Raw genomic sequence first — 228,090 nt, 5'->3', positions numbered from 1 at the left:
GAATGCCGCGAGGTGCAAGGCGCCGGCGACATCCCCATCAAGAAGGTGCCGTGCCGCGTCGCCACGCTGGAGCGCGTGGCCGACGACGTCATCGTGACCCGCCTGCAACTGCCCGCCACCGAGCGCATGCAGTTCCTGGCCGGCCAGTATGTCGAGTTCCTGCTGCGCGACGGCAAGCGCCGCAGCTACTCCATCGCCACGCCGCCGCACCAGGAAGGCCCGATCGAGCTGCACATCCGCCATATGCCCGGCGGCACCTTCACCGACTACGTGTTCGGCGCCAGGGAAGGCCAGCCGGCCATGAAGGAGCGCGACATCCTGCGCTTCGAAGGCCCGCTCGGCAGCTTCTTCCTGCGTGAAGACTCCGACAAGCCCATCATCCTGCTGGCCTCGGGCACCGGCTTTGCGCCGATCAAGGCCATCGTCGAGCACGCGGTCTACACCGGCATCACCCGCCCGATGACGCTGTACTGGGGCGGCCGCCGCCCGCGCGATCTCTATATGCACGCGCTGTGCGAGCAATGGGCGCGCGAGCTGCCCAACTTCCGCTACGTGCCGGTGATCTCCAACGCCCAGGACAGCGACGACTGGGACGGCCGCACCGGCTTTGTCCACGAGGCCGTGATGGAAGACCATCCCGACCTGTCCGGCTTCGAGGTCTACGCCTGCGGCGCGCCGGTGATGATCAATGCGGCGCGCAAGGACTTTTCCCTGCGCTGCGACCTGCACGAGGATGCCTTCTTCGCCGACTCGTTCACGTCGGAAGCGGACATGCATCCGGCAGGTTCGGTACCGCCGGCACCGGCGGCCTGAGCGCCCCGCTGCCCGTTTCCAAGCGACAACAATGCCCGGCTCCGCCAAAATTCGTTTTGACAGCCGGGCGCATGGGCCTTATATTGGCCGCCATGAACTACGCTATCAACAACCGACGCAGCTACCGTACGTCGCTCCCTACCGGGGTGCCTCGCGGCTGACCGTCCATAGCTTCTGTTCAGGTCAACAAGCCACGGGCAATCCCCGTGGCTTTTTGTTTTTCTGCTCTCCTCTCCCCTGTTTCACGCCGACCCCTGGAGTCCGCCATGGCATTTGCTGAGTACCCCGTCCAATCCCTGATGTACATCACCAACCGGCCCGAGCTCGTCTTTACCGAAGGCAAGGGCTCGTGGCTCACGGACCATAACGGCAAGCGATACCTGGACTTCGTGCAGGGCTGGGCGGTCAACTGCCTGGGACACTCCAACCAGGCCATGATCGACGCGCTGGTCGACCAGTCGAAGAAGCTGTTCAACCCCAGCCCGGCGTTCTACAACGAACCCATGCTCAAGCTGGCCAAGCAGCTCACCGATGCCAGCTGCTTCGACAAGGTGTTCTTCGCCAACAGCGGCGCGGAAGCCAACGAAGGCGCGATCAAGCTGGCGCGCAAATGGGGCCGCAAGCACAAGAACGGCGCGTTCGAGATCATCACCATGGACCACAGCTTCCACGGCCGCACGCTCGCCACCATGAGCGCGTCGGGCAAGGCCGGCTGGGACACCATCTTCGCGCCGCAGGTGCCGGGCTTCCCCAAGGCCGACCTGAACGACCTGGCCTCGGTCGAAAAGCTGATCAACGACAAGACCGTGGCCATCATGCTGGAGCCGGTGCAGGGCGAAGGCGGCGTGATCCCCGCCTCGCGCGAATTCATGCAAGGCCTGCGCAAGCTGGCCGACCAGCACAAGCTGCTGTTCATCGTCGACGAAGTGCAGACCGGCTGCGGCCGTTGCGGCACCATGTTCGCCTATGAACTGTCGGGCGTGGAGCCGGACATCATGACGCTGGGCAAGGGCATTGGCGGCGGCGTGCCGCTGGCAGCCCTGCTGTGCAAGGCCGAAGTCGCCAGCTTCGAAGCCGGCGACCAGGGTGGCACCTACAACGGCAACCCGGTGATGACGGCCGTTGGCAGCGCCGTGATCTCGCAGCTGACCGCGCCCGGCTTCCTGCAAAGCGTGCAAGAAAAAGGCGCCTACCTGCGCGAGCAGCTGCTGGCGCTGACATCCGAGTTCGGCCTGGGCGGCGAACGCGGCGAAGGCCTGCTGCGCGCACTGGTGCTGAACAAGGACATCGGCCCGCAACTGGTGGAAGAAGCGCGCGACATGCAGCCGCAAGGCCTGCTGCTGAATTCGCCGCGCCCCAACCTGCTGCGCTTCATGCCCGCGCTGAACGTGACCATCGAGGAAATCGACCAGATGATCGGCATGCTGCGCACACTGCTGAAAAAGCTGGCCTGAGCCTCGTCTTGAAGCCGGCGTGCCGCCGGCCAGGCACAAAGAAAAAGCCCCGCAAATCACTTGCGGGGCTGTTTCTTTGCAGCAAACTACAGCGTCACACAGGCAACATCACTCGCCCAGATACGCCGCACGGACCTTCGGATCGTCCAGCATCTGCTTGGCGTCGCCGCTCATGGTGACCAGGCCCGACTCCATCACATAGCCGCGGTGGGCGGCCTGCAGCGCCAGCCGCGCGTTCTGCTCCACCAGCAGCACGGTCACGCCCAGCGCGGAAACGTCGCGCACCACCTCGAAGATCTTCGCGACCATGATCGGCGACAGGCCCATCGAGGGCTCGTCCAGCAGCAGCAGCTTGGGCTGGCTCATCAGCGCGCGCGCCATGGCCAGCATCTGCTGTTCGCCGCCGGACATGGTGCCGGCCAGCTGGTTGGCGCGCTCCTTCAGGCGCGGGAAGATGCCGAACATGCGGTCGATGTCGGCCTTGATGCCGGCCTCGTCGGTGCGCGTGTAGGCGCCCATCTGCAGGTTCTCGGTAATGGTCATGCGCGCAAACACCCCGCGCCCTTCCGGCACCATCGCCAGCCCTTGCTTGAGCAGCGTGTAGCTTGGCACCCCCTTGATGGACTTGCCCATGTACTCCACATCGCCGCCGGCCCATCCCTGCAGGCCGGTGATGGCCTTCATGGTGGTGGTCTTGCCGGCGCCGTTGGCGCCGATCAGCGTGACCAGTTCGCCTTCTTTGATCTCGAGGTCGATGCCCTTGACCGCCTGGATGCCGCCGTACGCGACCTTCAGGCCGGATATCTTCAGTAGTGTTTCTTTCATTGTGTCTTTCCCCCGTCAGTGCGCCGGGGTACCGAGGTAAGCCTCGATCACCGCTGGATTGCTCTGGACCTCGTGCGGCAGGCCCTGCGCGATGACCTTGCCGTAGTCGAGCACGGTCAGGCGATTGCACAGGCCCATCACCAGCTTCACGTCGTGCTCGATCAGCAGGATGGTCTTGCCATCGCTGCGGATCTTGTCGAGCAGGCCGCGCAGTTCCACCTTCTCGGTGGCGTTCATGCCAGCGGCGGGCTCATCGAGCGCCAGCAGCTTGGGCTCGGTGGCCAGCGCCCGCGCGATCTCCAGGCGGCGCTGGTGGCCGTAGGACAGGTTGCGCGAGGTGAAGTGCGCGTACTTGCCGATGCCGACGTACTCCAGCAGGTCATGCGCCCAGTCTTCCACCGAGTGCTCCTCGCGCCGGACAGAAGGCGGGCGGAACACCGCGCCAAAGAGGCCAGCCTTGGTACGCACATGGCGGCCCACCATCACGTTTTCCAGCGCGGTCATCTCGCCGAACAGGCGGATATTCTGGAAGGTGCGGGCAATCCCGGCCTTGGCGACTTCGTGCACGGCGGTCGGCTGGTAGGCCTTGCCGCCCAGCACGAACTCGCCGGAGTCCGGTGTGTACAGGCCGGTAATCACGTTGAAGAAGGTGGTCTTGCCGGCCCCGTTGGGACCGATCAGGCCGTAGATTTCGCCCGGCTTGATCTGCAGGCCCACATCGGACAATGCCTGCAGGCCGCCGAATCGCTTGTTGACCCCCTGTACAGACAGGAGGAGATTCTCGTTGCTCATGATGTCCTCCTGGTCAGAAACGGCCAACGCTGCCGGGGCGGCGGATCACCGGCCGGTCTTCCTTGCGCGGCGACGGCCACAGGCCCGCCGGGCGATACAGCATCACACCAACCAGGGCCAGCCCGAACAACAGCTGGCGCAGCACTTCGGCGTCGACGATGGTATGGCCGAAGAGCATGTTCTGCGCCGGCTCCGCCACGGCGCGCAGCAGTTCCTGGAAGCCCACCAGCAAGATACCGCCCAGGATCACGCCAGGAATGTGACCCATGCCGCCCAGCACCACGATGGCCAGGATGTAGATGGACTCCCACAGCACAAACGACTCGGGCGACACGAAGCCCTGGAAGGCGCCGAACACCGCGCCCGACGCGCCGCCGAACGACGCGCCCATGGCAAAGGCCAGCAGCTTGATGTTGCGGGTGTTGATGCCCATTGCCTTGGCGGCGATCTCGTCTTCGCGGATGGCCACGAAGGCGCGGCCGATACGCGAGTTCTGCAAGCGCAGGCAGATGAACACGATGGCGATCACCAGCACGACCAGCAGGTAGTAGTACATGAACACCGGCGTGAACTTCAGCCCGAAGATCTCGTGCGACTTGGAGAAATCGAAGCCGAAGATGTGGACCGGGTCCACCGCGGTGATCCCCTTCGGGCCATTGGTGATGTTGAGCGGCCGGTCGAGGTTGTTGAGGAAAATGCGGATGATCTCACCGAAGCCCAGGGTCACGATGGCCAGGTAGTCGCCGCGCAGCTTGAGCGTTGGTGCACCGAGCAGCACACCGAACGTTGCCGCCACCAGCACCGCCAGCGGCAGCACGAACCACATGGAGAGGTGCAGGCCATTGGGGAAAAGCTGGTGGATCCACTCGAACTGGTTGGCCAGATGGGGCGAGCCCAGCAAGGCCATCATGTAGGCGCCGACGGCATAGAAGGCGATGTAGCCAAGGTCGAGCAGGCCGGCAAAGCCCACCACGATGTTCAGGCCAAGCGCCAGCATGATGTAGATCAGCGCGAAGTCGAGCACGCGCACCCAGTAGTTGCCGCCCAGCGTCTGCACCAGGAACGGGGCGCACAGGGCGATGACCAGGAAGCCAAGCAACGCGGCCATGGTCTTGGTCGGCGTCTTGGTCAGCGGCGCAGCCTGCGCCGCCGGGGATGGAATCGGGGTATTCATGGATTCTCTCTCCTTAGGCGCGTTCGGAAACCCGCTCGCCCATGATGCCGGACGGACGGAATACAAGGACGATGATCAGCACGATGAAGGCGAACACATCCTGGTAGTTGGAGCCAAACACCCCGTTGGTGAGATCGCCGATATAGCCGGCGCCGAGCGCTTCGATCAGGCCCAGCAGCATGCCGCCGACCATGGCGCCAGCAAGGTTGCCGATGCCGCCCAGCACCGCGGCGGTGAACGCCTTCAGGCCCGGGATGAAGCCCATGTAGAAGTGCGCATTGCCGTAGTTGGTGGCCATCATCACGCCGGCCAGCGCGGCCAGCGCCGCACCGATCATGAAGGTGGCCGAGATGACGAAGTTCGGGTTCACGCCCATCAAGCCTGCCACCTTCTGGTTCTCGGCGGTGGCGCGCATCGCGCGGCCCAGCTTGGTGCGGTTGACGAGGGTCAGCAGGCCTGCCATGACCATCAGCGCCATGCCGATGATGACGATTTCCTTGCCCGTGATGGTGGCGCCGGTCGAACCGATATCGATCGGCGACGAGGGCAGCAGCTGCGGGAAGGTCAGCGGGTTACGCGACCAGATCATCATCGCCAGGGTCTGCAGGATGATGGACACGCCGATGGCGGTAATCAGCGGAGCTAGCCGGGGCGCGTTGCGCAACGGCCGGTAGGCGACCCGCTCGATGGTGTAGGCCAGCACGGCGCAGACCGGCATGGCGATCAGCGTGGCAATCACCAGCGTGAGCCACTCCGGCAAGCCGGGGAAGAACTTCTGCAAGCCAAGTATGGCTGACAGGGCGGTCAGCGCGCCGATCATCAGCACATCGCCGTGGGCGAAGTTGATGATCCCGAGAATGCCGTAGACCATGGTGTAGCCGAGTGCGATCAGCGCATAGATGCTGCCGAGCACCAGACCGTTCACGATCTGCTGGATAAAGATATCCATGAAAACTCCTTGCTTCCGTCCAAATTCCCTCGGCATGGTGTGGATGTCGGGGGGACGTTGATATGTGGGTGGTTTGGTAGTGTCGATATTTGCTGGTAAGCGGCCTGCCTACTCCACCCATGGTAAGGATGCTGCACGTATGGCAAGGCTAAAAAAACGGCACCGCAACATACTCGCGGTGCCGTTCGGATGGGCCGGTAAGCCCGGTTTACATCTTCACGACATCAAGGACGGTCTTCTTCTTGTCCTTGTACTCATACAACGTGATGGTGCCTTCCTTCATATCGCCCTTTTCATCAAAGGCGATGTTGCCGATCAGGCCCTTGTAGTTGGTCTTGGGCATCTCGGCCAGGATGGCCGCCGGCTCAGTCGAGTTGGCGCGCTTCATGGCGTCAACGATGACCATGACGGCGTCATAGGTGAACGGTGCATAGATCTGCACCGGCGCATTGAAGCGAGCCTGGTAGCGCTTGTCGAAATCCGCGCCCTGTTCCATCTTGGACAGCGCCAGACCGGCTTCCGAGCAGATGATGTTGGACACGGCATCGCCGGCCAGCTCAGCCACCTTGTCGGTACAGACGCCATCGCCGCCAACGATCTTGGAGCTGATGCCGAGTTCCTTGGCCTGCTTGGCGAACGGGCCGCCGGTGGCATCCATGCCGCCGTACATGATCACGTCGGGCTTCTTGCCCTTGATCTTGGTCAGAATGGCCTTGAAGTCAGTAGCCTTGTCGTTGGTGGCTTCACGTGCCACCACGTTCACGCCAGAAGCCTTGGCGGTCTTCTCGAACTCGTCGGCCAGGCCCTTGCCGTAGGCAGTGGCATCGTCGACGATGGCCACGCTCTTGGCGTGCAGGCTCTTGGTGGCGTAGTTAGCCAGTGCCGGGCCTTGCTGGGCGTCGGTGGCCACCACGCGGAACGTGGTCTTGAAGCCTTGCTTGGTGTAGTCGGGGTTGGTCGACGACGGCGAGATCTGCACGATGCCGGCATCGCTATAGATCTTGGAGGCCGGAATCGATACACCCGAGTTCAGGTGGCCAACCACGGCCACGACCTTGGCATCCACCAGCTTCTGCGCCACGGCGGTGCCCGTCTTCGGGTCGCCTGCGTCATCTTCGCCGACCAGCTCGAGCTTGATCTTCTTGCCGTTGATCTCCAGGCCGGTCTTGTTGACTTCTTCCACGGCCAGGCGGGCGCCGTTCTCGTTGTCCTTGCCAAGGTGAGCGATGCCGCCGGTGAGCGGTGCCGCATGGCCGATCTTTACTACGACATCGCCGCTGCCCGCTGCCGGCGCGGTGGCCGCGGCAGGAGCCGATGCTGCCGCATCAGCGGGCTTTTCTTCTTTCTTGCCACAAGCAGTAACCAGCGCCACTGCGGCTGCGATCGGCAGAATCTTGGCAAACGTGATTTGCATGAGTGATCTCCTAGGATTCACATGATCAGGGTAAACCAACGCCCCCCGGACGTTTCCCTGAACCGCCTTAGTTTAGTTTCAATTTGAAACGCGCGAATTGTATTCCCTTTTTATACGGATGCAATATGCGACGCAACAACCTGAAGGATTAACCCACCAAATGAGCTAGGGAATTTCCCCAATGCACACATTGGGGCAATTCCCTCCCACATGGAGGCTAGCCGTTGATACTAACAAGATTCGTGCCTACCGCTTGCCACAGGTTGGTTTTGCAGCCCTTAAGTCACTTGCAAGGTCGTGTATTAAATAGGTGTTTCATTTAATATCGACAGTCTCATTCAAATACAACGCGCGAGTGCACCGGCACCATAATAGGGAAATCCCCAATTACAGGGATTTCCCTTATTTGTCCTTTTAAGCAGACAAGCATAAGACCGTTCGCGCCTGACTTGTGCATTATCCAAGGGATAGCAGGCAATATAGAGTGCTATATATTGGTGCAACTCTGGAGAGAGAATGGTGCGCAAAGGCGTGCAACTGCCGTGCAACTGGCGCGCGAGGGGTGCGCCTGCCGGGCAGAAGCGGCCGCGCAAAAAGCAACGGCCCGCTAGAGCGGGCCGTTTTGCCAGACAGTCAGGTGAAGCAGGCTGATCAGGCGGACGTGACCTGTTGCAGGCCGCGCGGCAAGGGGAACGACATCTTCTCCTCGATCCCGTCCAGCGCGCGCACGTTGCGCGCACCCAGAAGGTGCAGGCGCGCGACAATGGCCTGTGCCAGTGCCTCAGGGGCTGAGGCGCCGGCGGTCAGGCCGATGCGGCGCTTGCCCGCGATCCATTCCGGCTGGAGCTGATCGGGTGAATCGATCATGTAGGCCGGCACGCCCAGGCGCTCCGCGAGCTCGCGCAAGCGGTTGGAGTTGGAGCTGTTGGGGCTGCCCACCACGATCACCACCTCCACCTGGGGCGCCATGAACTTCACGGCATCCTGGCGGTTCTGGGTGGCGTAGCAGATGTCCTGCTTCTTGGGCTCGCGGATCAGCGGAAAGCGCGCCTTGAGCGCGGCGACGATCTCCAGCGTTTCGTCCACCGACAACGTGGTCTGGGTCACGAATGCCAGGCGCTCGGGATCCGCTACGCGCAGCTTGGCGACATCCTCGGAAGACTCGACCAGCAGCATGCCGCCTTCGGCCTGCCCCATGGTGCCCTCGACTTCAGGATGGCCTTTGTGGCCGATCATGATGATCTCGCAGCCCTCGGTGCGCATCTTGCCGACTTCCACGTGCACCTTGGTCACCAGCGGGCAGGTCGCATCGAAAACGTTCAGGCCGCGCACGGTGGCATCGGCGCGCACTTCCTTGGATACGCCGTGGGCGCTGAAGATCACGGTCGAGCCGGGCGGCACTTCCTCGAGCTCCTGCACGAAGACCGCGCCCTTGCGGCGCAGGTCTTCCACCACATAGGCGTTGTGGACGATTTCGTGGCGCACGTAAATCGGCGCGCCGTAGCGTGCAAGGGCGCGCTCGACGATCTCGATGGCGCGATCCACGCCAGCGCAAAAGCCGCGCGGCTGCGCCATCAGGATCTCGGCATCGGGGGCTGTGGTGGGTTCAGACATGCAAGGATTCGACTCAAGGGTGCCGGCACGAGGCCCGGCCGGTGGTCTGCTTAGAGAATGCCGATCAGCTGGACATCGAACAGAATGGTCTGTCCGGCCAGCGGGTGGTTGAAATCGAACAGCGCCGACGTCGTGCCGATCTCCTTGAGCACACCGGCGTACTTACCGCCGCCGGGCGCATTGAACTCAACCAGGTCACCCGGCGCGTAGTCCTCTTCAAATGAAGAGTTCTCGCGCAGCGTCGCCAGCGAAACCCGTTGCAGCAGATCGGGGTTGCGCGGGCCAAAAGCGTGCTCCGGCGCCAGCCGGTAAGTCATGCGCTCACCCTCCGGCATGCCCAGCAGCGCCTGCTCCAGTGTAGGCGCGAACTGGCCTTGCCCCAGCAGCAGCGTGGCGGGCTTCTCCGCGAAGGTACTGACGATCTCAGTGCCGTTCTCCATGGAGATGCTGTAGTGAAGGGTCAGGAAGGAGTCCGCCTGCACGGTCTTGCGGAGATCCGCGGCGCCGTCCCCATCCTTCGGGCCGGAAGCAAAAGTTTGCAAAGTCATAGGTGCTCAACCAGTGTTGGGTAGGGACAGGTCCTTCCGGACCCATCCCCCCCCTCAGAACCGTACGTGCGAGTTTCCTCGCATACGGCTCAAGCCTACACAAAACACCTTCAGATCGAAGGTACCGGCTTCACAACAGAGAGGCCGTGGTTATGTACTTGAACATGACAGTTCGGATGCAGCAGCACGCGATTTCCTAGAGCATCTGATCCCCCGCTAACGCGGTAGACGATGTGGTGATCATGCCACCCAGTCTCTTTGGTCATCTTGCACTGACAGAGCGCACACAATCCTCGCTGGGACATGTAGAGCTTAACCCATCGCTTCCGGTGCGCCATGCTGTTGAGCATGCGTTCCTGCCGCAAGGCTTCGCCGTACATCTCCTGCGCCGGGTCAAAGGGGTTAAATTCGCCTTTGACTTTCTTGTGACGCTTGATGGCTGTTCCCGCAAGCGAGTACAACGTCATCAGCACCTCACTATCGTCGCTTTTCGTGACAGTGGTTCCAAACACCCAGTTCCGCTGCCCCTCAGATACGAAATACTTAGCTCGTACCCAGTCGGCCCTCTTCCCAGGATGTCTCCGCTTTGCCCATCGCCAGATAGCACGAAATATGTCGTGCCCCAGACGATTGAACGCCGCCTTCGCAACAACGGGGCTGTGATACTGCGCCCAGCCCCTCAGCATCGGGTTCAACAGCCGAATTAGCTCCGACTGCTTCACCGTCTTGTGGCTACTTATGACCTCCTTCACCTTGCGATAGAACGCTTGCACGTTCTTCTTGCTCGGCTTGATGAGCAGCGTTCCCGAGTACTTCCGGAAATTCCACCCTAAGAAGTCAAAACCTTCCGCAATGTTGACGATACGCGTTTTCTCCGTCGATAGCGTCAGTCCCCTTACCGCCAAGAACTGCTCCACCCATGGCTTCACTTCGCGTTCTAGTACTTCCGGCGTACTGCCGGTGATCACGAAGTCGTCCGCATACCGCACTACATTCACTTTCAGCTTCTTCGTGTTGGCGACCCCCAGCTTTGTCCCTAAGAACTTCACTAGTTGCTCTTCCAACCCGTTCAGCGCCACGTTTGCCAGCGTTGGGGAGATGATGCCTCCCTGCGGCGTTCCAGCATCGGTTGCCTGAAACTGGCCCTGAAATACCACGCCAGCCTTCAACCACTTCCGGAGGATCACTCGGTCCGTCAGGACATTGCTTTCCAACCAGTCATGGCTGATATGGTCGAAGCAGCCTTTGATATCCCCTTCCAGAATCCATTGGGCCGAGGCCTTTTTGGACAGGTTCAGGAACAGCTGGGACATGGCATCCGCCGTTGAACGATTGATTCGAAACCCATACGAGTTCGGATCGCTCGTCCCTTCGGACACCGGCTCCAGCGCCAGCAGGTATAGCGCCTGCATGGCTCGATCCAACATGGTCGGAATACCTAGTGGGCGTTCCTTCCCATTGGCCTTAGGGATGTAGACCCGCCGCAATGGCATGGGCCGATACCCTCGGCGCTTCAACTTCCCGATGGCTTCCCATCGGGTTTCAGGCGAATCCCACAGCACACGATCAACGCCTGCCGTTTTCTTCCCACGATTTTCTGTCACTCGCCGGACCGCCGATGCCTTGGCGGACCACGAGCGGGTCAGCGATCGTTGCAGAGCTTTCACCCTGCGCCAATCCCTGTCCTGCGTTGCCTTCGCAATTCGTATCTGCATCTCCCGAACGTTCCGTTCCACTCGGCGCCAATTGATGGCATCCCAGCATTGCGGTGCGCCGGAGAGCGCAGATTCATCCTCTCGGATCAACTCTTCCATGCTGCTCTCCTGTCTTGAGAATTCTTCCCAAAATCCAGAGACAACATGCCCCTGAGGGATTGTTGTCCCTCAGGGAAAAAACTTCGGTTTCAAGCGAGATCTGTCAGTCGTCCTGCGACGATAGACCCGTTGGAAGTCTGCCCGCTTTCGCGTGGGATGATGTCTCAACCCCTATCCGGACCATTACAGCCCGGCGTTCGCTTTTTCCAACCTCCCATACCCGCACAGTCAACAGCGTTCCTTGCGGTTCGCCTGCCTTAGCCCTACTGCACTTTGGCAACCCTACGGGCTTACCACGTTCCCTGCACGCTACAAGACCGGGTTAGGGCCTGCCTATTCGCCGATGGTCGTTTTGACGACGTGCCCCGAATGTTGAGCGGGACAACCGACCAAACACCTTTTGGTTAGTGCCTATCAGCAGCTTTGGCACTGCAATACTCACGACGTTTATCAGCAGTTCACTTACGTTACCCATACCAGCCAGCCTAGCTCCTCAACCCCGTTCTGCTCGGAGTATCTGCTGCCCTACCTCGCGGCAGGACAGCACCCTTGCGGGGGCTACATTGCCAGGAAAGCTTCACACCCCACCGTTACCAGTGACGCATGTCTCCCTAGGCTACTGCTAGTCGCATAGCAGGTTCTCTATCTGGACGTCCTCACGGAAGTATCAGATCGAACCATAGCGTGCAGAGCTTTCGCTCCGCTCGATTCCTACCTGCCAGTCCAACAATGGACCGGACCTACAAATGCTATCGCCTTGTGGGCGAATGGCATCCGCCCACTGGCGCTTCGACGACCCATCCGGGTCGTTTTCACGAAACAATGTGTCGGCAACCGACACGTATTCAACGCCAAACAAACCCCATACTGCGGGTTGGATGGAGCTTCCCGCCGATGGCAGGAAACAACCATCGGGGGGTGCTGACCGGTAAGCCAGCCTTGCAGAACAACGCCCAAGGGACGAACCCATGGGTATCAGCAGGTGCTAGCGGCGTCAGCTATGGTGGGCTGCGTTTCGCTAACTATTGAAGGACATCGTGGGCCGGAAAACCGCCTGCCCACTGCCTTCTAGGGTCGATGCGTCTAACGCGACGCTTACGGACACGAGTGTGCGTGTCGCACCAACAACCCGTATTGTAAGCGACTCGACCGAGCGCCGCCTTGTCCGCGGTGCCATTGTTCCGAGGGGATCGTGCCATGCGCATTACCGATTGGCCCAGCAGCGAGCGGCCACGCGAAAAACTGCTGAGCAGCGGGGCCGCTACGCTCTCAGATGCCGAACTGCTCGCCGTGTTCCTGCGCGTGGGTGTGGTGGGAAAAAGTGCCGTCGACATCGCCCGGGAGCTGCTAAACGATTTCGGCACGCTCAGCAGCCTGTTTGCGGCGGACGCCGGGCAACTGGCACGCATCAAGGGCGTTGGCAGCGCCAAGTACGCGCAATTGCAGGCGGCCCGCGAGCTGACCCGGCGCGCGCTGGGCGAGCAGCTGCAGCTGCCCGGGGCACTGGATTCCCCCACGGCGGTGCGCGACTACCTGCGCCTGTCACTGGCGGGACTGGCCTACGAGGCGTTCCTGTGCCTGTTCCTGGACGCGCGCAACCGCCTGCTTGCCAGCGAGGAGCTGTTTCGCGGCACGCTGACCCAAACCAGCGTCTACCCGCGCGAAGTTGCCCGCAAGGCACTTTCATATAACGCCGCGGCGATCATCGTGGCGCACAACCATCCGTCGGGGACCACCACGCCCAGCGCTGCCGACCTCACCATGACCCGCGCGCTGTCCCGCTCCCTGGCCCTGATCGACGTGCAAGTTCTTGACCATTTCATCGTCGCAGGTAGTAACATCCACTCCTTCGCCGAACACGGCCAGCTGTGATGCAAGATGCGATGCGTGTTGTGATGCGCACCGCACGGATGCACACCCCTGAACGGTAAACGAGAGAAGGCATTGATTCACCAGTGCTTTCCGGTCTATAATGCTCGTTTGCTGAAGTCTCAACCGCTGCAGTCCGGGCCAGCGCGCCTTTTGTTGATCTGTTGCGAACATTGTCCACGTAGAAGAGTTAGGAGTGCTTCATGGCACGCGTCTGTCAAGTGACCGGGAAAGCGCCGATGGTCGGCAACAACGTTTCCCACGCAAACAACAAGACCAAGCGTCGTTTTCTGCCCAATCTGCAGAATCGTCGTTTCTTTGTTGAATCGGAAAACCGCTGGGTGAGCCTGCGCGTCTCGAACGCCGGCCTGCGCCTGATCGACAAGAAAGGCATCGACACCGTGCTCGTGGATCTGCGCGCACGTGGCGAAGTCTAATTAGGAGCACATCATGGCCAGCAAGGGCGGACGCGATAAAATCAAGTTGGAGTCGACTGCAGGTACGGGTCACTTCTACACGACCACCAAGAACAAGCGCACGATGCCGGAAAAGATGGAGATCATGAAGTTCGATCCCGTCGCCCGCAAGCACGTGTCGTACAAGGAAACCAAGATCAAGTAATTGATCCTGTCTTCCGCATGCCGATCGCGCGGCATGTCTGTAGAAACCCCGCTCACGCGGGGTTTTTGCTTTTTCGGGCAGCATGCGCCGCATTGCGTAGCCAACGCCTCCCAACCCCCTGCCTCACGCGTGGCTTGCCTGCCCACGCAAGCCCGCCGGCGGTGTACACTTTCCAGCTTTCCTGCCTCCCGACCGCGCGTCGCGCGCGTCTCTCGCACCATGAACTTCGATGTCGCCATTGTCGGCAGCGGACTGGCCGGTCTGACGGTCGCGCTGCAACTGGCCGACACCCATCGGGTTGTCATCATTTGCAAACGTGCCATGACGCAAGGCGCCAGCGACTGGGCCCAGGGCGGCATTGCCGCGGTCCTGGACTCAGGCGACAGCCACGATGAGCACACGCAGGACACCCTGGTGGCAGGCGCCGGCCTTTGCGATGACAGCGCCACGCGCTATATCGTCGAGCACGGGCGCGAAGCAATCCAGTGGCTGATCGACCGCGGCGTGCCGTTCACCCGCGATGACCAGGCAGAACTCGGCTACCACCTCACGCGGGAAGGCGGCCATAGCCGTCGGCGCATCATCCACGCGGCGGACGCTACCGGCCATGCCGTCGTGTCCACGTTGAGCGAGCAGGCGCGCCAGCATCCCAATATCACGATCATCGAGGACCACTTCGCAGTGGACCTGATCACTTCGCGCAAGCTTGGCCTGCCGGGCAACCGCTGTTACGGCCTCTACGTGCTGGACGACGCCAGTGGCGAAGTGCAGACCATTACCGCCACCCACACCGTGCTGGCGACAGGCGGCGCTGGCAAGGTCTATCTCTACACCACCAACCCCGACACCGCCACCGGCGACGGCATCGCCATGGCCTGGCGCGCGGGCTGCCGGGTGTCGAACATGGAGTTCATCCAGTTCCACCCGACCTGCCTGTATCACCCCTACGCCAAGTCTTTCCTGATTTCGGAAGCGGTACGCGGCGAAGGCGGCCTGCTGAAGCTGCCCGACGGCACCCGCTTCATGCCGGAGCACGACGAGCGCGCCGAACTGGCGCCGCGCGACGTGGTGGCGCGCGCGATCGATTTCGAGATGAAGAAGCGCGGCCTGGACTACGTGCATCTGGACATCAGCCACCAGCCCGAATCCTTCCTGCGCGAGCACTTCCCGACCATTCACGCACGGTGCCTGGAACTTGGTATCGACATCGCCCGCGAGCCCATCCCGGTGGTACCGGCGGCGCACTATACCTGCGGCGGCGTGGTCACCGACACCGCGGGCCGCACCGATCTGGCCAATCTCTACGCCGTGGGCGAGACCGGCTGCACGGGCCTGCACGGCGCCAACCGCCTGGCCTCCAATTCGCTGCTCGAATGCATGGTGATCGGGCGTGCGGCAGCCCTCGACATCGCCGGACAGGACAAGGCCGGCCAGCCCGACATCGCCCTGCCCCAGTGGGATGAAAGCCGGGTTGCGGATGCCGACGAGGAAGTCGTGGTCTCGCACAACTGGGACGAACTGCGCCGCATGATGTGGAATTACGTGGGCATCGTACGCACCAGCAAGCGGCTCGAGCGCGCCCAGCACCGCATCACCCTGTTGCGCGAGGAGATCGCGGAGTACTACGCCAACTTCCGCGTCACGCGCGACCTGCTGGAGCTGCGCAACCTGGTGGAAGTCGCCTCGTTGATCGTGGATAGCGCATATTCGCGCCATGAAAGCCGTGGCTTGCACTTCAGCCGCGACTATCCCGAGACGTTGCCGAAGGCGCTGCCCACGGTGATGCAGCCGGTGTTCAAGCGGGAACGGGCGAAGTAAGCCCGCGCCTGGGTCTCGCCATGAAAAAAGCGCGCCTTGGCGCGCTTTTTTCATGCTCTGACCAATCCCGCTTATTCGATGATCCGCAACGAATAATCCGTCGCGCGCACATCCTTGGTCAACGCCCCCACTGAGATCCGGTCCACGCCGGTTTCTGCAAAAGCGCGGATCGTGTCTGCACTGACCCCGCCCGAGACCTCCAGCAAGGCCCGCCCGGCATTGATACGCACGGCATCGCGCATCATCGCCTCGGTAAAATTATCGATCAGGATCGATTTCGCGCCAGCCGCCAATGCCTCTTCCAGCTCGGCCAGGTTTTCCACCTCGACCTGGACCGACACACCAGCATCCAGCGCGGCCGCTGCCCGCATGGCGGCGGTGATGCTGCCGGCCGCGGCAATGTGGTTTTCCTTGATCAGGATGCCGTCGTATAGCGCCAAGCGTTGGTTGTCGCCGCCACCGACCCTGACCGCGTACTTCTGCGCCAGGCGCAGGCCCGGCAACGTCTTGCGGGTATCAAGCACGCGCGCCCGGGTACCTTCGACCAGGTCGGCATAGCGGCGCGTAGCGGTCGCCACGCCGGACAGCAACTGCAGGAAATTCAGCGACGGCCGCTCTGCGGTCAGCAGCGAACGGGCCGGGCCGGTGATCTCGCAGACCACCGAGTCCGGCACCATGCGAGCACCCTCGGCCTGTTGCCAGACGACCTGCAACGCGGGATCGACCGCGCGCATGCACGCCTCGAACCACGGCTGGCCGCACAGCACGGCTTGCTCGCGCACGATTACGCGTGCCCGCGCCGGCTTGCCAGCGGGCACCAGCATGCCGGTCAGGTCGCCGCTGCCGACATCTTCGGCAATCGCTGCGCTGACATTGGCCTGGAGCGCCCCGGCGAGCGCCGGGCCGTAGCTGTCGAAGATAGCGTTGCGGCTCGAATTCACGGTATTCACGTTTGAATTGCTGCTCATGCCGGGCCGATTCCCTTGAACAAGGCCTGCTCGCTCGCCAGGTCGGCCTTGGGCCGCACATTGGCCTTCTGCTGCGCGGCGAAGTCGAGCATGCGGTCGATGCAGGTCACGGCCTGGCGGCCGATGTCCGCGTCGACATGGATTTCGTTATGACCGTTCTCCAGCACTTCGGCCAGATTGGTCAGTGCGTTCATCGCCATCCAGGGGCAGTGCGCACAACTTTTGCAGGTCGCGCTGTTGCCGGCAGTGGGGGCTTCGATGAAATGCTTGTCGGGCGCGGCCAGGCGCATCTTGTGCAGGATGCCGTTGTCGGTCGCGACGATGAACTCGCGCGCGTCCAGCTCCTTTACCGCCGCGATCAGCTGCGAAGTCGAGCCCACCACATCGGCCTGCTCGACCACATTGGCCGGCGACTCCGGATGCACCAGGATCTTGGCATTCGGAAACTCCCGGCGCAGCAGGTCAAGCTCGATGCCCTTGAACTCGTCATGCACCAGGCAGGAACCCTGCCACAAGAGCATGTCCGCACCGGTCTGCTTCTGGATATAGCCGCCCAGGTGCTTGTCCGGGGCCCACAGGATCTTCTCGCCGCGCGCGTGCAGGTGCTCGACAATCTTCAGGCCAATGCTGGAAGTCACCATCCAGTCGGCGCGCGCCTTCACGGCAGCGCTGGTGTTGGCATAGACCACCACCGTGCGATCGGGATGCGCGTCGCAGAACGCGGCGAATTCGTCGGACGGGCAGCCCAGGTCAAGCGAGCAGGTCGCGTCCAGATCGGGCATCAGCACGGTCTTTTCCGGGCTGAGGATCTTTGCGGTCTCGCCCATGAAGCGGACCCCCGCCACCACCAGCGTCTTGGCCGGATGATCGCGGCCAAAGCGCGCCATCTCCAGCGAGTCCGACACGCAGCCGCCGGTTTCCTCGGCCAGGTCCTGCAGGTCGGAATCAACGTAATAGTGCGCGACAAGCACCGCATTGCGTTGTTTCAGCAGGGTCTTGATGCGCGCTTTGAGCGCCGTGCGATCCTGTGCCGACAGCACAGGAGGCACTTTGGCCCAGGCGTGGGCGACACAGCTGCCGCCCTCGGGGGACTCCGTCGAGAGGTTCGGCTTTTCGAACTCGACGGCTTTGATCGTTTGGGGGGTCATCTCCGATACTCCTCTTGGACAGCGTGCCTCGGAATTCCGCTTGGTATCCGCTTGTCGCTGCTGGCCCTGATATTGGGGGAGTTTAGCGAAAACAAAAGCCCCGCCAGAGGCGGGGCTTTTGGGCGAGCTAAATTGTATCAGGCCACGCCAGCTCGGGCATCAGCCCGCATCAGGCATAACGGCGCAGGCGCAGCGAGAAATCGTGCAGTGCCTGGATGCCGCTGGCCTCGGCGCGGTGGCACCAGGCCTGCAGCTGCGCCAGCAGCTGTTCGCGCGTCAGGTTGGAGCGGCCCCAGATCGCGGCCAGCTCGCGGCGCATTTCCACGAAGGTATGCAGCGACTTGTTCTGCTCCACGATGCTGGCCAGTTGCTGGCGCTGCGGATCGGCCAGCTTGGCTTCTTCGCGGTGGAACCACTTGCGAGCCGGCTTGAAGCTGCTGTACTCGGCCACGCGGGCTTCCTTCAGCTTTTCCAGTTCCTGCTTGTAGGCGCTCTTGACCGCCTTGGCATAGCGCGCCATCACGTCATAGCGATTGGCAATGATGGCTTCCAGCGTGTTGTGGTCAACCGGGCGGGCATCCACCAGGCGCGCCTTCGGCGGGGTCTTCTTGACCTTGGCCAGGCCAACAGCCTGCATGGCGCGGATGTAGCCCCAGCCGATATCGAACTCGTACCACTTGATCGAGAACTTGGCCGACGTCGGGTAGGTGTGGTGGTTGTTGTGCAGTTCTTCGCCGCCGATGATGATGCCCCACGGCGAGACATTGGTCGAAGCGTCCTCGCAATCGTAATTGCGATAGCCCCACCAGTGGCCCAGGCCATTGATGATGCCGGCGGCGTGGATCGGGATCCACAGCATCTGCACGGCCCACACGCTCAGGCCGATCACGCCGAACAGGGCGACGTCGATGATCAGCATCAGGCCAACGCCTTGCCAGCCAAAGCGCGAGTAGACATTGCGCTCGACCCAGTCGTCAGGCGTGCCATGACCGAACTTGGTGATGGTTTCCTTGTTCTTGGACTCGGCACGATACAGCTCCGCGCCTTCCAGCAGCACCTTGCGGATGCCGCGGGTCTGCGGGCTGTGGGGATCGTCTTCGGTCTCGCACTTGGCGTGGTGCTTGCGGTGAATGGCGGTCCACTCTTTGGTGACCATGCCAGTGGTCAGCCACAGCCAGCCACGGAAAAAATGCGAAACGATAGGGTGCAGGTCCAGCGACCGGTGCGCCATGCAGCGGTGCAGGTAGATGGTTACGCCCGCGATGGTGATGTGCGTCACCACGAGGGTGTAGATCACAATCTCCCACCAGGACCAGTTGGCGAGGCCATTAGCGGCCCAGTCAAGAATAGTGTCGAACAAACTGTTCTCCGTCGATTAAACAGGGGCATTCAGTGCGGCACGACAGGGCGAGCCGCAAACAAGGTGCAGAAAAAGGACTGCAAATTCAATGATTGCGTCATACGGCGCCTGCCTGAAACCCCGGCATTCGCCGGAGCCCCCAAGGCACGCGCGCCTGGCGCCATGGGCAAAACTGCTGCCTGCCGGCGGACTGGACACGAGCCGCTGCAATCTGGCGGCTGTCTGGTGTGGGGCGGGAGGTCGAACAAACTCACCCGAACGAAACGTGCTTTTCGAATGAACCCGCAACTACCCTGGATTCTACCGGAACCGCATCGCACGGACATCCGCTTTTTCCCTCAGTTTGACGCTAAGCAACACGGATTGTTCCATAAGGTGGCCTAAACGCCCCGTGAACGCTCAGGATGCCGAACCACTGGGGACGCCCGGCAAATCGGTACGCGCCTCTTGCACCTCTTTTACGGGGCCACCATGGCCGTCGAATTCCACTTTCCCCAGCACCCGTACCTCTCGCTGCGGATACGGGATCGAGATGCCATGCTCCCTGAACTTCCGCCATATCGCCCGGTTCATCGCCGATTGCACGCCCAGCTTACCATTCTGAGGATCGGCGATATAGCCCGCAAGCTCGTATTCGATGCCATTGTCGCCGAACAACACCAGAAATGCCGACGGACCCGGCTGCGCCATCAGGCGCGGGATATCTTGGGCGGCCTCTACGAGCAAGGCGAGCACCATTTCGGGGTCTGCTGCGTAATCGGCCTGTACACGTGTCGCCACGCGCACATGGGTATTGGAGAACGAATGGTTCTGCACCGCCTGCGCCACCAGTTGCTCGTTCGGCACCAGGGTTTCGCCATCGCCGTTGCGCACCACGGTGTACCGCGTCCGGATCTGCGAAACGATCCCCGTGTACTTGTCGACGGTGATCTGGTCGCCCAGCTTGACCGAGCGGTCCAGCAGGATGATGAATCCGGAGATGTAGTTGCTGGCGATCTTTTGCAAGCCCAGCCCCAGGCCAACGCCCAGCGCGCCACCGAACACAGACAGCACGGTGAGGTCGATGCCGACCAGCGACAGGCTCAGCAACAGGGACACGAGCAGCAGCAGCGCCTTTGAAATCCGGCTCAGAACCACCTTCAGGTTGCTGTCCAGCCCGGTCGACCGCATCAGGCGCTCTTCCAGCCATGAGCCGAACCACATCGCCACCAGCACGGTGACCAGGATCCAGACGATGGCCACCAGCGTATCCGCCAGGCTGATCTTCTGCTTGCCGCCCAGCGAAAAGCGAATGTCGTCCATCCATTGCACCACATCCCACAGCAAACCCAGCACATAAAGCGCCATCGCCACCCAAACCAGGGTCGTCAGCACTTTTTCGACCAGTAGCAGCATGCCCTGCAACTGGCCATTGCCCGACATTACCCGACGCAGGATGTAGAAGGCGAAATACAGGAAGGTAATGCCGGAAAGAGGTACCAATGCAAGCCGTAGTACGCTGATGGACATCATCGGCTCCAGCCCGAAGCGCGCACCCATCACCAGCAGCCAGCCGAACAGCGGGAACATGGCGCGTTCCAGGCTGGCGGCGGCGAAACGCAGGGAGAAGCTGGATCCGGCGTAGCGGGCTTTGAGGCGCTTGACGATCAACCTCGCCAATGGCCAGGCCACCGCCAGGCAAGCGGCAAGCACCGCCAACTGCCAGATGAAGCCAGGGCCACCCGCGTCGCGGATCAGATCATCGAGCATCTTGCCAAAGGCCGGATGCGCAACATGGAGTTCGTTCAGGGAAATGGGGTTCATGCTCTGCCGTGGCTGGCAGGGTCCATCCGGTCAGGATCGGCGGTCCCTGGCAAGGTAAGCGGGACCCTGCATGACGTGACTGCATGCCCCGCGGCCAAAAAGTCAGCCATTCTAGCCGCCCTGCTCCGCGCGGCGCTACGCCGAGGCCGAGCACGGTCAGCCGCACCTTCGCCGGCAATCCGGCGGGCGATGCCACGGCTCGGCAATGCGTTGCAGCCGATCCCGCAGGTCCGCCCCGGGATGCAAGGGGCCACATAGCAGGTCGACGCAATAGTCGATCACCCGCGCCCGCCCGGGCGGGTTCAGCATGCCGTGGTCCAGGCCTTCGACGGTCTCGATCTGCAACTGCGAGAAGCCGGCGAGGCCGGCCAGCGTCGGCCCGAAGAACCGCGCCAGCTCGAAAGGCCCGGGATCGTCCGGGCCGAACAGCAGGCGCAGGGCCGTGCCGCGTGCGTCGAGCGACTGGAGCAAATCCTCGATCTCCCGCTGCTCGTGCGCGGCAGGCTCGGGCAGGACCGATGCCGCATTGATGCCGGGCGCCCCCTCTTCTGCCGTAGGTGCGCTGCGGCCATGGATCAGCCACCGGGGCCGGGTGAAGGTCTCCCGGCGCAACAAGCGCTGCAGGTTGACCAGCACGGCGCCCACCAGGCCCGGGTGCGCGCCCGCGGCGTGCAGGCTGACATTGGCGCCATAGCTCACGCCGAAGGCCACCACCTCGCGATGGCCGTGGGCAAGCAGCCAGTCGCAGGCGGCGACGGCATCGCGGTACCCCTCCGGATCGGCCGGCACCCCGGCGATGGCCTGCGCGCCAACGGAAGCATCCCCGATGCCCCGCACATCGATGCGAAACGAGGCAACACCGCGTGCCGCCAGCCGGCGCGCCAGCATGACCCCGCAACGGCCAGCACCGACGTGATGCGTGCCGCCGGAATTGTTGATCAGCACAGCCGGCCGCTCGATGCGCGGCCCGAGCGGCTCGCACAGCATGCCGAACAGGCCCTGGCCAAAGCGCACCGGCGTTTCCACGCACTCGCCGACGCGCAGGCACGAAGCCGTCCCTGCCGTCATCGCGCGGCCACCCGGGGCTGGCTCGCCAACTGGTGCCGCTGGCCCCAGCTCGGCAATCCAGCCGGCCACCTCCGCGAAGGTCGCATCCGGTGGCGTGCCATGCAACGGGTCCTGCAACCAGTCGATCAGGCCAGGGAAAGGCACCATCCGCACCTGCGCGCCCAGCGTGCCGTAGTGGCACGCCAGCGGGGCCATCTGAGGCTCACCGCCCGCGATCAGGATTTGCGGGGCGGGGGCGCAAGGCGCATTGAGCAGGTCGATGCCACCAAGACCATGGATCGCGGCATCGGTGAAATGGATGCCCAGGATGTCCATGCCCGATTGCCGGCCAGCGCCAGGCGCCGGCCCCGCCTCCACAGCGCGGCAAGCAAGCGAGCGCCAGGTCTGCGCGATCATCTTCATCTCCCGCACCAGCATCCTGCCGCTCGCCACGGGCGCAAGCAGCGCCAGCGCGTCGACGCGCCGCCAGGCCACGCTGCGCCCGGCGGCCAGTGCCGCCAGCGAGGCGCCCCCGCGCACGCCCAACAGAACGAGTTCCTGAGCACCGGACAAGCGCCTGAGCAACTCGCCGGCGGCATCGATCCCGGCAAGCCAGGCGTCGACACAGGACGCGCCCGGCGCGCCGGCATGTTCGAGGTCGGCAGAGTCACCGGTGCCGGGATAGTCGAACCTGAGCACGGGCACGCCCTGGGCCGCGAGCCGCTCCGCCAGCCGCGCCAGGCCGGCATGCGTCCACAAGGCTTCATGCCCGATCGCATTGCACAGCAGCACCGCGCGCTGACCCTGGGCCGGGTGGTACCAGCCAAAACATCCGTCGAAATGCAGCGGCGTCATGGCGCAAACGCCTTGCGGCTCGCCTGCCGTGCGCCCCCCGCACCAATGGCCAGGCGCTCGCAGCGCGCCAGCAACTGGCCGCGATCGATCTTGCCGTTCACGTTCATGGGAAGGCCGTCGAGGCAGACGATGCGATCCGGCTGCGCGTAGACCGGCAGGCTCTGCCTGCACGCCTGCTGGATCCGCGCCATGCGCGCACCGAGTTCGCCCGACGAGGCTTCGCCCGATGCCTGCACAAAGGCGACCAGCCCCATCGGCTTGCCGGCGTTATCCAGTGGCCACGCCAGCACGGCGCACTGCGCGCTGCCGCTGGCAGCCTGCACCACCTGCTCGATCTCCTGCAGTTCCACGCGGTTGCCGCGAATCTTCACCTGCATGTCGATGCGCCCGTGATAAAGCAAGCCGTCGAGGGATTCGGCCACGGCATCGCCGGTGCGGTACCAACGGCTGCACGCCCGTTCGGGATAGGCGCGAGTAAAGAAGCGCTGCGCGTCGAGTGGGTTGGCACCGAGATAGCCCTTGGCAAGCTGCGCGCCGCCGATCAGCAGTTCACCCTGCGCGCCGGGCGACACCGGTGCAAGCGCATCGTCAACGACCATCAGCTCGACGCCGGGATATGGCTGGCCGAGCGGCACCGCAGGGCGCGACGCATCGGCAAGAAACGCCTCGGTCAGCTCGAAGGTGAGCATGATCACCGTCGCTTCGGTGGGTCCGTAGCCATTGACGATGCGCGTGTTCGGCGCCGCCCGCGACCACGCCCGCGCCAGCGTCTTGGGCAAGGCCTCCCCCCCCATCAAGGTCATCCGCACGCTGGGAAACGCGCAGGGCGTGAGCTTGCGAAACTGCTGCATCAGCGCCAGCACGGAGGGCACGCTGGCCCAATGGGTAATCCTGTGCTCCTGGATAAATCCGGACAGGTAAAGCGGATCTTGGAGCGCGGGCACATAAAGGCAGCCCCCGTTCGCCCAGCAGATGTGCATGTCATGCACCGAGAAATCGAAGGTGAGATCGGCGAACTGGCTGAAGCGGGCGCCGGGCTCGCTTGGAAAGCGCTGCATCTGCGCGCTGACATAAGCCACGGCACTGGCATGCGGGATCATCACACCCTTGGGCGGCCCGCTGGTGCCGGAGGTGAAGATCAGGTAGGCAAGATCGTCTCCCGAGACGACGGCAAGCTGGCCAGGCGGGTCATGCACGAAAGGCGCGGGCGGCAGCGGGGCGAAGCGCGCGCTGCCGCCCGGACATCCGGTTGACGGCAGCGACTCCGGATCCAGCATGACGATGTGCAAATCCGGGGGCAACAACGGCATCAACGCCTCAAGCTGCGGTGCGCATGCACGATCGACCAGCATCACCCGCGCGCCCGAGCGCTCGACGATGGCGGCGTTGCGTGCCGACGGGAATCTGGGGTGCAACGGCACATAGGCCATGCCCGCCGCAAGCACGCCGAGCAGGCCGGCGTACGCTGAGACGCTGCGGTGCGCGAACAGGACGCAGTTGCGGCTCCCGCCCCCTGCATACGCCGCCAGCGCGGCACTCACGCGGCCCGCGCGTGCGCGCAGTTCCTCGTAAGTGTAAAAGCGTCCGTCGACCCACAAGGCGTGGTCGCCGGGCTGCCGCGCAGCCATATCGAAGAAGAATGAATGCAACATCCCGCCTCCCAACCGAGCGCGCCGCCCCCATTGCGGGACCGGCGCGTTCTGAAACCCCGTCCGAAAGTTGTGCCGGCGCCGATCCACCCGGCACGGTCGCGCGCCGTTGTACTTGCCTGGCGCGCGTTGTCTTGCCAACTTAGGCTGCATTGCCCAACAAGACAAGTTGCACCGCCTTAAATGTATTGAACTTAAGATCTTTTTCCATTCGTGCGAATGGGGGGTGCGAATGGAGGCGGACTGCGCTCTATGATGGGCGCCTTCGCGTAGCCGGGAGCGGGTATGCGCCGGCCAGCCTCGCGCTGGCAGCATGCATGGCCGGGTTCCCCGCGCCGACGCGCGCCACAAAGGATGAGGAGCCGCCCAGAAGGCTTAGTCCATCAAGACTTGCGTATCGACACACACCGGACACACTGGCGGCGTGCGTGCAGGCAGAGCGGCGCAGGCGCATTGCGTGACGGCAGGGGATCGTGGATGGAAAAAGAAAGAGAGAACGGGAGAGGCAGCTGGGGCCGAACGGCCCCGGCGCGAAAAAGCCGCCAGTCGGCCGGCACCACGGGGATGCTTCCCCTGCACGGCGGCCTGGCGGATCCGGCTTTAGCTGACACGCTCCAGCACGGCGGCGAAGAAGCCGTCGGTCTGGTGCAGGTGCGGGTAAAGCGCCAGCATCTCGGCATCTTCCGGCAAGCCGGGCACCGTGATCTTCTGCTCGGCCAGCACCTGTGCGGCGGGCACCAGGCGGAAGGTCGGGTGCGAGGCCAGGAAACCGCGCACGATGCCTTCGTTCTCGGCCTCCAGCACGCTGCAGGTCGCGTAGACCACGCGCCCGCCCACCTTCACCAGGCGCGCGGCGGATTCGAGAATGGCCGCCTGCTTGACGGTCAGCTCCAGCACCGATTGCGGCGACTGGCGCCACTTCAGATCCGGATTGCGCCGCAGCGTGCCCAGGCCGCTGCAAGGCGCATCCACCAGCACGCGGTCGATCTTGCCGGCCAGGCGCTTGATCTTGGCGTCGTGCTCGGAGTCGATCAGCACAGGGTGCACGTTGGACAACCCGCTGCGCGCCAGGCGCGGCTTGAGGTTGGACAGGCGCTTCTCGGACACGTCGAATGCATAGAGGCGGCCGGTGGAGCGCATCAGCGCGCCCAGGGCGAGCGTCTTGCCGCCCGCGCCCGCGCAGAAATCGACCACCATCTCGCCGCGCTTGGGCGCGACCAGGTTGCACAGCAGCTGGCTGCCTTCATCCTGCACTTCGACCAGGCCGTTGACGAACAGCGGCAGCTGGTTGAGCGCCGGCTTGCCGGCCAGGCGGATGCCGGACGGCGCCATCGGCGTCAACTCGGCCTTCAGCCCCGCAGCGGTCAGTTCGGCCAGCGCGGCCTCCTGCGTGGTCTTGATCAGGTTGGCGCGCAGGTCCAGCGGCGCCGGGCGCAGCCAGGCATCGCCCAGCGCTTCGACAAAGGCTTCGTCGTGGCGCGCGGCCAGCTGGTCGAACAGCCATTCGGGCAGGTTGGCGCGCACGCGCGGCGCCAGGCTGGAACGCTCGATCGTGGTCAGGCGATCGAGCCATTCGCCCTCTTCCGGCAGCAAGAACGGCGTCAGTACGTCGCGGCCCAGCGTGGCGGCCAGGCCCAGCAGGGCCAGGCGGCGCTGCGAAGCACCCGTGCCGCTGGCGGCGAACTGCGCAAACTCCACGCGCCGGCGCAGCACGGCAAACACGGCTTCAGCGATGATGCCGCGTTCGCGATGGCCCAGCTTGGGGTTTTCGCGGAAGTAGTAGCTCACCACCACGTCGGACGGGCGCGTGAACATCAGCACCTTGCCCAGCAGGCGGTCGATATGCTGGATATGGACGGCATGCAGCCCGCCATGCGGCCCGCGGCCTTGCTGCGGGGCCTGGCCGTCGTTCGCATCGCGCGAGCGCGACAGGCGGATGGGCGTGCCCTTGTGGTCTTTGTTCTTGTTGCGGACGGGCTGGCGGGCCCCTGCGGTATTGCGGCTCATGACTGCACCTCCGTAGCGGCAGCAAAGGCCGTAAACAGCTGGGATTCGGGTGGTTCGACCCGGACTACGCCGGCATGCACTTGCAGCCGGCCTTCGACAAACCAGCGCACAGCGCGCGGGTAGATAACGTGTTCGCACGGCAACAGGCGCGTGGCCAGGCTCTCGGGCGTGTCGTCCGGCAGCACGTCAAGCGCGGCCTGGACGATAACCGGGCCGTGATCGAGCTCGGGCGTGACGAAATGCACGCTGGCGCCGTGGACCTTGACGCCGGCCTCAATGGCTTGCCGGTGCGTATGCAGCCCCGGAAAGCACGGCAGCAGCGACGGATGGATATTCAGCATGCGCCCGGCGTACTTGTCGACGAAGCCCGGCGTCAGGATGCGCATGAAACCGGCCAGGACCACCAGGTCCGGCGCGAAAGCGTCGATGGCAGCGGCGAGCGCGGCGTCAAAAGTGGCGCGATCATCATATAACGTGTGGTCCACCACGCCGGTAGCCACGCCGTGGTCGGCGGCAAATTTCAGACCTTCGGCGTCTGGCCGGTTGGACAAGACCGCCGCTACGCGCGCCGGCCAGCCTTCGGCGGCGCAGGCGCTGACGATGGCTTCCATGTTGGAGCCTCGCCCGGAAATCAGGATAACGATATTTTTCATCGCGCAATTCTACCAAGCCGGGGCCAGTACACGACCAAAGCGAGCGCATTAGGCACTTAAAACACGCGAAACCCTCGCCGCAGCGCCATTTCGCATGGCCTATACGCAACGTGAACCCGCGTCCGGTGGATTGTGACGCCTCGCCCGCTCTGCTAGAGTGGCTGCTATCGTCCACGCGCAGTCCGTTAACACGGCTTCAAGTGACAACAAGGACGAACTGGGAAATTAGACGGGAAATCGCATGTCGAACGCTGCACCGACCTTGTTGGTGGTCGATGATCATCCTATGGCCTTGTCTGGCACTACCGCGTTTTTGGCGGAAGTGATGCCCGACGTTGCCGTCCATGCTGCCGGAAGCGCCAAAGAAGCGTTGAATACCTTGCAGCAAGGACTCAGGCCTGACATCGTGCTGCTGGATATCTGGCTAACCGATGGTACCGGCTTCGACGCCATGCAGGCGCTCAAGACACTGGTACCTTCCGCTCGCTTTATTTTTATGTCGGCCGAGGCCACGCCTGAAATCGTGGGCCGCGCGCGCGCGCTCGCCGCCTGCGGCTTCGTCGGCAAGCACCTGGACGCCAACGCATTCACCGCCGCCGTGCGCAAGGTGCTGGCAGGCGACACCTCCTTCCCATCGGACGAAGCGCTAAGTGGCCGTGCTCAATCCTTCGGGCCGGCGCACGGCATTCCGGTCACGCCGGCGGAACTGGGCCTGACCCCGCGCCAGGGCTCGGTCCTGGCGCTGGTGCTGGAGGGGCTGCCCAACAAGGTTATCGCGCGGCGGCTCGGCCTGACGGAAAACACCGTCAAGGAACACGTCTCGGCCATCCTGCAGCGGCTCGGCGTGCGCACCCGCATGCAGGTCATGTCGCGCATGGAGCGATTCCGCCTGCGCCAGTAAAGCGCACTGGCGACGCCAGCTGCTCACTGGGCAGGCGGCAAATAAAAAATGGGCCAGCGCGTCATGCGCCGGCCCATTTTTTATGCCTTCGCCGCTCAGGCTGGCCGCAGCCAGCGCCGCAGCAACAGTCTCAGTGCGGCCGGGTCGACCGGCTTGGGCAGCACGAAGTAGCCTGCCTCCTCGGCAGCTGCCAGCGCGGCGGATTTCAGGTCGCCCGACAAGAGCGCACTGCGCGCCTGCGGCTGCGTGTTCTGCCAGCGCTCCAGCAGGTCCAGTCCGTTTTCGCTGCCAGGCAGGCGCAGGTCGCAGAAGATGATGTCCGGCTTGAGTCCCTGGAGGAACAGGCGGTCGGCATCCGCACCGTGCGCGGCGCAGGCAACCTGGATGCCCCACGCCTCCATTAGCGCAATCCATGCCTTGCGGATCTGGGTGTCGTCGTCGACCACCAGCACGGTGCCGCGCAGGTGGTCGGGCTTGGCATCCTCGGCCTGCGCGTTGGCCCGCACGGTACGGATGGTTGCCACGGTCTCGGCCGCCACCGGCGCCAGCGAGAACCAGAACACCGATCCCCGGCCGGGCACGGAGCGCACGCCGTAGGTGCCGCGCATCAGCCGCACGCATTCCTTGAAGATCGCCAGCCCGAGCCCCAGTCCCTGGGACGGGTCGCGCTGCGGGTTGTGCACCTGGTAATACGGCGAGAAGATGTCCGGCAGATGCTCGGGCGTAATCCCGGCTCCGGTGTCCCACACCTCCACGCGGATATGCTTGCGGCGCTCGCGCGCGGTCACCAGCACGCCGCCGCGCCGGGTATAGCGCAGGGCGTTCTGCACAAGGTTGAACAGCGCGCGGCGCAGCAGCACCGGCTCAGCCATGGCGTACAGCTCTTCGGGCACGCGCGGGGTCAGGGTCAGGCCGCTTTCCCGCGCGTCGGCGGCGAACTGGCTCATGACCTCGCTGATCAGGTGGCTGAGCTCGCACGGCTCCAGCGTGGGCAGCACCTTGCGGCCCTCGAGCTTGGACAGGTCCAGCAGCGAGCGGAACAGCAGGTCGATGGTCTGGGTGCCGGCGGCTACCTGCTCCACCAGCGGATGGAGCGAGGATGATTTGTTGCGGGCGCGCAGCGCCTCCACCAGCATCACCAGCGCGTGCACCGGCTGGCGCAGGTCATGGCTCGCGGCGGCCAGGAAGCGCGACTTTTCCTCGCTGGCATGCAGCGCCCTCTCCTTCTCCTCCTGGAATTGCTTGGCCAGCCTGCGGCTGTCGCTTTCCAGCTGAATGGCCCGCACCAGCGTGCGCTGCAGGTTCAGCGCATGGCGCGTGAGCATGATGGCGTAGACCACCAGCAGCAATTGCACATACGTGCCATGGCCAGGGAAGGCGTACTCGGCCAGCAGGATATTGGGTACCAGGATCGGGATACCGGCGTAGACCAGATTGGAGGGTACCGGCGACTGCGCGGTAACGCCGCCCGCCAGCACGCCAAGCGCCAGCAGGTACAGCACGCTGGAAAAGACGGTGGAGCCGGTATAGAGATGCAGCAGCGCGGAGCTGCCCCAGGTCAGGCCGGTCAGGAAGGCCATTGCGCGCATATTGGCCCACCATTTGCGCGTGTGCGCCGAGCGGCTCATGGTGGCGCAATCGCGCAGGTAGCCGAAGTAGAACCAGCTGGTGGCCGCGGTCAGCACCAGCATGACGCCGCACCAGCCCACCAGGGCACTATGGTCGGCGGCCGACCAGAAGGCGATCGCGGTCAAAGCCGGAAGCACCACCGAGGCGACGATGGCGGTGGGGGAGACGCGATGGATGGTCGCCAGCAGCTTGGCCCGCGTTTCGGTATCGAGCGGAGGCCCTGGCGGCGGCAGGATTCGGTTTAGCAGCGCGTTCAAAGGAGGGCTGGGGGGCAGCGAGTGCGATCCGCCGTATCATGCCGCCTTTTGGGGCGCAACGCCACGGCGATGGGTCGATCCGTGCACAAAAACGCCAGTCCGGGCATGCCGGCCACCGCCGCCAGGCCAAACTTGTCCACCATTCGCCTTATAATGCTCGCTTTACCCAAACGCTTGTTGCCGTCCTCGTGAAAGTCTTCCGTGGCCTGCCCAACGCCGAAAGCCGGGCGCCTTGCGCCCTCACCATCGGCAATTTTGACGGTGTGCACCGCGGCCACCAGTCGCTGCTCGCCCGCGCGCGCGCTGCGGCGGATGCACGCGGGCTACCGCTATGCGTGATGACATTCGAGCCGCATCCGCGCGAATTCTTCACGCCGGAAAAGGCGCCAACGCGCATTGCGCTGCTGCGCGACAAGCTGGAAAGCCTGCGCCGCAACGGTGTCGACCGTGTCGTCGTTGAGCACTTCAACGCACACTTCGCCGCGCAGTCCCCGCAAGCATTCGTCGAGAACGTACTCTGGCACGGCCTGCACACGCGCTGGCTGCTGGTCGGCGACGACTTCCGCTTCGGTGCCAGGCGCGCCGGCGATTTTGCCTATCTGCAACAGGCCGGCGCACAGTTCGGCTTCGACGTGGAGCAGATGGGCTCGGTCTCCGAAGGCGGCGTACGCATCTCCAGTTCCGCCGTGCGGCAGGCGCTGGGCGATGGTGATCTCGAACACGCGCGCCGCCTGCTTGGCCATGGCTATGCCATCAGCGGGCACGTGGTCCACGGCCGCAAGCTTGGTCGCGACCTGGGCTTTCCCACCATCAACCTGCGTATTTCCCACAAGCGGCCGGCAGTCAGCGGCATCTTCGTCGTACAGGTGCATGGACTGGCAGAGAACGCCATACCGGGCGTGGCCAGCATCGGCGTGCGCCCGACCATCGAAGATGCCGGCCGGGTGCTGCTGGAAGTGCACCTGTTCGACTTCAGGCAGAACGTCTACGGCAAGCTGGTGCGGGTCGAGTTCATGAAAAAGCTGCGCGATGAAGCCCGTTTCGATGGCCTGGAGGCGCTGACCGCCGCCATTGCCAAGGACAGCGCAGACGCGCGTGCCTTCTTCGGCCTGACCGTGCCTGGCTCGCCCGAGGGCACGCCCCCGGCCGCGGGCAGCCGCGACTTCGCCACCTCCGCCACCGACCGAATTAGCTAGCGCCCCGTTCCCGCGCGGCGGGACCCGGGTCGCTACCCCAACCCGAAGCCAGCCCGCGGTACCCTCCGCAGCCGGTCCACGCCGTACCGCGCGCCCGCACCCAGCCGAGCTAGTGCCGCGCGCCAACCGAATTGCCCCGAGAATCGACATGTCCAACGACAAACGCGCCAAGCCCGAAAAAAGCAAGTACCCGGTCAACCTGCTCGAGACCCCCTTCCCGATGCGCGGCGACCTGCCCAAGCGCGAGCCGCTGTGGGTCAAGCAATGGCAGGACAAGCAGCTCTACAAGAAGATCCGGGCCGCTCGCAAGGGCGCCAAGAAGTTCATCCTGCACGACGGCCCCCCGTACGCCAACGGTGACATCCACATCGGCCATGCGGTCAACAAGGTCCTCAAGGACATGATCGTCAAGGCGCGCGGCCTGACCGGGCTGGACGCCGTCTATGTGCCGGGCTGGGACTGCCACGGCATGCCGATCGAGATCCAGATCGAAAAGCAGTTCGGCAAGGGCCTGCCGGTGCAGGAAGTGCAATCGCGCGCCCGTACCTACGCCACCGAGCAGATCGCCCGCCAGAAGCTGGACTTCGAGCGCCTGGGCGTGCTGGGTGACTGGGAACATCCCTACCTGACCATGAACTACAGCAACGAAGCCGACGAGCTGCGCGCGCTGAGCAAAATCATGGAAAAGGGCTACGTGTTCCGCGGCCTGAAGCCAGTGAACTGGTGCTTCGACTGCGGCTCGGCGCTGGCCGAGGCCGAGGTCGAGTACAAGGACAAGACCGATCTGTCCATCGACGTGGGCTTCCCCTTCGCCGAAACCGACAAACTGGCCCATGCCTTCAAGCTGCCGGCCGAGCAGCTCGCCGCCAAGCCGGGCTGGGTCGTGATCTGGACCACCACGCCCTGGACCATCCCGTCCAACCAGGCGCTGAACATGCACCCGGAAGTCGAATACGCGCTGGTCGATACCACGCGCGGCTTCCTGATCCTGGCCACCGAGCGCGTCGAAGAGCAGCTCAAGGTCTACGAACTGGAAGGCAAGGTGCTGGCCACCACCACCGGCGCAGCGCTGTCGGAGATCCGCTTCCACCACCCGCTGTCCAAGATGGACGCGGGCTACGACCGCCTGTCGCCGATCTACCTGGGCGACTACGTCACCACCGATACCGGCACTGGCATCGTGCACTCGGCGCCGGCCTACGGCGTGGAGGATTTCCAGTCGTGCAAGGCGCACGGCATGAACGACAAGGACATCATCAGCCCGGTCATGGGCGACGGCGTCTATGCCAGCACGCTGCCGCTGTTCGGCGGCCAGAAAATCTGGGACGCCAACCCCAAGATCGTCGAAGTGCTGAAGGCCTCGGGCAACCTGTTCAATTCGCACAAGTACACCCACAGCTACATGCACTGCTGGCGCCACAAGACGCCGATCATCTACCGCGCCACCTCGCAGTGGTTCGCGGGCATGGACGTGGATCCGGTCAATGAAGACGGCACCAACGGCCCGACCCTGCGCGAAACCGCGCTCGCCGGCATCGAGGCAACCGAGTTCTACCCGGCGTGGGGCAAGCAGCGCCTGCACAACATGATCGCCAACCGGCCCGACTGGACCCTGTCGCGCCAGCGCCAGTGGGGCGTGCCGATGGCCTTCTTCCTGCACAAGGAAACCGGCGCACTGCACCCGCGCACGCCCGAACTGCTGGAGGCAATCGCCAAGCGTGTGGAAGTGCACGGCATCGAAGCCTGGCAGACGCTCGACCCCAAGGAACTGCTGGGAGAAGAAGCCGCCATGTACGAGAAGAACCGCGACACGCTCGACGTGTGGTTCGACTCAGGCACCACGCACTGGACCGTGATCCGCGGTTCCCACCGCGAAGACCTGTACGACGCATCGGCCGACCTGCCCGACGGTCGTCTGGCTGACCTGTACCTGGAAGGCTCGGACCAGCATCGCGGCTGGTTCCATTCGTCGCTGCTGACCGCCTCGATGCTGTACGGCAAGCCGCCCTACAAGGCACTGCTGACCCACGGCTTCACGGTGGACGGCGAAGGCCGCAAGATGTCGAAGTCGATCGGCAACACGGTGTCGCCGCAGGACGTGTCGAACAAGATGGGCGCCGAGATCATCCGCCTGTGGGTGGCCTCGACCGATTACTCCGGCGAACTGTCGATCTCCGACGAAATCCTGAAGCGCGTGGTGGAAGGCTATCGCCGCATCCGCAACACACTGCGCTTCCTGCTGGCCAACCTGGCCGACTACGACCACGCGCAGCACGCGCTGCCGGCGTCGGAATGGCTGGAAATCGACCGCTACGCGGTGGCTCTGACCGGGCGCCTGCAACAGGAAATCCTGTCGCACTACGACGGCTACGAGTTCCACCCGGTGGTCGCCAAGCTGCAGACCTTCTGCTCGGAAGACCTGGGCGGCTTCTACCTGGACGTGCTGAAGGACCGCCTCTACACCACCGCGGCCAACTCGAAGGAACGCCGCGCCGCGCAGAACGCCGTGTACCACATCACCCAGGCGATGCTGCACTGGATGGCACCGTTCCTGTCGTTCACGGCGGAGGAGGCCTGGCAGATCTTCGGCCATGGCACCGAGCACACCGACACCATCTTCACCAGCACCTACTACGACGTGCCGGCGATCGACCAGGCCGACGACCTGCTGCAGAAGTGGCATGTGATCCGCGAAGCCCGCGCCGAAGTCACCAAGCAACTCGAAGCGGTGCGCGTGGACGGCGAGATCGGTTCCTCGCTGCAAGCCGAAGTCGCCATCCAGGCCGGTGGCCCGGTGCTGGCCGCGCTGCAGAGCCTGTCCGACGACCTGCGCTTCGTGCTGCTGACGTCCGCCGCCAAGGTAGCCCCGGCGCCGGAAGGCGGCGACCTGCTGGTCACCGTGACGCCGTCGGTGCACGCCAAGTGCGAGCGCTGCTGGCACTACCGTGCCGACGTTGGCCGCGACCCGGCCCACCCCACCCTTTGCGGCCGCTGCGACAGCAACCTGTTCGGCGCCGGTGAACACAGGAGCCACGCCTGATGGCCGCCACCACCACGCGCACCGCGCGCGGCACCAAACGCGCCAGCAGCAAGGGCACCAAAGGCAGCAACACCACCCCGCTACTGTGGATGGCGTTCGCCCTGCTGGTGATCGTGCTGGACCAGTTCTTCAAGATCGTCATCGTGCGGACCTTCGCCTATGGCGAATCCCGTCCGGTAACGCGCTTCTTCAACCTGGTGCTGGTCTATAACAAGGGCGCCGCCTTCAGCTTCCTGGCGGATGCCGGCGGCTGGCAGCGCTGGTTCTTCACCGGCCTTGGCGTGGTGGTGGGGCTGTTCATCATCTGGATGCTGTACCGCCATACCGGGCAGCGCCTGTTCTGCTTTGCGATCTCGCTGATCCTTGGCGGCGCCATCGGCAATGTGGTGGACCGCGTGGTGTACGGCCACGTGGTCGACTTCCTCGACTTCTATGTGCGCAACTACCACTGGCCGGCCTTCAACGTGGCGGACTGCGCCATCACGGTGGGCGCTGTGCTGCTGATCGTGGACGAACTGCGCCGCGTTCGCCGGCACTGAGGCCACAACGGCACGCCAATCGCGCCCGCATCATGCGGGCGTTTTTCATGGTGCTGCCTGACTGGCAGGATGGCGGCGCGCAAGGCGCGTTGGCAGCGCCGCCAACGCGCGCGCGGGCAAGCCGGTATTATTGACATTTCTCCGGCGCGGGGGCGGCAAGCGCTGCCGCCTGCCGCGACAACTGGACAACCGGACAACCGGACAACCGGACAACCGGACAACCGGACAACCGGACAACCACTTCAAGCGAAGAGCATATCCATGGATCTGCGAGGCAAGCATCTCGTCCTTGGCCTGACCGGCGGCATCGCCTGCTATAAATCGGCCGAACTGGTCCGCCTGCTGACCAAGGCCGGCGCCACCGTGCAGGTGGTCATGACCGAAGGCGCGACCCAATTCATCACGCCGGTGACCATGCAGGCACTCTCCGGGCGCACGGTCTTCACCTCCCAATGGGACGCACGCGTGGGCAACAACATGGCCCATATCGATCTCTCGCGCGAAGCCGACGCCATCTTGGTCGCGCCCGCCTCCACCGACTTCCTCGCCAAGCTGACGCACGGCCTGTGCGACGACCTGCTGACCACCCTGTGCATCGCCCGCAACTGTCCGTTGCTGGTGGCACCGGCCATGAACCTGCAGATGTGGCAGGCGCCCGCCACCCAGCGCAACGCCGCGCAGTTGCGCAAGGACGGCGTAACCCTGCTGGGCCCCGGCAGCGGCGACCAGGCGTGCGGCGAAGTCGGTGACGGCCGCATGCTGGAACCATCGGAATTGCTTGCCGACATCATCGCGTTCTTCCAGCCCAAGCCGCTGGCCGGGCGGCGCGTGGTCATCACGGCCGGGCCTACCTTTGAAGCCATCGACCCGGTGCGCGGCATTACCAACCGTTCCTCTGGCAAGATGGGCTTTGCCATCGCGCGCGCGGCCCGCGAGGCCGGCGCCGACGTAGTGCTGGTGGCCGGCCCGACGGGCCAGCCCACGCCGCGCGGCGTGGCCCGCACCGACGTGGAAAGCGCGCAGCAGATGCACGATGCGGTAATGGCGGGCTTGCCAGGCGCCGATGTGTTTATTGCGGTCGCGGCGGTGGCCGACTGGCGTCCCGCCGAAGTCGCCAGCCAGAAGCTGAAGAAGGCCAACGATAGCGACACGCCGACGCTGCACTTCGTGCAGAACCCCGACATCCTCGCCGCCGTGGCCGCAAAGCCGAACGCGCCCTATTGCGTGGGCTTTGCCGCCGAAAGCGAAAAGCTCGAGCAATATGGCGAGCAAAAGCGCCAGCGCAAGAACGTGCCGCTGCTGGTGGGCAATATCGGCCACCACACTTTCGGCATGGACGACAACGAGATCGTGCTTTTCGATGCCCAAGGCATGACCCGCCTGCCGCGCGCCGACAAGCTGACGCTGGCGCGCGACCTGGTCGCGGCCATCGCCCAGCGCCTGCCCACGCGCCGTTGAATCCGCGCGCCCAGCCCCCCGAACATCACCCGGCCCCGACCCTCGACATGTCCGCAAGCAAACCCAAACTGCGCCTCTCGGTGCTCGACCAGAGCCCGGTCATCGCCGGCCATCATGCGCGCGACGCGCTGGCCGCCACCGTGGAGCTGGCGCAGGCCGCCGAAGCACTGGGCTACACCCGCTACTGGTGCGCCGAGCACCACGGGCTGCGCGGCGTGTGCAATCCGGCGCCGGAAGTCATGCTGGCGCGCCTGGGCAGCGTAACCAAGCGCATCCGGCTGGGCTCGGGTGGCGTCATGCTGCCTTACTACAGCCCCTTCAAGGTGGCGGAGCAGTTCCGCATGCTGGAGGCCCTGTTCCCGGGCCGCATCGATCTTGGCGTGGGGCGCGCGCCGGGCGGCGACATGCGGACCGCGCAGGCGGTGGCCATGGGCCAGTACAACCGGGGCGACCAGTTCGAGGAGCAGGTGCGGGACCTGTCCTGGCTGTTCCGTGGCGAGATGCCGCCCGGCCATATCGCCGAGGGCGTGGTGCTGCAGCCCGAGATCGATACGCGGCCGCAGCTGTGGGTGCTGGGATCCAGCGACTTCGGCGGCGCCCTGGCGGCGCGCCTGGGGCTGCGCTTTGCCTTTGCCCACTTTATCAATCCGCATGTGGGACACGCCGTCGCACAGCAGTACCGCCGCGATTTCGAAGCGGGCTATGACGAGCAGCCTTATAGCGCGGCGGCGATCTTCGTGATCTGTGCCGACACCGAGGCCGAGGCGGCAGAGCTGGAGCGCGCCGTGGACCTGCGCCGGCTGCAGATGGCCTATGGCGTCAACGCGCCGATCCCCTCGCTCGCGCAAGCCTCGCAGCACGAGCTCAGCGAGCGCGACCGGCTGATCGTCGAGCGCGAGCGCCCGCGCACCATCTGCGGCACGCCCGAACAGGTGGCGCAGCGCATGCTGGCCCTGCGCGAGCGCTTCCTTGCCGACGAACTGGTGGTACTGAGCGTGGCCGCCAGCTACGCGGCGCGGCTGCGCACCTACGAACTGCTGGCGCAGGCGTTCGACCTGTCGGGCGACTAAGAGCCACTAAGGGCGGCTAGGGGGCGAGCAAGCTCGGCTATCATCTCGGGTTGCCAACGTTTTGTTTTTTGTTTTCCCGAGACCGACCAGCCATGACATTCGAAGCCAACCCCACCGTCGAAATCAAGGTGCTTGACGCACGCCTGCATGAATGGGGCCTGCCGGCTTACCAGAGCGATATGGCGGCGGCGATCGACCTGCACGCCTGCCTGGATGCCGCGCTCACCATCGAGCCGGGCACACCGGCGCAGCTGGTGCCTGCCGGCATCTCCGTGCACATGGGCAACCCCTACATGGCAGCCACCATCGCGCCGCGCTCTGGCCTGGGCCACAAGAAAGGGCTGGTGCTGGGAAACTCGATCGGCGTGATCGACGCCGACTACCAGGGCCCGATCATGGTGAGCGTGTGGAACCGCAATGCGCCCGGCACCGAGCCGATCGTGATCCAGCCGGGCGAGCGCATCGCGCAGATGATGTTCGTGCCGGTGCTGCGGCCCGTGTTCAAGACCGTGGAAGTGTTCTCCGAAGACACCGTGCGGGGCGCGGGCGGCTTCGGCTCAACCGGCGTGCATCACGCCAAGAGCGGCAGCTAAGCGGGAAAGACGGCGCGCTCGACGCTACTACATTAGCGCGCCTGCTCGAACAGCAGCGCCACGCCGCCAGCCAGAGAAGCAGGAATCAGGCTCTCATCGGGCCCCAGGTCGAGCGCCCCGACGCGCGCCTCACGCCACCCGCGGCGGGCCGCGGCCAGGTCGCTGGTGCGCAGCCGGATGGCGGCGTACCCCGGCACGGCGCGGCGCACATGCTCGGTGCCGGTCGCGGCGGCAAGTGCCTGCGGCGTGGTCACCACCAGCGTGGCGCCATCCAGCGCCAGGCTACAGATGTGATCGCTCAGTTGCGTCATCTCGCCGCCGGTCAGTTCGGCGTAGGCACGCCCGGCAGCCTCCACCAGGGACGGCGCCACCACCAGGAACATCGTGGCGATGCCCACGGCACCGTTGGCATGCGTGGTCCATTCGGGACGCCACAGCAACTCCGGCGTGCGGTGTTCGCAGATGAAAAAGCGCGCGCCCGGTGCATCGTCGATCGCGGCGACGCGGAAGGTCGCTGGATGCTCCGTGCCATCGTCCAGCCGCACCGGCCGCGAGAACTCGATCGGGTCCGAAGTGTGCCAGCCGCCACCGCGCAGCTGTGCCGCGGCGGTGAACGTATCGCTGCTCTTGCAGGATAGCCCTGCGCAGCCGCCCCCGGCCTCCTGCGCATCCCAGTAATACTGCCGCGTCGGGCTTGGCGCGGTGACATGCAGCAGCTCAAGATAGTCGCGCGTCAGCATGACGCAATGGTTCTGCGAGCCGAGCGTGTGGTAACCGCGCGGCGTCAGCGTGAAGCCAAACCCGCGCCAGGCTTGCGCCGCAGCGTCAAGGTCGGGACACACCATCACGGCGTGGTCTAGCGGTTCCATCGTCATCGCACCCTCTCGCTTCAATCGAACTGGATATTGGCCTTGCGCGCCACTGCCTGCCATTTGTCGTGCTCGTGGCGCACCAGGCTGGCCAGCTCAGCGGGGCTGCCGCCCACGATCTCGAAGCCCTGCATGGCCAGCGCATCCACCACGCGCTGCTGCCGCAACGACTGAACCAAGGCATCGTGCAGGCGCGCCACCGTCGGCTCCGGCAACCCGGCCGGGCCAAACACGCCGATCCATGAATAGGCTTCGAAACCGCGATAGCCTTGCTCGGCCACGGTTGGCAACTGCGGGAACTGGCGCAGGCGGGTGGTGCCGGTCACGCCAAGCAGCTTGATCGTCTTGGCAGCCACATGCGCCTGCACGGCAGCATAACTGGAAAAAAATATGTCGACTTCATTGGACAGAACAGCCTGCACCGCCGGGCCGCCACCTTTGTACGGCACGTGGAGAAAGCGCACCCCGGCCTCGGTCGCCAGCGCCTCGGCGGCGAGCTGGTTAAGGCTACCGATGCCGGAAGACGCGTAGTGGATGCTCTCCGGCTTCTGCCGCGCCATGGCGACCAACTCCTTCACGTTGGACGCGGGCAACGACGGGTTGGCCGCGATCACCAGTGGAAAACGCACCAGTTGCGAGATCGGCGTGAAGTCGCGGAAGGTATCGTAGGGCAGGTTCTTGTACGCAATCGGGTTGATGGCATGGGTGTCGAACGCCATCAACAGCGTGCTGCCGTCAGGCTTGGCCCGGGCCACGGTGCTCGAAGCAATCAGGCCACCGGCGCCTGGCTTGTTGTCGATCACCACCGTCTGGCCGAGCCCGCTCTTCAGGCCGGGCTGCAGCTGGCGTGCGACGATATCGACGCTGCCCCCCGGAGGGAATGGCAACACCATGGCGATCGGTCGGCCGGACGCGCCCGTCGTGGCATCGCCACCCAGGGCAGCCAGGCCAGGCACGGGAATCAGGGGCATCGCGCCAAAGGGCAACGATTTGAGCAGCAGGCGGCGCAGCCGCGAGCGTTGGGATTGAGACATCGGGTACTCAGACGGATGGCGGGCGCACAGCTGCGGTGCGCAGCCGCACCCGGCCAAAACAAAAAGGGCGGCATCGCTGCCGCCCTGTATTTTGCCCGAGGATAGCACGAATTGCAGGCAAGGTCCGCTCTGCCTGCCCCTCGCGCTTTGCCCTAGACTTCCGCTTTCTCGTTTTCCGGCGCTTCCGGCGGTTCCGCGGCAGCCTCGGCAAAGTCCAGCTTGATCTGGTCCTGCTCGTCGAGATCCACCACCACCCGGCCACCGGACACCAGCTTGCCGAACAGGAGTTCGTCAGCCAGCGCCTTGCGGATCAGGTCCTGGATCAGGCGCTGCATCGGCCGCGCGCCCATCAGCGGGTCGAAACCCTTCTTGGCAAGGAACTTGCGCAGGTGGTCGCTGAAGCTGGCTTCCACCTTCTTCTCGTGAAGCTGCTCCTCAAGCTGCATCAGGAACTTGTCGACCACGCGGAGGATGATTTCCTCGTCGAGCGAGCGGAAGCTGATGATGGCATCCAGCCGGTTACGGAACTCCGGCGTGAACATGCGCTTGATGTCGACCATCTCGTCGCCCTGCTCGCGCGAGGACGTGAAGCCGATGGTGGCGCGGTTCATGGTTTCCGCTCCCGCGTTGGTGGTCATGATGATGATCACGTTGCGGAAGTCGGCGCGGCGGCCATTGTTATCGGTCAGCGCGCCATGATCCATTACCTGCAGCAGGATATTGAAGATATCCGGATGCGCCTTCTCGATTTCGTCCAGCAGCAGCACGCAGTGCGGCTTCTTGGTGACGGCCTCGGTCAGCAGGCCGCCCTGGTCAAAGCCCACATATCCCGGCGGCGCGCCGATCAGCCGGCTCACCGCATGGCGTTCCATGTATTCGGACATGTCGAAGCGCAGCAGCTCGATGCCCATGATGAAGGCAAGCTGCTTGGCCACTTCGGTCTTGCCCACCCCGGTTGGGCCGGAGAACAGGAAGGAGCCGATCGGCTTGTCCGTCTTGCCAAGGCCTGCGCGCGACATCTTGATGGCCGAAGCCAGCGCCTCGATGGCCGGCTCCTGACCGAACACCACCGATTTCAGGTCGCGATCCAGGGTCTGCAGCTTGCTGCGGTCATCCTGGTTGACGCTCTGCGGCGGGATGCGCGCGATGCGCGAAACGATGTCCTCGATCTCGCCCTTGCCGATGGTCTTCTTCTGCTTGGACTTGGGCAGGATGCGCTGGGCCGCACCGGCCTCATCGATCACATCGATGGCCTTGTCCGGCAAGTGGCGGTCGGTGATGAAGCGCGCCGACAACTCAGCCGCCGCAGTCAGCGCCGCTGCCGCGTACTTGACGCCATGGTGCTCTTCGAAGCGCGACTTCAGGCCGCGCAGTATCTGCACGGTCTGGTCGACCGACGGCTCGACCACGTCGATCTTCTGGAAACGGCGCGACAGGGCCGCGTCCTTCTCGAAGATGCCTCGGTATTCGGTGAAGGTGGTCGCGCCGATGCACTTGAGCTGGCCCGACGACAGTGCCGGCTTGAGCAGGTTGCTGGCGTCCAGCGTTCCGCCCGAAGCGGCGCCCGCGCCGATCAGCGTGTGGATCTCGTCGATGAACAGGATCGCGTTCGGGTTGTCCTTGAGCGACTTCAGCACGCCCTTGAGGCGCTGCTCGAAGTCGCCGCGGTACTTGGTGCCGGCCAGCAGGGCGCCCATGTCGAGCGAGTACACGACCGCCTTCTCGAGGATGTCGGGCACTTCGTTCTTGGTGATGCGCCAAGCCAGGCCTTCGGCGATCGCGGTCTTGCCGACGCCCGCCTCGCCCACCAGCAGCGGGTTGTTCTTGCGCCGGCGGCACAGCACCTGGACCACCCGCTCGACCTCGCTCTCGCGGCCGATCAGCGGATCGATCTTGCCAGCCTTGGCCAGCGTGTTCAGGTTCTGGGTGAACTGCTCGAGCGGGCTCTCCTTGCCATCACCGCCTTCGCCCTCGGCCGTGCCGTCGCCATGCTTGGCGGGCTCGGCCTGGTCCTTGCGGATGCCATGGCTGATGAAATTGACCACATCCAGCCGGGTCACGCCCTGCTGCTGGAGGTAGTACACCGCGTGCGAGTCCTTCTCGCCAAAGATCGCCACCAGGACATTGGCCCCGGTCACTTCCTTCTTGCCGTTGGAAGTGGACTGGACATGCATGATGGCGCGCTGGATAACGCGCTGGAAGCCCAGCGTGGGCTGGGTATCCACCTCGTCGGTACCAGGCACCACGGGCGTGTTGTCCGCGATGAAGTTCTTCAAACTGGTGCGCAAATCCTCAATATTGGCTGCGCAGGCGCGCAAGACTTCCGCTGCCGTGGGGTTGTCAAGCAACGCCAGTAGCAGGTGCTCCACGGTTATAAACTCGTGGCGTGCCTGCCTGGCTTCAACAAACGCCATGTGCAGGCTGACTTCCAATTCTTGCGCAATCATGCTTCCTCCATCACGCACTGCAACGGATGACCCGCCTGCCGTGCGTGGGTTGACACCAGCTCGACCTTCGTTGCCGCGATATCCCTGGTATAGATGCCGCAGACCCCCTTACCCTCCCGGTGGACGGTCAACATGATCTGCGTTGCCGTCTCCCGGTCCCTGCTGAAATACTGCTGCAGGATCATCACGACGAACTCCATCGGGGTGAAGTCGTCATTCAGCAGCAACACCTTGTACATGGCGGGCGGTTTGAGCGCCTGCTCTTTCCGCTCCAGTACGGTGCCTGCTTCGCGTTGTGGGACATTTGCCAGCCGTGTAGCCATGGCTTTATTCTAACCCTTACGCACAACTCTGCAATTTGGGGAAAAGACACCGGATTCAAGAGGCCGATGCAGCGGCCATCCAGATTCCGTGGACGCCGAAGGCATCCGGGTTCACTCGTGGGTCACTTGGACGGGAGTGCGCACGCCTTCGCGGTGCGCCCTTTCCCTCCAAAATACCATCTACAGCCGTTCCTTTCCCGCCACACCCTACCGGGAGTGGGGAATCTGCCAACTTGACAGTGCGCAGGTTTGACAGAAGAATCGTTCGCACATTCACGTCTGGTTACGCGAGCCAAGCAATCATCCGGACTGAGTGATCCGTGAGCAGGGAGGCCCACGAATCCAGCGGCGGCGAGTCAGCACATCAAACTGGCCGCCACGCGGTGCCCGCACAGTCGTGCCTTTGCGCCCGACCCGGTTCCATCCGGGCAGCGCGCAAGAACACTAGCCGGGCGCCCACTGGCCGCGGCGCTTTCCCCCGCTCGTATCCTGCTTTTTTTGTTGGGGGAGTTTATGGCAAGCGGTATCGTCAAATGGTTCAATGACGCCAAGGGCTTTGGGTTCATCAAGCCGGACGACGGCGAAGAAGAACTGTTTGCGCACTTTTCGGCCATCCAGATGAATGGCTTCAAGACCCTGAAAGAGGGTCAGCGCGTATCCTTCGAAATCATCCAGGGCCCCAAGGGCAAACAAGCCACCAATATCCAGGATCACGCCTGAAGATTCGGTGCGCGGCCGCACCAGCCGGTAGAGCTTGAGGTGGCCACGACAGGATGCGGGGGATCATCCCCGGAACGGGATCGGCCTGCCCCGCCCCAAAGCACGCAGGTTGAACAGCAGCGCGTAACGCATCCGACAAAAAGCCCGGCCAGGTCAATGCCGGGCTTTTTGTTTGCTCACTGATCGCGCCTTTTAGCCTGCCACTTCGATTCCTCATCGATTTCCGGTTGTTTTTGTAGCTCTTTGGTGGTTTTTTGCACAATTTTGTGCCATTTCCGTACATTAAGATGGCTAAGCACTTACATCGAGATTGCCGACTATGGCGGCAGCGCTAGTCTGCCGTGGGGGTAGGTGACGGGCCGCCCAGGAATCCGCGAGTAGGAAGGTGCCGACGAAGAACACCACCCCTGCGCAATAAGAGGCAATGATGCGCCACCGCCCAGGAGCACGTAGAACAAGCGCTAGCAACACAAGCACCAGGCCAATCAGAGCCAGGAGACAAGCCAGAGCAAGTGCAGCGCCGGCAACCGCCACCAGAGGGCCGGTCGTCACCTGGTCGATGGTTGTTATCGGCGTAGCTACTGTGTAGGCGCCAAAGGCCACGCCCAGGAGCGCTAGGCCGATACTGATGCAGTCCACGGCGCGTGCAAGCCTGCCACTGGCCCGTTTCATCGGAGCCCCTCGTCAGCGACTCGCTGCGCTAGGGCGGTCCAACGCCGCGGGCTGTCTGGCATCACATGCGCATAGTAGAAATGCCCTTCCCCTTTGTCTGCAATCATTTGTTTGCCGAGCAGCGGTGCCGCCACAGCAAGCTCTGCCCATGGCATCCCGGCGTAAATCGGATCTCCATGTTCAGTCAGATTGATTACAGTGGTCTTGCGAATACCCTTGTGGCTACGCAGATCGGCGAGAAACCCTGCCTCGATAGGTGACCCCACCAATACGAGATAATCAATCACGTGCCCGGCACGAGCATATGACCATGCCGTCTGAGCCGCTAGCAGTGACCCATAGCTGTAACCTATCAGATTGAATTGGGGAGCCTCTGCCGCCATGCCGCTTGTGATTGTCCATTCCCCGTCATCGCGTGAGCGGATGGCCAGACCGGACCGAATGGCATCGAGCAACGTGCCCGCAAATGCATAGGCCGTGCCCTTGGGAAGATCGGCAGTCGCCGAGTTTGTAAAGCCTGCAAAACAGTGGGTAACCCCGGCCTTCCTGAATGCATCGAGTTGCGGCCGCACGTAGCCTCCATCAAGTCCGGCCCCACCCCAATACAGAGTCCCGCGAGGCCGCAGCAGATAGACCTTCACGGGCGCGCGCTTCTCAATCGGAGTCAATGGAATTTGTATCGTCTTGATTGGTTGCATCAGGCGTCCTCCCCAAAAATCTCCAGCGTCATGGTCGCTGCGGTATCGCTCGAAATGCGCTCGGTCATACCGCTGTCGTCCGTTCGCGCCTCAATCGATCCGCCATCGCCTGTGAGGCGGTAGCGCCGACGTGCCAGGGGCTGGCCGGATTCTTCGTCCAGGAGTTGCACCTGTTGGTCGTAACGGGGATTAGAGGCGAAGAAGGGTGCCGCCGTGAAATCCGATGTGCCTGCGATAGCTTCCTGCACGCTCGCCATTCCAGCACTCTCGGCTTCGTCGTCGCACCAAGTCTCGCCGGCGAGAGTGGCGATAATGCTCGGATGTGTCGGGCACTTGCAGAGCACGATATCGCCATCGGCCGCTGTCTCGCCCATGAAGCTAATACGGCTCGGTCCGCCGGCCTTTGCAATGATGCCGGTGCTCTTGCAGGCTTCGCAGTAGGCTTGCCCACCGATAAGCGCTACCTGGTGGCCGGCACCGTCACCAATAGTGAAAACTGGCCCGTCATACGGGAGGATGACGCCATCTGGTGAAAGCCTGTCGCCCACACACGCAACTCTGCGCATCATGGTTTGGCCTCCCAAGTTGCGGTCAACTGCTTCCCGTTGTGCATACGTTCTCCTATGGACTGATTGATAGGCGTTTGGCGCCCCTATTTATGCGCGATACAGCACTAAAATCAATCGGACATTTCTGCAAGTGCGGAGAGCATCTTCCTTATGTGTCCTATTCGGTCTTTTCTATGTCGACCTGGCAGCACCCTTGCCGGGTAGTACCTCCTGGTACGACGGGATGAAAAAAACCCCGGCGACCGTTGAGTCGCCGGGGTTTCGGTTCAGGCTGAGACGGCCCGAACTACGATTACATGTTGTCGATCATCACCTGCCCAAAGCCCGAGCACGACACCTGTGTCGCGCCTTCGAGCAAGCGGGCGAAGTCATAGGTGACCTTCTTCGACAGGATGGACTTCTCCATCGAGGAGATGATCAGGTCGGCGGCTTCGGTCCAGCCCATGTGGCGCAGCATCATTTCCGCGGAGAGGATTTCGGAACCCGGGTTCACATAGTCCTTGCCGGCGTACTTTGGTGCGGTGCCGTGGGTGGCTTCGAACATGGCCACGGAATCCGACAGGTTGGCGCCCGGGGCAATGCCGATGCCGCCAACCTGGGCAGCCAGCGCGTCGGAAATGTAGTCGCCGTTCAGGTTCAGCGTGGCGATCACCGAATATTCGGCCGGGCGCAGCAGGATCTGCTGCAGGAAGGCGTCGGCGATGGCGTCCTTGATGACGATTTCGCGGCCGGTCTTCGGGTTCTTGAACTTGCACCACGGGCCGCCGTCGATCAGCTCGGCGCCGAATTCCTGCTGTGCCAGCTCGTAGGCCCAGTCACGGAAGCCACCTTCGGTGAACTTCATGATGTTGCCCTTGTGCACGATGGTCACCGACGGCTTGTCATTGTCGATCGCGTACTGGATGGCCTTGCGCACCAGGCGCTTGGTGCCTTGCTTGGAGACCGGCTTGACGCCAATGCCCGAGGTATCCGGGAAACGGATCTTCTTCACGCCCATTTCGTTCTGCAGGAAGGCGATCAGTTTCTTGGCCTGGTCGCTTTCCGCTTCCCATTCGATCCCGGCGTAGATGTCTTCCGAGTTCTCGCGGAAGATCACCATGTCGATCTTTTGCGGCTCGCGCACCGGCGAGGGCACGCCCTTGAAGTACGCCACCGGGCGCAGGCAGACGTACAGGTCCAGCTGCTGGCGCAGCGCCACGTTGAGCGAGCGGATGCCGCCGCCAACCGGCGTGGTCAGCGGGCCCTTGATGGACACCACGTAGTCTTTGAGGACTTCCAGGGTTTCTTCAGGCAGCCACACGTCAGGGCCATACACCTTGGTCGACTTCTCGCCGGCGTAGATCTCCATCCAGGAGATCTTGCGCTTGCCACCGTAGGCCTTGGCCACGGCTGCATCGACCACCTTGATCATCACCGGGGTGATATCCAGGCCCGTACCGTCGCCTTCGATGAATGGAATGATCGGATTGTCCGGAACATTCAGCGAAAAATCCTGGTTGACCGTGATCTTTTCGCCGGCCGGAACCTTGATGTGTTGATACATGACGTCTCCAGTACGGAACGGGGGGTTGCAACGAGCCGCCGGATTCGTGACCAGACGGCGAGATTTGGGTGGCGCGCGGGCATTTTAACGGCGTTTGGCACGCAGGCGATGCCGCTGCGCACCACACGCGGACTGCCCGGCTATGCGTCACACGCATACAAGTCTTATATAAGACATAAGACCGTTTCGTATTATGCAGCAAAATTTCATGATCCGCCATCCTGGCCGGCCCCGCGCCGCCCGGCAAGGGCTACGGCATACTGACGCCATTCATGCGCCCACCCGCGCGCCAGACTCCAATACTCTCGATGACGCTGATCGCACTGAACAAACCCTTCGGCACCATGAGCCAGTTCTCCGCGCACCCGTCGCGCCCGACTCTCGCCGACTGCGTGCAGCGGCCCGGCGTGTATCCGGCGGGAAGGCTCGATGCCGACAGCGAAGGCCTGCTGCTGCTGACCGATGATGGCATCCTGCAGGCGCGCATCGCCGATCCGCACCACAAACTGCCCAAGACGTATCTGGCCCAGGTCGAAAACGTGCCCGGCGAAGCTGCCCTGGCGCACCTGCGCAATGGCGTCGACCTCGGAGACTTCCGCACGCTGCCGGCGCGAGCGCGCTGCATCGACGAGCCAGACTTTCTGTGGCCACGCCATCCGCCGGTGCGATTTCGCGCCGCCATCCCGACCCAATGGCTGGAACTTGAGATCCGCGAGGGCAAGAACCGCCAGGTGCGCCGCATGACCGCGGCAGTAGGATTTCCGACCTTGCGCCTGGTGCGCGTGCAAATTGGCATGCTCGACCTGCGTACGCTCGGACTCGCGCCAGGGCAATGGTGCGAGATCGACCCGAGCGCGCTCGGCCTGGAAGCCGTAGCCGTAACCGCGCCACGTCCCCGCGCGATCGTGCGCGGGGGCGGATCGGGGGCGGCAACCAGCCCGGCGGAGTGGCGCCACGCACGCCCTCGCGCAAAAAGTTACAAATATTAACAAGTCGCGGGTCAACGGCTCACTGCCTCGTTTCGTTTTTGACACTGACACGTCGCATACGAGTCAACTCTTCCGAATCGATTTACCTTCGAGGTAGTTAAGCATGAACAAACTGATCGCTGCTCTGGTTGCCGGCCTGTTCGCCACCGGCGTTTTCGCCCAAGCCGCCGCACCCGCACCGGCAGCCCCGGCTGCTGCAGCGCCTGCCGCCGAAGCACCGGCTGCAAAGCCCGCGACGAAGAGCACCAAGAAGTCCAAGAAGCACGCTCACAGCAAGACCAAGGCTGCTCCGGTTGCCAAGGCTGACGCTGCTGCAACGAAGTAAGAGTTTGCAGGCAGGCCGGGCTTTGCGCCCGGCAAGCAAGGCAGGTTGCCCGCAAGGCGCCTGCCTTTTTTCTTGCCCGCGACAGTCGGGCCCGCTGCAACGGCGCGGAATATTTGTCCGTGCCGCTCGCGCGGTAGCTGCGCTATGCTGGCGGCTGTCCCGAACCCGTCATTCGCCGCTCCAACTCATGCGCCCTTTGCTCAAGAATCTGCTCGTCAGTGGCTGCGCCCTCGCCGCCGTGGCCGCCGCCTGTGCCCAGTCCCCGGCCAGCCTGCCGGTCAGGCAACTCACCGCTGGCATGTACGCGATCAAGGCGGAAATCGCCGCCACGCCGGAAGCCCGCGAGCTCGGCCTGATGTACCGCAAGACCATGCCCGCCAACGAGGGCATGCTGTTCGTGTTCGAAGAGAAAGCCGGACACTGCTTCTGGATGAAGAATACCGACCTGCCCCTGTCGATTGCCTTCCTGGCCGATGACGGGTCCATCGTCAATATCGAAGACATGGCACCCCAGACCGAGGACAACCATTGCCCGCGCGCGGCCGTGCGCTACGCGCTGGAGATGAACAAGGGCTGGTTTGCGCAGAAGGGCCTGAAGGCCGGCGCGAAGATCGGCGGCCTGCCGCAGGCGCGCTAAAGAAAAAGCAGGCGCGTGGCAGCATGGCTGCCACGCCTGCCGGCGACAGGATCAGTCGCGGAAGTTGTTGAAGTCCAGCGGCGCTTCGGGGACGTCCTTGCGCAGCAGCGCGATCACGCTCTGGAGATCGTCGCGCTTGGTCCCCGTGACACGCACCGCGTCACCCTGGATGCTGGCCTGCACCTTGATCTTGCTGTCCTTGATCATCTTGACGATCTTCTTCGACAGGTCGCCGGTGACGCCCTTCTTGATGGTGATGACCTGCTTGACCTTGTCGCCGCCGATGCGCTCGGTCTTGCCGTAGTCGAGGAAGCGCACGTCGACATTGCGCTTGGCCATCTTGCTGATCAGCACGTCCTTGACCTGGCCGAGCTTGAAATCGTCATCGGCGAACGCGGTGAGCTCGTTCTCCTTGTGCTCGACCCGCGAATCCGAACCCTTGAAGTCAAAGCGGTTCGTGATTTCCTTGTTGGCCTGCTCGACCGAGTTCTTCACCTCGATCATGTTCGCTTCGCACACTACGTCAAACGACGGCATTGCATTCTCCTTGTCTTGCTGCGTGTTGCTTATTGCCTGTACCGGGCGCGCGCCGGCTGGCGGCGGCGCTTACGTATAATCCAGCCTACCCTGCAGTCCGGTGCCGTCGACCCCGGCGGGCCGCTTCACCTTTCCCTTGCATGGCAGATTTCCTCGAATTTTATCCCCTGCGCCGCCACAATACATTCGGATTCGACGTGCGCGCGCGCTTTGCTGCGCACGTGCGCAGCGAAGCCGACCTGCTGGCCGCACTGGCCGATCCCCGCGCGCACGGCCTGCCCCTGGTGGTGCTCGGCGGCGGCAGCAATGTGGTCCTTACGCAGGACCTTGACGCGCTGGTGCTGCTGATGGAGATTCCCGGCTACGCGGTGGCCTCCGCGGTTGCCGCCCACCTGGTGACGGCAGGTGCCGGCGAGAACTGGCATGCGCTGGTCTGCCGCACGATCGCCGACGGCCTTCCGGGCCTGGAAAACCTGGCCCTGATCCCCGGCACTGCAGGCGCGGCGCCGATCCAGAACATCGGCGCCTACGGCGTGGAGCTGCGCGAGCGCTTCGATAGCCTGCGCGCGTTCGACCGCCATAGCGGCGAATTCGTCCACCTGACGCTGGAGCAGTGCCAGTTCGCTTACCGGGACAGCCTGTTCAAGCGTGAGGGGCGGGACCGCTACATCATCACTGCCGTCACCCTGCGCCTGCCGCTGCCGTGGCAGCCAGTGCTGGGCTATGCGGAACTGGCGCGCGAGCTGGCGCAAGATCCTGCGGCGCAGCCCGCTGCAGACCGCATCCGCGATGCGGTGATCGCGATCCGCTCGCGCAAGCTACCCGATCCGGCCCAGGTCGGCAATGCCGGCAGCTTCTTCAAGAACCCGGTGGTGGGCGCCGAACAGCGCGACGCGCTGCTGGTCCGGTATCCCAACCTGGTCAGCCATGCGCAGCCTGACGGCAGCTACAAGCTGGCAGCCGGCTGGCTGATCGACCAGTGTGGATTCAAGGGGGTCAGCGACGGCCCGGTGGGCGTCTATGACAAGCAGGCGCTGGTGCTGGTGCACCACGGCGGCGGCACCGGGCAGGCGCTGCTGGCGCTGGCGCACCGCATCGCCGATGCGGTACAAGCCCGCTTCGGCGTGCGAATCGAACCCGAGCCGGTGGTGCTTTAAACCGTCCGGGCTGCCGTGCTCAACCGAAGTGGCAGACGTAGTCCAGCGTTTCGGTCACTTCGATATCAAAGCTGCTATCGCCGGGCACATTGAACTGCTGGCCAGCGCCATAGGTTTGCCACTGGTCTTCGCCAGCCAGCTTGACGCGGCACACGCCGCCATTGATTTCCATGATCTCCGGGGCGCCGGTGTTGAAGGTCAGCGCGGCGGGGAAGATCACGCCCAGCGTCTTGCGGGTGCCGTCCGGGAACAGCACGGTGTGGCTCACGCACTTGCCGTCGAAGTACAGGTTGGCTTTCTTGACGACGGATACGTTGTCGAACTGGCTCACGCTATTTCTCCTTGATGCTCTTGGTTCTGGATGACTGAATCGGGAATACCGGAGGGCAAGGCGGCGCAAAAAAGGGGCCATGACGGCCCCTCTTCTGTTGCATGCCTGCGGTCTGGCTTACTCGCCGCGCTGGCGGCGAGCGTTTTCGGCGATGCGCATGCGCAGCGCGTTCAGCTTGATGAAGCCGCCGGCATCGGCCTGGTTGTAGGCGCCGCCGTCATCGTCGAAGGTCGCGATGGTCTTGTCGAACAGCGTGTCCTTGGAGTCGCGGGCGACCACGATCACATTGCCCTTGTATAGCTTGACGCGGACCCAGCCATTGACCTTGGCCTGGGTGTGGTCGATCAGCACTTGCAGCGCGCGGCGCTCCGGGCTCCACCAGTAGCCGTTGTAGATCAGGCTGGCGTAGCGCGGCATCAGGTCGTCCTTCAGGTGAGCCACTTCGCGGTCGAGCGTGATCGACTCGATAGCGCGGTGGGCCTTCAGGATAATGGTGCCGCCGGGGGTTTCGTAGCAGCCACGGCTCTTCATGCCGACGTAGCGGTTTTCCACCAGGTCAAGGCGGCCGATGCCGTGCTTGCCGCCCAGGCGGTTCAGCTCGGTCAGCACTTCAGCCGGGGTCATGCGCTTGCCGTTCAGGCCAACGATGTCGCCGCCCTCGAACTCGACATCCAGGTACTCGGCCGCGTCCGGTGCGTTCTCCGGCGACACGGTCCAGCGCCACATGTCTTCCTCAGCCTCGGCCTTGGGGTCTTCCAGGTGGCGGCCTTCGAAGGAGATATGCAGCAGGTTGGCGTCCATCGAGTACGGGGCGCCGCCCTTCTTGTGCTTCATGTCGATTTCGATGCCGGCCTTTTCAGCGTAGGCCAGCAGCTTCTCGCGCGACAACAGGTCCCACTCGCGCCACGGGGCAATGACCTTCACGCCCGGCTCGAGGCCGTAGTAGCCCAGCTCGAAGCGAACCTGGTCGTTGCCCTTGCCGGTAGCGCCGTGCGACACGGCGTCGGCGCCAGTGCTGCGCAGGATCTCGATCTGGCGCTTGGCGATCAGCGGACGCGCGATCGAGGTGCCGAGCAGGTACTCGCCTTCATAGACGGCGTTGGCGCGGAACATCGGGAAGACGAAATCGCGCACGAACTCTTCGCGCAGGTCGTCGATGAAGATGTTTTCCGGCTTGATGCCGAACTTGAGCGCCTTCTGGCGTGCAGGTTCGAGTTCCTCGCCCTGGCCGATGTCGGCGGTAAAGGTGACCACCTCGCACTGATAGGTGTCTTGCAGCCACTTCAGGATCACCGAAGTGTCCAGCCCGCCGGAGTAGGCGAGCACGACTTTCTTGATATCGCTCATGTTCGACTCGATGCGAAAAGTAAGCGCGGCCGGCCACAAAGCCAGTCACGCGAGAAAAAGGGATGCGGAAAAACCGCTATTTTGACACGTCCGCCCCGGCTTGGGCGGCACTTGGCGAGCCGGGCGAGCATGCGGGCACCGGATTGGCGCACCACATGTGCGCCAATCGTGGCGCAGCCCCGCCAGCAGTCAGTAACGCCCGCAGAGCAGGTATTCCATCAGCGCCTTCTGCACATGCAGGCGATTCTCTGCCTCTTCCCAGACCACGCTCTTGGGACCGTCGATCACGGCGGCCTCGACTTCCTCGCCGCGGTGGGCAGGCAGGCAGTGCATGAACAGGGCATCGTCGCCAGCGCGATCCATCATGGCGGTAGTCACCATCCAGTTCTGGAAGGCGCGCTTGCGGGCGTCGTTCTCGGCCTCGTAGCCCATGCTGGTCCACACGTCTGTGGTGACCAGGTCGGCACCCTGGCAGGCGGTCAGCGGATCGTCGAACACCTTGACCAGATGAGCAGCCGTTGCCGGCACCATGGCCGGATCGAGCTGATAGCCGGGGGGCGCGGAGAAATGGAACGTGAAGCCAAGGCGCTCTGCCGCCTGGATCCAGGTGTAGGCCATATTGTTGGCGTCACCGATCCATGCGACGGTCTTGCCTCGGATGCTGCCACGCTGCTCGATGTACGTGAAGACATCGGCCAGCACCTGGCAGGGATGGTATTCGTTGGTCAGCCCGTTGATCACCGGCACGCGCGAATGCGCGGCGAAACGCTCGATGATTTCCTGGCCGAAGGTGCGGATCATGATGATGTCGACCATGCGCGAGATCACCTGCGCCGCATCCTCGATCGGCTCGCCGCGCCCCAGCTGGGAGTCGCGGGTGTTGAGGAAGACGGCATGGCCACCGAGCTGGTGGATGCCGGCCTCGAACGACAAGCGCGTACGAGTCGAGTTTTTCTCGAAGATCATGGACAGCGTGCGGTCGTGCAGCGGATGCCATGTCTCGTAGTTCTTGAACTTGGTCTTCAGAATCCGTGCGCGGTCCAGCAGGTACTCGTACTCGTCGGGAGTCAGGTCGCTGAACTGGAGGTAATGCTTGATCGAAGTTGGGCTCATAAAACAAAGAAGGCGGCTCGGTGGCGGCATGCCGCCATGAAGGGTTCATGACCTGGCCATGCCGCGGAGCCGCCTTTCGCGTCGCTTACGCAATTTAACTGTAAGAATCATAAGGGATTATTGTGGCTTTGGCGAGCATGCACGGCACCTCGCCCGGCACAGAGGCTTATGCGCGAGTCTTATATAAGATATAATACCGGCTGATTCACGCGGGGCCCGGCATACCCATGCCACCGCCCGCTGCCGGCATCAAAAGTGCCCCCGCCGACACCGGCGCCCCCGCCGCCACGGCCGGAATGAAACGAACTAATTGTTTCCTGGCCGCGTCAAACGGGCTTCCGTTTGGTCAGTCTGGCGGGTTTACCGTCGAGTCACCCGTCTTATCCCCGCAGTCCCATGAATCCCACAGTTCGCGAATACTTCATCCAAGGCATCACCAAGGAAGGCAAGACCTTCCGCCCAAGCGACTGGGCTGAACGACTGTGCGGCGTGATGGCGCAATTCCGCCCCGAAGGCGACACCGGCGACCCCCGCATTACTTACTCACCGTACGTGCGGCCAGTGATAGCCGGCGGATTGAAGAGCGTGGTGGTCGATGCGCGGCTGCGCGACATCGAGCCCAAAGCGCTCGACTTCGTGCTCAACTTCGCCCGCGACAACAACCTGCAACTGGTCGAAGCCTGCTCGCTGGAGTGAGCTCGCACTGAAGAAGCTGCGGCATGGCCGCAGCTAGCCGCACGCACCATCGGGACCAGCGCCAGCCCAAAGTACAAAGCAAAAAAAGCTCGTCAAATGACGAGCTTTTTTATCGGCTGGATACCCCGCAAGGAGAACCACCCTGCCGACTGACAACCTGACCGGAACCGTGACACGCCGCCGAAGCGGCGCGGCCAACGCAATGGCCGGCGAACAGCCGGAAGGCGCCTGGCTTGCGCCCGGCACCATTGCCTATATCAGGCAGCCATCGACTTGATAGCCGACGACAGGCGCGACTTGTGGCGTGCGGCCTTGTTCTTGTGCACGATCTTCTTGTCGGCGATAGCGTCGATGATCGATTGCGAGTTCTTGAAGATCTCGGCAGCAGCAGCCTTGTCGCCGGCTTCGATCGCTTTGCGAACAGCCTTCACTGCGGTACGCAGACGCGAACGCAGGCTGGAGTTGTGGGCGTTCTGGGCGACGGCCTGGCGCGCGCGCTTGCGAGCTTGTGCGGAATTTGCCATTTAAGTAGATTTCCTGAATTCAGATGCGTGCCCGACGGGAGGACGGAGCAAACCGCGGACACAATTAAGTGCACATCAAGCGACCCGGGATGCACTGGCACACGAATCCGGAACGCAACTAGCCTTGTGAATCGGCAATTATACACACAAGAAAAAGCGGCTGGCAAGCCGAGCCACACCTCATATCGAGCAGGGCGAAGCAAAGGCCGATATACGTGCATATCCGGGCGCCTGCGGGGCCAAACCGTATAATACGCGCCACACCGGCTTCGCCCTCGCGTGGCCTCGATGCAACTTTGGCGCGCGCCCGGCGTCTGAACCCGGTTCGCACCGGCGGTCCGACCCACGCTGCCGCCGCCACCCCTTGCCGCCGAACCATCTTGAACCTGCTCAAAGCGCTCGCCACCATCAGCAGCCTGACGATGCTGTCGCGCATCACAGGCCTCATCCGCGAGATCCTGATCGCGCGTGCCTTTGGCGCCTCGGACATGACCGACGCCTTCAACGTGGCGTTCCGCATCCCCAATCTGCTGCGCCGGATCTTCGGCGAGGGCGCGTTCTCGCAAGCCTTCGTGCCAATCCTGGGGGAATACCACAGCAAGCGTGGCGAAACCGATACCCGCGCGCTGATCGATGCCGTTGCCACGGTCATGACCTGGGTCCTGATGGGCGTCTCGCTGCTTGGCGTGATCGGCGCGCCGGTGGTCATGATGGTGGTCGCCACGGGCTTTCGCCAGCATGGTGGTGAAACCTATGACGCCGCGGTCTTCATGACACGCGTGATGTTTCCCTACATTGGGTTGATCTCACTGGTGGCGCTGGCCTCCGGCATCCTGAACACCTGGCGCCGCTTTGCCATGCCGGCCTTCACCCCAGTGCTGCTCAATATCTGCCTGATCATTGCCGCGCTATTTGTCGGCCCCCATATGGCGCAGCCGATCTACGCGCAGGCCTGGGGCGTGCTGGTGGGCGGCATCCTGCAACTGGCGGTACAGATTCCGGCGCTCCGGCGCCTGGGCGTGATGCCGCGACTGCGCTTCAACCTGCGCGCGGCCTGGGCGGAGCCCGGCGTACGCCGCGTCATGCGGCAGATGGCGCCGGCGCTGCTGGCGGTCTCGGTGGCCCAGATCAGCCTGATCATCAATACCAATATCGCCTCGCGCCTGGCCGCCGGCAGCGTGTCTTACCTGACCTATGCCGACCGCCTGATGGAATTCCCGACCGCACTGCTGGGCGTGGCGCTGGGCACCATCTTGCTGCCGAGCCTGTCGAAAGCCAGTGCCGAGGAAAACCGGGCCGAATACTCCGGCCTGCTGGATTGGGGCCTGCGCCTGACCTTCCTGCTGGCCGTGCCGTGCGCGGTGGGGCTGTTCGTGTTCGGCGCGCCGCTCACGGCGGTACTGTTCAACTATGGCAAGTTCGACGCCCATGCGGTGGAAATGACCCGCCAGGCGCTGGTCTCCTACGGCATCGGCCTGCTGGGACTGATCCTGATCAAGATCCTGGCGCCGGGCTTCTATGCCCGCCAGGACATCCGCACGCCGGTCAAGATCGCCCTGCTGGTGCTGGTGATCACGCAGTTGTCCAACTACGTCTTCGTGCCGCGCTTTGGCCATGCGGGCCTGGCGCTGTCGATCAGCTTCGGCGCCACCGTCAACGCGCTGCTGCTGTTCCTTGGCCTGCGCAAGCGCGGCTTTTACTCGCCGGCCAAGGGCTGGTGGTTGTTCCTGGCCCAGTTGCTGACCGCCGTAACGCTGCTGGCGGGCATGCTGTTGTGGTTCGCCCGCAACTTCGACTGGGTCGCCCTGGGTGCCACGCCATTGTTGCGTATCGCCCTGCTGGCCTCGTGCCTGGTACTTGCGGCAGTCGTCTACTTCGGTACACTGTGGCTCATGGGGCTGAGATACTCCGCTTTCAAGCGGAGAGCCGGCTAACAAGCCCCCGCCTGCCAGACCTGCCCTTTTCGCCAGTGCCAGACGGCACCGGCCAGGGGTCGCGGCAGCGCGCGGTGCAGGGTCAAGGCTACTGAGGTTGTGTCAGAATGAAACGAAGCGGTTCTGCCCAGGCGCGCGACCGCGGACGGTACCAACACCCTACCGTTCGGGAACGCATGCCACGCCGCCAGCATTCATCTGGAACAGCCGCCAGGCCGCATTCAGGAACGCCGCAATGACAACCACGAAAGTCCTGGAATACTTTGCCAGTCTCGTGGCAGACGAGAACGGTATCCCGCTGACAGAGACCGTGCTCTCGATCGCCCAGGATGCCTATCCGGACCTGGACCTGCAGGCCGAGCTCGCAGCGCTCGACATGCTCGCGGTACGCCTGAAACGCCGCGTCGCCGAAGGTACGCCGGCCATCCAGCGCATGCGTCTGCTCAATCATTTCTTCTACCGCGACCTGGGCTTCGGCGCCAACGCGAACGATTACTACGACCCCGACAACTCGTACCTGAACGTCGTGCTCAAGCAGCGGCGCGGCATCCCGATTTCGCTGGCGGTACTCTATATGGAACTGGGCCAGCACATCGGGCTGCCGCTCAAGGGCGTGTCCTTCCCTAACCACTTCCTGGTGCGGATGTCGATTCCGGCCGGCGAGGTGGTGGTGGACCCGCTCACCGGCGAGACCCTGTCAAAGGAACAGTTGCAGGAAATGCTCGATCCGCACCTGGAGCGCGAGGGCATCGCGGATCCCAACGAGGTGCCGCTGGGGCTGTTCCTGCAGGTGGCCAGCCACCGCGAGATCGTGGCGCGCATGCTGCGCAATCTCAAGTCGATTTATCTGCAGGAGTCGCGCTGGCAGCGCTTGCTGGCGGTGCAGAACCGCCTGGTGATCCTGCTGCCCGGCTCGATCGAGGAGGTCCGCGACCGCGGGCTGGCGTATGCCAACCTGGAGTGCTTCCGCCCGGCTCTGGCCGACCTGGAAGCCTATGTGATGGCGCGCCCGGATGCGGCCGACACCACGCAGATCCGCGACCGCATGCCGGCGCTGCGCATGATGAGCCGCAGCGTAAGCTGAAAGTAACCTGAAACTCAGGCGGGGGGCAGGCCGGGGCCTGCCCCCCGCTGGCTCAGGAAGGACGGCGCTTGCCGCCCCGCACGAGCTTCCACAGGCCACCCAGCACCAGCGGCACCACAGCCGCGCCGATGCCCGCCAGCACAATCAGGTTCAGGTATTGCTTGATGAACGGCAGGTTGCCGAAGAAGTAGCCGGCAAACACCAGGCCCAGCACCCAGGCCGCCGCGCCGATCACGTTGAACAGCTGGAACTTGGCGAAAGTCATCTGCGACACGCCGGCCACGAACGGCGCGAAGGTACGCACGATCGGCAGGAAACGGGCCATCACCAGCATCTTGCCGCCGTGGCGCTCGTAGAAATTGTGCGTCTTGCGCAGCGCCTGCTGGTCCAGGAAGCGCCAATGGCCGTCGAACACTTTCGGCCCGACCCAGCTGCCGACAAAGTAGTTGACCGTATTGCCGCCGATCGCCGCCACCAGCAGCAGGCCGACCAGCGCCCATTCATTCATGGCGTGCGTGGCGCAGAAGGCGCCGGCGATAAACAACAGGGAATCGCCCGGGAGAAAAGGCAGCACCACAAGCCCAGTCTCCGCGAACACGATGGCGAAGAGGATGGCGTAGACCCACGCACCGTAGTTCTGGATGACGGTGCCTAGGTATTTGTCGACGTGCAGCAGCATGTCGATGAACTGCAATGCGATATCCAATTCGATCCCCGTTCGATAATTTGCCGACATCATACAAGACCGGACGGGCGCCAAAGTCACCTTGCCCAGCCACTTTTCATCCATCGCGCGCCCATGGGCCAGGCGGCGCACCCACGTATAATTCCGCCCATGCCTGCCCAAGCCCCGCACCCCGCCCAGCCGCTCCGTCCCATCCGCCCCCTGCCCGACCAGCTGATCAGCCAGATCGCTGCCGGCGAGGTGGTGGAGCGCCCCGCCTCCGTGGTCAAGGAACTGCTGGAGAACGCGCTGGACGCCGGCGCCACCCAGCTCAACCTCCGCCTGGAGGAAGGTGGCGTGCGCCGCATCGTGATTGCCGACAACGGCTGCGGCATTCCCGCCGATGAGCTGCCGGTCGCGCTCAAGCGCCACGCCACCAGCAAGATCGCCTCGCTGGACGAGCTTGAAGCGGTGCTGACGCTTGGCTTTCGCGGCGAAGCACTGGCCTCGATCGCCTCGGTGTCCGAGCTGACCCTGACCAGCCGCACCGCCAGCGATACCCACGCGATGCAGGTGATCGCCGACACCGGCGTGGTACAGCCCGCATCCGGCGGCGTGGGCACCACCGTCGACGTGCAGCACCTTTACTTCAACACGCCAGCGCGCCGAAAGTTCCTGAAATCCGAACAAACCGAGTTTGGCCACTGCCTGGAGATGGTGCGGCGCGCGGCGCTGGCGCGCCCGGACGTGGCCATCTCGGTCCATCACAATGGCAAGCCGATGGAGCACTGGAACGCCGGCGATGTCGCCACGCGCACCGCCCAGGTGCTGGGCGCCGACTTCGCCAACGCCCGGCTGCCGCTGGATGAAGAGGCCGGCAGCTTGCACCTGTATGGCTTTGCCGGGCTGCCCACCGCCTCGCGCGGGCGCCCGGACCAGCAGTTCTTCTTCGTCAACGGCCGCTATGTGCGTGACAAGCTGCTGACCCATGCCGTGCGCAGTGCTTACCAGGACGTGCTGCACGGCGACCGCTTCCCCTCCTACGTGCTGTGCATGGACCTGCCGCCCGAGATGGTGGACGTGAACGTGCACCCGTCCAAGATCGAAGTGCGTTTCCGCGAATCGCGCTCGGTGCACCAGTTTGTCTACCACGCCGTGCAGCGTTGCCTGGCGCGGCAGGCCGGCGAGCAGGGCGACAGCCTGCATACGTCGGTCGACGCGGCCGATCCGGCGGCGGCCGAGCCAATTGGCGGCGCCGGCGGATTCCCGGGCGCGCGGAGCTTTGGCGGTGGCTCCAGTGGCTCCGGTGGCTTCGCCGGATCGGGCAGAAGCGGCGGCATGGGCGGCGGCGCCAGCCCGCGGCCATGGGTCGACTACACTGCCGCCGCACGGCAGACCGAGCTCGGCGTGGCCCAGCCCCGGCAGGCCTATCTCGGCATGGTGCGCGACGCGATCCAGCCGGGCGGCGGGTTTTCACGCGGCCCCGCCGCCTATGTCCCGCCGGCCGGCCCGGGCGCCACGCCCCCGGCCTGGCTGGCCGATGCGCAAGCCGCGCGCGAGAACGACCCGCCCGGCCTGCTGGACCAGCTGGCCCGCCAGGAACTTCCCGAAGACGAGGCCAGCCCGCTGGGCTATGCCATCGCGCAGTTGCACGGCATCTATGTGCTGGCGCAGAACGCGCGCGGCCTGGTGCTGGTGGATATGCACGCCGCCCACGAGCGCATCCTCTACGAGCAGATCAAGACCGCGCTCGAAGCGCGCGAGCTCGCGGTGCAGTCGCTGCTGATCCCGGTCACGCTCACAGCCAGCCCGGTGGAAATCGGCACGGCCGAGGAGCACCAGGAAACCCTCACCCTGCTCGGCTTCGACATCGCGCAGGTCTCGCCCACCACGCTGGCAATCCGCGCGATTCCCGCTCTGCTCAAGCAGGCCGACACCGAAGCCCTGGCGCGCGACGTGCTGCGCGACCTGCAAGCCTTCGGCGGCTCGCGCGTGCTGGTCGAGCGCCAGAACGAACTGCTGGCCACGCTGGCTTGCCACAGCGCGGTGCGCGCCAACCGCAAACTCACGCTGGAAGAAATGAACGCGCTGCTGCGCCAGATGGAGCAGACCGAGCGCGCCGACCAGTGCAACCACGGCCGGCCCACTTGGGTGCAGCTGACCGTGGCGGAACTCGATCGCCTGTTCCTTCGAGGGCAGTAAGCCGCGTGCCCCACGACTTGATGACAACCGCCTCACCCAGCGGCACCGCCGCACCCGCATCAGGCCACGCGCCGGTGGTCAGCCTGCTCGGCCCCACCGCCTCCGGCAAGACCGCCGCGGCACTGGCGCTGGCCGCGCAGACGCCGATCGAGATCATCAGCCTGGACTCGGCCCTGGTCTACCGCGAGATGGACATCGGCACCGCCAAGCCCTCGCCCGCCGAACTGGCCGCGGTGCCGCATCACCTGATCGACATCATCGATCCTGCCGATAGCTACTCGGCCGCCCAGTTCGTCACCGACGCCGAGCGGCTGATCGTGGAGATCCGCGCGCGCGGCCGCGAACCGCTGATCGTCGGCGGCACCATGCTGTACTACAAGGCGCTGACGCAGGGCCTGAACGACCTCCCGCAAGCCGATCCGGCCCTGCGTGCCGAGCTGGACGCGCTGGCCGCCGAGCGCGGCTGGCCGGCGCTGCACGCCATGCTGGGCGAGGTCGATCCGGTCACCGCGGCGCGCCTCGCGCCCAACGATGCCCAGCGCATCCAGCGCGCACTGGAGATCCACCGCCTGTCCGGCCAGCCCATGTCGGCGCTGCTGGCGCGGCAGGCCGACGAGCGCACTTTTGCCGGCGCAGCCGACCGACGCTACCGCGTAATCGCGCTGGAGCCGTCGGAGCGCGCCGTGCTGCACGCGCGCATCGCCACCCGCTACGACGCCATGCTGGCTGACGGCTTTATCGAGGAAGTGCAGCGGCTGCGCGCGCGCGGCGACCTGCAGCCTACGCTGCCCGCGATCCGCTGCGTCGGCTACCGGCAGGTGTGGGAATACCTCGACGGCGAGACCGATTTCGACACCATGCGCGAGCGCGGCCTGGCCGCCACCCGCCAGCTCTGCAAGCGCCAGCTGACCTGGCTGCGCAGCACGCCCGAGCGGGAGGTTGTGGACTGCCTGGCGCCGGACTACGTCGCGCAGGTGGCGCGGCTGGCGCGGATCGGGCAAGCGTAGCGTCAATGGGAAATGGAGAATGGGGGACCGGTGTGACGGATAAGCGATAATCGTCGTTTATATCTTGCCGATGACGTCAAATCCCGCTATGCCTGCCACCGATTTCGTACTGCGCCCCGCCACTTCCGACGATTGCGAAACCTTGCTCGCGCTGATCACGGGACTGGCCGAATACGAGAAACTCACCCACCTGGTCGAAGCCACACCGGAAAAACTGCGCGAGGCACTGTTTGGCCCGCGCCCGCATGCCGAGGCTGTGCTGGTGGAGGTCCCCGGCGCTCAGGGCCCGCAGGCCGTCGGGTTCGCCTTGTTCTTCCACAATTTCTCGACCTTCCTGGCCAAGCCCGGGCTGTATCTGGAAGATCTCTATGTCGACCCCGCCTGGCGCGGCCATGGGCTGGGCAAGGTCCTGCTCAAGCATCTTGCGGCGCTGGCGGTGGAGCGCGGCTGCGGCCGCTTCGAATGGAGCGTGCTGGACTGGAACACGCCTTCCATTGATTTCTACCGGGCAATGGGTGCGGACGTGATGCCGGACTGGCGAATTTGCCGGGTGACCGGGGACGCGCTGGCGAAGCTGGGCGCGACGGAGTAACTCGGCAGACCGTCGATCGACGGCCTGCGCCCGACGGGCAAAAAAAAAGCGGCGCATGCCTGAGCATGCGCCGCTTTTTTATTGGAGCGGGACCGCTCAGACCACGATGGTCTGCGCCTGGCCTTCTTCACGCTCGCGGATCTCGCCGATCTGCCACACGGCTTCGCCAGCGGCTTGCAGATGACGAATGGCGCGGTCGGCGTCTTCCTTGGCGACGATCACCACCATGCCGATGCCGCAGTTGAACACGCGGTGCATTTCGTCGTCGGCAACGTTGCCCTGGGCTTGCAGCCACTGGAACAGCGGCGGCAGGGTCCAGGCGTCGCGCTGCAGCACGGCGGTCACGTTCAGCGCCAGTACGCGCGGCACGTTCTCGGTCAGGCCGCCGCCGGTGATGTGGGCCATGCCCTTGACCGGCAGGGTCTCGATCAGCGACAGCAGCGGCTTCACGTAGATGCGGGTGGGCGCCATGATGGCGTCCTGCAGGCGCTGGCCGTAGAAGTCTGCGTTCAGGTCCGGCTTGGCCACTTCGATGATCTTGCGCACCAGCGAGTAGCCGTTGGAGTGCGCGCCCGACGAAGCCAGGCCCAGTACCACGTCGCCCGGCACGATGGTGGTACCGTCGATGATGCGGCTCTTCTCCACGGCGCCAACTGCGAAGCCGGCCAGGTCATACTCGCCATCGGGGTACATGCTGGGCATTTCGGCGGTTTCGCCACCGATCAGCGCGCAGCCGGACAGCTCGCAGCCATGGGCGATGCCCTTGATCACGGTCGCCGCGGTTTCCACGTCGAGCTTGCCGCAGGCGAAGTAGTCGAGGAAGAACAGTGGCTCAGCACCCTGCACCAGGATGTCGTTGACGCTCATGGCGACCAGGTCCTGGCCCACGGTGTCGTGGCGGTTCAGCTGGAAGGCCAGCTTGAGCTTGGTGCCCACGCCGTCGGTGCCGGAGACCAGCACCGGTTCCTTGTATTTCTTGGACAGCTCGAACAGTGCGCCGAAGCCCCCGATGCCGGCCATCACGCCTTCGCGCATGGTGCGCTTGGCGAACGGCTTGATGCGGTCGACGAGCGCGTCGCCCGCGTCGATATCGACGCCGGCATCGCGGTAGGAGAGGCCTGCCTGGCCGGAAGTGGGGGATGCGCTCATGGGAACCTGCTTTTCCTGGAGTATGAAGTGAGGAATGCGGCGCTCACGACGGCGATTTGCGGCCGCGAGTCCAGTAGAATTGCAATTTTAACGGATACGGGCTTCCGGCTTCCAGTTTCCGGTGTTCCGTGTCATGAAGTATTGTCCGCAGCCATTCCCGATGAAGATGATTCCGGCAGCCACCGGCGGTTCTGCCCGCGCCCTACAGGCGGTCAGCGCATGCCAGCCGCGACGCGTTTACCTGACAGATGATCCGTACCAAAAGTAACCGATAAGTCATGTTTCAGCGTCCCAAGCAGCTATCGCTTGAACTTGGCAGTCCGCCGCCCTCGACCTTCGAGAATTTTTTCGTTGCGGTCAACCGCGAGCCGGTGCAGCGCCTGCGCGACCTGGCCACGGCAGTGGCGCAGGAGCGGGCCGCCGACCGCCTGATCTACCTGTGGGGCGAAGTGGGCTCGGGCCGCACCCACCTGCTGCATGCGGTCTGCGACAGCGGCTACCAGGCCGGCATCCGTTGCCGCTACCTGAGCCCGCATCACGCCTTGTCGGACTTCATCTTCGACCCGAGCTGCCAGCTCTACACCGTGGACGATGTGGAACTGCTCGACGAAGCGCGCCAGATCGCCGTGTTCTCGCTGTACAACGAGGTCCGGGCTCACGTGCGCACCGCCATCGTGGTGGCCGGCAGCCAGGCGCCGCTGGCCATGCCGGTGCGCGAGGACTTGCGCACGCGGCTGGGCTGGGGCCTGGTCTATCAGTTGGCACCGCTGTCGGACGAGGACAAGATGGCGGCGCTGGTGCAGGCCGCGCGCGAGCGCGGGCTGCAGCTTTCGCCGGAAATCCCGCACTGGCTGGTCACCCGCAAATACCGCGACATGCCCAGCCTGATGGCGCTGCTGGACGCGTTGGACACCTATTCGCTGGAGCGCAAGCGCGCCGTCACGCTGCCCCTGCTGCGGGAAATGTTCGCCGAGTTGCGCGAGTGAGCCAGGGCCTGCGCGCCAGCGCGCGTGACCCATGGCATGCGCCGTGCTTGCCTTTGTTGGCATCCAGAGACGTTAAGAAAGCTCTCACAGTCACGTTAATGTAAAATCGCCGCCCATGAATCTGGCATTGTTCGACCTCGACCACACCTTGCTCCCGACCGACAGCGACCACGAATGGGGCCGCTTCCTGGTACGCCTGGGCGTTGTCGACGAGGAATTCTACCGCCGCAGGAACGACGAGTTCTTCGGCCATTACAAGGCTGGCACCCTGGATATCCAGGCTTTCCTGCGTTTCGCGCTGGCGCCGCTGGCGGCCAATCCGCGCGACCGCCTGGAAGCGTTGCGCAGCCAGTTCATGCGTGAAGTGATCGATCCGGTCATCACGCCGCAGGCGCGCGCACTGGTCTACAAGCACCTCGACGCCGGCGACCTGTGCGCCGTGGTCACCGCTACCAATAGTTTCGTCACCGCCCCGATCACGGCGGCTTTCGGCATCAAGCACCTGATCGCCACCGAGCCGGCCACCGCCAACGGCAAGCCCGACGGCGCCTTCACCGGCGAAGTGGCTGGCATTCCCAGCTTCCGCGAGGGCAAGATAACCCGGGTGGAAGCCTGGCTTAAGAGCATGGGCACCCAATGGGATGCCTTCGAAAACACCACCTTCTACAGCGATTCGGCCAACGACCTGCCGCTGCTGGAGAAGGTCAGCGAGCCGATCGCCGCCAACCCGGACGATCGCCTGCGTCACCACGCCGCCGCGTCAGGCTGGCGCATCATGGACCTGTTCTGACGTGATCAAAAAGCTAATCAACCGGCTGCTAGGCAAGCCGGGCACCCAGCAGCGCCCCGTCAAACGCCGCGGCCAGCGCGCCCATACGCCGAATATCGTTGCGCATGCCGAGCACCAGATCGACCAGTCGCTGATCTCGCGCAATGCCATCAAGGTCACCTCCACGCTGCAGCAGGCAGGCTACGACGCGTTTATCGTCGGCGGCGCGGTGCGCGACCTGTTGCTAGGCATCAAGCCCAAGGACTTCGACGTCGCCACCAACGCCACGCCTGACCAGGTGCAGGCGCTGTTCCGCCGCTCTCGCATCATCGGCCGGCGCTTCCAGATCGTGCACGTGACGTTCTATGGCGGGCGCGAGCAGGAGATCATTGAAGTCTCCACCTTCCGCGCGCTGGTCGACGCGGTCGCCAGCGAGACCTTGCCCGAAGGGCGCCGCCTCAAGCGCTCCGAGCTCGACAGCAAGACCCACGCGATCGATGCCTCTGGCCGCGTGCTGCGCGACAACGTGTGGGGCTCGCAGGCCGAAGACGCGGAACGCCGCGACTTCACCATCAACGCGATGTACTACGACCCCGCCCAGCAACTGGTGTACGACTACCACCAGGGCATGGAGGACATCCGCGCGCGCACGCTGCGCATGATCGGCGATCCGGTCACACGCTACCGCGAAGACCCCATCCGCATGCTGCGCGTGGTGCGCTTCGCCGCCAAGACCGGGTTCACGATCGACGAGGACACCCGCCAGCCGATCGCCGACCTGGCCTCGCTGATCCACAATGTGCCCAGCGCGCGCCTGTTCGACGAGATGCTCAAGCTGCTGATGTCAGGCCATGCCTGGGCGTCGCTGCAGGAGCTGCGCAAGGCCGGCCTGCACCGCGGCCTGCTGCCGCTGCTGGATGTCGCGCTGGAGCAGCCGATGGGCCAGCGCTTCGTGCAACTGGCGCTGGACAACACGGACCAGCGTGTGCAGGTTGGCAAGCCGGTCTCGCCGGGCTTCCTGTTTGCCGCGCTGCTTTGGCACCACGTGCTGCAGCGTTGGACCACGCTGCGCGAGGAAGGCGAACACGCCATCGCCGCGCTGAATATCGCCATGGACGACGTGCTGGAACGCCAGACCGGCCAGCTCGCCATCCAGCGCCGCTTTGTCACCGACATGCGGGACATCTGGGGCATGCAGCCGCGCTTCGAGAAGCGCGTGGGCCGCATGCCGTTCCGCCTGATCGAATCGCCGCGCTTCCGTGCCGGCTTCGATTTCCTCTACCTGCGCTGCGAATCCGGCGAGCAGCCGGCCGAGCTGGCGAAATGGTGGCAAGACTTCCAGGATGCCGATAGCCACGGCCGCGAGGACCTGATCGAGGCAGTGCGCCCGGTGCGCGGCGCCGGCAAGCAAGGCGGCGGCGGCAGCGGCGGCGCGGGCGATGCCGAAGGCTTTGAGCCCGCCGGAGATGGCGATAGCAGCGACAGCGGCGGCCCGGCACGCAAGAAGCGCCGCCGGCGCAGTCCGCGGAAATCGGATAAAGTTTCTCCGCGGAGTGATATGGACGCGAGCCAGGAATCCGGCTCCACTGCAGACCGGAAAACCGGCAAGGTACGCGTCCAGCCGGAGGAATCGTAATGACACTTGCCTTTATCGGCATCGGAGCCAACCTGGGGGACGCCCGGCAGGCTCTGAAAGATGCCATCGTGTGCCTGGCCCAGCAGGTCGGCATCACGGTGCTGGCGAGATCGTCGCTCTATCGCACGGCCCCGGTCGATGCGACGGGCAACGACTATTACAACGCGGTGGTCAAGGTAGAGACCTCGTTCACCGCCGCCCAGCTATTGCGCATCTGTCACCACATCGAGGATCAGTTCGGCCGCGAGCGGCCTTTTCGCAACGCACCACGCACCCTCGACCTGGACCTGCTGGTCTTTGGCGACGAAATCCACCAGGACGAAAAGCTGGTGGTGCCGCATCCACGCCTGGCCGAACGCGCCTTCACGCTGGTGCCGCTGCTTGAGCTGGATGCCGAACTGGTTATCCCTGGCCTTGGCCCTGCGGCGGATTACCTGGCCGCGGTCAGCGCGCAGCGCGTCGAGAAGGTCTCCTTTTGCAAGTGCACTCGGCAACTGGACGCGCGCAGCGATTCCTGAAGCCATGGCCGGCAGCGGCAAGCCGGCCCCGCTTTATCCGCCCTGTACTGTGTAGTTCCCCCTAGCCGACCGGACCCGCCCATGCTCGAACACCTGCGCCGCATTGTGGTGGAAGGCCCCATCGGAGCCGGCAAGACCGCGCTCGCGCAACGCCTGGCGCAAACCCTGCGCACCGGCGAATTGCTCGATGCGGCGCGTGAAAACCCCTTCCTGGAACGCTACTACCGCGAGCCCGCGCGATACGCGCTGCCGCTGCAGCTATCACTGATGAACCAGCGCGCGCAGCAGCTCAAGGCCTGGCAGGCGGCACTGCTGGCGGGCCAGCGCATGGTGGGCGATTTCCTGCACACCAGGGACCGCCTCTATGCCGGGCTGACACTGCCCGAGGACGAACTGGCGCTGTACGACGCCCTCGCCGCGCGCCTGCCGGCCCAAGGCCAGCGCGTAGACCTCGTCATCGTGCTGCAGGCCTCACCCGCCCTGCTGCGCGAGCGCATCGCCCGGCGCAACGCGCCTGGCGAGTCCAGCATCGACGATGCCTATCTGGAGCGGTTGTCGGATGCCTACGGCGAGCTGTTCCATCGCTACGACGAGGCACCGGTCATGATCGTCGACACCGCCCACTTCAGCCCGGTAGACAACGACGCCGATTTCCGTACACTACTGTCGCGCATCGAAAACATGCGTGGCCGCAAGGCCTTTCTCAATCTCGCTGCGCCCTGACAGGCTCTCCCGCCTGCCAGCCTTCACCATAACGACAGCAGTCGCTGCCGCGAATCCCGTGGCCCCATCCTGGGGCCGAGCGCCTCGCGCAGTACGAACTGAAAGGGGCAAAGGCCTTGCCGCACGGATGCAGATGCGTTGATGCACCGATCATGAATGCACTGCCGCATTGCGGCCGGCCCGGCTCCCGTCTCTCTACCGGCCCAACGTCATGAGTTACCTCCTCGACCCCTCCCGCAAGACCGTCACCATCCCCAAGCTGCAAGCGATGCGCGCCGCCGGCGAAAAAATCGCCATGCTGACCGCCTACGACTCCAGCTTCGCCGCGCTGCTCGACTACTGCGGGGTCGAGGTGCTGCTGGTCGGCGACTCCCTTGGCAATGTCATGCAAGGCCAGCAGACCACGCTGCCCGTGACGCTCGAACAGGTTGTCTATCACACCGAATGCGTGGCGCGCGGCAACCAGAGCGCGCTGCTGGTGGCGGACCTGCCATTCGGCACCTATCCCACCCCGGAAGCCACCTTCACCAGCGCCGTGGCGCTGATGCGGGCCGGCGCGCAAATGGTCAAGCTGGAGGGCGGCGACTGGCTCGCGCCCACCGTCAAGTTCCTGGTCGAGCGCAGCATTCCGGTGTGCGGCCACATTGGCCTGACGCCGCAGTCGGTGCACGCGCTGGGCGGCTTCAAGGTGCAGGGCAAGACCGACGAAAGCGCGGCGCAGCTCAAGCGCGACGCGCTCGCGCTGCAAGCCGCGGGCGCCCAGCTGATCGTGATGGAAGCCGTGCCGGCGGCTGTGGCCGGCGTGGTCACCGGCCTGCTGACGATCCCGACCATCGGCATCGGCGCCGGCGCGGATTGCTCCGGCCAGGTACTGGTGCTGCAGGACATGATCAACGTCTACCCGGGCCGCAAGGCCAAGTTCGTGCGCAACTTCATGGAGGGCGCCAGCTCGATCGAGGCCGCCGTGCGCGCCTACGTGGCGGCCGTGAAGGACGGCAGCTTCCCGGCCGTCGAGCACACCTTCTCGGCCTGAGCGCGCGCCGGCAATGGAGATCGGTGCCGCCACCGCTGCGGCCTTTGCGCTTCTGGCCAGCGGTGACGGCGCCATCTGGTTCATCGTCTGGACCTCGCTGGTAGTGGCCGTGCTCGGGCTGGCGATGGCCGCCGTGCCGGCCATCGGCGCAGCCTACCTGATCGCCACCCACGATTTTCCCGGGCGGCGTGTGGTGGTGGTGATGGCGCAGGCCTTCCTCTCCTTCCCGACCGTGCTGGTCGGACTGATCCTCTACCTGCTGTTCACCCGCCACGGGCCGCTGGGCAATTTTTCCTTGCTGTTTACCCGCAGCGGCATGGTGCTCGGGCAGGCGGTGATCGGCTTCCCGGTGGTGCTGGCGTTTGCCCTGTCCACCTTGCAGGGGGCGGATGCGCGGCTGCGTGAAACCGCCTGGGTACTGGGTGCCGGGCGCTGGCGGACCTTTTTCACCGTCCTGCGCGAGATGCGCTTCGGCCTGATGGCCGCACTGGTGGCGGGCTTTGGGCGGGTCATCGCCGAAGTCGGCTCGGCGCTGATGATCGGCGGCAATATCGAAGGCGCCACCCGGACCATCACCACCGCCATCGCGCTGGAAACCAGCAAGGGAGAATTCGCCCAGGGTATCGCGCTGGGCGTTGTGCTGATCGCACTGGCAGTGCTCGTCAATGTGATGCTGGCGTGGCTGCAAGGCGCGGGAGGATTTCGCCGATGAGCACCCTGCCCGCGCGCCGCACGCCTGACGGGCAGGCGTTGCCGCCTTCCCAGCTGCCGCCGCTGCTGAGGGTGCGCGGCTTGCAGCGCCAGGTAGGCGCGCGGCGGCTGTTCGATATTGCCGAGCTGGCCTTCCCGCGTGCCGCTGTGGTGGTGCTGACCGGTGTCAATGGCGCGGGCAAGAGCACGCTGCTGCGCATGGTGGCGGGGCTGGAGCGCGCACCCGGCGCGACCGTGGCCTGGACCAGCGCGGACGGCACGCCGCGCAACGCCGCACTCGATCCGCTGCCCGCCGCGCTACGCCAGCGCATTGCCTACCTGCACCAGCATCCCTACCTGTTTCGCACCTCGGTGCGCGAGAACATCGCCTATGGCCTGAAAGCGCGTGGCATGCCCGACGACGAAGTCAGGCGGCGCGTGGGAGCCGCGCTGGGCTGGGCCGGCATCACGCACGTGCAGGACACCGCCCCCGAATGCCTGTCCGGCGGCGAGGTGCAGCGCGTGGCACTGGCCCGCGCCAAGGTGCTGGAGCCAGATTTGCTGCTGCTGGACGAGCCCACCTCCAGCCTGGACGGCCACGCTCGCGAACAGGTGATCGGCCTGGTGCAGGACCTGGCCGCCGAAGGCCGCAGCGTGGTGATGGTCTGCCACGATCGCGAGCTGATCAACCTGCCGGGCGTGGTGCGCTGGAAGCTTGGCGACGGGCGGCTGGATACGCGCCACCCCTGAACGCCTGGATCAGGCTGTTGCCGGCAACTCCGCCGACAGTACACCCCGCAGCGAATTCGCCAGCGCTAGTGCCTCCGCACTCAGCAGCATGGCCCGTGTGACAACCGCCTCGCGCACCGTCGCGCCGAGGTAGCGTGCACCATCGCCCAGCACCGCAGCGCGCATCACGCCGGGCAGGATATCGGCGGCCAGCGGCGGCGTCAGCCACTCGCCTTCCACCTTGACGAACACGGAGCTGCGGCCGCCTTCGAGCAGCTCGCCGCGGGCGTTGAAGAACAGGCTGTCGAAGGCGCCGGCGCGCTCGGCCGCTTGCCAACCGGCGTCATAGACGGCGCGCGCGCTGGTCTTGTGGCGGCGCAACGCGTCCGCGACCGGCAGCGCCTGCGCGGCCAGCACTACGCGCGCCGGGACCGCGGCGAGCGGCGCCATCGGTCCGTGGGCAATGGTGAAGCTGCCTGCCTTGTCCAGCGCCAGCCGCAGGCGCCAGGTGCCGGCCCCGAGATCCGCCACAGCCGCCTGTACCAACGCCAACGCACGAGCGCGCTCAAACCCGAAGCCGAAGCACGCAGCGGAAGCCGCCAGCCGCGCCAGATGCTGATCCAGGCGCTGGCACGCCCCGTCTTCCGCCCGCATGGTTTCGAACAAGGTAAAGCCCGGATCGTGCGCGGTCAGGAAGCGCGCCTTCCAGCCGCACTCGGCAAATTCACCCGCGGCGTCGCTGTCATGCACGATGCCACCGCCCACGCCCATCTCGCCCGCGCGCAGTCCGTCGGCACCCTGCGCGCCCAATACCAGCGTGCGGATGGCGACCGACAGCGCAAAGGTACCCGGCCACGCCTGCGCTTGCCCTTCGCCGGGCGCATCGATCCAGCCGAGCGAGCCGGTGTAAAGGCCGCGCGGCGCACTCTCCAGCTCGCCGATGATCTCCATGGTGCGCCGCTTGGGCGCGCCGGTGATGGAGCCGCAGGGAAACAGCGCGCGCATCAGATCCGCCAGGCGGGTGCCGGCGCGCGCCCTGGCAGTCACGGTGGAGGTCATCTGCAGCACTTGGCCGAAGGGCTGCACCACGAAGCGATCGGGCACGGCCACCGTACCCGGCACCGCGACGCGGCCCAGGTCGTTGCGCAGCAGGTCGACGATCATCACGTTCTCGGCGCGGTTCTTGGCGTCGGCCGCCAGCGCCAGCGCGGCCTCGGCATCGCGCGCGTCGTCGCCCGTGCGCGGCGCCGTGCCCTTCATCGGGCGGGTGAGCAACTGGCCCTGGCCGTCATGCCGGACGAACAATTCCGGCGACAGCGACAGCACCCAGCCATCGCCCGGCAGCCGCGCCAGCGCGCCGTAGGGCACCGGCTGGGCGGCACGCAAGGCGGCATAGAGCGCCAGCGGATCGCCAAACTCGGCAAAGCGCAGGCGCTGCGTGAAATTGACCTGGTAGGTGTCGCCGGCTTCGATCCATTGGTGAATGCGAGCAATGGCAGCATGGAAAGCCGGCTCCGGCGTGTCGGCCAGGACATCCATCAAGCCGGCCGGCTGATCCGGGGACCGCGCCAGCCATTGCGCGACCAGCGCCTTGTCCAGCCGATGCATCTCCCTGAACCACAGCAGGCGCAGCGCGCCATCGTGGAAGGGCAATGCGCAATCGACATGGACCGGCACGCCAACCAGCGGACCGCCGAATTCGTAAGGCGCGAACAAGGTGGCGTGCCAGCCCTGGCCCCAGCCATCGGCCAGCAAGGCATCGAGCGTGCCGAGCGCGGAGGCATCCGGCAGCACGTCTTCACGGGCAAAGCCGGTGTACAGGCGCGATGCCGCCTCGCCCGGCGCGGCGGTGGCATTGTCGAGCAGGACGAAAGGCTCGGCGTTGGCCGGGAAGGGGAACGTGCGGATCGGGGAAACTGCCACGGGAAATCACCAGCGTAAATTGAGGTCGCCGGGAGGCGGGCGACATCGCATTATCGCGCGCCCGCTCTGTGCCCGGCCCTATCCCCTCTGGAGCAGAGGGCCGAGGACAGGGGTGGCTTGAAGCGAAGCCAACGATTTGATCGGCGCCCAAAAAACAAAAAAGCCGGCCACGCATCAAAGCGTGGCCGGCCGCATGTCCCAAGCCGGATCAGCTGAAGAAGCTCTTCACCTTGTCCAACCAGGATTGCTCCTGCGGGCTGTGGCGCGAGCCACCTTCATGCACCGAGCGGTCGAACTGGCGCAGGATGTCCTTCTGCGCCTCGGTCAGCTTGACCGGCGTTTCCACGTTCACGTGCACGTAGAGGTCGCCGGGGTAGCCCGAGCGCACACCCTTGATGCCCTTGCCACGCAGACGGAAGGTCTTGCCGGGCTGGGTGCCTTCCGGCACCGGGAAGCTGGCCTTGCCGCCCAGCGTGGGCACTTCCAGGTCGCCGCCCAGCGCCGCGGTGGCGAAGGAAATCGGCATCTGGCAGTGCAGGTCGTCGCCGTCGCGCTCGAACACCGCGTGCTGCTTGATGTGGACTTCCACATACAGGTCCCCCGGGGGGCCGCCGTTGATGCCCGGCTCACCATTGCCCGAGGAGCGGATGCGCATGCCCTCGTCGATGCCGGCGGGAATCTTCACTTCCAGCGTCTTCTGCGACTTCAGCTTGCCCTGACCGTGGCACTTGGTGCACGGCTTGGGGATGTGCTTGCCGGTGCCGTGGCACTTGGGGCAAGTCTGCTGCATCGAGAAGAAACCTTGCGACACGCGCACCTGGCCCGCGCCATGGCAGGTCGGGCAGGTTTCGACGTTGGTGCCGGGCTCGGCGCCATTGCCGTGGCAATGCTCGCACTCGTCCCAGTGGGGCACCCGGATCTGCGCGTCGTGGCCGTGGGCGGCCTGCTCCAGCGTGATTTCCATGCTGTAGCGCAGGTCGGCGCCGCGGTACACCTGCGGGCCGCCGCCACGGCGTCCGCCGCCAGCCTGGCCGCCTTGCTGGCCGAAAATATCGCCGAAGATGTCGCCGAAGGCTTCGGCGAAACCGCCGTAGGCCTGGCCGCCGCCACCGAAGCCGCCCGCCATGTTGGGGTCAACGCCGGCGTGGCCGTACTGGTCGTAGGCTGCCTTCTTCTCAGGATCCGAAAGCATCTCGTAGGCCTCTTTGACCTCCTTGAACTTCTCTTCGGAATCCTTGCTGTCCGGATTGCGGTCCGGGTGGTGCTTCATCGCCAGCTTGCGATAGGCCTTCTTGATCTCGTCGTCGCCGGCGTTCTTGCCCACCCCGAGCACTTCGTAAAAGTCACGTTTTGCCATGGTGGCTGCTTACCTGATGGGCCCGGAAGCGTCCAAAGCCCGCCCGGGCGAAATAGCAAAAAAGCCGAGCGAGGCATTCGACGGCGGTAACCCGCTTGGTCCAATGTCCGTCGCCCGGCGTCGGGATGGGGGCTGGCGCTGGTGTTGCGCACCGCGCCCCCGCCCCGCTCTTCCATTACTTCTTGTCGTTGACTTCCTTGAACTCGGCGTCCACGACGTTATCGTCCTGCGGATGGGCTTGCTGATGGCCCGCGCCGGCAGCACCGGCACCGGCTGCGCCCGCGGCGCCCGCCGCACCCGCTTCGCCGGCCTGGGCCTGCATGTCCGCATAGACACGCTCGCCCAGCTTCTGGCTGGCTTCGGACAGCGCGCTGACCTTGGCATCGATCTCGGCCTTGTCGCCGCCGCGTGCGGCGTCTTCCAGTTCCTTGATCGCGGCTTCGATCTTTTCCTTCTCGCCCGCTTCCAGCTTGTCGCCGTATTCGGTGACAGCCTTCTTGGTCGAGTGGATCAGCGCGTCGGCCTGGTTGCGGGCGTCCGCCAGCTCACGGGCCTTCTTGTCTTCCTCGGCGTTGGCCTCGGCGTCCTTCACCATGCGCTGGATCTCGTCTTCCGACAGGCCCGAGTTCGCCTTGATGGTGATGCGGTTTTCCTTGCCGGTCGCCTTGTCCTTGGCGCCCACGTGCAGGATGCCATTGGCGTCGATGTCGAACGAGACTTCGATCTGCGGCGTGCCGCGTGCGGCCGGCGCGATGCCTTCGAGGTTGAACTCACCCAGCAGCTTGTTGCCGGTGGCCATTTCACGCTCGCCCTGGAACACCTTGATGGTCACGGCCGGCTGGTTGTCGTCAGCGGTCGAGAACACCTGCGCATGCTTGGTCGGGATGGTGGTGTTCTTGGTGATCATCTTGGTCATCACGCCACCCAGCGTTTCGATGCCAAGCGACAGCGGCGTCACGTCCAGCAGCAGCAGGTCCTTGCGGTCGCCCGACAGCACGGAGCCCTGGATCGCGGCGCCAACGGCGACGGCTTCGTCCGGGTTCACGTCCTTGCGCGCTTCCTTGCCGAAGAACTCCTTGACCTGTTCCTGCACCTTGGGCATGCGGGTCATGCCGCCGACCAGGATCACGTCGTCGATTTCGCTGACCTTGACGCCGGCGTCCTTGATGGCGATGCGGCACGGCTCGATGGTGCGCAGGATCAGTTCCTCGACCAGCGATTCCAGCTTGGCGCGGGTCATCTTCAGGTTCAAGTGCTTCGGACCGGAGGCATCCGCCGTGATGTACGGCAGGTTGATTTCGGTCTGCTGCGAGCTCGACAGTTCGATCTTGGCCTTTTCAGCGGCTTCTTTCAGGCGTTGCAGCGCGAGTACGTCCTTGGACAGGTCGACGCCCTGGTCCTTCTTGAACTCACCGATGATGTAGTCGATGATGCGCTGGTCGAAGTCTTCGCCGCCCAGGAAGGTGTCGCCATTGGTCGACAGCACTTCGAACTGCTTCTCGCCGTCAACGTCGGCGATCTCGATGATCGAGATGTCGAACGTGCCGCCACCCAGGTCATACACGGCGATCTTGCGGTCGCCCTTTTCGTTCTTGTCCAGGCCAAAGGCCAGCGCGGCCGCGGTCGGCTCGTTGATGATGCGCTTGACGTCCAGGCCTGCGATGCGGCCAGCGTCCTTGGTGGCCTGGCGCTGCGAGTCGTTGAAGTAAGCCGGCACCGTGATCACGGCTTCGGTCACCGGCTCGCCGAGGTAATCTTCGGCGGTCTTCTTCATCTTGCGCAGCACTTCGGCGGACACCTGCGGCGGTGCCAGCTTCTGGTCGCGCACGGACACCCATGCGTCGCCGTTGTCGGCCTTGACGATGGTGTACGGCATCAGGCCGATGTCCTTCTGCACTTCCTTTTCTTCGAACTTGCGGCCGATCAGGCGCTTCACCGCATACAGGGTGTTGCGCGGATTGGTCACCGCCTGGCGCTTGGCAGGCGCGCCCACCAGGATCTCGCCGTCTTCCATGTAGGCGATGATCGAAGGGGTGGTACGCGTGCCTTCGGCATTTTCGATCACCTTGGGCGTATTGCCTTCCATGATCGCGACGCAGCTATTGGTGGTACCGAGGTCGATACCGATGATCTTACCCATTATTCTCTCCTCTTGAGCCCCGCTATCCGCGGGGACTGCAATTCATCCTGAGGCCGAAATGTGGCCGTCCGGGGCCATTTCAAGGGCCGGAAGTGCAATTCCGACTAAATTTCTCGGCTTCTCCTTCTGATCAACGGCAGGCTGGCTGGCCAAGTTGCAGGGTGTTAGGAGACGTTGCGCGCCAAGCGTGGTTTTTGTGCTTCTTGCATCATTTAAAACAGAGGCGGCTAACGGCCTCGCTGCCACAGGACATCGCTGCCCCCGCCGGCCCGGTTGAGCACGCGCGACAGTACGAACAGCAGGTCGGACAAGCGGTTCAGGTACTGGCGGGGCGCCTCGTTCAGGGCTTCCTGCGCGCCCAGCGCCACCAGCGCGCGCTCGGCGCGCCGGCACACCGTGCGGCACACATGCGCCGCCGCCGCGGCCCGGCTGCCGCCCGGCAGGATGAACTCGGCCAGGCGCGGCAGGTTGGCATTGTAGTGATCCAGCCATGCGTCCAGCTGCAGCACCTGCTCGGGCTTGACCAGCACGTAGCCGGGGATGGAGAGCTCGCCGCCAAGGTCGAACAGATCGTGCTGGATATGCAGCAAGGCCGAGCGGACGTCGTCGGGCAGCGTCTCGGTGAGCAGCACGCCAAGGTTCGAGTTGAGTTCGTCCACATCGCCGATGGCGGCAATGCGCAGGCTGTCCTTGCTGGTGCGGCTGCCATCGCCAAGCCCGGTGGTGCCGGCATCTCCGGTGCGGGTGGCGATCTTGGAGAGGCGATGGCCCATGCGGGTCTCCTGCGTTGGCGAATCCAGCATTATGGCGTGCATCCGGCCCTTAGCGTTAGCGCGTGGCCCGGCGCCGGGTGGCGGTTGCGGCGCCCGCCCAACGAGCCGCCCCGGGCGCGGCGTAGAATAAAGGGATTCGCTTGATACGCTACCGGGTGCGATTGCCGGCGCCGTTCAGCGCGGCCTTGCCATGGCATGGCCGGCGCTGCGCGTCCCCGGCCCCCACAGACCCGCCGGAGACGCCATGAACCAACCCCTTGCCCACGCCGCGCTGGTGCGCCAACCCCTGCCCGCCGCCGTGCGCGACGCCCTGCAGGCCCGCTTCGGCGAACGCTTCTCCACCTCCCCCGGTGTCTGCGACCACCACGGCCGCGACGAGTCCCCCTTCCCGCCGGCAGCGCCGGACGGCGTGGTCTTCGCCCACACCACCGAGGAAGTAGCCGAAGTGGCCCGCCTGTGCAACGAGCACCGTGTGCCGCTGATCGCCTACGGCGCCGGCTCCTCGCTCGAAGGCCACCTGCTGGCGGTGGCTGGCGGCATCAGCCTGGACCTGTCGCAGATGAACAGGGTGCTGTCGGTGCAACCCGAAGACCTGAACGTAACGGTGCAACCGGGCGTGACCCGCAAGCAGCTGAACCAGGAAATCAAGGACTCCGGCCTGTTCTTCCCGATCGACCCGGGCGCCGATGCCTCGCTGGGCGGCATGTGCGCCACGCGCGCCTCCGGGACCAACGCGGTGCGCTACGGCACCATGCGCGAGAACGTGCTGGCGCTGACGGTGGTCACCGCCGACGGCCGCATCATCAAGACCGGCACCCACGCCCGCAAGTCCTCCGCCGGCTACGACCTGACCCGCCTGATGATCGGCAGCGAAGGCACGCTGGGCATCATCACCGAGGTGACGGTGCGGCTGTACCCGCAGCCCGAGGCCATCTCGGCGGCCATCTGCAGCTTCCCCAGCATGGGCAGCGCGGTGCGGGCAACCATCGAGACCATCCAGTTGGGCGTGCCCGTCGCGCGCGTGGAGTTCGTCGACGCGCTGGCCATCCGCGCCATCAACCGGCACGACAACCTGTCCATGCCGGAGGCACCGCACCTGTTCTTCGAATTCCATGGCACCGAGGCCGGCGTCAAGGAGCAGGCCGAGACCGTGCAGCAGATCGCCGCCGACAATGGCGGCCAGGGCTTCGAATGGGCCACGCGCCCGGAAGACCGCAGCCGCCTGTGGAACGCGCGCCATACCGCCTACTTCGCCATGCTGCAGCTCAAGCCGGGCTGCAAGGCGGTCACCACCGACGTGTGCGTGCCGATCTCCCGCCTGGCCGATTGCGTGACCGGGACCGAGCGCGACCTCAACGCGTCCAGCCTGCCCTGCCCCATCGTGGGCCATGTGGGCGACGGCAATTTCCACGTCGCGATCCTCACCGACCCTGAGAAGCCCGAGGAGCTCGCCGAGGCCGAGACCATCAACCGGCGCATCGTGGAGCGCGCGCTGGCCATGGGTGGCACCTGCACCGGCGAGCACGGCGTGGGGCTGCACAAGATGGATTTCCTGGTCAGCGAGCACGGCGAAGACGCGCTCGACCTGATGCGCGCCATCAAGAACGCGCTCGATCCCAACCACATCCTCAACCCGGGCAAGATCTTCCGCCCGGTACGCTAAGGGCTCGCGCGGCATGGCATCCGTGTTCAACCGCGTCCCGCCGCTGCACCTGCTGATCGCGTTCGAAGCCGCCGCCCGGCTGGGCAGCTTCGCACGCGCGGCCGAGGAGCTGTCGGTCACGCCCAGCGCGGTGTCGCACCGCATCAAAAACCTGGAGGAGCTGTGGGGCGAGGACCTGTTCGTGCGCGCCAACGCCGCGCTGCGGCTGACGGCCGCTGGCACGCGCTACCTGCGCAATGTGCAGGATGCCCTCAAAGCGCTCAACGAACTGGCCCGGCCCGAGTACAACAAGCTGCGCACCCGCCTGCGCGTGGCGATCCCGCCCACCTTCGGCCGCCAGCACCTGGTGCCGCGCCTGCCCGAGTTCACGGCACTGTACCCGCACATCGACACCGAGTTGCACCTGGCCATCCCCTTCCTGGACGTGAAGGCGGAAGACACCGATGTGGAGATCCGCTACGGCACGGGGCGCTACCCCGACCTGAAAACCACCAAGCTGCTGGTCGAGCCCGTGTTCCCAGCCTGCGGGCGCGAGTACTACGAGCGCATCGACGGCCGCGCCATCACCAAACCCGAGCACCTGCACAACCTGGTGCTGCTGCGCAGCCCGCTGGAACCCTGGAAGCCCTGGTTCGAGACAGCCGGCCTGGACTGGCCCGAGCCCCAGACCGGCCCGCAGTTCAACGACATCGGCCTGATGCTTGAAGCCATCGCATCCAACCAGGGCGTGGCGCTGGTGCGCCAGCGCATGGCCCGGCACTGGCTGTCGCTGGGCCAGATGGTGCGGCTGCTGGACATCGAATCGGTGTCGCCGCACGGCTACTACATCGTCGAGCGCGAACAGGCGCCGCTCAAGCCGGAGGCACGGTATTTCGTCGACTGGCTGCTCAGCCTGGACTGGTAGCACCTCAAAACCCAAACCTGAACATCAACGAAGAGGAATCCCGCCAATGCTCGCCCTGAAGCTGTTACTGGTACCCGGCTTCATCGCATGCATCTCCATGGCGGGCAAACGCTGGGGCCCCAGCGTGGCCGGCCTGCTGGCCGGCATGCCCGTGGTGGTTGGTCCGATCCTGTTCTTGATTGCACTGGAGCGTGGCGCGCCGTTTGCCGCCGCGGCGGCTACCAGCGCCCTCTGCGCCGTGTTCGCGTCGGTAGAGTTCAGCTTGGCCTATGCCTGGAGTTGCCGCCGGCACAGTTGGCCGCTGGCGCTGACGGCTGCCTTGGGTGCCTGGCTGGCCGCGGCGGCGTTGCTTGGCAGGCTGCCCTTCTCGCCCTTCACCGCTCTGGCCTTGGCGCTGCTCACGCTAGGCATCTGTCCGTCGCTCTTTCCGCTGCCCGGTCCCGCCGGGCGGGCGGCTCCCGTGTCTCGCGCGGGGCTGCTGATGCGCATGCTGGCCGGTGCGGCCCTGACGGTCGCGGTAACGACCCTGTCGGCATCGATCGGCTCCACCTGGAGCGGGCTGCTGGCCGTATTCCCAGTGCTTGGCATTGTGCTGTCGGTGTTCTCGCACCGGGCAGCCGGCCCGGACTTTGTCGTCGCCTTGCTGGCTTCGATGGCGGCAGGCTTGTTTTCCTTTGTCGCGTTCTGCTTCACCTTGGCCGTACTCTTGCCGCAAAGCACCATCGCGATCGCCTTTCCCATGGCAATCCTTGCTACCGCTGTTACACAATGGGCAGTCAAGGCATATCGGAAAGGACGCGCCAGACAGCAGCCCGTGATTGCCGATCAGGAGCGCACATAATGCCCATGCAGATCCGCCTGCTCACCCCCACCGATGCTAGCGCCTTCCAGGCGCTGCGCCTCGAAGGCCTGCTGGAGGCGCCCGCTGCCTTCGGTTCCAGCTTCGAGGAGGAGCGTGACCTGCCGCTGGCCACCATCGCCGGCCGCCTTGAGGCAACGCCCGAAAAGGCCGTGATCGGCGCCTTTGAAGCCACCGAGGGCGGCACCGCGCTGGCCGGCGTGGTCGGGCTGATGCGCGAGGACAAGGCCAAGCAGCGGCATAAGGCGTTTATCTGGGGCATGTATGTGGCGCCGGGCTATCGCGACCGGCGCCTCGGGCGACAGCTGATGGAACAGGCGTTGGCGGTGGCCACCGCCATGCCCGGGCTGCGCCAGGTCACGCTCTGCGTCAGCCTCATCAATGCGCCAGCGATTGCACTCTATGAGGCCATGGGCTTCGTGCGCTACGGCGTGGAGCCGCAGGCGCTCTATGTGGCACCGGACTACCACGACACGCTGGAAATGGTGCACATGCTGACGCCGCGCTGACCAAAAAACGCCCTATTGCCGCCTTGCGCCACGCCGGTGCTAAGCTGGATTGGTACCGGCCAGCCCGCGAGGATCCCCCCCGCCACCACCCGCACGGCACGTTCCGGGCCAATGCCATCATGAGCGATTTTGATCGGCCCGCCATGCGGAATTCACGTCGCCACGGGGCTGCGCCGCCACCTGGCTGCGCTATAGTCCTTGCTCCCCACCCGCTCCCGCCCTGCTTTCGGCAGGGAGCCGGCGGCCATAACAGGAGTTGCCATGAACGCCCCGCACGAAGTCTCACTGGTCGCCGACGACGCACGCCGCAGCGCGTTGCTCACCGGCCTGGCGAAAATCCTGCCCGATGCGGCGTTGTTGTGGAAACCCGAAGACACCGTGCCCTACGAGTGCGACGGCCTGGCAGCCTATCGCCAGGTGCCGATGGCCGTGGCGCTGCCCGACAACGAGGACCAGGTCTGCGCCATCCTGCGCCTGTGCCACTCGCTGCAGGTGCCCGTGGTGCCGCGCGGCGCCGGCACCAGCCTGTCCGGCGGGGCCATGCCGATCGCCACTGGCCTGGTACTGTCGCTGGCCAAGTTCAAGCGCATTGTCAGCGTGGACGTGCGCTCGCGCACTGCGGTGGTCCAGCCCGGCGTGCGCAATCTCGCCATCTCAGAGGCCGCCGCGCAGTACAACCTCTATTACGCCCCCGATCCTTCCTCGCAGATCGCCTGCACCATCGGCGGCAACGTCAGCGAGAACTCAGGCGGCGTGCATTGCCTGAAGTACGGCCTGACGGTGCACAACGTGCTGCGCGTGCGCGCCGTCACCATGGAGGGCGAAGTGGTGGAGTTCGGCTCGGAAGCGCCCGACGCGCCGGGGCTGGACCTGCTGGCCGCCGTGATCGGCTCCGAAGGCATGCTGGCGGTGGTCACCGAGGTGACCGTCAAGCTGATCCCCAAGCCGCAGCTGGCGCAGGTGATCATGGCCAGCTTCGATGACGTAGCCAAGGGCGGCAACGCGGTGGCCGATGTGATCGGCGCCGGCATCATCCCGGCCGGGCTGGAGATGATGGACAAGCCCGCCACCGCCGCGGTCGAGGAATTCGTGCGCGCCGGCTACGACCTGGACGCCGCCGCCATCCTGCTGTGCGAGTCCGACGGCACGCCGGAAGAAGTGGCCGAGGAAGTGGAGCGCATGAGCGAGGTGCTGCGCGCTTCCGGCGCCAGCCGCATCCAGGTGTCGCAAAGCGAGCCCGAACGGCTGCGCTTCTGGAGCGGGCGCAAGAACGCCTTCCCCGCCGCCGGGCGCATCTCGCCAGACTACTACTGCATGGACGGCACCATTCCGCGCAAGCATATCGGCACGCTGCTCAAGCGCATCGAGGAAATGGAGCGCAAGTACGGCCTGCGCTGCATGAACGTGTTCCATGCGGGCGACGGCAATATGCACCCGCTGATCCTGTTCGATGGTGCGGACCAGGACGAATGGCACCGCGCCGAGCTGTTCGGATCCGACATTCTGGAGAGCTGCGTGGAGCTGGGCGGCACGGTGACCGGCGAGCACGGCGTGGGCGTGGAGAAGCTCAACTCCATGTGCGTGCAGTTCTCCGCGGAAGAGCGCGAGCTGTTTTTTGGCGTCAAGGCGGCCTTCGACCCGGCGCGCCTGCTCAACCCCGACAAGGCCATCCCCACGCTGGCGCGCTGCGCCGAGTACGGCCGCATGCATGTGAAGCGCGGCCTGCTGCCGCACCCTGACCTGCCGCGATTCTGAACATGGCCGCTCCAAACGCCACGCAACGCAACCGCAGTAGCGCGCAAACCCGCCAGCGCCTGGGCAAGCCCGAATCCGGCTGGCGCGAGCGCTGGTACACCATCATCTTCGAGGCCGACACGCGCAACGGGCGGCTGTTCGACGTCACCCTGCTGCTGGCCATCGTGGCCAGCGTGCTGATTGTGGTGTTCGACAGCCTGCCGGCGGTCAGCCTGCGGCTTGGCCACGTGTTCACGGTGCTGGAATGGCTGTTCACGCTGCTGTTCACCGGCGAGTACGTGATGCGCATCCTGGTGGTGCGGCGCCCCTTGCGCTATGTGTTCAGCTTCTTCGGCGTGGTCGATTTCCTGTCGATCATCCCCACGTGGCTGGCCTTCTTCGTGCCCGAACTGGCGTTCCTGATCGACGTGCGCCTGCTGCGGCTGCTGCGCGTGTTCCGGATCCTCAAGCTGACGGTGTATTTCGAAGAAGCGCAGATCCTGTACCGCGCGCTGGCCAACAGCCGGCGCAAGATCTTCGTCTTCCTTGGCACGGTGTTCATTATCACCGTGATCCTCGGCACCGTGATGTATGTGGTGGAAGGCCCGCAGCACGGCTTCACCAGCATCCCCGTGAGCATGTACTGGGCGGTGGTGACGCTGACCACCACCGGCTTCGGCGATATGGTGCCCAAGACGCCGCTGGGCCAGTTCATCACCTCGCTGACCATCCTGCTGGGCTACGGCATCATCGCTTTCCCCACCGGCATCGTGGGCGCGGAGCTGGCCGCCAGCATCATGAAGCGGCCGCTGACCACGCGCACCTGCAACCATTGCCTGACGGAAGGCCACGATCCCGATGCCGGCTACTGCAAGCACTGCGGCAGCGAGCTGCCGCCTTACCACGACGAGAGCGAACGCGAGCCGGCAGGCTCCCGCGCAAGCGCCGAGACGCCACCGCACCGTCCCACTTCTTCCGCCTGACTTAGTTCACGCCGACACCCGCCCGCCACCATGCCAGCCATGCCAGCAGATCCTCAAGCCACCCTCACCGCCTTTCGCGATGCCATCCGGCATGCCACCGACACGCGTGCGCCGCTGCGCCTGCGCGGCGGCGGCAGCAAGGATTTCTACGGCCAGCATGCGCAAGGGGCGCTGCTCGACACGCGCGCCTACAGCGGCATCGTCGACTACGACCCGCCCGAGCTGGTGATCACCGCGCGCTGCGGCACGCCGCTGGCGGAGATCGAGGCGGCGCTGGCCGAGCGGCGCCAGATGCTGGCGTTCGAGCCGCCGCACTTCAGCACCGGCGCCAATGCCAGCGACGTGGCCACGATCGGCGGCGCCGTTGCCGCTGGCCTGTCCGGCCCGCGCCGGCAGGCGGTGGGCGCGTTGCGTGACTTTGTGCTGGGCACACGCGTGATGGATGGCCGTGGCGACGTCCTGAGCTTTGGCGGCCAGGTCATGAAGAACGTAGCCGGCTATGACGTCTCGCGGCTGATGTCCGGGTCGCTCGGCACGCTGGGGCTGATCCTGGAAGTCTCGCTCAAGGTGCTGCCGGTGCCCTTCGACGACGCCACGCTGCGTTTTGCGCTGGACGAGGCCGCGGCGCTCGATCGCCTCAACGACTGGGGCGGCCAGCCCCTGCCGATTGCCGCTTCGGCCTGGCACGACGGCGTGCTGCACCTGCGCCTGTCGGGCGCGGCGGCCGCGCTGCGCGCCGCGCGCGAGCGGCTTGGCGGCGAAGCCGTGGATGCCGCGCAAGCCGATGCATTGTGGCGCGCGCTGCGCGAGCAGAGCCACGCCTTCTTTGCCCCGGTGCAAGCGGGCCGGGCACTGTGGCGCATTGCCGTGCCAACCACCGCCGCGCCGCTGGCGCTGCCCGGCGGGCAGCTGATCGAATGGGGCGGCGGCCAGCGCTGGTGGCTGGGCGGCAGCGACAGCGCGGCCGACGGCGCCATCGTGCGCGCCGCGGCCAAGGCGGCCGGCGGCCACGCCACGCTGTTCCGCAACGGCGACAAGGCCGTGGGCGTGTTCACGCCGCTGTCCGCGCCGGTGGCGGCCATCCATCAGCGGCTCAAGGCGACGTTCGACCCCGCCGGCATCTTCAACCCGCAGCGCATGTACGCCGGCCTCTGAGCCACGGGCCGCACCACACCGCATCGATCCCCAGCCAAGGCACCGGAGAGTCCCCGAACCATGCAAACCACACTGGCCGAATTCCTGCGCGACACGCCCGACGGCGAAGAAGCCAAGTCCATCGTCGGCAAATGCGTGCATTGCGGCTTCTGTACCGCGACCTGCCCCACCTACCAGTTGCTCGGCGACGAGCTGGACGGCCCGCGTGGCCGCATCTACCTGATGAAGCAGGTGCTGGAGGGCCAGCCCGTCACGGAAAGCACACGCCTGCACCTGGACCGCTGCCTGACCTGCCGCAACTGCGAATCCACCTGCCCCTCGGGCGTGAAGTACGGCCGTCTGGTCGACATCGGCCGCAAGGTGGTAGATGACCGCCTGGAGGCCCAAGGCATCCAGCGCCCGGCGCGCGAGCGTTTCGCGCGCTGGGCGCTGCGCGAGAGCATGACGCGCCCGGCGCTGTTCGGCACGGCCATGCGCATGGGGCAGCGCGTGCGAGCGCTGTTGCCGCAGGCGCTGCGCAACAAGGTGCCGCAGGCGGTCAACGCCGGCGCATGGCCGCGCACCACGCATGCGCGCAAGATGTTGTTGCTCGACGGCTGCGTGCAGCCCTCGATGTCGCCCAACATCAATGCCGCCACGGCACGCGTGTTCGACCGCCTTGGCGTGCAGCTGGTGGTGGCGCGCGAGGCCGGTTGTTGCGGCGCCGTGCGCTATCACACCGGCGACCACGACGGCGGCCTCGACAATATGCGGCGCAATATCGACGCCTGGTGGCCGGCGGTGCAAGCCGGCGCGGAGGCCATCGTGATGACGGCGTCGGGCTGCGGCGTGATGGTCAAGGAATACGGCCACCTGCTGCGCAACGATGCCCGCTATGCGGATCGCGCGCGCCAGATCTCGGCGCTGACCAAGGATCTGTCGGAGCTGCTGCCGAACTTCGCCGACGCCCTGCAAGACGCGGCCGCCGAGGCAAGAAGCGACAAAGGCACCAACGGCACCGATGGCCAGCGCGTGGCCTACCATCCGCCCTGCACGCTGCAGCACGGCAAGCAGATCCGCGGCAAGGTGGAAGCCCTGCTGACAGGCCTGGGCGTGGACGTCAAGCTCTGTGCCGACAGCCACCTGTGCTGTGGCTCCGCAGGCACGTACTCGGTGCTGCAGCCCGCTTTGTCCTATCGGCTGCGCGACGAGAAGCTCGCCAATCTGCAGGCATCGAAGCCCGAGGCCATCGTCTCGGCGAATATCGGCTGCATCACGCACCTGCAAAGCGGCACCGGCACGCCGGTGATGCACTGGATCGAGCTGGTGGACCGCATGCTGGGGTAGGCTGGACGCGTGGTGCCGGGTTACCATGCGATGGCATTCACCCTTGCTGCCTTTCGCTCCTTTCGCCCCGCACCCGCATGCTCCAGACCTTCGCCATCCTGCTGGTTTTCCAATCCGTCGGGGAGACGCTCAGTTATTCCCTTAGCCTGCCCGTGCCCGGGCCGGTGATCGGCATGATCCTGCTGTTCGGCTGGCTCACGTTCGACGACCGGCTACTGCCGGTGATCCAGGGGACCACTTCCGATCTGCTCAAGCACTTGTCGCTGCTGTTCGTGCCGGCGGGTGTCGGCATCATGGTGCACGCGCACCGCATCGGCGGGGAGTGGCTGCCGATCGTGGTGGCGCTGGTGGTGTCCACCTGGCTGGCGATCGCCACCACCGCGCTGGTGGCGCGCGCGCTGATGGGCAAGCCCCGGCCGCCTGAGGATGCCGGGGCGCAAGCCGGTTCGGGAGAACAAGCATGACGCCGCGCCTGAACGAGATCTGGGTCTATCTGGCGGCCAGCCCGCTGCTCGGCCTGACCGCTACCTTGCTGGCCTATGTCTTCGCGTTCCGCGTCTATGAGCGCGCGCGCTTCTCGCCGCTAGCCAATCCCGTGATGATCGCGGTCGCCATCCTGGTCACGCTGCTGACGGTGACCGGCACGCCGTACAAGACCTATTTCGATGGCGCGCAGTTCGTCCACTTCCTGCTCGGGCCCGCTACCGTCGCGCTGGCGGTGCCGCTTTACATGCAGCTGCGCAAGCATGTTTTCCCGCTGCTGGGCGGGCTGCTGGCGGGATCGCTGGTGGCGGTGGTATCGGCCGTGGGCATCGCCTGGCTGCTGGGCGCTTCGCCCGAGACCATGCGCTCGCTCGCGCCCAAGTCGGTCACCATCCCGATCGCCATGGGCGTGGCCGAGAAGATCGGTGGCCTGCCTTCGCTGACCGCCGTGCTGGTGATGGCCACCGGCATCATCGGCGCGGTGAGCGCCACCAAGCTGCTGAACCTGCTGCGCATTTCCGACTACACCGTGCGCGGTTTCGCCACCGGCGTGGCAGCGCACGGCATCGGCACCGCGCGCGCCTTCCAGGTCAACCAGGAGGCCGGCGCCTTCGCCGCGCTCGGCATGGGCCTGAACGGCGTGCTGACCGCCGTGATGGTGCCGATGCTGGCGGCATGGATGCCACGCTGATCCCTGATCCCTGCTGACAGGACGTTGTCAGGAGCCCTCGCGCATGATCCGTCTCTCCATCACCCCTGAGAGAGACCATCATGAGCGGACTGATCAACTGGCTTGAAATTCCTGTCGCGGACATGACCCGTGCCATCCGGTTCTACGAGCAGGCCTTCGAGACCACCCTCAAGCGCGAAACCATGGCGCAGATCGACATGGCTGTCTTTGCCAACCATGAGCCTGGCGGCGCACTGGTAGCCGGCGAGGGCTTCCGCCCCTCGGCCGACGGCTGCCTGCCTTACCTGCACACGCCGCAGCTCACGGCGCTGCTGGCGCGTGTCACCGCGGCCGGCGGCAAGACCGTGTTCGGCCCGCTGCAGTTGCCTGGCGATATCGGCCATATCGCGCATATCATCGACAGCGAAGGCAATCGCGTCGGCCTGCACCAGCCGCTGGTAGGATAGTCGGCCACCGCGACCGTGTTACCAATACCCGCATAGCACCAAGATGAAGCCTCGATGAGCCGCCGCGCCGACCGCCTTTTCCAGATCGTCCAGGTACTGCGCGGGCGCCGCCTCACCACGGCGGCGCTGCTGGCGCAGCGGCTCGGGGTGTCCGAGCGCACGGTGTACCGGGATATCCAGGCGCTGTCGCTGTCGGGCGTGCCGGTCGAGGGCGAAGCGGGCATCGGCTACCGGTTGCGGGCCGACTATGACGTCCCTCCGCTGATGTTCACCGCGATCGAAGTCGAGGCGCTGGTGGCCGGGCTGCGGCTGCTCAAGGCCTGGGGCGGCGGGGCGCTGGCCGCCGCGGCCGATCCCGCGCTGGAGAAGCTGGTGGCGGCGCTACCGCCCGCGCGGCGTCATGCGGCGCAGCAAAGCCGCGTGTTCGCCCCCGAATTCGTCAACCTGCCGCAGGTGCGCGACGCCTTTGACGTGGTGCATGGCGCCATGAACGCGCAACGCCTGCTGCGCCTGGACTACACCGACGCGCAGCAGCGCGCCTCCGACCGCATCGTGCAGCCGCTGGGCCTGTTCTTCTGGGGCAATAGCTGGCTGCTGGCCGCCTGGTGCACCACGCGCACCGACTATCGCAGCTTCCGCCTGGACCGCTGCCGCGGCATCGTCATGTTGGAAGACCGCTTCCACGAAACCCCCGACCGCTCGCTCAATGGCTTCCTGCGTGCGGTGCAGCACAGCAGCGGCTAGCCGGCCTATCGGCTGACCGGCTGATTCGGGACATGTCCTACGCCGGCTCGGCCAGCAGCGTCTCGATGTCGCGCTTGATATCCTCGGGCTTGGTGGTGGGCGCGTAGCGCTTGAACACCGTCCCGTTGCGGCGCAGCAGGAACTTGGTGAAGTTCCACTTGATCGCTTCCAGGCCAAGCACGCCCGGCTTCTCCGAGGTCAGCCAGCGATACAGCGGATGCGCGTTATCGCCCTTGACGTCGATCTTGCCGAACATCGGGAAGGTGACGTGGAAGCGCGACTCGCAAAACTGGCCGATCTGCGCGGCATCGCCCGGCTCCTGCTTGCCGAACTGGTTACAGGGAAAACCCAGCACTTCAAGGCCGCTTGCCGCGTACTGGTCCTGCAGCGCCTGCAGGCCGGCATATTGCGGCGTAAAGCCGCACTCGCTGGCCGTGTTCACGATCAGCAGCACCTTGCCGCTGAATTGCGACAGCGGCACAGGCAGGCCGGCCAGGGAGCTGGCTTCGAACTGGTAGACATTGCTCATGACGGAATCCTCGGGTGACACGGCGGTGGACGGCGATGTGCGCCCACCGCCAGACAGTGTACTTGGCGACGCTGCCGTGAGTGCTCAGATCACATTCAGGTGTTCGGTGCCGGCGCCCAGGTCGGTCTCGCGGTCCATGGTGCCGTGCAGCTTGATCATCAAGCGCAGGTCGTTGAGCGAGTCGGCATTGCGCAGCGCGTCTTCGTAGGTGATCTTGCCGGCCTCGTAGAGATCGAACAGCGCCTGGTCGAACGACACCATGCCCTGCTCGCGCGACTTCTTGATGACTTCCTTGAGCGCATGGATCTCGCCCTTGAAGATCAGGTCGGCCACCAGCGGCGTGCCGAGCATGATCTCCACTGCCGGCACCCGGCCCTTCTGCCCCTTGCGCGGCAACAGGCGCTGCGACACCATCGCCTTCAGGTTGAGCGACAGGTCGATCAGCAACTGCTGGCGCTTTTCCTCGGGGAAGAAGTTGACCACGCGGTCGATGGCCTGGTTGGCATTGTTGGCGTGCAGCGTAGCCAGGCACAGGTGGCCCGTTTCCGCGTACTGCATCGCGTACTCCATGGTTTCCCGATCGCGGATTTCGCCGATCAGGATCACGTCGGGCGCCTGGCGCAGCGTGTTCTTCAACGCCACGTGCCAGGAGTCGGTATCGATGCCGACCTCGCGCTGCGTGACGATGCAGTTCTGGTGCGCGTGCACGTATTCGATCGGGTCCTCGATGGTGATGATATGCCCGTACGAATGCGCGTTGCGGTGATCGAGCATGGCCGCGAGCGAGGTCGACTTGCCCGAGCCGGTGGCGCCGGTGACGATCACCAGCCCGCGCTTTGACATCACGATGTCATGCAGCGCGGGGGGCAGGTCGAGGTCTTCCACCGAAGGAATGCGCGTATTGATGGTACGCACCACCATGCCCGCCTTGCCCTGCTGGATGAACGCGGAGACGCGAAAGCGCCCGGCGTTGGGCACGGAGATGGCGAAGTTGCACTCGCGGCTACCGTCGAACTCGCCCGCCTGCCGCTCGTTCATGATGGAACGCACCAGGCCAAGCGCCTGGGTGGGGTTGAGCGGCTGCTGCGAGACTGGCGTGATCTTGCCATCGACCTTGATGGCCGGCGGAAAATCCGCGGTGATGAACAGGTCCGAGCCGCGGTTGCCCACCATCAGCTCGAGCAGGTCGTTGATGTACTTGGCGGCGGATTCGCGATCGAGCATGGCGGTGTCCTGGTTCGGATGCGGCGGACTCGCCTCAGCCCGTGAATGAGTCGGGGTTCTTGGCAATGGCGCGCGCATCGTTGTAGTTGATGATGCCGCGCTTGATCAGGTCCGACAGGCACTGGTCCAGCGTCTGCATGCCAAGGCCGCTGCTGGTCTGCATCATCGAGTACATCTGCGCGATCTTGTTCTCGCGGATCAGGTGGCGGATCGCAGGCGTGGCGATCATGATCTCGTGCGCCGCGGTACGGCCGTTGCCATCGCGCGTCTTGAGCAGCGTTTGCGAAATCACCGCTTCCAGCGATTCCGACAACATGGTGCGCACCATGTCTTTTTCTTCGGGCGGGAACACGTCGACAACCCGGTCGATGGTCTTGGCCGCCGAGCTCGTGTGCAGTGTGGCGAACACCAGGTGGCCGGTTTCGGCCGCAGTCAGCGCCAGGCGGATGGTTTCCAGGTCGCGCAGCTCACCCACCAGCACCACATCGGGATCCTCACGCAGCGCGGAGCGCAGCGCGTTGGCAAAGGAATGCGTGTGCGGCCCCAGCTCGCGCTGGTTGATCAGGCTCTTCTTGGACGTGTGCACGAACTCGATCGGGTCCTCCACCGTGAGGATGTGGCCCATGTCGTTATCATTGCGGTGGTCCACCATCGCCGCCAGCGTGGTGGACTTGCCCGAGCCGGTCGGGCCGGTCACCAGCACCAGGCCGCGCGGCTTCATGCACAGGTCAGCGAATACCGCCGGCGCGCGCAGGTCTTCCAGCGTCAGTACCTTGGAAGGAATGGTCCGGAACACGGCGGCGGCGCCGCGCTGCGTATTGTAGGCATTGACCCGGAATCGCGAGAGGCTGGCGATCTCGAAAGAAAAGTCGATTTCCAGCCGTTCCTCATATTGCTTGCGCTGGGTGTCGCTCATGATGTCGTACACCATGGCGTGGACATCTTTGTGGCCCATCGCGGCCACATTGATGCGGCGCATATCGCCGTGGATACGCACCATCGGCGGCATGTCTGCCGAGAGATGGAGATCGGACGCCTTGTTCTTGACGGCGAAAGCTAATAGCTGCGCGATGTCCATCTATAATGACCCCACCCTTTTTGTCGTACTTATTGTTGTACTTCTTGATATGTTCGCCGGATTATGTCTGTAATCGCCGCCAACTTGCAAGCCGTCAACCGGCGCGTCGCGGCAGCCGCACAACAGGCCGGGCGACCGGCCGGTAAAGTCACGCTTCTGGCGGTTTCGAAGACCTTCCCCGCCGCCGCGGTGCAGGCTGCGTTCGACGCCGGCCAGCGCGCCTTTGGCGAGAACTACGTGCAGGAAGGCGTGGACAAGATTGCACAGCTTGGCGATTTGCGCGACCAGATAAGCTGGCACTTTATCGGCCCCCTGCAAAGCAACAAGACGCGTGCCGTGGCCGAGCAGTTCGACTGGGTCCATGCCATCGACCGCCTGCGCATCGCCGAGCGGCTGTCGGCGCAGCGGCCCGCCGGCATGGCGCCGTTGCAGGTCTGCCTGCAGGTCAATATCAGCGGCGAAGCCAGCAAGAGCGGTGTCGCGCCAGACGAAGTGCCCGCGCTGGCACGCGCCATGGCGACGCTGCCCGGGCTGCGGCTGCGCGGCCTGATGGCCATTCCTGAGCCGCAGAGCGATATGGAGGCCCAGCGCCGGCCGTTTGCCGCGCTGCGCACCCTGCTCGACACCTTGCGCGCCGCCGGGCTGGATGTGGACACGCTCTCGATGGGCATGTCCGCCGACATGGAGGCCGCCATTGCCGAGGGCGCTACCGTGGTGCGCATCGGCACCGCCATTTTCGGCGCGCGCGACCATGCCACGGCACCCGAGGCGACACAGGCCAGGCTGGCCTGAACGCCGGCCCCCTTCTTCCCAGACGATTCCCAGCAAGAGATCGATATGCTCAAGACTCTCACCTTTGGTTTCCTCGGCGGCGGCAATATGGCCACCGCCCTGATCGGCGGCCTGATCGCCCGGGGCGTGCCAGCCACTTCGATCCGCGTGGTCGATCCGTTCGATGAAGCGCAGGCGCGCCTGCGGCGCGACCTTGGGGTGCATGCGGCAGGCGCGCCCGACGCCGCCTTTGGCAAGAGCGATGTGCTTGTGCTGGCGGTCAAGCCGCAGCAGTTCCGCGAAGCGGCGGCAGCGCTGCTGCCGCACCTGGGCGACAGCCTGATCGTGAGCGTGGCCGCCGGCATCCGCCTGGCCGACATGCAGCGCTGGTTCGGCGGGCGCACCCGCCTGGTGCGCGCCATGCCCAACACCCCGGCGCTGGCCGGCATGGGCATGACCGGCCTGGCAGCGGTAGCCGGGCTGGCGCAGCAGGACCGCGACATCGCCAGCGCGCTGGCCGAAGCCGTGGGCAAGTGCGAGTGGGTGGAAGGCGACGCGCAGATCGACGCAGTCACGGCCATCTCCGGCAGCGGCCCGGCCTACGTCTTCTACTTCATCGAAGCCATGGAGAAAGCGGCCGTGGAACTCGGTCTGAACGCCCAGCAAGGGCGCGCGCTGGCAGTGGAAACCTTCCGCGGCGCCGCGGCCCTGGCTGCCCAGTCGGAAGAGCCGGTCAGCCTGCTGCGCGAGCGCGTGACCTCAAAGGGCGGCACCACCTACGCCGCACTCACCGCCATGCAAGCCGCCGGTATCGGCGAAGGCTTCGCCAAGGCCATGCACGCCGCCGCTGAACGCGCGACGGAAATGGGCGCGGAGTTTGGCAAGGACTGAGTTGGGTACGTCCTTTCCCGCGCGGCGGGAGAGGACGCAAACCGTCAGGACACTTGAGCGCAGCCTCAGCGCAACGCGTAGGCCGCAGCCACCCCGGCAAACACACAAGCGCCCAGCCAGTTGTTGTGCCGGAACGCGGCAAAGCACTTCATGCGATCCCGCTCGCGGATCAACGTGTAGTGATACACCGCGCATCCCGCCGCCGCCGCCAGCCCGATCCAGTACGGCCAGCCCAGCCCGAACTGCGTACCGGCCCAGGCCATCAGCCCCAGGAACACCGCATAGCAGATCATGATGGCGGCGACATCGAACCGCCCGAACGTGATGGCCGACGTCTTCATGCCGAGCAGCAAGTCATCGTCGCGGTCCACCATGGCGTAGGCGGTATCGTAGGCCACCGCCCAGAACACATTGGCCAGCAGCATCACCCACGCCACCACCGGCACATGGTCCTGCACCGCGGCGAACGTCATCGGGATGCCAAAGCCGAAAGCAATGCCAAGGTAGGCCTGCGGGATGGCAAAGAACCGCTTGAAGAATGGATAGGTGGCGGCAAGCACGGCGCCGACCACCGCCAGCCACTTGGTAAACCCATTGAGCGGCGTGATCAGCGCGAAGGCCGCCAGCGACAGCACCACCGCCACCGCCACCGCCTCCCAAGCGGCAATCTTGCCCGCGGTCAGTGGCCGCTCCTTGGTGCGCTTGACGTGTTTGTCGAAGTCGCGGTCGGCCCAGTCGTTCATGGCGCAGCCGGCAGAGCGCATCAGGAAGGTGCCGATGACGAAGATCCAGAACAGGCTCCACACCGGCTGGCCGCCCGAGGCCATCCACAGTGCCCACAGCGTGGGCCACAGCAGCAGCAGCGTGCCGATGGGCTTGTCGATGCGCACCAGGCGCGCGTACAGGGCTAAGCGTTCAAACATGGCGAGGGGCCGCGGCACGGGGTCGGGCAAGGCAATGGCATTCAACGAAAAACGCGCCGCGACCCGGTCAGGGCGCGGCGCGTATGGCCGGCAGCACACCACGGCCGCCGGTGGTGTCGACTCAGGGCATCAGGCCAGCATCGAGCGCAGCATCCACGCGGTTTTTTCGTGCGTCTGCATGCGCTGGGTCAGCAGGTCGGCGGAGGGTTCATCGCCCGCGGCGTCGATGGCCGGGAACAGCGAGCGCGCGGTGCGCACCACGGCTTCCTGGCCTTCGACCAGCTTGCGGATCATCTCGGTGGCTTCGGGCACGCCCTCTTCCTCCGGGATCGACGACAAGCGGGCGTATTCCTTGTAGGTGCCCGGCGCCGGGTAGCCCAGCGCGCGGATGCGCTCGGCGATCGAGTCCACGGCGAGCGCCAGCTCGGTGTATTGCGTCTCGAACATCAGGTGCAAGGTGTTGAACATCGGACCCGTGACGTTCCAGTGGAAGTTATGGGTCTTGAGATAGAGCGTGTAGGTATCCGCCAGCAACTTGGACAGGCCTTCCGCGATCTTCTTGCGTTCTTTGTCGGAAATGCCGATGTTCACGCTCATCTCATTCTTCTTTGCCATGATAGGTACGCTCCAGTCTGGGGTGGCTCTGACAACTGCCGCGCCACGGGACGCGGCACAACCCGCACATTATGGCATCACCCGGTAAAGGCAGACAAACCCTTGACCGCGTCCAGGAACATCGCGACCGCGCCCAGCGCGACCGCCGCCAGCCCGATCTCCGTGCGCCACAGCTTGCGTTGCAGGCGCGCCGCGTCGGCGCGGCGGGGGCGGTCGTGGGCAGCTTGCTGCAACTGCTGAAATTCGCTGGCGAACAGTCTGAACATGGCCATGATGGTTCTCCGTGCCGGGCTTTCAAGGTGGCCCCGGCTCAGGGCCACCCGCACTGCCCTGCTTCATTGCTTGCGCATTACTTCAGGTTGAGTGCGCGCTTGACGCCCTCGCCATAAGCCGGATCGGCCTTGGTGAAGTGCTCCAGCTGCACCCGCACGATATTTTCCGGCACGCCCTGCATGGCCGCCGCAATGTTCGCGTAAAGACGCTGGCGCTGGGCCTCGTCGAACAGGCGGAACAGCGCGCCGGGCTGGCTGTAGTAATCGCTGTCGACACGGTGGTCGAAGCGGTCGGCCGCGCCATCCAGGGCCAGGGGCGGCTCGATGGCGCGCTCGCTGGCGGCGTAGGCGCCCTCGCGGTTCGGCTCGTAGTTGAGCTTGCCGCCCTGGTTGCCGTCCACGCGCATCGCGCCATCGCGGTGGAAGGTATTGTGGAACGGGCACTTGGGCGCGTTCACCGGGATCTGGTTGTGGTTCACGCCCAGGCGGTAGCGCTGCGTGTCGCCGTACGAGAACAGCCGGCCCTGCAGCATCTTGTCGGGCGAGAAGCCGATGCCCGGCACGATGTTGGAGGGGTTCATCGCCACCTGCTCCACCTCGGCGAAGTAGTTGTCCGGGTTGCGGTTGAGCTCCATCACGCCGACGTCGATCAACGGATAGTCCTTGTGCGGCCACACCTTGGTGAGGTCGAACGGGTTGATGTGGTACTTGGCCGCATCGGCTTCGGGCATGACCTGCACGCGCACGTTCCAGCGCGGGAAGTTGCCGCGCTCGATGTTCTCGAACAAGTCGCGCTGCGCGCTCTCGCGGTCGCCCGCCACCACCTTGGCCGCTTCCTCGTTGGTCCAGTTGGCGATGCCCTGCTGCGACTTGAAGTGGAACTTCACCCAGAAACGCTCGTTGGCCGCATTGATGAACGAGAAGGTATGCGAGCCGAAACCATGGATCTGGCGATAGTTCTGCGGCAGGCCGCGGTCGCTCATCAGGATGGTGACCTGGTGCAGCGATTCCGGATGGCGCGACCAGAAATCCCAGACGGCAATCGGGTCGCGCAGGTTGGTGCGCGGATTGCGTTTTTGCGTGTGGATGAAATCCGGGAATTTCAGCGGGTCGCGCACGAAGAACACCGGCGTGTTGTTGCCCACCACGTCCCAGTTGCCTTCATCGGTATAGAACTTGACCGAGAACCCGCGCACATCGCGCTCGGCATCCGCCGCGCCACGCTCGCCCGCCACCGTGGAGAAGCGGATGAACATCGGCGTCTCCTTGCCGACGCTGGCAAAGATCGAGGCCTTGGAAAAGCGCGTGATGTCGTGGGTCACCGTGAACGTGCCGTGCGCGCCCGAGCCCTTGGCGTGCACGCGCCGCTCGGGAATGACTTCACGGTCGAAGTGAGCGAGCTTCTCCAGGAACCACACGTCTTGCAGCAGCATCGGGCCGCGCGGGCCGGCGGTCTGCGAATTCTGGTTGTCGGCTACCGGCGCGCCAGCGGCGGTGGTGAGAGTGTCCTTGTTCTTGCTCATCTTGGCCTCATTTTTCGTGGGAGTGGAACGGGGAGTCTGGCGAGGGCGGGCTGGGTTTTTCGCCTTTCATGTGCGACTCCTTGTGGATGACAGCGCGCAATGCGTCGATGCAGGGAGTCTACGGAAAGGCTATTAAATTTCAAATTCAATTATTTCTAACTATGAAATAGGGCATGCCTATTCCTGCCTGCGCGCCAGCATGGCATAGGGCAAAGACACAGAGAAGTTAGAAAAATCGAGGGGGGAGAAAAAACAAGGCAGGGGCAAAGCGTGCCGCCGGCGCAGAGCGCCGGCAGGCCGGGCGCGCTCAGGCGGCTTCAGCCAGTTCCTTGGCTGCCAGCATGCTGACGCCGGGCAAGTCGCAGGCAGCCACCGCGCGGCGCAGCGCCTCCATGGCCGGCAGGCGGGTAAAGCTCTTGCGCCAGGCCAGCACCACGCGCCGGTCGGGCACGGGATCGGTAAAGGGCACGTAGGCCAGCAGGTCGTTCTTGTTGGGCTTCAGGTCCGGCACCGAAGTCCGCGGCAGCACCGTGATGCCAACGCCACTTGCCACCATATGGCGGATGGTTTCCAGCGAGGAGCCTTCGAAGGTCTTCTGGATGCCGTCGGCCGCCTGCGAGAAGCGCGACAGCTCCGGGCATACGCCCAGCACCTGGTCGCGGAAGCAATGCCCGCTGCCCAGCAGCAGCATGGTTTGCTGCTTGAGTTCGTCGGGATCCACCTTCCCGGCATGCTCCAGATGGTGGCCACGCGGCACCGCCACGACGAAGGGCTCGTCATACAGCGGCTGCACGGTCAGCCCGGAATCGGCAAAGGGCTCGGCCATGATGGCGCAATCGATCTCGCCCTGCTTGAGCAGCTCGATCAGCTTGACCGTGTAGTTCTCCTGCAGCATCAGCGGCATCTGCGGCACGGTCTGGATCATTTCCTTGACCAGCGTGGGCAGCAGGTAGGGCCCGATGGTGTAGATCACGCCAAGCCGCAACGGCCCGGCCAGCGGGTCCTTGCCCTGCTTGGCGATCTCGCGGATGGCCATGGTCTGCTCCAGCACGCGCTGGGCCTGCGCCACGATCTGCTCGCCGATCGGCGTCACCGAGACTTCGGACGTGCCGCGCTCGAAGATCTGCACATTGAGTTCGTCTTCCAGCTTCTTGATCGCCACCGACAGCGTTGGCTGCGACACGAAGCAAGCTTCGGCCGCCCGGCCGAAATGGCGCTCGCGCGCTACGGCGACGATGTACTTGAGTTCGGTGAGCGTCATGACTTATCAATTTCCGTTAAGCGATAGATTTTACCTTCGATTCGACGTTCTGTCAGAGATGACAGGCAAAGCGACGCAGGCGATACCTGACCGCCCCCACCGGGTGGGTCCCCACCGTCACATCAGGCCTTCAGGTAGTGCTCCCTGCCACCCAGCCAGCGCAGCAGGTGCGCCTCAACCGCCTCCGGAAAGCGCGCCAGCATCAGTTCGGCGGCCTCCTGGGCATAATCGACCAGCCAGGCGTCGGTGTTGAGATCGGCGAAACGCAGCATCGCCTCGCCGGACTGACGCGCGCCGAGGAACTCGCCGGGACCGCGTATCTGCAGGTCGCGCCGGGCGATCTCAAAGCCGTCGGTGGTCTCGCGCATGGTGGCCAGGCGCTCGCGCCCGGTGGGCGACAGCGGTGCCTGGTACATCAGCAGGCAGACCGATTCCGCGCTGCCTCGCCCTACCCGGCCGCGCAACTGGTGCAGCTGCGCCAGGCCGAAGCGCTCGGCATGCTCGATCACCATCAACGAGGCGTTGGGCACGTCCACCCCCACTTCGATCACAGTGGTGGCTACCAACACCTGCAACCGGTTGGCGGTAAAGTCTTCCATCACCGCGGCTTTCTCTGCCGGTGGCAGGCGCCCGTGCACCAATCCCACCTTGAGCTCGGGCAAGGCGGCGACCAGCGTTTCATAGGTTTCCACCGCGGTCTGCAATTGCAGCGCCTCGCTCTCTTCGATCAACGGGCAGACCCAGTAGACCTGGCGCCCATCGGCGGCGGCGTGGTGCACGCGCTCGATCACCTCGTCGCGGCGCGCGTCGTTGACCAGCCGGGTCACCACCGGAGTGCGCCCGGGCGGCAATTCGTCGATCACCGAGACGTCGAGGTCGGCGTAGTAGGTCATGGCCAGCGTGCGCGGGATCGGCGTGGCCGACATCATCAGCTGGTGCGGCACGGTTTCCGCGGCCTTGCCAGCCTTGCCCTGCGCGGCGGCATCGGGGTCCGCCTTGCCGCGCAGCGCCAGCCGCTGGGCCACGCCGAAGCGATGCTGCTCATCGACCACGGACAAGCCCAGGCGGGCAAACTTGACGCTGTCCTGGATCAGCGCGTGGGTGCCGATGGCCAGCTTGGCCTCGCCGGACTCGACCTTGGCCGCGGCCTCGCGCTTGGCGCGTGTCTTCAGGCTGCCGGCCAGCCACACCACCGGCACGCCCAGCGGCTCCAGCCAGGCAGAGAGCTTGCGGTAGTGCTGTTCGGCCAGGATTTCGGTGGGTGCCATCAGCGCGGCCTGGTAACCGGCATCGATGGCCTGGCACGCGGCCAGCGCCGCCACGATGGTCTTGCCGCTGCCGACGTCGCCCTGCAGCAGGCGGTGCATCGGGTGGGGCGCACCCATGTCCTTGGCAATCTCTTCCACCACGCGCTGCTGCGCGCCGGTCAGCTTGAACGGCAGCGCAGCCAGGAAGGCGGTCAGCAGGCCGCCCGCGCGGCGCGGCATGGGCGGCGCGCTCTTGTCGCGCCGCGCCGCCTGGGAGCGCTTGAGGGAGAGCTGCTGCGCCAGCAGCTCGTCGAGCTTGATGCGTTGCCAGGCCGGGTGCGAGCGCTCGACCAGCGCGTGCTCGTCCACATCCTGCGGCGGTGTGTGCAGCAGGCGCAGGCACTCGGGCAAGGCTTGCAGCTTGAGCTGGGCTAGCGGGCCTTGCAGCACGGGCGCTGGCAGGGTCTCGGGCAGCGGCGTGCGTGACAGCGCGCCGCCGATGGCCTTGCGCAGGTAGCTCTGCGGGATGCCGGCGGTGCTCGGGTAGACCGGGGTCAGCCGCTCGGGCAGCGCCTCGCCGGGCGTCACCGCGCGCACCGTGGGATGGACCATCTCCGCGCCGAAGAAGCCGCCGCGCAGTTCGCCGCGCACCCGCAGGCAGGCGCCTTCGGCCATCAACTGGGTCTGGCTGCCGTAGAAATTAATGAACCGCAGCGTCAGCTCGCCGGTATCGTCGGCAATCTTGACCACCATCTGGCGGCGCGGGCGCAGGCTGACCTCGTTGGAGGTGACCACGCCCTCGACCTGCACCGTCAGCCCCATGCCCGCGCGCCCGATGGCATCGGCGATCGGCAGCAGCGTGGTCTCGTCCTCGTAGCGCATCGGCAAGTGCAGCACCAGATCGACGTCGCGCTTGAGCCCGAGCTTATGCAGCCGGGCCATGGCCGAGGACGGCTTGCCGGCGGCAGCGCCCTTGGCCACCGCCTTGCCCGCACGGCCCGGCTTGTCCCCGGCGCGCGCCGCGGGCGGGCTGTCGTTGGTTTCCGGGGTTCGGTCGGGAGCAGTTCCTGGCATCTGGGGCGTGGCTGGCGATTCGGGTCGGGGCGCGCGCCAGGTGGCACGCGCTGGTTGGCGCAAATAGGCGATATCACGCGCGCCCGGGCGGCGCAGCCGCCCCAAGCCTTACAATATCGGATTCGCCGATTGTACCTATGCCGGCCGCGCCACCGCGCGGTCTGCGGCCGTTTTTACCCCCATGATGCTGACGCTGTCCGATTTTGACTTTGCCCTCCCGCCTGAACTGATCGCCCAAACCGCCTTGCCGGAGCGCGGCGCGAGCCGGCTGCTGGTGGTGGATACGGACGCCCGGGAAGGCACCACCCGCCTTACAGACCGCGCGTTTACCGACCTCGTCGACTACCTGCGCCCCAACGATTTGCTGGTGTTCAATGACACCCGCGTCATCAAGGCGCGCTTCTTCGGGCAAAAGGGCAGCGGCGGCAAGGTCGAGGTGCTGGTCGAGCGGGTACTGGACAGCCATACCGTGCTGGCCCAGGTGCGCGCCTCCAAGACGCCGCCTGTGGGCAGCCTGCTGCGCCTGGCGGATGCCTTCGACGTCACTGTGGGCCCGCGCGTGGACCAGTTCTTCACGCTCACCTTCCCAGAGCCGGCGCTGGACCTGATCGAGCGCCACGGCCGCCTGCCGCTGCCGCCATACATCACCCACGATCCCGACGCCTTCGACGAAACCCGGTACCAGACGGTCTACGCCCGCGCCCCCGGCGCGGTGGCAGCGCCGACTGCCGGCCTGCATTTCGACGAGGCCCTGTTCGCCCGGCTCGATGCGCTGGGCGTGCGCCGCGGCTTCCTGACCCTGCACGTGGGCGCCGGCACCTTCCAGCCGGTGCGCACCGAGAACCTGGCCGAGCACAAAATGCACGCCGAGTGGTACGAGGTGTCGGATGCGCTGGCCCAGGCCGTGCGCGACACGCGCGCCGCCGGAGGCCGCGTGATCGCGGTCGGCACCACGTCCCTGCGCGCGCTGGAGTCCGCCGGCGCCACCGACGGCACGCTGGCCGCCGGCCGTGGCGACACCGAGATCTTCATCACCCCCGGCTACCGTTTCCGCGTGGTCGATGCGCTGATCACCAATTTCCACCTGCCCAAGTCGACCTTGCTGATGCTGGTGTCAGCGCTGGCCGGGGTGGAGCCCATCCGCGCCGCCTACCGCCATGCGGTGGCCGAGCGCTACCGCTTCTTCAGCTACGGCGACGCCATGCTGCTGACGCGCCAGCCCCAGCCCTGAGCGCGCCGCGCCAGCCCGACCCTGAATCCCGAATCCAGCCATGCTCAACTTCGAACTACTCACCACCGACGGCAACGCCCGCCGCGGCCGCGTCACCCTCAACCACGGCGTGGTCGAGACCCCGATCTTCATGCCGGTCGGCACCTATGGCTCGGTCAAGGCGATGTCGCCACTCGAGCTCGGTGAGATCAACGCCCAGATCATCCTGGGCAATACCTTCCACCTGTGGCTGCGCCCCGGGCTGGAAGTGGTGGAAAAGCACGGCGGCCTGCACCGCTTCATGGGCTGGGACAAGCCGATCCTGACCGATTCAGGCGGTTTCCAGGTGTTTTCGCTGGGCGCGCTGCGCAAGATCACCGAGGATGGCGTGACCTTTGCCTCGCCGGTCAACGGCGACAAGCTGTTCCTGTCGCCCGAGATCTCGATGCAGATCCAGCGCACCCTGAACTCCGACATCGTGATGCAGTTCGACGAATGCACGCCGTACGAAATCGACGGCCGCCCCGCCACCCACGCGGAAGCGGCCGCCTCCATGCGCATGAGCCTGCGCTGGGCCAAGCGCTCGATCGACGAGTTCAACAGCCTGGGCAACCCCAACGCGCTGTTCGGCATTGTCCAGGGCGGCATGTTCGAGGACCTGCGCGATGAGTCGCTGGCCGGCCTGTCGGAGCTGGACTTCCACGGCTACGCCATCGGCGGCCTGTCGGTCGGCGAGCCCAAGGAAGACATGATGCGCGTGCTGGAGCACGTGGGCCCGCGCCTGCCCGCGCACAAGCCGCACTACCTGATGGGCGTGGGCACGCCCGAAGACCTGGTGGCCGGCGTGGCGTCGGGGGTGGACATGTTCGACTGCGTGATGCCGACCCGCAATGCCCGCAACGGCTGGCTGTTCACGCGCTTTGGCGACGTCAAGATCAAGAATGCCGTCCACCGCAACGACACCCGCCCGCTGGACGAGTCCTGCGGCTGCTATACCTGCCGCAACTTCTCGCGCTCCTACCTGCACCACCTGCACCGGGTCGGCGAAATTCTGGGCGCGCGCCTGAACACCATCCATAACCTGCACTACTACCTGGAGCTGATGAGCGAGATGCGCGAAGCCATCGAGGAACACCGCTTCGAAGCCTTCCGCCTTCAGTTCGCCGCCGATCGCGCGCGCGGGGCGCAGTCGGCCACGCCCGCCCCGGCGTGAACTTTCCGCACGGCTCCGGTCGAATAGCGGTGCCTGCAACTGCCAAGCGGCTCGCAAGGAGCCCCGAACAAACCCGTACTACACCGTAAATGCCCGGATCGGGCATGGAATGCGGCCGCAAGCGGGTGGTAGAATAACCGACTAACTGATTGATTTTGTGACGGAGAAGCAACGTGCTGATTTCTAACGCATTTGCCCAGACTGCCGGCGTGACCGGCGGCGCGGCGGGTGGCCTGATGAGTTTCCTGCCTATCATCCTGATGTTCGCTGTGCTGTGGTTCATCATGATCCGCCCGCAGATGAAGCGCCAGAAAGAATCGAAGGCGATGCTGGAAGCGCTGGCCAAGAACGACGAAGTCGTGACTGCCGGTGGCATCCTGGGCCGTGTCACCAAGGTCAACGAACAATACGTGACCATCGAAATCGCCACGGGCACCGAAATCACGGTGCAAAAGAGCGCGGTTACCACGGTGCTGCCCAAGGGCTCGCTGAAGTCGCTCTGAGCACCGCGGCCGCGGGCGTGGCGTCGCCTTTTACCGGCGCCGCCCAGCTTCTCCCGCACCGCCTGCCTGCTTTTTCGCCCTTCCCGGCACGCCATTAGCGCGCGTGCCCCTGCAGCCGCCTGATCCAGCCCCGGGTTATCCGTGGATGCCAGGCGGCTGTTTGCCAACCGGTGCGGTGGTGCCAACTGCCCGCTGACGGTCTCGTCGGCGCCGCCAACCGAAGAACGACTGGCCAAAGATGAATCGTTATCCGCTTTGGAAATACCTCGTGATCCTGGTGGCTCTGGCCATCGGCATCACCTATACGCTGCCGAACTTCTTCGGCGAGGCACCTGCCGTGCAGGTCTCCTCCGCCAAGGCCACGGTCAAGGTCGACCTGGCCATGCAAAAGCAGATCGAGCAGGTGCTGGCGCAGAACAACCTGCAGCCCGACGGCATGTTCTTCGACCTGAACGGCCAGTCCGGCTCGGTCAAGGCGCGCTTCAAGACGCCCGACGAGCAGCTCAAGGCCAAGGACGTGCTGACCCGCGCGCTCAACCCCGACCCCAATGACGCCACCTACGTGGTCGCGCTGAACCTGCTGTCGGGCTCGCCGCGCTGGCTCACCGCCATGCACGCGCTGCCGATGTACCTGGGGCTGGACTTGCGCGGTGGCGTGCACTTCCTGCTGCAAGTGGACATGAAGGGCGCGGTCGACAAGAAGCTCGACAGCCTGGCCGGCGACGCCCGCACCCTGCTGCGCGACAAGGGCATCCGCCATGGCGGCATCGACCGCGATGGCGACCGTCTGACGGTGCGCTTCAACAATGCCGACGACGCCACCAAGGCGCGCGGCATCCTGGCCGACAACCTGCGCGAGCTGGCGTTCACCCCGGATGGCAACAACATCTCCGGCGTGTTCACCGATGCGGCCCGCAAGGCGGTGCAGGATGCGGCGGTCAAGCAGAACATCACCACCCTGCACAACCGGGTCAACGAGCTCGGCGTAGCCGAGCCGGTGATCCAGCAGCAAGGCGCCGACCGCATCGTGGTGCAGTTGCCTGGCGTGCAGGACACCGCAAAGGCCAAGGACATCATCGGCCGCACCGCCACGCTGGAAGCCCGCCTGGCCGACCCCGACGCGCCGCGCAACCCGCGCCCGGGCGACCCGATCCCCTTCGGCAGCGAGCTGTTCACGCAAGGCAACGGCGCCCCGGTGGTGCTCAAGAAGCAGGTGATCTTCACCGGTGACCGCATTGAAAGCGCTTCGGCCGGCTTCGACCAGAACCAGCGCGCCTCGGTCAACATCAAGCTCGACGCCCAGGGCGGCCGCGTGCTGCGCGACGTCTCGCGCGAGAACATCGGCAAGCCGATGGGCATCGTGCTGTTCGAGAAGGGCAAGGGCGAAGTGCTGACGGTGGCAACGATCCAGTCCGAACTGGGCTCCAGCTTCCAGATCACCGGCTCGTACTCCACCGAAGCCGCCAACGACCTGGCCCTGCTGCTGCGCGCCGGCTCGCTGGCCGCACCGATGGAAATCATCGAAGAACGCACCATCGGCCCGTCGCTGGGCGCAGACAACATCAAGAAGGGCTTTGACTCGGTGGCCTACGGCTTTGGCGCCATCGCCGTCTTCATGATGCTGTACTACATGCTGTTCGGCGTGTTCTCGGTGGCCGCGCTGGCCATCAACCTGCTGCTGCTGGTTGCGGTGCTGTCGATGCTGCAGGCTACGCTGACGCTGCCCGGCATCGCCGCTATCGCGCTGGTGCTCGGCATGGCCATTGACGCCAACGTGCTGATCAACGAGCGGATCCGCGAGGAACTGCGCGCCGGCGCATCGCCGCAGATGGCGATCGCCGTCGGCTTCGACCGCGCCTGGGCCACCATCCTGGACTCCAACGTGACCACCCTGATCGCGGGCCTGGCGCTGCTGGCCTTCGGCTCCGGCCCGGTGCGCGGCTTTGCCGTGGTGCACTGCCTGGGCATCATGACCTCGATGTTCTCGGCGGTGTTTTTCAACCGTGGCCTGGTGAACCTCTGGTACGGCCGCAAGAAGAAGCTGCAAAGCGTGGCGATCGGCCAGATCTGGAAGCCCGGCTCGGACAGCCAGGGCACCGTCGCCAAGTAAGCATCATGGATGTCCGCGCGCACAGAACGCGCACGGACATCCAACCAGCATAGAACGGCAGCAGGCGCTGCCGTACAAAACAGGATTCAACATGGAATTCTTCCGCATCCGGCGCGATATTCCGTTCATGAAGCACGCGTTGATCTTCAACGTGATTTCCTTCCTGACGTTTGCCGCCGCCGTATTCTTCCTGGCACACAAGGGCCTGCACCTGTCGATCGAGTTCACCGGCGGTACGGTGATGGAGGTCAACTACCAGCAGACGGCTGATCTGGAGCGCATCCGCGGCCAGGTCAGCAAGCTTGGCTACACCGACGTGCAGGTGCAGAACTTCGGCACCTCGCGCGATGTGATGATCCGCCTGCCGCTGCAAAAGGGCCCGGACGGCAAGCCTGTCACCTCGGCCCAGCAGAGCGAGCAGGTCATGACCGCCCTGCAGACGGCCGCACCTGACGTCAAGCTCCAGCGTGTCGAGTTCGTCGGCCCGCAGGTGGGCAAGGAACTGGCCACCGACGGGCTGCTGGCGCTGCTGTGCGTGGTGGCCGGCATCGTGATTTACCTGTCGTTCCGCTTCGAGTGGAAGTTCGCAGTGGCCGGCATCATCGCCAACCTGCACGACGTGGTGATCATCCTGGGCTTCTTCGCCTTCTTCCAGTGGGAATTCTCGCTGTCGGTGCTGGCGGCAATCCTGGCGGTGCTGGGTTACTCGGTGAACGAATCGGTGGTGATTTTCGACCGGATTCGCGAGAATTTCCGCAAGTACCGCAAGATGACCACGCACGAGATCATCGATAACGCGATCACCAGCACCATCTCGCGGACCATCATCACCCACGGCTCGACCGAAATGATGGTGCTGTCGATGTTCTTCTTCGGCGGCCCCACCCTGCACTACTTCGCGCTGGCGCTGACCGTCGGCATCTTGTTCGGCATCTACTCCTCGGTGTTCGTCGCCGCGGCGCTGGCCATGTGGCTGGGCGTCAAGCGCGAGGACCTGGTCAAGGGCGAGAAGAAGCCGGGTGACGTCGACCGCGAAGACCCGAACTTCGGCGCGCAAGCCTGACGGGCCTGCCGCGGATAGTTTCAAAGGCAACAAAAAAGGGCACCTTCGGGTGCCCTTTCTTGTTATGCCGTTGCTACTCGGAACGCGCTCGGAACACGCTCAGAACTGCTCGATCCACACGGCCAGGCGATCCGCGGCGAACTCCGCGGTGCGATCCGTGGGGCGGTAGACGATGGAGTCGCCCTCCCGCACGGCCTTGAGCGCGCCGCCGGTTTCATCCAGCCACAGCAGCCCGGCCAGCCAGGTGGCGTGCTGTGCGGACACTTCCTTATCCACCGGCTCGCCCAGGTACTCGGCAAGCGCGGCGCCCTGGATCCACACCAGGGCATCGCCATCGCGGCGCACGTTGGCTGCGCCTTGCGTCGCGGCCAGCGTCTCGGCCAATGCGGCCACCGCATCGCCCGCTCCACGGCCGGCGAGCTGCGTGCGCAGCGCGGCGAGCTTGGCCGCCACCGCGTGGCCGAAGGTGCCGCTGCGGCGGCTTTCCGCCGCCACCAGGTCGGCGTAGTCCATCAACAGCCAGTCCGGCTCGGGATTCTGCACGCCGACCAGCGCGGCCGAGGCCAGGTAGGTGTCCACCGGCTGGAAGCGCTCCGGGCCGATCAGGCTGGCCGACAGCGTGCGGATCAGGCCGATGCGCGCGGCAATGGTCTGCCGCTGCAGCACGCTCAGCTTCTCGCGCAGCAACTGGTCGCGCTCCTTGCGCAAGCCGGCCATCTCAAGCGCCTGCTTGAGCTCCATGCGCAGCGAGGTGATGTCCCACGGCTTCTTGATATAGCGATGGATCTGCCCCTCGTTGACGGCCGCGACCGTATGCTCGATCTCCGAGTAAGCGGTGGTCAGGATCCGCACGATGTGCGGATAGCGCTCGCGCGCGTAGCGCAGCAGCTCGTTGCCGTACTCGCCCGGCATGCGCTGGTCGGAGACCAGGACCGCAAGGCTGTCCGCGTGCGCATCCAGCAGCGCCTTGCCCTCTTCGACCGAGCCACCGGTCACGACCGGCGCCAGGGCTCCGATGGCACGCTGGAAATACTTGACGGCCGTCGCCTCGTCATCGACGAACAGAATCGCCGGTGATGGTGCCTGCGTGGCATTCGGTTCGTTCATCGATCACTCCTATGCATTCGACTCTTGGTATTGGGGAAATCCAGCGTCACTGTGGTACCCGCACCGGACGTAGACTCGATCCGGATGCCGCCACCGAAAGACTGCATGACACGGTTGCAAAAAATCATGCCCAGTCCGTTGCCGCCGGTACTCGCATGGGTGGTGACCGGATCCACCAGAAGGCGCCCCATCACCTCAGGTGGTATGCCCGGACCGTTGTCGCAGATGCGGATCGCGGCATCGGGCTCGGCCGCCACCACGAAGCGCAGCGAAGGCGAGTCGACGCCGTCGAGCGCCCGCAGCGCATTGGACAACAGCGACGACAGCACCAGCGCCACGCAATTGGGCAGCGTGCGCACGGCAAAGTCGTCATGCATTTCGATCTTTACCCACTCGCGCTGCGGCCCGGCAAAGGGGTAGGTGTCGAGCAGCGCGGCGATCAGGCCGCCGGCGGTCACTTCCCGGCTGGCGCCTGCTTGCGTGCTCGGCCGGCTGCCGCTGCTGCGCACCGACTGCAGGAACGACGAAATCACGGCCAGGCAATACTGCGCGTTGTCGTGCATCGACGTGGCCGCCTGGCCAATCTCGCTCTGGCGCAGCGGATTGTATTCCGCCGCGATACGGCTTTCGATACCCCGCGCAAAATTTGCAATCGCCGCCAGCGGCGTGTTCAGTTCATGCGCCAGGAAGGCCAGCGTCTCGTCGATCGCCATCAGGCGCTGATGGCGGATCGAGCGTTCGCGATAGCGCTCGGCGGCGAGCCGCAGCGCTTCGCGCACCTGGCCCAGCTCGATGGGCTTTTCCAGGATGCGGAACACTTCGCCAGTGTTGACCGTCTGCAACAGCATGTCCTTGTCCGCGTAGGCGGTCACCAGGATGCGCACGATCTGCGGGTACTCGAGCGCAACCTGGCGCAGCAGGTCGCCGCCATCGCGCCCCGGCATGCGGAAATCCGTCACCAGCACGGCGATGCGCGCACTCTCCCGGCGCAGGATGCGTACCGCTTCGTCGGCGCCGCTGGCGACCAGCACCTCGTACTCCGTGCCGACCGCACGGGCGAAGTACTTGCATGCCATTTCCTCGTCATCGACGTAGAGCACGGTAAGCCGTGGTTGACGGGCGTCGCTCATGGCATTCTCAGTCGGCTCGGGGCAGGTCGAAGCTGAACGAGGCCCACTTGCCCAGTTCGCTCTCGGCAAACAGCACGCCACCGTGACGCTCGATCACCGCGTAGCTGATCGACAGGCCAAGGCCCAGGCCCTGGCCGACTTCGCGCGTGGTGAAGAACGGCTCGAACACGCGCGCCAGGTGTTCTTGCGCAATGCCCGGCCCGTTGTCCTTCACGGTCACATGCAGCCGGCGCTCCACCCACTTCACGGTGGTATGGATGGCCGGGCCCTGCGTGCCGGCCTTGCGCATGGCCAGCGCGGCGTTGGAGAACAGGTTGATCAGCACGCCGATCACCGCGGCTTCGTCGCCCAGCACCAGCGTGTCGGTCGGCAGCTCACGCGTGACGGCCACCCCGCGCAGCTCATGGGCGGTCAGCCGGATCGAGGAATCGAGCGCCTTCTCGAACAGGAACGGCGTGCCCTCCGCTTCGGCACCGGGCTTGCGATAGGCGAAGGTCTTCAGGTCCGACACGATATGCTGGATGCGTTGCATTCCCTGCTTGGCGTCGACTAGGCATTCCTGCAGCATCGGTTCGTTCTTGGCCACCGGCTCTTCCAGCGCGACTTCGATCGCCATCAGGCAGAAGTTGACCGGGTTGTTGACCTCGTGCAGCAGGCCCGCGGCCAGCGTACCGATGGCGGCCATCTTTTCCTGCTGCAGCATCTGGCCCTTGATGTCGACCAGCTTGCGGTTGATCACTTCGAGCTCGCCGTTCTTCTCCGCCACTTCGGCCTTCAGGCGGAACAGCATGAAGCGCGCCCGCTCATTGAAGAAGGTATAGACCGCGCTGGCCGCCGCGGCAAACAGCAGGAACAGCGAATTGACGATAAAGGTGCCGGCCGGCTCGATGCCGCCGGGATGCAGCACGCAGGCAAGCAGGTAGAAGAGGTAGGACAGGATCCCGAAGACCAGGTTCTGCCACAAGCCGAACGGCAGCGCGATGCCTGACGCGAAGATGGCGAGATTCAGCCCGACGTAATACGGCGACTCCACGCCATCGGTATGCCAGATCATCCACGAGATCATGATCTGCGGCAGCAGCAGCCACGACAACGTCAGCCACGGCGCAAAACGGCGCCCTGCCGTGCTGTACAACAGCATCACGATGCCGGCGATCAGCAGCGACACCAGCACGCGCGCCACGGCGAAGGGCGCCTGCAACTGCGGATACTGGCCGTAGTCCAGCCCCACGCCGAGCAGCACCAGCACGATGGCGGTATAGGCGCCGCCTCGGCTGAAGGCCAGGCGGAAATCCGCCAGCTCGGTCTGGTAACCCGCGTAAAGTTGATTGGTGCTCATGGCTGGGCCGGCTACTGGCGTTTCAGAGGATGATCGCTTCCGCGAACACATTCACCCCAGTCTGGTCGACATAGAGCTTGTGATCGCGGGATTGTTCGGGCAGCAGCATACTCATCCTGGCCTCGTCGCGATAGATCAGGTACCACTCCAGCAGGTGTTCCATTCCGAATTTCTCCGGATTGTCCGAATGGACGTTGGTTACCAGCAACTGGCCGCCCGGCCGCGTACGCGCGGCAAAATAGCTCAGCAGGCGGGAACACACCTTATCGGACAGGTAGTCGAACAACCCGGCGCAGTACACCGCATCGAACTCGCGCAGCCCGGCGTCGTCCGGCGCGATCTTGCGCTTGAGCAGTTCATGTACCGATTGATGCACCATCTCCACCGACACCTTGTGCCCCGCTGAGGCGGCCGAGCCCTCGATGGAGGACTTGGTGTAAGCCAGGGTCTCCTCGCTGAAGTCGACCAGCTGGAACGACAGTAACTCGGGCTGCGGATACTCGCGCACGAAGCGCTGGATCTCGAAGGCCGGCCCGCAGCCGACATTCAGGATGCGAAACGGCCTGCCGGCCGCGCGGGCGGCATCGGCCTGGCGCGACAGGAAATCGACCAGCAGGTCGATCCGGTTGCGGTGGGCGGTCGCCACCGCCGCCTTGAGGAAAGCCGTGTTGACGATCTGGAAGTAGGTGGTCGGGCCCTGCTGCGGATCGTTCAGGATCTGGTTGACCATCTCATAGTCGCCCGCATAGCCCAGCGGCTTGGTGAAGGTGCGGTAGACAAAGGGGGCGCGCAGCAGCAGCGGATGCAGGGCCGATTGCGCGTATGTGCGGTGCACCGGCGCGATCTCCGCGTCCACCTGCTCGGCCTCGCCTTCGAGCCGGTCGAGGTAGGTCTTGACCTTGAGCATGATTGGCGTGGCGAGCTCGTAGAACACATCCTCGCGCAGCCGTCCGTCGGTCTTGGGCAGGTTCTCGGTCAGGTCGACCTGCTCGACCCAGCGCGAGACTTCCGAGAGAAACGCGCGCATTTCGTTGACCACGATCTGGTAATCGCGCCGGATATTGAAGCGCGCATCCCAGTCGTTGATGAACAGTTCGGCCTCGCGCCCAACCGATTTGGGCTCATTGGGCAGCTCGCTCAGTTCGCGCCATTCATCGATCAGCGTCAGCGATACCACCGCGGTGAGGCCGGTGTTCACCAGGCTCATCACCACCGCCTTACCCAGGTAGGCGTTCTTGCTGCCCATGCGCACACTCAGCTCGCTCAGCACCTCGCTGACCTGGACGATCGAGTATGGATTGTAGATTTCCATCACCAGAGCTTTTCTCTGGAGATTGATAATTGTGCCCCGCACCTGCTCGCCCTGCGAGTTGCGGAAACTAACCACCGGATCGATTTGCGTTTGGGAGTACACGGTATTGCGCCAGAGAAATCCGAAAAACGCTGCCGGCCGCCCAGTTCAACAATGCATCATTGACTGGCCGGGTACAGCTCGTAGGGCGATGGATCGCTACGCTAGGCCAGTATCAGGGGGTACTGCTGGGATACATGTCGGTAATCGGTTGCGGGCATGGGCGTCCTGATGATGGCACGCGCGCGACTACACCCTGGTAACTGTGACTGAGACTGAAACTGAGTGAGACTGTACTGAGTAGGACTGTAACTGAATCTTAGCGGATCATTGTACTGTGGGCGTCAAGTGCAGACAACACAACCTGCGCAAGCCCACCCGCCGAGCCGGAAACGACTGGAAACCGCCGGAAATAAAGCAAAAGGCCGGGAGTGCTCCCGGCCTTTTGCCTTGCTGCTTGCATGCGCGGCGCCGCGGGATAAACCCAGGGCATCGCGAAGCCTGTGCCGTCCGTCTTGGCCGGCCTCTAGTCGACGATTAGTCGGCCTTTAGTCCGCCTTTACGCCTTCGACCTGGATCGCCAGCTTGACCTCGGGCTTGAAGCCCATCTTCACGCCGTAGTCGATACCGAAATCGGCACGATTGAAGGTGCCCACCGCGTCAGCACCACAGGCTTCGCGCTTGAGCATCGGATGCTGGATGCACTTGAACTCGCGGATCTCCAGCTTGACCGGCTTGGACACGCCGTGCAGGGTCAGCACGCCATCGACTTCGGTCGGCACATCGCCGTTGAACTTGGAGAACTTGCCCTTGTACGTGGCTTCGGGGAAGGCTTCGACGTTGAACATGTCGGGGCCCTTCACGTGCTGGTTCAGCTTGCTGTTGCCGAAGTCGACCGAGGCGGGATCGATCTTGATATCCACCGAGCCGGTCTTCGCGGCACGGTCCAGCGTCACCACGCCGCTCGACTTTTCGAACTTGCCGCGCCAGGTCGACAGGCCACCCAGGTGGTCGGTTTCGAAGCTCGGGTACGTGTGGGTGGGATCGAGGTTGTAGGTCACCGTGTTGGCGGATGCGACGCCGACGGCGGACAGGGCCGCGACAGCGGCGAGGATGGTGCGCAATTTCATGAGAGCTCCCGGCAAAAAGTTGGGGATGAACAGCAAAGGAATGGCAGGGAAGATGGGCGCCGCGCGCTTACTTCTTAGCCAAGGTCACGATACGGAATTTGATCTGGACATCGTCGGCCACGACGGAAGTGTCCTTCCATTCGCCGTCGCCGATGTTGTACACGGTGCGCTTGATCGGCAGCACGCCTTCAAACACCTGGCCACCGGCATCCTGGCGATAGCTTGCCGGAATCACGACGTCCTGGGTCTTGCCCTTGATGGTGAGCTTGCCCGCCACCTCATACTTGCCGGCGGCGCCGGCCTTGATGCTGGTCGACTGGAACACCGCCTTGGGGTACTTGGCCGCGTCGAACCAGTCGCGTCCCTTGACCTCCTTGGTGGTCTCGGCGTCGCCGATCTCGAAGCTGGACACGTCGATCTCGACCTTGGCCGAGGATGTTGCCAGCTTGGCGGGATCGAACGCGACCGTGGCGTCGAACTTCTTGAACTTGCCCTCCATCGGCACGCCGATCTGGCGGGCCGTCGCGGTGACCGAGCTCTTGGCTGCGTCGACCTGGGCCCAGGCGTAGTTGGCTGCGATGCCGGCAGTGGCCAGCGTGGCTGCCATCAGGAGCGCGCTCGGGCGGGGAATGCGTTTCATTAAAAACTCCTGTCGCTAAGAGGGCCTTGCGGCCCTCGGTCATTTGTCGGTTTGCCGATATGTCGGCTTACTTGAGGAACGGCAGCATGCGCGCCAGCGTGCCATCGCGCTCGATGAACTGATGCTTGATGGCAGCGGCCGCATGCACTACGACGATCACGGCCATCAGGTAGTTCAGCCAGATGTGGACCAGCTTGAGGATTTCCTTGAGCGCATCGTTCTTCTCGATCAGCGCGGGCAGCTGCCAGATGCCGAGGTAGACCACGGGAACCCCTGAGGCCGAGCTGTACAGGTAGCCCGTGATGGGCACCACCACGATCAGCGCGTAGAGCAGCAGGTGCGCCGCGTGCGCAGCCTTGGCCTGCCAGGCCGGAGTGCCCGCGGCCGGTGTCGGCGCGCGGTGGGTGGCGCGCCACAGCACGCGCAGCACGGCGATGGCAAAGACGGTCACGCCGATCCACTTGTGCCAGGAAAACAGCTTGAGCTTGAGCATCGACAAGCCCGGGATGCTGGTCATGTACAGGCCCAGCCCGAAGGCGGCGAAGATCAGCAGCGCGATGATCCAGTGCAGGCCGATCGCCGTGGCCCCATAGGCGGACGTCGGCTGCGGCGCTGCGGCAGCGCCGGCGTGGGCGCCGGCTTTGGCTTGGGAATGCATGGATAAGGACCCCTGCCCTTGCGGGCGTTTCACAATCTTTTACTGAACGGCAATTACTGCTGCTCTTTGAATTCTCGCATTATTGTGCGGCAGGCAGGTTGCGGAACGGTCTGAAATTCATGGAATCATTCAAACCATTTGAAGTGACATTTCGCCGCAGCCGGCAAGCCGTGCCCGCGCTGGCCGCCCATCAACAAAAAAAGCCACCCCCGGGGATGGCTTTTTTGCAACGCGCCGGCCCGCAGGCCGGAAGAATCACACGCGTTCGGCGAGGCTGACGGCACGGCCGATGTAGGTGGCCGGGGTCATTTCCAGCAGCAGCGTCTTGGCATCGTCGGGGATCGCCAGGCCGCTGATGAAGGTCTGCAGCGCCTCGCGCGAGATGCCCTTGCCGCGCGTCAGTTCCTTGAGCTGCTCGTAGGGATTGGGCACGCCAAAACGGCGCATGACGGTCTGCACCGGCTCGGCCAGCACTTCCCAGCAGTTGTCGAGGTCTTCGTCCAGGCGCTCGGGGTTGGTTTCCAGCTTGCCCAGGCCGCGCAGGCAGGCCTCATAGGCCAGCAGGCTGTAGCCGAAGGCCACGCCCATGTTGCGCAGCACGGTGGAATCGGTCAGGTCGCGCTGCCAGCGCGACAGCGGCAGCTTTTCCGACAGGTGGCGCAGCACCGCATTGGCCAGGCCCAGGTTGCCTTCCGAGTTCTCGAAGTCGATCGGGTTGACCTTGTGCGGCATGGTCGACGAGCCGATTTCGCCGGCCTTGGTGCGCTGCTTGAAGTAGCCCAGCGAGATATAGCCCCAGATGTCGCGGTTCAGGTCAAGCAGGATGGTGTTGGCGCGGGCGATGGCGTCGAACAGCTCGGCCATGTAATCGTGCGGCTCGATCTGGATGGTGTAGGGATTGAAGGTCAGGCCCAGGCGCGTTTCGATCACCTGCTTGGAGAAGGCTTCCCAGTCGAAGCTGGGGTACGCAGACAGATGGGCGTTGTAGTTGCCGACCGCGCCGTTCATCTTGCCCAGCAGCTCCACGCGCTGGATGCGCTCGATGGCACGCGCCAGGCGTGCCGCCACGTTGGCCATTTCCTTGCCCAGCGTGGTCGGGCTGGCCGGCTGGCCGTGGGTGCGCGACAGCATCGGCTGGCGGGCATTGGCATGCGCCAGCTCCACCAGGCGCGCGTGCACGCGTTGCAGCGTGGGCAGGATCACGCCTTCGCGGGCGCCCTTGAGCATCATGCCGTGCGAGGTGTTGTTGATGTCTTCCGAGGTGCAGGCGAAATGGATGAACTCGCTGGCGGCTTCCAGTTCGGCGTTGCCCTTGACCTGCTCCTTGAGCCAGTACTCCACGGCCTTCACGTCATGGTTGGTGACCGCCTCGATCTCCTTGATGCGCGATGCGTGGGCTTCGGTGAAGTTGTCCACCAGCGCCAGTAGGGCCGCTTCCGAGGCCGGCGAGAACTTCGGCATGTCGGGCAGGCCGGCTTGCGACAGCGCGATCAGCCAGTGCACTTCCACCTTGACGCGGTTGCGCATGAAGGCCGCTTCCGAGAGCCACTCGCGCAGCGCATCGGCCTTGGAGGCGTAGCGGCCATCGATGGGAGACAGGGCGGTGAGCGGGGAGAGCGAGGAAGAAGACATGCTGGGAGACCGGAGGGATAGAGGGAAGTGGTTACGCAAGCGTGGCCGGGCGGGCAGATTGCGCAGGCAAAATGGCCGGGCAAGGCCCTCGCGGGCCGAAGTGGCCGGTGACAAGGCCGAACCGGTCTAAAGAGGGGAAAAGACACAAAAACAGGTCCAATTCGCCTCAAAAAGAGAACAATTCGGCGCAAAAACCGACTGACGGCACGACGGAAAGCGGGCATTTTACCATCGCGGCCCGCCTTCTGTGGACGCGTTCGCGGGGCCGGGCAGCTCGCGCGTCTCGGCATGACGACACGGCAGGCAGGCGCCGCGCGCGCCCGGCACATCCCGGACGGGGCACGGGTATACTCGCGCTCGCCGATCCGCTAGCCTGTTATGAAGTGCATCGGGCATGCCGGGCGCGCGAGGCGCGGCCGATGCACTTCATAACAAGCTCGAGGGGAGTCCATGAAGCTGTATGCATCGCAAACCAGCCCTTACGCGCGCAAAGTGCGCGTCGTGATGGCGGAAAAGAAGATCGATTACCAGATGGTCGAGGTTGACGTGTGGTCGCCGGACACCACCATCTCCCAGTTCAACCCGCTGGGCAAGGTACCGTGCCTGGTCATGGAAGACGGCGGCGCGATTTTCGACTCGCGCGTGATCGTCGAATACGTCGACACCCTGACGCCCGTCAGCCGCATGATCCCGCAAGGCGCCCGCGAACGCGTCGAGGTACGTTGCTGGGAAGCGCTGGCCGACGGCCTGCTCGATGCCGCCCTGCTGGCGCGCCTGGAACACACGCAGCGCGAGCCCGAGCAGCGCAGCGAGCGCTGGGTCCAGCGCCAGCTCGGCAAGATCGACGCGGCGGTGGCCGCCATCGCCGACGGCCTGGCCGACCGGCCCTGGTGCTCGGGCAACCATTACTCGCTGGCCGACGTGGCCGTGGGCTGCGCGTTGTCGTACCTCGACTTCCGCTTCCCGGACATCGCCTGGCGTGAGCGCCACCCACGCCTCGCCGTGTACCAGGACAAGCTTGCCAAGCGCCAGTCGTTCATCGACACGGAACCGCCGCGCGCCTGAGCCTTGCCTGCGCCTCCTGCCGCGCAACGATGAAAAAACCGGCCATCGAGCCGGTTTTTTCATGTCATCGCACTCTGCACGCCTCACCGGATGATGCCGCCGCCCAGGCAGACATCGCCGTCGTACAGCACCGCGGACTGGCCAGGCGTGACCGCCCACTGCGCCTGCGCGAACGTCAGTTGCAGGGCATCGTCGTCCGTCCCCGTCACCGTGCAGGGCGCATCGCTCTGCCGATACCGCGTCTTGGCCGACAGCGTGGTGCCCACCGCCGGGCCTGTGCCCGCCACCCACGACAGGTCGGCAGCGTCGAGCGTGGGCGTCAGCAGCCACGGATGCTCATGGCCCTGCACCACATACAGCGTGTTGCTGGCCATGTCCTTGCGCGCCACGTACCAGGCGTCGCCGTTGCCCGCGCGGCTGCCGCCCAGGCCGATGCCCTTGCGTTGCCCCAGCGTGTAGAACGCCAGACCGATATGCTGGCCGACTTCCTTGCCGTCCGGCGTCTTCATCGGTCCCGGCTTGGTCGGCAGGTAGCGGTTGAGAAAATCGCGGAACGGCCGCTCGCCGATAAAGCAGATGCCGGTGGAATCCTTTTTCTTGGCATTGGGCAGGCCGATCTCGGCAGCGATCTCGCGCACGCGCGTCTTGGGCATCTCGCCCAGCGGAAACAGCGTGCGCGACAGCTGCGCCTGGTTCAGCCGGTGCAGAAAGTAGCTCTGGTCCTTGGTGTGGTCAAAGGCCTTGAGCAGTTCGAAGCGGCCCGTGCCGGCACCCACATCCGCCCCCGCTTCGCGCACGCGCGCGTAGTGGCCGGTGGCGATGGTGTCCGCGCCCAGCGACATGGCGTGATCCAGGAAGGCCTTGAACTTGATCTCGGCATTGCACAGCACGTCGGGGTTGGGCGTGCGGCCGGCCGAGTATTCGCGCAGGAAGTCCGCAAAGACGCGGTCCTTGTACTCGGCGGCGAAATTGACCGCTTCCACGTCGACGCCGATGAGGTCGGCCACCGAGACCACGTCCAGCCAGTCCTGCCGGGTCGAGCAGTACTCGCTGTCGTCGTCGTCTTCCCAGTTCTTCATGAACAGGCCGATCACCTCGTAGCCTTGCTGCTTGAGCAGCCAGGCTGTCACCGACGAATCCACGCCACCCGACATGCCCACCACCACGCGCTTGCCCTGGCTCATGACAGCACTCCGCCGCCCACCACGGAAGGATGGGTGTAGAGCGCGTCGAGCGCAAAGCGCTTGCCCGCCAGGTAGTCCTCGATGCAAGCCAGCAGCAGCGGCGTGCGATGGCGCTCGGGGCAGGCGCGGATTTCGTCAGCGCTCATCCACACGGTGCGCACGATGCCCACATCGAGCTGGCGCCCGGCATCGAGCGCGCCCAGCTCGCCGGTAAAGGCGAAGCGCACATAGGTGATGTCGCCGCCCGGCCGCGCCGCCGTGCCGGCCGCGTGCGGGCGGGCCATATAGCAGCCCAGCAGCGCGCGCGGCTCGAACGTGTGTGCGGTTTCTTCCAGCGTCTCGCGGATGACGGCGTGAATCAGGCTCTCGCCCGGGTCGAGATGGCCGGCAGGCTGGTTCAGCCGCAGGCCGTCGGGGGTTTCTTCTTCCACCAGCAGGAAGCGGCCGCCGCGCTCAATTACCGCGGCAACCGTGACGCTGGCCTTCCAGTCGTGTGACATGATGCACAAATTTTAGGCAATCCGGCATTCTACCGGTTGCCGCCCTTTCACGCATCCTGCGCATCCGACGCATCCGGCGCATCCGGCGCCGCGCCCGCGCCCGCGCCCGCGCCAACGCTAGGCTGGCAGCAAAGTGCGCTCCACGTCCTCCACCGCCGGCAGCGAAGCGATCACCTGGTCCAGCCGTTCGCGCAGCGCGCGGCTGGCCGGCGCCAGTGGCCGCCTGACCTCGGAACCTGCCAGCCCGCACAATGCCAGCGCGGTCTTGACCGGGGCCGGATTGGGCTCGGAGAACAGCAGCGAGATCAACGGCGCCAGGCTCGCGAACAGCGCACGCGCTTCGGCAACACGGCCCTGCGCCACCAGTTGCAACAACCGCACGAACAGATCCGGGCGGATGTGCGCGCAAGCCGGAACCACGCCGTCGCCACCCGCTAGCAGGTGGTCCAGCATGGACGCGTCCTCGCCGCAGAAGACCGCGAGCCGGTCGTTGCCGGCCAGGGCGCGAAGCCCGGCCGCGTCACACTCTTTGACCGCGACGACGCGCGGATGCGCGGCCAGCCGCTGCACCAATGCCGGTGACATGTTGCAGCCGGTGCGCTTGGGCACGTTGTAGAGCATCAGCGGGCGCCAGGTGGCATCCGCCACGCGCTCGACATGCCAGGCAATGCCCTCATCGCCGGGCCGCAGGTAGTACGGCGGCGGCACCAGGTAGCCCGCCAGGTCGAAGCGGTCGAGCTGGCGCACCTGCTCGCACACCACGCGGGTATCCACGCCGCCAACGCCAGCCAGCACCGGCAGCGCACCGTCCACCGCCTCCAGCACCGCGGCGGTAAACATCAGCCGCTCATCCCGCGTGAGCAAGCCGCCCTCCCCGGTCGTGCCCAGGATGACCAGCCCATCCACGCCGCTGGCCACATAGTGCGCGGCCAGCCGCTGCGCGCAGGCCAGGTCCAGCTCGCCGCCCTGCATCGGTGTCACCAGCGGCAGCCACAACGCCGCGCGGCTGTCTTCGCGCAAGCCCGCCATCATCTCAGTGCGCGGCATGGTCTTGTCCTAGCATCGTGGTGACGCCGAACTCGGCGGCCGGCAGGGCCATCATGATGGCGTGCATGGCAGCGTCGCGGCCGCCGCGCTCGACTTCCACATGCAGCGTGGTCTCGCCATGGCGGTGGTCCACCTCGACCACGTAGATGCGCGCCAGTTGCCCGATCGCGCGGTGCAGCGACTGGCGCAGCGCGAAGACCTGGCTCGACGCCACCGCCAGGCGCAGGCGGATCCAGCTGTGCGCGGTGTCCACGCCAAGCGCGGGCGCGGCGGCCTTCGCGGCTTCGATGCCAGATGCGTCAAGGCGCGCGGTGCGGGATTCGGTGCGGGTAAGACGGCGGCGTGGCACGCAAGCAAAGGCCACGGCAAGGCTCGACTGTCGCATTTGAGCGGGACCCGCGCTGGGCGGGTCGTCTGTTGGAGATGCAACCATGCTATGCATGGCCGCCTCAAGTTGATGCAGTAATCGCCGCCGCCGCCATCAAAATGTCATCAAGATGGCGCGGCATGCTCAGAACGTCTTGGTGAGCGAAGCGAAGGCAGCTGCCTTGCCGATATAACGGCCAGGCACATTGGTGTAGACCGACTTGTTGGCGTTGGTGTCGATATAAGCGATCGCCAGCGCAAAGCCCTTGCCCAGGTCCTTGGTCAACCCCAGCTTCCAGTCCGTGTACGAGGCGTCCGTGACATTCCTCACCTTCTGGTAGCCGACGTGCGCATTGAGCGTCAGGTCCCAGACGTTTAGCGGCACATTGGCCGACAGGTCTACGTAGTAGCTGTTCTTGCTGTCGTTGAAGCCGAACAGGTTGGTCACTGCGTGCGAGTATTTCAGGAACACCGGGCCGTAGCCGATGCCGCCGTACAGCTCCGTCGTGTACGGGCGTGTGTAGCCGGCCGGATAGTCGCCGGGATAGTAGTACTCCAGCACGCCCACGTCGTAGTTCCATTCGAGCCCGCCCAGCATGATGGTGTTCTTGAAGCCACCGTAGAAATCCATCTCGATCGGCGCCGACACCTTGGCGTTGCTGTCGCCGAGCCAGCTGATGCTGGAGTTCCAGTTGCCCACGTAGAGGCCGCTCGAATGCGTGTAGTCGAACCCGCCCTGGATCGCCGGGCGACGGTTGGACTGCATCAGGCCCCGGTAGCGATATTCGCTGGCCAGCGTGACGTTGGCCGTGAAGGTGTGCGGCGACGCGTCGGCTGCTGCGGCTGCATCGGGTGCGCCCTGCGCGAAGGCGGCCGGCGCGGCGAGAAGCGTGGCGCAAGACAGGGTAGCGAGACAGGCGTGCGAAACGTTGAAGCGAAGAGCAGTCATGGATAACTTGGCAATTGGAAGAACTTCGATCGGTGGACAGCCACGCATGAGGCGATGGCTGAAGCCACGACGAGCGTCAGGATGACAGTGGCCGCGGCGCGACCGGAACAGTACGGGCACGCGCCTAAAATCGGTGTCAAGAAAATACCGGCCCGCCAAGGGATGGCGTAAAAATCGTAAAGGGAACGTCCCGGCATGCCGTGGGATGAACCGGCAGGTCCCGCGAGGGGGTGATGCGGTTGCGCAAAAGCCGACCAGCCAGTCACCACATATCGTCAGATTCCTGTAAGCTGCGAAAAAATTGTGCGCTGCGTTCGGCCTGGCCGGGCGCATGGCAGACACAAAGGGCAGACACATAAGGGCCAAAGACGTCCGCCCGCCTAGCAGATCAGCGGCATTGTCAGAATGAGCCGAAGCGGTTCTGGTCAGGCGCGTTGCCATGTCGTAGCGGTCGTACGACAAGCTCGCGCGCCAACGCCAGAATCATTTTGACAGCGCCTCAAAGACGCCAGCAAAAGGAGAAATTGACGATGCACATCGGCATCCCGCAGGAGACGCGGGCAGGTGAGACTCGTGTCGCCGCCACCCCGGAGACGGTCAAGAAGTACGTGACCCAGGGCCATCAGGTCATCGTCCAGTCGGGAGCCGGCGTACGCGCCAGCGTGCCGGACTCGGCGTATGAGGCCGTCGGTGCCACCATCGGCACCGCGGTGCAAGCCTTCGGCGCGCAGTTGGTGCTCAAGGTCCGCGCCCCCGTCGATGCCGAGCTCGCGCTGATGAAGCCGGGCACCGTGCTGGTCGGCATGCTCAATCCCTTCGACGCAGAGAACAACGCGCGCATGGCGAGCGCCACGCTGACCGCCTTCGCGCTGGAAGCCGCGCCGCGCACCACGCGCGCGCAGAGCATGGACGTGCTCTCTTCCCAGGCCAATATCGCCGGCTACAAGGCCGTGCTGGTCGCCGCGCATCATTACCAGCGTTTCATGCCCATGCTGATGACCGCCGCCGGCACCGTCAAGGCGGCCCGTGTGCTGATTCTCGGCGCCGGCGTGGCGGGCCTGCAGGCCATCGCCACCGCCAAGCGGCTGGGCGCGGTCATCGAAGCCTCCGACGTGCGTCCCGCCGTCAAGGAACAGATCGAATCGCTGGGCGCCAAATTCCTCGATGTGCCCTTCGTCACCGACGAGGAGCGCGAGATCGCGCAGGGCGTGGGCGGCTATGCCCGCCCCATGCCACCCGACTGGATGCGGCGCCAGGCCGAACTGGTGCACGAGCGCGCCAAGGCCGCCGACATCGTCATCACTACCGCGCTGATCCCGGGCCGCCAGGCGCCGGTGCTGCTCAAGGAAGAAACGGTACAGGCGATGAAGCCGGGCTCGGTGGTGGTCGACCTCGCCGCGGCGCAGGGCGGCAACTGCCCGCTGACGGTAGCTGACGAAGTGGTGGAACGCCACGGCGTCACGCTGATCGGGCACACGAACCTGGCCAGCATGGTGGCGGCCGACGCGTCGGCGCTATATGCGCGCAACGTGCTCGACTTCCTCAAGCTCGTCATCGACAAGGAAGGCCAGTTCACGCTGAACCTGGAGGACGATATCGTCGCCGCCTGCCTGATGTGCAAGGACGGCCAGGTGGTCCGCGGCGCGTCCTGAAGCGGCAGCGGGCCCGCCGCGGCCCGGTCGCTTTAGAATGGGGCCAGGCGGTTCCGGCCAGGTGCACGGTAGCGCGCCTGCCGCTATCGGGCTGTACTGCCGGTGCGGCTGGCGGATACCCAGGCCCCGGAACCATTCCAAGTGGCCCGTCAGGACTCAACCCCAGGGGCTACCCTACAAGCTCATCCAGCATCAACCAAGGACGTATCACCCATGCAACGCATCATGCTCCGCGCCAAGCTCCATCGTGTCACCGTGACACAGGCGGACCTCAACTATGAGGGATCATGCGGCATCGACGAGAATCTGCTCGAAGCGGCCGACATGAAGGAGTTCGAGAAAATCGAGCTATACAACGTCAACAATGGCGAGCGCTTCTCCACCTACATCATCAAGGGCGTGCGCGGCAGCGGCGAGATCTCGCTTAACGGCGCGGCCGCACGGCGCGCGCACCTGGGCGACCATCTCATCATCTGCACCTACGCGCCGATGAGCGATGAAGAGATCGCCACCTACAAGCCGAAGATCATCCTGGTGGACGACAACAACGCCATCAAGGAAATCAAGAAGGTGTAAGCGAATGAGGACATCGCGCCGGGAGCCAATGCCGGTGCGATGCCCGCATCCGGCATGCGATTTTCGGATTCAGCCGTACCGTCACCCCTGGGGTGACGGTACCTACGCGACAGACGACAACGCGGCACCAGGCGGGGCATCGATGCAGTAGGCGCTCACAGGCGCCTGGCCAGGCAAAAGAACACGGGACAACCGCGCAGCAAGGCATTCAAGCAACGGAGGAGAAGTCGATGGAAATGGTGAACCACACGGTGATCAACCTGATCATCTTCGTGCTGGCGATCTACGTGGGCTACCACGTGGTCTGGACGGTGACGCCCGCCCTGCACACCCCGCTGATGGCCGTGACCAATGCGATCTCGGCCATCATCATCGTCGGCGCCATGCTGGCTGCCGGCCTGACCGAGGGTCCCGTGGGCCGTACCATGGGCACGCTGGCGGTCGCGCTCGCCGCGGTCAACGTGTTCGGTGGCTTCCTGGTGACGCAGCGCATGCTGGAGATGTTCAAGAAGAAGGAACCCAAGGCCAAGGCTGGCAAGGGTCATGAGGAGGGCGCCAAGTGAGCATGAACCTCGTCACTCTGCTCTACCTGCTCGCCTCGGTGTGCTTCATCCAGGCGCTCAAGGGCCTCTCGCATCCCAGCTCGGCGCGGCGCGGCAATGCCTTCGGCATGATCGGCATGGCCATCGCCGCGGTGACCACGCTGGTGCTGATCGCCAAGCTCAAGAGCGAGTTCCTGGCCATCGGCGCGGGCCAGTCGTCGGTCGCCGAAGGCATGGCGCTGATCTTCGGTGCGCTGGTGGTTGGCGGCGGCATCGGCGCCTACGTGGCAAGAAAGGTCGAGATGACCAAGATGCCCGAGCTGGTGGCCGCCATGCACTCGCTGATCGGTATGGCCGCGGTCTGCATCGCGGTGGCCGTGGTGGCCGAGCCGTCGGCGTTCAGCATCACGCCACCGGGCTCGCACGATATCCCGTTTGGCAACCGCATCGAGCTGTTCATCGGCTGCTTCGTCGGTGCCATCACCTTCTCAGGTTCGGTGATCGCCTTCGGCAAGCTGTCGGGCAAGTACAAGTTCCGCCTGTTCCAGGGCGCGCCGGTGTCCTTTGCCGGGCAGCATCTGCTGAACCTGCTGCTGGCGGTGGCCATGATCGGCTTCGGCATCATCTTCTGCCTGTCGCAGGACTGGCTGCCCTTCCTGCTGATGCTGGCGATCGCCTTCGTGCTGGGCGTGCTGATCATCATCCCGATCGGCGGCGCCGACATGCCGGTGGTGGTGTCAATGCTGAACTCGTACTCGGGCTGGGCCGCGGCGGGCATCGGCTTCTCGCTGAACAACCCGATGCTGATCATCGCCGGCTCGCTGGTGGGGTCCTCCGGCGCCATCCTCTCGTACATCATGTGCCGCGCGATGAACCGTTCGTTCTTCAACGTGCTGCTCGGCGGCTTTGGCGGCGCGCCCGCGGCGGCCGCTGCCGGCGGCCAGGCGCAGCGCAACGTGAAGTCCGGCTCGGCCGACGACGCGGCCTTCCTGATGGGCAATGCCGAGACCGTGATCATCGTCCCGGGCTACGGCCTGGCGGTGGCGCGCGCGCAGCATGCGCTCAAGGAGCTGACCGAGAAGCTGGTCGAGAAAGGCGTGACGGTGAAGTACGCCATCCACCCGGTGGCGGGCCGCATGCCGGGCCACATGAACGTGCTGCTGGCCGAGGCCGAGGTGCCTTACGACCAGGTCTTCGAAATGGAGGACATCAACAGCGAGTTCGGCCAGGCGGATGTGGTGCTGGTGCTGGGCGCCAACGACGTGGTCAACCCGGCCGCCAAGACCGATCCCAACTCGCCGATTGCCGGCATGCCGATCCTGGAAGCCTACAAGGCCAAGACCATCATCGTGAACAAGCGCTCGATGGCCGCTGGCTACGCGGGCCTGGACAACGAGCTGTTCTACATGGACAAGACCATGATGGTGTTCGGCGACGCCAAGAAGGTGGTGGAAGACATGGGCAAGGCGGTGGAGTAAGCACGCCGGAAGCACCAGATACGGGCATCCGCCCGTATCCGCCGCCACGAAGAGCGCGACACTGTCGCGCTTTTTTCCATCTCGCCGAGGTCCGGTTGCGCGCGAGCGCGAGCGCGCTATACTGGTTTCCGGTCACCGGCCATGGCACGCGCCGGTCACCCAAAAAGGGCCAGGTGTAGTCCAGCGCGGTGGGCCGCTCCGAACCGATCCGTCCGTTGGCCTTGCCGCGCCGGATCTCCAGCCGCGCCAAACCACCCGCCCGAAGTGTCTGCCGACACCGGAGCCGAACGCAACATGACATTCAACCCCCAGGACAGGAATCTGTCGGTCTTCCATCACCCGATCCTCACGGTGCTCGTCGACGACAGTAAATCGTTCATCGACAGCCTGGCGTTCCAGATGGATCCGTCGCGCCCGGTGGTAACCTTCACCGACCCCCGCGAAGCCCTGCAATGGATCCGCGAGACCTACACCACACGCTCGACCGGCTTCCTGCCCGTGCGGGTCACGCACGACGACCTGACCTTCCTGACCGAGCGGCGCACCGTGCAGCTCGATATCGACCGCATCTACCGGCAAATCCACGACTACAACCGCTTTGTGCAGCCGGGCGTGATCGTGGTCGATTATTCGATGCCGCAGATGAACGGGCTGGAGTTCTGCCAGGCCCTGCAGGACCTGCCGTGCAAGACCATCCTGCTGACCGGCACCGCCGACGAAGGCATTGCCGTGCAGGGCTTCAACCACGGGCTGATCGACCGCTACGTGAAGAAGCACGACAGCAACATGGTCGAGCGGCTGGACCAGGAGATCGACGCACTCCAGCAGCAGTATTTCGCCACACTGTCGCGCACGCTGCGCGATCTGCTGACGCGCCACTCGTTTTCCTTCCTGTCGGATCCGGCGATCTGCGAGCGGGTGCGCCAGGTCACCGCGCGTTACGGCTTTGTCGAGTACTACCTCTACCCCAACCCAGCCGGCATCCTGATGCTGACGGCGCAGGGCCAGGCCACGCTGATGGTGATCGAGACACGCGCCGGCCTGATCAACCAGGTGGAATCCGCGGAAGCTTACGATGCGCCGGCGGCCCTGATCGAGGGACTGCGCGAGGGCCGCATCGTGCCTTTCTTCTGGCCAGGCAACGGCATGTACACGCCGGCCTGCATCGACTGGGAGCAATATTGCCTGCCGGCCGAGCGCTGCGAAGGGCGTGAGGATTATTTCTACGCGCTGTTCGACCTGCCGCGCCATTTGCTGCAGGAGCCGGTGGTCAGCTTCCAGGGCTTCCTGGACGATTTTGCCCGTCACCCCGAGCGGGTCACCGGGCGCGCAGCGCGCTAAGCCACACCGCGCAGGAGAGCGAGCCTCTCCTGCGCGCGCCGCATCAGGCCGAAGGCTGCACGGGGGCGTTGCGGTTGCCGCCTCGCACCATGTCGAAACGGAACAGCCGGCACTCGATATTGCCGTTGTACAGCGGCGTGCGGCGCGACTCCTTGAGCCGCAAGCGGCGCGGCAGCGTCAGATCGCCAGTGAACACCCATGCCTGCCAGCCCGCGAAATGCTGCTTGAGCGTGGTGGCGAAGGCGCTGGCGAACTGATTGGCGGCCTCGTCATCGATCTCGTCGACCGGTGCTTCATCCATCGGCCGCCGGCGTTCTCCCCGCACGGCAATCCGCTCGCCATACGGCGGGTTCATCAGCATCAGGCCGGGTGCTGCGAACGGCGGCTGCGCAAAGCGTGCATCCACTTGCTTCAACCGCACTTCGCCGGGCAAGCCGGCGCGTTCCCAGTTGGCTTGCGACATCGACAGCAGGTCGGTGGAAATATCGCTGCCGGCGAGTTCCAGGGGCTCGGACGCGACGCGCTTGCGCGCGGCCTCCTCGTCATCCCGCGCAGCCGCCTTCAGCGCATTCCACGTCTTGTTGTCGGCGCCCTTCAGGCGCTCGAAGCCAAAGCTGCGGTTCGCGCCAGGAGCCAGGCCAAGGGCCACCTGGGCCGCTTCCACCAGGAAGGTGCCGCTGCCGCACATCGGATCGTAGAACGGGCGTTCGGTCTGGCCTGGCACCCATCCGGCCAGGCGCAGGATGCCAGCGGCCAGGTTTTCCTTCAGCGGCGCCTCGCCCTTCTCCAGGCGCCAGCCCCGCTTGAACAGCGGATCGCCCGAGGTGTCGAGGTAGAGCGTGCAATCGTGCTCGGTCAGGTGGGCATAAATCCGCACATCCGGATTCACGGTGTCGACGCTGGGCCGCTCGCCCGAGCGCTCGCGCATGGCGTCGCAAACGCCGTCCTTGATACGCAGGGCAATGAAGTTCAGGCTCTGCAGCGGCGAGCGATGCGACGTGACGTCCACCCGGAGCGTCTCGTCCGGCGTGAACCAGTGATCCCAGCGCTGGGCGCGCACCAGGTCATAGATATCGTCTTCGCGCCGGTAGCCGCGGTTGGCGACCCGCATCAGCACCCGGCTGGCAATGCGCGAATGCAGGTTGACTGCGTAGGCCGCGGCCATCTCGCCCGAGAAAGTGACACCACCGGGCATTTCGCGATGGACCTGGATGGGGGCGAGCCTGGCCAGGCCGGGCCGGGCTGCGATCTCGTGCAACTCTTCGGCAAGTGCGCTCTCGAGGCCGCGCGGGCAGGAGGCAAAAAAGGCTTGGGACATGGCTTGGGAATTCCTGCAAACAAAAACGTCCGCCGTAGCGGACGGGGTCGGATAGCGCGCAGTGTACCGCGCTCCGGGGCTTCAGCCCGCCGCGAGGGCGCGATCGAGGAAGTCCAGGCGGTCCTGGCCCCAGAAAGGCTGGCCGTCATAGACGTACCACGGCGCGCCGAACGCGCCGACGGAAACCGCGTCCTGGGTGTGCTGCGTATAGGCGGCCTGGACAGCCTGCGCGTCGCTCGCCTTGAGCAGCGCCGCGCCTTCCAGGCCGATGCTGTCGGCCAGTTGCGCCAGCGTGGCGGCGTCAGCGATATTGCGTTGCTCGGCCCACAGGGCGCGGCCAATGGCGCCGATCAGCTCCATCGCGCGGGCGGTGCCATGGGCCAACTGCACGGCGATGACCAGCTTGCTGGCGGCGTCGCCGGAGACCGGGAAAAAGGTCGGCTGCGGGTTCAGCGGCAGGCCAAGAAACTCGCTCCAGCGGGCCAGCTCGACCAGGCGGTAAGCCTGGCGCTGCGGCGGACGCTGCGCCAGCGGCAAGCCCCCCGAAACAGAGAACACGCGGCCCAGGTCGCAGGGCTTGAGATTGACTTGCACGCCATGCTTGGCCGCAATCGCGGTGAAGCGTTCGTGGCCAAGGTAGACGAAAGGCGATTGCGGGGTGAGGTAGTAGTCGACCTGCTTGCTCATCATGTCCTCTGGACGGAGTGGGGCGAGACAACCGCGCGGTGAATGCGGCGATGCTGCGTGAAACGAATGAAATACGATACGAGAAAAAACCCAGACCCGGCGGCCCGCGCAGGCGATGCGCGCGGACGCCGGCCAACGCGCGTCAGAACGGCTTGACCACCACCAGGATCACCACCGCCAGCAGCACCAGCACCGGCAACTCGTTGAACCAGCGATAGAAGGTGTGCGACCGCGTATTGCGCCCGCCCTCGAACTTCTTGAGCAGCACGCCGCAGCCATGGTGATAGCCGATCAGCACCAGCACCAGCGCCAGCTTGGCATGCATCCAGCCCTGCCCCGGACCGCGCCCGATCCCGTAGCCGATATACAGCCACAGCCCGAACACCAGCGCCGGCACCGCCAGCATGGTCATGAAGCGGTAGAGCTTGCGCGCCATCAGCAGCAGGCGCTGCTCGCTGGCCGGCTCGCGCTCCATGGCGAGGTTGACGAAGATGCGAGGCAGGTAGAACAGGCCAGCGAACCAGGAGACAACGAAAACGATGTGCAGCGCTTTAACCCAGAGCATCTGGCCTTCTTTCTGGTTGGGTTCCCATGGGAATGCATGGGAACGGTGGAACGGTGGGGATGCGCAATGGGAGGCGGCACGGGAGGCGGCACGGGAGGCGGCACGGGACGCGTGCCGCCAGCCCGCTCAGGTACGGATCTCGCCGTGGCCGAACACCACGTACTTCAGCGAGGTCAGGCCTTCCAGGCCGACCGGGCCGCGCGCGTGCAGCTTGTCGTTGGAGATGCCGATCTCGGCGCCCAGGCCGTACTCGAAGCCATCGGCAAAGCGCGTCGACGCATTGATCATCACGCTGGCCGAGTCCACCTCACGCAGGAAGCGCATGCCAGTGGTGTAGTTCTCGGTGATGATGGAATCGGTATGCGCCGAGCCGTAGGTATTGATGTGCTCGATGGCCTCGTCCAGCCCGGCCACGGTGCGGATCGCCAGCACCGGCGCCAGGTACTCAAGCCGCCAGTCTTCTTCGGTGGCGTCGACCAGGCCGGTGAAACCGGCGGCTTCCAGCGTGGCGCGGGTGGCGGCGCACACGCGCAGCTCCACGCCCTTTTCCTGGTAGATGCGGCACAGCGGCGGCAGCGCCGCGGCGGCGACATCGCGCGCGACCAGCAGCGTTTCCATGGTGTTGCAGGGCGCGTAGCGCTGGGTCTTGGCGTTGTCGGCAACGCGCACCGCCTTGTCCAGGTCCGCGTCGACATCGATATAGACGTGGCAGATGCCATCCAGGTGCTTGATCATGGGCACCCGCGCTTCTGCCATCAGGCGCGCGATCAGGCTCTTGCCGCCGCGCGGCACGATCACGTCGACATATTCGGTCATGGTGACGAGGCGGCCAACCGCGGCGCGGTCGGTGGTCGAGATCACCTGCACCGCTTCGGGCGGCAGGCCCGCAGCGGCCAGGCCCTCGGCCACCAGGGCGGCCAGCGCGGTATTGGAATCGATCGCCTCGGAGCCGCCGCGCAGGATGGTGGCGTTGCCCGACTTCAGGCACAGCGCGGCCGCGTCGATGGTCACGTTGGGACGCGACTCGTAAATGATGCCGATGACGCCCAGCGGCACCCGCATCTGGCCCACCTGGATGCCGGTGGGGCGGAATTTCATGTTGCTGATCTCGCCGATCGGGTCCGCCAGCGCGGCGATCTGCTCCAGGCCGGCGGCCATGGTGTCGATCGCCTTGTCCGAGAGCGTCAGGCGGTCGATGAAAGCGGCGTCCTGGCCGTTGGCGCGGGCACGCTCCACGTCGCCGGCGTTCACGGCTTTGAGGTGCGCGGCGTCGCGGCGGATGGCGGCGGCGATGGTCAACAGCGCGCGGTTCTTGTCCGCGGTGGAGGCGCGCGCCATGGCGCGGGAGGCGGCGCGGGCCTGCTGGCCGACGCGGTCCATGTACTGCTTGAGATCGAGCTCGTTCATATTCCTGGCCAGGGGACCCGGCCCTCAATGCTTGGTTTAGCTTTTTTTGTCGGCTACGGCTGGCTATGCGGGTCGCTGGCAGTGATCTCCAATGACCGCGCTACCGGCTACCGGCTACCGGCCTGCGGGCTTACCGGGCGATGGTCAGCGCCAGCTGCAGCAGGCCATCCCAGGGCTCGGCCGGCATGCCTTCGGCGCGCAGGCCCTTGACCTGCCGGTCCAGCTTGGCGGCCATGCCCAGCGCCGCTTCCAGCTGCGCCAGCGAGAGGCGCTGCGCGGCCTGCGGCACCAGCTTTTCGCGCGGGCCCCAGATGCGCAGTTCACGCGTCAGGACACCAATCTGCTTGCCTGCCGCCAGCCCTTGCCGGACCTTGGATAATACGCGAATTTCCTCGGTCAGCGCCCACAGCACCAGCACCGTGGCCTCGCCCTCCCCGCGCAACCCTTCGAGCATGCGCACCAGGCGCGGCACGTCGCCGCTGAGCATGGCTTCGGAGAGCTTGAAGACGTCGTAGCGGGCCACGTTGAGCACCGCATCGTGCACCTGCTCGAAGGTCAGCGGACCAGCCGGATACAGCAGCCCGAGCTTCTGGATTTCCTGGTGAGCGGCCAGCAGGTTGCCTTCGACCTTGTCGGCGATGAACTGCAGCGCGCGCCGCCCCGGTTCGCCGGGCTCGACCCGTTGCTGCTGCAGCGCCAGCCGCTCGCCGACCCAGGCCGGCAGCCGGGTGCGGTCGACGGAATCAACCTTGATCGACACGCCGGCGGCGTCCAGCGCCTGGAACCAGGCCGACTTGGCCGTGGCGAAGTCCAGCCGTGGCAGCGTGATGAACATGACCACGTCCGGCGAAGGCTGGGCAGCCACCGCGCGCAGCGCCTCGCCGCCGTCCTTGCCGGGCTTGCCGGAGGGAATCCGCAGCTCGACGATCTTGCGGTCGCCGAACAGCGACATCGATTGCTGCGCCTGGACCACGTGGCCCCAGTTGAAGCCGCGCTCGGAGGACAGTACCTCGCGCTCCGTGAAGCCGGCCTCGCGTGCAGCCTGTCGCAGGCGGTCGACCGCCTCGAGCACCAGCAGGTGCTCATCGCCATGCACCACGTAGAGCGAAGCCAGGCCGCGTCCCTTGGCCTGGCGCAGGTGCGCTTCGAGTCCATCGAGCTTGAGCTGCATGCCGTGCGCTTCTTTCCTCTGTCCTTGCCGTATTGGGCGTATCTGGCCGGCGCTTCTCGCGCCGCTCAGATGGCCTTGACCGCGCTCAGCCGGCGAATCAGCTGCTGCACGATGTCGCGCTGCATGTCGCGATAGAGCTGCTGCTCTTCGTAATCCTTGGCTAGCGTGTTGGCTTCGTTGTAGGTCAGGTCACGCGTGAGCACCAGTTGCGACGGCGCGATCAGCTCCTGGCCGCCGGCATCACGCAGGCGGAAGGTGAAGCGCTGCGTCAGGCGGTACTCACGCACCACGCCGGTGGTGGTGATCGACAGCACTGTCTTGGTACGCGTGTCCTGCAGCACATCGAGCAGGGCATCCGCCTCTTTCGGGTCGGTCACGATCTGCGTGTCCGATCCGTTGCGGATGGCGCGGCGCAAATCGGAGCCCATCAGCGTATTGGGCGGAATGCTCACATACAGCCGCTTGAATGCGAAGTCCGCATTGCCGCGCATGTGAAACCCGCAGCCGCCCAGCAGGCCGGCCAGCAGCAGCGTGGCCAGGACCTTGCGGCGGCCCTGCAGCGGTCGATCCAGCTTCTGTCCATCCATGTGGGCAGCTCCCTTGTTGGCTTCTCTGACGCTAGTTACAGCGTCACGTTAAAGAACCACATTAACGAGGCGGCCCGGGACCACCACGATCTTCTTCGGCGCGGCGCCGTCAGCGAACTTGGCAACGATCTCGCTGGCGGCAGCCATGACCTCGATGGCAGCGCGGTCGGCAGCGGCCGGCACCTTCAGGCTGCCGCGCACCTTGCCGTTGATCTGCAGCACGAGGTCCAGCTCGCTTTGCACCAGCGCGGATTCGTCCACCTGCGGCCAGGCTGCGTCGAGCAAATCACCGTACTGCGTGGCGTAGCCGAGCTCTTGCCACAGCCCGTGGGTGACGTGCGGCACCACCGGATACAGCACGCGCAGCAGGATGCCCAGGCCCTCGCGGCGCGCGGCGGGCGTGGCCTGCTTGGCGTCTTCCAGCGCGTTGAGCATCTTCATGGTGGCGGACACCACGGTGTTGTACTGGATGCGCTGGTAGTCGTAGTTGGCCTGCTTGAGCACGCCGTGGATCTCGCGGCGCAGTGCTGCGTCGGCATCGCCGGACGGCACGGCATTGCCCGCCGCGGCAATCGCCTCGGCGTTGGCATAGCCGTAGTTCCACACCCGGCGCAGGAAGCGCGAAGCGCCCTCCACGCCCGAGCCGCTCCACTCGAGCTGCTGCTCGGGCGGCGCGGCGAACATGACGAACAGGCGCGCGGTGTCGGCGCCGTACTGGTCGATCAGGGCCTGCGGGTCAATGCCGTTGTTCTTGGACTTCGACATTTTCTCCACGCCGCCGATCACCACCGGCTGGCCATCCGCCTTGAGCACGGCGCCCAGCGGGCGGCCGCGCTCATCGGTGCTGACGTCGACTTCGGCCGGGTTGAACCAGGTCTTCTTGCCCGCCGCGTCCTCGCGGTAGTAGGTATCGTTGAGCACCATGCCCTGCGTGAGCAGGTTGGAGAACGGCTCGTTGAACGTGACCAGACCCATGTCGCGCATGACCTTGGTCCAGAAGCGGGCGTACAGCAGGTGCAGGATCGCGTGCTCGATGCCGCCGATGTACTGGTCCATCGGCATCCAGTAGTCGTTGCGCGCATCGACCATGGTGGCCGCGTCCGGGCAGGTATAGCGCATGTAATACCAGCACGAATCGATGAAGGTATCCATGGTGTCGGTCTCGCGGCGCGCCGGCTTGCCGCACGACGGGCAGGTGCACGCGAGGAAACGCGGATCCTTGGCCAGCGGGTTGCCGGTGCCATCCGGCACCAGGTCTTCCGGCAGCACCACCGGCAGGTCCTGCTCCGGCACCGGCACCACGCCGCAGTCGTCGCAATGGATCAGCGGGATCGGCGTGCCCCAGTAGCGCTGGCGCGAGATGCCCCAGTCGCGCAGGCGCCAGGTGATCTTCTTCTCGCCCAGGCCCTTGGCACCGAGATCGGCTGCGATGGCTTGCACCGCAGCCTTGTAGTCCAGGCCGTCGTATTTGCCGCTATGGATGCAGGTGCCGTGCTCCTTGTCGCCATACCACTCCTGCCAGGCTTCGGTGGAGAACGGCTGGCCCTTTTTGGCGTCAACCATGTCGACCACTTGCTTGATCGGCAGGCCGTACTTGTTGGCAAAGGCAAAGTCGCGCTCGTCGTGCGCGGGCACGCCCATCACAGCGCCGTCGCCGTAGCTCATCAACACGTAGTTGCCAACCCACACCTCGACCTGCTCGCCGGTAAGGGGGTGCACCACCTTCAGGCCGGTGGGCATGCCCTTCTTTTCCATGGTCGCCATATCGGCTTCCATCACCGAGCCGTGCTTGCACTCGTTGATGAAGGCGGCCAGTTCAGGATTGGTCGCGGCGGCATGGGTGGCCAGCGGGTGCTCGGCGGCGACCGCGCAGAAGGTCACGCCCATGATGGTGTCGGCGCGCGTCGTGAACACATAGAGCTTGCCGTCGCCGATCAGCTTGCCGTCGTCACCGGCGATAGCATGCGGAAACCCGAAGCGCACGCCCACGCTCTTGCCGATCCAGTTTTGCTGCATGATCTTGACGCGCTCGGGCCAGCCCAGGTCGTCCAGATCGCCGAGCAGTTCCTCGGCGTAATCGGTGATGCGCAGGTAGTACATCGGGATCTCGCGCTTTTCAACCAGCGCGCCCGAGCGCCAGCCGCGCCCGTCGATGACCTGCTCGTTGGCCAGCACGGTCTGGTCGACCGGATCCCAGTTCACCGTGCCAGTCTTGCGGTAGGCGATGCCCTTTTCCAGCATCTTGAGGAACAGCCACTGGTTCCAGCGGTAGTAGTCCGGGCTGCAGGTGGCGACTTCGCGCGACCAGTCGATGGCCAGGCCCATCGACTGCATCTGCCGCTTCATTTCAGCGATGTTGTTGTAGGTCCAGGCCGCAGGCGCCACGCCATTGTTGAGCGCGGCGTTTTCCGCCGGCATGCCGAACGCGTCCCAGCCCATCGGCATCAGCACGTTGTGCCCGTTCATGCGCAGATGGCGCGCCATCATGTCGTTGATGGTGTAGTTGCGCACGTGGCCCATATGCAGCTTGCCCGACGGGTAAGGCAGCATCGAGCAGGCATAGAACTTCGGCTTCTCGCTGCCGTCGGCCAGCTTCGCCTCTTCCGATACGCGATAGGCATCGATGGCTTGCCAGTGTTGCTGGGCGGCTTGTTCAACGGCTGAGGGAAGGTATTTGTCTTGCATGTTCAGGACAACGGCGCGGTGCGTCGGCGTGCGAAAAGCGTGGAAAAGATGAGCGGCGGGCAAGCCTTGCGGCGCCCGCCTGCGCTGGAACGGCGAAAGTGCCGATTATAACCGTCGGCACTTGCGGCGCAGGGCGTGCCGGGAGCCTTACTTCAGGCCAAGCACGTCCTGCATGTCGAACAGCCCGGCGGGCTTGTCGGCAAGGAAGCGCGCCGCGCGTAGCGCGCCCTCGGCATATGACTGGCGGCTGGACGACTTGTGCGTGATCTCGATGCGCTCGCCGGTGCCGGCGAACATCACGGTGTGGTCGCCCACGATATCGCCGCCGCGCACGGTGGCAAAGCCGATGGAATTGGGGTCGCGCGGGCCGGTGTGGCCTTCGCGGGCAAACACGCCGCAGGTCTTCAGATCGCGGCCCAATGCCTTGGCCACCACCTCGCCCATCGCCAGCGCGGTGCCCGATGGGGCATCCACCTTATGGCGGTGGTGCGCCTCGATGACTTCGATGTCGTAGCCGGACGACAGCAGCTTGGCGGCGACTTCCAGCAGCTTGAACGTGGCATTGACGCCCACGCTCATATTCGCGGAGAACACCACGCCAATGTGCTTGGCAGCTTCGGCGATGGCGGCACGGCCGGCGTCGTCAAACCCGGTGGTGCCGGTGACCACCTTGACGCCCAGGCGCCTCGCCGCTGCCAGGTGCACAAGCGTGCCCTCGGGCCGGGTAAAGTCGATCAGGCAGTCAGCGCCAGCGAGGGCAGCGTCGATATCCGAGGTGATCGCCACGCCCGTGACGCGGCCCAGCAGCAGCCCGGCATCCTGGCCCAGCGCCGGGGCACCCGGCACATCCAGTGCGCCCGACAGGGTGACGCCTTCGGTGGCGAGTACGTGTTCGATCAGCATGCGGCCCATGCGGCCGGAGGCACCTGCGATGGCGATATTCATGGCGTGTCAGCAGTCAAAATACAAGCCGGCCGCGTGACGCGGCCGGCATTCGGGCCTGAAGGCTCAGTTGGTCGGGCTGGCCGGGCCACCGGCCGCGGCGGACGAGGCGGCGGCAGCCGGAGCTGCCACCGCAGGCGCCGCGGCGGGAGCTGCATCCGGGGCTGCGGCCGGGGTTGCAGCCGCTTCCGAAGCCGCGGCAACGGTTTCGGCCGGTGCCTTGGGTGTCGGTGCCTTGCCCGCCTGCATGGCCTTCATGCCGTCGATTTCGGCAATCAGCTCGTATTCGGACGGCAGCTCGTCGCCACCGAACTTGACCAGCTTGTCGCCATCGAAGAACACGGTATAGCGGCGCTGCTGCACCACCGGCGTATTCCCGCGGCGGAACGAGAACACGTAGTCCCAGCGATTGCCGTGGAACACATCGGCCAGCAGCGGCGTGCCGAGCAGGAACTTGACCTGCTCGCGCGTCATGCCTTCACGCAACTGGGCGGCGGCTTCACGCGAGACAAAGTTGCCTTGCACGATGTTGATACGGTACGGCGTGATCGCATTGGCGACCTTGCGCGACGTATTGTCATAGGTGGAGCACGCTGCCGTTAGCAGGGTAGCTGCAGCCAGCACAGTAGTAACCAGCGTCGGACGCATGGCGGACGAACGAAATGAACGCATGTATCTCGCTTCTAGAAGGGAGAGAAAAGTGCCGATTCAGGCCCTCACGGCCCTTGCCGTGAGGCGGCAGCGGCGATGGGTCATCGCGAGCGCAGCCTAGGGCAGGTGACCGAGCCCCGGGCAACCGCCGGGGCGACTTTTGCCGCCAAAACCCTTATGATTCAACTATCCAGACATTGTACTCTAGGGAGTCACGCCCATGCCGAGTCCGGCGGACCTCAAAAATATCGGTCTTAAAGCGACCGTACCGCGTCTGAAGATCCTCGAGATCTTCCAGACCAGCGAGCAGCGCCACCTCAGCGCGGAAGATGTTTACCGCATCCTGCTCAACGAACAAATGGATATCGGCCTTGCAACCGTCTATCGCGTGCTGACCCAGTTCGAGCAGGCGGGGCTGCTGTCGCGCAACAACTTCGAATCCGGCAAAGCCATTTTCGAGCTGAATGAAGGCAAGCATCACGACCACCTGGTCTGCATCGATTGCGGCCGCGTGGAGGAATTCTACGACTCCGAGATCGAGCGTCGCCAGCAAAGCATCGCAACCGAGCGCGGCTTCGCGCTGCAAGAACACGCATTGTCGCTCTATGGCAGCTGCACCAAGCACGAGTGCCCCCACCGGCCCAAGCGCTAAGCCTGCGGCGGCGGCCTGCCGCGCAAACATAAAAAAACCGGCGCCAGCGCCGGTTTTTTTGTTTCAAGCCTGCTTCACGATTCCGTATGATCCTGCTCGGCAACGATGTGCAGGCCGCGCGCAACCGCCGGCACGCCGACGAATTCGCCCACGACCTGGCGGAACAGCCCGCGTGCCCATACCAGCATCGGGTGGGTGTTGCGGCTGCGGTGCCAGAACATGTTCAGGCCCAGCGTGGTATTGAGTTCTGCCGGCAAGGGGAAGGCCTTGAGGCCGTAGGTCTCGCAAGCCATGTCCTTGGTCAGCGCATTGACCGTAAAAATCATGTCGGTCTGCGCGGCCAGCTCCGATTGCGCGCGCCAGGAATGCACCGTCAGCGTGGCATTGCGCTTTAGCCCGCGCTGCTGCAACGCATAGTCCAGCGGGATCAGCGACGGTGCCGGACGGCCATTGCCGCCGGAATGCGCCATGAAGATGTGGCCGCAGTCGAGATACTGCTCGAGCGTGCAGGTGCCCTTGAGCACCGGATGGTTTTTACGCGCGCAAACCCAGAGGTTGAGCGAAGTCACCATCTCTTCAACGATTTCGGGATGCCGGGTCGGGAATGGCGAGAACGCCAGGTCCAGCTCGTTGCCGCGCATGGCGGCCACATCCGACTCCCAGGAATGGGATTCGACCAGCTTGATGTGCAACTCCGGCGCCAGTTGCTTGATGCGCAGGATAAAGCGGTTGAAGACCGTATCGCCCAGCTCGGCGGCAAAGCCAATGTTGAGGGTGCCGGTGGCGGTAGCGGGGTCGAAATTATCGGCGTCGCCCTCGTTGATCGAGGACCACAGGTCCAGCATGTCGCGAATCTTCGGCCCGAGTTCCAAGGCTCGCGGCGTCGGCGTCAGGCCGTGCGGCACGCGGATGAAGAGGGGATCGTCGAAAATCTCGCGAAGGCGGCCCAGCGAATGCGAAACCGCAGGTGCGGTCATATGCATTTTTTCCGCGACATAGGTCGCGTTTCGCTTGCTGAGCAGCTCGGTAAAAATCACGAGCAGCTTGGTATCCACATTCACCATGATCTCACCCAGGTTGGATTGGGAATTGGGAATGACCGTATCGTCACTTGCATTGGCTGCACATCGGTGTTTCCAGCACTTTCACAGTGTAAGAGCAAAGTGGGGAACGGAACAGGAATTCCGCGCCAGCCCCTTGCACCGTGCCGGCCTTCGTCCTTTTGCCAGGATCCTGGCAAAAGGACCCGCCTAGGCTCCCGATAGCTGGAGTTGCAAGCAGACGACAAAGCGGCATCCCGGGGAATGCCGCCTTGTTCCGTGCGCAAACCAACCTATCCCGGCAAACTTACTTGGCGACCACGCGAGCCATTTCCAGCACCTTGTTGGAATAGCCCCACTCGTTGTCGTACCAGCTCACGATCTTGACGAAGGTCGAGTCCAGCGCGATGCCGGCTTCGGCGTCGAAGATCGAGGTGCGTGCATCGCCGCGGAAATCCGTGGCAACCACCTTGTCTTCGGTGTAGCCCAGCACGCCCTTGAGCGCGCCTTGGCTCTGCGCCTTCATTTCGGCGCAGATCTCGGCGTAGGTAGCACCCTTTTCCAGCTCGACGGTCAGGTCGACCACGGACACGTCGGAGGTCGGCACGCGGAACGACATGCCGGTCAGCTTCTTGTTCAGCTCGGGAATCACCACGCCCACGGCCTTGGCAGCGCCAGTGCTCGACGGGATGATGTTTTCCAGGATGCCGCGGCCACCGCGCCAGTCCTTGTTGGACGGGCCGTCGACGGTCTTTTGCGTGGCGGTGGTGGCGTGCACGGTGGTCATCAGGCCGCGCTTGATGCCCCACTTGTCGTTCAGCACCTTGGCGACCGGCGCCAGGCAGTTGGTGGTGCAGCTGGCGTTGGAGATGATCGCCTCGCCCTTGTACGTGCCGTGGTTCACGCCGTACACGAACATCGGGGTGTCATCCTTGGACGGTGCCGACATGATCACCTTCTTGGCGCCCGCGTCGATGTGCTTCTGCGCGCCTTCCTTGGTCAGGAAGATGCCGGTGGATTCGATCACCACGTCGGCGCCGATCTCGCCCCACTTCAGTTCGGACGGATCCTTGACAGCGGTCAGGCGGATTTTCTTGCCATTGACGATCAGGGTGTTGCCGTCGACCGACACTTCGCCGTCAAAGCGGCCGTGCACCGAGTCGTACTTCAGCATGTAAGCCAGGTAGTCGGGTTCGAGCAGGTCGTTGATGCCGACGACTTCGATTTCCTTGAAGTTGGCTGCGGCTGCGCGGAACACCATGCGCCCGATGCGGCCGAAGCCGTTGATGCCGATCTTGATGGTCATGTTTATCTCCTGAGTAGGCTAACGATCGATGGATGCGGGAAAGCGTCTGCCGGCCCGCGCGGCCGAGTCGACCGCTGCGCGGGCCCGGGAATACCTGTTACTGACCGAGCGTGTCGCGCACGGTGCGCACGACGTTCTCGACCGTGAAGCCGAAGTGCTTGAACAATACGCCAGCGGGAGCCGATTCGCCGAAGGTGTCAATGCCCACCACGGCCTGGACCTGGTACTTCCACCAGAAGTCCGTCACGCCCGCCTCGACCGCCACGCGCGGCACGCCGGCCGGCAGCACCGATGCCTTGTAGGCGGCGTCCTGCTTGTCGAACACCGTGGTTGCCGGCACCGAGACCACGCGCACGTGCACGCCATCGGCGGCCAGTTGGTCGGCGGCGCCAACGGCCAGGCCGACTTCCGAGCCGGTGGCGATGATCACGGCATCCGGACGGCCGGTCTTGGGATTGTTGCCGGCGCGCAGCACATAGCCGCCCCGCGCGATATTGGCGCGGGTGGTGTCGTCACGCTTCTGGAACGGCAGGTTCTGGCGGCTGAAAATCAGGCAGCTCGGGCCGTTCTCGCGGCGCACGGCCTGGGCCCAGGCCACCGCGGTTTCGGTCGTGTCGGCAGTACGCCACACGTCCATGTTGGGGATCAGGCGCAGGCTGGCGACGTGTTCGATCGACTGGTGGGTCGGGCCGTCTTCGCCCAGGCCGATGGAGTCGTGGGTGAACACGAACAGCGTGCGGATCTTCATCAGCGCCGCCATGCGCAGGGCATTGCGGCTGTAGTCGGAGAAGGTCAGGAAGGTGCCGCCGTAGGGGATGTAGCCACCATGCAGCGTGATGCCGTTCATGATGGCGCTCATGCCGAACTCGCGCACGCCGTAGTTGATGTGGTTGCCCCAGGCATCGCCGCGCACGGCCTTGCTGCCGGACCAGTTGGTCAGGTTGGAGCCGGTCAGGTCGGCCGAGCCACCCAGGAATTCCGGCAGCACCGGCGCGAGCGCCTCAATGGTGTTCTGGCTAGCCTTGCGGGTAGCGATGGTTTCCGCCTTTTCCTCGCACTTGGCCAGGAAAGCGTCCACGGCAGCGTTAAACGCGCCGGGCAGCTCGCCGCGCATGCGGCGCTGGAATTCGCCGGCTTCGTACGGGAAGCGCTCCGCATAAGCCTCGAACAACGCGCTCCAGGCCTTTTCCAGCGAACCGCCGCGGGCCTTGGCATCCCATGCCGTATAGACTTCGGCCGGGAGTTCGAACGGAGCGTGTGCCCAGCCCAGCGCCTCGCGCGTGGCCAGGATTTCGGCGCCACCAAGCGGTGCGCCATGCACATCGTGGCCGCCTTCCTTGTTGGGCGCGCCCTTGCCGATCAGGGTACGGCAGCAGATCAGGGTCGGACGGTCGCTGTGCTTGGCTTCGGCGATGGCGGCATCGACGGCGGCGGCGTCATGGCCGTCCACCGCGCGAATCACATTCCAGCCGTAGGCTTCGAAACGCTTCGGGGTGTCGTCGGCGAACCAGTGCACCACGTCGCCGTCGATCGAGATGCCGTTGTCGTCCCAGAGCGCGACCAGCTTGTTCAGCTTGAGCGTGCCGGCCAGCGAGCAGGCCTCGTGGCTGATGCCTTCCATCAGGCAGCCGTCGCCCAGGAACACATAGGTGTGGTGGTTGACGATGTCGAAGCCCGGGCGGTTGAATTCCTCGCCCAGCAGGCGTTCAGCCAGCGCCATGCCGACCGCGTTGGTCAGGCCTTGGCCCAGCGGGCCGGTGGTGGTTTCCACGCCCGGGGTGATGCCATATTCCGGGTGGCCTGCCGTCTTGCTGTGCATCTGGCGGAAGTTCTTCAGTTCGGCCAGGGGCAGGTCGTAGCCGGTCAGGTGCAGCAGCGCGTAAAGCAGCATCGAGCCGTGGCCGTTGGACAGCACGAAGCGGTCGCGGTCAGCCCACTTGGGGTTGCTCGGGTTATGCTTCAGATGACGGCCCCACAGCGCAACCGCGATATCCGCCATGCCCATCGGCATGCCGGGGTGGCCTGAATTGGCCTGCTGAACGGCGTCCATGGCCAGGACGCGGATGGCGTTGGCCATGAGTTGGACGGGCTGCGAAGCGTGCGGACTGGCGGCGGGATGAGCGAGGTGAGACATGCGGCGGGAACCTGGCGGCGGGAAAAGCGCAATTTTACCAGATCAAAGGGGGGAGTTAGGCCACCCGGCGGCCCCGCCTGGCGGCCATCTGCAATGGACCGAATGGCTTTCCCCAGGCGTTGGCACCACCTTGGGCCAGATTCGGCTGCTCGCGGCGATGCGCTCGCCGTACCAGCAAATCGAGATTGGCGAGCATCCCCGCTTTGGCCGGATCTTCCGCCTTGACGGCCGCATCATGAGCGCGGAAGCGGACGCCTTCATCCAGCATGAGCTGATGGTGCACCCCATGGCCGTGGCCCATGGCGCGGCGCGCTCCGCGCTGGTGGTGGGTGGCGGCGACGGCGGCTCGGCGCATGAATTGCTGCGCCTGCCCTTCATGCGCGAGGTGGTGGTGGCCGAACTCGACCCCGATGTCGTGACGCTGGCGCGGGCCTGGCTGGACGGCATCCACCAGGGCGCCTTCGAGGATCCACGCGTGCACCTCGCCATTGGCGACGCGCTGGGCTTGATGGAAGCCTTTGGCCGTGCGGGGCGGCAGTTCGACCTGATCGTATTCGATCTGACCGAGGCCGACGACGGCAGCCCGGCGGCTGCGCTCTTCTCCAACCACGGCCTGCAAACCGCCCGGCGCTGCCTGGCGCCCGGCGGCGCGCTGTCCCTGCACCTTGGCCCGCCGGAACACCGCCCCGATTCGGTCCGCGTGCTCGCCGCGCGCTTGCGGCAGTGCTTTGCGCAAGTCCACCCCATCACCACCTTCATCCCCGTCTACGGCGCGCAATGGGCCATCGCGCTGGCCAGCGACACCCTCGACGTGCGCGGCGCCGATGCCGCGCAGCTCGACGAGCGGCTGCGCGCCTGGAAGCTCGACCGCAAGCTGCGCTGCTACCACGCCGCGCTCCATCCGGCCTTGTTCGCCCTGCCCCTGCACCTGCAGGCGCTTTTCGACAGCGCCTGCGCACCCGCGTAAGATGCTCGTTCGCACCGCGAGTCTTGCCGCCCAGGCAAGCCCCGCGCGGCTTCCCGTAACCAGGAGACGATCATGACAAGACCGGCCAACACCCCCTGGCTCACCCCCTACCTGACGGTGGGCAACGGGCGCAGCGCGCTCGACTTCTACCACCGCGCCTTCGGTTTCAGCGCGGGGAATGTGGTCGACGAAAACGGTGTGCCGACGCACGCCGAGATGCACTACCACGGCGAGCTCGTCGTGATGTTCGCGCCCGAAGGCGCCTGGGGCAGCACCGCGCGCGCGCCCCGCTCGCTCGGCGTCGAATGCCCGCAGACGTTCTACGTCTACTGCGACGATGTCGATGCCATGCACGCGCGTGCCGTCGCCGCCGGCGCGGTCAGCCTGATGGCGCCCGCCGACCAGTTCTGGGGCGACCGCTACTGCATGGTCGAGGATCCCGATGGCTACCGCTGGGGCTTCGGCAAGCCGGTGGACAAAGCCGCCGGCAAGAACGAGGACGGATCCGCCTGATGCCGCCTCGCTTTTTCATTGATGCCGCGTTGGCCGCCGAGACCGACATGCCGTTGCCCGAAGCCGTGGTGCGCCATGTCCAGGTGCTGCGGCTCAACCCAGGCGACGACATCACCCTGTTCGACGGGCGCGGCGGCAGCCATGCGGCTACCCTGGTCGAAATCGGCAAGCGCCATGCGCTGGCGCGGATCGGCAGCCACGATCCGTTCGAGGCCGAGCCGCCGTTCCACGTCACGCTGGCGCAGGGTCTGGCGGGCGGCGACAAGATGGACTGGCTGATCGAGAAATCCGTCGAGCTTGGCGTTGCCGCCATCCAGCCGCTGCAGGCGGCCCGCTCCGTGGTCCGGCTCTCGGGGGAGCGGGCGCAGAAACGCCAGGCGCACTGGCAGGCGCTGGTCGAGGCCGCATGCGAGCAATGTGGACGCAATCGCTTGCCGGAGGTCGCGCCAGTCGCTAACGTGGAATCCTGGCTAGGCCTGCAGGCAAAGCCCGCGGCGGCCCAAGAGGGGGCGCGGCTGCTGGTATCGCCGCGGGCCTCGCAGTCGCTGGTATCGTTTGCCACCGAGCAGCGCAATGCGTTGCTGGACCGCGGCGTGACACTGCTGATCGGGCCCGAAGGCGGGCTGGCGCCGGACGAGGAAGCGGCGGCGCTGCGCGCCGGTTTCACGGGCGTGTCACTCGGGCCGCGCATCTTGCGTACAGAAACAGCCGGGCTTGCTTGCCTGGCCACGCTCAACGCGGTACTGGGCGGATTTTGACGGCACCCGGCCATCCCGGCCCGGCGCCACACTCACCGGAAGGAGTCGATCATGGGACTACTCGATAGCGTGCTGGGCGGAGTGCTCGGGCAGCGCGGCAGCGGCGAAGCGGGCGCTGGCGGCCTGAACCCCAAGATGATGATGGCGCTGGGGCTGCTGGCCATGCTGGCCATGCGCCATAAGGGCGGGGACAGCAGCAGCGGCGGCGCGCAGGATCCGGCCTCGGCAGGTGCGGGGGGCCTCGGCGGCCTTGGCGGACTGCTCGGCGGGCTGCTGGGCGGCCAGGCCGGCGGCGCGCCCGCGTTGGGCGCAGCGGCCGGCGGCATCGGCGCCTTGCAGCAGGTCCTGGCCCAGGCCGGCCTGGGCGAACAGGTCAACTCGTGGATCGGCACCGGCGCCAACCAGGCGGTCTCGCCGTCCGCGCTGGCCAGCGCATTGGGTGGTACCGGCGCGCTGGAGAGCCTGGCTGAAAAGACAGGCCTGTCCCAGGACGATGTCGCAGCCCATCTCAGCGAAGGACTGCCGGAGCTGATCGACAAGCTGACGCCGCAAGGCCAGGTACCGCCGGCGGCATAACCCCGCGCCCTGCCGGCAAAGCAAAAGGCCCGCTGCTAGCGGGCCTTTTTTATCTTGCTGTCTTCGCTACAGGCGGCTGGCGCTCATGCGAAGGAGTAGAACACGCGGAACTGCACCTTGCGCTCGGCCCAGAACTCGGCCGCATCACGGAACACATCTAACAGAACCTCGCGCCCTTCCTTGTCGAACTTCTGCGCAATCGGCAGGCCTTCGAGCACGATCACGAAACCGGGCTGCGGGCCCGCCTTGTAGATCAGGTCGGTCAGGCAATCGGCCAGCGCATCGAAATTCTTGCCGAAATGCTTGGGAAAGAGGAAGTTGGTGGCGATGGTTTCCAGCACTTCCGCCTTGCTCTGGCAATGTGCGCAGTTCGCATACAGGAAATGCTGGCCCAGCTCCACGGCGGCCTGAGCGAGTTCGGGCACGCGAAACGCGCGGATCGACTGGACGATGTTTGGACGCACCGTCTTGAACAGGGTCATGGCTCCCTCTTGGCTGCCGTCAGTGCCGGCTGCGGGAACGGGTGCGAGCGGCGGTTGTTGCGAGAGCTCGTTGCGGGGCATCGTCAACACGTTGTCGTAAAGATTCTGGGCCTGGGTCTGGGCCCGCTGCCAGCCATCTCCGGCGCCGCGCTCTTCGCGGGCGGCAAGGGCGTCGCCCAGTCCGAAAATGTCAGTCATCATTTGGCTATCCGTTTGAAACTGTTGTAGTGGTCGTCCGTGTAGTAACAGTCGTTGGTGGCGCGTTGATCACCGCCACATACGATCCGTCGTGCTCCTCGATTTCGGCTGTTTGTCTTCACCGTGTATTCGCGGTAGTAATTGCGCGACCTTTGCGGCAGGGCGCGCTCGTAGTTGCCGAACCTCGAGCCATCCTTGGCATAGGGAAACGGGCCACCCGCTTCGATCCGCTCCAACGTGGACTGTGCCTCGTTGGGCAACTGTTGTACTGCGATGGTTCCCGTGCCGTCATCGGCCGCCTGGCGTGCCAGCACCGGCTGCGCCAGCGCGCACGACAACGCCACGCTCGCCAACACCCGGCTTGCCACTCGCGCCAGACCGGCGACTGAAATCCATTGTGATGCGCGCTGCGTCAAAGGAATCTGGGAACCCACGTTGCTTGTCTTGATTTGAGGACACCAACCAAACGATCCCGGCGCCGCTGCGCGGTTGCCGCGCCACCTAAACTGCCCATTTTGCCTGCGCCCCGGACGGCCTGCGCGTAAATCGACAGCTTCGTCGCGCGTGTAACGAGCGCGTACTTCAAAGGCATAAGGTTACGCCCATGCTAATAAATAATCAATCCCCGCCCCCGGGCAGAGTGGAAAACCTCAATTGTTTCAACATGTTAAGAAAATGTGTGCACACACTGACGGGGTGCCGGCGGCAGTAAAAAGACAATAAAAAAGCCGGGCAAGCCCGGCTTTTCAAGACTGACAGGGGTTTAGCGCTTGGCTGCCGCGTCCACCACCACCAGTGACGTCATATTGACGATACGCCGCACCGTGGCCGAAGGCGTCAGGATGTGGACAGGCGCCTTGACGCCAAGCAGGATCGGCCCGATCGCCACATTGTTGCCCGCCGCGACCTTGAGCAGGTTGTAGGCGATGTTGGCAGCGTCGATATTCGGGCACACCAGCAGGTTGGCCTCGCCCTTGAGGGTGCCGTCCGGCACCAGCGTGTCACGCAGCTTCGGGTCCAGCGCGCAATCGCCGTGCATCTCGCCATCCACCTCGAGATCCGGGGCGCGCTCGCGCAGGATCGCCAGGGTTTCGCGCATTTTCTGCGCCGACGGCGCTTCGGATGTGCCGAAGTTGGAGTGCGACATCAGCGCCACCTTGGGGACGATGCCGAAGCGCTTGAGCTCTTCAGCGGCCATCAGGGTGATCTCGGCCAGTTGGCCAGCGGTCGGGTCGATGTTGACGTGGGTGTCGACCAGGAAGATCTGCCGGCCCGGCAGGACCAGCCCGTTCATCGCCGCATACACCTCGTTGGTGCCACCCAGGATCTGATCGATGTAGCGCAGGTGCGCGGCAGTCGTGCTGACCGTGCCGCAGATCATGCCATCGGCCTCGCCCTGCTTGACCAGCATCGCGCCGATCAGCGTGGTGCGGCGGCGCATTTCCAGCTTGGCGTACTGCTGGGTGATGCCCTGACGGGCCATCATCTTGAAGTACGCCTCGGAGTAGTCGCGGAAACGTGCGTCGTGTTCCGGGTTGACCACGGTGAAGTCGATGCCGCCGCGCAGGCGCAGGCCAAAGCGCTCGATGCGGTGGGCGATGACGGCCGGGCGGCCGACCAGGATCGGGTTGGCCAGCTTTTCGTCGACGATCACCTGCACCGCGCGCAGCACACGCTCTTCCTCGCCCTCGGCGAAGACGATGCGCTTCTTCTCCATGTCGACCTGGCGGGCAGCCGCGTAGATCGGCTTCATCAGGGTGCCGGAGTGGTACACGAACTGCTGCAGCTGCAGGCGGTACGCGTCCATGTCCTTGATGGGGCGCGCGGCCACGCCGGACTTCATGGCGGCCTCGGCCACCGCCGGCGCGATCTTGACGATCAGGCGCGGATCGAACGGCTTGGGAATCAGGTACTCAGGGCCAAAGGACAGGTCCTGGATGCCATAGGCAGTGGCGACGATGTCGCTCTGCTCCTGGCGGGCCAGTTCCGCGATCGCATGCGCCGCGGCGACTTCCATCTCACGCGTGATGGTGGTGGCGCCGCAGTCCAGCGCGCCGCGGAAGATGAAGGGGAAGCACAGGACGTTGTTGACCTGGTTCGGGTAGTCGGTACGGCCGGTGGCGATCACCGCGTCCGGACGGACTTCCTTGACCAGCTCCGGCAGGATTTCCGGGTTAGGGTTGGCCAGGGCCAGCACCAGCGGCTTGTCGGCCATGCGCTGGACCATGTCCTGCTTGAGCACGCCGGCAGCGGACAGGCCCAGGAAAATATCGGCGCCATCGATCACTTCTGCCAGCTTGCGCTTGTCGGTCTTTTGCGCGAAGCGGGCCTTTTCCGGGTCCATCAGCTCAGCGCGGCCTTCATAGACCACGCCAGCCAGGTCGGTCACCCAGATATTCTCGATCTTCATGCCGAGGTCGAGCAGCAGATCCAGGCAAGCCAGCGCCGCAGCACCCGCGCCGGAAGCCACCAGCTTGACCTTGCTGATATCTTTGCCGACCACGGTCAGGCCATTGACCACGGCCGCGCCGACCACAATGGCGGTGCCATGCTGGTCATCGTGGAAGACGGGAATCTTCATGCGCTCGCGCAGCTTGCGCTCAACGTAGAAGCACTCGGGTGCCTTGATGTCTTCCAGGTTGATGCCACCGAAGGTGGGCTCGAGCGCGGCGATGATCTGCACCAGCTTCTCGGGGTCCTTCTCATCGAGTTCGATGTCGAACACGTCGATGCCGGCGAACTTCTTGAACAGGCCCGCCTTGCCTTCCATCACCGGCTTGGAAGCCGCCGGGCCGATATCACCCAGGCCCAGCACGGCGGTGCCGTTGGTGATCACGCCGACCAGGTTGCCGCGCGCGGTGTAGCGGAATGCATTAAGGGGATCGGCGACGATTTCCTCGCACGCGTAGGCCACGCCCGGCGAGTACGCCAGGGCCAGGTCACGCTGGTTGGATAGCGGCTTGGTCGGCGTAACGGAGATCTTGCCCGGGGTCGGAAACTCGTGATATTCCAGGGCAGCTTTGCGCAGCGCCTCACGCTGCTGCTGCTTCAGGTCGTCTTGGGGCGTGGGCTGCTGGGGACTGGTCATCGGCGCATCTTCCGGTCGGTGGAGCCGTTAATCACGTATGGGACACGAAATGGCGGGTCGGCTCCACGTACCCGCAGTCTCTTCCTTTGGAACCTGGCATTTTATATTGTGAAATATTATTTCACAATAAGCGTTTTGCGCGAGGCACCTTTGCGTTTCGGTACAATATGCCGCATGCCGCCAGCGCTGAACAGCAGGGCGAAACCCGCAGCGGCCGCGACCCGGCGAGGTTTCCCTGACCCTTCGCAGAATCTCCGCCGCCCCGATCCCCTTCATGCCCGATTCCTCCAGCGCCCAGCTCTCCGAGTTCGACCTGATCCGCCGCTTCTTTACCCGGCCCGCACAAAAGGCGGTACTGGGCGTGGGCGACGATTGCGCGCTGATTGAAGGGCGCCCCGGTCACCACCTTGCCATCAGCACTGACATGCTGGTCAGCGGGCGGCACTTCTTTCCGGACGTGGCGCCGCGCTCACTTGGCCACAAGGCGCTGGCGGTCAACCTGTCCGACCTGGCTGCCATGGGCGCCGAGCCCCGCGCCTTCACACTAGCGCTGGCGCTGCCCGATGCGCAAGCCGCATGGCTGTCCGAACTGGCCGCCGGCATGCTGGAACTGGCAGACGCCCACGGCTGTGAGCTGATCGGCGGCGACACCACGCGCGGCCCGCTGACGCTGAGCCTGACGGTGTTCGGCGACGTACCTGTGCACAAGGCACTGCGACGCGATGCCGCACGCCCCGGCGACGATATCTGGGTCTCCGGCACGCTTGGCGATGCCCGCCTGGCGCTAGGCGACTTCCGTGGCGAATGGCTGCTGCCCGAACCGGACTTCAGCCAGGTGCGCCCGCGCATGGACACGCCAACGCCGCGCATCGCGCTGGGCATGGCGCTTCGCGGCGTGGCCCATGCAGCACTCGATATTTCCGATGGCCTGGTCGGCGACCTCGGCCATATCCTGGAGCGCTCCCAGGTCGGCGCCTTGCTCGATGTGGACGCCCTGCCCCGCTCGACGGTGCTGGCCAGCCAGCCGGAGGCGCGCCAGCTGGAATGCACCCTGGCCGGCGGAGACGATTACGAACTCTGCTTTACCGCGCCCGTGGGCGAGCGCGACCACATTGCCGCCATCGGCGCGCGGCTCGGGCTGGCCCTGACGCGCGTCGGCGCGATCACGCCCGAGGCTGGCCTGCGCCTGGTTGACCGCGACGGTAATCCGAGCGCTTACAACGGCACCAGCTTCGACCACTTCGCGCCCCCCTGACAAGCCTGCATCCGCCGTGTCATCATGCAGCCATGCGGGGCGCCAGACCCTGCCCGGACACGCCGTCCGGCACAATCCCATCCGAACCAGACGAGCCAATCCCTGATGTCCGCCTACCCGCCCGGGCCTACCGCGCACGATCCCGCCCTGACCCTGGAAGCCGGCCAGGCCGCCAAGATCACGCGCCCTACGGCGCGTTTCATGCTCTCGCACCCTGCTCACCTGATTGCGCTGGGCTTCGGCTCGGGACTATCGCCAGTCGGGCCGGGCACGGTCGGCACGCTGTACGCGTGGCTGTCCTACCTGGTGATCTCGATGTGGGTGCGGCCGGAAACCTGGCTGTGGCTGATCGTCGGCGGCTTCGTGCTGGGGCTCTGGGCCTGCGCCCGCACCGCGCGCGACATGGGCGTGTTTGACCACGGCAGCATGGTCTGGGACGAGATCGTGGCGTTCTGGCTGGTCATGGCCTTTGTCATGCCGACCGGTTTCTGGGGCCAGCTTGCGGCGTTCCTGTGGTTCCGCCTGTTCGATATCGTCAAGCCAGCGCCCATCGGGCATCTCGACCGCACTCTCAAGGGACCCGGCCTGCGCGGCGGTTTCGGCGTGATGTTCGACGACATCATGGCCGCCTTCTACACACTGCTGGTGTTCGCCCTGTGGCGTTCGCTGTGATCGGCCACTCCCCCCAACCTATCTACTGAATCCGCCATCATGCCCGTCAGCCGCTTGCTCGACCAACTCGCCGTCCAGGTCGGAATCTCCCTGAACGAGAAGTCGCTGTTGCTCGCCACCGCGGAATCCTGCACGGGCGGCCTGGTGGCCGCTGCCATTACCGATGTATCGGGTTCGTCAGGGTGGTTCGAGCGGGGCTTCGTCACGTACTCGAACGAGGCAAAGTCGACCATGCTGGGCGTGCCAGCCAAGCTGATTCGCGATCATGGCGCGGTCAGCGAGGAAGTGGCGCGCGCCATGGCCGAAGGGGCCCTGCTCAACAGCCGCGCCCAGGTGGCGTTGTCGATCACCGGCGTGGCCGGGCCAACCGGCGGCACGCCGGAAAAGCCCGTGGGCATGGTGTGCTTCGGCTGGAGCAACCGCATCACCACCAAGGTGGAAACGCAGCGCTATCGCGGCGACCGGCAGCAAATCCGCCGCCAGGCTGCGGAATACGCGATTCGCGGCCTGCTCGAACTGGTCCGCAACGAGGCCTGAGGTCTCGGGTACGCGCGACGCCAGCAAGCCGCCGGCGACGCGGCGGTTCAGCCCTGGCGGAAGCGGTTGATGGTTTCGCGCGTCTGCAACGCAACGTTGCGCGCGGCGGCCGCGAAATCCTTCTCGCGGCTGGCGTAGAGGATGGCGCGCGACGAATTGATCATCATGCCGGCGCCAGCGCCGGTGCGCCCCGCGCGGACGGTGGCCTCGATATCGCCGCCCTGGGCGCCGATGCCGGGGATCAGCAGCGGCATGTCGCCCACGATCTCGCGCACCTTGGCAATCTCCGCGGGGAAGGTCGCCCCCACCACCAGCGCCATCTGTCCATTGGTATTCCAGCGCGTGGCGGCCGCCTCTGCCACCACCTGGTACACGGGCTTGCCATCCACCGGCAGGAACTGCACGTCGGAGCCGCCCGGGTTGGAAGTGCGGCACAGCACGATCACGCCGCGATCCAGATAGGCCAGGTACGGCTCGAGCGAATCCAGGCCCATATAGGGATTGACCGTGACAGCGTCCGCCCGGTAACGCTCGAAGGCTTCGATGGCGTACTGCTGCGCGGTCGAGCCGATGTCGCCACGCTTGGCGTCCAGGATCACGGGAATCCCGGGGTGGGCGTCATGGATATAGGCGATCAGCTGCTCGAGCTGGTCTTCGGCGCGCTGCGCCGCGAAATAGGCGATCTGCGGCTTGAAGGCGCAGACCAGGTCGGCGGTGGCGTCGACGATCTCGCGGCAAAAGGAGAAGATCGCGCCGCCCGTGCCCGTCATGGACAGGGGCAGCTTGCCCGGGTCGGGGTCTAGCCCGACGCAGAGGAGGGAATCGTTGCGCTGCCAGGCTGCAGCCAGCTGCTCGGTGAAGGTCATGGGATGCTCGCTAATCTGGGTCGGCCGCGTCGGCTGCGCGCCGGGCTTGTCAAGCCGGGTCGGCGCTCCCCCCGCGGCAACAGTCGTTCCCGCGATTTTACCCGCTGTGTGCTCTCTTCTGCCGTTCTTCCTCGATACAAGGAGCGGCGTCGCACACAGTGGCCGGCCGGGGCCTGGGCACGCAAATGATGAAATGCGGCCAGATGGATGTTCGCCGCCATGGCCTCGGTGCTGCTCGAGCCGCTATTGCGGCGCGGGCGCCAAAGCGCGCGGGCGGCATAACAACGCACTGCGCGCCGGCGCCTCGCCTTCACCCACATTTCACTTAACAAGCCCCCCCTCGTTGGGCTACACTCGCGGCCATCATAATCCCGGAGAAACTACGTGGGCAGTAGCATCGGGTGTTCGTGTTGCCGCAGCCAGATTGCGATCGCACCGAATGCCATGTCACTGCGGGCTGCGTAACGACGACCGCCGGAGCTGGCCTTATCCCGCTCCACCGCCTCGTCGGACTCGCCCGCAGCACATACTGCGGGTGAGTGTTCTTCCGTGTTCCTGACGGCCGTCGCCGCGCGCCGCTTCGTCCCGGACTTATCCCTCCCCCGGCTTGCCAGCCATGAACGGCAAACGCCATCGCCTTGCGCGCCCTTCAAGCGCACAGCGCGATCACGCTTGCCAGCGGCCCTGAGCTTCGCCGTTTTCGCGCGAAGCATGGGCTCGCCCCATGGCCGGCGAGCCAAGCCTGCGCGTTTCTTCGCCAAACGCAACAAGGAAGCCCTGGGATGATCAACCTGTTCGTCCTGCAGAAAGGCCGGCTCGCACAGGAGCAGGTCGACGATCGCAATGAACTTCTGCAGCACAAGCCGATCTGGATCGATGTCATCAGCCCCGATGACGAGGAACTCGCCTGGATCAAGGAAGCCTACGGCGTCGCGTTGCCGGAGCTGGAAGACCTGGGCGACCTGGAAGCCTCGGCCCGCTACTTCGAAGGCGAGGACGAGAACATCCATATCCGCACCGACTTCCTGCTCGACGAGGAAGACATCTCGCGCAACGTGCGCGTGGCGTTCGTGCTCACGCGCGACGTGCTGTTCTCCATTCACGACGAAGACCTGCCGGTGTTTCGGCTGGTGCGATTGCGCGCCCGCATGCGCCCGGGCTCGGTGCGCAACGCCAAGGACGTGCTGATGGACCTGTACGCCACCGATGCGGAATACTCGGCGGACTCCATCGAGGAAGTCTACGAGCGGCTGGAGGAAGCCAGCAAGCGCGTGCTGGCGGAGAACGTGACCGATGCCGCGGCGGCCGACGTGCTGGAAACCATCGCCCGCGAAGAAGACTTGAACGGCCGCATCCGCCGCAACGTGATGGACACGCGCCGCGCGGTCTCCTTCCTGATGCGCAGCCAGCTGCTGTCGGCCGAGCAGCAGGACGAAGCCCGCCAGATCCTGCGCGACATCGACTCCATCGAGAACCACACCGCGTTCCTGTTCGACAAGATCAACTTCCTGATGGACGCCACGGTCGGTTTCATCAACATCAACCAGAACAAGATCATCAAGCTGTTCTCGGTGGTCTCGGTGGCGCTGATGCCACCCACGCTGATCGCCAGCATCTACGGCATGAACTTCAAGTTCATGCCGGAGCTGGACTGGGCCGCGGGCTATCCTTGGGCCATCGCGCTGATGGCCGTGTCGGCCGCGATCCCGCTGGTGTACTTCAAGCGCAAGGGCTGGCTAAGCTGAAGGGCGTCTGAACTGCGCTGCCCCGGACTCAGTCGGGCAGCGTGGCCGCGCCCATGCGGCGCGCGATGATGTTGGCCTTGACCTTGAAGTTCACGCGTACATTGGCGCAGTACTCCTTCTTGTCGAAGCACTTTGGCGCCGGCAGCGCCGCGGCCAGGCGTGCTGCCTGGCCCACACTCAGCTTGGCGGCGCTGGTCTTGAAATAATGCTGGGCCGCGGCCTCTACGCCAAACACGCCCTCGCCCCACTCCACCGAATTCAAATAGATCTCGTAGATACGCTGCTTGTCGAGCCAGAACTCAAGCATCCAGGTAATGGCCAGCTCCTGGCCTTTGCGCAGGTAGTGCTGCTCGGACGAAAGGAAGAGGTTCTTGGCCAGTTGCTGCGTGATGGTGGAGCCGCCACGCACGATATGCCCGCGCTTCTTGTTGCGCTCCCAGGCATCGAGCATGGAATCGAGCTCGTAGCCGGGATGGTTGACGAAGTCGGCGTCCTCGCTGGCGATCACCGCGCGCTTGAGGTTGCGGGAGATATCGTCATAGCCGACCCAGCGGCGGTCCACCTGGCAGCTCCAGAACCTGAAGCCGCACAGACGCCACTGCTCGGCCCGCATGAACGCCGTGGATGACGGGTTCACGGTTTGCCAGGCAGCGATCTGCAGGAAGAAATACACCTGCATGGCCAGCACGCCGGCGATCAGCGCGCCAAGCAGGTAGGCGAGCCAGCGCAGCGGGTTGAGGCCACCGCCCCTGCCGCCTTGAGCCGCCCCGGGACGGGCGGTGTGCTTGCGCTCAGCCATGTTCGAGCCAGCCGGCCTGCGCTTTAGCGCGCGGCTTCGGCCTGCAGCGCCGCGCGCAGCGTTGCCAGCACGGGCGCGGTGGCGGGCCGCACACCCCGCCAGTTGTAGAAGGCCTCGGCGGCCTGCTCGACCAGCATGCCCAGCCCGTCACTGGTGCGCGCGCCACATTGGGCGGCGAACTTCAGGAATACGGTGGGCTCCGCGCCGTACATCATGTCGTAGGCGAGCACGTCCTTGCCCAGCAGTTCCGCCGGCACCGGCGGCAACTCGCCCTGCAGGCTGCTGCTGGTGGCGTTGATGACCACGTCGCAAGCGTCTTCATCGGTCAAACCCGCCAGTGCGTCAAAACCACCGCCCCACAGCTCCACGCCGTACTCGTCCGCTTGCTGGGCCACGTTTTCCAGGATATCGCTGGCGCGCTGGGGCGTGCGGTTGGCCACCACGATGCGATCCGGCCGGCAGCCGATCAGCGGCAGCATGGCGCCCATGGCGGCGCCGCCCGCGCCCAGCAACAGGATGCGCTTGCCTTCGAGCAAGGTATCGAGGTTGACCTCGATGTCGCGCGTGAGGCCGACACCGTCGGTGTTGTCGCCGTGGATCACGCCGTCCTCGATCCACATGGTGTTGACCGCGCCCGCGCTCTCGGCGCGCGGCGTCAGGCGCTCGGCGAGGTCGTAGGCTTCGAGCTTGAACGGCACGGTCACGTTCAGGCCGTGGCCGCCGCCGTCGAAGAAGGCGCGCACGGTGGCAACGAACCCATCGAGCGGCGCAAGCAGGCGCTCGTACTCGACGGCCTCGCCGGTCTGCAGCGCAAATGCGGCATGGATGGCGGGAGAGCGGCTGTGCGCGACGGGGTTGCCGATCACGACGTAACGGTCGGCGGGAGTCTGGGATTGCATAGTGTCAGGTGATGGCGTCATCGGGACTGCAGGCGAGTTTCCAGCCCACTGCGCGAAAACTTGAATGTAGAGATCACTTCGAGAATATCCTGGCGCGCCTGCATCTGCGCCGTGAACCCGCCGAACGGCGCCGCCGCGCGCACGATGGCAACCGCCTGGCGGTCCAGCACGGGATCGCCCGAGCTCTTGACCACGTCGATGGCGTCGATGTTGTAGCCATCACGGTTATAGCCAAGCCGGCCCTGCCGGTTGACGTTGATCACCAGGATCAGTTGCCCGTAGATCGGCTTGCCATTGCGCTGGGGGAAATCGGTGGTGCCGCGCGCTTCGATCTTCTGGCGAAGGCGGTCGTAGTACTGCGCGTATTCCACTTCCTGCGCGCTGGTGGCGGTGAGCTGGTAGCGCTTGGGCCGCTTGGCGTATTGCTCGAGGTTGCGGCCGATCTCGGCTTCGAGCTTGGCCATCTCGTCGAGCGAGGTGCGTTCGTCCTGGCCGCGCAGCGGGTTTTCCACGCGCTGCTGGCCTGGCTTGAGCGGCTGGCTGTGCACGGACGGCGCGGCTTCGCGCGACTGCGTCATCAGGCGCTGCTGCTCCTGCTCCATCTGCTCCACGCGGCGCTGCATCTGGCGCACCAGGTCGCCGTCCTTGGTGACGGTCTGTGCCGGCAGCGGCGTGGTGGCGCGCTGCTGGTCGTGCTCGCCACCGCCGTCGAGGTTGGCCTGGGCCAGCACGGTGGGGTTCTGCGGGCGCTGCGCCGATTTGGAATTGACCAGCACCACATCGAGCGCGGCGTCGGTGCGCTTGATCTCGAACGCCTCCGGCGCCACTACGCGCACGGTCAGCAGCAACGCATGGGCCAGCAACGAGACGACCAGCGCCTTGGCCATCGTGCTGCTGGCGTTCCACCACTGGCGGGGAGAAAAAGCGGCTTTCACGATGGGCGGGACGTTGGCTGGGAAGCGTCGATCGGGCGAGACTGGGGCCGGGGTCCGTGGGACCCCGGGGTCAGACTGCGATTGTAAGGGAGCGCCTCGTTTTTTCCGAGGAACTCAGCCTGCGCCGCCGGTGCCGGTGTCGCGTGTGTCCGACGCAGCGCCGTCGCTTGTGGCATCCGCGGCACTCGCGGCTTCGTCATCGCCAGCTTCCCCAGTCGCAGCGTCAACCTCACCTTCGGTTGCCCCTTCAGTTGCCCCTTCGGCCGCACCCTCGGCAGCGGCTTCGGCAGCCTCCTCGGCCGCGGCTTCAGCGGCGGCTTGCGCCGACACTTCGCCGGCTTCGTCGTCCCGCTCCATCTCCTCCTGCGGCAGCTCGCCTTCGCCGGCAAACACCTCCAGGACGCGGCATGACACTTCCAGCGAGATCTCGTCGATCGCGCCGATCTCGAGCAGCACCTGGGTGCCGCGCGAGGCCTGCATCAACTCCGGCACGCGCGTGACCAGCGGAATCTCGGCAAAGCGCACCGCGCCTTCCTTGAGCACCGAGCCCATCAGGCGCTCGCGCTTTTCCTGCTGCAGCCAGCGCAGGCACCAGTAGCGCTCCATGGTCGACTGATGGTCGGCATACGCGGCGTAGGTGCCTTCGAAATCCGCGACCGCGGCCAGCAGGTCCGAATCCTTGGGCTTGAACGGCGCCACCAGCTTGGCCGTGATGCCATGCTGGGCGACTGCCAGGATCTGCCACTGGTTGACCAGGTCGACATAGCGGCGCAGCGGCGAGGTGCTCCACGCGTATTGCGCCACGCCCAGCCCCTCGTGGGGCGCCGGGTAGGTCTGCATGCGGGTGCGGTTCATGCCCCAGGCCTTCTGCGTGCGATAGATGCCCGGCACACCGTTGTCGGCAAGCAGCTTGCCCCAGGTGCTGTTGGCCAGGATCATCAGCTCGGCAACGATCTTGTCGAGCGGGGAGCCGCGGCGGCGCTGCTCGATGCGCACGCGTTCGCCGCCATCTTCCAGCAGGTCGATGTAGAAGCTGTAGTCGGCGCGGTTGTGCGACTCGGGACGCAGCCCGCTGGCCAGACGCGCCTTCTGGCGTTCGTCGTGCAGCCAGCCGGAGAAATGGAACAACTGGGTCAGCGCATCGCGGAACGGGTAGTCGCCGGTGCCGGCGGCCAGTGCGGCCTCGGTCACCACATCCTCAAGCAGGTTGTGGCGCAGGTTGGCCGCGATCTTGACCAGCTCCGCGCGGGTCTCGCTGCTGACGATCATCTGCAGGGCCGGGTCGTAGACCACATACAGCGACAGGGCCGGGCACTCGCGCCCTTCCTGCAACGTGTAGCGCTCCACCACCGAGTCCGGCAGCATGGTGATCTTGTCGCCGGGGAAATAGACTGTCGACAGGCGATGGCGCGCCACGGCGTCGAGCGGCTCGCCACGGCGGATGCCCAGGCCGGGCGCCGCGATATGGATGCCCACGCGGATCTTGCCACCATCCAGCGGCGTGACCGACAGCGCATCGTCGATCTCCGTGGTGGTGACGTCATCGATGGAGAACGCCTCCACATCCGCGCGCGGCAGTTCGCCGGCGGGTTCCGGCACGGCCACGTCGGGAAAGCCGGTGCCCTTGGGGAAGCACTCGGAGAGGAACTTGGCCTCATGCAGCGCGCGCGGGCTGGCAATGCCGCCCACCGCCACCATCAGCCGCATCGGCGACATGCCTAGCGCGGTGCAAGCGGCGTCCATCGCCTTGTATTCGAGGCTGTTCTTGTCGGGCTTGAACAGCAGTTGCAGTGCCTTGCCGCGGAACGCATCGGGCAGGGTCAGGGCCTTGAGCTGGTTTTCGTACTCGGCCTGCACCAGGGCTTGCTGCTTCTTGCGCTCGAGCGCGGCGAGCGCAGCCTTCAACTGGTCTTCCGGCGCGCGCTGGTAGCGCCCGCGGCCCTTGCGGCGGAAATAGACCGGATTGCCGTGCAGCGTCTGCGCCAGCGCGGCTTGCTGCACCACGCTCGCACCCGCGCCGTAGTACTCGGCCGCCAGGTCGACAAAGCCGAACTCGTCCTCCGACGCGCATTCCCACAGGAATTCCAGGTCGACCTCGCCGACCAGGTCGGCGGTCTGGCGCAACAGCTCGATCGCCGACGGCTGCGCGAACTGCAGCAATACGTCGCGCGACTTGACCTTGGTGCGCTTGCCCGCGGGCAGCTCCACCTGGTACGACTCGCCCTGCTGGGTCAGCACGGTGCCGGCGCGAATCTCGCCGCCTTCTTCGAACAGCAACTGCATGGATCGGAACTTTCAGAAATGCCGGGAACCGCACTTGGCAAACCAAGCACCCTGGCGCTTTGTGACGCCTGCGGGAACGGCCCGGTGAGAGAAATGGTGCAAGGCCGCCTTCAGGCAAGGCGGCAACCGGACCTGAGATGATACCGCACCGCGCCGGCTGCAAGCCCGGCGCAGGGCGGGCTGTTACAGCGACATGCCGCCGCTGGCCTCGATCGCCACGCCATTGACGTAGCTGGCATCGTCGCTGGCAAGGAAGGTGTAGATGCTGGCGATTTCGGCCGGCTCCGCCAGACGGCGCAGCCAGCAAGACGATTTCATGCCGTCCAGCACCTTCTCCGGCACGGTCCGCAGGATCTCGGTGGCGACGAAACCCGGGCACACCGCGTTGACGCGCACGCCCTTGGGGCCCAGCTCGCGCGCCCACGTCTTGGTCAAGCCGATCACACCGAACTTGCTCGCCGCATAGTTGGTCTGGCCGAAGTTGCCGTACAGGCCAACCACGCTGGACGCATTGAGAATCACACCTTTGCCCTGCTCGGTCATGATGTCGGCCACGGCCTGGGCGCAGTTGAAGACGCCCTTGAGATTGACGTCGATCACCGCGTCGAACTGGGCTTCGGTCATCTTGGTCAGGCGCGCATCCTTGGTGATGCCTGCGTTATTGACGAGGATGTCGACGCGGCCGTGCTTGGCCAGCGTGGCCGCCACCATGGCGTCGACCTCGTCGCGGCGCGTCACATCGACCTTGTAGGCGCTCACGGTGGCGCCTGAAGCGGCGAGCGTCTCGGCGGCGGCGCGCACGCGCTCCTCCTGCACGTCGCAAAGCACCACCAGCGCACCTTCCGCGGCAAAGCGCTGCGCGGTGGCAAAACCGATCCCGGCGGCAGCGCCGGTGATGATGGCAACACGTCCCTGCAATTTCATGATGGTCGTCTCTTCTTCTTGGTCGCGATTATCGATTTGGGGAAAATTCTTGCTCTGGATGGCTACCTGGCGGCTTCTGGCTGGAACCGCTCAGTGCCGGCGCCGGCCGCGCCAGCAGGTCGGGCAGGAATACCTCGGTCACCAGCATGACGCCGTCGCCACGCCGGAAGGCCGAGCGCCGCGCGGGCAACACCGATGACGCAGCGAGCTCCCGCATGGCCGGCACGGCTAGTTCCAGCCGGCGCCGCAGCGGGTGATGCGCAAGCAGGCGCGCAAAGGCAAACGGCTCTCGCCGCACGCGGGGATCGACGAACAGCGCGCCGCCCAGCGGGCGCTCGCCCAGGCCGCGCAGGAACGGCCAGTCGCGCCGGGCATGGTCGGGCTTCACCACGGTATGGGCAAAGATGGCCGGCACCCCGTCACAGATCAGCAGCACCTCGCGCGCCAGCGCGCGGCGGCGGGCAGGCAGCCCCAGCGCCTGCCATTCATCGGCAAGGGCGAGTTCCATGCGCTGCGCCAGGCGGCGCACGCGGAAAGCGTCCGACGCTGCCACCAGCCGGGCGGTGAGCGAGCCATCACCGGTCACCCAGCGGCGCAGATTGGCGCTGATGGCGGGATCTTCGGGTAGATGGGCGTGCCAACCACTGCGGCGCAGATGCGCCCCGTTCATGCCGCGCTCATGCCCGTGGCTCCGGGTCGATGGCGTCGCCCTGGCTGATCTGGCCATCGGGTCCATAGCCGCAGAAAGCGAGGACTTCGTCGACGTAGTCGGCAAATTCACTGATGCCGTGGTCGCTGCCCTCGATGACGCGCGTGTGTGCGCCGGGGAAGGCCGCCAGCATCTCGCGGTAGTCCAGCACCTCGTCGCCGGTCGCAGCCATCAGGAAATAGCGCTGCGGCCGGGTGATGGGCTCGACCCGCAGCGCCAGCAGTTCATCCAGATGATGGCGCTCCACCCGCACCGAGCCGCCACCGTGCCAGAGCGGCTGGTCGCCCAGATGGCGCTCCAGGTCGGTCCAGGGATGCACCGCCGGGTTGAGCAGCACAGCGCGGCAGCCGTGGCGCTCGGCCAGCCAGCGCGCATAGAAGCCACCCAGCGAGGAGCCGATGATGGTGAGCGGCTGCGCGCCACCGGCTTGCGAGGCCGCGATGGCCGCCTCGGCCTGGGCGATGGCCTGGGCCGGCGACACATTCAGCACCGGGCAAGCGTAATAGCGTCCCACGCCCCATTCACGCATGCGCTCCTGGACCAGGCGCGCCTTGAAGGACTGTGGAGATGAGCGGAAACCGTGCAGGTATAGCAGCATGCCAGGCCCCGCTCAGGCGGAAGCACCTGCGGCAAAGGCGTCCAGCAGCTTCTGGTGGACGCCGCCGAAGCCGCCGTTGCTCATGACCAGCACATGGTCGCCCGGGCGCGCGGTGGCTCGCACCGCGCGGACCAGCTCGGGAAGATCGCTGAAGGCGGCCGCGCGCTCGCCCAGCGGCGCCAGCGATTCGGCCAGGTCCCAGCCCAGGGCATCCTTGCCGCTGGCCGCGCCATACCCGAACACCAGGTCTGCCGCCTCGAGGCTGGCCGGGAGCTGCGCCTTCATCACGCCCAGCTTCATGGTGTTGGAGCGCGGCTCCAGGACCGCCAGGATGCGCGCCGCGCCAACCCGCTTGCGCAGGCCGTCGAGCGTGGTCTGGATCGCCGTGGGATGGTGGGCAAAGTCGTCATAGACCGTGATGCCATCGACCACGCCACGCACTTCCATGCGCCGCTTCACATTCGCGAAGCGCGACAAGGAATCGATGGCTTGCGGTGCTGGCACGCCCACATGGCGGGCAGCCGCAATCGCAGCCAGCGCATTCATCCGATTGTGCGTGCCTTGCAAGGCCCAGCGGAGCCGGCCTTGCAGCACGTCGCCGAACCAGACATCGAAACTGTCCTGGGTCATGCCGTCGCCGGTGGCATCGCCTTCGGTGGGCTCGCCCGCACGCCAGTCGCCGATGCCAAATTGCTCGGTCTCGCTCCAGCAGCCCCGCTCCAGCACGCGCGCCAAGCTTTCCTCATAGCCGTTGACGATCAGCCGGCCCTGCTCCGGCACGGTGCGCACCAGATGATGGAACTGGGTCTCGATGGCGGCAAGATCAGGGAAGATGTCGGCGTGATCGTATTCCAGATTGTTCAGGATGGCGGTGCGTGGACGGTAGTGGACAAACTTGCTGCGCTTGTCGAAGAACGCCGTATCGTACTCATCGGCCTCGATCACGAAGAAGTCGGACTCGGTCACCCGCGCCGACACGCCAAAATTCTGCGGCACGCCGCCCACCAGGAAGCCCGGCTGGTAGCCGGCATCTTCCAGGATCCAGGCCAGCATGGAGGTGGTGGTGGTCTTGCCGTGGGTGCCCGCCACCGCCAGCGTCCATTTGCCGCGCAGCACATGCTCGCCGAGCCACTGCGGGCCGGAGACATAAGGCAGGTTGCGGTTGAGGATGGCCTCCATCAGCGGATTGCCGCGCGACACCACATTGCCGATGACGAACAGGTCCGGCTCCAGCGCCAGCTGGCCGGGATCGAAGCCCTCGATCAGTTCAATGCCCTGCGCCTCGAGCTGCGTGCTCATCGGCGGGTAGACATTGGCGTCGCATCCGGTGACGCGGTGGCCAGCCTGCTTGGCAAGCACGGCCAGGCCGCCCATGAATGTGCCGCAGATACCGAGGATGTGAATATGCATGGGATTTAGGATTGGGCGGGCCAGGGCGGCCGGGCCGGGTTGCTTCTGGATGGAAAGAATTGTACCTGAGGGGGTGACGGCGAAGCCGTGCGGGAAAGGCCCGCAGCCGGGCGCGGCAGATTTCCGGGCCGGCGCGTTCGCCCCGAGGAATCTCCCCGTTACCGGCCACTCTAAAAAGCAAAACCGACCCTAGCGCGCAGGCCGCGATCCCTCCGGTATCATCCCCCCATGCCCCGCCGCCCCACCCTTGACCCCATCCGCCTGCGCGAGGAAATCGCCCAGGCCGCCGCCCGCATGATCGCGGAAGATGGCACCGACTACGCCACAGCCAAGCGCAAGGCCGCGCGGCAGCTGCTGGGCGACGTGCGCGTGGCGGGCGAGTGGCTCCCCGACAACGAGGCCGTGGAGGCGGAAGTCCGTCTCTATCAGGCACTGTTCCATTCGGAGAGCCAGCCCCGCGTCCTGGCGCTGCTGCGCCGGCTGGCCGTGCTTGCCATGCGCGACCTTGCCGCATTCCGCCCGTACCTGGCCGGCGCCGTGCTCAACGGCACCGCCACCGAGCATTCCGACGTCTATCTGCAGTGCTTCTGCGATAGCCCCAAGGATCTCACCCTGCACCTGCTCAACGCTGGCGTGGACTTCGACACCAGCGAGACCCGGCACTTCGCCGGCCGCGGCGAGGTCGAGACCCTGAGCTTCCTCTGGAAGGGACAGTGGCCAGCCATGCGCGAAGCGCGCCTGCTGGCTGGAGAGATCCGTGCGGAACTTGGCCAGCCCGTCGGCATTCATATAGCGCTGTATGATGCGGATGACGAACGCGGCGCAGTCCGGGCCGCGGCCGGCGGCCGGGTTGCCCGTGCCGATGTGGATGCGGTGCTGGCGCTGCTGGCGGCCGCCGATGCGGCGGCACCCCAGGTGCCCGACGCGCCCGCAGCGGCCTGAGCGCCAGCCTTGACGCGGAGCGCGAGCGAGGCCGGCCACAGGCCATGCGCACCGTCCCTATCGGGCCATCCGGGTTCTTACCTCTTCCATCAGCCGCTATCTTTCTTGCTGCCATGACCTCTTCCACCAGCACTCCTGTCCGCCGCAGCCGCCTCTGGGCCTGGCTTGCCGTTGCCGTCGTGGCCGCCGTCGCGGGCGCGCTGGCCGGGCACTATGTGTTTTCGCCCAAGCCGGCATCCGACGAGGCCGTCGAGACGTTCTTGCGCACGCAACTGCCAGACCCGGATGGCACCCAGATTAACTTCGCGCAACTTCGTGGAAAAACGGTGGTTGTGAACTTCTGGGCACCCTGGTGCGGCCCCTGCGTGGAAGAAATGCCCGACCTGAACGCGTTGCATAAGGAGTACACGGGACGAAAAGTGGAATTTGTCGGCATCGGCATCGATTCCGCTAACAATATCCAGCAGTTCATCAAGAAGATCCCCGTCTCCTACCCACTGGCCGTGGCCGGCTTTGCCGGTACGGAGCTCTCGCGCAACTTTGGCAACGCGGCCGGCGGCCTGCCCTATACAGTGATCATTGCGCCAGATGGCACGGTCAGCTACCGCAAAATGGGCAGGGTTTCCCCTGACGAGCTGCGCGCCGCGCTGCCTCGCAGCTAGCCATAAGATTCTTGATTTGGGGCGAATTTCTCCTAATCTTGTTCGATCATCACGCAATTTGATCGAAACGCGATTCCACGGCCCCAAAGTGCTGAATCGAGCCTGAAAACTCGCCTGCTTTGAAGCTGCCTATGTCTACGCTGCTAGACAAATCACTCTAAGCTACGGTAATCTCCGCGCAATTTCGTTGAAATGGTCGAGCCGCCGTGATCGATACACCTCCCGAACACCGCTCTCCCCGCTACCGCAAGGTGCTGGTCCTGCACGGACCGAACCTGAATTTGCTGGGCACGCGGGAGCCGGAAACTTATGGGTACACGAAACTAGCCGATATCGACCTGGCCCTCGCGCAGCGAGCCCGCCAGACTGGCATCACCCTGGCTACGTTTCAGTCCAACCATGAGGGCGCGCTGGTGGATCGTATCCATGCCGCGCGCGACGAGGGCGTGGATTTCATCATCATCAACCCGGCCGCCTATACGCATACCAGCGTAGCGCTGCGCGATGCGCTGGCCGGGGTGGCGATTCCGTTTGTGGAAGTCCACTTGTCGAACGTGCATCGGCGCGAGAACTTCCGTCATCACTCCTACTTCTCCGATGTGGCGATCGGAGTGATCTGCGGACTTGGCTGGCAGGGGTATCTGCTGGCGCTGGACTATGCCCTCGGGCAGGAGCTGGAACAGGCGCTGCCCGAGGCCTGATCCGCACGTTGATTTCTTAAACCGTTACCGCGCCCCCGGCGCCTGCCCCGCCGCCATGTTCGCGGCGGACCACGGCAGCCCGCCGGAGGCGTCAGTTTTTCCCGGACGCAGCCACCAGAGCGGTGGCCGCCGGACAACCCGATTCAGGAGGATAGAAGATGGACCTGCGCAAGCTGAAGACGCTGATCGACCTGGTGGCCGAGTCCGGCATCTCCGAGCTGGAAGTCACCGAAGGCGAAGGCAAGGTGCGGATCGTCAAGGCGCCGCCGCAGGTCATCGCCGCGCCGATGGCCATGCAGCCGATGCAGGCACTGCCCCCGGCCGCCGCGCCGGCCGCAATGCCCGTCGCCGGTACCGAGCCGGCCGCGCCGCAACTGCCGGTCGGCCATGTCGTGACCTCGCCGATGGTCGGCACCTTCTATCGCGCACCGTCGCCGGGCGCCGCGTCGTTCGTCAATGTGGGCGATACCGTCAAGGAAGGCCAGACGGTCTGCATCATCGAAGCGATGAAGCTGCTCAACGAAATCGAGTCGGACAAGGCTGGCGTGATCAAGGAAATCCTGGTCGAGAATGGCCAGGCGGTGGAATACGGCCAGCCGCTGTTCATCATCGGCTGAAACTGACCGGCATGCCGCGCCACCCGCAGCCTGCGCCGGAGTTCTCCGGCCAGCCACGGTGGCGACGGCCACCGGGCGTTCCTCGCCCCGGTGCCAGCACCCCCGCCTGCACTCCGGCTGCCCTCGCCGGGGACGCCACGATCCGCCGCGGTGGGACCGCCTTTCTCCTCGCAGAGAGTGACTATGTTTGAAAAAATTCTGATCGCGAATCGCGGTGAAATCGCCCTTCGCATCCAGCGCGCCTGCCGCGAGCTCGGCATCAAGACTGTGGTGGTGTATTCGGAAGCCGACAAGGAAGCCAAGTACGTCAAGCTGGCCGACGAAGCCGTCTGTATCGGCCCGGCGCCCTCGCCGCTGTCGTACCTCAACATGCCGGCCATCATCTCGGCCGCCGAGGTAACCGACGCGCAAGCCATCCACCCGGGCTACGGCTTCTTGTCGGAGAACGCCGACTTCGCCGAACGCGTGGAAAAGTCCGGTTTCGTCTTCATCGGCCCGACCTCCGAGAGCATTCGCCTGATGGGCGACAAGGTCTCGGCCAAACAGGCCATGATCAAGTCCGGCGTGCCGTGCGTGCCGGGTTCCGAAGGCGCCCTGCCCGACGACCCCAAGGAAATCCTGGCCACGGCGCGTGCCGTGGGCTATCCGGTCATCATCAAGGCAGCGGGCGGCGGCGGTGGCCGCGGCATGCGCGTGGTGCACACCGAGGCCGCCCTGGTCAATGCGGTCAACATGACGCGCGAGGAAGCCGGTCGCGCCTTCGGCAACCCGGAGGTCTACATGGAGAAATTCCTGGAGAACCCCCGGCACGTCGAGATCCAGATCCTGGCCGACCAGCATCGCCAGGCGATCTGGCTGGGCGAGCGCGACTGCTCGATGCAGCGCCGCCACCAGAAGGTCATCGAAGAAGCACCTGCGCCGCACATCCCGCGCCGCCTGATCGAGCGCATCGGCGATCGCTGCGCCGAGGCCTGCAAGAAGATCGGCTACCGTGGCGCCGGCACCTTCGAATTCCTGTACGAGAACAACGAGTTCTACTTCATCGAGATGAACACGCGCGTGCAGGTCGAGCACCCGGTCACCGAGATGATCACCGGCATCGACATCGTGCAGGAGCAGATCCGCATCGCCTTTGGCGAGAAGCTGCGCTGGCGCCAGAAGGACGTGCAGCTGCGCGGTCACTCGATCGAATGCCGCATCAACGCCGAGGACCCGTTCAAGTTCACGCCGTCGCCCGGGCGCATCACCGCGTGGCACATGCCCGGCGGTCCCGGCGTGCGGGTCGACTCGCACGCGTATGATGGCTACTTCGTGCCGCCCAACTACGATTCGATGATCGGCAAGATCATCACCTACGGCGCCACCCGCGAGCAGGCCATCGCCCGCATGCGGATCGCGCTGTCGGAAATGGTGGTGGACGGCATCCAGACCAACGTACCGCTGCACCGTGAGCTGATGCTCGATGCCAACTTCGTCGAAGGCGGCACCAGCATTCACTATCTCGAGCACCGCCTGGCCCAGAAGAACGTGGCCAAGGGCGGCAAGATCTGAAGCCCCGGCGCGGCCAGTCATAACTGATCGACAAGGATCGCCTGTGGCATTTCAGGAATGTGTGATCGAAATCGCACAAGACCAGGCCGAAGCCTGGTCTGACGCGCTGTTCGACCTCGGCGCGCTGTCGGTCTCGGTGGAAGACGCCGATGCCGATACGCCCGACGAGCAGCCGCTGTTCGGCGAGCCCGGCATGGAGCCGACCCGCCTGGCATGGAACCGCTCACGCGTGGTGGCGCTGTTTGACGACAGCGCCGACCCCGTGCTGGTGGTGGCCGCTGCCGCCAATGCGCTGGGCATCGACCCGGTGCCGGCTTACCAGCTGCGCCCCGTCGAAGACCAGGACTGGGTGCGCCTGACGCAATCCCAGTTCGCGCCGATCCGCATCGGCGAGCGCATCTGGGTGGTGCCGTCCTGGCACGATGCGCCGGACCCCGACGCGGTGGTGCTGGAGCTGGACCCGGGCCTGGCCTTCGGTACCGGCAGCCATCCCACCACGCGGCTGTGCATGCAGTGGCTGGAACAGAACATCAAGGCCGGTGAAACGGTGCTCGACTACGGCTGTGGCTCGGGCATCCTCGCCATCGTGGCGCGCAAGCTGGGCGCCGGCGACACGCTCGGCATCGATATCGACCCCAACGCGGTGGAAGCCTCGCGCTATAACGCCGAGCGCAATCGCGTGGAGGCTACCTTTGCACTGCCGGAAACCGTCTCCGAGGCCAGCTACGACCTCGTCGTCGCCAATATCCTGTCCAACCCGCTGAAGCTGATGGCGGCCATGCTGAGCGCGCGGGTTCGCCCCGGCGGCCGGCTGGTGCTGTCGGGCGTGCTGGAGCGGCAGGCCGACGAAGTCGCCGCGGCCTACGCGCCCTGGCTGCCCATGTCGGTCTGGCGCAGCGAGGAAGGCTGGGTCTGCCTCCATGGCACCCGCGGTGAAGGCCCCGGCACCCAGAGCTGAGCCCAGCCCATGGCCGCAGCCAAGCTCGTCACGCGTTGCCCGGCCTGTCGCACTGCCTTTCGGCTGGTGGCGGACCAGCTGCGGCTGCGCCAGGGGCTGGTCCGCTGCGGCCAGTGCGACACCGTCTTCGATGCACGCGAGCACCTGATCGAGTTGCCGGCGCCCGAGCCGGCTGCCGGCGCTGAGACCGTCGCGCAGGCGGGGGAAGGCATTGCCGCCCCTGCCCCTGCCACGCCCCCGGCACAGGAGGCGCCCGCCGAGCACGCGCACGAAGAAACACACGAAGAACTGCACAAGGCTGCCCGCGCACAGCGCGCCCCGCGCAAGCGCGCGCATGCTGTGGCGCACCCGGACACGGAAGCGCACCCAGCCGAAGCCACCGCCGTGCCGCACGAGGCAGCGCCCTTCGACACGCCTGCCCAACACGACGCCGACGACAGCCGCCCCGCCGCCGCGCCCTTCGACCCCGGTTACGACCCTGGCTATGACGTGCCGGCGCTCGACGCGCCCACCGTCATGCTGTACCAGACGCAGGCGGAAGCGGACGAGGCCGTGCAGGCCAGCAAACATAGGGCGGAGCCGGAAACCGGCACCGCCGCCGCTCACGAGAACAAGGACGAGGACGAGGACGAGCCTTCCGCGGTGTTCGTACCCGGCATCGTCGAGAGCGAGGAAGCTGGCCTCACCGCCGCTGCTGGGGCCGAGGCGGAGGCAGAAGCGGAGGCACCGCAGGCAAGCGAAGCTCCCGCCCCTGCGCCGGAAGCAGCACCCTGGCCGCAACTCGACCCCAGCACGCTGGGCGACGACGATGCCACGCACACCGCGGACATCACCGATACGGAAAACGCGGCCGACACGGCGAAAGCGGCGAACGCAGCATCCGCCGACAGCCATGTCGCCACGAGTGCCGCCGCCAACACCGAGGCCGACGCAGCGGCCATCCCGAGCGCAAGCGGCTACCTGCGCGCCGAGGCGCAGGACGATCTCCCCGAGATTCCTGAAGCGATCTCACGCGAGCAGGCAGAGCGGCCGTGGATGCGCAGCGACACGCCCGCCACCCCGTCCTTCGCGCCCGACTTCCTGCGCCACGCGCGTGAGCGCGATCCTGGCCCGGCCAGGCGCAAGCGCATGCTGCAAAAGCTGGCGACCGGGTTCCTGGTGATCGCGGGGCTGCTGCAAGGCACCTACCTGGCGCGCAGCCAGCTATCCGGCCGCTTCCCCGTATTGCGGCCCGCCTTCGAGGCGGCCTGCGCGCCGCTGGGTTGCGAGGTGGCGCCGTGGCGCGACATCGATGCCTTGCGCATCGAGAGCTCGCTGCTGCAAAAGCAGGATGACGAATCCGACGCCTACCTGCTCGCCGTGACGCTGCGTAACCAAGGCCGCGCCACCGTTGCGCTGCCCGCTATCGAGCTGGTCATGACGGACCTCCAGGACCAGCTCCTCCTGCGCCGTGTGCTGCAACCTGCCGACTATCTCGAAACCGGGCAGCAGGCCTTTGCCACGCATGGCCTGCGGGCAGGCACGGAGTTGCCGGTTCGGGTACGATTCCGGTCGCAGCAGGCGGCAGCAAACTACCGCGTGCTGATCTTCTATCCCTGAATTCCATCTGGGCTCGCCGCTAATCCCGAGCGCCCCCGATTTGCGAGCCCGCATTTCACACAGGAGCACATATGAGCAACGTCACCCTCGGCGGCAACGCCATCGAAGTCGGCGGCAAGTTTCCGCAAGCCGGCGACAAGGCCCCCGCATTCTCGCTGGTCGGCAAGGACCTGAAGGATGTCACGCTGGCTGACTTCGCCGGCAAGCGCAAGGTGCTCAACATCGTCCCCAGCCTGGACACCCCGGTGTGCCAGGCTTCGGCCCGCAAGTTCAACGAAGCCGCCAGCGGCCTGGCCAACACCGTCGTGCTGACCGTCTCGGCCGACCTGCCGTTCGCCATGGGCCGCTTCTGCACCGCTGAAGGCCTGGCCAACGTGGTGCCGCTGTCGCTGATGCGCGGCGCCGACTTCAAGGGCAACTACGGCGTGGACATCAAGACCGGCCCGCTGGCCGGCGTGACCGCGCGCGCCGTGGTGGTGCTCGATGAGAACGACACCGTGAAGTACAGCGAACTGGTCTCGGAAATCAAGAACGAGCCAAACTACGACGCCGCACTGGCCGCACTGAAGTAAGCGCGCCACCTGCCAGGCTCGGCCACCCGGCAAAACGGGTGGCCGTTTTTGCATTCAGGGGCACCGGCATGACCCGGTGGCCCCGTCAGCCCGCATTACGAGAATTGGAGAGAGCATGTCCAGCCTGATCTGTGGCTCCGTTGCCTACGACACCATCATGACGTTCGAGGGACATTTCCGCGAACATATCCTGCCCGACCAGATCCACATGCTGAACGTGTCCTTCCTGGTCCCGTCCATGCGCCGCGAGTTCGGCGGCTGCGCGGGCAATATCGCCTACACGCTGAAGCTGCTCGGCGGCGACCCGGTGGTCATGGCCACCGTCGGCGTCGACGCCGAGCCCTACCTGCAACACCTGCGCGCGCTCGATATCAGCACCGAGCACATCCGCACCCTGCCTGACACCTTCACGGCGCAAGCGATGATCACGACCGACCTGGAGAACAACCAGATCACGGCGTTCCACCCCGGCGCGATGAACCAGTCGCAGCTCTCGCAAGTGCAGGACGCACTCGGCGGCAGCAACGCGCCCGGCCTGGGCATCGTCGCCCCCGACAGCCGCGAAGGCATGCTGCACCACGCGCGCCAGTTCGCCGACGCCGGCGTGCCGTTCATCTTCGACCTGGGCCAGGCCATGCCGCTGTTCAACGGCGACGATCTGCGCCAGTTCGTTGAACTCGCCAGCTACGTGACGGTCAATGACTACGAAGCTCAGGTTCTGCTGTCGCGTACCGGCTGGACCGGCGATGAAGTCGCCGCGCAGGTCAAGGCGTTCATCGTGACCCACGGCGAAAAAGGCTCCACCGTCTTCGCCGACAAGCAGAAGTACAATATCGCCTCCGTGAAAGCGGATCGCGTCGTCGATCCGACGGGCTGCGGCGATGCCTTCCGCGGCGGCCTGCTTTACGGCATCGAACAGGGCTTCGACTGGGAAACAACGGGCCGGCTTGCCAGCCTGATGGGCTCCATCAAGATCGCGCACCAGGGTCCGCAGAACCACAAGCCGTCGCGCGACGAAATTGGTGAACGCTTCCAGTCCGCTTTTGGCTACCGCTACGAGTAACACCTTTTCCGGGATTGATCCTATGCACACCCTGATTCGCACCAGCGCCATCGCGCTCGCCGCCGCAGCCACCCTGGTGGCTGGCTGCGCTGCGCAGTCGAATTCCGCCAGCATCTATACGCCGGGCCAGGCACAGCGCGAGCAGACCTTGCGCTACGGCGTGGTCGAGACGGTTCGCGAGGTGCTGATCCAGGGCGACCAGACCGGCGCCGGCACGATCGCCGGTGGCGCCATCGGCGGCATCGCCGCGGGCAGCACCATCGGCAGCGGCGGCGGCTCGGTGGCGGCCGGTGTGCTGGGCGCCGTGCTCGGCGGCATCGCCGGCAGCATGGCCGAGAACAAGATCAGCCAGCGCCGTGGCCTGGAAATCACCGTGCGCCTGGACAACGGCGATATGCGCGCCATCGTCCAGGACGCCGACGAAGCCTTCCGTCCGGGCGAGCGCGTGCGCTTGCTGTCCTCGGGCGGCACGACCCGCGTCACGCACTAAGAGCAGTGCGCGGGACGGCATAGGGCGGCCCTGGGCGGCCGCGCAGCGGGGGGCGCAACCAAGGGTGCCGCCCCGCCGCTCGATGGCTCCTGTGGCTCCTGGCACGTTCTGGAGTGGTCTGCGGGACCGCGCTGCACACGCCGCATACGCCCCTGGCAAAGCGCTGCCTCCTTCACCGGAGCAGCGCTTTTTCTTTGCGGCGTTACCAGCCCGGGCTCTCATGTCCCACGCCCCGCTCTCCGCTTGCCGTTTTTCGATCGCCCATGAAAAAACCCGCCGGGCTTGCACCATCGGCGGGTTGGCAAGACTAGCGTCTTGCGGACCGGATACGCGGTATCCGGTCAGTGCGGCACGCCCTGCGTGCCTTGGCAATTCCCAGCGGTAGCCGTTGCCGGCACGCTTACGGACGGGTGCCCGTGGGGAAAGGCCATGCCGCAGCCGGGTTCAGCGCGGTCTTGGCAGCTGCAGCGGGTGCAACAGCAGGTGCAGCGGCAGGCTTGGCAGGCGCGGCCTTCTTGGCAGCAGCCTTCTTGGCCGGTGCCTTCTTGGCAGCAGGCGCCTTCTTGGCCGGAGCAGCCTTCTTGGCAGCAGCCGCCTTCTTGGCGGGCGCGGCCTTCTTGGCAGCCGGTGCAGCCTTCTTGGCCGGTGCGGCCTTCTTGGCGGCGACCTTCTTGGCCGGTGCGGCCTTCTTCGCTACAACCTTCTTGGCGGCAGCTTTCTTGGCCGGTGCGGCCTTCTTGGCTACAACCTTCTTGGCTGCGGCCTTCTTTGCCGGTGCGGCTGCCTTCTTGGCCGGCGCTGCCTTCTTCGCTACGATCTTCTTTGCAGCGACCTTCTTCACTGCGGCCTTCTTGGCCGGTGCAGCTTTCTTGGCCGGTGCTGCCTTCTTGGCGGCGACCTTCTTCACAGCGGCTTTCTTGGCCGGGGCAGCTGCCTTCTTGGCGGCCGGCTTGGCGGCGACCTTCTTAGCCGCCGGTTTCTTCTTTGCAGTCGTTGCCATGGATAACTCCTTCACTAGAGAGTGAATATCGAATGACCTAAGTTGGCGACCCGACCGACCCGAGGCGCGATACAGCGGTGCGACCCCAATCGAGCGAGCGATTCATCGGCGCACGGCGCGCGTTGTGGCCGCACGCTAATGAATTCGGTGGCAGGGGCACCGCGGCGCGCGGTGCGAATGTGGCCAAGCGGAGCCCGCAGCCGGGCTTCTGACGCTTGCCGCGCCCTGGAATATTCGATCTGCCCGCGCCATCCGCCGGATCGGCGCGCGACATGAAAAGAGAGATATCGGCCGGCATTTCCGTGATGCGGGCCAGGCCACGCACACCACGTACGGCATTTTTTCGGGGGTAGTTCGCCCATCCCGTTACTGGGCCAAAGGAGACTGCACGCGTTTTAGAAAACCAGTACGGCTTGGTCTGCGTCAAAGTTCTAGTGCTCCTGAGCTACCTGTTTCATTGCATCGAAGTGGGTGGCGCTCATCGTTGCGCATCACGTCCAACCTCATCGTTGCATCTTGCTGTCTTGCCTGCCACGCAGGCCATGCAATGAAGTGAGACTCTTGTCAAGGCGAATCATAATTCGTTTGTTGGGCGATGTTAAGAAAAAAGTGCAAAAAAACTTGCGTGCGAGCATGACAACTTCATCGTCTTCGTCGTTGCGCTGCGCTGACCTCGTCTTTGCTTGCGCGCGCTGCGCTCTCATCGCGTCTCTCGCACCCTCGCGACACTGCTCTCGACCATGCTCGATGCCCCTTCGACACAGCATCGCGCGAGCCTGAAGACGTCGCTGGCGTGCTCCGGATTTTCGGCGTGCGCATCGCAGCCGGCGCGTCTTCCATGCCCTTCAGCAATGCCGTTTCCCGCTCATTGTGTAAAGCCGGAAACCCGCATGCACAAAGGCTTTTGGGGAAGCAGAAAAATTCTGCGCGACAACCCTCGGCACGCATTGCGCGAGCGCTGGGACGCGTGATGCCCGGATGCGATCGAGCGCTGCGAGGACATCGGCAGCGCTACCGCGAAGACGCGCATCCGCAACGCGGCGCGCGACGCGGACAGTGCGCGTCGCCTCAACCCGGCACGCACGCTCACGCGCGGTGCGCGCAGTGATGCGCCGACGCAACGGTTTGAGAATCGTCACCGCGACACGCGCTCTCCAACGATGCATTGAACGATGCTCGAACGATGTCGATCACCATCTCGCACTCGCATCGCGCAGGCGTCATCGACACGTGAGATGCCCTTCCGAGTCTCGCTTCGCCAGTGCTGTCGCTGGTGGTCTTGCCGGTGGTCTTGCCGGTGGTCTCACGGCGGTGTCGGCATGCGTCCGACTGCGGATGACTTCGCGCGTCGACCAGCGCGGCAGATCGCGTGGCGAGGCATCGGCTCGCGCACCATCCGAATGGTCTACTGCCAATGGAGCAGGTCGCCAGTGCGTGCAAGGAACGAGAGCGTGGATGGCCGCTCGCGCCGGCACCCCTGCGGCAGCAAGCGCGCCGTGGCGCCCCCACTTGAAACGCACCGCTAGAGGATTGCTTCGAGTGCCGGGCAGCGGACAATTTGCTGCATGACAGAATCCGCCCGCTTCCAGATGCCAGGCCGGTCTGCGGCAGTTGCCGGGGGGGCTTTGGTGCGTACGCAAAGGCGGGCTGGCGATTGCAGCGAGCGCGCATCGCCAGTAGATTGGCGTACGTGCGCCGCCGGGTTGGCCCTGTGCTGGCATCATGGCGCGCACCAACTCGAAGAGGAGATCCCGATGCACTTTACTGCCCCCCGCTCCGTCGCACGCGCCGCCGCCGTCGCGGCACGCACCGCCGTGCTCGCCGGCGCGCTGCTGGGTAGCGCCGCTGCGCTGGCCCAGGCCACCCCCGCCGGCTCATGGAAGACCATCGACGACGCCACCGGCAAGCCGCGCGGCCTGGTGGAGATCAGCGAACAGAACGGCGTCTACAGCGGCAAGCTGGTCAAGAGCTTTACCGAGAACGACGGCAAGGCCAAGGTGTGCGACAAGTGCACCGACGCACGCCGCGACCAGCCCATCATGGGGATGACCATCATCACCGGCCTGCGCCCCCCCCCCCCGCCACGCCACCTCCGCCACACCCTCCCCCACCCACCCCACCCATGCCGCCCGCGCTCCATTGCGCGGCATGCGGCCCGTTGCCTGCCATGCGCTGCCCGCATGACGACATGCGCAGAATTCGTTTTCGGCCCGGCGGCGCTGCTCCTACCATCGGACTACCTGCCGTGCGCCGATTGATCCCCGACCGCACCGGGCGGCGCTGCCACGCCGACCCGGCATCGACGCGGTGCGCGCACCGGGCCCGCCAACCCAGGAGGATGTCATGCACGCAAGCGCCCACCCAGAAGCGCCACCGAAGCCACCAAGCGTCAGCGGCGCGCAACGCCGCCGCGCCATCGTCGCCACCGTGATCGGCAACGGTCTCGAGTGGTTCGACTTCACCGTCTACAGCTTCTTCGCCGTCATCATCGCGAAGCTCTTCTTTCCCACCGGCAATGACCTGTCTTCACTGCTGCTCGCGGTTGCCACGTTTGGCGTGGGATTCTTCATGCGGCCGGTCGGCGGCATCATCCTCGGGGTATACGCCGACCGCGTGGGCCGCAAGGCCGCGCTGTCGCTGACCATCCTGCTGATGGCGCTGGGCACCACCATGATCGGCCTGGCGCCCACCTATGATCAGATCGGTGTCTTTGCACCGCTGCTGATCGTGGTGGCACGGCTGCTGCAGGGCTTCTCCGCCGGCGGCGAAATGGGCGGCGCCACCGCCTTCCTGACCGAGTACGCACCGGTGGAGCGCCGCGCCTACTACTCCAGCTGGATCCAGGCGAGCATCGGCGTGGCCGTGCTGCTGGGCGCCGCGGTCGGTACCTTCGTCACCTCCGCACTGAGCACCGAGGCGCTCAATAGCTGGGGCTGGCGCCTGCCATTCCTGCTCGGCATCGTGATTGGGCCGGTGGGCTACTACATCCGCCATCACCTCGACGAGACGCCGACCTTCCGCGATGCCACCGACAAGTCGGACTCGCCGCTGACCGAAGTGCTGCGCGACTACCCGCGCCAGACCGCGGCCAGCTTCTCGATGGTGATCTTGTGGACCGTCTGCACCTATGTGCTGCTGTTCTATATGCCGACGTACTCGGTCAAAGTGCTCCATGTGCCGCAGTCGACTGGCTTCATCGCCGGCATGGTGGGCGGCCTGGCGATCATGGTGTGTTCGCCACTGGTCGGGCTGCTGGCCGATCGCATCGGGCGCCGCGTGCTGCTATCGGGTTCCGCGCTGCTGATCCTGGTGCTGGCTTACCCGATGTTCGCCTACATCAACCAGGCCCCAGGGATGGCTTCGCTGGTGGTCTTCCAGCTGGTGTTCGGTATCTTGATCGCCACCTACACCGGCCCGATCCTGGCGGCGTTCTCCGAGCTCTTCCCGGCCAAGGTGCTGTCGACCGGATTGTCGGTGGCCTACAACCTGGCGGTCACCATCTTCGGCGGCTTCGCGTCGTTCATCATCACCTGGCTGATCGCCAGCACGGGCAGCACCATGGCGCCTGCGTTCTACGTGATGTTCGCCGCCGCCATCAGCCTGGCCGGCACGCGCCTGGTGCGCGAGCCCGCCTACCTGCGACCGGCGCAGGCTACCCGAGCCGCTCAACCCGTCTAATGACTGTCCCGCGCATGAAACAGATCCTACTCAAGGGCGGCAACGTCCTCGACCCTGCCCATGGCAGCCTCCTGCAACGCCACGATGTGCTGATCGAAGGCGAGCGCATCGCCGACGTTTCGGCCACGCCGATCCACGCGCCCGGCGCGCAGGTGATCGACCTCTGCGGCAAGACCGTGATGCCCGGGCTGATCGACTGTCACGTGCACGTGCTGGCGTCGCTGGCCAACCTCGGCCTGAATGCGGTGCAGCCTAATGTACTGGTGGCGTTGCGCGCCGTGCCGATCATGAAAGCCATGCTCGAGCGCGGCTTCACCACCGTACGCGATGCGGGCGGCGCCGACTGGGGCCTGTCGCAGGCCATCGAGACCGGCCTGGTACCGGGCCCGCGCATCTTCCCATCGGGCAAGGCATTGTCGCAAACCGGCGGGCACGGCGACTTCCGCCCGCGCGCCGATGTGCTGGAGCCATGCTCGTGCGCCTTCCGTGCCGGCGCCATCGCACGTGTGGCCGATGGCGTGGATGCGGTGCGCCTGGCGGTGCGCGAAGAGATCCAGAAGGGCGCCACGCAGATCAAGATCATGGCATCCGGCGGCGTCGCGTCGCCCACCGACCCGATCGGCAACACGCAATACAGTGAAGACGAGATCCGCGCCATCGTGGCCGAGGCCGAGGCGGCCCAGACGTATGTGATGGCGCACGCCTATACCGGCCGCGCCATCGCGCGCGCGGTGCGCTGCGGCGTGCGCACCATCGAGCACGGCAACCTGGTCGACCGCGCAGCCGCGCGCGTGATGCGCGAGCATGGCGCGTTCGTGGTGCCTACCCTGGTCACCTACGAAGCGCTCGCGCGCGACGGCGCGCGCCTGGGCTTGCCGGCGGAATCGGTGGCCAAGATCGAAACCGTGCGCCAGGCCGGCCGCGACTCCCTCGCCATCTACGCGGAAGCCGGCGTGCCGATGGGCTTTGGCTCCGACCTGCTGGGCGAGATGCACCAGGACCAGTCGGATGAGTTCCGCATCCGCGCGGCGCTGCTCGGCAACCTGGAGGCGATCCGCAGCGCCACCTCGATCGCCGCCGCGATCCTGCAACGCGAAGGCGAGCTCGGCACCGTGCGCGCCGGCGCGCTGGCCGACCTGATCGCGGTCGATGGCAACCCGCTGGCGGACATCAGTGTGCTGTGCGGCCAGGGCGAACGCCTGGCGCTGGTGATGCAGGCAGGACGGCTGCATCGCCAGCCGGGCTGAAATCAAACGCGATAGATGCGGCAAACGCGGGCGGACAGTGCCCGCGGACTATCATGGCGGCTAAACTGTTCCACTCCCCGCCATGCGTATCTCCCCCCTTCCGCCCCTGCCCTGCCTGGTCGCCTTCGAGTCGGCCATGCGGCATGGCAGCTTCACCCGCGCCGCCAGCGAACTTCACCTGACGCAGAGCGCCATCAGCCGCCAGGTGGCACAGCTCGAACACTTCCTCGGCAAGAAGCTCTTCATCCGCGAGCCGCGCGCACTGCGCCTGACGGTAAGCGGCCAGGCTTATGCCGAAGAGGTGCAGCGCCTGCTGTCGGCCTGCGCCGAAGCGACCGAGGACGTGATGAAGCGCAAGGGCCATGCCGAGCTGACGGTGGCCTGCTCCTGCGGCGTGGCGGTGCTCTGGCTCACGCCCAGGCTGGCAGCCTTTCGCACCGCCCACCCCGACATCCACCTGCGCCTGCTGGTCAACGACAGCCTGGCCTCGCTCTCGCCCGCCGAGTTCGACGTGGGCATGTATTACCTGCGCGAGGGGCCGCCGGCGGGACTGGCATCGCGCCGGCTTTACGACGAAGACGTGTTTCCCGTCTGCGCGCCGCGCTACCTGAACGGCCGCCGGCTGGAGCCTGCGGACCTCCCCGGCGAGACCTTGCTGATGCTGGAAGACGGGCAGCGCCAATGGATGTCGTGGCAGACCTGGCTGGCGCACAACGGGCTGGCAGACGCGCGGCCACCGCACAAGCTGGTGGCCAACCAGTATCCGATCCTGCTGCAGCTCGCCATCGAAGGCCAGGGCATCGTCCTGGGGTGGCGCCACATGATCGACCGCTGCCTGCAGGAAGGGCTGCTGGTGCGCGCCTGCGAGGCGAGCGCGAGCCTGGGCGGTGGCTACTACGCGGTGTGGCCGCAAGACCGCGCGGAGGCCGCGGCAGCGCGGACGTTCCGCAACTGGCTGGCACAGCAGAGCGCGGAAAGCCAGTAACGGGGGGCGCATGCGGGTTCAGCGAATTGACAGGTTCGCTGGTTATGATCCGTCGCAGCAGCATCTGAGTACCTAGCACCTAGCACCTGTGCACCCGTGCACCCAAAACAGCCAATGGAGACAACCATGCGTATTCCCGCCACCAGCCGCGCGCTGGCCCTCGCCGTTCCCGCCCTGTTCACCGCCGCCTTCGCCATGCCCGCGCAGGCCGCCGATGCCTGGCCGACCCACGTGATCAAGTTCGTCGTGCCATTTACCGCCGGCGGCGCCAACGACCTGGTGGCGCGCGCCGCCGCCGACGCGGTTGGCAAGCGCCTGGGCCAGACCGTGATGATCGAGAACCGCCCGGGCGCTGGCGGCGTGGTGGGTGCGGACTACGTGGCCAAGGCCAAGCCTGATGGCTACACCTTCCTGATCGGCGCCGTAGGCACGGTCACCAACAGCCTGATCCGCGCCAAGATGCCCTACGCGGCCGACGACCTGGTGCCGGTCTCGCTGGTCGCGGTGAGCCCATCCGTGATCGTGGTCTCGCCGTCCCTGCCGGTGAACAACCTGAAGGAACTGGTCGAGTATTCCAAGAAGCAGGCTTCGGGCGCCAACTTCGCCACCGCCGGCAGTGGCAGCACGCCGCACTTTGTCGAAGAGATGCTCAAGGAGAAAGGCGCGGTGCTGACCGTGGTGCCTTACAAGAGCGGCTCGGAGAGCATCACCGCGGTGATCGGCAATCAGGTCACGGCTACCTCCGAGGCCAGCGTGGTGGTGCTGCCCAACATCAAGGCCGGCAAGCTCAAGGCGCTGGGCGCGACCTGGGACAAGCGCATGAGCGCGGCGCCGAACATCGCGACCACGGCCGAGCAAGGCATGCCGGACGTGCGCATCGGCCACTGGGCCGGCGTGTTCGCACCCAAGGGCACCGACCCCGCCATCCTCAAGAAGATGAACGCCGAAATGAGCGCCGCCATGCAGACGCAGGAAACGCGCGACCGGCTGATTCCCAACGGCATCGAACCCGCCGGCGGCACGCAGGAGAGCTTCATTGCCTTCATCAAGTCGGAGCGCGAGCGCCTTGGCCGTCTCGCAAAAAACGCCAACATGACGGCGGAATAAGAAATATTTTCAGCCGCCCCGACGACAAGGGCGGTGAATGTCTGTATCGGGCTCGTTACGTACGGGCCCGTTTCATTTTACAAATGTGTTTTATACGCATCTTTACACAGTCGATGTGCGTAATCAAATCCACGAATGCCAATTCATGTTTCTAATTTAGAACATTAGAAGTGGCATTACATTGTCTGTGATAAAAAGACAACGCGAATTGCAACGCAAATCATTCGCATTTATATTCCGGCTCGCCCAACCATGATTGCCTTCCGCCGTTGGCCGAACCGATCCAGGCGCGCACCTTCTTGCCGCTGCCGGCCGGCTCGTGCCCGCGGCCGCACCGGAACCGAGAAACGACATGAATCGCCGCACGCCGATCGCGACTGCCCTGCTCGCGCTGTTCGCCACGCCCGTTGCCACCCTGGCCCAGACGGCCGCCACGGCCCCCGCGACACAGCCCACGACGACGCTGCATGAAGTGGTGGTGCAAGGCAGCAGCGCCAACGACGACTACAGCGCGGTGAAGAGTTCAATCAGCAAGCTGCCCGCGGAATTGCGCGACATTCCGCAATCGGTCACGGTGGTCAACAAGGCGCTGATCGACGCGCAGGGCGGCACCTCGCTGGCGGACGCGCTGCGCAATGTCCCGGGCATCACCATCGGCGGCGCCGAGGGTGGCCAGATCGGCAACAACATCAACCTCAACGGTTTCTCCGCGCGCACCGACATCTACCTGGATGGCTTCCGTGACCGCGGCCAGTACTATCGCGACGTCTTCGCGCTGGATTCGGTGGAAGTGCTGATGGGCCCCTCATCGATGCTGTTCGGGCGTGGATCCACGGGGGGCGTGATCAACCAGGTCACCAAGAAACCGTCGCTGAAGGCTGCTACCGAAGTCACCGGCTCGATCACCACCAACGGCCTGGTGCGTGCCACCGCGGACTACAACACGCCCACGGGCGAGACCTCGGCCTTCCGGATCGCGGCGATGGCCCAGGACGGCTCGGCCAGCACGCGCGACCAGACCAAGGTGAAGGACTTCGGCCTGGCGCCGTCGTGGCGCCTGGGCATCGGCACCCCCACCGAGATCACGCTGTCCGCGCTGCTGCAGCATAACGAGGACCAGCCCGACTATGGCCTGCCGGCCATCAACGGGCACCCGGTCAACGTCGACCGAAAGACGGCCTATGGCTTCAACGACGACCGCACCATCCAGGACGTGGCCTCGCTGGGCGCCACCGTGGATCACAAGTTCTCGCCCAACCTGCGCCTGCGCAACCAGACCCAGTTCAACTACGTCAACACCAACGCGCGCGAAACCGCGCCGAACGCCGTCGGCACGGTCAACGCCAAGGGCTTCACCCCGCTGACCACCACCACGCTGCCGCTGGACGCGCTGTTCGTGCGCCAGCAAAGCCATGACCGCCATATCCGCGACTACTCGATCTTCAACCAGACCGAGCTGACCGCCAAGTTCGACACCGGCCCGGTCAAGCACACCGTGCTGGTGGGCGCCGAGATCGGCCACGATGGCTACGACAACCAGAACTACTACCGCAACGGCACCTGCAACGGCGTGGCGCTGAACCCCGCCGCCACCGCCACCGCTGCGGCCGGCACCAGCGGCTACGCGGCGTGCGAGCCGGTTGTCAACCCGACCTACAGCAACTCGCCGGCCACCGCGCCAAGCGTGGCCGGCAACCGGCAGGGCGCGGCGGCCAACACGCTGGCGGCCTACATCAACGACTCGGTGGAGTTCAGCAAGCAATGGAAGCTGGTGGGCGGGCTGCGCTACGACAAGTACATTGCCAGCATCACCAATTCAATCAACTCGTCCAACACGCTGGGCAGCACCGTGTTGCCAAGCGCCAGCCAGACGGTCAACTTCACCAGCGTGCGCGTGGGCGGCATCTGGCAGCCGACCGAGGCGCAGTCCTACTACCTGTCGTATGGCACGTCGTTCAACCCGTCGCTGGAGCAACTGGTGGGCACCGTGGGCCAGCAGAACCTGGACCCGGAAAAGAACAAGTCCTATGAAGTGGGCGGCAAGTGGGACCTGCTGGGCGGCGACCTGTCGCTGAATTCGGCGCTGTTCCAGATCACCAAGGACAACGCCCGCAGCCAGATCGACGCCACCACGTACTCGCTGGCCGGCAAGATCCGCGTGCGCGGCTTCCGCGCCGGCGCCACCGGCCGCATCACCAACAAGTGGCAGGTCTTCGCGGGATACACCTATCTGGACGGCGAGATCGTCAACGGCATCGCCGCCGGCACCCAAGGCATGGTCCCGACCAATACGCCCAAGCACACCGCGACGGCGTGGACCAGCTACCGCGTGCTGCAGGACTGGGAAGTGGGCGGCGGCGCCTTCTATATGTCGCAGCGCTACGCCAACAACACCAACACCGTGCAGGTGGGTGGCTACGTGCGCTGGGACGGCATGATTGCCTACCATCAGCCGAAGTACGACGTGCGCCTGAACCTGTTCAACGTGTTCGACAAGAAGTACTACGATGCGCTGATCCAGTCGGACGGCGGACGCTCGGTGCCCGGCACCGGCCGCACCGCGATGCTGTCCTTCATCTACCGTATGTAAGCTGAGGTAAAGTGGCGTGACGCCATGTCACGCCTCGCGGCAGCGCCGGACACCTCCAGCGCGCTGCCGCCGAACCCTGTCGAGATCGTCATGCTTGTCTGCATTCCCAAGGTACTCAACGCGGAGCAGCTTGCCGTGCTGCGCCAGCATCTCGACCAGGCCGGCACGGCCTGGGTGGATGGCCGCGTATCCGCCGGCTACTCCGGCGCGCCGGTCAAGTTCAACCAGCAGATCGACGAGCGCGCCGAAGTGGCGCAGCAGTGCCAGCACCTGATCCTTGGCATGCTCGAGCGCAATCCGCTGTTCATCAGCGCGGCGCTGCCCAATATCGTCTACCCGCCGATGTTCAACCGCTACAGCGAGGGCATGACCTTCGGCGCCCACGTGGACGGCGGCGTGCGCATTCATCCGCACAATGGCCGCAAGCTGCGCACCGATATCTCGGCCACGCTGTTCCTCAGCGACCCCGCCAGCTATGACGGCGGCGAGCTGCAGGTGGAAGACACCTACGGCACCCACAGCGTCAAGCTGGAAGCCGGCGACATGGTGATCTATCCCGCCACCAGCCTGCACCAGGTCACACCGATCACGCGCGGCACGCGCGTGGCGAGCTTCTTCTGGATCCAGAGCCTGGTGCGCGACGACGCGCAGCGCGCGCTGCTGTTCGACCTCGACAACGCGATCCAGAAACTCAACCAGACCGGCGCCGACGATGGTGCGCGGCGCTCTCTGGTGGGTTGCTACCACAACCTGCTGCGGCAGTGGACCGAGACCTGAAAAGGGACGAGTCTATCCACTGCGCGGTTATGCAAACTGCTCCGCCAGCGCCGCCCTGACCTTCCCGACCAGTGCCGCCTCCCCGGCCCGTGCAGGCAGCAGGAAGAATTCCGCCGTGGGCAGGGCCGGCAGCTTGAGCCTGGCCAGCGTAGCCGCATCGATCCGCGCCACGCCCGGCCCGATCGCCGACTCGTTCAGGCACGAGACACCAAGCCCGGCAGCCAGCGCCAGATGCAGGCCAGCGACGCCCGAGGCGGAATGGGCAATCACGTGGTCCAGGCGCCGTCGCCGCAGCGTCTGCACCACGAACTGATGCAGCGAGCAGGTATCGGGCAGCAGCACCAGCGGCAGCGGGGCGCGCACGCGCTCCGCCTCGCCTTGCGCCGCGACCCAGGCCAGCGCCTCGCTGCGCAGCACGGTGCCGCGCGCGCCCTTGGCGCCAGCCTGCTGGCCTCCCCCCTTGCCCGGCAACCGCATCGACAAGCCGATATCGAAATCATCGGTGTGCATTCCCGCATCGATGACGCTGCTTTTCGTCACCTGTACATGCAGCCGCAGGTAGGGATAGCGCTCGCGCAGCCCGCGCAGCATGCCGGCGATCTCGCCCGGGCGAAAGTAGTCCGTCACCGCGAGCCGCAACTCGCCATCCAGCGTGTGGCCGCGCAGGTCTTGCAGCGCCAGCTCGGACAGCGCGAGGATGCGCCGCGCATGCTCGAGCAAACGCGTGCCGGCGGGTGTCGGCGCCGCGCCCTGCTTGCCGCGCGTGAGCAGCGGCACGCCGGCGCGCTCCTCCAGCTTACGCAGTTGCTCGCTGACCGAGGACTGCGACAGGAACAGCCGAGGCGCCGCGGCGGACAGGCTGCCGGCGTCCGCCACGGTCACGAACGTGCGTAGCTGGTCGAGTTCAAGTGCGCGCATGGCGGGCCCCCAATCTTATTTCGGTATTGACGATGGATAGTATCGTAAATTCCCGTTTTTCCGATGGAAGGCAAACACCTAAACTGGCATCACTTACCCGCTGAGCCAAACCCAGCCAACCCAGTGAAACCGCAAGAACAAAGGAGTCCGTCATGCCCCACATCAACCTGCAGATCTCTGGCAAGCCCAATGCATCGCTGACCCGCCGCAGCGCCGCCGCCGTAGCCGAGCTGACCCAGCGCGTGCTCGGCAAGAAGCCGGAGGTCACCGTCGTTTCCGTGCAGTACATCGACCACGACGCCTGGATCATTGGCGGCGAGCCGCTCTCGGAGCTCGGCCGCAACGCCTTTCACCTCGACATCAGCGTAACGGACGAAACCAACACCAAGGCTGAGAAAGCGCAGTACCTGAAGGCCGTGTTCGAGGCCCTCTCGGAGCTGATCGGCAACGTGCATCCGGTTTCATACATCCACGTGGTGGATGCCCGCGCCGCCACCTACGGCTACGGTGGACTGTCGCAGGAATACCGCTACCACCACGGCTGAGCCCAGGCCACGGACGACGGCAAAAGGCGAGCCTTTGAGGCAGGGCATTGTCGCAGCGCAGCAAGGTGTGGCAAAGTCGGCACCTGATCTGCCGCGCGTGGCGCCACGAGCGCCGCGCGCGCGGAAGAACCACAAGGAGAACCGATGTCCTTCCTCATAGTCCTGGCCGCCCTGGCCTTCCTGATGTTTGCGGCCTACCGTGGCTACAGCGTCATCCTGTTCGCCCCGGTGGCCGCGCTCGGCGCCGTTCTACTGACCGAGCCCGCCGCCGTGGCGCCGGTCTTCTCCGGCATCTTCATGGAGAAGATGGTCGGCTTCGTCAAACTGTATTTCCCGGTCTTCCTGCTGGGCGCCGTGTTCGGCAAGGTGATCGAGCTGTCGGGCTTCTCGGAGTCCATCGTGGCCGCCGCCATCCGCTACATAGGCCGCTCGCGTGCCAATGCGGTGATCGTCGCCGTTTGCGCGCTGCTGACCTATGGCGGCGTCTCGCTGTTCGTGGTGGTGTTCGCCGTCTATCCGTTCGCGGCGGAGCTTTACCGGCAGAGCAATATCCCCAAGCGGCTGATGCCGGGCGCCATTGCGCTGGGCGCGTTCTCGTTCACCATGGATTCGCTGCCTGGCACGCCGCAGATCCAGAACATCATCCCCACCACCTTCTTCAAGACCACGACCTGGGCGGCGCCGGTGCTAGGCCTGCTCGGCTCGCTGTTCATCATCGGGGTGGGCCTGGGCTACCTGGAGTGGCGCCGCCGCGCGGCCATGGCGCGTGGCGAGGGCTATGGCACAGCGTTGCGCAATGAGCCGGAACGCAGCCAGACCGGCCACCTGCCGCATCCGGCACTGGCGCTGCTGCCGCTGGTGGTGGTGGGCGTCGCCAACTTCGTCTTCACGCGCATGATTCCGCAGTGGTACGGCAGCAGCTACAGCGTGTCGCTGCCCGGACTGGCCAAGCCGGTGGAAACGCAGATCGCCACCGTGACCGCGATCTGGGCGGTGGAGGCGGCGCTGCTGCTGGGCATCGTGGTAGTGGTGGCGACGGCGTTCGGCGCGGTGCGCGAGCGCTTTGCCGAGGGCAGCAAGAGCGCCATCGGCGGCGCGCTGCTGGCCGCCATGAACACGGCCTCGGAGTATGGCTTCGGCGGCGTGATCGCCGCGCTGCCCGGCTTCCTGGTCGTCAGCGATGCGCTCAAGAGCATCCCCAACCCGCTGGTCAATGCCGCCGTGTCTGTCAGCACGCTGGCGGGCATCACCGGCTCGGCGTCGGGCGGCATGAGCATCGCGCTGGCCGCCATGTCGGACACCTTCATCCACGGCGCGCAGGCCGCCGGCATTCCGCTCGAGGTGCTGCACCGCGTGGTGTCCATGGCCAGCGGCGGCATGGATACGCTGCCGCACAACGGCGCCGTGATCACCCTGCTGGCGGTGACGGGCCTGACGCACCGGGAGTCCTACCGCGACATTTTCGCGGTGACCGTCATCAAGACGCTAGCCGTGTTCTTCGTGATCACGGTCTACTACCTGACCGGCCTGGCCTGAACGCGGCGGCGCGCGCCGCACCTTGTGGATCGCGCCGTCCTTACCTAGTGTGAGTGGGTAGCCGGCCGTGCGCGCGTGCTTTGCGCACTACATGCCGGCTCCTTCACCCCGCATTTCCCACCGGAACACCGCATGAAAACCGTGAGTCTGCCCGGCGGCGAAAGCGTTGCCGCGCTCGGCATGGGCACCTGGAACATGGGCGATCAGCCGGCCGCGCGCGCGGAAGAGCTTGCCACGCTGCGTCTCGGGCTGGACCTGGGCCTGACCCTGATCGACACCGCCGAGATGTACGGCGATGGCCGCTCCGAGGAACTGGTCGGCGAAGCCATCGCCGGCCGGCGCGACGAGGTCTTCCTGGTCAGCAAGGTGTACCCGCACAACGCCGGGCGCACCAGCGCGGTGGCCGCCTGCGAGCGCAGCCTGCGCCGCCTGGGCACCGACCGCCTCAACCTGTACCTGCTGCACTGGCGTGGCGGCGTGCCGCTGGCGGAGACCATGGAGGCCTTCATGGCGCTGCGCAAGGCGGGCAAGATCCGTCACTTCGGCGTCAGCAACCTCGACCTGGACGACATGCGCGCGCTGTGGCGCGTGCCCGGCGGCAAGGAGGTAGCGGCCAACCAGTTGCTCTACAACCTCACGCGGCGCGGCATCGAGTGGGACTTGCTGCCCTGGCTGCGCGAGCATGGCGTTGCCCTGATGGCTTACTCGCCGATCGAGCAAGCCACGCTGCTGCGCAATCCCCGGCTTGCGCGCTTTGCCCAGAAACATGGCATCAGCCCGGTGCAGGCGGCGCTGGGCTGGCTGCTGGCGCAGCAGGGCGTCATCGCGATTCCCAAGACCAGCCACCGCGAGCGCCTGCGCGAGAACCACGGCGCGCTCGCGCTGACACTCTCCACGCAGCAACTGGCCGAGCTGGACGCGGCCTTCCAGCCACCGGACGGCCCGCACCCGCTGGCGATGCTGTGATGTGATGCCCAGGAGCCTCCGCCATGACACTCGACTACGACGCCATCATCATCGGCACCGGCCAGGCCGGCCCCCCGCTGGCGGCGCGCCTGAGCGCGGCCGGCCATAAGGTGGCCGTGATCGAGCGCCAGTCGTTCGGCGGGACCTGCGTCAACACCGGCTGCATCCCCACCAAGACCATGGTGGCGAGCGCCTACGCGGCTAACCTGACCCGGCGCGGCGCCGAGTACGGCGTGGTGCCGACCGGGCCTGTGACGGTGGATATGGCTCGCGTCAAGGCGCGCAAGGACGGCGTCGTTGGCAAGTCCACCCACGGCGTGGAAACGTGGGTGCGCACGCTGGAACATGGCACCGTCTATCTCGGCCACGCGCGCTTCGAGGGCCCGGACACCGTGCGCGTGAACGACACCCTGCTGCGGGCTCGCAAGATCTTCATCAACGTCGGGGGGCGCGCCGCCGCGCCGCCGATGCCCGGGCTCGAACAGGTGGACTACCTGACCAACGCCGGCATGATGCGCGTGGACACCTTGCCGCGGCACCTGCTGGTGGTGGGCGGCAGTTATATCGGGCTGGAATTCGGCCAGATGTTTCGCCGCTTCGGCAGCGAAGTCACCATCGTGCAGCGCGGCCCGCGCCTGATCGAGCGGGAGGATCCCGATGTGTCCGACGCCGTGCGCGGCATCCTCGCCGCCGAGGGCATCGCGCTGCGCCTCGACGCCGAGTGCATCGCGCTGGAGCAGCGCGGCGCCGAGGTCGTGGTGAAGATGGATTGCGCGCAAGGCGCTCCCGAGATCGTCGGCTCGCACGTGCTGCTGGCGGTGGGACGGCGGCCCAACACCGACGATCTTGGCCTGGACCGCGCCGGCATCGCCGTGGATGCGCGTGGCTACATCCAGGTGGATGAGCAGTTGCGCACCAATGTGCCCGGCATCTGGGCCATGGGCGACTGCAACGGGCGCGGCGCCTTCACCCATACCGCCTACAACGACTTCGAGATCGTCGCCGCCAATCTGCTGGACGCGGCATCCGGCGAGCCGCCCCGCACGCTCGGCGACCGCATCCCCGCTTATGCGCTCTACACCGACCCGCCGCTGGGGCGCGTGGGCATGAACGAGGCCGAGGCGCGCCGGTCCGGGCGCAATGTGCTGGTTGGCATGCGGCCGATGACGCGGGTTGGCCGCGCGGTGGAAAAAGGCGAGACGCAAGGCTTCATGAAGATCCTGGTGGATGCCGACAGCCGCGAGATCCTTGGCGCGGCGGTGCTGGGCGTGGGCGGCGACGAGGTGATTCATTGCATCCTCGACGCGATGTATGCGTGCGCGCCGTACACGGTGGTCCAGCGCGCCATGCATATCCACCCAACGGTGTCCGAACTGATCCCGACCATGCTCGGCGAGCTGCATCCGCTGGAGCCGGCCGGAGCGGCGGCGGCGTGACAGGCCCGCACAGCCAGCGCTGAACATGCCCACCACGCCGCTGGCCCAGGGCCCGTGCGACGACGCCACGCTGCGGGCCGCCCCTGGCGGGCCACCCTGCGCCAGGGCCGACGAACCGTGGGTGCTGGCCGCCACCATCCTGGCGTCCAGCATGGCCTTCATCGATGGCACCGTGGTCAACGTGGCCCTGCCCGCGCTGCAAAAGGATTTCGACGCGAGCCTGGGCGGCATGCAGTGGGCGGTGGAAGCCTATGCGTTGCTGCTGGCGGCCTTGCTGCTGGTGGGCGGCGCCTGCGGTGACCGCTTCGGGCGCCGTCGCGTGTTTGCGCTGGGCGTGGCGATTTTCGCAGCCAGCTCGGCCTGGTGCGGCCTGGCCGGCAACATCGGCCACCTGGTCGCCGCGCGGGCCGCGCAGGGCGTGGGCGCGGCGTTGCTGGTGCCGGGCAGTCTGGCGTTGCTGTCGGCCTCGTTCGATGCGAGCCGGCGTGGCAAGGCCATCGGCACCTGGTCCGGCGCCACCGCCATGACCACCGCGCTCGGGCCCGTGGTGGGCGGCTGGCTGATCGAGCATCTGTCGTGGCGCGCGGCCTTCCTGGTCAACCTGCCGCTGGCAGCAGCGGTGCTGGCCATCGTGTTCTGGCGCGTGCCGGAAAGCCGCGCACCGCGGCATCCCGGTGGACTCGACTGGCCCGGCAGCCTGCTCGCAGCATTGGGGCTGGGTGGCGTGGTCTACGGCCTGATCGACTCATCGGCGCGGGGCTGGAGCCACCCAGCCGTGTGGATGCCGTTTGCCGCCGGCCTCGTTGCGCTCGGGCTGTTCGTGCTGGCGGAGGCCCGCGTGGCCAACCCGGTGATGCCACCCGCGCTGTTCCGCTCGCGCGCTTTCCTGGGCGCCAACCTGCTCACCTTGCTGCTTTACGCGGCGCTGGGCGGCGGCCTGTTCTTCTTCCCGCTCAACCTGATCCAGGTGCAGGGCTATTCGTCGACGCAGGCCGGCGCCGCCCTGCTGCCGTTCATCCTGCTGATGTTCCTGCTGTCCGGCTGGGCCGGCGGGCTGGTGGACCGGCATGGCGCACGCAAGCCGCTGATCGTGGGCCCGCTGGTAGCGGCAGCGGGTTTTGCGCTGTTTGCATTGCCCGGTGCCGCCGCCAGCGGCGGCAGCTACTGGCTGACCTTCTTTCCCGCGGTGCTGGTGCTTGGCGCGGGCATGACGATCAGCGTGGCGCCGCTGACCACCACCGTCATGAACGCGGTGCCGCTGGGCTCGGCCGGCACGGCGTCCGGCATCAACAATGCGGCGGCACGCGTGGCCACGCTGCTGGCGATTGCCATGCTGGGGATCGTGATGGTGCGCGTGTTCGACTACCGGCTGGACCGCGCGCTTGGCCAGTCGGTGGCCAGCGGCGCGGTGTCGGCGCAGGTGGCGCGGTCCGTGCAGGCGCAACGTGCGAAACTCGCCGCCATCGCGCTGCCGGCGGCCACGGACCCGCAGGTAAAAGCGGCCGTCCGGCGGGCGGTGGACAGCGCCTTCGTGGCAGGCTTTCGCTGGATCATGCTGCTGTCGGCGCTGCTGGCTGCCGGCGGGGCAGCATGCGCCTGGGCGTTCCTGAGCCCGGCGCACGGCAAGACCGGCACCGGGAATGCCGGCGGCTAGCGCATCTAGCGCCGCGGCGCCGGCGCCGCGCGCTCGCCCAGGTACACCAGCAGCAGCTCCTCGGCGGTGAGACGCCGGAGCCTGGCTTCGCGGCCGATGGCGCGCTCCAGCTCCGAGAGCTGGAAGGCTTCCACGCTCATGCCGACTGCGTGCGCGTGGCGCGGGGTGATGAACTTGAGCAGCGCCACCACTTCGGGGTTGTCGGCGAGAAAACGCTCATGGGCAAGTTGCAAGCGTTCGGGGGAAAGAGTCATCGGGAAAGGGACCGCAATAAGGTGGGTGCAAGGTGGGTGGGGCGCGACGGCCTGGTGAGCAGGTACGAGGCAGGAATGCACGCCGGCGCCCGCGCATTACACCACAGCCGTGCCGGAGCCCCCAACCGCAGCGCAACCGCAGCGCAACCGCGGTGCAATCGGAACGCAAGCGCAGGCCTCGCCGCGTTATTGCGCCTTGGCGGTATAGCGCTCCCGCTCGACGTAGCGGACCAGGTAGTTGCGGGTCTTGGCTTCGGTATCCTGGCGCACCCGGTCAGCGGCCTGGCGCGCGCCATCGCGCCCATGCGAGGACACCATCTGCGCATCCAGGTAATCGCGAAACGCCGTGTGCATGGCGTCGAGCCGGGGCCGGCACGCCTTGAGCGCCGCGCTGGTGAGATCCTGCGCAGAGGCGCTGCTGGCCATGCCGGCATCGGTCTGCTCCTTGGCGCAAGTGGTATAGGCAGCACGCAGCGACTGCCACTGCTCGTTGGCTTCACTGACGGCTTGCGGATCGGCGGGCGCGCGCGAGGCGCAGGCTGCTGCCAGCAGCGTAACGGGGATGAGAGCGAGAACGGATTTCATCTTGCATGGACCTGCGGCGCACGCCGGGGTTCCTGGACTGCCGGGAATGCGCTCGACAAAGTCGCGGCCGCCGTGTAGGACAGGCACGCTCAAAAATGCAGCCCCCGTCCTACAGCATTCAGCGCGCGCACTTTGTATCTTTTACAGAAGCGGGGAGAGGTCCATCGGCATTCGGGGAAAACCCCATGACCCGGCTGGCCACACGATTTCACGTTTCTACAAGTGCCGATTACGCCTATCCTTAATGTGACGTGCGTAGAGTGGCTCCGGGGTATCCGGTGCAGTGAGAGGTAAAACAATCAGGAGAGTGAGCATGGAACGCAGATCGTTTCTGACGGTAGGGGCTGGACTGGTGGTGGCAAGTTCGGGCCTGCTGGGCGCGTGTACGACCACACCCAATGCACCTACCGACAAGGCCGCCAAGCGCCGCGAGATCGATGGCGGCGTGGATGGTACGCTCAACAAGCTGTACGAGACGGCGAAGGGCTCGCGCGAACTCGCCAACCGCGCGCGCGGCATCCTGGTCTTCCCCAACGTCCTCTCGGCCGGCTTCTTCGTGGGCGGCGAATATGGCGATGGCGCACTGCGCGCGGGCAACGCCAACCGTGGCTATTACCGTCTCATCACGGGCTCATTCGGTTTTCAGTTCGGGGCACAGTCCAAGGCCGTCATCCTGATGTTCATTACGCAGGATGCATTCGACAAGTTCGTTGCCAGCAGCGGCTGGACCGCCGGCGTGGACGCTACCGTGGCGCTGGCCAAGATTGGCGCCAATGGCACCCTCGACACCAATACCGCCCAGCAGCCCGTCGTTGGCTTCGTGGTCACCAACGCGGGCCTGATGGCCGGCGTGAGCCTGGAAGGCTCGAAGATCAGCAAGCTCGACCTCTGAGGCCACGCGGCGTGCCGGCCTGGCGCCGGCCCGTATGCGGGGGGCCGGGTTGCGAAGGCAGCCCGGCCCCTGACTTTTTCCGGCCCTGCTGCCACGGCGCCGCCACACCAGCCAGACTCCCTCACGCATTGTTACCGCATGCGCCACGCTAACCGGCTAGAATCCGTCCCTTTGGCCGAATTCACATGTGGTTCAAGAATCTCCAGCTGCACCGTCTGTCCGCACCGTGGTCCCTCGCCGCCGAAGAGGTCGAGGAATGCCTGGCGCGCCACGCATTTTTCCCTGGCACCAGCCTGGAGATGCAAACCCAGGGCTGGGCCTCGCCGCGTGACAACGGCGCGCTCGTCCACCAGGTCGGCAAGCAGTTGCTGCTGACCATGCGCACCGAAAAAAAGCTGCTGCCGTCCACCGTGGTCAACCAGGTCACCAAGGCCCGCGCCGTGGAGCTGGAAGAGCAGCAAGGCTTCAAGCCGGGCCGCAAGCAGATGCGCGAGCTCAAGGAGCAGGTCACCGAAGAACTGCTGCCACGCGCGTTCAGCATCCGGCGCGACACCCGCGTGTGGATCGACCCGGTCAACGGCTGGCTCGCCATCGACGCCGCCGCCCCGGCCAAGGCCGATGAAGTGCGCGGCCTGCTGTTCAAGGCCATCGACCCGCTGCCGCTGGACAACCTGCATGTGAACCAGTCGCCGGTCACCGCCATGACCGACTGGCTGGCCACCGACACCGCCCCGGCCGGCTTCACCCTCGACCAGGAAATGGAGCTGCAATCCAGCGCCGAGAGCAAGGCCACGGTGCGTTATGTGCGCCATCCGCTGGATGCCGAGGACCTGCGCCGCCACATTGCCGCCGGCAAGCGCTGCACGCGCCTGGCGATGACCTGGAACGACCGTGTGTCCTTCGTGCTCACCGAGTCGCTGACCATCAAGCGCGTGGCCCCGCTGGACGTGATCAAGGAGCAGGCAGACCCGAGCGCCCGCGACGACGAAGAACGCTTCGACGGCGACTTCACCATGATGGCCGGCGAACTGGCCAACCTGCTGTCAGACCTGACCGCCGCGCTCGGCGGCGAACGCAAGCTGTAAGCCAGCGCGTCAGCGGGCCGCCCAGGCCAGTTCAACCTGGATTCAGGCGCCGCCGCCCGGCGGCGCCGCGCCGTAGCCCAGCAACCTGCTGGCGACCTGTGCCTCATGGCGCACGGCCACGGCGATGGGCCCATTCATCGACGCATCGAAGCCGCCGGTGGCACCCAGCGCGGTGAGCACCGCGCAGATGCGGCCCGTGTAGTCATACAGCGGCGCCGCCACGGCGCTGATGCCCTTCAGGTTGGTATCGCGCACCACCGCGCACCCGGCGGCTTGCACTTCGCTGCGCAGCACGCCGATGGGGTCATCGCGATCCAGCTGCGCGCGCAGGTCCGCCGGCGCCGCCGCGAGTTCTTCTTCCGCCATCGCCCGCACCCGCGGCTCGTCCAGCAAGCCCAGCAGCGCGCGGCCCGTGGCCGACCACAGCATCGGCATCACCGAACCCACCCGCACATTGACCGTCACGGGCAGCCCCGGCTCCTCGAAGCGCACGATGGTCGGGCCCTTGTTGCCCATCACCGCCACAAAGCAGGTCACGTCCAGGCTCTCGCGCAGGCGGACCAGCGACGGCTCGGCGATCCGGATCGGATCGACCTGCCGCATCGCTGCCAGGCCAATCAGCATGGCCTCCACGCCCAGAAAATACTGCTGCGATGCCGACGCCTGCGCCACCAGCCCTTCGTCGATCAGGCTGGCCAGGTAGCGGTGCACCTTGGCCGGGCTCTCGCCGATATGCGCGGCCAGCGCGGTCAGGCTGGCGCGCCCGCCGAGGTTGGCCAGGCCCTTGAGCACCGTCATGCCGGTCTGCGCCGATTGCACGCGCTGGCGGCGCTCGCGCGCCGGCGGTTCAGCGGGCATGGCGGGATCAGCGGGATCGCCTGAGGTGCCTGAGGTACGTGAGGTACTTGGGTTGAGTCTTGTCTTCATGGGCGGAGATTCTAGTGCTGTGCATGTTGCGGCGGCATCAAACCCACGTTAACCCGCATCGCCATATTACGCAATGCGTATATCATTTACGCATAACAACGCCGGGCCGCGCCACGCCTCGACCGGCACCCAGACGGGAACAGGAGACAAGATGATCACCATTCGCAAATGCATCGCCACAGGCCTTGGCCTGGCCGCCATCCCCATGCTGGCGGCCACCGCTGCCGCCGAGCCGGCCTACCCCGCCAAGCCGGTGCGCTGGATCGTGCCGTACGCCGCCGGCGGCGGCTCGGACTTCCTGGCGCGCTCCATCGGCCAGGCCCTTTCGACCCGGCTTGGCCAGCCCGTGCTGGTGGACAACAAGCCGGGTGGCAATACCGCGATCGGCGCAGCGGAAACCGCACGCGCGCCGGCAGACGGCTACACGGTGCTGTCGGCGGACAACGGCACGCTGGTGTTCAACCCGGCGCTGTACAAAACGCTTTCCTACAACCCGGTCAAGGACTTGGCGCCCGTCACCTTGCTGGGCCGCTTTCCGATGATCCTGGTGGTGGGGCCGGGCATGAACGTCAACACCGTGCAGGAGTTCGTCGCCCGCGCCAAATCCAAGCCGGGCGGCATCGACTACGCCTCGGCCGGTGCCGGCAGCCCGCACCATCTCGCCATGGAGCTGCTCAAGGTGGAGGCAGGGCTGAACATGGTCCACGCGCCCTATCGCGGCGCGGCGCCCGCGCTGGCCGACGTGGCCGGCGGCCAGGTCCCGGCCATGATGGTCGACCTGGCCGCGGGCGCGGGTTTCATCAAGGGCGGCAAGGTCAAGGCGCTGGCCGTGGCCAACCCGACCCGCCTGCCCCAGTTGCCGGACGTGCCGACCTTTGCCGAGGCAGGCTACAAAAACGTGGAGGCCGCCGCGCTGGTGGGCATGGTGGTGCCGGCCGCCACGCCGCCGGAAATCGTCGCCACGCTGAACAAGCAGGTGGTGGCCGCGATCAAGGACCCGGGCGTGAACAAGCGGCTGGTGGACTTCGGCGTGGAACCGGTCGGCAACACGCCCGCGCAATACGCCGAACTGCTGCGCAGCGAGACCACGCGCTGGCACAAGCTGATCCGCGACCTGAAGATCACGCTGGAGTAACCGCGGCGCACCGCACCCGCCCCCCGCAAACGAGAACACGGAGCAACAAGCATGGCCAACGCCACCCCTAATCCACACGCCTCGGGATGTCCCGTTGACCATCGCTTGCTGACGGCGCAGCGCTCGCCCACCGGCTGCCCGGTCAGCCCGGGCGCGGCCAGCTTCGATCCCTTCGAGGATGGCTACCAGCAGGACCCGCCCGAGTACGTGCGCTGGGCGCGCGAGCAGGAGCCGGTCTTCTACAGCCCCAAGCTGGGCTACTGGGTGGTGACGCGCTACGACGACATCAAGGCGATCTTCCGCGACAACCTTACCTTCAGCCCCTCCATCGCGCTGGAAAAGATCACGCCGACGGGGCCGGAGGCCAACGCCGTGCTGGCGTCCTACGGCTACGCCATGAACCGCACGCTGGTCAACGAAGACGAGCCAGCGCACATGCCACGCCGCCGCGTGCTGATGGCGCCGTTTACGCCCGAGGAACTCAAGCATCACGAGCCCATGGTGCGCAAGCTCGCGCGCGAGTATGTCGACCGCTTTGTCAACGACGGCCGCGCCGACCTGGTCGACCAGATGCTGTGGGAAGTGCCGCTGACCGTGGCGCTGCATTTTCTCGGCGTGCCCGAGGAAGACATGGACCTGCTGCGCAAATACTCCATCGCGCATACCGTCAATACCTGGGGCCGGCCCAGGCCGGAGGAACAGGTCGAAGTCGCACATGCCGTAGGCAACTTCTGGCAGCTGGCGGGCAAGATCCTCGACAAGATGCGGCAGGACCCGTCCGGCCCGGGCTGGATGCGCTATGGCATCCGCAAGCAGGTGGAGTATCCGGAGATCGTCACCGACTCCTACCTGCACTCGATGATGATGGCCGGCATTGTCGCCGCGCATGAAACCACGGCCAACGCCACGGCCAATGCCATGAAGCTGCTGCTGCAGCATCCACGCGCCTGGCAGGAGATCTGCGAAGACCCGGGCCTGATCCCGAACGCGGTAGAGGAATGCCTGCGGCACAACGGCTCGGTGGCGGCCTGGCGGCGCCTGGCCACGCGCGACGTGCAGGTAGGCGGCGTCGGCATTCCCGCCGGCGCCAAGCTGCTGATCGTGACGTCCTCGGCCAACCACGACGAGCGGCACTTCGCCGATGCGGATCTCTTCGACATCCGCCGCGAGAACGCCAGCGACCAGCTCACCTTCGGCTACGGCTCGCACCAGTGCATGGGCAAGAACCTGGCGCGCATGGAAATGCAGGTCTTCCTGGAGGAACTCACGCGGCGCCTGCCCCATATGCGCCTGGCAGAGCAGCGATTCAGCTACGTGCCGAACACCTCGTTCCGCGGGCCCGAGCACGTGTGGGTGGAATGGGACCCGAAGCAAAACCCCGAGCGCGCCAACCCCGCGTTGCTGGAGGTACAAGTGCCGGTGCGCATTGGCGAGCCGTTGGGGCATGCAATCAGCCGGCCGGTGGTGGTGGCCAGCGCGACCCGGGCGGCCGAGGGCATCGTGCGGCTGCGGCTGGTATCGCCCGATGGCAAGCCGATGCCGCGCTGGGCGCCGGGCTCGCACATCGACGTGGAATGCGCAGGCACCGGACTGTCGCGGCAATACTCGCTATGCGGCGACCCGGACGACAGCGGCGCGCTGGAGATCGCCGTGCTGCGCGAAGCGCAAGGCCGTGGCGGCTCCGCTTGGGTGCATGACAGCGTCAAGGCCGGCGACCGGCTGAAGATCCGCGGCCCGCGCAACCACTTCCGGCTGGATGAGGCCGCGGGCAAGCTGATCCTGATCGCCGGGGGCATCGGCATCACGCCCGTCAGCGCCATGGCGCGGCGCGCGAAGGCGCTCGGCATGGACTACGCCTTGCACTACAGCGGGCGCTCGCGTGCGTCCATGGCGCTGCTCGACGAGCTCATCGCGCTGCACGGCGACCGCCTGCATGTCTACGCCAAGGATGAAGGCCAGCGCAACGATTTCGCCAGCCTGCTCAGGCAGCCCCAGGCGGATACGCAGATCTATGCCTGCGGCCCCGCGCGCATGCTGGCAGCACTGCAGGAACAGTGCGCCGGCTGGCCCGGCGATGCGCTGCGCATCGAACATTTCGAATCGGCGCTGGCCACGCTGGACCCCGGCCAGGAGCACGCGTTCGAAGCCGAGCTGAGGGACTCCGGCATCGTCGTCGCGGTCGCCCCGGGCCAGACGCTGCTGGCCGCGCTGCGCGCCGCCAACATCGACATGCAGAGCGATTGCGAGGAAGGCCTGTGCGGCTCCTGCGAGGTGCGCGTGCTGGCCGGCGATATCGACCACCGCGACGTGGTGCTCACGCGCGCGGAGCGCGAGGCCAACACCAAGATGATGGCCTGCTGCTCGCGCGCGAAATGCCAGCGGATCGTGCTGGAGCTATAAGCGCGGCGCTCGCTCAGCCGCCCTGCTCTGCCGCCAGCTTCGCATCGATGGCACGCGCCCGCGCCACCGCCGGGCGCGCGTTGATGCGGTCGATATAGGCCTGCACCACCGGCGTCGCTTCGACCAGCTTGAACATGGTGGTCCAGGTCAGCACGGTGCCCCACAGCACGTCGGCCGCGGTGAAGGTGTCGCCCAGCAGGTAGGGGCCCTTTTCCAGCTGGCCCAGCAGCGTGCCGATGGTGGTGTCGTAATCGCCGTAAGGGCACATCGCGCGCGGCGTCTCGCGCTGCTGCGAGTGGTCCACCAGCGCCGGCTCGAAGCAGGAACCGTGGAACACCATCCAGCGCAGGTAAGGCCCGCGCAGCGGATCGGTCAGCGCGGGCGCCAGCCTGGCCTGCGGGAACAGGTCGGCCAGGAAGATGAACACGGCTGCCTGCTCCGTCACCAGCGCATCGCCATAGCGGATGGCCGGCACCTTGCCCATCGGATTGATGGCCAGGTAAGCCGGCTCGCGCTGCTCGCCGGCCTTCATGTTGAGCGGGTGGAGACGATACGGCACGCCGAGTTCCTCAAGCAGGATCAGCGCGCTGGTGGAACGCGTATTGGGCGAATGGAACAGGATCAGTTCGGGCTGGGGCATGGCATTGGCTCCGGGGGAAAACCGTGCAACTCAGGGCGAGGGGCGCGGCGACGGGCGCTGTGAAGCGAGCCATCGCGGATCAAGCGCTGGCGCCGTCGACTTTCTTAGGTTGGATCTGCGCCAGGTCGACGCCATCGAGGCACCGCACATTGATCGCCGCCACGGCCGAGCCGTCCGGCATGCTGCCCAGCGCGTAGGCCTCCACGCCGCAGGTTTCGCAGAAGCGATGGTCGATCACATGCTTGTTGAACTTGTAGGTGCGCGTGGCCTGCGCACCTTCGGTCAGCGTGAATCTATCTGCCGGTGTGAACGACCAGATGAAGCCGCGCTTGCTGCACAGCGAGCAATTGCACTCGATGGCGCCGGCCAGGTCGACGTCCACTGCGTAGCGCACGGCGCCGCAATGGCAGCCGCCGGTGTAATGGGTTACGGTCATGGTGGTCTCCGATAGAATTTCGTTCATCTTGCGCATCTTGCGTGTCTGCCGCAGCCCGTAGTTTTACACCGATATCCCCATGCCCCGATTGGAAAAACGCGACACGCACGCGCCCGTCACCGCTGCGCCCAAAGGCATTGTCGACCCGCTCGGCACGCAACAGCGCATCCGCCTCGGCCGTTATCTGCCGTCGGCGGCGCTGGCACCCTTTGTCGAACATTACTGGATCGTCGAATGGGACCTGGCGGGACACCCGCCGCAGGTGCAGCGCGTGCTGCCCTATCCGAACGCCAACCTGGTATTCGACCGCGGCCAGACAGCGCTCTTCGGCGTGGTGCGCGGCGTGTTCGACCGCACGCTGGAAGGCGCTGGCCACGTGCTCGGCGTGCGCTTTCGCGTAGGCGGCCTGCGCCCCTTGCTGGACGAGCCTGTCTGCGCGCTGACCGACACCACGCGGCCGGCGCGCGCGCTGCTGTCATGCGACGCACACCGGGCCGAAACGCTGGTGCTGGATGCCGGCGGCGACGAAGCCATGGTGCGCGCCGCCGAAGCGCTGTTGGGCGGCGCCCTGCCACCGCCTGACCCCGTCGTGGATCAACTGCAGGCCATCGTCGCGCATGCCGCCAGCGCCGATGGCCCCGCCAGCGTGGAGTCGCTGGCGCAGCATGCCGGCATGGGCGTGCGCGCCTTGCAACGGCTGTTCCAGGACTACGTGGGCGTATCGCCCAAGTGGGTGCTGCGCCGCTACCGCCTGCAAGAGGCCGCATGGCGGCTTGCGCGCGGCGAGCCGGTCGGGCTGGCGCAGCTCGCCGCCGAGCTCGGCTACTTCGACCAGGCCCACCTGACGCGAGATTTCACCAGGCTGGTGGGCGTATCCCCGGGCGACTACCAGCGCTCGCAGCAGGGGCCGGCCGGCGCACGCTGAGCGGCAAGTCAGCCCGCGCTGCCGACGTGCGCGGCCAGGTAATCGATCAACGCCCGCACCTTGGGCGGCAGAAAGCGGTTGGGCGGATAGAGCAGCCACACCGTCCCCACGTAGGCGCGTGCCTGCAATTCCCAGTCTGGCAACACCTGCACCAGTTCGCCGGCTTGCAAGGCAAGGGCCGCGGTGAACTCGGGCAGGCTGGCGATGCCAAGATCCTGCTGCGCCGCTTCCAGCCGCGCGCCGGCGTGGTTGGCGACATAGCGCCCGCTCACCGTCACGGTCTGCGTCTCGGTGTCGCGACGCAAGCGCCAGCGGTTGTCGTCGGCGGTTTCCCCCAGGTACAGGCAATCGTGCTGCGCGAGATCGCGCGGCTGCGCCGGCGTGCCGCGCGCGCGCAGATAGGCGGGCGAGGCGCACAGCACCCAGCGCACCGCGCCCAGGCGCCGCCCGGCCAAGCCGGGCGGCGGGTGTTCGGTCAGCCGGATCACCAGGTCGAGGTCGTCCGCAAGGGGATCGGTCTCGTGGTCGGTAAACAGCAACTGCAGGTCCACTTCCGGATAAGCCCGCAGGAAAGCCGGTACCAGCGGATGGATCACCGTCTTGGCAAATGCGGTCGGCGCGCTGACGCTGACCCTGCCCTGCGGCCGGCCCACCACATGGCCGGCGGCGTCCATCGCCCCCGCCGCAGCGCTCACCACGTCGCGGCAATAGCGGTACACCTCGGCACCCGATTCCGTCATGCGCACCTTGCGGGTCGAGCGCTCCAGCAAGCGTGTGGCCAGTGCCTCCTCCAGGCGCTTGATCTGGCGGCTGACGGTGGACGGTGTGCTGCCAAGCTGGCGCGCGGCAACAGAAAAATTGCCCGCGTCGACCACGCGCGCGAACACCGCCATGTCGGGCAGCAAGGCAAAGAGATCAGCTTGGTTCATGAGGCGGCTCGCGGCGGACAGAGGCGGATTAATGCATACGCAGCATAAAGGCTTTGCATTCCGACCCGATTATCACCGTGGATGCAAAGCGGCACAATGCAGGACCGAATGCACAAGGCCCGCCATGTCCGCGCCAAAAAACCTGTTACTTCTGTCCGACCTGATGCTGCTCGCGGTCGCCGTGGTCTGGGGCAGCAGCTACGGCATCGTCAAGAGCGCACTGGTCTTCTACCCGGTGCTCGGCCTGCTGACGCTACGCTTTGGCATCACCTTCGTGGTGCTCTCGCCCACGCTGGCCGGGCTGCGCCGCACCGACGCCGCCACCCTGCGCGGGGTGCTGGGCACCGGTGTGCTGCTGCTCGGCATCTTCCTGTGCGAAACCTTCGGCGTGCTGCTAACGCGCGCCGCCAACGCCGCCTTCCTGATCAGCCTGTGCGTGGTGCTGACGCCGCTGGCGGAGTGGCTGCTGCTCAAGCGCCGCCCAAGCCGCATTGAATGGGCGGCGGTGGCGCTCTCCCTGCTAGGCGCGTGGCTGCTGGCGGGCCACGGCGAACTGGGCTTCAACCTTGGCGACGGACTGATCCTTGCTGCCGCCGTACTGCGCGCGCTGATGGTCTGCGCGACCAAGCGGCTGGTGCAGGGCCGGTCCATGCCGGCGCTGACGATGACGGCGGTGCAATCCGGCGTGGTCGCCGTCGGCAGCGCGGCCGTGGCACTGGCGCTGGTGCCCGCGCAGTGGCAGCCCCTGCCGTCGTTCTCCGGCCACGCTGCGTTCTGGGGCTGCGTGCTGTGGCTGGTCGCCGCCTGCACGCTATTCGCCTTCTTCGCTCAGAACTACGCCATCCGGCGCAGCAGCCCCACCCGGGTGGCGCTGCTGATGGGCAGCGAGCCCGCCTTCGGCGCGTTGTTCGCCAGCCTGTGGCTGGCAGAGAGTATCTCCGCCACGGCGTGGGCCGGCGGCGGGCTGATCGTGGCGGCATCGTTGCTGGCCACGGTGCGCTGGGGCAAGCCTGCAACCCCCGAGATACCGCAGGGCTCGCAGGCCTGATAACAGGATCCGTTGCAGCCCGCCGCGGTCATACAATCCGTGCATGCCCATTTGGACAGGCGAGAGGATTCCCCATGACGATGACCGATGTGTATGGCCTGCGCGAGCCGGCCCGGGCCGAAATCGACGCCATCAAAGGCCCGGCCGTGATCGAGTTCGGCGCGCCCTGGTGTGGCTACTGCATGCGGGCGCAGCCCCACCTGGCCAGCGCCATGGCCAGCTATCCGGAAGTCGCCCACATCAAGGTCGAGGACGGCAGCGGCAAGCCGCTCGGCCGCTCGTTCCGGGTCAAGCTATGGCCCACGCTGGTGTTCATGCGCGACGGCGTGGAGGTGGCGCGCTTGGTGCGGCCGAGCGAGACGCGGGCGATCGAGGAAGCGTTGAGACGGATTGCGGGCTGATGCTGGCCCGCACGGCTGATCCCTGATCCCTGATCCCTTATGCAAGCGCAAAAAAAGCTCCCGAAGGAGCTTTTTTCTTTCTGCGTGGCGGCATTCACCGCTCGGCGGAAGAACTCAATCCCAGGACAACGCCCCACCGGTCTGATACTCGATGACGCGCGTCTCGAAGAAGTTGCGTTCCTTCTTCAGGTCGATCATCTCGCTCATCCACGGGAACGGGTTTTCCTCGTTCGGGAACAGCTGCTCCAGGCCGATCTGCTGGCAGCGGCGGTTGCAGATGAAGCGCAGGTAGCCCTTGAACATCGGTGCGTTCAGGCCCAGCACGCCGCGCGGCATGGTGTCCTCGGCGTAGCGGTATTCGAGGTCCACGGCCTTCTTGAACAGCGCGGTGATCTCTTCCTTGAACTCGGCGGTCCACAGGTGCGGATTCTCGAGCTTGATCTGGTTGATCAGGTCGATGCCGAAATTGCAGTGCAGGGACTCGTCGCGCAGGATGTACTGGTACTGCTCGGCGGCGCCGGTCATCTTGTTCTGGCGGCCCATGGCCAGGATCTGCGTGAAGCCCACGTAGAAGAACAGGCCTTCCATGATGCAGGCGAACACGATCAGCGACTTGAGCAGCTTCTGGTCGTTCTCCGGCGTGCCGGTCTTGAAGGCCGGGTCGGTCAGCGTGTCGATGAACGGGATCAGGAACTCATCCTTGTCGCGGATCGACTGCACTTCGTGGTACGCATTGAAGATCTCGGCTTCATTGAGGCCGAGCGACTCCACGATGTACTGGTAGGCGTGCGTGTGGATCGCTTCTTCAAAGGCCTGGCGCAGCAGGTACTGGCGGCATTCCGGCGCGGTGATCTGGCGGTAGGTGCCCAGCACGATGTTGTTGGCTGCCAGCGAGTCGGCGGTCACGAAGAAGCCGAGGTTGCGCTTGATCACGCGGCGCTCGTCTTCGGTCAGGCCGTTCGGGTCCTTCCACAGCGCGATGTCGCGCGACATGTTGATTTCCTGCGGCATCCAGTGGTTGGCGCAGCCGGCCAGGTATTTTTCCCAGGCCCATTTGTACTTGAACGGCACCAGCTGGTTGACGTCGGTCGAGCCATTGATGACGCGCTTGTCGGCGGCGTTCACGCGGCGGTCCGTCGGCGCGTCGGACGCCGGCAGGTTGCCGAGGATACCCGTGCCGGCCGGCTGCGTGGCGGCCGGCGGCAGCACGCCGTGCTGGTCAACAGAGCGTGCGGCAGCAGGCGTGGCGGTGGGATTCGGCGCGGGCTGCGGGGCAGCCTGCGGGGTGGCTTGAACGTCGTCGTCCCAGCTCAGCATGGTGTGGTTCTCCGTGGAATGCTTTGGTTTGCCGCTGTCCTCGCCGCGCAAGCGGCGCGGCGAGGATCAGGGCAGGTAATGACTTACTGGCAGGCTTCGCACTCGTCGAAACCGGCATCGCCCGGGCGCATCGTGCAGACCGCGCCTTCGGCTTCCGGCATGGCCGGTGCGGAGGCGGCGGCCTGGTCGATGCCGGCGGCGCTGATGCCGCCGTCGCTACCCGACGACACGGCGTTGAGCGAGCCGCGCGACACGGTGGACTTCTCCACGTGGGTGGCTGCCATCGTGCGCAGGTAGTACGTGGTCTTCAGGCCGCGCAGCCAGGCCAGCTTGTAGGTGTCGTCCAGCTTCTTGCCCGAGGCGCCGGCCATGTAGATGTTGAGCGACTGTGCCTGGTCGATCCACTTCTGGCGGCGGCTGGCGGCTTCCACCAGCCAGCTCGGCTCGACTTCGAAGGCCGTCGCGTAGATGTCGCGCAGGTCTTGCGGAATGCGGTCGATGCGGGCCAGCTTGCCGTCGAAGTACTTCAGGTCGGCGACCATGACTTCGTCCCACAGGCCGCGTGCCTTCAGGTCGCGCACCAGGTAGTCGTTGACCACCGTGAACTCGCCCGACAGGTTGGACTTGACGTACAGGTTCTGGAAGGTCGGTTCGATGCAGGCCGACACGCCGATGATGTTCGAGATCGTTGCCGTCGGCGCGATCGCGATGCAGTTCGAGTTGCGCATGCCGTGCTGCTTGATGCGCGCGCGCAGGCTGTCCCAGTCCATGGTCGAGGAATGATCCACTTCCAGGTAGCCGCCGCGTTCTTCGGCCAGCAGCTTGAGCGAGTCCTGCGGCAGGATGCCACGATCCCACAGCGAGCCTTCATAGGTGCTGTAGCGCCCGCGTTCTTCCGCCAGCTCGCTGGAGGCGCGGTAGGCGTAGTAGCACACCGCTTCCATCGAGGTGTCGGCGAACTGCACCGCGGCGTCGCTGGCGTACGGCAGGCGCAGCATGTGCAGGCAGTCCTGGAAGCCCATGATGCCCATGCCGACCGGGCGATGGCGCAGGTTGGAGTTGCGTGCCTTCTCGACCGCGTAGTAGTTGATGTCGATCACGTTGTCGAGCATGCGCATCGCGGTGCGGATGGTCTTCTCGAGCTTGGCGTGATCGAGCACCTGAGTGCCGTCGGCCTGTTGCTTCAGGTGGGCGACCAGGTTCACCGAACCCAGGTTGCAAACGGCGATCTCGCTGTCGTTGGTGTTGAGCGTGATTTCCGTGCACAGGTTGGAGCTGTGCACCACGCCCACGTGCTGCTGCGGGCTGCGGATGTTGCACGGATCCTTGAAAGTGATCCAGGGATGGCCGGTTTCGAACAGCATGCCCAGCATCTTGCGCCACAGCTGCATGGCGGGGATCTTCTTGAACAGCTTGAGCTCGCCGCGGGCGGCCTTGGCTTCGTAGCCCAGGTAGGCTTCTTCGAATGCCTTGCCGACCAGGTCGTGCAGGTCCGGGCAGGTGGCGGGCGAGAACAGGGTCCATTCGCCGGCTTCCATCACGCGCTTCATGAACAGGTCGGGAATCCAGTTCGCCGTGTTCATGTCGTGGGTGCGGCGGCGATCGTCGCCGGTGTTCTTGCGCAGCTCGAGGAATTCCTCGATGTCCAGGTGCCAGGTTTCCAGGTAGGCGCAGACCGCGCCCTTGCGCTTGCCGCCCTGATTGACCGCCACGGCGGTGTCGTTCACCACCTTCAGGAACGGCACCACGCCTTGCGACTTGCCGTTGGTGCCCTTGATGTGCGAGCCGAGGGCGCGCACATTGGTCCAGTCGTTGCCGAGACCGCCGGCGAACTTCGACAGCAGCGCGTTTTCCTTCAGCGCCTCGTAGATGCCTTCCAGGTCGTCCGACACGGTGGTCAGGTAGCACGACGACAGCTGCGAGCGGCGGGTGCCCGAGTTGAACAGGGTCGGCGTGGACGACATGAAGTCGAACGACGACAGCAGCTGGTAGAACTCGATGGCACGGGCTTCGCGGTCCTTCTCACCCAGCGCCAGGCCCATCGCCACGCGCATGAAGAATGCCTGCGGCATTTCGATGCGGGTCTCGTCGATGTGCAGGAAGTAGCGGTCGTACAGGGTCTGCAGGCCCAGGTAGTTGAACTGGAAGTCGCGCTGGGCGTCCAGTGCCGCGCCCAGGCGGACCAGGTCATAGGTGGCCAGCTTCTCGTCCAGCAGCTCGGCTTCGATGCCGCGCGCGATGAACTTGGGGAAGTAGTCGGCGTAGCGCGACACCATCTCGGTCTGGGTCACTTCGGCGCCCAGGATCTCCTTGCGGATGGTGTGCAGCAGGATACGCGCGGTGACCTGGCTGTAGGCCGGGTCCTTCTCGATCAGGGTACGCGCGGCCAGGATGGCGGAGTCGTAGACCTGGGTCATCGGCACGCCGTCGTACAGGTTCTTCAGCGTTTCCTTGAGGATCGGCTCGGCGCTGACGGCATCGCCAAGGCCCGAGCAGGCGTTGTCGATCAGGCCATGCAGCGCGCCCAGGTCCAGCACGCGGGCCACGCCCGCATCGGTCACGTTGAACGTGGCGCCGCCTTCCTGCACGCGGGCCACCGCCTGGGCGTTTGCCTGGGCGCGTTCCTGGGTGCGCTTCTCGCGGTACAGCACGTAGGCGCGAGCCACTTCATGCTCGCCCGAGCGCATCAGCGCGAGCTCGACGTGATCCTGCACGTCTTCGATATGGAAGGTGCCGCCGTTGGGGCGGCTGCGCAGCAGCGCGCGGACCACATTCTGGGTCACTTGCTCGACCACTTCGCGCACACGCGCCGAAGCGGCGCCCTGCCCGCCGTTGACGGCGAGGAAGGCCTTGGTCACCGCAACCGAGATCTTGCTCGGCTCGAACGCCACGACGGCGCCGTTACGTCGGATGATCTTGTAATCCTGGTAGCTGCCAGCGGCGGCAGTAGCGGGGCTCGACTGCGCGTTCGCTGCTGCACCGGCGCCAGCTGCGCCGGTGGAGATTTCGTTCTGGGTTGTCTGCATGAGGAACTCCTGTTCTGACCCGTGTTTTATGAGTGACAAAGAGTCCCGGGCAAAATGCGCAAAAAGGCTCAGACACGCCGGCCGGTCTTACCCGGGGGGGCGCGCTGCGATTGCTGGATTCTGCTGGGACTCTTGTGATGCGCCGGCCCTGCGGCGGTAACTGCACACCTAGGCCGGCTCCCCGAAAGCACCACTAGATCTAGTGGTCGATGCGAAAAACTGGACTAAGTATAGTGAAACGGGGCGGATTCACCAGTCTTGACAAGCGCCTTTTTGGCGCGAATTCCAGTGCCGGCATGGCATGCGGCGCTGCGCCATACCCGCTAGCCCAAGAGACGCAAGGGAATCCGCCCGACGGTTCGTTACCGCACCGTGACGCGAAATTTTTTTGATTGACCTGACCTCTTCGATAGCCGCGGACTTTATCAGGGTTTTCCCCAGATCGCGGCTATCCCCTAGACCTGGCTTGTTGCCCTTGCCTCAGGGCCGTTCTTTGCGGTAGGGCAATTGTGCGGGCGCCACGCCGGCTGCGGCGGCAAAGGCCGCCCAGTCGAAATGTGGCCCCGGATCCGTCTTGCGCCCCGGCGCGATATCGCTGTGCCCCGCCACGGCCCGCACCGGATAGGTGCCTAGCAGGGCACGCACCAGCGCCGCGGTGGTGTGGTATTGGGCCAACGTGAACGGCTGGTCGTCGCTGCCTTCAATCTCGATGCCGATGGAAAAGTCGTTGCAACGCGGCCGGCCGAAGAACTCGGACTGGCCGGCGTGCCAGGCGCGGTCCAGGCAGGACACGAACTGGACCAGCTCGCCCCCTCGCGCCACCAGGAAATGCGCCGACACCCGCACTTGATGGATCGTCTCGAAAAACGGATGGCGGGACGGGTCGAGACGGTTCAGGAAGAAGGCTTCGATATCACCGCTGCCGAACTGCCCGGGCGGCAGGCTGATGTTGTGGATCACCACCAGGTCCACCGGCATGTGCGCGGGCCGGGCGTCGAAATTAGGTGACGGCACCTGGCGCGCCGCGGGCACCCAGCCCGCCGGGTCGGGGACGAATGGCGAGTTCGGCGCAAGCTTGGCGGCCTGGTCGTGGTCAGGCATCGCGATCTCCATCCGCCGCCAGCAGCCCGTCGCGCAGCGCCTCGCTGGTTTCGGCGGCACCGTCGGCCGGGTCGTCGCGGCCCTCGCGGATGCCAAGCTGCTGGATGCGGTAGCGCAGCTGGCGAAAGCTCAGGCCCAGCAGCGGCGCGGCGGCGGTCCGGTTGAAGCCGGTCTGCTGCAGCGCCTGCAGGATCAGGTCTCGCTCGAGCGCTTCGAGCCGGCCGGGCAAATCGATCGGGAAGGTGGCACGGCAAGCGTCTGCGGCCGCCTCCGCGGCGCGAGGCGCTGCGGGTTGCGCAAACAGATCGGGCTGCCCGCCGCCCCGGGATTCGGCGCGCGCGTCGTACGCAAGCTCCTGCGTGGTGTCGGGCCGCAAGCCGGACGATGCCGGCGCAGCCGCCGAAGCCAGGTAGGCGTACGGCGCGGGCGGGCGTGGCATGGCCGAATGGCCCATGCCCGCATCCATCTGGCCCAGGTCGTCCACCTCGATGGTATTGCCCTCGGCGAAGGCATAGGCGCGCTCGAGCAGGTTCTCCAGCTCGCGCACATTGCCCGGGAACGGATAGTTGGACAGCCGCTGCAGCGCGGCCGCCGCCAGCCGCTTGGGATGGGGATCGCCATAGCGCACCGCCAGGTGCTCCAGGATGGCGCTGGCCAGCACCGGGATATCCTCGCGCCGCTCGCGCAGCGTGGGCATGCGCAGCGCCAGCACGTTGAGGCGGTAGAACAGGTCCTGGCGGAACTGGCCGGAGGCGACCATCGCGGAAAGATCCTTGTGGCTGGCACACAGCACCCGCACGTCCACGCTCTCCTCGCGGCTCGCGCCGATCTTGCGCACGCGCCGCTCCTGCAGCACGCGCAGCAGCTTGACCTGCATCGCCAGCGGCAGGTCCGCCACCTCGTCGAGCAGCAGCGTGCCGCCATTGGCAGCCTGGAAGAAGCCGCGGCGCTCGGCGTCGGCCCCGGTGAAGGCGCCCTTCACATGGCCAAAGAACTCCGACTCCATCAGGGTCTCGGGGATGGCGCCGCAATTGACCGCGATAAAGGGATGCGCCGCGCGCGCGCTGACCGCGTGGATGGCACGCGCCGCGCGCTCCTTGCCACTGCCGGACTCGCCGCTGATGACGATCGGCGCCATGCTGCGCGCCAGCCGCGAGAGCGAGCGGCGCACCTCGTGCATGGCCGGGGAATGGCCGGGAAGCAGGTTGACGGCGCGGTCCACGGTTTCGTGCGCCCCGCTGCCGCCGTCACCGCCCTCGGCACCCTCGGCGTCGTCACGCTGCTGGCGCCCCAGCGCATTCAGGATCAGGCTGCGCAACTGGTCCAGCGAGACCGGCTTGGCGATGTAGTCGAAGGCGCCCGCCTTGAGCGCCTCCACGGCGTTGTCAGCGCTGCCGTAGGCGGTGATCACGGCCACCGGCACCCGCTCCGGCGCGCTAGAGAGCTGGCGCACGATATCGATGCCAAGCCCGTCGCCCAGCCGCATGTCGGTCAGGACCAGGCTATAGCGGCGCGCGGCGAGCTGCTGGCGTGCCTCGGCCAGCGAGCCGGCCAGCACCACATCGTGGCCCATGCGGCGGATCGAAATATCGAGCAGTTCTCGCAGGTCGGCCTCGTCGTCGATGACGAGAATCGGGTCAGGGCCTGGCGTCTTGAGGGGCATGGTCTGCGTCTGGCGATCTGGCGAAGTGACGAAATGGCGAAATGGCGAAATGGCGAAAGGGGGTCGGAGCGGCGACTGAACGAGGGGCTGATCGGGTGGCCGGGCATGCCGGCTCGGCTCAGCCACCCGTGCTGTCCGGCGCTTCGATGCGCAAGGTCAGGACAAAAGCCTTGGCCGGCAGTGTATCGCGTGCAGCCGGCGCCAGCATGCCGGTCTGCGCCAGCAGCGCGTCGATCGAAATGGTGCCGTAGCGCACTTGGGCGTCGTTGGCGCCGCATAGCTCGCGCGCCATGAACAGCCCGAGGCCGGTGCCCTGGGCGTTGCTGGTAAAGAAGGGCTCGAACAAGGTGCGCTGGTGCTCGCGCGAGACCTCGACGCCATCGTTCCAGACGATCAGCTCGGCATGGTGCTGGTCCAGCGCATGGGCCAGCAGGCGGATCGCCCCGGGCAGGCGGCTGCAATAGCGCCAGGCGTTGTCGAGCAGGTTGCCAAGCACCTGCTGCAGCTGCGAGGCATCGAAGATGACCGGGCGCGCCACGTCCACCGTCAGCCGGATGGCATTGGCGTTGATTTCGGCCGGACGCGGCACGCGCCGCGCGCCGACCGGGTCATGGCTGGCGGAGCGGGCGCGCATCTCCAGCCGCCAGCGGCCGACGATCTCCGGCAGCGCCTGGTTCAGGTCCACGGTGGTGCGCTCGGTGCGCGGGCGGCGCGACATCTGCAACACGTCCGACACCACCTGGTCGAGCCGGCGCACATTGTCGTGAATGATGCGCAGCAGCCGCGCATCCACGTCGCCCTCCGCGCGCCCCGCCTCGCCCGGGCGCGCGGCCCGGCGGCTGGTTTCGGCCAGCAGCTCGCTGGCCTGGCTGATGGCCGCCAGCGGATTGCGGATCTGGTGTGCCACGCTGGCCACCAGGCGCCCCATGGCGGCCAGCTTCTCCTGTTGCACCTGCTCGGCGATGCGCTCCCAGCTTTCGATATGGACCAGCACCGTGTCGCGCATCTCGCTGCGCAGCAAGGCCTCGTCCTCCGGGCGCCAGGCCATGGCCTCGCTCTGGGCGATGGCCAGGCGCAGCCGCGCCGCCGCCTCGGGCGACAGCTCGTTCCAGGTGCCGGTGTTCATGGCGTTCTGCGCACTGAGCGAGACCGACATCGAGGACGCGAAGGTGGAGCGCAGGCTGGCCAGCCCCGGCAGCAAGAAGCGCAGCCGAAGCCGCGTATGCAGGATGGGGCCGCGCCCCGAGGATGGCCGCGACGGCAGCGGCAGCAATTGCAGGATGCGGGGCGCATCGTCCTTGCTGCGCACCCAGTCGCGCAGCATTTCCATCAGCGGCTGCAGGCGGGGAATCTGGCGCAGGTCGAACAGCGCATCGCGCCCGTTGGCGGGCGTGTCCGTGGGCTTGCCCCGCTCGGCAGGCTGCACGCCCAGCAGCACTACCGCGGCCGGGTTGGCCGCCACCACCGCGCCGTTGGCGCGCAGCAGCATCACCCCGTCCTGCATGTCGTTGACCATCAGGCGGTTGACCAGTTGCTGCAGGCGCAGCTCCTGCTCGCGCGCCAGCGCCAGCCGCTCCTGCGCGAGCTGGCGGTTGGCCAGCAGGTACATCAGCGAGGCGGCGATCATGAAGACCAGCCCGTAGAGCCCCGAGCCCAGCAAACCCGTGTCGGCCTGGCGCAACAGCAAGGTCTGCGCGAAGGGGGTACTCATCACCAGCAGCGCCGAAGCTGCCGCGGTGAACAGCGCGAACAGCAAGCTGGTAAGCGCGCCGGCCTGCAGCGCGGGCAACAGGAAGATCATGGCGAGCCCCTCGCCGCGATGGCCCTGCGCGTGAAAGATCAGGCCCAGCAGGGCGAGGTCGGCCAGCACCTGGAAGCGCACCCGCAGGTGAAAGCCGCGGCGCCACCAGAGCGTGGCGACCACCATCCCCAGCGCCACCACGGCATAGGGCACGGCCAGCGGCAGCGCGGCCAGGCCGCTGCCGAACCCGCCGCCCAGTCCGCTGCCCAGCGCCTGCGCGGCCCGCTCGGCCTCGGCGCGCTGCGCCGGCAGCCAGGCGTAGCCCAGCAGCAGCGCGGCTACCGCCAGCCGGGTCCAGCAGAAATAGCGCAGCAAGCGCCAGTGGAATTCAGGAGGTTCGGGCTGGCGCCACATCGCCGCAAGGGCGCGCCAGGCATTCAGGCGGGACCAGAACGAGGCGGGCCCGTTCATGCGGCAGGGCTGTCCGGATCGCTATCGGCCGGCAGGTGGGCGCGCCGGCAGTAGTGCAAACCGCGGTAGGCGATCGCTTCGCCCTGCGGCAGATGCACCCCGCAGCGCGCGCATTGCACCATGGCTTCCTGCGGGGGAGCAGGCTGGTTGCGCACCGGCGAGCCTTGCGCGGGACCGTGCCGGGCGGCGCGGTCCTCCCGCAGGCGCGCCTCGGCGCGCTGGCGAAGCCACCAGAAACAACCCAGCACGACAGCCAGGACAAGGAAGATGCGTGCCATGCCGGCCTCAGATTCGGTGCAGTATGACTTCGATGACGAAGCGGCTGCCGACATACGCCAGCAGCAGGATGCCGAAGGACGCAATCACCCAGCGCAGCGCGGTGCGCCCGCGCCAGCCATAGAAGGTGCGCCCGGCCAGGATGCCCGCGAACATCGCCCACGACAGCAGCGCGAACACGGTCTTGTGGTCGAGCCGGAAGGCCCGGCCGAACAGTTGCTCGGAGAACAGCAGGCCCGACAGGATGGTCAGCGTCAGCAGCACGAAGCCGGCGCCGATCAGGCGGAACAGCAGCTTCTCCAGCGTCAGCAGCGGCGGCAGCAGGTCGAGCCAGCGGCCCACCCACTGGGCCGGCTCGCTGGCCTTGCCCACCTGGGGCGAACGGTTGAAGCCATGCAGGCGGCGCTCGGCCAGTAGCATCAGGAAGGCATGGAAGGCCGCCAGCGTGAACAGGCCATAGGCCACGTTGGCAATGATGAAGTGCAGCTTGAACAGCGGCCGCGCCGCGTAGCCCAGGATCTGCGCGCCGGGAAACGCCAGCGGCATCAGGCTCGCGAGCATCGCCACCGGGACCACGATCAGCCCGAGGCCGGCCAGCGAGAAGAAGAAGCTCTCGATCCAGTAGATGCCCACGCCCAGCCAAAGCATGGCCGACAGCGCAAAGGCAAAGCCGAACACCATGCGGTCGGCCGGGAAGATGGTCTCGTGCAGCAGCAGGCCGTGGCTGGCCACCGCGGCCAGCATCAGCGCGTGCCACCAGGCCGGGCGGCCCTCGCCGCGCCCGCCGGCCCCGCCGCCGCCGTGCAGCAGCGCGGTCGCCGCCGCGCCCCCAATGGCACCGCCGTTGCCGGCAGCCGATAGCTGCGGGTTGCGCGTCGCCCAGCCGTGATAGGCCAGGCCGCAATAGAGAAGTGCCGTCAAGGCATACAGTACAATGGCCATTTGCACAGTTTACCTTAGCGCCCCGTCCCGGTGGCGCCCCGCTTGAGCCGGGCCAAGAGCCAGCCTCAAGCCTCGATCAAGCTCTATCCCCCGGACTTCTGCCATGCTGGACAATCTCACTCAACGCCTGGCGCGGGTCGTCAAGACCATGCGCGGCGAGGCTCGCCTGACCGAAGCCAATACCGCCGAAATGCTGCGCGAAGTGCGCCTGGCCATGCTGGAGGCCGACGTCGCCTTGCCGGTGGTGCGGGAATTCATCGCCCGCGTGAAGGAAAAGGCACTGGGCGAGGACGTGGTGTCCAGCCTGACGCCGGGCCAGGCGCTGGTGGGCGTGGTGCAGCGCGAGCTGACCGCCGTCATCGGCGGCGAGGAAAGCCTGTCCGCCGACAACAAGAGCGGCGAGTTGAACCTAGCGGTGCAGCCGCCCGCGATCATCCTGATGGCCGGCCTGCAGGGCGCCGGCAAGACCACCACCGTCGGCAAGCTGGCCAAGTGGCTGAAAGAAAACAAGAAGAAGAAGGTGCTGACGGTCTCGTGCGACGTCTACCGCCCCGCCGCTATCGCCCAGCTCAAGACCGTATCCGAACAGGTCGGCGCCGATTTCTTCCCCTCCGAGCCCGACCAGAAGCCGGTGGACATCGCGCGCGCGGCAGTGGACTGGGCCCGCAAGCATTATCACGACGTGCTGATCGTCGATACGGCAGGCCGCCTGGGTATCGACGAGGCCATGATGCAGGAAATCGCCGCGCTGCACGCCGAGATCAAGCCGGTCGAAACCCTGTTCGTAGTCGACGCCATGCTGGGCCAGGACGCGGTCAACACCGCGCGCGCCTTCAATGACGCCCTGCCCCTGACCGGCGTGGTGCTGACCAAGCTGGACGGCGATGCGCGCGGCGGTGCCGCGCTGTCGGTGCGCCACATCACCGGCCGCCCGATCAAGTTCGTCGGCGTTGGCGAAAAGCTGGACGGCCTCGAGCCCTTCTACCCCGATCGCATGGCCCAGCGGATCCTGGGCATGGGCGACATCCTCGCGCTGGTCGAGGAAGCCCAGCGCGGCGTGGACATGGAAGCCGCCGAGAAGCTGGCCAAGAAGATCAAGAAGACCGGCGACTTCGACCTGGAAGACTTCAAGGCGCAGATCGGCCAGATGAAGAAGATGGGCGGCCTTGGCAGCCTGGTCGACAAGCTGCCGGCTCAGTTTGCCCAGCAGGCGCAGGGCGCCAATATGGACGTGGCGGAGAAGCAGGTGCGCCGCATGGAAGGCATCATCAACAGCATGACGGCCGCCGAGCGCGCCAAGCCCGACCTGATCAAAGCCAGCCGCAAGCGCCGCATCGCCACCGGCGCCGGCGTGCCGGTGCAGGAAGTCAACCGCCTGCTCAACCAGTTCGACCAGATGCAGAGCATGATGAAGAAGCTCAAGGGCGGCGGCATGATGAAGATGATGCGCTCGATGGGCGCGATGAAGGGCGGCATGAAGGGACTCTTCAACCGCTAAGCCGTCTGGCATGGCGGCGCCCGCTCCCCGGGCGCCGCGCCACCCCGCAAAAGACAAAGACTGAGACAGGATCCACATCATGATGACCGCCGAACAGGCCCGCGAACTGTGGGCCAACTCCGAGGAAATCGTCAGCGCCGAGGCCGTCCAGGCATCGCTGGACCGCATGGCTGGCGAGATCACGGAAAAGATGGGCGATACCTTCCCGCTGGTGCTGTCGGTGATGGGCGGCGCAGTCGTCTTCACCGGCATGCTGCTGCCCAAGCTGGCGTTCCCGCTGGAGTTCGACTACATCCACCTCTCGCGGTACAACAACAAGACGGTTGGCGGCGAGATGCAATGGCGCGTGGCGCCGCGCGAATCGGTCAAGGGCCGCACGGTGCTGGTGCTGGACGACATCCTGGACGAAGGCGAGACCATGGCGGCCATCCGCCAGCGCATCATGGACATGGGCGCGACCAATGTCTACGCCGCCGTGCTGTGCGAAAAAGTGCTGCAAAAGGCAAAGCCCATGCACCCGGACTTCTGTGGCTTCACCGTGCCTGAGCGCTATGTCTTCGGCTGCGGCATGGACGCCCACGGCTACTGGCGCAACCTGCCCGCCATCCGGGCTTTGCGCTGAGGCCTTGCGCCGGGCCTCGCACGCCGTCTTCGCGTTACGGCCTGGCGCTGACGATCGGCCAAAGCGAGGCCAGCAGCAACAGCGCCATCACCACGTTGAACAGGCGCAGCACCCGGGGCTGCGCCAGCCAGCGCCGCATGGCCGAGCCGAACACGGCCCACATTGCCACGCTGGGCAGGTTGATCACGGCGAACAGGCCGGACAGCAGCAGCACATTGAGCCAGACATTGCCGTGCAGCACGTAGGTACTGCACGCGCCCACCGCCATCACCCAAGCCTTGGGATTGACCCACTGGAACGCGGCCGCCGCCAGGAAGCCCATGGGCTTGCCCACCTCCTGGTCCTGGACGCCGCCCGCTGTCGCCAGCTTCCACGCCAGCCAGGTGAGATAGACCACCGCCACCACGCGCAGCATCTGCCAGGTCCACGGAAACGCGGCGAATAGCGATCCGAGCCCGAGGCCGACCACCGCCACCATCAAGCCGAAGCCGATACTGATGCCCAACACATGGGGCACTGTGCGGGCAAAGCCGAAATTCACGCCCGAAGCCAGCACCATGGTGTTGTTGGGGCCCGGGGTGATCGACGACACGAGGGCAAACGCGCAGAACGCGGCGAACACGCCGGATCCGGCAACGAGCTGGGGCACTGCCATGACTGGCTCCATCGGATACAAAAAGGAATGGAGCTAGTCTAGCCAGGCAGAACTGTACAGTACCGGTACAGTTGACCAGAAAACTGGCGATACGGCTTGGCGCGTAGCCGCCGCATCGTGTTGCATCATGCCGCGTTGAGCGCGTTCGCCGCCACCACCAGCGCGATCCCCCACAACACCACGCCGGTCGCCCGCTCCACGCCGCGAACCGAGCGGGTGAAACGCGTGCGCACCAGCGGATGGCGCACGCCCCAGGCCACCAGCATGTCCCAGGCGAAGACCATGGCGAACATCCACGCGCCGTAGCCCAGCTGTGCTGCCAGCGGCGTGCGGGTGCCGGCCAGCACCGAGAACAGGCTGGCGTAGAACAACGCATTCTTGGGATTGAGCACGGCGGACAGGAAGCCCGTTACGAGTTGCGCCGCGTACGCCGCGGGGCCGGTGCCCTGCGCTTGCTGGCTATCTGCTCCATTTGCTCCATTTTCGCCATCTGTGCCAGGCAGCGTCGTCTCACCGCTGGCACGCAACAGCCGCCAGCCCAGCCAGGCCAGGTACAGGCAACCCGCCCACTGCAGCAGCACGAACACGCCCTGACTGGCGCGGGTAGCCGCCAGCCCGGTGATGGCCAGCCCGATAAACACGCCGTTTCCCAGCGCGATGCCCAGGCAGACGGCGCTGGCACGGCCCACGCCATGCACCAGCGCGCTGCGCACTACCAGGAAAAAGTCGGGGCCCGGGCTGAGCAGTGCAAGGAAATGCGCGCCCGCCACCATGGCAAATTGGCCGAGGCCGGAATCAACAGGGAAATCCACGCCAGTCCTTTCGTGTCTTCGGATGAGCACGAAGTCTGGACCGCGAGGGGCGGCAAGTATTGGAGAAAATTGCGCGCGGCGGCTCAGCCGCTGCGGCGCTGATAGCTGCGCGGCGTCAGCGCCACGCGCTGCTTGAAGGCGCGCTGGAAGTGGCTCTGGTCGGAAAAGCCCAGCACCTGGGCGATCTCCGCCGGCGCCCCGCCCGCGCGCAGCAACTGGCGCGCGTGGTTGATGCGCAGATCCAGCTGGTAGGCATGCGGGGTCATGCCGAGGTCGGCCCGGAAGGCGCGGATCAACTGGTAGCGGCTCATGCCGGCGCCGCGCGCCAGTTCCGCCAGTGGCAGCGGCTCCGCGTGATGGGCGTGCAAAAGCGCAACCAGGCCGGCTAACCGGGCCTCCGGCGTGACTGGTTGGCGCGGCGCGCGCACCGCCTGGCGCTGGTCGGCAGCGCCGAGCAGCGCGGCCACGAAGCCGCCTAGCGCCGCTTCCTTGGTGGCCCGCGGGGCTGCGGAGAACAGCACATCGTTAAGCCGGCACAGGCCGGCATAGGTATCTGGCGCGCTGGTGACACGCACCCGCGCCAGCGCCGCGGGCAACACCACCACGCCACGCGCCTCCAGCACCGTGCCCACCCATGCCGGGTCCAGGTGCAGCATCTGGTAGCTCCAGCGCGCGTCGGGCTCCGGATTACAGGCATGCACCTGCCCAGCCGGGATCACGACCACGTCGCCGGGCGCCAGCCGTACCGACTCGGTCTCGGTGCCAAACAGGCTGTGGCCGCCATCGACGGCGCCAATCGACAAGGTGGGATGGGTATGCGGCAGGTAGGCCGCGCCGCTGTCGCTGGCGCAGCGGCTCTCGACGTACGGCATGGCGGGATCGAACCAGTAGCGTGCCTGCCCTGTGGTGCTGCTGGCGCGCATCAGTCGGTCCGGTACGGCCGTTCGCGCAGCCACTTGGTGGCGATCCATTTCTCGCCCGCGTCAACGGGCAGGCCGGCATGCAGGGTACGCTCGTCCAGCGCGCCGTCGGACTTGCGATAGCTGAAATAGACCGCGTTGCCCTTGACCGGCGCCACCTCCAGGCCAAGCTTGGGAAACGCTGTGGCGCCACCCGCCGGCGGGCTGTTCAGGTAGATCACCACGGTCGCGACGCGTTGCCCGCCGACCTTGAGCTGGCGCGCCTCGCCGGGGCGCTGCGGGTTAAAGAAATCGTAGTGCGGCTGGTACTCTCCGCCGGGCTTGTAGTTGAGGATCTGCAGACCTTCGCCACGGTCGGCGGCAATCCCGGTCACGGCGGCGATGCAGTCCTCGATGCGCTCGATCAGCGCATGCTCGCCGACCTGGAACATCGCGCCCAGGCTGGTGCGCGCCTCGATCAGGTTCTCGTCGCCGGTGTCGGGGTTGATCACGGGTGAGCGCGCCAGGCGGCCGCGTGCCAGCTCCACCAGGGCGTCGCATTCGGCATCGGTCAGGAGTTGCTGGTACAAGGTCACGCGCGGTGCCGCGAGCGTGAACAGGATGGGAATCTCGCGGCCAGCGAAATGCGCCGCGTTGCGGTTGCCTTGCGCGCCAGTTTGGCCACCACCACCAGCCTGGTCCCCTGCGCGCCCGGCCGGCTTGCCGATGCCCAGCTCCGCGGCCATCTCCGCGGCGTTGTCCGGCTGCGTTCCCCGCACCGCCGCCCGTGCCGCGGCGGACAGCGCCGCGGTCACCGTGGCTTGCGCGAAGGCCTGCTCGTAGCCGGACTGGCACATCGACTGCACCAGCGCCTCGGCGCCAAAGCCCTGCCCGATATGGCGCCGCAGCCAGCGCTCCAGGTCTGCCGAGGAACTGGTATAGCCCGCCTTGCCGGCGGTGTCGCCAGTGGCGCTGGTGGCGCGGGTGTTGCTCATGAGGGATTGGCCAGCCGCTGCGGCGAGAACGGGTTGCGCGCCGGCGCTTCGGCCGGCACCACGCGGCTGCGGGTGCCCGTGCCGGATTCGGGGTCGCCAGCGACGGTGACCGTGGCTTCGGAATATTGCCAGCGCTTCCACGCTGCGAGCACCGCATTGGGATAGTCGGGGCGGCCGCGGCTGCCGTTGTACCGGCCCAGCGCCAGGAACAGGTCGCCCTGCTCGCGGTCCAGGTAGTAGCGCAGGATGGTGCAGCCGTAGCGCAGGTTGCTCTGCAGGTGGAACAGCTTGCGGCTGTCGCTGTCCCCGATGCTGCGCACCCAGAAGGGCATTACCTGCATCAGCCCGCGGGCGCCGGCCGAGCTGATCGCGTACTTGCGGAAATTACTCTCGACCTGCACCAGCCCTAACACCAGCGCCGGTTCCAGCCCCGCGCGCTTGGCCTCGTAGTAAGCGGTCTCGATCAGCTCGATGCGCACCTGCGGCTCGGGGATGCGCCCCGCGAGCCGGTGCGACATTTCTTCCAGCCACTTGAGATACGCCAGTTGCTCGCCGCCGGTGGCAAAGGCCGGGCGCAGCGGACGGCTGTCGGCGATGGCCGCAGCCAGCGCGCCGCGCACCGAGTCGGCCAGGTCCTCTTCCTTCTGGGCCCCGGCGTGGGCGGCGGCGCTGAGTACCAGCAGCAAGCCGGCACTGACCCGCGCCACGCCCAGGCGGCCCGGGATCAGGCCCGGCAGACGCAGCGGGTCCAGGAGGCGCATGGCGCTCAGGCGGACAACAGCCCGCGCACGTGAGCAACCACGTCCGCGACCGGCAGCTGGGTGGCTTCGGCGTCGCGCCGTCCCTGGTACTCCACGCGGCCTTCCTTCAGGCCACGGTCGCCCACCACCACGCGGTGCGGCACGCCAATCAGCTCCCAGTCGGCAAACATGGCGCCGGGGCGCTCGCCGCGGTTGTCCAGGATCACATCGACGCCGGCTGCCAGCAGCTCTGCATGGATACGGTCGGCCTCGGCCTTGACGGCCTCGGAACGATCGTAGCCAACCGGGCAGACCACCACCGCGAACGGGGCGATCGAAGCGGGCCAGATGATGCCGCGCTCGTCGAAGTTCTGCTCGATGGCGGCCCCCAGGATACGGGTCACGCCGATGCCGTAGCAACCCATCTGCATGGGCTGGGTCTTGCCGTTCTCGTCCAGGAAGGTGGCGCCCATCGATTCCGAATAGCGCGTGCCGAGCATGAACACATGGCCGACTTCGATGCCGCGGCAGATGGCGAGCGTGCCCTTTCCGTCCGGCGAAACGTCGCCCTCCACCACATTGCGCAGGTCAGCCACCACGGGCTCGGGCAGGTCGCGGCCCCAGTTCACGCCGGTCAGGTGATAGTCGCGCTCGTTGGCGCCGCAGACGAAGTCGCTCATGTTGGCGACCGTGCGGTCCGCAACCACGTTGACAGGCTTCTTGGCACCGATGGGGCCCAGGTAGCCCGGGGGCGTGCCGAACGTCTCGACGATCTCGGACTCGGTCGCGAAGCGGAACTCGGCCAGGCCGGCCACCTTGGACGCCTTGACCTCGTTGAGCTCATGGTCGCCGCGCAGCAGCAGCAGCCAGATCTGCACGCCGGCCTCGCCTTCGGTGGCCAGCACGATCGACTTGACCGTGCGCGCCAGCGGGATGCCAAGCAGCTCGGCCACTTGCTCGCACTTGGCCTTGCCCGGGGTGGGCGTGTTGACCATGACTTCAGCCGGCGCGGCACGCTGGGCCAGCAGCGGCAGGGCCTCGGCCGCTTCCATGTTGGCGGCGTAGTCCGAGTCGGGGCAGTAGACGATGGCGTCTTCGCCGGTCTCGGCGATCACGTGGAACTCGTGCGAGCCGGAGCCGCCGATGGCGCCGTTGTCGGCCGCGACGGCACGGAATTCCAGGCCGAAACGCTGGAAGATGCGCACGTAGGCGTCGAACATCTTGTCGTAGGACACCTTCAGGCCAGCGGTGTCACGATCGAAGGAGTAAGCGTCCTTCATGGTGAACTCGCGCCCGCGCATGATGCCAAAACGCGGCCGGCGCTCGTCGCGGAACTTGGTCTGGATCTGGTAGAAATTGATCGGCAGTTGCTTGTAACTGCGGATTTCGCTGCGGGCGATGTCCGTCACCACCTCTTCGGAGGTGGGCTGCACGGCAAAGTCGCGCTCGTGGCGGTCCTTCAGGCGCAGCAGCTCGGGGCCCATCTTGTCCCAGCGGCCGGTTTCCTGCCACAGCTCGGCAGGCTGAATCACCGGCATCGACAGCTCGACCGCGCCGGCGCGGTTCATTTCCTCGCGCACGATGGCTTCCACTTTGCGGATCACCCGCAGGCCGACCGGCATGTAGCTATAGATGCCGGCGCCAAGCTTCTTGATCATGCCGGCTCGCATCATCAACTTGTGCGACACGATTTCCGCGTCGGAAGGGGCTTCCTTTTGGGTGGAAATGAAGAATTGCGAGGCTTTCATCCGTTGCTTTCTCGTGAGGCCATGCCGCCCTGGCAGGTTCCGTGGGCGGCATGGCGCGAATCCGTGGTGCGCGCGTGCATTATGCGACGCTTTTTGCTCGGGGAAAACCAGCACCCCGTTGCACAAAGCCCCATTACGCGCTTCCTTTATAATCAACCTAATTCTAAAGGATTCGAGGTGCAGTCATGCTCGATCGTGAAGGCTTTCGCCCGAACGTCGGCATCATCCTCATCAACGCACGGAACGAGGTGTTCTGGGGCAAGCGCATCGGCGAACATTCGTGGCAGTTTCCTCAAGGCGGCATCAAATACGGCGAAACGCCGGAACAGGCGATGTACCGCGAGCTACATGAAGAAGTCGGTCTGCTGCCCGAGCATGTCAGGATTGTCGGTCGCACGCGCGACTGGCTGCGTTATGAGGTGCCGGACAAGTTCATCCGCCGCGAAATCCGCGGCCATTACAGGGGACAGAAGCAGATTTGGTTCCTGTTGCGCATGGCGGGCCGCGATTGCGACATCCGCCTGCGCGCCACCGACCACCCGGAGTTCGATGCCTGGCGCTGGAGCCATTACTGGGTCCCGCTAGACGCTGTCATCGAGTTCAAGCGCGATGTCTATCAACTCGCGCTGACCGAGTTGTCCCGCTTCCTGCAGCGCAATACCCGCGCGCCGCTGAGCCCCTACGGCACCCATGGCCGGTACGGTTCGGTGCGCGCAGGTTATGCTCGCGCGGGGCTGGACGAGCATCCCGACAGCGTTCCGGACCTGGTGCATCAGGACCTGGCCCACGATCCGGGCCCAATTTCGCCGGCCCAGCCGGCGTCCACAGAACGGAGTACCGATGATTGATTTTGCCGGCCGCGGCTTGCGCCCGAGCCTGCCCGCCGCCTGCCTGCTGGCGGTAACCCTTTGCCTTGGCCTGGCCGGCTGCGGCAGCACGTCCAAGCCGCAGCATGTGCCCATGCCGGACGAGTCCGAGGATTACACGCCGAAGAAGGAGTTCAGCATCCTCGACCCGTTCGCCGCGAAGGAATTCAGGGAAGTGGAGACGGCGCTGCCTGCGCCGCCGCAGGATGCGGACCTGATCCCGTTCGAAGTCAGCCCCGCCGGCAACTTTACCTTCGCCGTCGATGGCAAGTCCGTGGTCGTGGGCGCGGATGGCGCGGTGCGTTATACCGTAGTCATCACGGGTGCCAGCGGCATGCGCAATGTGAGCTTCGAGGCCGTGCGCTGCGACACCTTCGAGCGCAAGATGTACGCCACCTTGCCCAGGGGCGCGACCGAGTGGGTCCGCAACCGCTCCGACGACCGCGATGGCTGGATCCAGCTGGCAGGCATCGCGCGTAATAACTATGGTGCGGCGCTGGCCAAGGATTTCCTGTGCGAGGGCCGCTCAGCGGCAGGCAGGGCGCAGGACATCGTCAAGGACTTGCGTGGCGAAGCGCCGCGCAAGAGCGCGATCACGCGTTGATGGCGGCAACGGCGCGGTAGTACGGCGCCGGACGATGCAAAAAAGCCCGCGATCGCTCGCGGGCTTTTTGCATCGTACCTCGGAACAATCTGTCCGTTCAGACCAGTACCAGGTTGTCCCGGTGGATCAGCTCGTGCTCGTTCTGGTGGCCAAGCACCCGCTCGATCTCGGACGAGGGCTTGCGTGCGATCAGCTTGGCTTCCGAGCTGGCGTAGTTGGTGATGCCGCGCGCCACCTCATGGCCCGCCGCGTCGATGCAGGCAATGACCTCGCCACGCGCGAACTCACCCTGCACTTCCACCACGCCGATCGGCAGCAGCGACTTGCCGCCGCTGGTGAGCTTGTCCACCGCGCCGGCATCGATCATCACCCGCCCGCGCAGCTGCAGGTGGTCGGCCATCCATTGCTTGCGCGCCGTCAGGCGCCCAGTGGGGGCCAGCAGTTGCGTGCCGATGCCTTCGCCCCCGGCCAGCCGCTCCAGCACATTGGCTTCGCGCCCGGAAGCGATCACGGTATGCGCGCCCGACTTGGCGGCGCGCTTGGCGGCCAGGATCTTGGTCAGCATGCCGCCGCGGCCAATCGACGTGCCGGCGCCGCCGGCCATGGCCTCGAGTTCTACCGCGCCAGCCAGCGCCTCGTCCACGAACTCGGCCTGCGGGTTGCTGCGGGGATCGGCGGTATAGAGGCCCCGCTGGTCGGTCAGGATCACCAGCGCGTCGCCTTCAATCAGGTTGGTGACGAGCGCGCCCAGGGTGTCGTTGTCGCCGAACTTGATTTCGTCGGTGACCACGGTGTCGTTCTCGTTGATGATGGGCACGACACCCAGCGACAGCAGCGTCAGCAGGGTCGAGCGCGCATTGAGGTAGCGCTCGCGGTCAGCCAGGTCGGCGTGGGTCAGCAGCACCTGTGCGGTGCGGATGCCGTAGCGGCCGAACTGGCTTTCGTAGACCTGGGCCAGGCCCATCTGGCCCACTGCCGCGGCGGCCTGCAGTTCGTGGATTTCCTTGGGGCGGCGCACCCAGCCGAGGCGCTGCATGCCCTCGGCGATGGCGCCGGAGCTGACCAGCACGACTTCCTTGCCGGCCATGCGCAGCTTGGCGATCTGTGCCGCCCAACGGGCAATGGCCTCGTGATCGAGACCCTTGCCGTCGTTGGTCACCAAGCTGGACCCAACCTTCACGACGATACGTTTTGCCTGGGCGATGACCGATTGCATGGCGGGAATCCTGTCTGCTGGGTACTGCTGTTTTCGTAGTTAGTTCTGCTCGCCGCCGGGCTGGTCGACGTTGTGCAGGCGCTCATCCAGGCGGATGTCCGGCTCCGCCAGCGCGGCGACTTCCTCGGCCTTGATCGCGGCCAGGTGATCCTTGATCGCGTAGATCAGTTCGCGGCAGCCTTCGCCGGTCAGGGCGGAGATGCGGAACACCGGGCCCTTCCACTTGTAGCGCTTGACGAAGTCCTTGACGCGCGCATCACGCTCTTCCTCGGGCACCACGTCCAACTTGTTCAGTACCAGCCAGCGCGGCTTTTCGTACAGGCTTTCGTCGTACTTCCTCAGCTCGTTGACGATGGCGCGGGCTTCGGCCACCGGGTCCACGGCTTCATCGAACGGCGCCAGGTCGACGATATGCAGCAACAGCCCCGTGCGCTGCAAGTGGCGCAGGAACTGATGGCCCAGCCCGGCGCCTTCCGCGGCGCCTTCGATCAGGCCGGGGATGTCCGCCACCACGAAGGACTGCTCGTGATCGACCCGCACCACGCCCAGGTTGGGATGCAGGGTGGTGAAGGGGTAATCGGCCACCTTCGGGCGCGCATTGGAAATGTGCGAGATAAAAGTCGACTTGCCGGCATTCGGCATGCCCAGCAGGCCCACGTCGGCCAGCACCTTGAGCTCCAGCTTGATCATGCGGCGCTCGCCCGGCTTGCCGTCCACCTGCTGGCGGGGCGCGCGGTTGGTACTGGACTTGAAGTGCAGGTTACCCCAGCCGCCCAGGCCACCCTCGGCCAGGCAAACGGTCTGGCCGTGCTCGGTCAGGTCGGCGATCAGCTCGCCGGAATCCATGTCGAGGATCTGCGTGCCGACCGGCATGCGCAGGTTCACATCTTCGCCGCCCGCGCCATAGCAATCGGCGCCCCGGCCATTCTCGCCGTTGCGCGCCACGTGCTTCTTGGCGTAGCGGAAGTCGATGAGCGTGTTGATGTTGCGGTCGGCCACCGCGTAGACGCTGCCGCCGCTGCCGCCGTCGCCACCGTCGGGGCCACCGAAGGGCACAAATTTCTCGCGCCGCATCGATGCGCTGCCATTGCCGCCGTTGCCGGCGATGACTTCAATTCTGGCTTCGTCGATGAACTTCATGATGACCTTCCGTGGTGTAGCGACCGCAAAGCGCGCGCCCGGCCGGGATGGCAAGGCCGCGGGCGCGGCGAATGGCGACAATGACATTGTCGCCAGAAAAGAAAAAGCCCCGCAAGTACTGCGGGGCCTTCATGCTGCAAAGGCTGTGGTCAGACTGCCGGAACGACGCTGACCTGCTGCTTCTTGGCAGCGCCCTTGACGGCGAACTGCACGTGGCCGTCGACGAGAGCAAAGAGGGTGTGATCCTTGCCAATGCCAACGTTATCGCCCGGGTGCACGCGGGTACCGCGCTGACGCACGATGATGCTGCCGGCGTTGATGGCTTGACCACCAAACACCTTGACGCCCAGACGCTTCGATTCGGAATCGCGGCCGTTCCGTGTGGAACCGCCGCCCTTTTTCTGTGCCATGACTAACTCCTGTCGCTTTACTTTACCTAGTTACGCTTGAATTCGATTTCGATGAGGACTGAGCGCTGGCTCAGCCAATGATCTCTTCGATGCGCAGCTCGGTGTAATTTTGACGATGGCCTTGACGCTTTTGATAGTGCTTGCGACGGCGCATCTTGAAGATCTTCACCTTATCGTGACGACCTTGGGAGATAACGGTAGCCTTGACGGAAGCCCCGCTAACCAGCGGCGTACCAAACTTGAGTTGGTCGCCTGCGCCCACTGCGAGCACCTGGTCGAGCGTGATTTCTGCGCCAATGTCTGCCGGTATCTGTTCTACTTTAAGTTTTTCGCCAGCAGCAACCTTATATTGCTTGCCGCCGGTTTTTACGACCGCGTACATTGTCGAACCTCTCGATGTGAAATAAAACGCCGAAAGCCAACGCCGGCGCGCCCTTGCGTCCGTTTCATCCCGATCCAAGCAACGACCAGGACAGGGAAAATAGACAAGCCGGACGGCCCAATTGGCCCGGTTATCTCCCACCAGCGCATCTGCAGACAACACAAAGCGGCCGGAGGAAACCCACGATTCTATACCAAAGTCGGGAAAAGTACAAAGAAAACAGACACATAGCCTGCGCGGCTCCGCGTGGCGCTGCCTGAAGCACTTCTCCGCCCACCCAGGTCAGATCAGATCCGCGAGCAGGAAACCCGCCAGGGCGGCGAAAGCTGCCCACAGTGCGGTGCGCCGGAGCTGGCGGCGCGAGGAGGAAGGTGGCTGGGTCATGGCGGCATTATAGGTGCACGGGACCGCCACACCCGCTTTGCGCGCGCAGTGCCGGCGCGCCTTGTCGCACCCCCCGTTCAGGGGACATACATACACCCGCATCGCTTATAATCGACGGGTTTTGCGTAACGGTGAACATCTTGTCCCAGTCTTCCGCCACTGCCTTGCTTGCCCCGGTCGCTGCCGACATGCGCGCCGTTGATTCGGTTATCCGCCAGCGCCTCGCCTCGGAAGTGCCCCTGATCGAGCAGATCGGCGAGTACATCATCAGCGCGGGCGGCAAACGCCTGCGCCCGGTGATCCTGCTGCTGTCCGCACGGGCCTTCGGTTACGACGGCAACCGGCACCACGAACTGGCCGCGGTGGTCGAGTTCATCCATACCGCCACGCTGCTGCACGACGACGTCGTCGACGAGTCGGAGCTGCGCCGAGGCCGCCAGACCGCCAACGCGGTCTTCGGCAACGCGGCGAGCGTGCTGGTAGGCGATTTCCTCTATTCCCGCGCCTTCCAGATGATGGTGGACGCCGGCAGCATGCGCATTATGGAGATCCTCTCCAATGCCACCAATGTGATCGCCGAAGGCGAAGTGCTGCAGTTGCTGAACATGCACGATCCCGACGTCACGGTGGAGCGCTACCTGCAGGTGATCCGCTACAAGACCGCCAAGCTCTTCGAAGCCTCGGCCCAGCTCGGCGCTGTGCTGGCCGGCGCGGATGCGGCCACCGAAGAAGCTGCCGCGGAATACGGACGGCGCATCGGCACCGCGTTCCAGCTGATCGACGACATGCTGGACTACACCGCCAGCGCCGAGCAGATGGGCAAGAATGCCGGCGACGACCTGCGCGAAGGCAAGCCCACCCTGCCGCTGCTGCACCTGCTCGAGCACGGCACCGCGGAGCAACGCACACTGGCTCGCGAAGCCATCGTGCAAGGCGGCACCGAGCATTTCGATGCGGTGTTCACCGCGATCCACGCCAGCGGCGCGCTCGAGGTCACCTTCCAGGCAGCCCAGCGCGAAGCCGAAGCCGCTGAGAAAGCCGCCCAGCAGTTCCCCGACTCCCCACTGAAGCAAACGCTGATCGACCTGTGCGCGTTCTCGCTGCAACGGCTGTCCTGATGCCAAGGCGCCCCGTGCCGGCGCCCTCTTCCATTCCGGAAAAAAGGCTGCTACACTTGTGTGCTTTCGCGCTGCAGCAGTAATTAGGCAGGCAACGCAGAGAAAAACAAACGGGGTGTAGCTTAGCCTGGTAGAGCGCTACGTTCGGGACGTAGAGGCCGGAGGTTCGAATCCTCTCACCCCGACCAGTTTCACGGTCCCCGAGACCGTACAAGAAAGGCCGCACAGCAATGTGCGGCCTTTTTTCATTGGCGCGCCCGGCTTGCCAATCCCGATTCCCACCCCTTCCCCACCCCCCCCCGCGCAAGTAGGGTTGCGCCCGTGTCGTGCAAACGGCAACACCCTGTCCGGTGCGCCTTTACAAAAAGTGACCCCGGCGGCAAACTGCCCCGATTCGGGGTCCTCGGCTGCTTGCGGCCAATCGTTTTTTGCCATGACACTTGGTCTAGCTCTTGCACAGAGCCGGCGTATCGCGCCGGCTCTGCTCGCCCAGCTTGAACAGTCGGCACGAGAAAAAAAGTCGCAGCTGATCGACGAGATCATCGCCAGCGGCACCATGACTGCACATGATGTGGCGATCTTCGCGGCTGATAAGTATCAGCTGCCGCTGATCGATCTGAATCAGTACAACCTCAACAAGGTGCCGCCGGCGCTGGCAGGCAATCGCGAGTTCCACGCGCACCGCCTGCTGCCGCTGGGCCGGCGCGAGAACCGCCTGGTGCTGGCGTTGTCCGACCCGGGCAACCAGGCCGGGCTGGACGCCATCAAGCAGAAATACAACCTGCCGGTGGAACCCGTCGTGGTCGAGCATGACAAGCTGATGCAATACGTGCGCTCGGCTTCCGACGACAGCGGCGGCGCGATCAAGTCGATCGGTCCTGGCCATGTCGAGCGCAAGATGATCGACTACGACCCGGTGGCATCCGCCGGGGCGCTGCGCAACAAGACCGCGGCCGACATCGACGATGCGCCCGTGGTTCGCTTCCTGCACAAGCTGCTGACGGAAGCCTTCCATCGCGGCGCCTCCGATCTTCACTTCGAGCCGTTCGAGACCTTCTACCGCATCCGCTTCCGTGTGGATGGCGTGCTGCAGGAAGTGGCACGGCCGCCGGTGGACATCCGCGACAAGATCTCCACCCGGATCAAGGTGTTGTCGCGCCTGGACATCTCGGAAAAGCGCGTGCCGCAAGATGGCCGCATGAAGCTGCTGATCGCGCTGCCCAAGGAAAAGGGCGGCGACAAAGACGGCAAGGACAGCAAGGAGCCCAAGGAAACCGTGGAGAAGGCGATCGACTTCCGCGTCTCCACGCTGCCGACGCTGTTCGGCGAGAAGATCGTGATCCGGATCCTGGAGTCGTCGTCCGACAAGCTCGACATCGACCAGCTCGGCTACGAGCCGGCGCAAAAGGCGCTGCTGCTGGACGTGATCAAGCGCCCCTACGGCATGGTGCTGGTGACCGGCCCCACCGGCAGCGGCAAGACGGTGTCGCTGTACACCTTCCTGAACCGGCTGAACCAGGGCGACATCAATATCTCGACCGCCGAGGATCCGGCGGAAATCCAATTGCCCGGCATCAACCAGGTCAACGTCAACGAAAAAGCCGGCCTGACCTTCTCCGCCGCGCTGCGCTCCTTCCTGCGCCAGGATCCCGACATCATCATGGTCGGCGAAATCCGCGACCTGGAAACCGCCGACATCTCGATCAAGGCGGCACAGACTGGCCACCTGGTGTTCTCGACGCTGCATACCAACGACGCGCCGACCACGCTCACGCGCCTGATGAACATGGGTGTCGCGCCCTTCAATATCGCGTCGAGCGTGCTGATGATCACCGCGCAGCGGCTTGCGCGGCGGCTGTGCACCTGCAAGCGCCCCGGCGAGCTGGCGCGCGAGGTGCTGGCCGACGCCGGCTTCCAGGACGAAGACCTCGACGGCAGCTGGCAGCCTTACCACCCGGTCGGGTGCGAGCGCTGCAACGGCAGCGGCTACAAGGGCCGCTGCGGCATCTACCAGGTGATGCCGATCACTGAGCCGATGCAGCAGATCATCCTCGCGCATGGCACGGCGCTTGAGATCGCCGAACAAGCGCGTAAAGATGGCGTGCTATCGTTGCGCGAAGCTGGCCTGGCCAAGGTGAAGCAGGGTCTCACCTCGCTCGAAGAAGTGCTGGCCACAACAAATATGTAAAACAACAAAAGATGTCATTAGGGGTCAATCATGGCGACACGCGCACCAGCCGCAGCCGCTCGCAAGGCGGCCGCGCCCAAGGGGAAACCAGGGCGTAAAGCGCCCACGCAGTACCTGTTCGAGTGGGAAGGCAAGGACCGCAAGGGCAAGGCATTCTCGGGCGAGCTGCGCGCGCAGAGCCAGGCCGAGGTCAATGCCACGCTGCGAAAGCAGGGGCTGACGGTCGTCAAGCTGAAAAAGCGGCGGGCCGCGCGCGGGAAGAAGATTACCCAGAAGGACATCGCTTACTTCACGCGCCAGCTCTCCACCATGCTCAAGGCGGGCATCCCGCTGCTGCAATCGATCGACATCATCGCGCGCGGGCATGCCAACCCCAACTTCACCCAGCTGCTGTCCGAGATCCGCTTTGACATCGAATCCGGCAGCAGCATGGCGCAGGCCTTCCGCCGCCATCCGCGCTACTTCGACACGCTCTACTGCAACCTGATCGATGCCGGCGAGCAGGGCGGTATCCTGGACGCCCTGCTGGAGCGCTTGTCGCTCTACATGGAAAAGACCATCGCGCTGAAGAGCCAGATCAAGTCAGCCATGATCTACCCGATCGCCGTGCTGACCGTGGCCTTCGCGGTGACGGTCATCCTGATGATCTTCGTGATCCCGGCGTTCAAGGGCGTGTTCTCCAGCTTCGGCGCCAACCTGCCGGCGCCGACCCTCGTTGTGATCGCCATGTCGGACTTCTTCGTCGACCATTGGTACCTGATCATCGGCGCGCCAATCATCGGCATCACGATGTACATACGCGGGCTAAAACGCTCGGAGAAGGTCCAGCGCGCCAGCGACCGCCTGCTGCTCAAGCTGCCGATCTTCGGCTCGCTGTTCCGCAAGGCGGTGATCGCCCGCTGGACCCGCACGCTTGCCACCATGTTCGCCGCAGGCACGCCGCTGGTGGAGTCGATGGAATCGGTGGCCGGCGCCGCCGGCAACTGGGTCTACTACGACGCCACCAAGGAAATCGAGCAATCGGTGCGCATCGGTACCAGCCTGACCAACGCCATGCAGGCAACCCATGTCTTCGACAGCATGGTGTTGCAGATGACGCAGATCGGCGAGGAATCCGGCGCGCTGGACAATATGCTGCTGAAGGTGGCGGAGTTCTACGAGCGCGAGGTCGATGACGCTGTCGCCGCCATCTCCAGCCTGATCGAGCCGCTGATCATCGTGATCCTGGGCGTGCTGATTGGCGGCATGGTAGTGGCAATGTATCTTCCGATCTTTAAACTGGGACAGGTGGTGTAAGGCATGTGGCTGTTTTCCGCGGATGGCGCCAGTGGCGCGATTTCTTCACTGGCTGCCCCCGCGCAGACCATTGCCGAGCTGGCGGCGCTGCCGCCCTGGTTCCTGGTCGCCGCCGCCGCGCTGATCGGCTTGCTGGTCGGCAGCTTCCTCAACGTGGTGGTGCACCGCCTGCCGCGCATGATGGAGCATGACGAAGCCAACTACATCGCGTCGCTGCGCGACGACCCGATCCCCCACCCCGAGCCCTACAACCTGATGGTGCCGCGCTCGGCGTGCCCGCACTGCGGACACGCCATTGGCGCGCTCGAGAACATTCCGGTACTGAGCTACCTGTTCCTGCGCGGGCGCTGCTCATCGTGCG

General features: G+C 65.6%; 209 protein-coding genes and 1 tRNA gene (2 of these 210 cut by a window edge). 104 read left to right on the top strand and 106 right to left on the bottom strand.

Translation table 11 applies throughout. The features are described 5' to 3' along the window. Both AC1DQR_RS12595 and AC1DQR_RS12590 read left to right on the top strand, forming a co-directional pair. On the top strand, nt 1-813 hold the 3' portion of the coding sequence (locus AC1DQR_RS12595; RefSeq protein WP_150986027.1) for a CDP-6-deoxy-delta-3,4-glucoseen reductase. 261 nt of this gene lie to the left of the window's left edge; only the last 813 of its 1,074 coding nucleotides appear in the window; the start codon falls outside the window, past its left edge; its stop codon occupies nt 811-813. A 266-nt stretch (nt 814-1,079) separates the two neighbouring features. Then, nucleotides 1,080-2,267 carry an acetylornithine transaminase gene (locus tag AC1DQR_RS12590; protein ID WP_416049603.1) on the top strand — a complete coding sequence of 396 codons (1,188 nt, stop codon included), beginning with the start codon at nt 1,080-1,082 and terminating at the stop codon, nt 2,265-2,267. Between the two features lie 108 nt (nt 2,268-2,375). On the opposite strand, the gene AC1DQR_RS12585 is transcribed toward AC1DQR_RS12590, so the two are convergent. From AC1DQR_RS12585 to ltrA, 8 genes are all read right to left on the bottom strand, one after another. Next, nucleotides 2,376-3,092, bottom strand: coding sequence for an ABC transporter ATP-binding protein (locus AC1DQR_RS12585; RefSeq protein ID WP_043349255.1), 717 nt, complete (start codon nt 3,090-3,092; stop codon nt 2,376-2,378). Nucleotides 3,093-3,107: 15 nt separating this feature from the next. Next, nucleotides 3,108-3,884, bottom strand: a complete 777-nt coding sequence (locus AC1DQR_RS12580) for an ABC transporter ATP-binding protein (protein ID WP_043349258.1) — start codon at nt 3,882-3,884, stop codon at nt 3,108-3,110. A gap of 13 nt (nt 3,885-3,897) precedes the next feature. After that, complete coding sequence (locus AC1DQR_RS12575) at nt 3,898-5,058, bottom strand: ABC transporter permease subunit (RefSeq protein ID WP_416049605.1); 1,161 nt, start codon at nt 5,056-5,058, stop codon at nt 3,898-3,900. 13 nt (nt 5,059-5,071) lie between these two features. Beyond that, on the bottom strand, nt 5,072-6,007 hold the full coding sequence (locus AC1DQR_RS12570) for a branched-chain amino acid ABC transporter permease (RefSeq protein WP_174425539.1): 936 nt from the start codon (nt 6,005-6,007) through the stop codon (nt 5,072-5,074). A 208-nt stretch (nt 6,008-6,215) separates the two neighbouring features. Beyond that, nucleotides 6,216-7,421 (bottom strand): branched-chain amino acid ABC transporter substrate-binding protein, encoded by a 1,206-nt coding sequence (locus AC1DQR_RS12565; protein ID WP_043349269.1) that lies wholly within the window; start codon nt 7,419-7,421, stop codon nt 6,216-6,218. Nucleotides 7,422-8,072: 651 nt separating this feature from the next. Then, the gene (gene ispH, locus AC1DQR_RS12560; RefSeq protein WP_416049606.1) at nt 8,073-9,035 is read right to left on the bottom strand and encodes a 4-hydroxy-3-methylbut-2-enyl diphosphate reductase; all 963 of its coding nucleotides are present in this window, start codon (nt 9,033-9,035) and stop codon (nt 8,073-8,075) included. Nucleotides 9,036-9,085: 50 nt separating this feature from the next. Continuing rightward, nucleotides 9,086-9,583: an FKBP-type peptidyl-prolyl cis-trans isomerase gene (locus AC1DQR_RS12555; protein WP_416049607.1), complete on the bottom strand. Its 498-nt coding sequence runs from the start codon at nt 9,581-9,583 to the stop codon at nt 9,086-9,088. Between the two features lie 110 nt (nt 9,584-9,693). Further along, nucleotides 9,694-11,397, bottom strand: coding sequence for a group II intron reverse transcriptase/maturase (gene ltrA, locus AC1DQR_RS12550; protein WP_416049608.1), 1,704 nt, complete (start codon nt 11,395-11,397; stop codon nt 9,694-9,696). 1,197 nt (nt 11,398-12,594) lie between these two features. On the opposite strand from ltrA, the gene radC reads away from it, so the two are divergent. From radC to nadB, 4 genes are all read left to right on the top strand, one after another. Beyond that, nucleotides 12,595-13,269 carry a RadC family protein gene (gene radC / locus AC1DQR_RS12545; protein ID WP_416049609.1) on the top strand — a complete coding sequence of 225 codons (675 nt, stop codon included), beginning with the start codon at nt 12,595-12,597 and terminating at the stop codon, nt 13,267-13,269. A 200-nt stretch (nt 13,270-13,469) separates the two neighbouring features. Further along, nucleotides 13,470-13,703, top strand: coding sequence for a 50S ribosomal protein L28 (gene rpmB / locus AC1DQR_RS12540; RefSeq protein WP_006157507.1), 234 nt, complete (start codon nt 13,470-13,472; stop codon nt 13,701-13,703). A gap of 13 nt (nt 13,704-13,716) precedes the next feature. Next, nucleotides 13,717-13,887, top strand: a complete 171-nt coding sequence (gene rpmG, locus AC1DQR_RS12535; protein ID WP_006157508.1) for a 50S ribosomal protein L33 — start codon at nt 13,717-13,719, stop codon at nt 13,885-13,887. A gap of 219 nt (nt 13,888-14,106) precedes the next feature. Then, a complete protein-coding gene (gene nadB, locus AC1DQR_RS12530; RefSeq protein ID WP_183036764.1) occupies nt 14,107-15,705 on the top strand; it encodes an L-aspartate oxidase in 1,599 nt (532 codons plus the stop codon). A 71-nt stretch (nt 15,706-15,776) separates the two neighbouring features. On the opposite strand, the gene nadC is transcribed toward nadB, so the two are convergent. From nadC to purN, 8 genes are all read right to left on the bottom strand, one after another. Next, entirely contained in the window at nt 15,777-16,673 is an 897-nt protein-coding gene (gene nadC, locus AC1DQR_RS12525) for a carboxylating nicotinate-nucleotide diphosphorylase (protein ID WP_416049610.1), read from the bottom strand. After that, nucleotides 16,670-17,821, bottom strand: coding sequence for a quinolinate synthase NadA (nadA, locus tag AC1DQR_RS12520; RefSeq protein WP_174425546.1), 1,152 nt, complete (start codon nt 17,819-17,821; stop codon nt 16,670-16,672). The genes nadC and nadA overlap by 4 nt, the downstream gene beginning before the upstream one ends. A gap of 169 nt (nt 17,822-17,990) precedes the next feature. Beyond that, entirely contained in the window at nt 17,991-19,181 is a 1,191-nt protein-coding gene (locus AC1DQR_RS12515) for a DesA family fatty acid desaturase (RefSeq protein WP_043349288.1), read from the bottom strand. A 399-nt stretch (nt 19,182-19,580) separates the two neighbouring features. Beyond that, the gene (locus AC1DQR_RS12510) at nt 19,581-20,984 is read right to left on the bottom strand and encodes a mechanosensitive ion channel family protein (protein ID WP_477133088.1); all 1,404 of its coding nucleotides are present in this window, start codon (nt 20,982-20,984) and stop codon (nt 19,581-19,583) included. A gap of 156 nt (nt 20,985-21,140) precedes the next feature. Next, nucleotides 21,141-22,886: an alpha/beta hydrolase gene (locus AC1DQR_RS12505; protein WP_477133087.1), complete on the bottom strand. Its 1,746-nt coding sequence runs from the start codon at nt 22,884-22,886 to the stop codon at nt 21,141-21,143. After that, nucleotides 22,883-24,538, bottom strand: a complete 1,656-nt coding sequence (locus AC1DQR_RS12500; protein ID WP_477133086.1) for an amino acid adenylation domain-containing protein — start codon at nt 24,536-24,538, stop codon at nt 22,883-22,885. Before AC1DQR_RS12500 ends, AC1DQR_RS12505 begins: the two co-directional genes overlap by 4 nt. A 597-nt stretch (nt 24,539-25,135) precedes the next feature. After that, complete coding sequence (locus AC1DQR_RS12495; protein WP_416049614.1) at nt 25,136-26,542, bottom strand: RsmB/NOP family class I SAM-dependent RNA methyltransferase; 1,407 nt, start codon at nt 26,540-26,542, stop codon at nt 25,136-25,138. Beyond that, a complete protein-coding gene (gene purN / locus AC1DQR_RS12490) occupies nt 26,539-27,195 on the bottom strand; it encodes a phosphoribosylglycinamide formyltransferase (protein WP_416049615.1) in 657 nt (218 codons plus the stop codon). The genes AC1DQR_RS12495 and purN overlap by 4 nt, the downstream gene beginning before the upstream one ends. 241 nt (nt 27,196-27,436) lie before the next feature. Between purN and AC1DQR_RS12485 the strand changes: the two genes are divergently transcribed. Further along, on the top strand, nt 27,437-28,096 hold the full coding sequence (locus AC1DQR_RS12485) for a response regulator (RefSeq protein ID WP_267604301.1): 660 nt from the start codon (nt 27,437-27,439) through the stop codon (nt 28,094-28,096). A 95-nt stretch (nt 28,097-28,191) separates the two neighbouring features. Here AC1DQR_RS12485 and AC1DQR_RS12480 read toward each other — a convergent pair whose 3' ends face one another. Next, nucleotides 28,192-29,982, bottom strand: coding sequence for a hybrid sensor histidine kinase/response regulator (locus AC1DQR_RS12480; protein ID WP_309405990.1), 1,791 nt, complete (start codon nt 29,980-29,982; stop codon nt 28,192-28,194). 188 nt (nt 29,983-30,170) lie between these two features. Here AC1DQR_RS12480 and AC1DQR_RS12475 point away from each other — a divergent pair, with 188 nt between their 5' ends. The 6 genes from AC1DQR_RS12475 to dut all read left to right on the top strand — a co-directional run bounded on the left by AC1DQR_RS12475 (nt 30,171) and on the right by dut (nt 37,878). Next, nucleotides 30,171-31,178, top strand: a complete 1,008-nt coding sequence (locus AC1DQR_RS12475) for a bifunctional riboflavin kinase/FAD synthetase (RefSeq protein ID WP_416049616.1) — start codon at nt 30,171-30,173, stop codon at nt 31,176-31,178. A gap of 148 nt (nt 31,179-31,326) precedes the next feature. Then, the gene (gene ileS / locus AC1DQR_RS12470; RefSeq protein ID WP_416049617.1) at nt 31,327-34,218 is read left to right on the top strand and encodes an isoleucine--tRNA ligase; all 2,892 of its coding nucleotides are present in this window, start codon (nt 31,327-31,329) and stop codon (nt 34,216-34,218) included. After that, nucleotides 34,218-34,757, top strand: a complete 540-nt coding sequence (lspA, locus tag AC1DQR_RS12465; protein WP_416049618.1) for a signal peptidase II — start codon at nt 34,218-34,220, stop codon at nt 34,755-34,757. The genes ileS and lspA overlap by 1 nt, the downstream gene beginning before the upstream one ends. Before the next feature lie 261 nt (nt 34,758-35,018). Beyond that, a complete protein-coding gene (coaBC, locus tag AC1DQR_RS12460; RefSeq protein ID WP_416049619.1) occupies nt 35,019-36,215 on the top strand; it encodes a bifunctional phosphopantothenoylcysteine decarboxylase/phosphopantothenate--cysteine ligase CoaBC in 1,197 nt (398 codons plus the stop codon). A 47-nt stretch (nt 36,216-36,262) separates the two neighbouring features. Further along, nucleotides 36,263-37,285: an LLM class flavin-dependent oxidoreductase gene (locus AC1DQR_RS12455; protein WP_416049620.1), complete on the top strand. Its 1,023-nt coding sequence runs from the start codon at nt 36,263-36,265 to the stop codon at nt 37,283-37,285. Nucleotides 37,286-37,377: 92 nt separating this feature from the next. Continuing rightward, on the top strand, nt 37,378-37,878 hold the full coding sequence (gene dut, locus AC1DQR_RS12450; protein WP_006157522.1) for a dUTP diphosphatase: 501 nt from the start codon (nt 37,378-37,380) through the stop codon (nt 37,876-37,878). 32 nt (nt 37,879-37,910) lie between these two features. Here dut and AC1DQR_RS12445 read toward each other — a convergent pair whose 3' ends face one another. From AC1DQR_RS12445 to clpS, 4 genes are all read right to left on the bottom strand, one after another. After that, nucleotides 37,911-38,753 (bottom strand): VOC family protein, encoded by an 843-nt coding sequence (locus AC1DQR_RS12445; protein WP_416049621.1) that lies wholly within the window; start codon nt 38,751-38,753, stop codon nt 37,911-37,913. Nucleotides 38,754-38,767: 14 nt separating this feature from the next. Next, nucleotides 38,768-39,781, bottom strand: coding sequence for a Bug family tripartite tricarboxylate transporter substrate binding protein (locus tag AC1DQR_RS12440; protein ID WP_416049622.1), 1,014 nt, complete (start codon nt 39,779-39,781; stop codon nt 38,768-38,770). A gap of 152 nt (nt 39,782-39,933) precedes the next feature. Continuing rightward, the gene (clpA, locus tag AC1DQR_RS12435) at nt 39,934-42,228 is read right to left on the bottom strand and encodes an ATP-dependent Clp protease ATP-binding subunit ClpA (RefSeq protein WP_043349328.1); all 2,295 of its coding nucleotides are present in this window, start codon (nt 42,226-42,228) and stop codon (nt 39,934-39,936) included. Further along, entirely contained in the window at nt 42,225-42,551 is a 327-nt protein-coding gene (clpS, locus tag AC1DQR_RS12430) for an ATP-dependent Clp protease adapter ClpS (protein ID WP_006157525.1), read from the bottom strand. Before clpS ends, clpA begins: the two co-directional genes overlap by 4 nt. 513 nt (nt 42,552-43,064) lie before the next feature. Here clpS and AC1DQR_RS12425 point away from each other — a divergent pair. Beyond that, nucleotides 43,065-43,271, top strand: a complete 207-nt coding sequence (locus tag AC1DQR_RS12425; protein ID WP_006157526.1) for a cold-shock protein — start codon at nt 43,065-43,067, stop codon at nt 43,269-43,271. Nucleotides 43,272-43,939: 668 nt separating this feature from the next. Here the strand turns inward: AC1DQR_RS12425 and AC1DQR_RS12420 are convergent. The 3 genes from AC1DQR_RS12420 to icd form a co-directional block, all read right to left on the bottom strand. Next, the gene (locus AC1DQR_RS12420) at nt 43,940-44,641 is read right to left on the bottom strand and encodes a hypothetical protein (RefSeq protein WP_477133085.1); all 702 of its coding nucleotides are present in this window, start codon (nt 44,639-44,641) and stop codon (nt 43,940-43,942) included. Beyond that, a complete protein-coding gene (locus AC1DQR_RS12415) occupies nt 44,641-45,210 on the bottom strand; it encodes a PAAR domain-containing protein (protein ID WP_416049624.1) in 570 nt (189 codons plus the stop codon). The genes AC1DQR_RS12420 and AC1DQR_RS12415 overlap by 1 nt, the downstream gene beginning before the upstream one ends. Before the next feature lie 292 nt (nt 45,211-45,502). After that, on the bottom strand, nt 45,503-46,753 hold the full coding sequence (icd, locus tag AC1DQR_RS12410) for an NADP-dependent isocitrate dehydrogenase (RefSeq protein WP_043349336.1): 1,251 nt from the start codon (nt 46,751-46,753) through the stop codon (nt 45,503-45,505). A gap of 308 nt (nt 46,754-47,061) precedes the next feature. Between icd and AC1DQR_RS12405 the strand changes: the two genes are divergently transcribed. From AC1DQR_RS12405 to AC1DQR_RS12395, 3 genes are all read left to right on the top strand, one after another. Continuing rightward, the gene (locus AC1DQR_RS12405) at nt 47,062-47,742 is read left to right on the top strand and encodes a pseudouridine synthase (RefSeq protein ID WP_416049625.1); all 681 of its coding nucleotides are present in this window, start codon (nt 47,062-47,064) and stop codon (nt 47,740-47,742) included. Between the two features lie 103 nt (nt 47,743-47,845). Next, entirely contained in the window at nt 47,846-48,067 is a 222-nt protein-coding gene (locus AC1DQR_RS12400; protein WP_416049626.1) for a hypothetical protein, read from the top strand. Nucleotides 48,068-48,254: 187 nt separating this feature from the next. Beyond that, the gene (locus AC1DQR_RS12395; protein ID WP_416049627.1) at nt 48,255-48,704 is read left to right on the top strand and encodes a DUF192 domain-containing protein; all 450 of its coding nucleotides are present in this window, start codon (nt 48,255-48,257) and stop codon (nt 48,702-48,704) included. Between the two features lie 51 nt (nt 48,705-48,755). Here AC1DQR_RS12395 and AC1DQR_RS12390 read toward each other — a convergent pair whose 3' ends face one another. Beyond that, nucleotides 48,756-49,241 carry a YajQ family cyclic di-GMP-binding protein gene (locus AC1DQR_RS12390; RefSeq protein WP_006157531.1) on the bottom strand — a complete coding sequence of 162 codons (486 nt, stop codon included), beginning with the start codon at nt 49,239-49,241 and terminating at the stop codon, nt 48,756-48,758. A 140-nt stretch (nt 49,242-49,381) separates the two neighbouring features. Between AC1DQR_RS12390 and murB the strand changes: the two genes are divergently transcribed. Continuing rightward, entirely contained in the window at nt 49,382-50,398 is a 1,017-nt protein-coding gene (gene murB / locus AC1DQR_RS12385; RefSeq protein ID WP_416049628.1) for a UDP-N-acetylmuramate dehydrogenase, read from the top strand. Between the two features lie 19 nt (nt 50,399-50,417). Here murB and ppnP read toward each other — a convergent pair whose 3' ends face one another. The 3 genes from ppnP to argF all read right to left on the bottom strand — a co-directional run bounded on the left by ppnP (nt 50,418) and on the right by argF (nt 53,189). Then, nucleotides 50,418-50,729: a pyrimidine/purine nucleoside phosphorylase gene (ppnP, locus tag AC1DQR_RS12380; protein ID WP_043349354.1), complete on the bottom strand. Its 312-nt coding sequence runs from the start codon at nt 50,727-50,729 to the stop codon at nt 50,418-50,420. A 117-nt stretch (nt 50,730-50,846) separates the two neighbouring features. Continuing rightward, the gene (locus AC1DQR_RS12375) at nt 50,847-52,076 is read right to left on the bottom strand and encodes an argininosuccinate synthase (RefSeq protein WP_035867543.1); all 1,230 of its coding nucleotides are present in this window, start codon (nt 52,074-52,076) and stop codon (nt 50,847-50,849) included. 189 nt (nt 52,077-52,265) lie between these two features. Then, on the bottom strand, nt 52,266-53,189 hold the full coding sequence (gene argF, locus AC1DQR_RS12370) for an ornithine carbamoyltransferase (protein WP_043349360.1): 924 nt from the start codon (nt 53,187-53,189) through the stop codon (nt 52,266-52,268). 396 nt (nt 53,190-53,585) lie between these two features. On the opposite strand from argF, the gene AC1DQR_RS12365 reads away from it, so the two are divergent. Beyond that, a complete protein-coding gene (locus tag AC1DQR_RS12365; RefSeq protein WP_043349364.1) occupies nt 53,586-53,885 on the top strand; it encodes a DUF3579 domain-containing protein in 300 nt (99 codons plus the stop codon). A 257-nt stretch (nt 53,886-54,142) separates the two neighbouring features. Here the strand turns inward: AC1DQR_RS12365 and rpsT are convergent, their stop codons facing one another. Beyond that, nucleotides 54,143-54,409, bottom strand: coding sequence for a 30S ribosomal protein S20 (gene rpsT / locus AC1DQR_RS12360; protein WP_006157537.1), 267 nt, complete (start codon nt 54,407-54,409; stop codon nt 54,143-54,145). A 380-nt stretch (nt 54,410-54,789) separates the two neighbouring features. Here rpsT and murJ point away from each other — a divergent pair, with 380 nt between their 5' ends. Both murJ and AC1DQR_RS12350 read left to right on the top strand, forming a co-directional pair. Further along, on the top strand, nt 54,790-56,343 hold the full coding sequence (murJ, locus tag AC1DQR_RS12355; RefSeq protein WP_174422924.1) for a murein biosynthesis integral membrane protein MurJ: 1,554 nt from the start codon (nt 54,790-54,792) through the stop codon (nt 56,341-56,343). Between the two features lie 235 nt (nt 56,344-56,578). Then, nucleotides 56,579-57,427, top strand: a complete 849-nt coding sequence (locus AC1DQR_RS12350; protein WP_150985991.1) for a SirB1 family protein — start codon at nt 56,579-56,581, stop codon at nt 57,425-57,427. Between the two features lie 52 nt (nt 57,428-57,479). Here the strand turns inward: AC1DQR_RS12350 and AC1DQR_RS12345 are convergent, their stop codons facing one another. Further along, a complete protein-coding gene (locus AC1DQR_RS12345) occupies nt 57,480-58,106 on the bottom strand; it encodes a VTT domain-containing protein (RefSeq protein WP_416050383.1) in 627 nt (208 codons plus the stop codon). 156 nt (nt 58,107-58,262) lie between these two features. Here AC1DQR_RS12345 and mutL point away from each other — a divergent pair, with 156 nt between their 5' ends. The 3 genes from mutL (at nt 58,263) to AC1DQR_RS12330 (ending at nt 61,892) form a co-directional block, all read left to right on the top strand. Next, nucleotides 58,263-60,293: a DNA mismatch repair endonuclease MutL gene (gene mutL / locus AC1DQR_RS12340; protein WP_416049629.1), complete on the top strand. Its 2,031-nt coding sequence runs from the start codon at nt 58,263-58,265 to the stop codon at nt 60,291-60,293. Nucleotides 60,294-60,313: 20 nt separating this feature from the next. Continuing rightward, the gene (miaA, locus tag AC1DQR_RS12335; protein WP_477133084.1) at nt 60,314-61,300 is read left to right on the top strand and encodes a tRNA (adenosine(37)-N6)-dimethylallyltransferase MiaA; all 987 of its coding nucleotides are present in this window, start codon (nt 60,314-60,316) and stop codon (nt 61,298-61,300) included. 88 nt (nt 61,301-61,388) lie between these two features. Then, on the top strand, nt 61,389-61,892 hold the full coding sequence (locus AC1DQR_RS12330) for a GNAT family N-acetyltransferase (protein ID WP_416049631.1): 504 nt from the start codon (nt 61,389-61,391) through the stop codon (nt 61,890-61,892). Between the two features lie 96 nt (nt 61,893-61,988). On the opposite strand, the gene purM is transcribed toward AC1DQR_RS12330, so the two are convergent. Next, complete coding sequence (gene purM, locus AC1DQR_RS12325; protein WP_477133083.1) at nt 61,989-63,041, bottom strand: phosphoribosylformylglycinamidine cyclo-ligase; 1,053 nt, start codon at nt 63,039-63,041, stop codon at nt 61,989-61,991. A gap of 278 nt (nt 63,042-63,319) precedes the next feature. Here purM and hda point away from each other — a divergent pair, with 278 nt between their 5' ends. The 8 genes from hda (at nt 63,320) to AC1DQR_RS12285 (ending at nt 70,146) form a co-directional block, all read left to right on the top strand. Then, nucleotides 63,320-64,027: a DnaA regulatory inactivator Hda gene (hda, locus tag AC1DQR_RS12320; protein ID WP_043349383.1), complete on the top strand. Its 708-nt coding sequence runs from the start codon at nt 63,320-63,322 to the stop codon at nt 64,025-64,027. A 115-nt stretch (nt 64,028-64,142) separates the two neighbouring features. Continuing rightward, nucleotides 64,143-64,817, top strand: coding sequence for a histidinol-phosphatase (locus tag AC1DQR_RS12315; RefSeq protein ID WP_416049632.1), 675 nt, complete (start codon nt 64,143-64,145; stop codon nt 64,815-64,817). Nucleotide 64,818: 1 nt separating this feature from the next. Next, nucleotides 64,819-66,432: a polynucleotide adenylyltransferase PcnB gene (gene pcnB, locus AC1DQR_RS12310; RefSeq protein ID WP_416049633.1), complete on the top strand. Its 1,614-nt coding sequence runs from the start codon at nt 64,819-64,821 to the stop codon at nt 66,430-66,432. After that, entirely contained in the window at nt 66,432-66,950 is a 519-nt protein-coding gene (folK, locus tag AC1DQR_RS12305) for a 2-amino-4-hydroxy-6-hydroxymethyldihydropteridine diphosphokinase (protein ID WP_150985983.1), read from the top strand. Before pcnB ends, folK begins: the two co-directional genes overlap by 1 nt. An 81-nt stretch (nt 66,951-67,031) precedes the next feature. Continuing rightward, on the top strand, nt 67,032-67,673 hold the full coding sequence (locus tag AC1DQR_RS12300) for a deoxynucleoside kinase (protein WP_416049634.1): 642 nt from the start codon (nt 67,032-67,034) through the stop codon (nt 67,671-67,673). Between the two features lie 211 nt (nt 67,674-67,884). Continuing rightward, nucleotides 67,885-68,706 (top strand): 3-methyl-2-oxobutanoate hydroxymethyltransferase, encoded by an 822-nt coding sequence (gene panB, locus AC1DQR_RS12295; RefSeq protein ID WP_416049635.1) that lies wholly within the window; start codon nt 67,885-67,887, stop codon nt 68,704-68,706. A gap of 13 nt (nt 68,707-68,719) precedes the next feature. Further along, the gene (locus AC1DQR_RS12290; RefSeq protein ID WP_416049636.1) at nt 68,720-69,418 is read left to right on the top strand and encodes an ABC transporter permease; all 699 of its coding nucleotides are present in this window, start codon (nt 68,720-68,722) and stop codon (nt 69,416-69,418) included. Then, nucleotides 69,415-70,146, top strand: a complete 732-nt coding sequence (locus AC1DQR_RS12285) for an ATP-binding cassette domain-containing protein (RefSeq protein ID WP_477133082.1) — start codon at nt 69,415-69,417, stop codon at nt 70,144-70,146. The genes AC1DQR_RS12290 and AC1DQR_RS12285 overlap by 4 nt, the downstream gene beginning before the upstream one ends. A 9-nt stretch (nt 70,147-70,155) precedes the next feature. Here the strand turns inward: AC1DQR_RS12285 and AC1DQR_RS12280 are convergent, their stop codons facing one another. The 4 genes from AC1DQR_RS12280 to AC1DQR_RS12265 all read right to left on the bottom strand — a co-directional run bounded on the left by AC1DQR_RS12280 (nt 70,156) and on the right by AC1DQR_RS12265 (nt 76,318). Then, complete coding sequence (locus AC1DQR_RS12280; protein ID WP_477133081.1) at nt 70,156-72,048, bottom strand: chorismate-binding protein; 1,893 nt, start codon at nt 72,046-72,048, stop codon at nt 70,156-70,158. A gap of 208 nt (nt 72,049-72,256) precedes the next feature. Beyond that, entirely contained in the window at nt 72,257-73,405 is a 1,149-nt protein-coding gene (dnaJ, locus tag AC1DQR_RS12275) for a molecular chaperone DnaJ (RefSeq protein ID WP_150985979.1), read from the bottom strand. 175 nt (nt 73,406-73,580) lie between these two features. Further along, the gene (gene dnaK / locus AC1DQR_RS12270; protein ID WP_367651384.1) at nt 73,581-75,587 is read right to left on the bottom strand and encodes a molecular chaperone DnaK; all 2,007 of its coding nucleotides are present in this window, start codon (nt 75,585-75,587) and stop codon (nt 73,581-73,583) included. Between the two features lie 185 nt (nt 75,588-75,772). Beyond that, nucleotides 75,773-76,318, bottom strand: coding sequence for a cob(I)yrinic acid a,c-diamide adenosyltransferase (locus AC1DQR_RS12265; RefSeq protein ID WP_416049639.1), 546 nt, complete (start codon nt 76,316-76,318; stop codon nt 75,773-75,775). Between the two features lie 244 nt (nt 76,319-76,562). Here AC1DQR_RS12265 and AC1DQR_RS12260 point away from each other — a divergent pair, with 244 nt between their 5' ends. The 12 genes from AC1DQR_RS12260 to AC1DQR_RS12205 all read left to right on the top strand — a co-directional run bounded on the left by AC1DQR_RS12260 (nt 76,563) and on the right by AC1DQR_RS12205 (nt 87,815). After that, on the top strand, nt 76,563-77,981 hold the full coding sequence (locus tag AC1DQR_RS12260; RefSeq protein WP_416049640.1) for an FAD-binding oxidoreductase: 1,419 nt from the start codon (nt 76,563-76,565) through the stop codon (nt 77,979-77,981). A 13-nt stretch (nt 77,982-77,994) separates the two neighbouring features. Further along, nucleotides 77,995-78,885 carry a LysR substrate-binding domain-containing protein gene (locus AC1DQR_RS12255; RefSeq protein ID WP_150985975.1) on the top strand — a complete coding sequence of 297 codons (891 nt, stop codon included), beginning with the start codon at nt 77,995-77,997 and terminating at the stop codon, nt 78,883-78,885. Between the two features lie 46 nt (nt 78,886-78,931). Beyond that, a complete protein-coding gene (locus AC1DQR_RS12250) occupies nt 78,932-79,726 on the top strand; it encodes a hypothetical protein (RefSeq protein WP_477133080.1) in 795 nt (264 codons plus the stop codon). After that, nucleotides 79,726-80,253 carry a GNAT family N-acetyltransferase gene (locus tag AC1DQR_RS12245; protein WP_416049642.1) on the top strand — a complete coding sequence of 176 codons (528 nt, stop codon included), beginning with the start codon at nt 79,726-79,728 and terminating at the stop codon, nt 80,251-80,253. The genes AC1DQR_RS12250 and AC1DQR_RS12245 overlap by 1 nt, the downstream gene beginning before the upstream one ends. Nucleotides 80,254-80,514: 261 nt before the next feature. Beyond that, nucleotides 80,515-82,008: an FAD-linked oxidase C-terminal domain-containing protein gene (locus AC1DQR_RS12240; protein ID WP_416049643.1), complete on the top strand. Its 1,494-nt coding sequence runs from the start codon at nt 80,515-80,517 to the stop codon at nt 82,006-82,008. 2 nt (nt 82,009-82,010) lie between these two features. Further along, nucleotides 82,011-82,970, top strand: a complete 960-nt coding sequence (locus tag AC1DQR_RS12235) for an ion transporter (protein ID WP_416049644.1) — start codon at nt 82,011-82,013, stop codon at nt 82,968-82,970. A 39-nt stretch (nt 82,971-83,009) separates the two neighbouring features. Beyond that, the gene (gene glcE, locus AC1DQR_RS12230) at nt 83,010-84,125 is read left to right on the top strand and encodes a glycolate oxidase subunit GlcE (protein ID WP_416049645.1); all 1,116 of its coding nucleotides are present in this window, start codon (nt 83,010-83,012) and stop codon (nt 84,123-84,125) included. A 60-nt stretch (nt 84,126-84,185) separates the two neighbouring features. Beyond that, nucleotides 84,186-85,451, top strand: a complete 1,266-nt coding sequence (gene glcF, locus AC1DQR_RS12225; protein WP_477133079.1) for a glycolate oxidase subunit GlcF — start codon at nt 84,186-84,188, stop codon at nt 85,449-85,451. A 77-nt stretch (nt 85,452-85,528) separates the two neighbouring features. Next, the gene (locus AC1DQR_RS12220) at nt 85,529-85,915 is read left to right on the top strand and encodes a CidA/LrgA family protein (RefSeq protein WP_416049647.1); all 387 of its coding nucleotides are present in this window, start codon (nt 85,529-85,531) and stop codon (nt 85,913-85,915) included. After that, complete coding sequence (locus AC1DQR_RS12215) at nt 85,912-86,625, top strand: LrgB family protein (RefSeq protein ID WP_477133078.1); 714 nt, start codon at nt 85,912-85,914, stop codon at nt 86,623-86,625. Before AC1DQR_RS12220 ends, AC1DQR_RS12215 begins: the two co-directional genes overlap by 4 nt. Nucleotides 86,626-86,705: 80 nt before the next feature. Next, on the top strand, nt 86,706-87,071 hold the full coding sequence (locus AC1DQR_RS12210) for a VOC family protein (protein ID WP_416049648.1): 366 nt from the start codon (nt 86,706-86,708) through the stop codon (nt 87,069-87,071). Nucleotides 87,072-87,125: 54 nt separating this feature from the next. After that, nucleotides 87,126-87,815 carry a helix-turn-helix transcriptional regulator gene (locus AC1DQR_RS12205; protein WP_416049649.1) on the top strand — a complete coding sequence of 230 codons (690 nt, stop codon included), beginning with the start codon at nt 87,126-87,128 and terminating at the stop codon, nt 87,813-87,815. A gap of 37 nt (nt 87,816-87,852) precedes the next feature. On the opposite strand, the gene AC1DQR_RS12200 is transcribed toward AC1DQR_RS12205, so the two are convergent. The 3 genes from AC1DQR_RS12200 to AC1DQR_RS12190 form a co-directional block, all read right to left on the bottom strand. Continuing rightward, nucleotides 87,853-88,344: a glutathione peroxidase gene (locus AC1DQR_RS12200; protein WP_309409221.1), complete on the bottom strand. Its 492-nt coding sequence runs from the start codon at nt 88,342-88,344 to the stop codon at nt 87,853-87,855. A gap of 84 nt (nt 88,345-88,428) precedes the next feature. After that, complete coding sequence (locus tag AC1DQR_RS12195; protein WP_043349449.1) at nt 88,429-89,568, bottom strand: PilT/PilU family type 4a pilus ATPase; 1,140 nt, start codon at nt 89,566-89,568, stop codon at nt 88,429-88,431. A gap of 34 nt (nt 89,569-89,602) precedes the next feature. Next, on the bottom strand, nt 89,603-90,646 hold the full coding sequence (locus AC1DQR_RS12190) for a type IV pilus twitching motility protein PilT (RefSeq protein WP_416049650.1): 1,044 nt from the start codon (nt 90,644-90,646) through the stop codon (nt 89,603-89,605). A 63-nt stretch (nt 90,647-90,709) separates the two neighbouring features. Here AC1DQR_RS12190 and AC1DQR_RS12185 point away from each other — a divergent pair, with 63 nt between their 5' ends. After that, nucleotides 90,710-91,438, top strand: coding sequence for a YggS family pyridoxal phosphate-dependent enzyme (locus tag AC1DQR_RS12185; RefSeq protein WP_416049651.1), 729 nt, complete (start codon nt 90,710-90,712; stop codon nt 91,436-91,438). Nucleotides 91,439-91,483: 45 nt separating this feature from the next. After that, nucleotides 91,484-92,308 carry a pyrroline-5-carboxylate reductase gene (proC, locus tag AC1DQR_RS12180; protein ID WP_416049652.1) on the top strand — a complete coding sequence of 275 codons (825 nt, stop codon included), beginning with the start codon at nt 91,484-91,486 and terminating at the stop codon, nt 92,306-92,308. 65 nt (nt 92,309-92,373) lie between these two features. On the opposite strand, the gene ubiA is transcribed toward proC, so the two are convergent. From ubiA to recG, 6 genes are all read right to left on the bottom strand, one after another. Then, on the bottom strand, nt 92,374-93,231 hold the full coding sequence (ubiA, locus tag AC1DQR_RS12175; RefSeq protein ID WP_416049653.1) for a 4-hydroxybenzoate octaprenyltransferase: 858 nt from the start codon (nt 93,229-93,231) through the stop codon (nt 92,374-92,376). Between the two features lie 129 nt (nt 93,232-93,360). Continuing rightward, nucleotides 93,361-93,846 (bottom strand): Dps family protein, encoded by a 486-nt coding sequence (locus AC1DQR_RS12170; protein WP_416049654.1) that lies wholly within the window; start codon nt 93,844-93,846, stop codon nt 93,361-93,363. Between the two features lie 77 nt (nt 93,847-93,923). Next, nucleotides 93,924-94,118, bottom strand: a complete 195-nt coding sequence (locus tag AC1DQR_RS12165; protein ID WP_416049655.1) for a hypothetical protein — start codon at nt 94,116-94,118, stop codon at nt 93,924-93,926. Between the two features lie 77 nt (nt 94,119-94,195). After that, nucleotides 94,196-95,641 (bottom strand): catalase, encoded by a 1,446-nt coding sequence (locus AC1DQR_RS12160; protein ID WP_416049656.1) that lies wholly within the window; start codon nt 95,639-95,641, stop codon nt 94,196-94,198. 307 nt (nt 95,642-95,948) lie between these two features. Continuing rightward, the gene (locus tag AC1DQR_RS12155; protein WP_043349480.1) at nt 95,949-96,902 is read right to left on the bottom strand and encodes a LysR substrate-binding domain-containing protein; all 954 of its coding nucleotides are present in this window, start codon (nt 96,900-96,902) and stop codon (nt 95,949-95,951) included. Nucleotides 96,903-97,024: 122 nt separating this feature from the next. Next, entirely contained in the window at nt 97,025-99,223 is a 2,199-nt protein-coding gene (recG, locus tag AC1DQR_RS12150; RefSeq protein ID WP_477133077.1) for an ATP-dependent DNA helicase RecG, read from the bottom strand. Nucleotides 99,224-99,407: 184 nt separating this feature from the next. Between recG and queA the strand changes: the two genes are divergently transcribed. The 5 genes from queA to secF all read left to right on the top strand — a co-directional run bounded on the left by queA (nt 99,408) and on the right by secF (nt 105,322). After that, complete coding sequence (queA, locus tag AC1DQR_RS12145; protein WP_416050384.1) at nt 99,408-100,454, top strand: tRNA preQ1(34) S-adenosylmethionine ribosyltransferase-isomerase QueA; 1,047 nt, start codon at nt 99,408-99,410, stop codon at nt 100,452-100,454. 40 nt (nt 100,455-100,494) lie between these two features. Beyond that, nucleotides 100,495-101,646, top strand: coding sequence for a tRNA guanosine(34) transglycosylase Tgt (gene tgt / locus AC1DQR_RS12140; protein WP_416049657.1), 1,152 nt, complete (start codon nt 100,495-100,497; stop codon nt 101,644-101,646). A 173-nt stretch (nt 101,647-101,819) separates the two neighbouring features. Beyond that, nucleotides 101,820-102,149, top strand: a complete 330-nt coding sequence (yajC, locus tag AC1DQR_RS12135; protein ID WP_043349487.1) for a preprotein translocase subunit YajC — start codon at nt 101,820-101,822, stop codon at nt 102,147-102,149. A 238-nt stretch (nt 102,150-102,387) separates the two neighbouring features. Beyond that, nucleotides 102,388-104,259, top strand: a complete 1,872-nt coding sequence (gene secD, locus AC1DQR_RS12130) for a protein translocase subunit SecD (protein WP_150985955.1) — start codon at nt 102,388-102,390, stop codon at nt 104,257-104,259. A 91-nt stretch (nt 104,260-104,350) separates the two neighbouring features. Further along, a complete protein-coding gene (gene secF, locus AC1DQR_RS12125) occupies nt 104,351-105,322 on the top strand; it encodes a protein translocase subunit SecF (protein WP_253930682.1) in 972 nt (323 codons plus the stop codon). 99 nt (nt 105,323-105,421) lie between these two features. Here secF and AC1DQR_RS12120 read toward each other — a convergent pair whose 3' ends face one another. The 8 genes from AC1DQR_RS12120 to purB form a co-directional block, all read right to left on the bottom strand. Beyond that, nucleotides 105,422-106,429 (bottom strand): response regulator, encoded by a 1,008-nt coding sequence (locus AC1DQR_RS12120; protein ID WP_174422956.1) that lies wholly within the window; start codon nt 106,427-106,429, stop codon nt 105,422-105,424. Further along, the gene (locus tag AC1DQR_RS12115) at nt 106,426-107,559 is read right to left on the bottom strand and encodes a hybrid sensor histidine kinase/response regulator (protein WP_174422957.1); all 1,134 of its coding nucleotides are present in this window, start codon (nt 107,557-107,559) and stop codon (nt 106,426-106,428) included. The genes AC1DQR_RS12120 and AC1DQR_RS12115 overlap by 4 nt, the downstream gene beginning before the upstream one ends. A gap of 7 nt (nt 107,560-107,566) precedes the next feature. Continuing rightward, on the bottom strand, nt 107,567-108,898 hold the full coding sequence (locus AC1DQR_RS12110; protein WP_253930681.1) for a sensor histidine kinase: 1,332 nt from the start codon (nt 108,896-108,898) through the stop codon (nt 107,567-107,569). Between the two features lie 22 nt (nt 108,899-108,920). Then, entirely contained in the window at nt 108,921-110,312 is a 1,392-nt protein-coding gene (locus AC1DQR_RS12105) for a class I SAM-dependent methyltransferase (protein ID WP_477133076.1), read from the bottom strand. 485 nt (nt 110,313-110,797) lie between these two features. Next, on the bottom strand, nt 110,798-111,379 hold the full coding sequence (locus AC1DQR_RS12100) for a YceI family protein (RefSeq protein ID WP_416049660.1): 582 nt from the start codon (nt 111,377-111,379) through the stop codon (nt 110,798-110,800). A gap of 67 nt (nt 111,380-111,446) precedes the next feature. Next, on the bottom strand, nt 111,447-112,019 hold the full coding sequence (locus AC1DQR_RS12095; protein WP_043349502.1) for a YceI family protein: 573 nt from the start codon (nt 112,017-112,019) through the stop codon (nt 111,447-111,449). Nucleotides 112,020-112,086: 67 nt separating this feature from the next. After that, on the bottom strand, nt 112,087-112,677 hold the full coding sequence (locus AC1DQR_RS12090) for a cytochrome b (protein ID WP_477133075.1): 591 nt from the start codon (nt 112,675-112,677) through the stop codon (nt 112,087-112,089). A gap of 255 nt (nt 112,678-112,932) precedes the next feature. Further along, entirely contained in the window at nt 112,933-114,309 is a 1,377-nt protein-coding gene (purB, locus tag AC1DQR_RS12085) for an adenylosuccinate lyase (protein WP_416049661.1), read from the bottom strand. Between the two features lie 450 nt (nt 114,310-114,759). Here purB and AC1DQR_RS12080 point away from each other — a divergent pair, with 450 nt between their 5' ends. Beyond that, entirely contained in the window at nt 114,760-115,374 is a 615-nt protein-coding gene (locus tag AC1DQR_RS12080) for a glutathione S-transferase family protein (RefSeq protein ID WP_416049662.1), read from the top strand. A gap of 83 nt (nt 115,375-115,457) precedes the next feature. On the opposite strand, the gene mnmA is transcribed toward AC1DQR_RS12080, so the two are convergent. The 5 genes from mnmA to AC1DQR_RS12055 all read right to left on the bottom strand — a co-directional run bounded on the left by mnmA (nt 115,458) and on the right by AC1DQR_RS12055 (nt 119,420). Then, complete coding sequence (gene mnmA / locus AC1DQR_RS12075) at nt 115,458-116,558, bottom strand: tRNA 2-thiouridine(34) synthase MnmA (RefSeq protein WP_416049663.1); 1,101 nt, start codon at nt 116,556-116,558, stop codon at nt 115,458-115,460. Further along, nucleotides 116,555-117,058, bottom strand: coding sequence for an NUDIX hydrolase (locus AC1DQR_RS12070; protein WP_416049664.1), 504 nt, complete (start codon nt 117,056-117,058; stop codon nt 116,555-116,557). The genes mnmA and AC1DQR_RS12070 overlap by 4 nt, the downstream gene beginning before the upstream one ends. 117 nt (nt 117,059-117,175) lie before the next feature. Beyond that, a complete protein-coding gene (dapA, locus tag AC1DQR_RS12065; protein WP_416049665.1) occupies nt 117,176-118,105 on the bottom strand; it encodes a 4-hydroxy-tetrahydrodipicolinate synthase in 930 nt (309 codons plus the stop codon). Further along, complete coding sequence (locus tag AC1DQR_RS12060) at nt 118,092-118,490, bottom strand: hypothetical protein (RefSeq protein ID WP_477133074.1); 399 nt, start codon at nt 118,488-118,490, stop codon at nt 118,092-118,094. Before AC1DQR_RS12060 ends, dapA begins: the two co-directional genes overlap by 14 nt. A gap of 126 nt (nt 118,491-118,616) precedes the next feature. Beyond that, nucleotides 118,617-119,420 (bottom strand): TorF family putative porin, encoded by an 804-nt coding sequence (locus AC1DQR_RS12055; protein WP_477133073.1) that lies wholly within the window; start codon nt 119,418-119,420, stop codon nt 118,617-118,619. Nucleotides 119,421-119,950: 530 nt separating this feature from the next. Between AC1DQR_RS12055 and AC1DQR_RS12050 the strand changes: the two genes are divergently transcribed. The 5 genes from AC1DQR_RS12050 (at nt 119,951) to AC1DQR_RS12030 (ending at nt 125,009) form a co-directional block, all read left to right on the top strand. Further along, complete coding sequence (locus AC1DQR_RS12050; RefSeq protein WP_416049668.1) at nt 119,951-121,072, top strand: Re/Si-specific NAD(P)(+) transhydrogenase subunit alpha; 1,122 nt, start codon at nt 119,951-119,953, stop codon at nt 121,070-121,072. Between the two features lie 213 nt (nt 121,073-121,285). Beyond that, the gene (panD, locus tag AC1DQR_RS12045) at nt 121,286-121,648 is read left to right on the top strand and encodes an aspartate 1-decarboxylase (protein ID WP_006157598.1); all 363 of its coding nucleotides are present in this window, start codon (nt 121,286-121,288) and stop codon (nt 121,646-121,648) included. Nucleotides 121,649-121,878: 230 nt separating this feature from the next. After that, nucleotides 121,879-122,211, top strand: coding sequence for an NAD(P) transhydrogenase subunit alpha part 2 (locus AC1DQR_RS12040; RefSeq protein WP_045240719.1), 333 nt, complete (start codon nt 121,879-121,881; stop codon nt 122,209-122,211). Nucleotides 122,212-122,213: 2 nt separating this feature from the next. Further along, entirely contained in the window at nt 122,214-123,668 is a 1,455-nt protein-coding gene (locus AC1DQR_RS12035) for an NAD(P)(+) transhydrogenase (Re/Si-specific) subunit beta (RefSeq protein ID WP_477133072.1), read from the top strand. Nucleotides 123,669-123,962: 294 nt separating this feature from the next. Continuing rightward, nucleotides 123,963-125,009, top strand: coding sequence for a response regulator (locus AC1DQR_RS12030; RefSeq protein ID WP_043349537.1), 1,047 nt, complete (start codon nt 123,963-123,965; stop codon nt 125,007-125,009). Between the two features lie 43 nt (nt 125,010-125,052). Here the strand turns inward: AC1DQR_RS12030 and AC1DQR_RS12025 are convergent, their stop codons facing one another. From AC1DQR_RS12025 to AC1DQR_RS11985, 9 genes are all read right to left on the bottom strand, one after another. Beyond that, on the bottom strand, nt 125,053-126,327 hold the full coding sequence (locus AC1DQR_RS12025; RefSeq protein WP_477133071.1) for a THUMP domain-containing class I SAM-dependent RNA methyltransferase: 1,275 nt from the start codon (nt 126,325-126,327) through the stop codon (nt 125,053-125,055). Between the two features lie 81 nt (nt 126,328-126,408). Continuing rightward, nucleotides 126,409-127,014, bottom strand: coding sequence for a 2-hydroxychromene-2-carboxylate isomerase (locus AC1DQR_RS12020; RefSeq protein WP_043349543.1), 606 nt, complete (start codon nt 127,012-127,014; stop codon nt 126,409-126,411). A gap of 142 nt (nt 127,015-127,156) precedes the next feature. Continuing rightward, nucleotides 127,157-127,579, bottom strand: coding sequence for a CopD family protein (locus AC1DQR_RS12015; protein ID WP_416049670.1), 423 nt, complete (start codon nt 127,577-127,579; stop codon nt 127,157-127,159). Between the two features lie 126 nt (nt 127,580-127,705). Then, a complete protein-coding gene (locus tag AC1DQR_RS12010; protein WP_416049671.1) occupies nt 127,706-128,986 on the bottom strand; it encodes a glutamate-5-semialdehyde dehydrogenase in 1,281 nt (426 codons plus the stop codon). Nucleotides 128,987-129,116: 130 nt separating this feature from the next. Then, entirely contained in the window at nt 129,117-130,157 is a 1,041-nt protein-coding gene (gene holA / locus AC1DQR_RS12005; RefSeq protein ID WP_416049672.1) for a DNA polymerase III subunit delta, read from the bottom strand. Nucleotides 130,158-130,222: 65 nt separating this feature from the next. After that, nucleotides 130,223-130,744 carry an LPS-assembly lipoprotein LptE gene (locus AC1DQR_RS12000; protein WP_052494686.1) on the bottom strand — a complete coding sequence of 174 codons (522 nt, stop codon included), beginning with the start codon at nt 130,742-130,744 and terminating at the stop codon, nt 130,223-130,225. Nucleotides 130,745-130,792: 48 nt separating this feature from the next. Continuing rightward, nucleotides 130,793-133,429: a leucine--tRNA ligase gene (gene leuS, locus AC1DQR_RS11995; protein WP_416049673.1), complete on the bottom strand. Its 2,637-nt coding sequence runs from the start codon at nt 133,427-133,429 to the stop codon at nt 130,793-130,795. 147 nt (nt 133,430-133,576) lie between these two features. Then, complete coding sequence (gene dapB, locus AC1DQR_RS11990) at nt 133,577-134,374, bottom strand: 4-hydroxy-tetrahydrodipicolinate reductase (protein ID WP_416049674.1); 798 nt, start codon at nt 134,372-134,374, stop codon at nt 133,577-133,579. Between the two features lie 63 nt (nt 134,375-134,437). Continuing rightward, nucleotides 134,438-135,043: an outer membrane protein assembly factor BamE gene (locus AC1DQR_RS11985; protein ID WP_416049675.1), complete on the bottom strand. Its 606-nt coding sequence runs from the start codon at nt 135,041-135,043 to the stop codon at nt 134,438-134,440. Between the two features lie 199 nt (nt 135,044-135,242). Between AC1DQR_RS11985 and fur the strand changes: the two genes are divergently transcribed. Continuing rightward, a complete protein-coding gene (gene fur, locus AC1DQR_RS11980) occupies nt 135,243-135,674 on the top strand; it encodes a ferric iron uptake transcriptional regulator (protein WP_043349559.1) in 432 nt (143 codons plus the stop codon). Nucleotides 135,675-135,748: 74 nt separating this feature from the next. On the opposite strand, the gene AC1DQR_RS11975 is transcribed toward fur, so the two are convergent. The 3 genes from AC1DQR_RS11975 to tkt all read right to left on the bottom strand — a co-directional run bounded on the left by AC1DQR_RS11975 (nt 135,749) and on the right by tkt (nt 140,154). After that, nucleotides 135,749-136,738 carry a LysR family transcriptional regulator gene (locus AC1DQR_RS11975; RefSeq protein ID WP_150985932.1) on the bottom strand — a complete coding sequence of 330 codons (990 nt, stop codon included), beginning with the start codon at nt 136,736-136,738 and terminating at the stop codon, nt 135,749-135,751. Nucleotides 136,739-137,021: 283 nt separating this feature from the next. Then, complete coding sequence (gene gap, locus AC1DQR_RS11970) at nt 137,022-138,020, bottom strand: type I glyceraldehyde-3-phosphate dehydrogenase (RefSeq protein WP_043349563.1); 999 nt, start codon at nt 138,018-138,020, stop codon at nt 137,022-137,024. Nucleotides 138,021-138,117: 97 nt separating this feature from the next. Then, nucleotides 138,118-140,154: a transketolase gene (tkt, locus tag AC1DQR_RS11965; RefSeq protein ID WP_416049676.1), complete on the bottom strand. Its 2,037-nt coding sequence runs from the start codon at nt 140,152-140,154 to the stop codon at nt 138,118-138,120. 130 nt (nt 140,155-140,284) lie between these two features. Between tkt and AC1DQR_RS11960 the strand changes: the two genes are divergently transcribed. From AC1DQR_RS11960 to AC1DQR_RS11945, 4 genes are all read left to right on the top strand, one after another. Beyond that, nucleotides 140,285-141,121 (top strand): spermine/spermidine synthase domain-containing protein, encoded by an 837-nt coding sequence (locus tag AC1DQR_RS11960; protein ID WP_416049677.1) that lies wholly within the window; start codon nt 140,285-140,287, stop codon nt 141,119-141,121. Nucleotides 141,122-141,193: 72 nt separating this feature from the next. After that, nucleotides 141,194-141,634, top strand: a complete 441-nt coding sequence (locus AC1DQR_RS11955) for a VOC family protein (RefSeq protein ID WP_416049678.1) — start codon at nt 141,194-141,196, stop codon at nt 141,632-141,634. Further along, nucleotides 141,634-142,392: a 16S rRNA (uracil(1498)-N(3))-methyltransferase gene (locus AC1DQR_RS11950; RefSeq protein WP_416049679.1), complete on the top strand. Its 759-nt coding sequence runs from the start codon at nt 141,634-141,636 to the stop codon at nt 142,390-142,392. The genes AC1DQR_RS11955 and AC1DQR_RS11950 overlap by 1 nt, the downstream gene beginning before the upstream one ends. Before the next feature lie 51 nt (nt 142,393-142,443). Next, nucleotides 142,444-142,968: a YidB family protein gene (locus AC1DQR_RS11945; protein ID WP_477133070.1), complete on the top strand. Its 525-nt coding sequence runs from the start codon at nt 142,444-142,446 to the stop codon at nt 142,966-142,968. An 83-nt stretch (nt 142,969-143,051) separates the two neighbouring features. Here the strand turns inward: AC1DQR_RS11945 and AC1DQR_RS11940 are convergent, their stop codons facing one another. From AC1DQR_RS11940 to AC1DQR_RS11930, 3 genes are all read right to left on the bottom strand, one after another. Next, nucleotides 143,052-143,651: a barstar family protein gene (locus tag AC1DQR_RS11940; RefSeq protein ID WP_174422986.1), complete on the bottom strand. Its 600-nt coding sequence runs from the start codon at nt 143,649-143,651 to the stop codon at nt 143,052-143,054. After that, a complete protein-coding gene (locus tag AC1DQR_RS11935; protein ID WP_416050385.1) occupies nt 143,648-144,004 on the bottom strand; it encodes a guanyl-specific ribonuclease in 357 nt (118 codons plus the stop codon). Before AC1DQR_RS11935 ends, AC1DQR_RS11940 begins: the two co-directional genes overlap by 4 nt. Before the next feature lie 407 nt (nt 144,005-144,411). After that, the gene (locus tag AC1DQR_RS11930; RefSeq protein ID WP_416049681.1) at nt 144,412-146,736 is read right to left on the bottom strand and encodes an NADP-dependent malic enzyme; all 2,325 of its coding nucleotides are present in this window, start codon (nt 146,734-146,736) and stop codon (nt 144,412-144,414) included. A 274-nt stretch (nt 146,737-147,010) separates the two neighbouring features. Here AC1DQR_RS11930 and thiL point away from each other — a divergent pair, with 274 nt between their 5' ends. The 3 genes from thiL (at nt 147,011) to AC1DQR_RS11915 (ending at nt 149,200) form a co-directional block, all read left to right on the top strand. Next, entirely contained in the window at nt 147,011-147,991 is a 981-nt protein-coding gene (gene thiL, locus AC1DQR_RS11925; RefSeq protein WP_416049682.1) for a thiamine-phosphate kinase, read from the top strand. 105 nt (nt 147,992-148,096) lie between these two features. Beyond that, a complete protein-coding gene (locus AC1DQR_RS11920; protein ID WP_416049683.1) occupies nt 148,097-148,663 on the top strand; it encodes a phosphatidylglycerophosphatase A family protein in 567 nt (188 codons plus the stop codon). Between the two features lie 39 nt (nt 148,664-148,702). Continuing rightward, entirely contained in the window at nt 148,703-149,200 is a 498-nt protein-coding gene (locus tag AC1DQR_RS11915; protein WP_416049684.1) for a CinA family protein, read from the top strand. Nucleotides 149,201-149,247: 47 nt separating this feature from the next. Here AC1DQR_RS11915 and pyrF read toward each other — a convergent pair whose 3' ends face one another. After that, nucleotides 149,248-150,066, bottom strand: a complete 819-nt coding sequence (pyrF, locus tag AC1DQR_RS11910; RefSeq protein WP_416049685.1) for an orotidine-5'-phosphate decarboxylase — start codon at nt 150,064-150,066, stop codon at nt 149,248-149,250. A 782-nt stretch (nt 150,067-150,848) separates the two neighbouring features. Here pyrF and corA point away from each other — a divergent pair. Then, entirely contained in the window at nt 150,849-151,811 is a 963-nt protein-coding gene (gene corA, locus AC1DQR_RS11905) for a magnesium/cobalt transporter CorA (protein ID WP_006162450.1), read from the top strand. Between the two features lie 28 nt (nt 151,812-151,839). On the opposite strand, the gene mtgA is transcribed toward corA, so the two are convergent. The 8 genes from mtgA to mpl form a co-directional block, all read right to left on the bottom strand. Further along, nucleotides 151,840-152,541, bottom strand: a complete 702-nt coding sequence (mtgA, locus tag AC1DQR_RS11900) for a monofunctional biosynthetic peptidoglycan transglycosylase (protein WP_416050386.1) — start codon at nt 152,539-152,541, stop codon at nt 151,840-151,842. Between the two features lie 92 nt (nt 152,542-152,633). After that, on the bottom strand, nt 152,634-153,509 hold the full coding sequence (gene aroE / locus AC1DQR_RS11895; RefSeq protein ID WP_416049686.1) for a shikimate dehydrogenase: 876 nt from the start codon (nt 153,507-153,509) through the stop codon (nt 152,634-152,636). A gap of 17 nt (nt 153,510-153,526) precedes the next feature. Continuing rightward, on the bottom strand, nt 153,527-154,396 hold the full coding sequence (locus AC1DQR_RS11890; RefSeq protein ID WP_150986893.1) for an energy transducer TonB: 870 nt from the start codon (nt 154,394-154,396) through the stop codon (nt 153,527-153,529). A gap of 162 nt (nt 154,397-154,558) precedes the next feature. Then, nucleotides 154,559-156,727 carry a ribonuclease catalytic domain-containing protein gene (locus AC1DQR_RS11885; RefSeq protein WP_416049687.1) on the bottom strand — a complete coding sequence of 723 codons (2,169 nt, stop codon included), beginning with the start codon at nt 156,725-156,727 and terminating at the stop codon, nt 154,559-154,561. 183 nt (nt 156,728-156,910) lie between these two features. Next, entirely contained in the window at nt 156,911-157,651 is a 741-nt protein-coding gene (gene fabG / locus AC1DQR_RS11880; protein WP_416049688.1) for a 3-oxoacyl-ACP reductase FabG, read from the bottom strand. 28 nt (nt 157,652-157,679) lie between these two features. Further along, nucleotides 157,680-158,321: a chorismate--pyruvate lyase family protein gene (locus AC1DQR_RS11875; protein WP_416049689.1), complete on the bottom strand. Its 642-nt coding sequence runs from the start codon at nt 158,319-158,321 to the stop codon at nt 157,680-157,682. A gap of 7 nt (nt 158,322-158,328) precedes the next feature. Beyond that, nucleotides 158,329-158,958 carry a YqiA/YcfP family alpha/beta fold hydrolase gene (locus AC1DQR_RS11870; protein WP_416049690.1) on the bottom strand — a complete coding sequence of 210 codons (630 nt, stop codon included), beginning with the start codon at nt 158,956-158,958 and terminating at the stop codon, nt 158,329-158,331. A 12-nt stretch (nt 158,959-158,970) separates the two neighbouring features. Beyond that, the gene (gene mpl / locus AC1DQR_RS11865) at nt 158,971-160,368 is read right to left on the bottom strand and encodes a UDP-N-acetylmuramate:L-alanyl-gamma-D-glutamyl-meso-diaminopimelate ligase (protein ID WP_416049691.1); all 1,398 of its coding nucleotides are present in this window, start codon (nt 160,366-160,368) and stop codon (nt 158,971-158,973) included. 228 nt (nt 160,369-160,596) lie between these two features. Between mpl and AC1DQR_RS11860 the strand changes: the two genes are divergently transcribed. From AC1DQR_RS11860 to AC1DQR_RS11815, 10 genes are all read left to right on the top strand, one after another. Beyond that, entirely contained in the window at nt 160,597-161,310 is a 714-nt protein-coding gene (locus AC1DQR_RS11860) for a UDP-N-acetylmuramate--alanine ligase (protein ID WP_416049692.1), read from the top strand. Nucleotides 161,311-161,423: 113 nt separating this feature from the next. Then, nucleotides 161,424-161,972 carry a TlpA family protein disulfide reductase gene (locus AC1DQR_RS11855; protein WP_477133069.1) on the top strand — a complete coding sequence of 183 codons (549 nt, stop codon included), beginning with the start codon at nt 161,424-161,426 and terminating at the stop codon, nt 161,970-161,972. A 206-nt stretch (nt 161,973-162,178) separates the two neighbouring features. Then, nucleotides 162,179-162,673 (top strand): type II 3-dehydroquinate dehydratase, encoded by a 495-nt coding sequence (gene aroQ, locus AC1DQR_RS11850; RefSeq protein WP_416049694.1) that lies wholly within the window; start codon nt 162,179-162,181, stop codon nt 162,671-162,673. Nucleotides 162,674-162,831: 158 nt separating this feature from the next. Next, entirely contained in the window at nt 162,832-163,290 is a 459-nt protein-coding gene (gene accB, locus AC1DQR_RS11845) for an acetyl-CoA carboxylase biotin carboxyl carrier protein (RefSeq protein WP_043349608.1), read from the top strand. A 183-nt stretch (nt 163,291-163,473) separates the two neighbouring features. Beyond that, a complete protein-coding gene (accC, locus tag AC1DQR_RS11840; protein WP_043349611.1) occupies nt 163,474-164,841 on the top strand; it encodes an acetyl-CoA carboxylase biotin carboxylase subunit in 1,368 nt (455 codons plus the stop codon). Nucleotides 164,842-164,884: 43 nt separating this feature from the next. Then, nucleotides 164,885-165,799 carry a 50S ribosomal protein L11 methyltransferase gene (gene prmA / locus AC1DQR_RS11835; protein WP_416049695.1) on the top strand — a complete coding sequence of 305 codons (915 nt, stop codon included), beginning with the start codon at nt 164,885-164,887 and terminating at the stop codon, nt 165,797-165,799. Nucleotides 165,800-165,808: 9 nt separating this feature from the next. Beyond that, on the top strand, nt 165,809-167,398 hold the full coding sequence (locus tag AC1DQR_RS11830) for a DUF3426 domain-containing protein (protein WP_477133068.1): 1,590 nt from the start codon (nt 165,809-165,811) through the stop codon (nt 167,396-167,398). A gap of 71 nt (nt 167,399-167,469) precedes the next feature. Next, nucleotides 167,470-167,970 (top strand): thiol peroxidase, encoded by a 501-nt coding sequence (tpx, locus tag AC1DQR_RS11825; RefSeq protein ID WP_043349617.1) that lies wholly within the window; start codon nt 167,470-167,472, stop codon nt 167,968-167,970. 115 nt (nt 167,971-168,085) lie between these two features. Further along, nucleotides 168,086-169,033 (top strand): carbohydrate kinase family protein, encoded by a 948-nt coding sequence (locus AC1DQR_RS11820; protein WP_416049697.1) that lies wholly within the window; start codon nt 168,086-168,088, stop codon nt 169,031-169,033. Nucleotides 169,034-169,055: 22 nt separating this feature from the next. Further along, complete coding sequence (locus AC1DQR_RS11815) at nt 169,056-169,523, top strand: outer membrane lipoprotein (RefSeq protein WP_150986864.1); 468 nt, start codon at nt 169,056-169,058, stop codon at nt 169,521-169,523. A 400-nt stretch (nt 169,524-169,923) separates the two neighbouring features. Here AC1DQR_RS11815 and AC1DQR_RS11810 read toward each other — a convergent pair whose 3' ends face one another. Continuing rightward, on the bottom strand, nt 169,924-170,523 hold the full coding sequence (locus AC1DQR_RS11810; protein ID WP_416049698.1) for a histone H1-like DNA-binding protein: 600 nt from the start codon (nt 170,521-170,523) through the stop codon (nt 169,924-169,926). Nucleotides 170,524-172,277: 1,754 nt separating this feature from the next. Between AC1DQR_RS11810 and AC1DQR_RS11805 the strand changes: the two genes are divergently transcribed. The 7 genes from AC1DQR_RS11805 (at nt 172,278) to AC1DQR_RS11775 (ending at nt 180,907) form a co-directional block, all read left to right on the top strand. Continuing rightward, nucleotides 172,278-172,781: a DUF2147 domain-containing protein gene (locus AC1DQR_RS11805; protein WP_477133067.1), complete on the top strand. Its 504-nt coding sequence runs from the start codon at nt 172,278-172,280 to the stop codon at nt 172,779-172,781. Nucleotides 172,782-172,866: 85 nt separating this feature from the next. Beyond that, on the top strand, nt 172,867-174,201 hold the full coding sequence (locus AC1DQR_RS11800; RefSeq protein ID WP_416049700.1) for an MFS transporter: 1,335 nt from the start codon (nt 172,867-172,869) through the stop codon (nt 174,199-174,201). Between the two features lie 14 nt (nt 174,202-174,215). After that, on the top strand, nt 174,216-175,448 hold the full coding sequence (locus AC1DQR_RS11795; RefSeq protein WP_416049701.1) for a metal-dependent hydrolase family protein: 1,233 nt from the start codon (nt 174,216-174,218) through the stop codon (nt 175,446-175,448). 82 nt (nt 175,449-175,530) lie between these two features. Then, the gene (locus tag AC1DQR_RS11790) at nt 175,531-176,433 is read left to right on the top strand and encodes a LysR substrate-binding domain-containing protein (protein WP_477133066.1); all 903 of its coding nucleotides are present in this window, start codon (nt 175,531-175,533) and stop codon (nt 176,431-176,433) included. Between the two features lie 126 nt (nt 176,434-176,559). Continuing rightward, complete coding sequence (locus AC1DQR_RS11785) at nt 176,560-177,540, top strand: Bug family tripartite tricarboxylate transporter substrate binding protein (protein WP_416049702.1); 981 nt, start codon at nt 176,560-176,562, stop codon at nt 177,538-177,540. A 352-nt stretch (nt 177,541-177,892) separates the two neighbouring features. Next, complete coding sequence (locus AC1DQR_RS11780; RefSeq protein WP_416049703.1) at nt 177,893-180,130, top strand: TonB-dependent receptor; 2,238 nt, start codon at nt 177,893-177,895, stop codon at nt 180,128-180,130. A gap of 90 nt (nt 180,131-180,220) precedes the next feature. After that, nucleotides 180,221-180,907 carry a Fe2+-dependent dioxygenase gene (locus AC1DQR_RS11775; protein ID WP_150986891.1) on the top strand — a complete coding sequence of 229 codons (687 nt, stop codon included), beginning with the start codon at nt 180,221-180,223 and terminating at the stop codon, nt 180,905-180,907. Between the two features lie 27 nt (nt 180,908-180,934). On the opposite strand, the gene AC1DQR_RS11770 is transcribed toward AC1DQR_RS11775, so the two are convergent. Then, entirely contained in the window at nt 180,935-181,825 is an 891-nt protein-coding gene (locus AC1DQR_RS11770; RefSeq protein WP_477133065.1) for a LysR family transcriptional regulator, read from the bottom strand. A 152-nt stretch (nt 181,826-181,977) separates the two neighbouring features. Between AC1DQR_RS11770 and AC1DQR_RS11765 the strand changes: the two genes are divergently transcribed. The 5 genes from AC1DQR_RS11765 (at nt 181,978) to AC1DQR_RS11745 (ending at nt 187,962) form a co-directional block, all read left to right on the top strand. Next, nucleotides 181,978-182,370 (top strand): tautomerase family protein, encoded by a 393-nt coding sequence (locus AC1DQR_RS11765; RefSeq protein ID WP_416049705.1) that lies wholly within the window; start codon nt 181,978-181,980, stop codon nt 182,368-182,370. 144 nt (nt 182,371-182,514) lie between these two features. Next, the gene (locus tag AC1DQR_RS11760) at nt 182,515-183,906 is read left to right on the top strand and encodes a GntP family permease (RefSeq protein WP_416049706.1); all 1,392 of its coding nucleotides are present in this window, start codon (nt 182,515-182,517) and stop codon (nt 183,904-183,906) included. 132 nt (nt 183,907-184,038) lie between these two features. Next, nucleotides 184,039-184,872 (top strand): aldo/keto reductase, encoded by an 834-nt coding sequence (locus AC1DQR_RS11755; protein ID WP_477133064.1) that lies wholly within the window; start codon nt 184,039-184,041, stop codon nt 184,870-184,872. A 23-nt stretch (nt 184,873-184,895) separates the two neighbouring features. Beyond that, a complete protein-coding gene (locus AC1DQR_RS11750; protein ID WP_416049708.1) occupies nt 184,896-186,308 on the top strand; it encodes an FAD-containing oxidoreductase in 1,413 nt (470 codons plus the stop codon). A gap of 25 nt (nt 186,309-186,333) precedes the next feature. Next, nucleotides 186,334-187,962: an MFS transporter gene (locus AC1DQR_RS11745; protein ID WP_477133063.1), complete on the top strand. Its 1,629-nt coding sequence runs from the start codon at nt 186,334-186,336 to the stop codon at nt 187,960-187,962. A gap of 5 nt (nt 187,963-187,967) precedes the next feature. On the opposite strand, the gene AC1DQR_RS11740 is transcribed toward AC1DQR_RS11745, so the two are convergent. Beyond that, nucleotides 187,968-188,216, bottom strand: a complete 249-nt coding sequence (locus AC1DQR_RS11740) for a DUF6388 family protein (protein ID WP_416049710.1) — start codon at nt 188,214-188,216, stop codon at nt 187,968-187,970. A 186-nt stretch (nt 188,217-188,402) separates the two neighbouring features. Then, the gene (locus AC1DQR_RS11735) at nt 188,403-188,801 is read right to left on the bottom strand and encodes a hypothetical protein (protein WP_477133062.1); all 399 of its coding nucleotides are present in this window, start codon (nt 188,799-188,801) and stop codon (nt 188,403-188,405) included. A 313-nt stretch (nt 188,802-189,114) separates the two neighbouring features. On the opposite strand from AC1DQR_RS11735, the gene AC1DQR_RS11730 reads away from it, so the two are divergent. Beyond that, nucleotides 189,115-189,693 (top strand): BPSL1445 family SYLF domain-containing lipoprotein, encoded by a 579-nt coding sequence (locus AC1DQR_RS11730; RefSeq protein WP_416049712.1) that lies wholly within the window; start codon nt 189,115-189,117, stop codon nt 189,691-189,693. Between the two features lie 185 nt (nt 189,694-189,878). Next, nucleotides 189,879-190,778 (top strand): recombination-associated protein RdgC, encoded by a 900-nt coding sequence (locus AC1DQR_RS11725; protein WP_043349676.1) that lies wholly within the window; start codon nt 189,879-189,881, stop codon nt 190,776-190,778. Nucleotides 190,779-190,820: 42 nt separating this feature from the next. On the opposite strand, the gene AC1DQR_RS11720 is transcribed toward AC1DQR_RS11725, so the two are convergent. Next, nucleotides 190,821-191,636 (bottom strand): IclR family transcriptional regulator, encoded by an 816-nt coding sequence (locus tag AC1DQR_RS11720; protein WP_416049713.1) that lies wholly within the window; start codon nt 191,634-191,636, stop codon nt 190,821-190,823. A gap of 220 nt (nt 191,637-191,856) precedes the next feature. Here AC1DQR_RS11720 and AC1DQR_RS11715 point away from each other — a divergent pair, with 220 nt between their 5' ends. After that, nucleotides 191,857-192,840 carry a Bug family tripartite tricarboxylate transporter substrate binding protein gene (locus tag AC1DQR_RS11715; RefSeq protein ID WP_416049714.1) on the top strand — a complete coding sequence of 328 codons (984 nt, stop codon included), beginning with the start codon at nt 191,857-191,859 and terminating at the stop codon, nt 192,838-192,840. A gap of 51 nt (nt 192,841-192,891) precedes the next feature. Further along, nucleotides 192,892-195,240, top strand: a complete 2,349-nt coding sequence (locus AC1DQR_RS11710; protein WP_477133061.1) for a cytochrome P450 — start codon at nt 192,892-192,894, stop codon at nt 195,238-195,240. A gap of 13 nt (nt 195,241-195,253) precedes the next feature. On the opposite strand, the gene AC1DQR_RS11705 is transcribed toward AC1DQR_RS11710, so the two are convergent. Both AC1DQR_RS11705 and AC1DQR_RS11700 read right to left on the bottom strand, forming a co-directional pair. Then, nucleotides 195,254-195,880: a glutathione S-transferase family protein gene (locus AC1DQR_RS11705; protein WP_416049716.1), complete on the bottom strand. Its 627-nt coding sequence runs from the start codon at nt 195,878-195,880 to the stop codon at nt 195,254-195,256. Nucleotides 195,881-195,959: 79 nt separating this feature from the next. Beyond that, a complete protein-coding gene (locus tag AC1DQR_RS11700; protein ID WP_416049717.1) occupies nt 195,960-196,316 on the bottom strand; it encodes a GFA family protein in 357 nt (118 codons plus the stop codon). A gap of 79 nt (nt 196,317-196,395) precedes the next feature. Here AC1DQR_RS11700 and AC1DQR_RS11695 point away from each other — a divergent pair, with 79 nt between their 5' ends. Then, the gene (locus tag AC1DQR_RS11695) at nt 196,396-197,241 is read left to right on the top strand and encodes a DUF6597 domain-containing transcriptional factor (protein ID WP_416049718.1); all 846 of its coding nucleotides are present in this window, start codon (nt 196,396-196,398) and stop codon (nt 197,239-197,241) included. A gap of 8 nt (nt 197,242-197,249) precedes the next feature. Here AC1DQR_RS11695 and AC1DQR_RS11690 read toward each other — a convergent pair whose 3' ends face one another. Next, nucleotides 197,250-198,170, bottom strand: coding sequence for a LysR family transcriptional regulator (locus AC1DQR_RS11690; protein WP_416049719.1), 921 nt, complete (start codon nt 198,168-198,170; stop codon nt 197,250-197,252). A 124-nt stretch (nt 198,171-198,294) separates the two neighbouring features. On the opposite strand from AC1DQR_RS11690, the gene AC1DQR_RS11685 reads away from it, so the two are divergent. Together AC1DQR_RS11685 and AC1DQR_RS11680 are read left to right on the top strand one after the other, a co-directional pair. Beyond that, the gene (locus AC1DQR_RS11685) at nt 198,295-199,218 is read left to right on the top strand and encodes a DMT family transporter (protein WP_416049720.1); all 924 of its coding nucleotides are present in this window, start codon (nt 198,295-198,297) and stop codon (nt 199,216-199,218) included. Between the two features lie 74 nt (nt 199,219-199,292). Continuing rightward, on the top strand, nt 199,293-199,619 hold the full coding sequence (locus tag AC1DQR_RS11680) for a thioredoxin family protein (protein ID WP_416049721.1): 327 nt from the start codon (nt 199,293-199,295) through the stop codon (nt 199,617-199,619). Between the two features lie 114 nt (nt 199,620-199,733). Here AC1DQR_RS11680 and AC1DQR_RS11675 read toward each other — a convergent pair whose 3' ends face one another. From AC1DQR_RS11675 to AC1DQR_RS11645, 7 genes are all read right to left on the bottom strand, one after another. Then, entirely contained in the window at nt 199,734-200,936 is a 1,203-nt protein-coding gene (locus tag AC1DQR_RS11675; RefSeq protein ID WP_150986839.1) for a ribonucleotide-diphosphate reductase subunit beta, read from the bottom strand. Nucleotides 200,937-201,019: 83 nt separating this feature from the next. Beyond that, nucleotides 201,020-203,962, bottom strand: a complete 2,943-nt coding sequence (locus AC1DQR_RS11670; protein WP_477133060.1) for a ribonucleoside-diphosphate reductase subunit alpha — start codon at nt 203,960-203,962, stop codon at nt 201,020-201,022. A gap of 480 nt (nt 203,963-204,442) precedes the next feature. Beyond that, nucleotides 204,443-205,063, bottom strand: coding sequence for a 1,6-anhydro-N-acetylmuramyl-L-alanine amidase AmpD (gene ampD / locus AC1DQR_RS11665; protein WP_477133059.1), 621 nt, complete (start codon nt 205,061-205,063; stop codon nt 204,443-204,445). Continuing rightward, entirely contained in the window at nt 205,056-206,726 is a 1,671-nt protein-coding gene (locus tag AC1DQR_RS11660) for a sigma-54-dependent transcriptional regulator (protein WP_477133058.1), read from the bottom strand. The genes ampD and AC1DQR_RS11660 overlap by 8 nt, the downstream gene beginning before the upstream one ends. A gap of 118 nt (nt 206,727-206,844) precedes the next feature. Next, the gene (locus AC1DQR_RS11655) at nt 206,845-208,938 is read right to left on the bottom strand and encodes a sensor histidine kinase (RefSeq protein WP_416049725.1); all 2,094 of its coding nucleotides are present in this window, start codon (nt 208,936-208,938) and stop codon (nt 206,845-206,847) included. Beyond that, nucleotides 208,935-209,216, bottom strand: a complete 282-nt coding sequence (locus AC1DQR_RS11650) for a PP0621 family protein (protein WP_309408670.1) — start codon at nt 209,214-209,216, stop codon at nt 208,935-208,937. The genes AC1DQR_RS11655 and AC1DQR_RS11650 overlap by 4 nt, the downstream gene beginning before the upstream one ends. Before the next feature lie 7 nt (nt 209,217-209,223). Then, entirely contained in the window at nt 209,224-210,156 is a 933-nt protein-coding gene (locus AC1DQR_RS11645; RefSeq protein ID WP_416049726.1) for a cytochrome C assembly family protein, read from the bottom strand. A gap of 103 nt (nt 210,157-210,259) precedes the next feature. Between AC1DQR_RS11645 and ffh the strand changes: the two genes are divergently transcribed. Together ffh and AC1DQR_RS11635 are read left to right on the top strand one after the other, a co-directional pair. Further along, the gene (gene ffh, locus AC1DQR_RS11640) at nt 210,260-211,654 is read left to right on the top strand and encodes a signal recognition particle protein (protein WP_006162498.1); all 1,395 of its coding nucleotides are present in this window, start codon (nt 210,260-210,262) and stop codon (nt 211,652-211,654) included. Between the two features lie 79 nt (nt 211,655-211,733). Further along, complete coding sequence (locus AC1DQR_RS11635; RefSeq protein WP_017224402.1) at nt 211,734-212,276, top strand: hypoxanthine-guanine phosphoribosyltransferase; 543 nt, start codon at nt 211,734-211,736, stop codon at nt 212,274-212,276. Nucleotides 212,277-212,310: 34 nt separating this feature from the next. Here AC1DQR_RS11635 and AC1DQR_RS11630 read toward each other — a convergent pair whose 3' ends face one another. The 6 genes from AC1DQR_RS11630 to AC1DQR_RS11605 all read right to left on the bottom strand — a co-directional run bounded on the left by AC1DQR_RS11630 (nt 212,311) and on the right by AC1DQR_RS11605 (nt 218,125). Beyond that, on the bottom strand, nt 212,311-212,931 hold the full coding sequence (locus tag AC1DQR_RS11630; protein ID WP_416049727.1) for a LysE family translocator: 621 nt from the start codon (nt 212,929-212,931) through the stop codon (nt 212,311-212,313). A gap of 125 nt (nt 212,932-213,056) precedes the next feature. Next, the gene (locus AC1DQR_RS11625) at nt 213,057-213,743 is read right to left on the bottom strand and encodes a LysE family translocator (protein ID WP_416049728.1); all 687 of its coding nucleotides are present in this window, start codon (nt 213,741-213,743) and stop codon (nt 213,057-213,059) included. An 83-nt stretch (nt 213,744-213,826) separates the two neighbouring features. Next, nucleotides 213,827-214,666 carry a helix-turn-helix domain-containing protein gene (locus tag AC1DQR_RS11620; RefSeq protein ID WP_416049729.1) on the bottom strand — a complete coding sequence of 280 codons (840 nt, stop codon included), beginning with the start codon at nt 214,664-214,666 and terminating at the stop codon, nt 213,827-213,829. Next, nucleotides 214,666-215,637: a 2OG-Fe(II) oxygenase gene (locus AC1DQR_RS11615; protein ID WP_416049730.1), complete on the bottom strand. Its 972-nt coding sequence runs from the start codon at nt 215,635-215,637 to the stop codon at nt 214,666-214,668. Before AC1DQR_RS11615 ends, AC1DQR_RS11620 begins: the two co-directional genes overlap by 1 nt. Beyond that, nucleotides 215,634-216,398 carry a lytic transglycosylase domain-containing protein gene (locus tag AC1DQR_RS11610; RefSeq protein WP_416049731.1) on the bottom strand — a complete coding sequence of 255 codons (765 nt, stop codon included), beginning with the start codon at nt 216,396-216,398 and terminating at the stop codon, nt 215,634-215,636. The genes AC1DQR_RS11615 and AC1DQR_RS11610 overlap by 4 nt, the downstream gene beginning before the upstream one ends. Nucleotides 216,399-216,403: 5 nt before the next feature. After that, nucleotides 216,404-218,125, bottom strand: coding sequence for a proline--tRNA ligase (locus AC1DQR_RS11605; protein WP_416049732.1), 1,722 nt, complete (start codon nt 218,123-218,125; stop codon nt 216,404-216,406). 185 nt (nt 218,126-218,310) lie between these two features. On the opposite strand from AC1DQR_RS11605, the gene AC1DQR_RS11600 reads away from it, so the two are divergent. Both AC1DQR_RS11600 and AC1DQR_RS11595 read left to right on the top strand, forming a co-directional pair. After that, a complete protein-coding gene (locus AC1DQR_RS11600) occupies nt 218,311-218,973 on the top strand; it encodes an RNA pyrophosphohydrolase (protein ID WP_416049733.1) in 663 nt (220 codons plus the stop codon). Beyond that, nucleotides 218,966-219,595: a CNP1-like family protein gene (locus AC1DQR_RS11595; RefSeq protein WP_477133057.1), complete on the top strand. Its 630-nt coding sequence runs from the start codon at nt 218,966-218,968 to the stop codon at nt 219,593-219,595. Before AC1DQR_RS11600 ends, AC1DQR_RS11595 begins: the two co-directional genes overlap by 8 nt. 97 nt (nt 219,596-219,692) lie before the next feature. Here the strand turns inward: AC1DQR_RS11595 and proB are convergent, their stop codons facing one another. The 4 genes from proB to rplU form a co-directional block, all read right to left on the bottom strand. Continuing rightward, nucleotides 219,693-220,811, bottom strand: coding sequence for a glutamate 5-kinase (gene proB, locus AC1DQR_RS11590; protein WP_309403639.1), 1,119 nt, complete (start codon nt 220,809-220,811; stop codon nt 219,693-219,695). Nucleotides 220,812-220,850: 39 nt separating this feature from the next. Further along, a complete protein-coding gene (obgE, locus tag AC1DQR_RS11585) occupies nt 220,851-221,951 on the bottom strand; it encodes a GTPase ObgE (protein ID WP_416049735.1) in 1,101 nt (366 codons plus the stop codon). A gap of 149 nt (nt 221,952-222,100) precedes the next feature. Next, nucleotides 222,101-222,361 (bottom strand): 50S ribosomal protein L27, encoded by a 261-nt coding sequence (rpmA, locus tag AC1DQR_RS11580; protein WP_006162509.1) that lies wholly within the window; start codon nt 222,359-222,361, stop codon nt 222,101-222,103. Between the two features lie 70 nt (nt 222,362-222,431). Then, on the bottom strand, nt 222,432-222,743 hold the full coding sequence (gene rplU / locus AC1DQR_RS11575; protein WP_006162510.1) for a 50S ribosomal protein L21: 312 nt from the start codon (nt 222,741-222,743) through the stop codon (nt 222,432-222,434). 572 nt (nt 222,744-223,315) lie between these two features. On the opposite strand from rplU, the gene ispB reads away from it, so the two are divergent. From ispB to AC1DQR_RS11550, 5 genes are all read left to right on the top strand, one after another. Beyond that, on the top strand, nt 223,316-224,245 hold the full coding sequence (gene ispB, locus AC1DQR_RS11570) for an octaprenyl diphosphate synthase (RefSeq protein WP_416050387.1): 930 nt from the start codon (nt 223,316-223,318) through the stop codon (nt 224,243-224,245). A 111-nt stretch (nt 224,246-224,356) separates the two neighbouring features. Continuing rightward, nucleotides 224,357-224,433, top strand: a tRNA-Pro gene (locus tag AC1DQR_RS11565). A gap of 245 nt (nt 224,434-224,678) precedes the next feature. Continuing rightward, entirely contained in the window at nt 224,679-226,433 is a 1,755-nt protein-coding gene (gene pilB / locus AC1DQR_RS11560) for a type IV-A pilus assembly ATPase PilB (protein WP_416049736.1), read from the top strand. 30 nt (nt 226,434-226,463) lie between these two features. Further along, the gene (locus AC1DQR_RS11555) at nt 226,464-227,729 is read left to right on the top strand and encodes a type II secretion system F family protein (protein ID WP_416049737.1); all 1,266 of its coding nucleotides are present in this window, start codon (nt 226,464-226,466) and stop codon (nt 227,727-227,729) included. A gap of 3 nt (nt 227,730-227,732) precedes the next feature. Next, on the top strand, nt 227,733-228,090 hold the 5' portion of the coding sequence (locus AC1DQR_RS11550) for a prepilin peptidase (RefSeq protein WP_416049738.1). 560 nt of this gene lie beyond the right edge of the window; 358 of the gene's 918 nt are visible here — the first part of the coding sequence; the start codon lies at nt 227,733-227,735; its stop codon lies beyond the right edge, outside the window.

This window comes from Cupriavidus sp. 05L411, from assembly GCF_056398045.1.
The sequence above is the reverse complement of the archived record's forward strand: the minus strand, read 5'-3'. Positions and strand labels throughout refer to the sequence as shown.

Coding starts and splice junctions, on each gene's coding strand:
- AC1DQR_RS12590 (WP_416049603.1), top strand. CDS start 1,080: ATGGCATTTGCTGAGTACCCCGTCCAATCCCTGATGTACATCACCAAC.
- AC1DQR_RS12585 (WP_043349255.1), bottom strand. CDS start 3,092: ATGAAAGAAACACTACTGAAGATATCCGGCCTGAAGGTCGCGTACGGC.
- AC1DQR_RS12580 (WP_043349258.1), bottom strand. CDS start 3,884: ATGAGCAACGAGAATCTCCTCCTGTCTGTACAGGGGGTCAACAAGCGA.
- AC1DQR_RS12575 (WP_416049605.1), bottom strand. CDS start 5,058: ATGAATACCCCGATTCCATCCCCGGCGGCGCAGGCTGCGCCGCTGACC.
- AC1DQR_RS12570 (WP_174425539.1), bottom strand. CDS start 6,007: ATGGATATCTTTATCCAGCAGATCGTGAACGGTCTGGTGCTCGGCAGC.
- AC1DQR_RS12565 (WP_043349269.1), bottom strand. CDS start 7,421: ATGCAAATCACGTTTGCCAAGATTCTGCCGATCGCAGCCGCAGTGGCG.
- ispH (WP_416049606.1), bottom strand. CDS start 9,035: ATGTCTGAACCCACCACAGCCCCCGATGCCGAGATCCTGATGGCGCAG.
- AC1DQR_RS12555 (WP_416049607.1), bottom strand. CDS start 9,583: ATGACTTTGCAAACTTTTGCTTCCGGCCCGAAGGATGGGGACGGCGCC.
- ltrA (WP_416049608.1), bottom strand. CDS start 11,397: ATGGAAGAGTTGATCCGAGAGGATGAATCTGCGCTCTCCGGCGCACCG.
- radC (WP_416049609.1), top strand. CDS start 12,595: ATGCGCATTACCGATTGGCCCAGCAGCGAGCGGCCACGCGAAAAACTG.
- rpmB (WP_006157507.1), top strand. CDS start 13,470: ATGGCACGCGTCTGTCAAGTGACCGGGAAAGCGCCGATGGTCGGCAAC.
- rpmG (WP_006157508.1), top strand. CDS start 13,717: ATGGCCAGCAAGGGCGGACGCGATAAAATCAAGTTGGAGTCGACTGCA.
- nadB (WP_183036764.1), top strand. CDS start 14,107: ATGAACTTCGATGTCGCCATTGTCGGCAGCGGACTGGCCGGTCTGACG.
- nadC (WP_416049610.1), bottom strand. CDS start 16,673: ATGAGCAGCAATTCAAACGTGAATACCGTGAATTCGAGCCGCAACGCT.
- nadA (WP_174425546.1), bottom strand. CDS start 17,821: ATGACCCCCCAAACGATCAAAGCCGTCGAGTTCGAAAAGCCGAACCTC.
- AC1DQR_RS12510 (WP_477133088.1), bottom strand. CDS start 20,984: ATGAACCCCATTTCCCTGAACGAACTCCATGTTGCGCATCCGGCCTTT.
- AC1DQR_RS12505 (WP_477133087.1), bottom strand. CDS start 22,886: ATGACGCCGCTGCATTTCGACGGATGTTTTGGCTGGTACCACCCGGCC.
- AC1DQR_RS12500 (WP_477133086.1), bottom strand. CDS start 24,538: ATGTTGCATTCATTCTTCTTCGATATGGCTGCGCGGCAGCCCGGCGAC.
- AC1DQR_RS12495 (WP_416049614.1), bottom strand. CDS start 26,542: ATGAGCCGCAATACCGCAGGGGCCCGCCAGCCCGTCCGCAACAAGAAC.
- purN (WP_416049615.1), bottom strand. CDS start 27,195: ATGAAAAATATCGTTATCCTGATTTCCGGGCGAGGCTCCAACATGGAA.
- AC1DQR_RS12485 (WP_267604301.1), top strand. CDS start 27,437: ATGTCGAACGCTGCACCGACCTTGTTGGTGGTCGATGATCATCCTATG.
- ileS (WP_416049617.1), top strand. CDS start 31,327: ATGTCCAACGACAAACGCGCCAAGCCCGAAAAAAGCAAGTACCCGGTC.
- lspA (WP_416049618.1), top strand. CDS start 34,218: ATGGCCGCCACCACCACGCGCACCGCGCGCGGCACCAAACGCGCCAGC.
- coaBC (WP_416049619.1), top strand. CDS start 35,019: ATGGATCTGCGAGGCAAGCATCTCGTCCTTGGCCTGACCGGCGGCATC.
- AC1DQR_RS12455 (WP_416049620.1), top strand. CDS start 36,263: ATGTCCGCAAGCAAACCCAAACTGCGCCTCTCGGTGCTCGACCAGAGC.
- dut (WP_006157522.1), top strand. CDS start 37,378: ATGACATTCGAAGCCAACCCCACCGTCGAAATCAAGGTGCTTGACGCA.
- AC1DQR_RS12445 (WP_416049621.1), bottom strand. CDS start 38,753: ATGACGATGGAACCGCTAGACCACGCCGTGATGGTGTGTCCCGACCTT.
- AC1DQR_RS12440 (WP_416049622.1), bottom strand. CDS start 39,781: ATGTCTCAATCCCAACGCTCGCGGCTGCGCCGCCTGCTGCTCAAATCG.
- clpA (WP_043349328.1), bottom strand. CDS start 42,228: ATGATTGCGCAAGAATTGGAAGTCAGCCTGCACATGGCGTTTGTTGAA.
- clpS (WP_006157525.1), bottom strand. CDS start 42,551: ATGGCTACACGGCTGGCAAATGTCCCACAACGCGAAGCAGGCACCGTA.
- AC1DQR_RS12425 (WP_006157526.1), top strand. CDS start 43,065: ATGGCAAGCGGTATCGTCAAATGGTTCAATGACGCCAAGGGCTTTGGG.
- AC1DQR_RS12420 (WP_477133085.1), bottom strand. CDS start 44,641: ATGCAACCAATCAAGACGATACAAATTCCATTGACTCCGATTGAGAAG.
- AC1DQR_RS12415 (WP_416049624.1), bottom strand. CDS start 45,210: ATGATGCGCAGAGTTGCGTGTGTGGGCGACAGGCTTTCACCAGATGGC.
- icd (WP_043349336.1), bottom strand. CDS start 46,753: ATGTATCAACACATCAAGGTTCCGGCCGGCGAAAAGATCACGGTCAAC.
- AC1DQR_RS12405 (WP_416049625.1), top strand. CDS start 47,062: ATGACGCTGATCGCACTGAACAAACCCTTCGGCACCATGAGCCAGTTC.
- AC1DQR_RS12400 (WP_416049626.1), top strand. CDS start 47,846: ATGAACAAACTGATCGCTGCTCTGGTTGCCGGCCTGTTCGCCACCGGC.
- AC1DQR_RS12395 (WP_416049627.1), top strand. CDS start 48,255: ATGCGCCCTTTGCTCAAGAATCTGCTCGTCAGTGGCTGCGCCCTCGCC.
- AC1DQR_RS12390 (WP_006157531.1), bottom strand. CDS start 49,241: ATGCCGTCGTTTGACGTAGTGTGCGAAGCGAACATGATCGAGGTGAAG.
- murB (WP_416049628.1), top strand. CDS start 49,382: ATGGCAGATTTCCTCGAATTTTATCCCCTGCGCCGCCACAATACATTC.
- AC1DQR_RS12375 (WP_035867543.1), bottom strand. CDS start 52,076: ATGAGCGATATCAAGAAAGTCGTGCTCGCCTACTCCGGCGGGCTGGAC.
- argF (WP_043349360.1), bottom strand. CDS start 53,189: ATGAGCCCAACTTCGATCAAGCATTACCTCCAGTTCAGCGACCTGACT.
- AC1DQR_RS12365 (WP_043349364.1), top strand. CDS start 53,586: ATGAATCCCACAGTTCGCGAATACTTCATCCAAGGCATCACCAAGGAA.
- rpsT (WP_006157537.1), bottom strand. CDS start 54,409: ATGGCAAATTCCGCACAAGCTCGCAAGCGCGCGCGCCAGGCCGTCGCC.
- AC1DQR_RS12350 (WP_150985991.1), top strand. CDS start 56,579: ATGACAACCACGAAAGTCCTGGAATACTTTGCCAGTCTCGTGGCAGAC.
- AC1DQR_RS12345 (WP_416050383.1), bottom strand. CDS start 58,106: ATGCTGCTGCACGTCGACAAATACCTAGGCACCGTCATCCAGAACTAC.
- mutL (WP_416049629.1), top strand. CDS start 58,263: ATGCCTGCCCAAGCCCCGCACCCCGCCCAGCCGCTCCGTCCCATCCGC.
- miaA (WP_477133084.1), top strand. CDS start 60,314: ATGACAACCGCCTCACCCAGCGGCACCGCCGCACCCGCATCAGGCCAC.
- AC1DQR_RS12330 (WP_416049631.1), top strand. CDS start 61,389: ATGCCTGCCACCGATTTCGTACTGCGCCCCGCCACTTCCGACGATTGC.
- purM (WP_477133083.1), bottom strand. CDS start 63,041: ATGAGCGCATCCCCCACTTCCGGCCAGGCAGGCCTCTCCTACCGCGAT.
- hda (WP_043349383.1), top strand. CDS start 63,320: ATGTTTCAGCGTCCCAAGCAGCTATCGCTTGAACTTGGCAGTCCGCCG.
- AC1DQR_RS12315 (WP_416049632.1), top strand. CDS start 64,143: ATGAATCTGGCATTGTTCGACCTCGACCACACCTTGCTCCCGACCGAC.
- folK (WP_150985983.1), top strand. CDS start 66,432: ATGACACTTGCCTTTATCGGCATCGGAGCCAACCTGGGGGACGCCCGG.
- AC1DQR_RS12300 (WP_416049634.1), top strand. CDS start 67,032: ATGCTCGAACACCTGCGCCGCATTGTGGTGGAAGGCCCCATCGGAGCC.
- panB (WP_416049635.1), top strand. CDS start 67,885: ATGAGTTACCTCCTCGACCCCTCCCGCAAGACCGTCACCATCCCCAAG.
- AC1DQR_RS12290 (WP_416049636.1), top strand. CDS start 68,720: ATGGAGATCGGTGCCGCCACCGCTGCGGCCTTTGCGCTTCTGGCCAGC.
- AC1DQR_RS12285 (WP_477133082.1), top strand. CDS start 69,415: ATGAGCACCCTGCCCGCGCGCCGCACGCCTGACGGGCAGGCGTTGCCG.
- dnaJ (WP_150985979.1), bottom strand. CDS start 73,405: ATGGCAAAACGTGACTTTTACGAAGTGCTCGGGGTGGGCAAGAACGCC.
- AC1DQR_RS12265 (WP_416049639.1), bottom strand. CDS start 76,318: ATGGGCCATCGCCTCTCCAAGATCGCCACCCGCACCGGAGATGCCGGC.
- AC1DQR_RS12260 (WP_416049640.1), top strand. CDS start 76,563: ATGAACCAACCCCTTGCCCACGCCGCGCTGGTGCGCCAACCCCTGCCC.
- AC1DQR_RS12255 (WP_150985975.1), top strand. CDS start 77,995: ATGGCATCCGTGTTCAACCGCGTCCCGCCGCTGCACCTGCTGATCGCG.
- AC1DQR_RS12250 (WP_477133080.1), top strand. CDS start 78,932: ATGCTCGCCCTGAAGCTGTTACTGGTACCCGGCTTCATCGCATGCATC.
- AC1DQR_RS12245 (WP_416049642.1), top strand. CDS start 79,726: ATGCCCATGCAGATCCGCCTGCTCACCCCCACCGATGCTAGCGCCTTC.
- AC1DQR_RS12240 (WP_416049643.1), top strand. CDS start 80,515: ATGAACGCCCCGCACGAAGTCTCACTGGTCGCCGACGACGCACGCCGC.
- AC1DQR_RS12235 (WP_416049644.1), top strand. CDS start 82,011: ATGGCCGCTCCAAACGCCACGCAACGCAACCGCAGTAGCGCGCAAACC.
- glcE (WP_416049645.1), top strand. CDS start 83,010: ATGCCAGCAGATCCTCAAGCCACCCTCACCGCCTTTCGCGATGCCATC.
- glcF (WP_477133079.1), top strand. CDS start 84,186: ATGCAAACCACACTGGCCGAATTCCTGCGCGACACGCCCGACGGCGAA.
- AC1DQR_RS12220 (WP_416049647.1), top strand. CDS start 85,529: ATGCTCCAGACCTTCGCCATCCTGCTGGTTTTCCAATCCGTCGGGGAG.
- AC1DQR_RS12215 (WP_477133078.1), top strand. CDS start 85,912: ATGACGCCGCGCCTGAACGAGATCTGGGTCTATCTGGCGGCCAGCCCG.
- AC1DQR_RS12210 (WP_416049648.1), top strand. CDS start 86,706: ATGAGCGGACTGATCAACTGGCTTGAAATTCCTGTCGCGGACATGACC.
- AC1DQR_RS12205 (WP_416049649.1), top strand. CDS start 87,126: ATGAGCCGCCGCGCCGACCGCCTTTTCCAGATCGTCCAGGTACTGCGC.
- AC1DQR_RS12200 (WP_309409221.1), bottom strand. CDS start 88,344: ATGAGCAATGTCTACCAGTTCGAAGCCAGCTCCCTGGCCGGCCTGCCT.
- AC1DQR_RS12195 (WP_043349449.1), bottom strand. CDS start 89,568: ATGCTCGATCGCGAATCCGCCGCCAAGTACATCAACGACCTGCTCGAG.
- AC1DQR_RS12190 (WP_416049650.1), bottom strand. CDS start 90,646: ATGGACATCGCGCAGCTATTAGCTTTCGCCGTCAAGAACAAGGCGTCC.
- AC1DQR_RS12185 (WP_416049651.1), top strand. CDS start 90,710: ATGTCTGTAATCGCCGCCAACTTGCAAGCCGTCAACCGGCGCGTCGCG.
- proC (WP_416049652.1), top strand. CDS start 91,484: ATGCTCAAGACTCTCACCTTTGGTTTCCTCGGCGGCGGCAATATGGCC.
- ubiA (WP_416049653.1), bottom strand. CDS start 93,231: ATGTTTGAACGCTTAGCCCTGTACGCGCGCCTGGTGCGCATCGACAAG.
- AC1DQR_RS12170 (WP_416049654.1), bottom strand. CDS start 93,846: ATGGCAAAGAAGAATGAGATGAGCGTGAACATCGGCATTTCCGACAAA.
- AC1DQR_RS12165 (WP_416049655.1), bottom strand. CDS start 94,118: ATGGCCATGTTCAGACTGTTCGCCAGCGAATTTCAGCAGTTGCAGCAA.
- AC1DQR_RS12160 (WP_416049656.1), bottom strand. CDS start 95,641: ATGAGCAAGAACAAGGACACTCTCACCACCGCCGCTGGCGCGCCGGTA.
- AC1DQR_RS12155 (WP_043349480.1), bottom strand. CDS start 96,902: ATGACGCTCACCGAACTCAAGTACATCGTCGCCGTAGCGCGCGAGCGC.
- recG (WP_477133077.1), bottom strand. CDS start 99,223: ATGCCAGGAACTGCTCCCGACCGAACCCCGGAAACCAACGACAGCCCG.
- queA (WP_416050384.1), top strand. CDS start 99,408: ATGCTGACGCTGTCCGATTTTGACTTTGCCCTCCCGCCTGAACTGATC.
- tgt (WP_416049657.1), top strand. CDS start 100,495: ATGCTCAACTTCGAACTACTCACCACCGACGGCAACGCCCGCCGCGGC.
- secD (WP_150985955.1), top strand. CDS start 102,388: ATGAATCGTTATCCGCTTTGGAAATACCTCGTGATCCTGGTGGCTCTG.
- secF (WP_253930682.1), top strand. CDS start 104,351: ATGGAATTCTTCCGCATCCGGCGCGATATTCCGTTCATGAAGCACGCG.
- AC1DQR_RS12120 (WP_174422956.1), bottom strand. CDS start 106,429: ATGAACGAACCGAATGCCACGCAGGCACCATCACCGGCGATTCTGTTC.
- AC1DQR_RS12115 (WP_174422957.1), bottom strand. CDS start 107,559: ATGAGCGACGCCCGTCAACCACGGCTTACCGTGCTCTACGTCGATGAC.
- AC1DQR_RS12110 (WP_253930681.1), bottom strand. CDS start 108,898: ATGAGCACCAATCAACTTTACGCGGGTTACCAGACCGAGCTGGCGGAT.
- AC1DQR_RS12100 (WP_416049660.1), bottom strand. CDS start 111,379: ATGAAATTGCGCACCATCCTCGCCGCTGTCGCGGCCCTGTCCGCCGTC.
- AC1DQR_RS12095 (WP_043349502.1), bottom strand. CDS start 112,019: ATGAAACGCATTCCCCGCCCGAGCGCGCTCCTGATGGCAGCCACGCTG.
- AC1DQR_RS12090 (WP_477133075.1), bottom strand. CDS start 112,677: ATGCATTCCCAAGCCAAAGCCGGCGCCCACGCCGGCGCTGCCGCAGCG.
- purB (WP_416049661.1), bottom strand. CDS start 114,309: ATGTCTTCTTCCTCGCTCTCCCCGCTCACCGCCCTGTCTCCCATCGAT.
- AC1DQR_RS12080 (WP_416049662.1), top strand. CDS start 114,760: ATGAAGCTGTATGCATCGCAAACCAGCCCTTACGCGCGCAAAGTGCGC.
- mnmA (WP_416049663.1), bottom strand. CDS start 116,558: ATGAGCCAGGGCAAGCGCGTGGTGGTGGGCATGTCGGGTGGCGTGGAT.
- AC1DQR_RS12070 (WP_416049664.1), bottom strand. CDS start 117,058: ATGTCACACGACTGGAAGGCCAGCGTCACGGTTGCCGCGGTAATTGAG.
- dapA (WP_416049665.1), bottom strand. CDS start 118,105: ATGCCGCGCACTGAGATGATGGCGGGCTTGCGCGAAGACAGCCGCGCG.
- AC1DQR_RS12060 (WP_477133074.1), bottom strand. CDS start 118,490: ATGCGACAGTCGAGCCTTGCCGTGGCCTTTGCTTGCGTGCCACGCCGC.
- AC1DQR_RS12055 (WP_477133073.1), bottom strand. CDS start 119,420: ATGACTGCTCTTCGCTTCAACGTTTCGCACGCCTGTCTCGCTACCCTG.
- AC1DQR_RS12050 (WP_416049668.1), top strand. CDS start 119,951: ATGCACATCGGCATCCCGCAGGAGACGCGGGCAGGTGAGACTCGTGTC.
- panD (WP_006157598.1), top strand. CDS start 121,286: ATGCAACGCATCATGCTCCGCGCCAAGCTCCATCGTGTCACCGTGACA.
- AC1DQR_RS12040 (WP_045240719.1), top strand. CDS start 121,879: ATGGAAATGGTGAACCACACGGTGATCAACCTGATCATCTTCGTGCTG.
- AC1DQR_RS12035 (WP_477133072.1), top strand. CDS start 122,214: ATGAACCTCGTCACTCTGCTCTACCTGCTCGCCTCGGTGTGCTTCATC.
- AC1DQR_RS12030 (WP_043349537.1), top strand. CDS start 123,963: ATGACATTCAACCCCCAGGACAGGAATCTGTCGGTCTTCCATCACCCG.
- AC1DQR_RS12025 (WP_477133071.1), bottom strand. CDS start 126,327: ATGTCCCAAGCCTTTTTTGCCTCCTGCCCGCGCGGCCTCGAGAGCGCA.
- AC1DQR_RS12020 (WP_043349543.1), bottom strand. CDS start 127,014: ATGAGCAAGCAGGTCGACTACTACCTCACCCCGCAATCGCCTTTCGTC.
- AC1DQR_RS12015 (WP_416049670.1), bottom strand. CDS start 127,579: ATGCTCTGGGTTAAAGCGCTGCACATCGTTTTCGTTGTCTCCTGGTTC.
- AC1DQR_RS12010 (WP_416049671.1), bottom strand. CDS start 128,986: ATGAACGAGCTCGATCTCAAGCAGTACATGGACCGCGTCGGCCAGCAG.
- holA (WP_416049672.1), bottom strand. CDS start 130,157: ATGCAGCTCAAGCTCGATGGACTCGAAGCGCACCTGCGCCAGGCCAAG.
- AC1DQR_RS12000 (WP_052494686.1), bottom strand. CDS start 130,744: ATGGATGGACAGAAGCTGGATCGACCGCTGCAGGGCCGCCGCAAGGTC.
- leuS (WP_416049673.1), bottom strand. CDS start 133,429: ATGCAAGACAAATACCTTCCCTCAGCCGTTGAACAAGCCGCCCAGCAA.
- dapB (WP_416049674.1), bottom strand. CDS start 134,374: ATGAATATCGCCATCGCAGGTGCCTCCGGCCGCATGGGCCGCATGCTG.
- AC1DQR_RS11985 (WP_416049675.1), bottom strand. CDS start 135,043: ATGCGTTCATTTCGTTCGTCCGCCATGCGTCCGACGCTGGTTACTACT.
- fur (WP_043349559.1), top strand. CDS start 135,243: ATGCCGAGTCCGGCGGACCTCAAAAATATCGGTCTTAAAGCGACCGTA.
- AC1DQR_RS11975 (WP_150985932.1), bottom strand. CDS start 136,738: ATGGTGAATGTGGATACCAAGCTGCTCGTGATTTTTACCGAGCTGCTC.
- gap (WP_043349563.1), bottom strand. CDS start 138,020: ATGACCATCAAGATCGGCATCAACGGCTTCGGCCGCATCGGGCGCATG.
- tkt (WP_416049676.1), bottom strand. CDS start 140,154: ATGTCTCACCTCGCTCATCCCGCCGCCAGTCCGCACGCTTCGCAGCCC.
- AC1DQR_RS11955 (WP_416049678.1), top strand. CDS start 141,194: ATGACAAGACCGGCCAACACCCCCTGGCTCACCCCCTACCTGACGGTG.
- AC1DQR_RS11950 (WP_416049679.1), top strand. CDS start 141,634: ATGCCGCCTCGCTTTTTCATTGATGCCGCGTTGGCCGCCGAGACCGAC.
- AC1DQR_RS11945 (WP_477133070.1), top strand. CDS start 142,444: ATGGGACTACTCGATAGCGTGCTGGGCGGAGTGCTCGGGCAGCGCGGC.
- AC1DQR_RS11940 (WP_174422986.1), bottom strand. CDS start 143,651: ATGATGACTGACATTTTCGGACTGGGCGACGCCCTTGCCGCCCGCGAA.
- AC1DQR_RS11930 (WP_416049681.1), bottom strand. CDS start 146,736: ATGACCAGTCCCCAGCAGCCCACGCCCCAAGACGACCTGAAGCAGCAG.
- thiL (WP_416049682.1), top strand. CDS start 147,011: ATGCCCGATTCCTCCAGCGCCCAGCTCTCCGAGTTCGACCTGATCCGC.
- AC1DQR_RS11920 (WP_416049683.1), top strand. CDS start 148,097: ATGTCCGCCTACCCGCCCGGGCCTACCGCGCACGATCCCGCCCTGACC.
- AC1DQR_RS11915 (WP_416049684.1), top strand. CDS start 148,703: ATGCCCGTCAGCCGCTTGCTCGACCAACTCGCCGTCCAGGTCGGAATC.
- pyrF (WP_416049685.1), bottom strand. CDS start 150,066: ATGACCTTCACCGAGCAGCTGGCTGCAGCCTGGCAGCGCAACGATTCC.
- corA (WP_006162450.1), top strand. CDS start 150,849: ATGATCAACCTGTTCGTCCTGCAGAAAGGCCGGCTCGCACAGGAGCAG.
- aroE (WP_416049686.1), bottom strand. CDS start 153,509: ATGCAATCCCAGACTCCCGCCGACCGTTACGTCGTGATCGGCAACCCC.
- AC1DQR_RS11890 (WP_150986893.1), bottom strand. CDS start 154,396: ATGGCCAAGGCGCTGGTCGTCTCGTTGCTGGCCCATGCGTTGCTGCTG.
- AC1DQR_RS11885 (WP_416049687.1), bottom strand. CDS start 156,727: ATGCAGTTGCTGTTCGAAGAAGGCGGCGAGATTCGCGCCGGCACCGTG.
- fabG (WP_416049688.1), bottom strand. CDS start 157,651: ATGAAATTGCAGGGACGTGTTGCCATCATCACCGGCGCTGCCGCCGGG.
- AC1DQR_RS11875 (WP_416049689.1), bottom strand. CDS start 158,321: ATGAACGGGGCGCATCTGCGCCGCAGTGGTTGGCACGCCCATCTACCC.
- AC1DQR_RS11870 (WP_416049690.1), bottom strand. CDS start 158,958: ATGCTGCTATACCTGCACGGTTTCCGCTCATCTCCACAGTCCTTCAAG.
- mpl (WP_416049691.1), bottom strand. CDS start 160,368: ATGCATATTCACATCCTCGGTATCTGCGGCACATTCATGGGCGGCCTG.
- AC1DQR_RS11860 (WP_416049692.1), top strand. CDS start 160,597: ATGCCCCGCCGCCCCACCCTTGACCCCATCCGCCTGCGCGAGGAAATC.
- AC1DQR_RS11855 (WP_477133069.1), top strand. CDS start 161,424: ATGACCTCTTCCACCAGCACTCCTGTCCGCCGCAGCCGCCTCTGGGCC.
- accB (WP_043349608.1), top strand. CDS start 162,832: ATGGACCTGCGCAAGCTGAAGACGCTGATCGACCTGGTGGCCGAGTCC.
- accC (WP_043349611.1), top strand. CDS start 163,474: ATGTTTGAAAAAATTCTGATCGCGAATCGCGGTGAAATCGCCCTTCGC.
- AC1DQR_RS11830 (WP_477133068.1), top strand. CDS start 165,809: ATGGCCGCAGCCAAGCTCGTCACGCGTTGCCCGGCCTGTCGCACTGCC.
- tpx (WP_043349617.1), top strand. CDS start 167,470: ATGAGCAACGTCACCCTCGGCGGCAACGCCATCGAAGTCGGCGGCAAG.
- AC1DQR_RS11820 (WP_416049697.1), top strand. CDS start 168,086: ATGTCCAGCCTGATCTGTGGCTCCGTTGCCTACGACACCATCATGACG.
- AC1DQR_RS11815 (WP_150986864.1), top strand. CDS start 169,056: ATGCACACCCTGATTCGCACCAGCGCCATCGCGCTCGCCGCCGCAGCC.
- AC1DQR_RS11810 (WP_416049698.1), bottom strand. CDS start 170,523: ATGGCAACGACTGCAAAGAAGAAACCGGCGGCTAAGAAGGTCGCCGCC.
- AC1DQR_RS11805 (WP_477133067.1), top strand. CDS start 172,278: ATGCACTTTACTGCCCCCCGCTCCGTCGCACGCGCCGCCGCCGTCGCG.
- AC1DQR_RS11800 (WP_416049700.1), top strand. CDS start 172,867: ATGCACGCAAGCGCCCACCCAGAAGCGCCACCGAAGCCACCAAGCGTC.
- AC1DQR_RS11795 (WP_416049701.1), top strand. CDS start 174,216: ATGAAACAGATCCTACTCAAGGGCGGCAACGTCCTCGACCCTGCCCAT.
- AC1DQR_RS11790 (WP_477133066.1), top strand. CDS start 175,531: ATGCGTATCTCCCCCCTTCCGCCCCTGCCCTGCCTGGTCGCCTTCGAG.
- AC1DQR_RS11785 (WP_416049702.1), top strand. CDS start 176,560: ATGCGTATTCCCGCCACCAGCCGCGCGCTGGCCCTCGCCGTTCCCGCC.
- AC1DQR_RS11780 (WP_416049703.1), top strand. CDS start 177,893: ATGAATCGCCGCACGCCGATCGCGACTGCCCTGCTCGCGCTGTTCGCC.
- AC1DQR_RS11775 (WP_150986891.1), top strand. CDS start 180,221: ATGCTTGTCTGCATTCCCAAGGTACTCAACGCGGAGCAGCTTGCCGTG.
- AC1DQR_RS11770 (WP_477133065.1), bottom strand. CDS start 181,825: ATGCGCGCACTTGAACTCGACCAGCTACGCACGTTCGTGACCGTGGCG.
- AC1DQR_RS11765 (WP_416049705.1), top strand. CDS start 181,978: ATGCCCCACATCAACCTGCAGATCTCTGGCAAGCCCAATGCATCGCTG.
- AC1DQR_RS11760 (WP_416049706.1), top strand. CDS start 182,515: ATGTCCTTCCTCATAGTCCTGGCCGCCCTGGCCTTCCTGATGTTTGCG.
- AC1DQR_RS11755 (WP_477133064.1), top strand. CDS start 184,039: ATGAAAACCGTGAGTCTGCCCGGCGGCGAAAGCGTTGCCGCGCTCGGC.
- AC1DQR_RS11750 (WP_416049708.1), top strand. CDS start 184,896: ATGACACTCGACTACGACGCCATCATCATCGGCACCGGCCAGGCCGGC.
- AC1DQR_RS11745 (WP_477133063.1), top strand. CDS start 186,334: ATGCCCACCACGCCGCTGGCCCAGGGCCCGTGCGACGACGCCACGCTG.
- AC1DQR_RS11740 (WP_416049710.1), bottom strand. CDS start 188,216: ATGACTCTTTCCCCCGAACGCTTGCAACTTGCCCATGAGCGTTTTCTC.
- AC1DQR_RS11735 (WP_477133062.1), bottom strand. CDS start 188,801: ATGAAATCCGTTCTCGCTCTCATCCCCGTTACGCTGCTGGCAGCAGCC.
- AC1DQR_RS11730 (WP_416049712.1), top strand. CDS start 189,115: ATGGAACGCAGATCGTTTCTGACGGTAGGGGCTGGACTGGTGGTGGCA.
- AC1DQR_RS11725 (WP_043349676.1), top strand. CDS start 189,879: ATGTGGTTCAAGAATCTCCAGCTGCACCGTCTGTCCGCACCGTGGTCC.
- AC1DQR_RS11720 (WP_416049713.1), bottom strand. CDS start 191,636: ATGCCCGCTGAACCGCCGGCGCGCGAGCGCCGCCAGCGCGTGCAATCG.
- AC1DQR_RS11715 (WP_416049714.1), top strand. CDS start 191,857: ATGATCACCATTCGCAAATGCATCGCCACAGGCCTTGGCCTGGCCGCC.
- AC1DQR_RS11710 (WP_477133061.1), top strand. CDS start 192,892: ATGGCCAACGCCACCCCTAATCCACACGCCTCGGGATGTCCCGTTGAC.
- AC1DQR_RS11705 (WP_416049716.1), bottom strand. CDS start 195,880: ATGCCCCAGCCCGAACTGATCCTGTTCCATTCGCCCAATACGCGTTCC.
- AC1DQR_RS11700 (WP_416049717.1), bottom strand. CDS start 196,316: ATGACCGTAACCCATTACACCGGCGGCTGCCATTGCGGCGCCGTGCGC.
- AC1DQR_RS11695 (WP_416049718.1), top strand. CDS start 196,396: ATGCCCCGATTGGAAAAACGCGACACGCACGCGCCCGTCACCGCTGCG.
- AC1DQR_RS11690 (WP_416049719.1), bottom strand. CDS start 198,170: ATGAACCAAGCTGATCTCTTTGCCTTGCTGCCCGACATGGCGGTGTTC.
- AC1DQR_RS11685 (WP_416049720.1), top strand. CDS start 198,295: ATGTCCGCGCCAAAAAACCTGTTACTTCTGTCCGACCTGATGCTGCTC.
- AC1DQR_RS11680 (WP_416049721.1), top strand. CDS start 199,293: ATGACGATGACCGATGTGTATGGCCTGCGCGAGCCGGCCCGGGCCGAA.
- AC1DQR_RS11675 (WP_150986839.1), bottom strand. CDS start 200,936: ATGCTGAGCTGGGACGACGACGTTCAAGCCACCCCGCAGGCTGCCCCG.
- AC1DQR_RS11670 (WP_477133060.1), bottom strand. CDS start 203,962: ATGCAGACAACCCAGAACGAAATCTCCACCGGCGCAGCTGGCGCCGGT.
- ampD (WP_477133059.1), bottom strand. CDS start 205,063: ATGCCTGACCACGACCAGGCCGCCAAGCTTGCGCCGAACTCGCCATTC.
- AC1DQR_RS11660 (WP_477133058.1), bottom strand. CDS start 206,726: ATGCCCCTCAAGACGCCAGGCCCTGACCCGATTCTCGTCATCGACGAC.
- AC1DQR_RS11655 (WP_416049725.1), bottom strand. CDS start 208,938: ATGAACGGGCCCGCCTCGTTCTGGTCCCGCCTGAATGCCTGGCGCGCC.
- AC1DQR_RS11650 (WP_309408670.1), bottom strand. CDS start 209,216: ATGGCACGCATCTTCCTTGTCCTGGCTGTCGTGCTGGGTTGTTTCTGG.
- AC1DQR_RS11645 (WP_416049726.1), bottom strand. CDS start 210,156: ATGGCCATTGTACTGTATGCCTTGACGGCACTTCTCTATTGCGGCCTG.
- ffh (WP_006162498.1), top strand. CDS start 210,260: ATGCTGGACAATCTCACTCAACGCCTGGCGCGGGTCGTCAAGACCATG.
- AC1DQR_RS11635 (WP_017224402.1), top strand. CDS start 211,734: ATGATGACCGCCGAACAGGCCCGCGAACTGTGGGCCAACTCCGAGGAA.
- AC1DQR_RS11630 (WP_416049727.1), bottom strand. CDS start 212,931: ATGGCAGTGCCCCAGCTCGTTGCCGGATCCGGCGTGTTCGCCGCGTTC.
- AC1DQR_RS11620 (WP_416049729.1), bottom strand. CDS start 214,666: ATGCGCGCCAGCAGCACCACAGGGCAGGCACGCTACTGGTTCGATCCC.
- AC1DQR_RS11615 (WP_416049730.1), bottom strand. CDS start 215,637: ATGAGCAACACCCGCGCCACCAGCGCCACTGGCGACACCGCCGGCAAG.
- AC1DQR_RS11610 (WP_416049731.1), bottom strand. CDS start 216,398: ATGCGCCTCCTGGACCCGCTGCGTCTGCCGGGCCTGATCCCGGGCCGC.
- AC1DQR_RS11605 (WP_416049732.1), bottom strand. CDS start 218,125: ATGAAAGCCTCGCAATTCTTCATTTCCACCCAAAAGGAAGCCCCTTCC.
- AC1DQR_RS11600 (WP_416049733.1), top strand. CDS start 218,311: ATGCTCGATCGTGAAGGCTTTCGCCCGAACGTCGGCATCATCCTCATC.
- AC1DQR_RS11595 (WP_477133057.1), top strand. CDS start 218,966: ATGATTGATTTTGCCGGCCGCGGCTTGCGCCCGAGCCTGCCCGCCGCC.
- proB (WP_309403639.1), bottom strand. CDS start 220,811: ATGCAATCGGTCATCGCCCAGGCAAAACGTATCGTCGTGAAGGTTGGG.
- obgE (WP_416049735.1), bottom strand. CDS start 221,951: ATGAAGTTCATCGACGAAGCCAGAATTGAAGTCATCGCCGGCAACGGC.
- rpmA (WP_006162509.1), bottom strand. CDS start 222,361: ATGGCACAGAAAAAGGGCGGCGGTTCCACACGGAACGGCCGCGATTCC.
- rplU (WP_006162510.1), bottom strand. CDS start 222,743: ATGTACGCGGTCGTAAAAACCGGCGGCAAGCAATATAAGGTTGCTGCT.
- ispB (WP_416050387.1), top strand. CDS start 223,316: ATGCGCGCCGTTGATTCGGTTATCCGCCAGCGCCTCGCCTCGGAAGTG.
- pilB (WP_416049736.1), top strand. CDS start 224,679: ATGACACTTGGTCTAGCTCTTGCACAGAGCCGGCGTATCGCGCCGGCT.
- AC1DQR_RS11555 (WP_416049737.1), top strand. CDS start 226,464: ATGGCGACACGCGCACCAGCCGCAGCCGCTCGCAAGGCGGCCGCGCCC.